Below are 186,915 nucleotides of genomic sequence, written 5' to 3' on the forward strand. Positions count from 1 at the left end.
GGACTTTGCCTATGAGGTCAGCCGGTCCATGCGCGCGGTCGAAGGCTCTCTGCTGGTTGTGGACTCGACCCAAGGGGTCGAGGCACAGACGCTGGCGAATGTGTATCAGGCCATCGACGCTGATCATGAGATCGTGCCGGTGCTGAACAAGATCGATCTGCCCGCCTCCGATTGTGACCGCGTAGCCGAGCAGATCGAGGATGTGATCGGCATTGACGCGACCGACGCCATCCAGGTTTCGGCCAAGACGGGGCAGGGCATCCACGAAACGCTTGAGGCCATCGTGCAGCAACTACCCGCACCGCAGGGCAATCTGGACGCGCCGCTTAAGGCGATGCTGGTGGATTCGTGGTACGACGCCTATCTGGGCGTCATCGTTCTGGTCCGCATCATGGACGGCACGCTGAAAAAGGGAATGCGGGTCAAGTTCATGTCGAACGGCACACTGCACCATGTGGACCGCGTTGGCGTCTTCCGGCCTGAGATGGAGATGGTCGACAGCCTCGGCCCCGGTGAGATCGGCTTTCTCACCGCGTCCATCAAACAGGTCCGCGACACCCGCGTCGGTGACACAATCACCAATGACCGCAACGGGACCGAGGACGCTCTGGACGGCTTCAAACCCGCGCAACCGGTGGTGTTCTGTGGCCTCTTCCCCGTGGACTCGGCCGAATTTGAAGACCTGCGCGATGCGATCGACAAGCTGGCGCTGAACGACGCGTCGTTCTCGTTCGAAATGGAAACCTCGGCTGCGCTGGGCTTTGGCTTCCGCTGCGGCTTCCTCGGCCTTCTGCATCTTGAGGTCATCCGCGACCGGATCGAACGCGAATATGATATCGAGCTCATCACCACCGCACCGTCGGTGATCTATCACGTCTACATGAAAGACGGCGAAATGATCGAACTGCACAACCCCGCCGACATGCCCGATCCGTCCAAGGTCGACCATATCGAGGAACCGCGCATCAAGGCGACCATTCTGGTTCCCGACGAATACCTGGGCGACGTGCTGAAACTGTGTCAGGACCGTCGCGGCATTCAGTTGGACCTGACCTATGCCGGGTCACGCGCGATGGTTGTGTATGACCTGCCCCTCAATGAAGTTGTGTTCGACTTCTATGATCGCCTGAAATCGGTAACAAAAGGATACGCTTCGTTCGACTACCAGATGACCGGCTATACCGAGGATAATCTGGTCAAAATGTCGGTGCTGGTGAATGACGAACCTGTCGACGCGTTGTCGACCATGGTTCACCGCGACCGGGCCGAGATGCGGGGCCGGGCGATGTGCGAAAAGCTCAAGGATCTGATCCCGCGCCACATGTTCAAAATCCCGATCCAGGCCGCCATCGGAGGCAAGGTCATCGCCCGCGAGACCCTCTCGGCGCTGCGCAAGGACGTGACCGCGAAGTGTTATGGCGGCGACGCCACGCGGAAACGCAAACTGCTGGACAAGCAGAAGGCGGGTAAGAAAAAGATGCGCCAGTTCGGGAAGGTGGATATCCCGCAGGAGGCGTTTATTTCGGCACTCAAAATGGACAGCTAAGGCTGTCCATTTTTTCGACTTCGGATTGACCGCTTCTATGAGGTTTCTGGATCGGCGTCCGATTTCCCTAGGTCAGCGAGTTCGGTCCAGGCTGTCTCTGGAATGTCCCAATCCGCCCATTCAAATGTCTGGTTCACGTGCTGCGGCCAAGTCACCCCGCACACTGTAGAGGCAATGTTTTCGTCTTGCAGTGAAAACTGTAGCGCCAGCGCGCCCATGGGAACGTCATGGCGTGCGCAGATATCCTCGACAGCGCGCACTGGGGCGAGCGTTTCTTCTGTTGCTGTTTGATAAACGTAGAAGCTGTGGACTGCGCTGCCTCTTGCCAGAATTCCTCCCGCGTAGGGCGCGGCATTTAACACAGTGATGCCCTTAGAGGCGGCTAGTTCGATTAAGGGCGATGCATTCACGTTTACAAGCGTGTGCCGATTGTGCGTCATTACCACGTCGAAGTCCCAGTCGCGTAGCATAGGCACCAAGACGTCCAGCCGCCCGCCGGCCAAACCGACGGCCGTTGCGAGGCCCTCCTCTTTGATTTTGAACAATTCGTCCAGCGCCCCTCCGCTGCGGGTGATCTCCGACACGTCCTCAGCGTATTCTGGATCATGCAAGTGAAGGATATCGACGCTGTCTACGCCAAGCGCCTTCAGGCTTTGTTCGAGGGACCGCCTTGCTTGGGCAGCGTCAAACACGTTTGTCTCCATGTTACGGTCGATTTTTGTAGATAGTACGCGACCCTCTGGCAGGCCGCCGAGTTCGCGTATTACGCTCCCAATGCGTTCCTCACTGCGGCCCATGGCATAGCCGCGAGCGGTGTCGATAAACCCGTCGGGGCGTGCAAATATTGTGCGCAAGGTTTCTCGCGCCCTGTTCTCATCAACTTCATAACCGTAAATCTGAGGAATGCTGCCGATTCCGGTTGATCCAAAACCAATTCGTGGAATTCGTACTCCGGTTCTACCGATTTCGAAAAAAGATGTCATTGTTTCCATTCTCCACGTCACATTTGAATGTGTAAATTTTTTACGGATCAGCCATTCAATGCAAGATTGGGATCTCAATAAACACACGAGGAGAACCGAGTGTGCGAGTCGAAACTGTGACCAATCTCACAGCCGCAAAACCTCCAATCTGCAATAATTGACCTAATGGCAACCTCAGGAGGAGGCCTCTATGTCAACATCGCTCGTCCCTCTCATCGCATTCGGATCAGCAGGACTCTATTCCGCAGCCATGATCGCGATGAAGTTCTGGTGGAAAATCCCCGGGATCGGCCTCAGCCTGTTAATCGTGGCAACCCTGCTGGCAGCCGCAACGCTAGAGCTTGCCGCCCTGCGCGAGGAGCGGTTGGGTATTATCTATACCGGCATTCTCGGGGGCGAGGTTATTCTGATCGCCATCGCATCCTACTTTCTGTTCGGCGAGAATTTTTCGCACCGCGAGGTTGCGGGGATCGGCCTTGTCTTGGTTGGAACGGTACTAGCATGGGCCTGATCGGGTTGCGCATCCTGACCCAGATCAAGGACCACCCTCAACTTCAGTTCTAGTCTCCGGCAAAACACTCAGAACACACGAGGCCTCTATGTCACCGCTGACGCTGATCCTTCACATTTTTCTTGGCTCCACCCTTGCCGGGTTCGCTGTGATTGCGGTTTTGGTCTTGGGCTATGTCTCGTGGACGGCCATGTTGATCGCTGCGGTTGCGGGCTTTGTTGCGGCCTTCCCTGCCTCGTTCATGGTGGCGCGCAGGCTGGAAGGCTAAGGCCCGGTTTAGACGCAAAGATCGGAATGTGTTATCCTCCGTCCCAGGGGGACCGCGTTCAGGCGGCCTTTTTGATTATATGCTTGCAACGCAAGACCCTCAGAAATGAGAGGTTATTATGCACAAGTTCTTAACAGCGACCGCAGTCACAGCCCTAGCCATCGGCCTGTCCAGCACATTTGCTATGGCCGAAAGCTATGACGCCGCCGGCAAGGGGTCGGGCGTCAGTTCGAACCAGGTCTTCGGCATCTCGGACGGGCATGCGGTGATCAAATCTCAGACCGACTATGACAGTTTCGAGGTTTCCGCCGGTCACCCGTTGGAAGGGGCGACGGGGTCGTGTTTTGGTTCGATGCTGATTAATGGGGCCGAGGTGTCGGGCGCGGGCAATTGCGTCTTTGACACAACCTCCGGCGACAAGGCAGTGATGAGCTGGACCGCCACGGGGATCGGTTCGGACGGCGCATTGACCGGCGACTGGTCGGTATCCGGCGGCACGGGCGGTTGGGCCAACGCCACGGGGGGCGGCACGTTCTCGTCCTTTACCGATCCGGACACGCAGAAATTCGTCAATACGATTTCGGGTAGCTTTGAGCTGAACTGAATCACTATTTTTAACAGGTGCTTAGGAAAGAGCGCTTTGGTAAGAGCGCCCTTTGCGCTGCGTGGCAGGTAAGCGTCACCTAAACCCTTCATGAAGTTTCCCTTAGGTTAGTTGCAACCGGCCCTCTCTCATCCAATCTGTTCAGCAGGCCGGAAACGGCCCAGACCTTTGGGAGGAGAGCCCATGACCAGATATATGACTGCCGGAGCAGCCGCTTTGGCCACGACACTCACCCTTGGAACGGCTGCGATGGCCGATACCACGCCCGATCTGCGCGGCACGTGGGTGGGGACCTATACGACCGTACAACCCACGCATATGCAGCGCGGGACTGAGCCGCGGTTCAACAAGGCCGAATGGATGCTGGATGTTCAGGTGCAGGAAGACAACGTCTTTTGGGGGCCGAGCCTGTGGCGCCGGGACGGTGACACGGACTGGAACCAGAACGAGGCCACCGGGACAATAAGCCTGGATGGATCCGGCAAGATCGGGATTGTCGAAACCTCACCCATGGTGATTGGTGCAAATGCGCTGATCGACGCCCGGTATGAAGACGGAAAGATCTTTGCGGATTTCCGTAGCCTGAGAAACGGAACGACCTACAGCACCGTTCTGGAACGTCAGGTGAACTGAAGCGTTTCCGGCCCGGTTGGGCTGTAGGGGGTACTGGCTGCGATTGTTTGCAGTACGTAATAAGTAACTCCGACCGGGCCGGACGCTTCTCAAAAATGGAACCAATGTCTCCACAGGGAGGAGACGGGTCGGGCGGCAATTCCTCCGTCAGCGGCAGGGTTCGGTTCAATCCATGCTGGAATGCGGCGTTTCTTGGTTTGGGTTAATCGGATCTGGTGAGCTTCAGCGCAGCATCGCAGACGGTTGCAGAAGTGTCGCCCGGCCCCGGTGCCTTTTGTGTGGCTCCCCATTTGAGGCGAATCCGCAGGTGTCGATTCGACGGATCGCGCGTCCGAAAGTTGAACTTCCCGCTCCACTTTCACGTTTCCAGATGTTTGCACATGCAGAAACAGCCGCAAATTCGGGCGCTTCCTAAAGTCTGGACTTTTCCTTGATCAAACCTACGTCTGGGCGCGTTTTCTGGAGTTGTCCACAAAACGCTCCCTGCGGATATCAACACGTTATCCACGGCTAATTTTCATGCTGCAGTGCTATTTTCTTGTCGGGTTACGGTCTGAATGTAACAGTCGCCTTACCGCAGCGGTTCTTAGGGGCCACGGCGGGACGCAAAGGCCAAGGGGTCTGAGTGAAAGGTGGTAAATCTTAGGATATACCAGCGTTCTCAGAGGCTTACCGGTAGGTGATTGATCGAGTTGAGCCGAGGCTCGGATCGTTTGATCAACTTCTCAGAAGGTCAATGCGTGCTGTAAGGCGTCCGCAGGCGCCAAGCAGCAGTCGCGGCTCTTGACTGGGTTGTGACAACTGGATCGGGGCGTCCCTCGGGCGTGTCGACCCGGCAAGGCGTCAGGGGTGTCCGTTCGGGCACATGCAAAGACCGCGTCTGCGCACCTGACGCCTTTTCCTTTTGCCGGTTCCCGGGATTTTACAGGCTGCCACTCTATCCCCCTTTATGATGGGATTGGGGTTCTTGCTATTGTGCAAGAACCCCGAAGTCGTGTCAGAAATGCAATGCCGCGTCTATGCACCTGTAAGGCAACGATAACGCGGAAGGCTCAGATAATCAACCATATGTAGGGGGTGCGTGTCGCCTTTGCGCAACATAAGGGTTGCGGTCAAAGGGCTTGCTGTACGTCGCTGGCCGTATCCGAAATCGCATCGCCCGCTTTTTCAATATCGCGTCCAACGCCTTTTGCCGTTTCGCAGGCAGTCAGTGCAAACAAGGTCAATCCAAGCAGAATTGTGCGGATCATTGCTTTCTCCATAGGTGTTTATGTCGACGTGCGTAGCAGTTTTCCAATGTTGAAACCAGCGTTTTGCTGACGGTTGATGAGCCGCTCAAGCCGACGCGAAACCGGCGGGTAGTCGAGAATTCGGCATGTCGAAACAGGCGGTCCCCGAAGCGGGTCAGAGGTGCTGGTCAAAAGGAAACCCAGCAACCCATGAACCGCGTTCGAACTGCCGATTAACAGAGGTCGAGATTCTTGCGCCGGTTGAATGGATGTATCAAAACGCCCGGGGCGTGCGACTGCGTCAGGCAGTCTCTTCGCGGCAGAAAATCTCGTAGACAACTTCCAACATGCGGCGGGGACGGTCATCTGCCAAACGGTAGAAAATAGCTTTCCCTTCGCGGCGGGGCGTTACCAACCCTTCAAGGCGCAGGCGCGACAATTGCTGCGAGACCGCCGCTTGGCGGGCGGATAGCAGTTCCTCTAGTTGCGTAACCGATTTTTCACCCGACACCAGATGACACAGGATCAAAAGCCGCCCTTCATGGCTGATCGCCTTCAGAAAGTTGGATGCGCGTGCGGCGTTTCCTGCAACGCGCTCGAGGTTTTCAGAAAATGAATCCTGTGAAAGCTCTGATAGTGCCATATGCGTTTTCCTTTTGGGCCGGGCATGCGCGTGGTTGGCGGGTTCCATATCGCCGCCAAGAGCGGACGCTTTATCTATTTTGGCGACGAATTTCTATATGTAAGAATCAAAATGACGTGATGAGAAAAACTCAGCCTGCCCGCATGACGGGTCGCGGCTTTCAAGGTTCAGGTCATGCCTGGGAACCGGACAGTTGCGAAGTGCGCTTGGTGGGGGAAACGCCGCGTTCACGGCATAAGTATTCAGCCCCCCTTGCAGCCCCCCGGTGCCGACACTAAGACTCGGGTAATGTTTCTTCGGGTAGTATCCCGATCCATAGCAAGACAGGCAGGTTCCTAATGTTCGATCCCGTTGATACCTATATGAATACGCTCGTCCCGATGGTTGTTGAGCAGACCAGCCGTGGCGAACGCGCATATGACATTTTCTCGCGCCTTCTGAAAGAGCGGATCATTTTCATCAATGGCCCGATCCACGACGGGATGAGCCATCTGGTCGTGGCGCAATTGTTGCATCTTGAGGCTGAAAACCCGAACAAGGAAATCTCGATCTACATCAACTCACCTGGCGGTGTTGTGACCAGCGGATTGTCGATTTACGACACAATGCAGTATATCAAGCCGAAATGTTCGACTTTGGTGATCGGTCAGGCGGCCTCGATGGGGTCTGTTTTGCTGGCTGGTGGCGAGAAGGGGATGCGCTTTTCACTACCAAACAGCCGGATCATGGTTCACCAACCCAGTGGCGGTTATCAGGGTCAGGCGAGTGATATCATGATTCACGCGGCCGAGACGCAAAAACTCAAGGATCGCCTGTATGATATATACGTGCGCCACACCGGGCAGACGAAAAAGGCGGTTGAAAAAGCCTTGGATCGCGACAACTTCATGAGCCCGGAAGAGGCGAAAGACTGGGGTCATATCGACGAAATCGTCGAAAATCGCGCCAAAATGGATGGCGATGAGGCCTAAAAAATAGTCCCCGCGTTAAGGGCGCGGGGTACATTTTTGACATTGTAGCGGCCCCGGCGGTGGCCTAAGCTGCAGGCAAGAGCGGCCCAAAGCGGGTCGCAGGGACGAAGCCCGAAAGGTAGAACATGGCGACGAATTCAGGCGGTGACGGCAAGAACACGCTCTACTGTAGCTTCTGTGGCAAGAGCCAGCATGAGGTGCGCAAGCTGATTGCCGGCCCCACAGTTTTCATCTGTGATGAATGCGTCGAGCTGTGCATGGACATCATCCGCGAGGAAACCAAGGCCAGCGGTCTGAAATCCACGGATGGGGTACCGACGCCCAAGGATATTTGCGAGGTTCTGGACGATTACGTGATCGGCCAGGCGACGGCCAAGCGGGTTCTGTCGGTGGCGGTGCACAACCACTACAAACGCCTGAACCACGCCCAGAAAGCTGGCGGCGACATCGAATTGGCCAAGTCCAACATTCTGTTGATAGGTCCCACCGGTTGCGGCAAGACGCTGCTGGCGCAGACCTTAGCGCGGATTCTGGACGTGCCGTTCACCATGGCGGATGCAACCACGCTGACCGAAGCCGGTTATGTGGGTGAGGATGTCGAGAATATCATCCTCAAACTGCTGCAGGCGTCGGAGTATAATGTCGAGCGTGCGCAGCGCGGCATTGTCTATATTGACGAGGTCGACAAGATCACGCGCAAATCCGAGAACCCCTCGATCACCCGTGACGTATCGGGCGAGGGCGTGCAGCAGGCGCTGCTGAAACTGATGGAAGGCACCGTGGCCAGCGTGCCGCCACAGGGCGGCCGCAAGCATCCGCAGCAGGAATTCCTGCAGGTGGACACCACGAATATCCTGTTCATCTGCGGCGGTGCGTTTGCCGGTTTGGACAAGATCATCGCACAGCGCGGCAAGGGCTCGGCGATGGGCTTTGGCGCTGACGTTCGCGACAATGATGAGCGTGGCGTCGGTGAAATCTTCAAGGATCTGGAGCCCGAAGATCTGCTGAAATTTGGCTTGATCCCAGAATTTGTTGGCCGTCTGCCGGTTCTGGCAACGCTGGAAGACCTGGACGAAGATGCGCTGGTGACGATCCTGACCAAGCCCAAGAACGCTCTGGTCAAGCAATACCAGCGGCTGTTCGAACTTGAAGACGCAGAGCTGGCCTTCACCGATGACGCGCTGAAAGCGATCGCCAAGAAAGCGATTGAGCGTAAGACCGGTGCGCGTGGTCTGCGATCAATTCTGGAAGACATTCTGCTTGACACGATGTTCGAACTTCCGGGTCTGAAAAACGTGACCGAGGTTGTTGTGAACGAAGAAGCGGTGTCTTCGGACTCGCAACCGCTGATCATCTATGCTGATGCGGCTGAGTCTGCTTCGGCCGGGTAAGTTCAAAGCCTCCTGACATATTCGGCGCGGTTCCTCCGCGCCGTTTTCTTTTGAGGGCACTATGGCAATTAGACGTATTTCTTCAGGCGGGGAATTCGAGGCCAAAGTCGGATATTGCCGCGCCGTGGTGGCGAATGGATTTGTCTTTGTTGCCGGAACCTGCGCTCAGGGCGACGACATTCCCAAAGATATTGTTGGTCAGTGCAGGTCCTCTCTTGATGCAATTGGAAAAGCACTGGCTGAGGCTGGGACGGATTTCGCGCATGTGGTCCGTGTAAACTATTACTTGCCGGACATGAGTGAGTTTGAACTGTGTTGGCCTTTGTTGGTTGAGGCATTCGGAGCCAACCCGCCAGCGGCAACAGTTACCGAATGCAATCTCATCACGCCTGAAGATCGCATTGAAATCGAAGTGACCGCAGTTTTGCCGGAATAGGGGCTACGGTATTAGTGACACTGGACCTTGGCGAGCCTTTGGTCCATATCTGCAGGAGCAGAAATACCGGAGGCAGACGATGGGAATCCTGAATAATCTTTTGCGAGCCGTAACCTGGTGGAATGGGGCCACTCTGAATACGCAGCTCTACACGGCGCGTAAGGGAACCAAGGTTGGCGAAGATAACGAAGGTAATGTTTTCTATCGTAATGCCGACGACAGCAAGCGCTGGGTTATTTTTAATGGTGAGGCCGAGGCCAGCCGGATCGACCCTGACTGGCATGGATGGTTGCATCGGACTTGGGACGAGCCGCCGACAGACAAGCCGTTGCAGCATAAAACCTGGGAAAAACCACATCAGGAAAATTTGACAGGTACGGCTTTGGCCTATGCTCCTGCAGGTTCGTTGCGCCGACCCAATCCGGTCGAACGTTCGGACTACGAGGCTTGGACCCCAGAATAAGCGAGGCGAGCAATGTCGAGCTATAATGTAACCGAAGTCCTGGTGGGCGGGGCCGTGTTGGCCTGTGCTGTGGCATTTGGCGTTTATGCCAGCCAATCGACTGGCCTGTCGCAAAGCGGACCGGGATATGAATTGGGCGCATCATTCAGATCGCTGGAAGGTGTTGGCGTTGGCACTGACGTTCGTCTTGCTGGTGTCAAGATCGGGACCGTGACAGGCGTTGCGCTGAACCCCGACACGTATCGCGCGGATACAACGTTTTCGATTTCTGATGGAATATTGGTGCCCGACGACAGCGCGATCGTCATCTCATCCGAAGGATTGCTGGGCGGAAACTTTGTCGAAGTGATGCCCGGTGGATCGCCCTTCTTTTTCGAACCTGGTGATCAGGTTGAGGATACGCAGGGTGCGGTCAGTCTGATTTCGCTGCTGGTCAAATTTGTGGCTGGGGATGGTGGCGAATGAAGCGCCTGTTTCTGATAGCAGCGCTGCTTGCATCCACCGGCGCAGCAGCCCAGCAAAAGGTTCAATCCGGCCCGGGCGCGATGCTGCGTGGTTTGGACAAGGTGAACGGCCACACCGTTGACGTCGAATTGCAAAGCGGTCAGACCGAGGCGATTTTTGGACTGGATGTGGCTTTGGGCGATTGCCGTTATCCGGCTGATAATCCGACCGGGGACGCCTTTGCCTATCTCACGATTTGGGAAAAAGGCAAGACAGATCAATTGTTTGATGGATGGATGATCGCCACATCCCCGGCGCTGAACGCGCTGGATCATTCACGTTACGATGTCTGGGTAATCCGCTGTATGACACCGTCCGGCAACTGATCCAATTCTGCGGTGAAGTCTGCGCTGGCCTCAATCGCCTCTTCCAAAGCCTGTCTGTACTGAGCGCGCGGAACTTCGATCGCGCCTAATGACGCCAGATGAGCGGTCAGAAATTGCGTGTCAAATAACTGAAATCCGGTGCGCCTTAGCCGATCAACCAGATAGGCCAACGCAATTTTTGAGGCATCCGTTCGCCGTGAAAACATGCTTTCTCCGAAGAACGCAGCACCCAAGGTTACTCCGTAGACGCCGCCGACCAGTGCCTGTCCATCCCAGATTTCTAATGAATGGGCATGGCCGGATTGGTGCAGGCGTTGATACAGATTTCTCAGCTCTGCGTTGATCCAGGTGTCTGCGCGATCGGCGCAGCCGTCGACGACGCCAGAGAAGTTCTGATTGATCGTAACTGAGAAACCGCAGTTTCGGATTCGCCGCGCAAGGCTGCGGGATATGTGGAACCCGTTCAGAGGGATAATGCCCCGAAACTTTGGGTCGACCCAGAACAAATCCGGGTCGTCGCGGTGTTCGGCCATCGGGAAAATACCGATGGAATACCCATGCAGTAGGAGTTCGGGAGAAAGGCTCATACAGACAGTCCGACGTTCGAAGGGCCGAAGCCCTTCGAAGTGGTGGTGTTACTCGGCCATGTTCTCCGCAAGCCAATGCTCCAGCCAGTGAATGTTGTAGTCGCCGCTGTGAATGTCGGCTTCTTGGAGCAGAGCATGGAACAGCGGCACCGTGGTGTCGATTCCATCCACGATCAATTCACCCAGGGCTCGGTCCAGACGCGCCAACGCCTCGGCCCGGTCGCGGCCTTGCACGATCAGCTTGGCAATCAGCGAGTCGTAATAGGGCGGGATCGAGTATCCGTCATAGAGCGCCGAATCCATCCGCACACCCAGACCGCCGGGCGCGTGATAGGCGCTGATCTTTCCGGGGCAGGGCGAGAAGTTGGGCAGCTTTTCCGCGTTGATCCGAACCTCGATGGCGTGGCCGTTGATTTCCAGATCGTCCTGACCGAACGACATGTCCTCGCCTGCTGCCACACGGATTTGTTCGCGCACCAAATCGACGCCGAAAATGCCCTCGGTCACCGGGTGTTCCACCTGCAAGCGGGTGTTCATTTCGATGAAATAGAACTCGCCATTCTCATACAGAAATTCGATTGTGCCCGCGCCGATATAATTGATCTTCGCCACAGCGTCGGCGCAGATTTTACCAATCTTGGCACGTTCTTCGGGGGTGATGCTGGGGCCGGGGGCCTCTTCAAAGACCTTCTGATGGCGGCGTTGAAGCGAGCAGTCACGTTCGCCCAGATGGACAGCCTTGCCTTTGCCGTCGCCAAAGACCTGAATCTCGATATGGCGCGGTGTGGTCAGGTATTTCTCGATATAGACCTCGTCATTGCCAAAGGCGGCTTTGCCTTCGGCGCGTGCGGTCATGAACGCGCTTTCCATCTCATCCGCGGTCTGCGCAACCTTCATGCCGCGTCCGCCGCCACCGGCAGTTGCTTTGATGATGACGGGATAGCCGAATTCCTCACCAATGCGCTTGGCGTCTTCCAAAGTCGGAACGCCGCCGTCTGAACCGGGTACGCATGGCACGCCAAGGGCTTTCATCGTGTCCTTGGCGGTAATCTTGTCACCCATCACGCGGATATGTTCGGCGGTGGGGCCGATAAAGGTGATGTCGTGATCTTCGACGATCTGCACAAACTCAGCGTTTTCGGACAGAAAGCCATAGCCGGGGTGGATCGCCTGCGCCCCTGTGATTTCACAGGCCGAGATGATGGCTGGCACGGACAGATAGCTTTGCGGGCTGGGCGGGGGGCCGATGCAGACAGATTCGTCTGCCATGCGGACGTGCATTGCGTCGCTGTCGGCGGTGGAATGGACGGCAACCGTCTTTATCCCCATCTCGCGCGCGGCGCGGATGACGCGCAGGGCGATCTCGCCTCGGTTGGCAATTAGGATCTTGTCGAACATGGGCCTGCCTTACTCAACAATGACCAGGGGTGTGCCGAATTCCACAGCGTCGCCGTCACCCACCAGAATGCGCTTGATGGTGCCCGATTTGGGCGCGTGGATGTGGTTCATGGTTTTCATCGCTTCGACGATCAGCAGCGTGTCGCCTTCGGACACGGATGCGCCGACCGAGATGAACGCAGGCGCGCCGGGTTCGGGCTGCATGTAGACGGTTCCCACCATGGGAGAGGTCACTGCACCGGGATGGCTGGCCGGGTCTTCGACGGCAGCCGGTGCTTCGGCCGCAGCAGCCGGTGCCGGAGCCGCAGCGGGTGCTGCAGGGGCCGCAGCCGGAACTGCCACCTGAACCGGAGCTACGGCGGCGGTTTGGGACAAGCGGCTGACGCGTACATTCAGGATGTCTTCCTCGCCATATTCGCGTTTGACCTGCAATTCGGTCAGGTCGTTCTCGCGCAGCAGTTCAGCCAATGCCTTGATGAATGCCACATCCGCTTCGTGTTTGGTGTCTGTCATGAGTGTCCTCGACGGTTCCCCTTTGGCCCGTCTGTGTCTTGCGGGCTTTGGTCTGATTACGCAGCGTTATAAGCCATGAGCCTTGCCATGAAAAGCGCGTCTCGGCCTGTCAGATGGGGGTTTTAACCAAGTTTTCGAGGGGGGGAAGAGGTTACAGCGGCATTCCGGAAAGTTTTGCCACCAATTCCGGTAGTTTTCGCGCGCCGAATTTCTCAAGCAGCCGGGCGCGATAAGCTTCGATGGTGCGGTAGCTCAGGCCCAGTTCGACGCCGATTTCCTTGGCGGACAGGCCCCTGCACGACAAAATCGCCACTTCGCGTTCCCGCGCGGTTAGCTCGACCAACGGGCGTTCCTCCGAGATATCGGAAAAGCTCCAGATGCCGTGGCGGAAAGGGTCATCGGGGGTCAAGGACCGACCGCGTGCGCGGCACCAGAACAAATCCCCATTTCGCCGCCGCATGACGCGCTCGTCCGTGTAATATCCGGTGTCGCGCATGACCTGTAGACTACGGGCACCGATACGCTCCCAATCTGCGACCGAGGGGTAAAGATGTAGCAAAGGCATGTTGCGATAGTCGGCCTCGTCCCCTCCGAAGGTCCGGGCGAACTGCAGATTGCAGCGTCGGATGATACGGTTTTCCAACTCGACCAATCCGATAGGAGCATATTCGAAGGCGGCGTCACTCATTTCGGTATCGTGCAGGGAATTGTCTGGAAATAGAAGGGGTGCGGCCGAGAATGTGGTGTTGAAAGGCGTCAACACTGGTCTGATGATCGTGCAATCCGTTTGTTAAGGGTGTAAACTCGGTTTGAAAATGAACTCCTAAAAGATAGAAAAACCTTGAGAGTTTAGAAAAACTGAACGTTTACAAAGGTTGGCTCCGCTTGGGGAGGGGCGAGAACATGCGCGACACGTTGACAGGCAGCCGTATTCGAGAGAGGCGGCAAATTGCAGGACTGCGGCAGGCAGAACTGGCGCGTCGGGTCGGGATCTCAGCCTCCTATCTGAACCTGATTGAACACAATCGCCGCAGGATTGGTGGCAAGCTGCTTGTGGATATTGCCGCGGCTTTGGCCGTCGAACCTTCGCTGCTGACACAGGGGCTAGAGGCAACGCTGATATCCGCCCTGCGCGAGGCAGCGGCGGACGCGGTGGGGCAACAGGCCGAAGTCGACAGTCTGGAAGAGTTTGCGGGACGTTTCCCGGGGTGGGCTGCTGTGCTGGCGCAGATGCACAGGCGCGTTGTCTCGCTTGAGCGAACGGTTGAAACCCTATCCGACCGCTTGACCCATGATCCACATCTGGCTGCTTCGATGCATGAGGTTCTGTCCACCGCCGCCGCGATTCGTTCGACCGCAGCGATTCTGGCGGAAACACAGGAGATCGAACCCGAGTGGCAGGATCGCTTTCATCGAAACCTGCATCAGGATGCTGAACGCCTTGCCGACAGTTCGAAATCCTTGGTTGCTTATCTGGATGATTCTGACGCGGCGGACGACCGTCGCGGCGTTCCGCTTGAAGATGCCGAGGCGTTCTTTGAACAGCGCGGACATCATTTTCCTGAGATGGAGGGCAGCGAAGACAGCTCTGCGATAGACCTGAGCGAGATTGACTCGGCGGCAGCAAAGACCGTCGCTCGCGGTCTTTTGGGTGTCTATGCAAGCGACGCCAAGGCCATGCCACTGGAGGCGGTGAAAACTGCGCTGGCTGGCACAGAACCGGACCCGATCAAGCTGGCTGCACAATTTTCGGTGGACATCGCGACGGTCTTGCGCCGTTTGGCGGCACTGCCAGACGGGGTGCTTTCGCGACCTACGGGACTGGTTGTGTGCGATGCATCGGGAAGTATCTTGTTTGCCAAGTCGGTGCCGGGCTTTGCGATGCCGCGCTTTGGCGAGGCGTGCCCGCTGTGGCCATTGTTTCAGGCTTTGAACCGGCCTTTGGTGCCAATTCGCAAACGTATCGTACAGCTTGGCCGGTCGGCGGCTGAGTTTGATTGCTATGCCTATGCATGGCCGCAAGCGATGTCCGGATATGACGACGCACCTGTTTATCGCTCGGTCATGTTGGTTCGGTCCGTCGAAGAAGGCGGGCAGGGTGGCCAGCCGGTTGCCAGGGTCGGGCCAAGTTGCAGGGTTTGCCCAAATGCCGACTGCGAGTCGCGCCGAGAGCCGTCGATTCTGAGCGAAGGTTTTTGACACTTTCCTGACAGACAGCGTAAGCTGATACAGACAGGACTGCGGATGGGTATCCTGTCACGGGGAGGAATGAAACATATGAGCCGTAAGGTTCTGCTAATTGAGGATGAGCCGAACATCGCCGAGGCCATTCGGTTCCTGCTGACGCGTGAGGGTTGGCAGGTTGAAACGCACGCTGAAGGAACGGACGCTGTCGAGGTCATTCAGGGCGCAAATCCTGATCTGGTCATTCTGGATGTTATGCTGCCGGGCAAAAGCGGCATGGATATCCTGCGCGATCTGCGCGAGTTGGATGACCTTCGGGGTCTGCCGGTCTTGATGTTGACGGCACGCGGCCAGCTTCGTGATCGCGAAATGGCCGAAAGCGCGGGTGTCAGCCGCTTTATGACCAAGCCGTTTTCCAATGCCGAGGTCCTGACCGCGGTGCGCGATCTGCACGCGCAGGCCACGCAATCATGAGCAATAGCGAAGATCGGCAGCCTCAGGGTGTTCGGCCTTCGCTGTTTCTGGAACGCCAAAGTTATCGTCGGCGTCGGTTGACGGACGCTGCACGGCTGTTGCCAATTCTCGGGGCTGCACTGATCGCGATTCCGTTGCTATGGCCTGAACCGGGGGAAACCGGGGCGGTCACTTTATCGTCGGCCATTCTCTATATCTTTACCTGCTGGGGGCTATTGATACTGATTAGCCTGATCTTTGGCTTCGCCGCCCGTCGCACGGCGGCGCGGGATGACACCGACCCGGACACGGATCGATGGCAACGCTGAACCTTCTGATCCTCGTCTGTCTGGGCTATGTGGTTCTTTTGTTCGGCGTGGCCTTTGCCGCTGACCGAATGGCTGCTGCCGGACGTGGGGCGTGGCTGCGATCCCCGTTGTTTTATACTCTGTCGCTGTCGATCTATTGCACCGCCTGGACATTCTACGGCGCAGTTGGAAATGCCGCCCGTTCGGGGCTGGAGTTCGTGACGATCTATCTGGGCCCCACGCTGGTCATGATCAGTTGGTGGTGGGGTCTCAGGAAACTGGTCAGGGTTGGGCGCAGCCAAAGGGTAACCTCGATCGCGGACCTGATTTCGTCGCGCTACGGAAAATCGAATACGCTGGCAATCTGTGTGACCATTCTGGCGGTTCTGGGCGGAACGCCGTATATCGCGCTGCAACTGCAGTCTATCACCTTATCGTTCTCGATCTTTGCAGAGGCTGACCCGTCCGGCCTTTACCGCGAGGGGTCAAGCGTGTTTTGGGTGGCTGCAGGGCTGGCGGTGTTCGCCATCCTGTTCGGGACACGAAACCTGGACGCGAACGAGCGCCACCATGGTGTTGTGACCGCTATCGCATTGGAATCCGTGGTTAAACTGTTCGCTTTGCTGGCGGTTGGCATCTTCGTCGTTTGGGGAATTGCAGGCGGCGTTGGGCCGATGATGGACCGCATAGACGCATCAGAGATCGGTCAGTGGAATGTGGACGCGGGCCGCTGGACGACGTTCATCTTCTTGTCTGCTGCGGCGTTTGTCTGCTTGCCGCGCATGTTTCAGGTGATGGTGGTTGAAAACGCGGATGAAGGACACCTGAGAACAGCGGCCTGGGCGTTTCCGTTATACCTGCTTTTGATGAGCCTGTTTGTGGTGCCAATCGCCGTAGTGGGTCTGGACCTGTTGCCAGAGGGGTCGAACCCAGACCTGTTTGTTCTGACTGTGCCCCTGTCACAGGGCAATGAGTGGCTGGCAATGTTGTCCTTCATTGGGGGCTTCTCATCTGCAACGTCGATGGTGATCGTTACGGCTATGGCCTTGTCCACCATGGTTTCGAACCATCTTGTGATGCCAATCTGGCTAAGCACTCAGGAAGGGTCCGGGTCCTTGTCGGGCGATGTTCGACACGTTGTGTTGGTTGCGCGCCGTGTCTCAATCGCAGCGATCATGGCGTTGGGCTTTTTTTATTATCGGTTATCTGGTGGCGGCGCTGCGCTTGCCTCAATCGGGCTTGTGGCCTTCGCCGGTATTTCTCAGATTCTGCCTGCTCTGGTCGGCGGATTGTTCTGGCGCGGGGCGACGCGGACAGGGGCACTTGTCGGGTTGTCAGTGGGGTTCCTCTTGTGGATCTACACGCTGCTTCTGCCCGGAATGGGTGGGGCGCTGATGTCCAGCTCGGTCCTGCAGGACGGCCCGTTTGGGATCGGCTGGCTGCGGCCGCAGGCATTGTTCGGGATCGAAGGGATGGACCCCATGGTCCATACGGTCATGTGGTCGCTGTCTTTGAATACCGTCGCTTTCTGCGTGGCGTCGCTGCTGAGTTTTCCTAGCCCGCTGGAGCGCTTGCAGGGGGCGCAGTTCGTCAATGTCTTTGACCATTCTGTCGCCCCGCGCGGATGGACCGGGTCTGTTGCGCAAAGCGAGGACCTAATGATCATGACCCAGCGCATACTGGGGGCCGGTCCCGCGCAGGAGTTCTTTCAGGCCGAAGCTGAACAACAAGGCGGACGATCCAGTCTGCCCGAACCAACCCCCGCCTTTCTGGAACGGCTTGAACGGGAATTGAGCGGCTCGGTCGGGGCCGCGACGGCGCACGCCATGATCGGCCAGATTGTCGGCGGGTCTTCGGTGTCGGTCGAGGACCTTTTGGCCGTGGCCGACGAATCCGCGCAATTGCTGGAATACTCCAGCCAGCTAGAAGTGAAATCTGCCGAACTTAGCCGCACAGCCCGGCAACTGCGCGAAGCGAATACCAAGTTGACCCAGATATCGCAGCAGAAAGACAACTTCCTTAGTCAGGTCAGTCATGAACTACGTACACCGATGACCTCGATCCGGGCGTTTTCCGAGATCATGCGGGACACCGACGGTTTAACTGATGAAGAACAGACGCGCTATGCCGCAATCATCCACGACGAGGCGCTGCGGCTGACGCGATTGCTGGATGACCTGCTGGACTTGAGCGTTTTGGAAAGCGGACAGGTCAGCCTGAATATGGGAGGCGATACCCTGCGCTCGGTTCTGGATCGGGCGGTATCGAGCGCGTTGGCGGGCACCAGCAAAACCCTCACTGTTCGGCGCTCGAAGGCGTCCGAACGCATTCCGCTTCACACCGATCTGGATCGTTTGGGGCAAGTCTTCATCAACTTGATTTCCAACGCGCAGAAATACTGCGATGCGGTTGACCCGGTCCTGACCATTTCAGCGCATGATGTAGGCGGCCAAGTCGTGATAGATTTTGCGGATAACGGCAGCGGTATTCCAGCCGAGGCGCGGTCCATGGTGTTCGAAAAATTCGCGCGTGTAGGCGGTGACAAGGCAGGCGGGGCCGGTTTGGGTTTGGCGATCTGCCGCGAGATCATGCAGCGTCTTGGGGGCGATATCAGCTATTTGCCGGGGCAGGGCGGAGCAGCCTTCCGCGTGCAGGTGCCACTGGCTTATAGACAAGCAGCCCAATAAGACGGGCGTAAAGGCATTCGTAACCTTTGCCGGAGTAGACCGGAACATAGGCATATTTACGATTGACGGCTCCAGGCATGACACAACCGGTCACCACAGCTTTGGCAAAAAAAGTATCTGCAAGCCAGGATGAGCGCGGCGGTCAGACGAATTCCATCCTTCGCGCTTTGCGGTTGGCACTTGCCCGTACCGCTGCGGATCGTCTGCAATTGCCGTTGTCGGTCATCGCGGCAAGGCGGGCATCTCGATCAGCCGACGGGCTTGCGGGGTTTGCCGGTGACAATTGGTTGTTGCTGCATCTTCTGAACAACGAAGGGCTTTCGGCAGCGGTCTGTATGGATTTGGAAACCGTTTCGGCCATCGTTCAAGTGCAGACTATTGGTGAGGTGACGTCAACGACACCAACGCCACGGGCCTTTACCGATACGGATGCCGCGATGGTTGCGCCCATGATCGAAGACGCATGCACCCGCGCGGCACGGTTGGTGGAAACCGTCAGTGAACAGGCAAGCCTGACAGGCTATCAGTACAAGTTGCGGCTGCCTGATCTTCGGGCGCTGTCATTGGCTATGACGCAGGATGCGTATGTTTCATATGATCTAACGGTCGAGCTGGGCGGCGGTTTGCGACAGGGCCGGATTTCTGTTCTTCTTCCCGAAGAGGAGGGTCCAGCAGATGCCGAACCTAGTGGGGATTCGAGGCCGCATATCGAACAGGCATCGGGCGTGCTGCGCGCAGAGTTGAATACTGTGATTTGCCAAATGGCTTTACCCCTGGCTTCTTTTTCGGCGCTTGCAGCGGGGGATGTATTGCCTTTGACCGGAGCACGTCTTGACCGTGCACAATTGCTAACGATCGACCGGACTCGGACAGCAGTTGGGCGTTTGGGGCAATCCGGTGGGATGCGGGCAATTCGCCTGAACGAATATGAGCCGCAGGATGTGCCGTCACAGGCCGAGACTCAGGATTTCCTTGAGGCACGAACGTCGGTAATCCAAACATCGGCAGAGCTGTCCGTAGAACCCATTCACACAGACACACATGCGATCGACACCATCGACAGCAAGTTGCAGTTCGGCGACTCAGATCAGATCGCCGCTGAAATTTCGAAGCTGGCTGGCCTGAACGATGACGCAGGTCAGGTGACCTGATCCATAGGGCTTACCCAGCCACGTTGCGAATCTGATCAAGCGTGGGGCGAAGGTTTTCCAGCGCGTAGCCTGCCTTGGTTGTTGCGTCCAGAATATCGTCCGTACTCATCCGGTCGCATTGGCCAAGGGCCCAGATAATTGAACACCGCGTGCCTGATGCGCAATACGCCAGCACCGGTCCGCTGCAACTTTCGGCCAACTCGCGCTGACGGGCGACGTTTTCGGGTGTCATGGTCTGATGCGTCAGTTCCAGAACCTCATAATCCAAACCCGCGGCACGGACGGCCTCGCCAATGGCGTCTGACTGCATGTCTGACGGAACTTCTGTGTTTGGCCGGTTGCAAATAACCTTGACGAATCCGGCTTCGGCTATGGCTGAAACATCCTCGACCGTGATTTGCGGCGAGACGGCGTAGCGGGGTGTAATGCGGCGAATCTCCATCCCAATTGATTAGGCTGCGTTTGCAGTTCTGTCCAGTTGCGCCCCCACAGTCGGCGCTGCGTACATTCCGGCGATCATTGCGGCCAGAAACACTAGCCCGCCAACGCCGCCATAGGTCACCGAGGCAATGGCAGGCCCCGGACACAGCCCGGACAAGCCCCACCCCATGCCAAATAAAACGGAGCCTACGACAAGTCGCCGGTCCAACTCGGGCGGAGACATGGTCGGAAAGGTTCCCCCGACCAAGGGGCGACGATGTTCTGTCATCCGCCAGGCAAACAGCATTGGGATAATTGCCCCACCCATCACGAAGGCCAGTGTCGGGTCCCAGTTCCCGAACACGTCCAGCCACCCTTGAACCTTGGTGGTGTCTGTCATGCCCGAGATCAGCAGACCTGCGCCAAACAGGCATCCGGCGATCAAAGAGATCAGCAACCGCATCAGATCACCCCCCACATGTGGCGCAGAACCGCGAGTGTGATCGCGCCTGCAGCGATGTAGATAACCGTCGCCACAATTCCGCGCAGCGAGAAACGCGATATCCCGCAGACCCCATGTCCCGACGTGCATCCATTGGCGATCCGGGTGCCGATCCCAACCAGCAGTCCCGCGAAAATGATGACGGCAATATTGCCGGTCAGATGGGTCTGCGGTGTGGGTGACATCAACGGGCGAAGAAGCAAGGGCATTCCTACAAGCCCTGCAACAAAGACCAGGCGTTCCAAGGTGCGATCACTATTGTCGACCAAGCCGCCCAAGATGCCGCTGGCCCCCATGATCCGGCCATTCCCAAGCAGATAAACGGCGGCACCCAGACCGATCAACAGGCCCCCGGCCAACCCCCAAATCCATTCCAGTTGCATGGTTCTTTTTTCTCCACGTATTGGTTGGCTTCACAGTTTATTCACTGGAATCTTCAGGAAAACATCGCCTTCTTCGTCGGCAGGAGGCATCTGCCCCGCGCGCATGTTGACCTGAAGAGAAGGCAGGATCAGACGAGGCATGCCAAGCGTCGCATCCCGTGCATCGCGCATTTTGACGAACTCCTCAACCGAGCGTCCCTGGCCGATATGAACATTGAGCGCCTTCTGCTCTCCGACTGTAGTTTCCCACGCATACTCGTCGCGGCCCGGTGCCTTGTAATCGTGCCCGACGAAGATGCGTGTCTGATCAGGCAGCGAAAGGATTTTCTGGATCGACGCAAACAGCATTTCCGATGACCCGCCCGGAAAATCGCATCGTGCCGTCCCGAAATCGGGCATGAACAACGTGTCCCCCACAAAGGCCGCATCTCCGATGACATAGGTCAAACAGGCCGGGGTGTGGCCGGGCGTATGCAGAACATCACCCCGCATTTGACCCACGTGAAAGCTGTCGCCCTCGCGGAACAAGGCGTCAAACTGACTGCCATCGCGTTGGAACTCGGTCCCTTCATTGAAGATTTTTCCAAATGTCTCCTGAATGGTGACGATCTGATCTCCGATCCCGATTTTACCGCCCAGTTTCTGTTGCAGGTAGGGGGCTGCTGACAGGTGATCGGCATGGACATGACTTTCCAGAATCCATTCGACTTTCAAACTGTTAGCCTGAACATGCTCGATTATCTTGTCTGCTGAACTGGTGTCTGTCCGGCCGGATGCATGGTCAAAGTCCAGGACACTGTCGATAATTGCGCAGGCCGTCCCCTCGGGTTCCTGCACAAGGTAGGACACAGTAAATGTATCGGTGTCAAAAAACGCTTTCACCTTTGGTGTCATTTTGCCCTCCGTCAGACTGCTTTATTCGTATATCAATTTCGGAATGTATAGGATAAAGAATCCGTGAATTGATGCTTGTCAAGGCAGGGTAATTCAGATCGGCCTAGAATTTAACCATTCCGCAGGTGACTGCCGAAACCGTATTTCAGACAGGCGGGTTTTCGCGTGTCCTCGGGTTAAGGTCAGCAGGTCTTAAAACGGTTACCTATATGTGGGTAGATAACGCACCATTTGGGAGGATGGAGATGTCTACAATTAATTTGTATTCCGAAGCCGAGCAGCTTGAAGAAAAGTTGCAGGGTGCGTGTCTTGAAACCCGCCTGGCGCTTCAGCCAAGCGTGACAAGGGTAATTGAACGGATGCGTCAGCAGGGTGTGCATATCCCCTCGCGCCTGCGTCGTCTGGATGCAGCCTTGTGCGAGGACGCGATGGAGGCTCAGTTCGATAATCTGCCGGTTTAGGCTGTGGGATTAACTGAATGAGATACCCAGAATAACTAGCATCAGCCCGATCACGGACAGAAAGAGTGAGGCCAGGTTCCAAGGCAATACTCCCTGAACTGTTGCTCGCAGTTCGTCGTCAGACAGGCCGGATTTGCGCGCTTTCATCACGTGCAGGATGCACCAGACGAGTCCCAACAGTCCGGCAAGCGACAGGGCGGCTCCGCCCCAGGTGATGATTTCGAACATGGTTTTCCGCATCAGGCCAAAGAGTTTCTTTGCGCTTATCGGATACCTGTGCATCGCACAAGTCCGATACCTGATTGTGCGCTTGCGGCGGGTGCTGCGGCCATGTATCCGGCTTAGTGCCGACTTGCGGCAGCAGACTTCAGCCTCTGGGAGAGAATAAATGGAAGACATGACCGAAGATCAGGCCGCCGCCAACTATCGCGTTACCGCCGGAGAGCTGCGTCAGTTTATCGAACGGTTTGAACGTCTGGACGCCGAGAAGAAAGATATCGCAGAGCAGCAGAAAGAAGTCATGGCCGAAGCCAAGGCACGCGGCTACGACACCAAGGTCATGCGCAAGGTGGTTGCTCTTCGCAAACGCGACAAAGACGATATCGCAGAAGAAGAGGCGGTATTGGAGATGTACAAAGAAGCGTTGGGTATGAGCTGACGGTTTCGAATTTGCGGTGTCGTTCAGGCTTTGCCTTCTAGGACACCGCGATCCGGGTGGGCCTCCGAACCGGGACCGGTGGATTTTCTATCTCGGGTCAAGAAAGGCTGATTGATCGCAGGTCGCAGCGCTTGGGCGGGTCAATTTTTCTGGGCTCAGGGCCTTAACAACTGGACCTCTGGCATTGATTCCAGCCTTTCAAGATCCTGTTCATAGAGCTCGGAAAACGCATCCACGATGTCTGTGCTCCAGCCCGGAAGTTCGAGTTCTTCCTCTACAAGCTCCGGTTGGGCGTGATCTTCCAAGATGTCCGCCAGAGCATAGCGTAAGCCCTTTTGTTCCCCGTCAGGTCTGGCATTCAAAAGCGCATTTGCCTTTTCTTTTCCCGCTTCGTCCAGAAGGGAAAGCAGAAAGTTGTACTCTTTTTCTAGGGTCACATCCTCTGGCAGGCCGCACATTTTTCGCAAAATGTCACCCCAAATCAGAGGCGATTCCTCATTGCTCCACAAGGTGACGTTTACGCCCGGAGCCATGTCGCGGATGTCGTCGACCATTCCGATCCAATTCAGGCAGCTCAGGTCTGTATTGCGGATGATATTTTCCCTGTCTTCGTCCGGCAGAGACATTAGTAGTTTAGGAATAAACGTGCCTGGGTTTCTTAAGGCAAAGAAGAAGTCGATCCGAATGTCTTCGAGCGCTTGATCCAAAACGGACATTAGCTTTCCGGCGCGTGGGTAGAATTGCCCGTCCTGAATAGCCGCTTTTGAGTCTGCAATCAGTGCATTGCTTTGGAACACAGCCCGGCGAATGCTCGGGTCTGATGTCAGGCCGGCGCGAACCTGACTGGTTTCTTCTGGAGTCAGGAACTGCGGCTCGGATGTTGCGAAGGTCGGCTTGAAGGCTTGTTTGTATTGGCGCGGGCCAAAAGCGGCGACACCATGCTCGGTCAGCACAGATTTGTGGGCTCTTAGAGCTTTTAACAATCTGCCTTCGCCGGTGAATGCGGCTCCTGCGTGGATAGCAACCTGCATATTCGCTTTTTGCCCCTGCTTCTTCTGCCTCGTCCGCCGGGTTACAGGCTGTGTAGCTGACAGTCAAACCAGTGCACTGATGTGGCGCGGCAGGGGCGCCTGACGTTGGGATTTAAAAATCATCGACAAAAGAAAAAAATGAGTCTTGCAGTCCAGAACCAGAGGCAGTAATCGACGTCCAGTGCCCCTATAGCTCAGCTGGTAGAGCAACTGATTTGTAATCAGTAGGTCCGCGGTTCGAGTCCGTGTGGGGGCACCACTATCCCCTGTATAAAAAAGACTTGCCCGGTTCATACGGCTGGAATTTCGTGCCAGAAGCGCTGGGACTAGCGGTTGTGGGCAGAATGTCGCAAGCGGGGCCCTTGAATTCCGTCGATGTGTATACCATTGTATGCCAAATCGAGTCTTCCCTTAATTTAGCTGCCCTCCAGCCCCTTGCCCGATGTGGAAATGATCATGAGCCTATACGACGAATACCTCGCTGAAATCGAAAACCGGAAAGAACAGGGCCTTAACCCTAAACCGATTGACGATGGTGCGCTTCTTAATGAGGTGATCGCCCATATCCAGGGTTCGGCCAGCGGGCATCGCGCGGATTGCCTGCAGTTCTTTATCTACAACACACTTCCCGGAACCACCAGCGCGGCAGGTGAGAAAGCCCGTTTTCTGAAGGCGATCGTCTTGGGTGAAGCGACCGTGGACGAAATCACGCCCGCCTTTGCCTTTGAGCTTCTGAGCCATATGAAAGGCGGGCCGTCGGTTGAGGTGCTGCTTGATCTGGCGCTGGGCGCTGACAAGGGCATTGCAAGCCAAGCGGCTGACGTTCTGAAAACCCAAGTCTTCCTCTACGAGGCCGATACGGACCGTATCAAAGCAGCTTACGAGGCAGGCAACGCAGTCGCTGCGGACTTGTTGGATAGCTATGTCAAGGCTGAGTTTTTCACGACTCTGCCTGACATCGACGAAGAGATCGAGGTTGTTACTTATGTTGCAGCCGAAGGCGATATCTCGACTGACCTTCTCAGCCCCGGCAATCAGGCGCATTCTCGGGCTGACCGCGAATTGCACGGCAAATGCCTGATCTCGGAAGAGGCGCAGAAAGAGATCGAAGCACTCAAACTGAAGCATCCGAATGCACGTGTGATGCTTGTTGCCGAGAAGGGCACAATGGGTGTTGGCTCGTCGCGTATGTCTGGCGTCAACAACGTGGCGCTTTGGACTGGCAAGCAGGCTTCGCCTTATGTTCCGTTCATAAACGTGGCGCCCGTTGTGGCGGGCACCAATGGGATTTCCCCGATCTTCTTGACAACCGTTGGCGTGACCGGCGGTATTGGTGTCGACCTCAAGAACTGGGGCAAGAAAATCGGTGAAGACGGTCAACCGATCCTGAACAACGACGGCAATCCTGTTCTTGAGCAGAAATATTCGGTCGAGACTGGCACCGTACTCAAGATCGACACGAAAAAGAAAAAACTCTTCAGTGTTGAAGGCGAAGAGCTGGTCGATATGGAGGGGTCGTTCACACCGCAGAAGATGGAGTTCATGAAGGCAGGCGGCTCTTACGCCATCGTCTTCGGTAAGAAGCTGCAGACATTTGCCGCAGAAACCCTGGGGATCGAAGCCCCGCGGGTCTTTGCTCCGTCGAAGGAAATCAGCAACGACGATCAAGGGCTGACAGCGGTTGAGAAGATCTTTAACGCCAACGCGCTGGGTGTCGCACCGGACAAGGTGCTGCATGCAGGGTCCGACGTGCGCGTGCGGGTCAACATCGTTGGATCGCAGGACACCACCGGCCCGATGACGGCACAGGAGCTAGAGGCAATGGCGGCAACCGTGCTGTCGCCGGCCGTTGACGGTGCGTATCAGTCCGGGTGTCACACAGCGTCTGTCTGGGATGCCAAGGCGCAGGCCAACACACCAAAATTGATGGCGTTCATGAACAAGTTTGGTCTTGTGACCGGTCGCGACCCCAAGGGTGTTTATCACGCAATGACCGATGTGATTCACAAGGTCCTGAATGACATTACCGTCGACGATTGGGCGATCATCATTGGCGGGGACAGCCACACGCGTATGTCCAAGGGCGTGGCGTTTGGTGCAGACTCAGGCACTGTGGCGCTGGCGCTTGCGACCGGTGAAGCCTCGATGCCGATCCCGGAATCGGTGAAGGTGACCTTCAAGGGCAAGATGGCTGATCACATGGATTTCCGCGACGTGGTCCATGCAACGCAGGCACAGATGCTGGCGCAGCATGGTGACAACGTGTTCCAGGGGCGCATCATCGAGGTCCATATCGGAACGCTTTTGGCAGACCAAGCGTTCACATTCACGGACTGGACGGCCGAGATGAAGGCAAAGGCGTCGATCTGCATTTCGAACGATGACACGCTGATCCAATCGCTTGAACTGGCAAAGCACCGTATTCAGATCATGATCGACAAGGGGATGGAGCATGAGAACGGAATGCTTCAGAAACTGACCGACATTGCCGAGGCGCGGATCGCCCAGATCAAGTCGGGCGAGAAGCCTGCGTTGACGCCGGACGATAACGCCAAGTACTTCGCCGAAGTTGTCGTTGATCTGGACGAAATCGTCGAGCCGATGATCGCTGACCCAGATGTCAATAACATCGACGTATCAAAGCGTTATACCCATGATACGATCCGGCCGATCTCTTACTACGGGGCGGAAAAGAAGGTCGATCTGGGTTTTGTCGGATCGTGCATGGTCCACAAGGGCGACATTAAGATCGTCGCGCAGATGCTCCGCAACCTTGAGGCGGCCCATGGTGAGGTTGCGTTCAAGGCACCGCTGGTTGTTGCTGCCCCGACCTACAACATCATTGATGAGTTGAAAGAGGAAGGTGATTGGGAAATCCTGCAGAAATACTGCGGATTTGAGTTTGACGACGCTGCCCCCAAGGTCACGGCAAGAACGGAATACGAGAATATTCTCTATCTCGAACGTCCGGGTTGTAACCTGTGCATGGGGAACCAGGAAAAGGCCGCAAAAGGGGATACGGTTCTGGCGACCTCGACACGCTTGTTCCAAGGCCGGGTTGTTGCCGACTCTGAGACCAAGAAGGGTGAATCGCTTTTGGGTTCAACACCGGTTGTTGTTCTGTCCGCAATTCTGGGACGCACGCCGACGCTTGAAGAATACAAGCTGGCGGTTGAAGGGATTGACCTGACAAAATTTGCGCCGCCGGTTCAGAAACCACTCGGCGGCTTGTCGGTACATTTCTAACGATAACGGCAGCGGCGCGAAGGGCATGGGCAAGCTATCAGCTTGTCTCAGGCCGTCGCGCCGCTGCCGACACTTTGCGGCACCTGGTATCGCCACAGGTCATGCAAGGGCGAAATGTGGACCTAGCGAATAAGGTAGGTCGACAGAATCGGTGCATAACTCAGCAGGACAAGGACAACCGTTATCGCCATTAGAAATGGCCAGAGCGATCTTAGGATCGAACCGGGTGTGGCGCCGCTCATTGAAGAAGCGATATATAGGCCAATTCCGACCGGCGGTGTCAGCAGGCCAAGAACAAGGTTCAGGCAAACGACTACGCCGAACTGGTAGGGGCTGATGTCGTATGAGCCCGTGGCAATTGGCAGCAAGATCGGAGTGATTAGGATAATCGCGGCGATGCCGTCGATGATCATGCCCACCAACAGAAGCGCCGCGTTGACTATCAGCAGGAATAGAAACGGATCAGAGGTTATGGTCGTGATCAAACCAGCCAGCTTTTGTGGAAGCTCTTCGTAAATGATCACCCAGCCGAAAACACTGGCTGCCGCGATCATGAACAGGATCATCGAGGCGTTCTTGGCCGTTCTCAGGAACATTTCGCCAAGATGTCTTGGGTCAAGCTCACCATAGATCAGCCAGCCGACGACAAACGCTACAAATGATGCGACAGCGGCGGACTCTGTCGGCGTGGCAATGCCGAACAGGATGCCGCCAATGATGGCGACAGGGATCAACAGGGCCGGTGCTGCGGCAGCTAGGGCGCGTGCGGATTCCTTGGCGCTCATCCAACTGCCTTTGGGAAATTGCCTCCGCCATCCGATCAACGCGATCACCAACGCAAAGCTGGCCGCCAAGATCAGGCCGGGCAGGATTCCGGCGATGAACATCTCACCAATCGGAATTTGCGCCAGAACCCCAAAAATCACGAACATCATCGACGGCGGGATCACCGGGGCCAACAACCCGCCCGCTGCGGTGGTGGCCGTCGCAAAGCCCTTGTCATATCCCTCCTCCTCCATGGCGGGGACCATGGCGCGCGACATGACGGCGATCTGGGCTGTGGCCGATCCGATAATCGCAGCCATGAACATGTTCGCCAAAAGGTTGATATAGGCCAGACCACCCCGGAAACCGCCCACGAAAATGCGGGCCAGAGCAATCAGGCGGCGAGTCATGCCTCCTTCGTTCATAAGCTCGCCGGTCAGCATGAACAGCGGGATGGCCAACAGGCCATAGTTTTCCAGGCCGCCGAACATCTTCTGGGCAAAGCTGTCATAGAGGATCGTATTCCCACTTTCCCAGATGTACCAGATAGCGGTCACACTCAGAACGATTGCCACGGGCACCGAGATAAACAGGGCCGCAAGAAAGACAATAGGGCTCATGAAACAGGCCTCGTTCCAAAGAGGTGCATTGCGGAATGCAATGTGGCCCCAAGCGCAAAGAGCCACATGACCAGCCAAAACAGGAATTTCGGCAGGCCCAGCGTCAGTGTGGGTTCGGCGTAAATGAAATTGAAGGTCTGGCCCTGAAACGCGGTTGTATCGAATCCGGCTTGGACAATGTCCAAGGGCAGAAACCATCGCCAGCAGAACCACAACATCGCCAGCGCGAAAGCAAAGACAATCACGTCAACGCATTTGTCGATAAGATGTTTAACGCGGATCGACACGGCATCCGTGACGATGGTGATGGATACGGCATCCCGGTGGTGCAAAGCGGCGGATGCCCCCAAAAAAGTCATCCAAACCATCGAATAAATCGCAAGTTCGTCGACCCAGAACAGCGCGTTTCCCATGCTGCGCGTGACCACGTTCAGCAGGATCAGCACCGTTACGACAAGCGCCAAAAGCGCCGCCGACCAGAGCTCCACTCGGGCCCAGAATGCCGATAAGCGGTACAACATGACCTATCCCCAAGACAAATGGCGCGAGCACAGGCTCGCGCCATGTCTGTCTGCGACCAAACTTTACTTGGTTTCTGCCGCAGTAGCGCGCAGGGCGTCAAGCGACGAGGTCTTTTCTGACCAGATCGTATTCCATTCGTCGATGGCATCGCCAAAGAACGAGGCATCCACCTTTACATAGGACTTTCCAGTGCCTTCGATCTGCTCCAGCCAACCGGCCTCGTTCGAGACATAGCTGTCGATGGTGCTGTCCACATGCTTGGCCATCAACTCACCAATCAGTGCCCGGTCTTCCTCGGACAACCCCGCCCAGACTTTGGCCGAGACAAGCCCCACCATTGGGAACATCATGTGGTCGGACTGAACAATCGTATCTGCATGGTCATAGTATTTCAGAACCCAGATAAGTTCGGCATCCATGTCGATGGCGTCGACCTGACCATTTGCCAACGCGTCGTAAACCGCGGGCAAGGGCATCGGGGTCGGGGCCGCGCCAACGGCGTTGTAGAAATCAAGGATCGGAGTGAACGGAGTGATCCGCAGTTTTAGACCGGCAAGGTCATCCGCTGACGAAACATCGCCCCGGCTTACGATCTGGCGCAGTCCGGCCATACCGTAGCCGACCCCAACGACGCCGACCTGACCGGGCAGCGGCTCCAGCATTGTCTTTGCGGTGTCTGACCTCAGGATACGACCGGCATGGCCGATGTCGTCAGCAAGGTATGGGGCGTAGAAAGCACCCAGTTCCGGCGCGCGGTTTGACACTTCGGCCACTGTCATAAAGGCCATGTCCAGCGCGCCTGTCTGCAACTGCTGCAACATCTCGGCCTCGTTGCCCAGTTGTCGCGCCGGGAAAACGGATACGCTGTGCGCGCCGTCGCTGGCTTCGGACAACTCGGCCCCAAACGCTTCGGCGGCCTTGGTCCAAATGTGGGGTGGCGGTGTGATCAGGCCCAGACGGAATTCCTCGGCCTGTGCCGCAACAGCAGAGACCGTCGCCAAAGCAGTGGCTGCAATGATTTTTCCAAAGTGTTTCATGTTCTTCCCCGTTACTTTTTTGTTTCTACAACTGCACCCAGCCCTCGGGCGGTTCTTTTCCCGGATGTATGACATTACAATTCGGGCAAGTGCGGTCTTTTTCCGATGCATAGAATTTTTCGTACACCGGAGGCAGGTCGTCAACGATGGACTTCAGCTGCATTTCAGCCCGGTACACGCGTGTCCCACATTCAAAACAATACCATTCGATTGCGTCCAGTTCGCCTTCCTGCCGCTTGGGTTCGATGACCAAGCCGACCGAGCCTTCTTGCGGACGCTGAGGAGAGTGGCGGACATGCGCCGGAAGAAGAAACACCTCGCCTTCACGGATGGGGACGTCATAGAATTCCTCGCCATCAAACAGCTTGAGAAGCATGTCCCCTTCAAGCTGGTAAAAGAACTCTTCGACCGGGTCGTCGTGGTAATCGGTGCGCTTGTTTGGGCCGCCGACAACGGTGACCATCAGGTCGGCATCTTCGAATACCATTTTGTTGCCGACCGGTGGCTTCAGAAGATGACGATGTTCGTCAACCCAAGCCTTGAAGTTGAACGCTCTTAGCTTTGACATTGTTTTCTCCCGTCTGGCAAAAAACTTCGGCGACATTCCTCATAACCACAAAGAATTTGTCCGCATGTAGGTATCGGATTAAGTTATACCGCTAGTTTCACAGTTTCAGCCCGCATTCGTCAAACCCCTTGCGAATAATATCTTTTTCCGCCTGGCTGAGCTCTAGCATCGGCGGGCGTACACGGCCCCCCGTTTGGCCCAGCAGGTGCTGCCAGTACTTGCCGAAAGCGGTTGGTTTATCTGCGGGTTTAGTCCGCTTGATCGCGTCCCGTACCGGGTTCAGGCTGTCGAACACGCGCCGTGCCTGATCCGCTTTCCCTGCGAAGGCCAGTTGCGTGTATTCATTCATCCGTTGGTCATTGGCGGTCTGCAACTGGTAGGGCGGTGATGAGCACAGGTACAGTTTCCAGTCCAGTTCAAGAATGTTGTCCAACCATTCATGTTCGGCAGAAGTCGAGACATGAATTTTGTCTCCGACCATATGGGTCAGCCTGACGTACATGTCGCGCGGAACCGAGTATTTGATCGCAACGATATTGGGCAGATCGGCAATACGCGCGCATTCTTCGGGTTGCATCAGATAGCCGCTGTCGGGGTGGCTCCACATGGCAATGCCGATATCAAGCTCATCGCAGAAGCGTTTGTAGTATTGATACAGCAACTCGCCCCGGTCCTGACAGAAACTGAGCATTGGCGCATGTACGACGACATAATCGGCGCCGCAGTCCTGCGCGTGACGGCCAAGTTCAAGCGCGGTTTCCATGTTCTGATCCGAGATCGACATGATTGTTCCGGCCTTCCCTGCGCATTCTTCGACCGCGATCGACATGTTCCGTTTGCGCTCTTCCAACGTCATGGCCCAGAATTCGCCCTGCTTTCCGGTGATGAACAGCCCCTGAATCCCAAGGTCGTCGATCCAATGACGGATATTCGACCGCAGCCCGGCCTCGTCAGGCGACAGATCCTCGTGGAACGGGTTGAGAGCGGCCGCCCAGATGCCCGTCATGTTTTCGCGCGCATAAGCTTTGGCGTCTTGTTTTGTGTATTTCATGGGGCAGGGCCTTTCACTCTGGTTCGGGTTAGAAAACCGTATTGAGTATCGGCATTCCAAGTCGAACTCGAGCAACTGGATATCAGAAAAACGAATATCTGTGGGTTTCTAATTCAGTTTTGCTCTGATCTGTCCTAGCGTTCGAGACATGAAAATCGGAATGATCGGGAATGGCGCCATTGCGCAATACGTATCGTCGGGCCTTGCTGCGCGCGAGCATCACCTTGGCGCGGTTCTGATGCGGCCAGATCGGGTTAGGCAAGGCGCCGGGTTGGAAATCGGCTCGGTCAACGACCTGCCATCCGGCATTGATCTGGTGATTGATTGCGCAGGTCACGAGGCGTTGGCATGTTTAGGGCCTCAAATACTGGCCCGTGGGGTCAACATGATCACGGTCTCTTTGGGTGCGCTTGCCGACCCGAAAGTATCTGAGGCTTTGAGCCTTTCCGCGAAAGAGGGGAACGCGAAGCTGCATCTGGCAAGTGGCGCAATCGGAGCGTTGGATTGTCTTGCCGCCGCAAGGGCGGGAAAATTGTCGACGGTCACTTATGTCGGACGCAAGCTGCCGGGGGGATGGAAGGGGTCTGCCGCTGAAGAGAAGTTGGATCTGGCCGGCATCGTCGATGGGGCCGTTATCCATTTCGAAGGGACCGCGCGCGCGGCGGCCTTATCTTATCCGAAAAATGCTAATGTCGCTGCGGCGGTGGCTCTGGCTGGTCTTGGGTTTGATGACACCCGCGTTCAATTGATTGCTGACCCATCAATCACGCAAAACGTCCACGAGATCAGGGCCGAAGGTGACTTCGGCAATTTCCATTTTCAGATCAACGGCAATGCTTTGCCTGACAATCCGCGTTCGTCGGCGCTGGCGGCGATGAGCATTCTTGCCAAGCTGGATCAGATAACACAGCGGATCACGCTATGACGGTGCGGCATTCACGCATTGTCGACCGTGCGCTGACGCGATTGAAACTGCGTCAACTCCGCCTGCTGGTGGCGGTGGGCGCGCATGGGAACATTCAAAATGCAGCCCGCGAGCTTGGAATTTCGCAACCTGCTGCCACGAAAATGATTCAGGATCTCGAGCTGGATTTTGAGGTCAAGCTGTTCAACCGGACCAATCGCGGGGTAGTGCCGACCGTGTTCGGCGAAACCTTGATACGCCATGGCAAGCTGATCTTCACGCAGGTTTCCAATGCCGCTCAGGAATTGGATGACCTGAACGAAGGCAATTCTGGACGCGTTGTCGTGGGTACGCTGTTGGCGGCGTCAACAAGCCTGTTGCCCGCCGCTATTGAAATCCTGCTGACCGACAGGCCAAACGTGGCCGTCAAGATCAGTGAAGGCACCAATGAGGTGCTGATGCCCGGGTTGTTGTCCGGTGAGATTGATATGGTGGTGGGGCGTCTGCCGTCGCATCGGCACCGTGACAAGATTCGTCAGGAAAAGCTGTTGCAGGATCATATTCTGGCAGTGGTCGGCCCTCAGCACCCATTGGCGGGCAAGTCAGATGTTTCCTTCGCGCAAACCAAACCGTTTGGCTGGATTTTGCCGCCGTTGGAGACCACTTTGCGCCGACAGGCTGATCATTTCTTTATCGGTCAACAGCAATATGTCCCGCCTGTTACAGTCGAAAGCGTGTCTTACCTGGCCAATCGCGCACTGTTGCAATCGCGTAATCTGATCGGGCTTATGCCTGCTGCGGTGGTAACGCAGGATTTCTCGAACGGGCATTTGTCACAGTTGGACTGGACCGTACCCTTTGGCCATGGGCCAATTGGAATATCCCTGCGGGCAGATGACGATCTGTCACCTGCCGGTCGTGCGTTTAAGGCAGCTTTGCATCAGGCAGCGCAGGACAATCGGTTCAGGTATTCGTCAAAATGATATCAGTATTCCCCCAATTCACTTGAAGCGATCACCTGGGATGCCTGATCTGAACGGGCAGAACAATCGGAGGCCTCTGCGTCATGTATCCAGATTTGAAGCTCTTTATCGGGGGGAAGTGGCGTAGCACCGAAACCGATATGCCGGTCGTGAACCCCGCGACAGAAGAAGAGATCGCCCGCCTGCCACGCGCCTCTGTCAGCGATCTGGATGATGCACTGGATGCGGCGGTCAAAGGCTTTCGGGTTTGGAGCCAAACGTCACCACGAGAGCGCGCAGACACGATCCTGCGGGCAGCGGCGCTCATCCGGGATCGGCAGGAAGACATTGCGCAGTCGATAACACTGGAACATGGCAAACCGTTGGCTCAGGCTCGGCTGGAAGTCATACGCGGGGCGGAATTCTTCGAATGGGATGCGGGGGAGGCCATGCGGTCCTATGGGCGCATCATTCCAGCGGCCCCCGGCCACAAGTTCGCAGTTCATCATCAGCCGGTTGGAGTTGTCGCCGCGTTTTCGCCGTGGAACTTCCCAATGAGCCAGCCCGCCCGAAAGATCGCAGGCGCGTTGGCTTCTGGGTGCTCGGTCATTCTAAAGGCTGCCGAAGAAACTCCGGCGGGGGCTTTGCATATCGTTCGTGCGTTCGAGGATGCGGGCCTTCCCGCCGGTGTGCTGAATCTTGTTTTTGGAACGCCTGCCGAGATTTCAGGGCACCTTATTCCGCAGGACCCGGTGCGTCTGGTGGCTTTTACAGGATCAACAACGGTCGGACGACATCTGACGACTTTGGCGGCACAGAACGACACGCGGGTTCTGATGGAATTGGGCGGGCACGCCCCGGTTATTGTTTGCGAAGATACAGATGTTCACACCGCCGCCGTTTCCAGTGCCGTTCGGAAAATGCGTAACGCGGGGCAGGTCTGTACGTCGCCGACGCGCTTCTTCGCGCATGAAAGTATTTTTGAAGACTACGCCGCTGCATTTGCAACGCGAGCCAAGGCCACAGTTGTGGGTGATGGCCGCCAGGATAGGGTTGAAATGGGACCGACCGCCAATGCCCGGCGTATCCCCGCACTTGCGGAATTGGTCGATGATGCGGTGGCCAAAGGCGGGACTTTGGTAACGGGGGGTGCCCGACTTGGTAACACCGGGTATTTCTTTGAACCCACTGTTCTTATGAACGTACCCGACACCGCCCGGATCATGCAGGAGGAGCCGTTTGGTCCGGTCGCGGTGATAAACCCGGTCGCTTCGTTGGGCGAAGCTATCGAGCAAGCGAACGCTGTGCCTTATGGGTTGGCCGGCTATGCATTTACCAATCGCGCTGACTATATTGATCGGCTGGTGGATGAGGTAGAGGTCGGCAACTTGTCCATTAATACGCTGGAAGCATCCATGCCCGAAACACCCTTTGGCGGCGTCAAGTCCAGCGGCTATGGCCGAGAAGGGGGGACAGAAGGATTGGAGAATTACATGACGGTCAAAAACGTCTGGCACTCGGCCCGAATTGTTTGAATGACCGATTAATCACCACTTAGCATCCGATCGCTATGGCGGTTGCGTTGCCATCCGGCCCGGCAACGGAGGTGGAACACTCTCGCCGGGTTTCAGAACGGTTGCTGCGTGCGCTTCAAGAAAAAACGAGCGTCTTGACGGGCAACAGTATCGCCTGTGCACGCAGGACAATGGCATTCGCTATGCCCATCCCGTCCACAATTCTGGCAAAAAAGGCGGACAGCCCCGTGATCTCCCCCGCATCTATTTCCTTCGCGCGACTTGTATAAGCGACGCCAATGCAGGCGCTTCCGGGGGGGATGCCTTCCAAATGCTTGGGAAAAACCGGAGCCAGAAAAGCGGTGACCGTTCCCGGACGAGCGCGATCCTGGGAATCAAGCAGCGCGTCCCCCGGCCGAAACTGACCCGCGGCTATGGTATCTTGCACCCCGTCCACAATCATGGGGACAATGGTCAGTGGTTTGGATGCGCAGGTGATTTCAACAAGCATACCGGGTTTCAGAACGCTCGCGGATATCTGTCCAAAAGCCGCGACAAAGCGGCCTTGCCCCGATATCTCGGGAACCAAAATGCCAGCGGGACGCAGGATCGGATTCACGATGTCGCCCGGTTTCAGCAAAAACTGGGTCACTGTGCCATCCACTTCGGCGAATACCGTGGACTTTGCGATTTCATTCTCGGCTTCTTGTAGGACTGCGCGCGCACTTTCCTTTTGCGCTGGTAAAACTGCTGTCTGACGCAACTTGGCACCGTCGCGCGCAGAAATAGCGGCTGCGCGTTGGCTAGTTGCGCCGGACACGGCGGTTTGCAGGCGTTCCAGCTCTTGTTCGCTGACAACGGTGTCGTTTCGTTCCGCCAGTGACAGACGCCGCTGTAGGTCGTTTTCAGCCTGACTAAGCTCAACCTCTGCGGCTTTGACGCGGGCTTCGGCTGTGGCGACTTCTGTCGCGATCAATCCCAATGTGGCGTCAATCTCTTCAATCCGACGCTGCGCGGTCTCTGCCGCCGCTTCCTGCCGGGTGGTATCCAGCGTGAAAATCGCGTCGCCTGCCTTCACCCTTGCATTGTTGGTGACATAGACCTCGGCAACGCGGCCCCCGCGGTCAGAAAGGATGGTCACAGTACGAAAAACCGCGGTCACTTTGCGCGTTGAAGGGTGGAAATAGAAAATGATGGTGATCAGCGTCACGGCCAATATTGCACATGCGGTCAATCCCCAACGCAGTTCATACCAGACGTTGAACAGGGTGATTTCGTGGCCCCACCGTTTGCCCTGCTTGTACCGGCGGTATAGATAGTCGGGAACAATCGTGATCAGCGCCGAGAAAATAAGCTCAAGCATCAGTGTGCTCCGGCAAATCCGTCTTGGTTTCCAGTGGAAGGATTTCGTGCAGGGGCACTGCTGCAATCAGGATGGCTGCAATCCAAAACGCATTGTTCAAGGTGAACAGCGAAATCAGGCCAAGCACGCCGACAAGTTGCATTTGCACCTTATGAGCACCGGCCGCCATTCGATCTGGAATAGCCTGCACCGTGAAATAGAGCGCACCAAAGCCCAGCAAGACGACAATAAGCGAAATGCCCACAACGATCAGAAAGCCATCCGTTTCGCCCGGGGCGGTTACCCAAAACGGTAGCCGGGCCAAAGCCTCATCAGAAATAGAGCTGTTCACGGGAACCTCCGGTTTCATAATGATACTGTGCAAGGATAAACGATTGAATTCAAAAAGATCAAACTGGGGTGGTTTTCGGCTCCGATCTATGGCGCGTTTCAGCGCGGGGTTGCCGCAAGTGGCGTCCTGTCCGGTTTTGGCCGCACCATTTTTGCGATCGTCAACTTAGCGACTTTTCAATCAGTTTGGTTCGCATTAAGAGTTCCGATAGTCGCCGCGCCTGATGGATCGGTGACCTGCGGATGTGGCGAAACTGGTAAACGCAAGGGACTTAAAATCCCTCGCCCTAGGGCTTGCGGGTTCGATCCCCGCCATCCGCACCACTCAAACCTTCAAACTGGAAAGCCCAACTGGCTGATCAGCCGCCAGATATCGCGGTTCAACTCGGAAAGTTGATCAACAATGTCTTCAATCTCTTTCATGGCCGAGGCGTCGACTGTGTCTTCACGCCCCAGTTTGATGTCTGTTTTTCTGTCGGAAATCCTCATCAGGATTGTCTTTGGATTGCCGCTGTCCGGGTCAAAGGAATAAATGCAGTGATTGTATTTGTTTCGAATTCCCGACAGTTTGGCTAATCGCTGTGTGTGAACAAGGATTGGGTCGCGAATTTCCGGTGGGCGGCCCTCCATCTTGGCAAGCCGTTCCACAAGATCAAGGCGCGCCCGTGTGGTGTTCAGCGTCAGAAAGATAATCACCGCGACATCTTTCTTGGTTTCGCTGAGGCCTGCGATCAAGTGGATCAACAGGCTTTCGGTGTTGGTCCACATGTAATTCAGCCGACCCACCAACAGGATCAGGCGATCAAATCGGGTTTCAAAGTCGTCAGTCAACGGCCATTTCATGCGCCTCGTTGGGCGCGACCTCAAAGAAGAATTGTGCAGCGGCAGTCCTGTTGCTGACACCAATTTTGCCTACGACATTGTGTATATGCAGCTTAACAGTGTGCTCGGTAATTCCCAGATTGGAAGCAATGATCTTGTTGCTCTGGCCTTTTGATACCAATTGCAGCACCTGTTTCTCTCTCGGTGTCAGCTTGGAATAGATCGGATGAGGATCTGCTGCCGCCGAAATTGCGGGATGGTCATGCTTGGGTTGGCCGTCATTGGCTGCAACGCTGTCAGCAAGAAAACAGGGCATATAAAATTCTTCATGCAACAACAGACGTAGGATAGACCTCCAAACATCTGGCGAGACGTTCATCGGCAGGTATCCAATTTCGCCATATGTATTGCGATCCCAATGTTCGAACAAAAACCGGGCCGCCTCATCTTTGCGATATGCAAATGCAACGCTGCCGGAGCCGACACAATCCTTATAGGCTTTGGGCCGCGCGATAAGATCATCAAGTGACATTTGGTCGACGATGATGACCCGGCCGGAACCGGATGAAGGACAGACCGGAAGTGATTGGATGCTGTCAATCCGGTGTGTGGCGACACCGAATTCGTTTTGAACCTCGCGCAAGGTTTGACGCGAATAAAACAGTTCCTTGCCAACAAAGTTGATCGAGAATTCTTCGGCGGTAAAATTACCTTGGATAGAACTATCCTGAAACGGGATACTCATTATTCCCCCCTACATAACCCAAACCGCGGAAATGCGGCAAAACAGTAAACAGAACTTGAAGCGTATAATTAACACAATATTAACGCGCATGATCTCAAGACTACAGTGAATAGTGCAAGTTTCTTCAATAAAACGTGATTCCAAGGGCTTAGGTTCTAGTACTTTCGATTAGGTGGAAGCTGGCCTTTCTCGTTTAAGTAGAGGGAATCGCACGGTTTCCCACCTAAAGGGATTCCGCCCCGCCTTTTGCGGTGCCAATTCGGACAAACAGGCCGAATCGGTTTTTTAATTCAATGAAATCATAATCCTAAGCGATCTAGTGCTTACGGTTAGCTATTCAGGCTGTGCTGCTCCTGCAACGATGTGAGTGCCTCAATTGAAGAGGTGCTTGTTCCTAATGTGCCCACGATTCGCGCATTTTCGCGATTTTTTGCGCAAGGGCTATTTCGGCTAAGCCGAGAAAGGAGGGTGGGAGACCAAGTCACTGACGATACCGCACGAAAGCGCGTTTCGCGTTTCTCTTTGTGCGCAACTCTTGTTTCAACCGCGCCCGTAACCGTTTTGTAGATGAATGACGGTCAGTGCGCTTAATAAGTGGAAATTGATATGTCTAGAAACCGTAATGGTAATCACGGCGCCGACGTCGAAGAAATTAATGTTGGTCCAGTCATTGCTCCGGTAGATGAAATTAACATCGACGATGTCGAAATCAGCGCGGACCAGACTGAGCAGAAAACCAAGGTTGATAATGATCAGGATCAAGATCAACTGCAGGCGCAAGCCCAGAAAACCGATGTGGAAACTGATGTAGATAACGAAAACGATCAGGATCAGGACCAACATCAGGGTCAGGGCCAAGCGCAGGCTCAGAAGCAGAAGAACGGCGACAACGACAACGACAACTCGAACTCTGTCCATATCGACTTTGGCGAAGCCGAGCCGCTGGGCAGTGACGATGATCTGGTAGATGTTGATGTCTCTGGCGGTTCAAGCATCGACAAAGTCATTACCGTTGGAAACGACCTGGATTATGATCCCGGCGATGACCTGAACCTGAACATCAGTCTGGATGGCGCAGGCAACGACATGTCCGCCATCAATAAGCAGTACCTAAACCTGAGCGACGACGACACCCTGGGTGCGGCGGAAGTTAAGAATAACGGTAGCTTTGACCAGGACGGCAACGCGCGTGGCGGTACGGCCAATGCTGACGAAGGCATCGGCTCGCAGTCGGACGGAGGAAACTCCGGAAGCGGCGGCACTGCGCACGGCGGTTATGCAGATGGGGACACCGATGGTGGTACTGCATTGGCGTTCGGCGGTCACACCGGTGACGCAGATGGTGCCGGCACTGGCGGAGCAGGCGGTTCCTCGGGAAGCGCAACCAATTTCGGTCTGGGTGTTGGACATTCCAATGCTGACTCGAACGGAAGCAGCACCGCGGGTTCCGGCGGAAATGCCAACAGTGACGCCGATGCCGACAATACCGGCAGCGCCGACTCTGATGGTGACAGCACAGCCGGAGAAGGCGGAAACGCAGGCTCGATCGGTCTGGGCTTGGGCCTGGGCCTGTCCGAAGCCGACAACGATGGCGCGTCGCTTGGCGGCAACAATGCTACTGGTGCCTCGGCACTGGGTGCCGGTCTGGCCGGGAATGACTCGGACGCCAATGGCGCCAATGGTGGTGACGGCGATGCTGACACCGATGGCGTTGCGGTAAACGCTGGCAGCAGCGACACCGAAGCCAACGACGCAGCGGCTGGTAACCTGGGGCTTGGCCTGGCTGGAAGCCTTGCCGATAGCGACGCTGACGCTGATGGCGGCAATGGCACCGGTTCTGGCGGAACGGGTGGAACTGGCACTGGAGCGACGGGCACTGGCGGCAACGGCAATGGTGCGACCGGCACTGGCGGTGCGGGCACCGGCGGCGCTGGCACTGGCGGAACATCCGGCCAGGTCGACGCGGCGCTTGCTGCGCTGAACCAGCAGAACGGGCTGATTGGCCTGAACGCGGGTGAAGCCGAAGCTGACACCGGCAGCGGTGACGTCAATGGCGGCAACCCCGGCACTGGCGGTGAAGGAGACGGCGGATTTGGTTCCGGCGGCAACGGTAGTGGAGCTCAAGGTGTTGGCGGTGCTGGCACTGGCGGTACTGGTGGTGGCGGAGACGGCACCGGTGGTGCAGGTCTTGGCGGTACTGCGGGTGCTATGTCCGGTGCTCAGGGTGTCGGTGATCAGGCCACGACTGGCCCGAATATCACGCAGACCCCGGGTGACGTGAATGGCACAGCCAGCATGCCACAGAACACCAGCGGCGACGGTGGTGCAGGTGGCGGTAACAGCACAAGCGGCTCGGCCACGGGCACTGGTACCGGTACTGCAACTGCCGACGGCTTTGGCGGTGGCGGCGGCGCGATCCAGCAGGACGCAATGTCCAACGGATCCGGCACTGGTTCAGCAGACGCTGTGAACACCGCTGGTGCGGGTGGCGACTCTGGTCTGTGGTCGGTCGCAGACACCGATGGCAGCGCTGACAGCCTGGCGAGTGCGATTGCAGGATATGGCGGCGACGCGATGTCCGACAATGACGCCACTTCGACAGGCGCAGGCAGCGCGACCGGCTCGGCGAATTCGGGCTTTGGCGGCGGCGGCGGTGCCGGTGCCGGCTACGGCGGAACCAGCGGCGACGCGATGGGTTCGGCAACCAATGGTGCGATCACCGGCGCAACGGTTAACGGTGGCGACGCTTCGGGTGCCAACTCGGGCGCGGGTGGTAATGGCGGCAACGCCGGGTCCTGGGGTTCCAACAATTCTGGTGACGGAATTGTCCACGGTGAATCCTACGCATCGGCGGCTGCTGTTGTAGATACATCGGCCTTCAACCAGACGATCGTTATGGGGGCCAACGTTCTCGGCAACTCGGTCGACACGACAATGGTTGGTGGCTCGATGAACTCGACCTACACCAGCGACGATACCGACGTATAACCCGCCTCTGGGTTTGGGGCAGAGGGCGACGGTTCGTTCTCCGACCCGGTCAAGCTAACTGCCGAGGCCGCTTCTGCGGCGGCCTCGGCCCAACTTAACCTAGACCGGAAATTTTGCGCCGGGACGGGGAAAGGACAGTGTTATGTCGCTCGACAGTATCAGTGAAACGATTGCCCACTTTATTGGAACCTTTGAGCTTACGACTGAGCAGGCCAGACTGCGCGAACAGTATGAGGAATTTACCGCCCTCAGACGCAAGATTGAATTAGAGGATCTGGCAGAGGCCACATCCATTAATGTGCGGGCCGACCTGAAACTTGATCCGGGTAAATACGGTCCTCTTCCCTATAAATTCATGGCCCCGGACAATGATGGTCCGTTCCCCCCGGCCTCTGGTGGTCCAATCCCTGAACCGGCTCTTTTCCTTGATCCGGTATCCGGTCCGGACGAGATTATCCCCGAAGGGCAACTATTTACGGCGGAATTTCAGCAGACTATCGTGGTTCCAGAACTGGTGCCAGAACTTATCGGGTCAGCCGTCACATACACATTCCAGACCCTTAACCTGAGCGACAACGACACAATCGGTCAGGGTGATTTCCGCGATGCCGAAGTTTTGATGCAAGAGGGTTACGAGGCGCTGGACGTTGCGCTGTCGCTGCATGTGATTTCATCCCCGTCTTTTGACATTGCCGACTACCAATCGGTCGAAAAACTGGAACAGTTGGCCGAACAGATGAAGGCGACCGTGACCGTTCAGGTCGATGGTGCCACAGTCCATCAATTCCACGGCGAAGAAGCGGTGGGTATCATCGTCAACGGAGAACGGGTAGAGGAACTGCCCGATTGGATGGAGCTTTTGCCACAGCATCATCAGTCCGAGGACGACGAAGAGAGCGGGCAGCCGAACCCCTATCCGAAAGAATGGGATCAGTCCGAAGATGACGTATTTGGTGAAGGCCACACGGTGATAGCGGGCGGCAATCTGGCCATCAACGAAGTGTCCATCACGGTTGGTTGGGTCGACGCACCGATAATTGCTGTGGGCGGAGCGTCCTACGATCTGACCGTGGTCAGCCAGGTCGCTATTGTCTCAGACATCGACGAAGGAGAGCCGGGCGCGCAGAGCGAAACCAAGGTTATCCAGTCGTCCCAGATTGCAGTCGAAGCCAGCGAGGCGTCTTGGATTGAAGATAACGTAGCACCACCCGGACAGGATCCGCTTGTCGTTATCAGTTGGATAAGCGGAGACCTGTACGTCACCAATTTTGTCAAACAAGTGATTGACGCCACCGACATTGATCACATCCAGACCGAAGTTTCGGCTTCGAACAGTATGTATGTTCTGGGTGACAACGACATGTTCAACGCCAACAACATTGTTCAGTTGGGCAGCTTCTATGACGTAGTCATGGTTGGCGGGAATATGGTTTCCGTCGACATCGTTCAGCAAACGATCGTCTTGATTGACGACGATGTCGTAACGGGTCCCGTTCAGGATGAGGTCGAAGAGAACCTTGTCATGAACCAGGTGTCTCTGACCAGTACGGGTGAAGATACGCATGAAGACATCACTCCGAACTTGGCCAGCGTTTTGCCGATAGAGGAAGTGAACACAGACGCCCTTGAAGACGCGCTGTTGAACGATCCAGCCTTTGCCGGGATGGAGCAGCTTCGCGTTCTGAAGATTGAAGGGGACCTGATCCAGGCGAACGTAATCGAACAGGTCACCTTGCTGCAGGATCAGGACGACGTCCATCTGACAGCGGGCCAAGGTGCTGAAGCATCGGCGTTGGGTGCCGGGAACGCGCTGTTGAACGCAGCCAGCGTTTCTAAGATTGGCGTCGACTCTGTCGTTATGGCGGCGGAGGGCGAGTACTCGGATGTGTTGCTGCATCAGGCCAGCCTGATCGACTCACCTGATGAAGAGTTGGGCGAAGAGATCGCCAATGAAGCCATCGCGTTTTTGATGGAGGAAACAAACGGACCCGGAAAGTCAGATCTTGCACCGGGCCACAACAAACTAACACCCTCCGAGGCGGCCAGTTTGGATGACGGTATGCAGTCCATGCTAGCCTAATCTCTTTATTAGTTACGAGTGACCCGAAAGTTTTAGTATGTCGATTTTGTTTTCGTCGCGCCGCACACCGTTTGCCAGTCCGCTGGACAGTCGAAACGGTCCGGACCGAGTTAGACCCCTTGTTGACGAACCCGCGCACAGGCCAGCGAAGATGGCCGGTTTGCGCCTAACCGAGGAGATGCGGTTAAAATCTCCTAAGACCAATCCGGCCAAGGCCGTTGAATCGCAGGCGACCCGAACCGCACGGGCATCTGCAGAACCGAATAAGAACACGGAACCTCCAGAGCGCGCTGTACCTTCCCCCCGGCGCGCTCAGCCACAGCCCGATGAAGAGAATTACCAAGAGGGCCGTGGTGCTGGGGTGGCCGATGCCAAAGGCCCCGATCCTGAGACCGCTAAGGATTCGACCGCACGAAACCCCCCCTCGTCGCGCTCGCACAGCGGTGAAGCCATAGGTACCACTATCGAGGCCAAGGCAAACGAGCCGCTGCCGCTGCGCAAAGAGGGCGGCGGCGACGGTAAAGGGCCACCCCAGACTTTTCACAAGCGCACCCCACCTGAAGATTTCCGGAACACCCTGCGCACGTCCCTGCGTGCGATATGGCGGAATTTGGCTTTTGTTCTGGTGCTGACCTGCGCAACGAATATCCTGATCCTGGCGATACCGATCTATCTGTTCCAGATCAGTGACCGGGTGTTGACCAGCCGTTCTTTAGATACGTTGATCATGCTGACGGCGATTGTCGCCGGGGCGGTGATCTTTCAATCCGCCTTTGATGCTGTGCGTCGGTTCATGCTGATGCGCACGGCGGTCGAGGTTAACGCGCGCCTTGGGGCACCGATCCTGAGCGCGGCCGCCCATGCGTCACTGCATGGAACCGGGCGCGAGTATCAGACGTTGGGCGACTTGCAGCAGGTCAGAGGGTTTCTTGTGTCGGGAACGCTGATTTCGTTTTTGGATGTGCCGTTCGCCCCGCTTTTCATCCTGATGATTTTCCTTGTGCATCCCCAATTGGGCACAATCGTCATTGCGACGGCTTTGCTGTTGATGGTGATTGCCCTGATAAACCAGCGCATGACCGCCAAACCGTTTGCCGAGGCGAACAAGGCACAGTCGATGGCAAATCAACATCTGGATTCGATGGCGCGCAACAGTCAGATCATCAATGCGCTGGCCATGATCCCCGAGGCCGTTCGGATTTGGGGCCGCGACACGGCGCAGTCGCTGACGTGGCAGGTGCGCGCACAGGACCGCAATGTTATTTTCGCTGCTATCTCGCGCGCGGTGCGCTTGTTGACGCAGATCGCAATCCTTGGGTGGGGGGCGTTTCTTGCCCTTCAAGGTGAGATCACTGGCGGCATGGTTATCGCAGCGTCGATCATTGCCGGGCGTGCGTTCGCCCCGATTGAAGGCTCGATCGAGGGTTGGAATGCGTTTCTGTTGACCCGGGGCGCGTATGGCCGCATCAGCAATCTGCTGTCCAACTCGGCGCTGCAGTTTGAAAAACTGCGCCTACCGCGCCCCGAAGGCCGGTTGGATGTTGAGCGTTTGCTTTACGTGCCCGGCGGGACCAAGAGGGTTGTTCTGAACGGGATCAGCTTCTCACTCGATCCGGGTGAGACCTTGGCGATCATCGGCAATTCCGGCGCTGGCAAGACGACCTTGGGTAAAACGCTGGTCGGATCCATCCTGCCAACGTCGGGGAGCGTACGGTTGGACCTGATGGACATTCGCAATTGGGACCCGCGGCAATTTGGGGAAAGCATCGGCTACCTGCCGCAGGACGTGCAGTTGTTCCCCGGAACGATCAAGGACAACATCGGACGGATGCGCGAAGACGCGACGGATGAACAAATCCACGACGCAGCGGTTCTTGCGGATGTGCACAACATGATCGCTACCCTTCCGCAAGGGTATGAGACCGTTGTCTCCGCAGATGGCTCGCCATTGTCAGGGGGCCAGAAACAACGCATCGCTTTGGCGCGGGCCTTTTTCGGCAACCCAAGGATGGTTGTTCTGGATGAGCCAAATTCAAATCTGGATGTCGCCGGAGATCAGGCGCTGGCCCGGGCGATTGCCCAAGCCAAAGAAAGCAAAATTACCGTTGTGGTCATCACGCAAAAGCCAACGCTGCTGAACGCGGTCGACAAGATCATGCTGCTGACCGACGGTCGTGTGGCTCTGTTTGGGCAGCGTGAACAGGTTCTACAGCAACTGAACGGACCACGCAATCAGCAAGGTATCGCTGGCCAGAAGGGGGATGGACAATGAACGATCTGGTCGCAATCAACAACGACCCCAAGGACCCGACCGTCTGGTATGCCGAGGTTCCGCGATCCATCAACCGATTGATTGTGGTTGGGTTCGTCATGCTGATCCTGTGCTTTGGTGGGTTTGGCGTCTGGTCTTTCCGCGCTCCTCTGGCCGCCGCGGTAATCGCGCAAGGCAGCTTTGTCGCGACGGGTCGCAACAAGATCGTGCAGCACCTTGAAGGCGGCATCATCGAGGACATCAAAGTGATCGAGGGCCAATCCGTGAAGGCGGGCCAAGTTCTGATGACGCTTGATCAGACCTCAGCCGAAGCCAATGAGCGCGAGTTGTTCATCCGGAAAATCCGCCTTCAGGCCATGACCGAGCGTTTGCAGGCCGAATACAATGAAAGCGACCGTCTGGAATTCTCGCAGGGGTTGCTGGCCGCTACGGATGACGTCGAGGTGATGACGATCCTCGATGGTCAACGCATCAGTTTTGACGTGTCCCGCAAGACTTTGCTGAACGATATCGCCCTTCTGGAGCGTAATATGGAAGCCCTGAAGATTCGATCCAGCGGCTTTGAAGCACAGCTTGCAAGCATGAAGCGACGCTCGGAAATCCTTCAGGAAGAATATGAAACCAAGCAGTCGCTGTTTGAAAAGGGGTTGGTGCGAAAAGGTGATCTGAACACGATCCGCAGGGTCCAAGCCGAGGCCGACGGCCAGCAGGCGCGTTTGGCCGCAGAAACGGCTGAAATCAATCAGATGCTGCTCAAGTATGAAGAACAGATTACACGCACGCGGTCTGCCTATCGCGAAGCCGCGCTGGACGAACTTGGCGTGATCGAAGGTGATCTGGAAAGCGTCCGCGAAAAGGCGCGTCAGGCGCGCAGCGTTCTGGACCGTGCCGTTGTCCGCGCCCCGGTGACGGGAACGGTTGTTCGGTTGCATTATCACACGCCCGGCGGTGTTATCGAAACGGGTGAGCCCATCGCTGAAATCCTGCCCGCAGACGCCCCCCTGATCATCGAGGCGCAAATCCCCCGGACAGAGATTGACAGCGTCATCACCGGTCAGGATGCAACGGTGCGCCTTGTTGCGCTGAACCAGCGCACGACCCCGGTGCTAAGTGGTGAGGTCTTTTATGTTTCAGCAGATGCGCTTGTCGAAGATTCCTCGGGCGCCCCGCAAGAGGTTTATCTTGCGCGGATATCGCTTGAGCCGGATGAGATCGAAAGGGTTCGCGGCTTTATTCCGACGCCGGGAATGCCGGCCGAGATCATGATCCAGACCGAAGAACGCACCTTTGCGGCCTATATAGCAAAGCCTGTGACAGACAGCATGTCGCGCGCTTTCCGGGAACATTGATCGCCTGCCTAGGGCGATCAACCTACACCTTCCAGTTTTTGCATGTTAGCATCCCATGACAACCAACAGGAGGGTGCGACATGCCCGTGACCGTCAAGGAAATGATGGAGGCTGCAAACGCTGCCGTCGAGCGTATCGATATGGAAAAGGCGAAAGATGTGTTGGGCAAGGGTGGCCTTTTGCTGGACATCCGTGATGCGGCCGAGGTTCACAAAACGGGTCGGGCCAAGGGCGCGCACCACATCCCTCGAGGGATGCTCGAATTTCGCGCCGATGACGCGCTTCAGTCGCACGACCCCGAGCTGAAAAAGGATCGCCCGATCGTGCTGTATTGCGCATCAGGCGGACGCGCCGCCCTTGCCGGCAAGCTGCTAAAGGATATGGGCTATGATCAGGTTTATAATCTTGGCGGGTTGAATGATTGGGTGAACGCCGGCGGCGAAACCTCTGAAAGTTAAGCGCAAAGCTGTAATTCGCGCAGCGACTTAAGCGTTGAGAAAAGCCCTGACTGCGGCTTCGAATTCGCGGGGTTTTTCAGCGTGTAGCCAATGCCCCGCACCGGGAATTTTGGCGAAGCGCGCAGCGGGAAACAACGCGCGAATTCTGTCGCGATGCTCCGGAAGCACATAATCCGAACTGCCGCCGGACAGAAACAAGGCTGGTCCCGCCCAATGTGCGTTCAGATCAGGAAAGCTCATGATCTTTGGCATCTCAGACGCCAATACATCCAGATTAAGAAGCCAGCGTTGTCCCTTGATATCCAAGGATTGTGTGAAAAATCTCTGCAGGGCTTTTTCGACGCCATGTAGCGCCAACTGTTGTTCCGCGTCCGAGCGTCGTTCAACCTTGGACAAGTCGACTGCGCGCATTGCTTCGATGAATTGGATTTGGCTGTGCGTGTAGGTGACAGGCGCAATGTCTGCGACCACCAGTTTGCGCACACTTTCACCGTATAAAAGGGCCAAGGCCATGGCCGCCTTGCCCCCCATGGAATGCCCGACAACATCGGCGGTGCCGTCAAAATGCGCGATCACCTCAGCAAGGTCGCGGGCCAAATCTGGATAGTCATGATGGTCTGTCCACATGCTGTTCGCGTGGTTGCGCATGTCTACGGCAACAACCTGCCGTTCATCGGACAAGCGCCGGGCGATGACGCCCCAATTCCGGGCCGAGCCATATAGCCCATGCGCGATAATCAGCGGTGGGTTTTCGGTGGGTTCGCCATGTACAATCGTGTTCAGCATGACCGTGTGATACCCGGCGCGAATTGAAACGACCAGCCCCATTGTCGCAGGGAAGCAGCCCAGATAAAGTGCCGCATCAGGAGAAACGCGTATGCAAAAGACCGTCGATATCCAAACCCAGATCGCGCAGACCGTGCAACTGTTGCGCGACAAGTTGGGTGTCCATGGCAAGACGCTGACAGAGTCTGTCAAAAAAGCAAAGCGGCAGCTTCCCCGCCGGATTTTCAAGCAGGCCATGTTGCTGGCGCAAGCTGAACAAATGGCGGCTCATCCCAAGCTGAGGCTGGTGTTGGACACACCAAAACTGGCCAGGGCATCGGAAGAGGTGCAGAAACATTTGGGGGGCATAAATCTTGCCGACCGGCGCATGGGGTGGTTTCTAGGGATGCTGAGCAGCTTGGCCTTTAACCTGCTTGTCCTGTCTGCCCTGCTCTTGGCGTTCCTGCGGTGGCAAGGGTTTATCTAAAAACGGCGCCCTATGGACGCCGTTTAACTGTTTGAAATCGAACAGACTTACAGGTTCGGGTAGATCGGGAAGCGAGCGCAAAGCTCGGCCACTTCAGCCTTGACCTTGGCTTCGACCTCACCGTTGCCGTCTTCGCCGTTGGCGGCCAGACCGTCGACCACTTCGATGATCCAATCCGCGATCTGACGGAACTCGCCCTCGCCAAAGCCACGGGTAGTTCCGGCGGGCGAGCCAAGGCGAATGCCCGACGTAATGGTTGGCTTTTCGGGGTCGAACGGCACGCCGTTCTTGTTGCAGGTAATATGCGCCCGGCCCAGGGCTTTCTCTGTCGCGTTGCCCTTCACACCTTTGGGGCGTAGATCTACCAGAACCACATGGGTGTCGGTGCCATGTGTAACCGTGTCCAGACCGCCTTTGATCAGTTGATCCGACAACGCCTGCGCGTTGTTGACCACGTTCTGGATGTAGGTCTTAAACTCGGGGCGCAGGGCCTCTCCGAACGCGACGGCTTTGCCTGCGATGACATGCATCAGCGGTCCGCCCTGAATGCCGGGGAAGATGGCCGAGTTCACTTTCTTGGCGATCGCCTCGTCATTGGTCAGGATCATGCCGCCGCGCGGGCCGCGCAAAGTTTTGTGGGTGGTGGTGGTCGCCACATGCGCGTGCGGGAAGGGGCTGGGATGCTCACCCGCCGCAACCAGACCGGCAAAGTGGGCCATGTCCACATGCAGGTAAGCGCCGACCATATCCGCAATCTCGCGCATGGGGGCAAAGTCGATCTGACGTGGTATGGCAGAACCGCCCGCGATGATCAGCTTGGGCTGATGCTCTTTCGCTAGTGCCTCGACTTGATCGTAGTCCAGCATGTTGTCTTGCTGGCGCACACCGTACTGAACGGCGTTGAACCACTTGCCCGACTGGTTCGGGCGTGCGCCGTGGGTCAGGTGACCGCCTGCGTCCAAGCTCATGCCCAGAATGGTGTCGCCGGGTTGGATCAGCGCCTGGAATACACCTTGGTTGGCTTGACTGCCCGAGTTGGGCTGGACGTTGGCGAACTCACAGCCAAAAAGCTGTTTGGCGCGGTCAATAGCCAGATTTTCGGCGATGTCGACGAATTGGCAGCCGCCATAGTAACGACGCCCGGGATAGCCCTCGGCGTATTTGTTGGTCATGACCGAGCCCTGCGCTTCCATTACGGCGGAAGAGACAATGTTCTCGGATGCGATCAGTTCGATCTCGTCGCGCTGACGGCCCAGTTCGGACGTGATCGAGCCGAACAACTCGGGATCACGGTCCGCAAGTGACTGGGTGAAAAATCCGGTATCACGAAGATTGGCGTTCATGGGGGCTCCACATTCTGGGGGTAATTCTTGCGGATTTCCTATCGGAAACCGATCTGGCGCAAAAGGCTTAAAGCGACGAATTGGCCTGCTGCGGCGTCAAGTCTGGCCTATCGGGGAAAGGTATGCTTGTTTCGGAACCAAATGTGCAAGACCGGAAACCACAACAGATGATTCAGAGAATCGCCTTTCTCGCCAGCGATGTTAAGGTGGCGCAATCCGCCCGCGATAAACTGGTCAAGCGGTATGGAAACGCCGCGCCGCGCGATGCCGACGTCGTTGTTGCGCTGGGCGGGGATGGCTTCATGCTGCACACGCTGCACAATATGCAGCATCTTGACACCCCGGTTTACGGCATGAACCGCGGAACAATCGGTTTTTTGATGAACGAGTTTCACGAAACCGATCTGCTGGATCGCCTTGCCGCCGCCGAAGAAGAGGTCATCAACCCGTTGGCCATGCGCGCAATGGACCAATCCGGTAAACTGCACGAGGCATTGGCGATTAACGAGGTCTCGTTGTTGCGGGCCGGTCCTCAGGCCGCGCGGCTGAAGATCAGTGTGGATGGCCGCGTTCGTATGGATGAATTGGTCTGCGACGGGGCGTTGCTGTCAACGCCTGCCGGGTCAACGGCGTATAATTATTCTGCTCACGGTCCGATCTTGCCCATCGGCTCGGATGTTTTGGCTTTGACGGCGATCGCGGCCTTCAGGCCCCGTCGCTGGCGTGGGGCGTTGCTGCCCAAGATAGCCAAGGTGCGATTCGATGTGCTGGATGCCGACAAGCGACCCGTTATGGCGGACGCGGATTCTGTATCTTTCCCCGATATAGACTGGGTCGAAATACGGTCCGAGCCGTCCATACAGCACCGTATTCTGTTCGACCCCGGTCACGGCCTTGAAGAGCGCCTGATCTCAGAGCAATTCACATAATCTTCCTGTTAGTCGTTTTTTTTGACTTGTGTGAACCAGTTCACAGGAGTTGGATTAATGTTGGATTAACCTGAACTTGCCCGAAGAACACACCAAGGTGGGAGTGAGTGGCCGCCAACGGTGTTTTCGAATTGAATGCGCATTTTTCGCGCTGGCGGGGGTAGGTGGTGCTACGCTCGTTATCGGATCTCCGGGCATATTTTAGCAAGCGGACCCCGGGCACAAAAACCCGGGGTCTATTTTGTTCTGAACGCTTGTTTACGCGGATGCGCTCATCTTGTCCCAAAGTGGCAGGCACATTTGACCGACACGCGATTCGATCGCGGCGGCAGCATCCACCGCCATGTCTTCGCGCCAGCGAGGGGCCGCGATCTGTACGTTAATAGGCTGCGGCCCTTGGGGAAGATTTGCCAAAAGCGCGGGAACGCTGGCGGCAGGCAGGCCGAGGAAATTCATTGCATAGGAATAGACGGCGCAGCCCAAAACCTCATGCACGCCTTCCGCGCCTTCCGTGTCGCGATCGGGTTTGAAAAACGGCTGGGGCAAAAACGGAGAAAGCACCAGCGGGTAGTTCTGCATGAAAAGCGACCATTCACGGGCGTAGTGGCTGCGTTTGGCCAGCATCTCAATCAGGTCTGTTCCGGTGATCGGTGGGAACTCCTGAAAATAGACCTCGAAGATATCGCGAATGGTCTGCGACCCGGCCGCCTCAATATCGCTTTTCAACAGGGTCAGAACTTCGCCCATCAGGGCGCGATACCCGCCGCGGCCGCATTCGAATACATCCGGGGGTGCGATTTCTTCGACGTGATAACCTGCGTCAACCAGCGCGTCTCGGGCAATGTCCAGGGCCCGGTCGACTTCGGGGTGCAGTGCGTATCCGAATGTGTCCTTCGTAAACGCGACTTTGATCGGTCCTTCGTCGGCTGGGCCGCGCCATGGCATCGGTACATGGAAGGGGTCATGCGGGTCAGGTGCGATCAGGCTGGGCATCGAAAGATGCAGATCCGCCGCCGAGCGCGTGATCAGCCCCTGCACCGACATCGACTGTGCCAGCAATCCCCGTTCGGTCTTTTGGCTGGGATTCCATGCAGGAACACGCTCGAGCCCCGGTTTAACCGTCACCGCGCCGTTTGCAGCAGCTGGAAACCGCAGGCTGCCGCCGATGTCATTGCCATGAGCCAGCGCGCCGATCCCTGCCATCACTGCAGCCCCGGCGCCACCGGACGACCCTCCGGGCGAGATGTGGCGGCCCCATGGGTTATTCGTTCGCCCGTGGAGTTCGTTATCCGTATCCGCCCGGAATGAGAATTCAGGCGTGTTCGTGCGCCCTATGACGATGGCCCCTGCATTCTGAAGGTTGCGAACAACCGGTGCATCAGCGGAGGCGATCACATTCTTCAGCGCGACAACCCCGTTCGAGGTTGCGTGGCCCTTTTGATCGACGTTGATCTTGATCGTCACCGGGACACCATGCAGCGGCCCGGGTTCAGCGCCATTGGCCACGGCCTTGTCCAGATTACGGGCACGGGTCAGCGCCTCGTCGCTCAGGTCCTCGACCACGGCGTTCAGGTCGGGGTTCACCTGTTGCATCCGGTCCAGGGATGATTTCACGGCGTCTTCCGCGCTGATGTCCTTGTTGCGGGTCAGGGCGGTCAGATCGGTGGCGTTCAGACGCCAGATGTCGCTTGATGTCATAGGGCCTCACTGTCTTGATCAGACAGTAGAGGCCCGGTCATGGGTTGCAAGAAAAAGCCGGGGCTGAGGGCGACGCGCTGACGCCCTCAGTCCGGTTACTGGGCGTAGCCGATTGATTTCAGCGCGTCCGTGATCTCATCCAGAATGGCGGGATCGTCGATCGTTGCGGGCATCTTGTAATCTTTGCTGTCCGCGATCGACACCATCGTCCCGCGCAGGATCTTGCCCGAGCGGGTCTTGGGCAGACGATCTACCACCACGGCTTGTTTGAACGCCGCGACAGGGCCGATCTTTTCGCGGACCAGTTTGACCACGTCTTGCACGACTTCACCGTGATCGCGGTCGCAACCGGCATTCAGGCACAGGAACCCCACGGGCATTTGCCCTTTCAACTGATCAGTCACGCCAATGACTGCACATTCGGCCACATCGGGGTGGGCGGCCAGAACCTCTTCCATCCCGCCGGTGGACAGGCGGTGCCCCGCGACGTTGATCACGTCATCGGTACGGGCCATGATGTAGAGGTATCCTTCCTCATCAATCATTCCCGCATCGCCGGTCTCATAATAACCGGGGAACTGGTTGAGGTATGAGCTTTTGAACCGTTCCTCTGCGTTCCAAAGCGTCGGCAATGTGCCGGGGGGGAGGGGAAGCTTGACCGTGATCGCACCCAGTTCACCAGGTTTCATCGGGTGGCCGCCTTCATCCAGAATCTGAACGTCGTAGCCCGGCATGGGTTTTGCCGGAGATCCCAGCTTGATCGCCAGTTCCTCAATCCCCAGAGGGTTGCCAGCGATGGTCCACCCCGTTTCGGTTTGCCACCAGTGGTCGATGACCGGGACTTTCAAAGCCTCCTGCGCCCATTCGATTGTGTCAGGGTCCGCACGTTCACCTGCAAGGAACAAAGCGCGTAGGCTGGACAGGTCGTATTTCGAAATCAGCTCTCCCTTTGGGTCCTCGCGCTTGACTGCTCGGATGGCGGTCGGGGCGGTGAAGAAGCTTTTGACCTTGTGTTCAGCTATCACGCGCCAGAATGTGCCAGCATCCGGGGTGCCAACCGGCTTGCCTTCGAATACAATGGTGGTGTTCCCGTGGATCAGCGGCGCATAGCAGATATAGGAATGCCCCACGACCCAACCGACGTCAGAGGCTGCCCAGAACACATCGCCGGGATCGACGTCATAAATGTTCTTCATCGTCCAGTTCAGCGCGACCAGATGACCGGCGGTCGGACGCACGACGCCCTTGGGGGATCCGGTGGTGCCTGATGTGTACAGAATATATGCGGGATCATTGCCGTCTACGGGAACGCATTCCGCCGGTTCGACGCCGTATTGAAATCCGTTCCAGTTGAAATCGCGCCCTTCAATCAGTTGCGCGACTTCCTGTTCGCGTTGAAAAATAACGCAAAAGTCAGGTTTGTGGCTGGCCAGATCAATGGCACCGTCCAGAAGGGGTTTGTAATGCACGACGCGCCCCGGCTCCATCCCGCATGAGGCCGCAATGATGGCCTTGGGCTTGGCGTCGTCGATCCGTACTGCCAGTTCGTTACTTGCAAACCCGCCAAACACCACGGAATGCACGGCACCCAGGCGAGCGCAGGCCAGCATTGCCTCAAGCGCCTCGGGGATCATCGGCATATAGATGATAACCCGGTCGCCCTTTTCGATTCCCTTGGCGCGCAAAGCCCCCGCAAGGTTTGCCACGCGATTGCGGAGTTCGACATAGGAAATCTCACGCTTGGTGTGGGTGATCGGGCTGTCGTAGATGATCGCGGTCTGTTCGCCTCGGCCATTTTCGACATGCCGGTCCACCGCATTCCAGCAGGTATTTACCTTGGCATCCGAAAACCACTCATAAAGAGGCGCCTTGTCGTCAAACAGAGCTTTGGTCGGTGGCTGGACCCAGTCTATCCCTTTGGCGGCTTCCATCCAGAAGGCCTCTGGATCGGATTTCCAGCTATCGTAAACGTCCTGATATGCCACAGTGGTTTCCTCCGAAAATTCCCTGTGCCGTTGTTAGGGGCGCAGGGGGCGACACACAAGCAACCGCTGTGACGGGGCGTCACTTTACCGCAAAACATTTGCAGATGAGCGCTTTTTTGGCTGCAAATTTTTGCAAATTCGCCGTGTTTAGCGGGTTTATGGGCGGATATAGGCCGCATTTGCAAATCTGCAAACCATTGCGTGCAAATAGCGGCAGAATCAGGCCGGGCATCTGAAAGGATGCCCGGCGCCGTCCTATCCGTAATGCGCGACCGGAGTGCCCGCGATGGCCGCCATGTTCAGCAACCCGCGCGCCGTGATCGAGGGTGTCACGATATGTGCCTTGTTGCCCATCCCCATCAGGATCGGGCCAACCTCAAGCCCATCGGCCTTCATCTTAAGGATATTGCGGACCCCGCTGGCCGCGTCTGCATGGGCGAATATCAGAACGTTGGCTGCCCCTTGAAGGCGCGAATTCGGAAAAATCCGCGAACGCAATTCTGGGTCCAGTGCCAAGTCCAGGTTCATCTCGCCTTCGTAGGTGAAATCACGCGGTTTCGAGTCAAGCATCTCCAGCGCGGCGCGCAGGCGTTTTCCGGATCCTTCCGCCTGATTGCCGAACTGTGACTGCGAACAGAACGCGATCTTGGGCTCCAGACCGAACCGTCGCACATGGCGGGCTGCGCCAATGGTCGTTTCGGCCAGCTCTTCGGGTGTTGGCAACTGTCTTACATGCGTATCGGCGATGAACAGGGGGCCGTCCTCGAGAACCATCAGCGAAAGCGCCCCATGAGGCCGCAGGTCGCCGTCATCCAGAACCTGCTGCACATAATTCAGATGCCAGCGATATTCGCCGAACGTGCCGCAGATCATGCTGTCAGCCTCGCCGCGTTGTACCATGATGGCGGCAATCGCGGTGTTGTTCGTCCGCATGATCGCTTTGGCAAGGTCTGGCGTTACGCCCCGACGCTGCATGATATTATGGTACGAGTTCCAGTAGTCATAGTATCGAGGATCGTTTTCCGGGTTCACAATCTGGAAGTCCTCGCCGGGACGCACGGTCAGGCCCAGACGTTCACATCGTGCGTCGATCACATCGGGACGTCCGATCAGGATCGGGGTCTCTGTGGTTTCCTCAAGGATAGCTTGGGCTGCGCGCAGGACACGTTCGTCCTCGCCCTCGGCAAACACGATGCGGCGGGACGCAGCGGCAGCGGCCTCGAAGACGGGGCGCATGATGAGGGCGGATTTAAAGACGGTCTGATTCAGCCGCTCTTTATACGCCTCGATGTCTGTGATGGGGCGTTTGGCGACCCCGCTTTCCATTGCTGCCTTGGCCACTGACGAGGACACAACACCCACCAACCGGGGGTCAAACGGCTTGGGAATCAGATAGTCGGGGCCAAAGGTTAGCTGTTCCCCCTTATATGCAGCGGCTGCTTCGGCGCTGGTTGTGGCGCGGGCCATCTCTGCAATCCCGTCTACACAAGCGATCTGCATTTCATCGTTGATCTCGGTCGCCCCTACGTCCAGAGCGCCGCGGAAGATGAACGGAAAGCACAGGACGTTATTGACCTGATTTGGGAAATCGCTGCGACCGGTGGCAATGATTGCGTCGGGAACAACTTCGCGCGCTGCATCGGGCAGAATCTCGGGCGTTGGGTTGGCCAGTGCGAAAATGATCGGACGGCTGGCCATTTTTGCCACCATTTCAGGTTTCAGCACGTTTGGTCCGCTGAGACCCAGAAACAGGTCCGCCTCGCCGATTACGTCATCCAACGTTCGCAGGTCGGATTTCTGCGCGAACTGGTCCTTATGCGGGTTCATATCTTCGGCGCGGCCTTCGTAGACCAGCCCGTGAATGTCGCACAGCCAGATATTCTCGCGCTTGACGCCCAGCTTGACCAACATACTGAGACAGGCAATCCCGGCGGCACCGCCACCGGTTGAAACCACCTTGATATCTTCGAATTTCTTACCAGCCACGTGCAGAGCGTTTTTGGCGGCGGCCCCAACAACGATCGCGGTGCCGTGCTGGTCGTCGTGGAACACGGGGATATTCATCCGTTCCCGGCACAGCTTTTCGACGATGAAACAGTCCGGTGCCTTGATGTCTTCCAGATTGATCGCACCAAATGTCGGCTCTAGCGCGCAAACGATTTCGGCCAGCTTTTCTGGGTCGGGCTGGTCCACCTCGATGTCGAAACAGTCAATCCCGGCAAATTTCTTGAACAGGACGGCCTTACCTTCCATCACGGGCTTCGAGGCAAGCGCACCGATATTCCCCAGCCCCAATACTGCGGTGCCGTTGGATACGACGGCCACCAGGTTACCGCGCGCTGTGTAAAGTTCTGCATTGGCGGCATCCGCTTTGATTTCAAGGCTGGCTTCGGCCACACCGGGTGAGTAGGCGCGGGCTAGGTCGCGGCCGTTCGCCATCGGCTTGGTGGCCTTGATCTCAAGCTTTCCGGGCTTTGGATGGGCGTGATAGTCAAGCGCGGCCTGCCGCAGGCTAGGTGAGTCAGACATCGGCGATTCATCTCCCTTCCGAAATTTAGTTGAGGGTTAAACTATTTTTTTCGGAATGGCTACGCTACGTCAATCTGCAACAATGATGTAACCATGTTGAGAGCGCTTGGTTGAAATCTGTCATAAAGTGTTTAATTTCCCGCCACTGCGAAAACATCGCGAACGTATGGGGCACTGAAGGTCATTCATGAGCTATAAAGACGAATTTCAAGCGGAAAGTGTATTTCCGTCAGAAAAGATGCTCTTCGGTGCCAAGCGAATTGCGTTTTGGGGTGCGATCGCATTGGGCGCAGTGATTTTGCTCGTGGGTATTATATGGCCCGTGCAGACATCGACCCTGAATCAGGAAGGCGGTTTGATCGAGACCGTTTCCGCAATGGGGCTTTTTGCTGCTGGATTGGCTGCGTTCTACCGTTTCCCGGGCCTAAGTCGCATGTATATCGGTCTTGTCTGCCTGCTTTTGGCGGAACGAGAGCTTGAGTCCGACATCTACCCCGTCGGCAGTTTGCCGTTCGAGATTTTGAACGGGCTGGATGCCGTTCTTGATATCACGGCCGTTCGCGTGGTTTTGGGGCTGATTGTTCTATTCGGTTTGATCCGGCACGGCATTCCGAACGGGTGGCGCGCGCTGCGCGGTCGGGCATCGTTTATGGTGATGTTTGTGGTGGCGGGGCTCTTTGCGGTTTTGGCGCAAGGGCTGGAAGAAGTGTCGTACATGTTCCGGCATGATTTTTCTGGTGTCATGATGGTGCGGTTCTTTGTGTTGGAAGAAACGCTTGAGATGTTCTTTTCGATTGGCATTCTGGCCGCTGTTCTGATCGGATGGCCCAAAGCCGAAATCGAAGAGACCTTAAATGACCGAGAACCCCAACCAGATCCACGCTGAGATTCGCCTGCCGACGCAGGAGTTGCGCGACGACATCCCCTTTTTTACCAAGGTTCTAGGGATGCGGATGGACATGATCTATCCTGCTGACGATCCGCGTGTCGCAGTTTTCTCGGGTCATGGGTTGCGACTTCGGATTGAAAAAGATGCACCGGAAAGTCCCGGCACTCTGCGTATTCTGACGGATGATCCTGACGGATTTGCTGATGGTCAGCGCGCTTTGATCGCCCCGAACGGTACGCGGGTTGAGATTGATGAACTCAACCCTCCGATGGTGATGCCGGATACCGTTCATTCATTTGTGGTGCGGCGGCTCAAAGATCAGGCGCCGTGGATTATCGGACGTGCCGGGATGCATTACCGCGATCTGGTGCCTGACCGTTTGGGCGGGTCGATCATCGCCAGCCATATCCGGATACCGGATGGTGGGCCGGTGCCAGACATGGTGCATTTCCACAAGGTCGGGTTCCAATTAATCTTCTGCATCCACGGCTGGGTGGACGTGGTTTATGAGGATCAGGGTGACAAGATGCGCCTGACGGCGGGCGATTGCTTTATCCAGCCGCCTGAAATCCGTCATCGCGTGCTCGAAGCGTCGGACAATGTGCAGGTAATCGAGATCGGTGTGCCAGCCGAGCATGTAACCGAGATTGATCACGACATGACCCTTCCCACTCCGGACCTTCGTCCCGATCGGGAATGGCAGGGCCAAAAGTTCGTCTTTAACCAGGCCGCGGGTGCGGAGTGGGGGGCATTCCGGCTGCCGGGCTATGTTTGCCGGGATACAACGATCGCCGAAAACACCAAGGGTGTGGCCGGGGTGCAGGTGGTACGCAAGGGTCAGGGCGAACCAGCTTGGGCAACGCACGATACTGATATTCACTTTACATTTGTCATGAACGGCCAAGTCACCCTTGAGGGCGAAGGACGCGATCCGTACCGGCTGGAGCAGGGGGATGCTTTTGTCATCCCACCCGGAATGCTTACCCGACTGGCCGACCCGTCAGAGGACGTCGAACTGTTGGAGGTCACGCTGCCGGGTGTCTTCAACACGATACTGGACTAAGCGATTTGGTTCAGGAAATCTGTGCTTGGGGCTTCAATTCCCCGAGTGCTTTCCGGTAGTGTGTAAGTTTCTGACCAGATGATCAAAAATTGGGGAATCGCCATGACGTTGAAAGACACAGCACTTTCGGTTCGGGAAAACGCATACGCGCCCTACTCCAAATTCAAGGTCGGTGCGGCGATCCGGTCGGCCTCGGGTCAGGTATATGCCGGGTGCAATGTCGAAAACGTGGCCTACCCCGAAGGAACCTGTGCCGAAGCCGGAGCGATCGCTGCCATGGTCGCCGCGGGCGAACAGGACTTGACCGAAGTGTATGTTGTGGCCTCGTCCCCTCAGCCTGTGCCGCCTTGCGGGGGATGCAGGCAAAAGCTGGCGGAATTCGGCAAGCGCGACGTCAAGGTGACATTGGCCAGCGTGGACGGCGCGGAGTTGGTGACAACGATCGGTGACCTGTTACCCGGCGCGTTCGACGCATCGCACATGGAGGATGTCTGACCGCATGGATGCCCGCTCGATTATTGCAAAATTGCGCCGGTCCGAGGTTCCAACGGCCGCCGAGCTGAACTGGTTTGCACAGGGTCTAGCGGATGGCGGGGTTAGTGACGCACAGGCCGGGGCCTTTGCCATGGCCGTCTGCATGGGCGGTCTGGGTGCGCAGGGGCGGGCTGATCTGACGGTCGCAATGCGCGACAGCGGCGAGGTCCTGATATGGGATGTCGACGGACCGGTGATCGACAAACACTCGACCGGGGGTGTGGGCGACAGCGTCAGTCTGGTGCTGGCCCCGGCGCTGGTCGAGTTGGGCGCTTTTGTTCCGATGATCTCGGGACGTGGGCTGGGCCATACCGGGGGAACCCTGGATAAGTTGGAAGCAATTCCCGGCGTTTCAACGCAAATCGGGCAGGATCGGCTGGCCCAGATTTTGCGCGATGAAGGTGCGGCCATTGTTGGCGCGACGGGGCAGATCGCCCCGGCGGACAAACGGCTTTATGCAATCCGTGATGTTACTGCGACAGTGGAAAGCCTTGATCTGATTACAGCGTCGATCCTGTCCAAGAAACTGGCGGCCAGTCCGGATGCTCTGGTACTGGACGTCAAGGTTGGCAGCGGCGCGTTCATGAAAACGCATGAAGACGCGCGCAATCTGGCCACGGCATTGACCGAGACAGCCAATGCCGCTGGGTGCCGGACGTCGGCCGTGATTACGGATATGAACCAGCCCTTGGCCCCGGCATTGGGAAATGCCTTGGAAATCTGTGAGGTCATGAAGGTTCTGACCAGTGGGCAGAATGTGCCTCTGGCCGAGATTTCGGCCGAGTTGGGCGGTGTCCTGCTGGTTGATGCCGGGATGGTTTCAACACTGGATGAAGGGCGCGACAAGGTCTCTGAGGTTATCCGCAATGGCCGCGCGGCAGAGCGGTTCGGGCGCATGATGGCTGCAGTTGGTGGGCCACTGCACTTTGTCGAAAACTGGTCGCGTTACTTGCCCGAAGCCAGCGTTATTCTCGAGGTTCCAGCACCTTCCAGCGGATATGTAACGGCAATGGATGGCGAGGCGCTGGGCCTTGCCGTTGTTGCGCTGGGCGGTGGCCGACAGGTCGAGGATGACGTGATCGACCCGGCTGTTGGCATTTCCGATATCGTGCGACTGGGCGACAAGATTGACAAGGGCGCGCCCCTGGCTGTGATCCACGCCGCCCGTGAGGATGCAGCGCGTCAAGCCGCGCAATCGGTCTTGCACGCGATCAGTCTTGGCCCTGAAAGCCCGTCGCTTCCGGGCATCGTGCATGAAAGGATCACAGCATGAGCCGTGCATTTCTGGTCGTCATGGATTCGGTTGGCATTGGCGGGGCACCGGACGCGGATCGGTTCTTTAACGGTGATATGCCGGATACCGGGGCAAACACGCTGGCCCATATCGCGCAGGCCTGCGCCGAGGGGCGGGCCGAGGAGGGGCGGTCTGGTCCGCTGCGCGTGCCAAATTTAGACGCTTTGGGGTTGGGGGCGGCCACCCGGCTGGCCTCAGGCGATGAAACGCCGGGATTGCAGGCCGAACCAATCGGTCTTTGGGGGTGCGCGCGTGAACATTCGCGGGGCAAGGATACACCGTCAGGGCATTGGGAATTGGCAGGTCTGCCCGTGCCGTGGGACTGGCACTATTTTCCTGACACGACTCCCAGCTTTCCCAATGATCTGAGCCGTGCCGCTGCACAAGCGGCTGGAACAGAAGGGATTTTGGGCGATTGCCATGCCTCTGGCACAGCGATCATCGCGGAATTGGGGGCCGAACATATGCGAACCGGTTGGCCGATTTGCTATACGTCGGCAGATAGCGTCTTTCAGATCGCCGCCCATGAAGAAAGTTTTGGTCTTGAGCGTCTGTTGGACATGTGCCGGGCACTTGCCCCTCGGTTGCACGAAATGAAAGTTGGGCGTGTGATCGCTCGTCCTTTCGTCGGCTCACCGGATACAGGCTTTACGCGGACAACCAATCGCAAGGACTTTGCCATCCTACCGCCCGCGCCGGTTCTGACGAATTGGGTGCAGGACGCGGGGCGGCGGGTTCATGCGGTTGGCAAGATCGGCGACATCTTCTCGATGCGGGGGATTGATACGCTGCGCAAGGGCTCGGATGCGGAACTGATGGGGCACCTGTCCGATCTGGTGGACGAGGCCGAAGAGGGAAGTCTGACCTTCGCCAATTTCGTCGAGTTCGACAGCCTTTTTGGCCACCGCCGGGACGTCAGCGGCTATGCCCGTGCGTTGGAATGGTTTGATCGTGAGATCGGCGCCCTTCTTTTGCGCCTGCGCCCCGGAGATATGACGCTGTTGACCGCAGATCACGGAAATGATCCAAGCTGGATCGGAACGGACCACACTCGTGAACAAGTGCCGGTGCTGATCGCCGGACTAGGCGCGGGTGAAATCGGAGCCGTCAATTTCGCTGATATCGCCGCAAGCATTGCGACCCATTTGAACATTCCGGCCCAAGGGCCGGGACGGAGTTTTCTATGACCGTAGCAGACCTGCCAAAGATCGAACTGCATCTGCATCACGAAGGCGCGGCCCCGCCTGCCTTTATTCGCCAGCTGGCGCACGAAAAGCGCATCGACCTGAGTGGAATTTTCAAGCCGGACGGCAGCTATGATTTCCGGGACTTCGCGCATTTCCTCAGCGTGTATGAGGCCGCCTGCGAAGTGCTGAAATCGCCCGAGGATTTTCGGCGGCTGACGCTTGCGATCTTGGAGGAAAGCGTGGCGAACGGGGTCGTCTATTCGGAAACATTTCTAAGCCCGGATTTCTGTGGCGGCGGTGACCTGCACGCCTGGCGCGACTATCTGAATGCCATTCAGGACGCGGCCGATGAAGCCGAACGGAAATACGATATCACCCTGCGCGGTGTTGTCACCTGTGTGCGCCATTTCGGGGCGGAGCAGGCCAAGGTCAGCGCCCGGTGTGCTGCGGAAACTGCGGGGCACTGGATCACCGGCTTTGGAATGGGCGGCAACGAATCCGTCGGCACGCAGGGGGATTACAAGTGGGCCTTTGATTGCGCACGCGAGGCCGGGCTGCGCCTGACCACACATGCGGGGGAATTTGGCGGCCCCGAAAGCGTCAGGGACGCCATCCGGGAGCTGGGCGTGGAGCGTGTCGGCCATGGGGTTCGCGCGTCCGAAGACCCGGATCTTGTACACGAACTGGTGGATCGCGAGGTAACGCTTGAGGTCTGCCCCGGCTCGAACGTGGTTCTGGGGCTTTTCCCCGAGTTTGCAGCCCACCCGATAGCAAATCTGCGCGACGCAGGTGTCAAAGTCACGGTTTCAACCGACGATCCCCCGTTTTTCCATACCACAATGCGACGCGAATATGAGATGCTGGCCAAAGCTTTCGGCTGGACAGCCGACGATTTTGCAGCCCTGAATGAAACGGCCCTGACTGCGGCCTTTTGCGATGAAGAGACCCGTGAGCGGGTCAAGAAAAGACTGGAGAGATCATGAGCGAACACCTGACCGTCGTCGACCACCCGCTGGTTCAGCACAAACTGACGCTCATGCGGGACAAGGGCACATCGACCGCCGTTTTTCGGCAGTTGCTACGCGAGATTACACTGCTGCTGGCCTATGAGATCACGCGCGAAATGCCTCTGACCACCCGGCACATCGAAACCCCGATGGAGGAGATGGACGCCCCGATTCTCGCAGGTAAGAAAATGGCGCTTGTGTCCATTCTGCGGGCTGGCAACGGGATGCTGGATGGTGTGTTGGAACTGGTCCCCTCGGCCCGTGTGGGGTTTGTGGGGCTGTACCGGGATGAAGAAACGCTGAAACCTGTTCAGTACTATTTCAAAGCGCCCGAAGGTTTGAAAGACCGCCTTGTCATCGCTGTCGACCCGATGCTGGCCACGGGCAACAGCTCGGCTGCTGCGATCGACCTGCTGAAAGAGGCTGGTGCCACCGATATCCGGTTCTTGTGCCTGTTGGCTGCCCCTGAGGGCGTCGCGCGTATGAAAGAGGCGCACCCCGATGTGCACATCGTGACTGCCTCGCTGGACCGAGAACTGAACTCCAAAGGCTACATCATGCCGGGCCTTGGCGACGCCGGGGATCGGATGTTCGGAACCAAATAAGCGGTCTACTCTCCGCAGATGTTCTGAAGCCGGACCCAATCGCGGTCCGGCAGCACCTGTTGCAAAGGTCGTCCTGCCATCGGGTCAGCTTCGATCAGGCCCAGAACGGTTTCGCCCGTCACATCCATCGCATAGGCATATGGTGTCGAGGGAAGAGCGACTTGCGCGAAAAGCTCAAGCAGGTCGTCGTCCGGCAAGGTAGGGCGCGGCTCGGACAAGACCTGCTCGGTATACGTATCGACGATATCGGGGGTCAGTTCTCCAGTCGTGAGAAGGCGAAAGGCCGAGCGCACTCCGGTTCGGTCCAGAAGGTCATCCAAAGGATCCTGAGCCGCCGCCCTCGCGCGTTCGGCGATGATGTACCCTGCCGCGACCGAGGGGTCTTCGTGGTCTTCAACCAATGAGCGGTTCAGAAGGATGATCCCTCCGGGTAGGCTAAGGCTACTTTGCACGCCCGCAGGAAGGATCACGACGCTGCGCACCCCCGTCCGCGTCGCTAGATGATCCAGTGCCTCCTGCGCGTCCGCAGAGGCGCACGCGCGGCCTGACACCCTTTCAATCCGGCTCAGGATGGCGTCGCCTATGTCCTGCCTTTTGATCTCCGGCACGACAGACACAACGTGGTTTTGCAGGGCGGCCGGCACCCATAGCAGCAAAAGCGCAAGAACGGCCCCGACAACGCCCGCAACGCTCAGCCATCGCAGCCGCCCCGGATGTGGTCGCGCACGGTCGATTGCGCGTTGCAGGCGGTCGATGGCCTCAATCATGGTGGTTTCGGATTCCGCCAGTTCCAGCGTTTCTTCCGGGTCGCCATCGGGGTTGAAAATGGCCGGATAGCTGCCGGGGTTTTGACGTTCCAGCGCTGCCAGTGACCAATGTGTCAGGGCGCGGTCATTGAAATCCGAAATTGTCAGAGTCGCTTCGCCAATTGAAACTACGACCTCGCGCCGTTGCACATCGGGCGAGGGGCGCCACAGACCGGTGGCTTCGATCCGCTGGTACTGTTTCAGGGCCGTCATCAAGGTGAGGTCTGCTCGTTATTATTTGAACTTAGTTTAGCACGCTAAAATCCAATGGCGCAAACCTGTTGCACGTTAATCGGGAAATGTGCTGGATATCACGACGCGCGGGAAAAATTTCGCGTCCGGGATCAGTGTCAGGGCGGCAGATGCAGTCAGAAACACAGACATCACCAATACTCGCGTCGGTGCTGATGATCAGCGCCATGGCAATTATCGGAGTGATCGACAATGTGGTGGTGCTGTTGGCTGAAACGATTGGATTGTGGCAGTTCCACCTGAGCCGTTCTTTGCTGATGCTACCATTGATTGTCGGGCTGTCGCTGCTGGGCCTGGGCAGCCTGCGCCCGAAACGGCTGGGGCCGGTTGTTTTGCGTAGTGTTCTGATCACCCTAGCCATGTTGTTTTACTTTTCTTCCCTTGCGCTGATGCCGATTGCGCAGGCGCTGGCCGGATTGTTCACTTCGCCGATCTTCGTGCTTTTGATTTCCGCCTTGTGGCTGAAGCAGACCATCGGACCGTGGCGCATATTTGCTGTCATCCTTGGGTTTTGCGGTATCTTGTGTGTCTTGCAGCCGAATCCGTATGAGTTTGACACGCTAAGCTTGCTGCCTGTCGCAGGAGGGTTGTTCTACGCCCTGAGCGCAATAATCACCCGCAGCCATTGTTCCGAGGAAAGCACCGTCTCGCTTTTGGCGGCCATGGTCATCACTTTGGGTGTGGCCGGGGCAATCGGGCTTGTGGCCCTGTCGGTGTTTCCGCTTGAGTCTGTCGCCGGGCCGCAGGGCTTCGCGACCCGAGGCTGGGAGCCTAATATGACGCCCGCCGTGCCTTGGATTCTGTTGCAGGCCGGAGGGTCCACGATTGCCGTCTTTATGTTGATCAAGTCATACCAGATCGGGGAACCCTCGTATGTCGCGGTCTTTGAATACTCGGTTATGGTCTTTGGACCGCTTTTTGCATGGGTCGCCTTCGGTCAAACAATCGGAATGTTGCAGACGGTGGGAATTGGTCTGATCGCCACGGCTGGGGCATTGTTGGGGTGGCGCGCCTCGCGGGAAGTGGCGCGAAAGGTGGCGGCGTGATTATCTCGCGAGGGCGGCGCTGTGTCTTTGTCCACATTCCCAAAACGGGGGGGACATCGCTTGCGCTGGCGCTGGAACAGCGTGCGATGAAAGACGACATTCTGTTGGGGGACACTCCCAAAGCCAAAAGGCGTCGCAAACGGGCCAAGTCGCTTAACGCACGCGGGCGGCTGTGGAAACACTCGACACTTGCGGATATTGACGGAGTTCTGACCGCCGACGACCTGAAGGACATGTTTACCTTCACGCTGGTGCGTAACCCATGGGACCGAATGGTCAGCTATTTTCACTGGTTACAGGATCAGGATTTTGATCATCCCGCAGTCTCGCTGGCCAAGGCGCTGTCTTTTGAAGACTTCGTTATGCACCCGGCAACACTACGATCCTTTCAAAACTACCCGGCACGCCAATATATGACCACGGCAGAAGGGCAGGAGTGTTGCAGGGCCTACATTCGGTTGGAACATTTCGAACAGGATGCAGCGCCATTGTTTGCGCATCTTGGGTTTCAGTTCGATTTGCGGCGTGTGAATCCGTCAGTTCGTTCCAAGGGCTACAGGCAATACTACTCAGCCCGAACAGCCTCCGCTATTGCCAGTGCCTGCGCAGAAGATATCGACAGGTTCGGATATCAATTCGACCCGCCGAACTGATCACGAATTCAAATAAAATTGGGGGCGAAACTTGAAGCCATGCAGGGTGGTCTGCGCGGGCTTCCGAGAAAATGGAAAAGCTGGCGCATAAGGACATGCGCCAGCTTTGTTAATTTAGGCGGCTTTTGCTTCGGGGTCGAAGCGGCCATAGAAGGTCTGACCCTTCTCAGCCATTTCACGCAGCAGCGGCGGGCAGGCGAAGCGATCGCCATATTTAGCCGATAGTTGGTCGCAACGCTCGGCGGCATAGGGGGCACCAATGATATCTACCCAGCTAAGTGGGCCACCGGACCAAGGTGCAAAGCCCCATGCCAGGATCGCACCCACATCGGCCTCGCGGATATCTTCTACCACGCCTTCCTCCAGCGCGCGGACGGCTTCCAGAACCTGGGCGAACATCAGACGTTCTTGAACCTCGATCAGGTCGGGCTGATCCTCGGCCAGCGGGTATTTGTCTTGCATCCCTTTCCAATAACCCAGGCGCTTGCCCTTTTCGTCATAGTCGAAGAAGCCGGATTTAGACTTCCGCCCCAGACGGCCCTGTTCTTCCATCCAGAACATCAGATCGTCCGCCGGGCTTTCGGGGTAGGCATTGCCCATCGCTGCCTTGGTCGCGCGAGCAATCTTGGCCCCCAGATCAATCGAGGTTTCATCAGTGAGCGTGATCGGCCCCACAGGAAAGCCCAATTGGCGTGCGGCGTTGTCGATCAGCACGGGGCTGACGCCCTCTGTCACCATGCGGGCACCTTCGTTCAGGTAGGGGATGATACAGCGGTTGCAGTAGAAGAACCGCGCGTCATTAACCACGATCGGCGTCTTGCGGATTTGGCGCACATAGTCCAACGCCTTGGCGACTGCGCGATCCCCGGTTTCCTTGCCTTTGATGATCTCGACCAGGAACATCTTCTCGACCGGCGAGAAGAAGTGGATGCCGATGAACTGCTCGGGCCGCACGCTTGCCTTGGCCAGATCGGTGATCGGCAGGGTCGAGGTGTTCGACGCAAAGATGCAATCTTCGGGGATAATAGCCTCGACCTTTTTGGTCATGTCGGCCTTGACCGCGGGGTCTTCAAACACGGCCTCGATGATCAGGTCACAGCCTTTCAGCTGATCCAGATCCGGGGTCGCGGTGATCTGGCCCAGCATGGCGACTTTCTTGTCCTCGGTGACTTTGCCGCGCTTCATGCCCTTGTCCAGATAGGCTTCGGTATAGGCCTTGCCCTTGTCGGCGGCGGCCTGATCACGGTCGATCAGAACAACCTCCATCCCGGCTTGCGCAGAAACCAAGGCGATACCGGCCCCCATCATGCCTGCACCTAGAACGCCGATCTTCTTGACCGACTGATCGGGGATACCGGCGGGGCGCACGGCACCCTTGTCCAGCGCCTCTTTGTTCAGGAACAAAGAGCGGATCATCGCGCCGGAAGAGGGGTTCATCAGTACGGTAGTGAACCAGCGGGCCTCGATCTTCAGCGCGGTGTCGAAATCAACTAACGCACCTTCGTAAACCGCGCTCAACAAGGCTTTGGCAGCAGGGAATGCGCCTTGCGTCTTGCCATGCACCATCGCGGCAGCACCGACGAAGTTCGGGAAACCAGCCGGGCTGAACGGAGCGCCACCGGGCATCTTATAACCTTTGGCATCCCACGGCTTGACCAGATCGGCGTCTTTGGCGTTCAGAACCCATTCTTTCGCTGCAGCCATCGGGTCTGCTGCGATCTCGTCGATATAGCCTGCGCTTTTGGCCTTCTTGGCGTCCAACATCTTGCCTTCCAGCAGCAGCGGAGCCGCAGCCATTGCGCCGACCTTGCGGACCATCCGTGTGGTTCCGCCTGCGCCGGGGAAGATGCCGATCATAATTTCCGGCAGGCCGTATTTGGCCTTGGGGCTTTCACCGGCAAAGATGCGATGGGTCGACAGGGGAAGTTCCATGCCAATACCGGCGGCGGTTCCGGGCAGAACGGCCGCAATCGGCTTGCCGCCCTTTTTGGTCTTGGGGTCCATGCCAGCCAACTCGATTTTGCGCAGCAGCTTGTGCATGTTCATCGTGCCTTCGAACAGGCCCTTGGCCGGGTCATCACCCGCCTGTTCCTTCATCACGGCCAGCAGGTTCAGGTCCATGCCACCGGCAAAGGATCCCTCTTTGCCCGAAGTGATGATTATGCCTTTGACCTCATCGTCAGCCAGCGCCTGATCAATGCAGGCATCCAGTTGTGTCAGCCCGTCAAAGGACATCACGTTCATTGATTTGCCGGGAACATCCCAGGTGATTGTACCGACGCCATCGGCGTCTTTGGTCAGGGTAAACTCGGTCATCCGTCGTCTCCTATCTGGTCAGCCGTCAGGGGGCTGCCGTCTTTCCGGGTGAAGGATTCGCCATATGCGTCGTCCTTCACCATCATGTCCAGGTCGCTGTAGTAAGCGGTCTCGGTCGGGGTCCGCGTGCCCACCACCAGAAAGGTCGCAGGCGCGTCGGTTTTGTTCACAAAGTGGTGGCCGTTGGGCTCACCTGCGGGCCAGGCCGCACAGTCACCGGGCTGCATCTCATGTTCACCGTCATCGTCGATCAGGGTGCAGGTGCCGGAAAGCACAATGGCAAACTCGTCCTGCTCCATGTGGTAGTGCCGCAACGAGGACATCCCCGCCGGTTCCAACCGCACGATGTTGACCCCGCATTGGGTCAGACCGCCCGCATCCCCCAGTCGCTGAACGAAACGACCTGCGGTCGCCTCGGCCAGTTTGCCGGGATAGGACGACCCCTCCACAAACGGGATCCGCGAGAGATCCAGCTTGGGCATTACACCCTCTCGATGATGGTGGCTGCACCCATGCCCGAGGCCACGCACAGCGTTGCCAGACCAGTCTCTTTGTCCTGGCGCTCCAACTCGTCCAGCAGGGTGCCGATGATGATCGCACCGGTGGCGCCAAGCGGGTGACCCATAGCGATCGAGCCGCCGTTGACGTTGACCAGTTCGGGGTCGACATCGAACGCCTGCTGGAAGCGCAGCACGACCGAGGCAAAGGCTTCGTTCACCTCGAACAGGTCGAGGTCCGAGATCGCCATGCCGCTGTCAGCCAGAATTTTCTGTGTCACCGGCACGGGGCCGGTCAGCATGATGGTCGGGTCCAGACCAATCTTGGCGGTGGCCTTGATGCGCGCGCGGGGTTTCAGGCCGCGCTTTTCACCGAATTCCTTGTTGCCGATCAGAACCGCCGCAGCCCCGTCCACAATGCCCGAGCTGTTGCCCGCATGGTGGATGTGGTTGATCTTTTCCAGATGCGGGTATTTCAGCAGCGCCACCTTGTCGAAACCGGGCATCTGCTCACCCATCATCTGAAAGGCGGGGTTCAGGCTGCCCAAGCTCTGCATGTCGGTGCCGGGGCGCATGTATTCGTCGCGGTCCAGAATGGTCAGGCCGTTGCGGTCCTTGACCGAGATCACCGATTTCTCGAACCGGTTTTCTTCCCAGGCTTGTGCCGCACGGCGCTGCGATTCCATCGCCAACTGGTCGGCCTGTTCACGGCTGAACCCGTATTCAGTTGCGATGATGTCCGAGGAAATCCCCTGCGGCACGAAATAGGTGTCCATCGCCACGGTCGGGTCAATGGCAATCGCTGCCCCGTCGGAACCCATGGGCACGCGGCCCATCATTTCCACGCCACCGGCGATGTAGCCGTCGCCAGCACCGCCTTTGACCTGGTTTGCCGCCAGGTTCACGGCCTCCATGCCCGATGCGCAGAAACGGTTGATCGACAGGCCGGGGATGCTTTCATCCAGATCCGACGCCAGAACAGCAGTCCGGGCCAGACAGCCGCCTTGTTCCATTGCCTGAGTGGCGTTGCCCCAGATCACGTCCTCAACGGCGTGGCCTTCAAGGTTGTTACGCTCCTTCAGCGCGTTCAGGGTCACGGCGGACAGTCGCACCGAGGTCACCTCGTGCAGACTGCCATCCTTACGGCCCTTGCCACGCGGGGTGCGCAGGGCGTCATAGATATATGCTTCGGTCATCAGTAGCTCTCCTTAAGCTCGATCCGGTGCTTGGCCGGGCATCAGGTCATAGGGTGGTTGCCAACCGGGCTGTTCAGACAGCCGCGTCAGCCATTTGTCGATATTGGGCCATTCGGCGCGGTCAAAGCCGAAAGGTTCGGGGTAATACAGATATCCGCAGCAACTGAGATCGGCGTTTGTCACACCGTTGCCAACGATCCAGTCGCGGCCATCCAGATGAGCGTCAAGAACTTGATAAGCCGCTTTCAGACGCCCTTGATTGAATGCAATAACGTCCGCGTTGCGGTGTTCAGCGGGCAGGAAGTTCATCAGGAAGCGTGTCAAACCCGCCATCGAACTGAACTTATGGTTGTCCCAGAGAACCCAACGCAGAACCTCGTATTTCTCTTCATGCGTTGTGCCGCCGAATTTGCCGGTTTTTTCAGTGATATATGCCTGAATCGCGCCGGACTGGCTGGTGCGAAAATCACCATCAACCAACACCGGGGCTTCACCCATCGCATTGACGTAGTCGCGGTATTCAGGGGTCCGTGTCTCGCCCTTGAAGAATTCGACCTCGATCGGCTCCCAATCCAGACCGGACAATTCAAGCGCCAGAGCCGCCTTGTAGGAATTTCCGCTCGCGCCGAAGCAATATAGTTTCATGGTCATGGTCGCGCCCCTCCCGTGGCGTTGATCGACTGTTTTTCACGCGTATCTTTAGCAGCAAGAACCTGTCATTCATGAATGACGTTGCGGTCTATTGCGCAAGTTTCTTCTTGTTGAAAATACGCGGTTTTCCGGGTTCTGTTTGCTTTTGGTTCAACGCTTGCGCGCCTCTAGCTCGGAATTGAAAACCCGGAGTCGGTGGGTCAGGTTGTCCTGATCGATGACGCTGTTGAAGTTTTCAAAAAGGAAAGACAGCGCTTCGCCTTCGTCCAAGCCTGCTTCGCGGGCGAACCCCCTAAGCTTGCGGTATCCGTCTTCGGTCATTGCGACCGGAAACCGGCGGGTTAAACGAAATCGTTTCGGCATGTCTTTCCCTCCCGAGGAACTGGCTCCGGGGTCGCCCCCGGAACCAGGTAAGGATCAGAAGTTTGCCGCCTCCAGTGCCATGACTGTGTCGGCGCCGGTCTGGATACGTGCCAGATGCAGGCCGGTGGCCGGCAGGCGACGCGCCATGTAGAACTGGCCGGTGGCAATCTTGGTCTCGTAGAACTCGGTATCCGAGGCTGCGCCGTCAAGGGCTGCATAAGACGCTTTTGCCATTTGCGCCCACATCAGGCCTAGGCAGACATGGCCGAACATGTGCATGAAGTCGTTCGACCCGGCCAGCGCGTGGTTGGGGTTCTTGGCACCGTTCTGCATGAAATACATGCCAGCGGCCTGCAAGTCCTTCGAAGCCGCCTTGAGCGGTTCAATGAACGCTTTGTCGAAGGCTTCGTTCTGGCCGCCGTTTACCTTGCAGAAATTCTTGACGATCTCGAAGAATGCCATGACGTGCTTGCCGCCATCGGTGGCCAGTTTGCGGCCCACAAGGTCAAGTGCCTGAACGCCGTTTGCACCTTCGTAGATCATGGCGATCCGCGCGTCGCGGGTATATTGCGACATGCCCCATTCTTCGATGTAGCCGTGGCCGCCGTAAATCTGCTGGGCCTGAACGGTCATGTCATAGCCCTGATCGGTCAGGAAGCCCTTGATGACCGGCGTCAGCAGCGAGATCAGGCCGTCCGCGTCCTTGTCTTCCGAGCGGTGCGCCTGGTCGATCAGCGTGGCACCCCACAGGATGAATGCCCGTGCGCCTTCGGTGAAGCTTTTCTGATCCATCAAGTTGCGGCGGACGTCGGGGTGGACGATCAGCGGGTCTGCGGGACCATCTGGGTTTTTCACGCCGGTTACGTCACGGCCCTGCAGGCGGTCCTTGGCGTATTCCAAAGCGTTCTGATACGCGGCCTCGGCCTGCGACAGGCCCTGCATACCCACACCCAGACGCGCTTCGTTCATCATGGTGAACATAGCGCGCATACCTTTGTTCAGGTCGCCCAGCAAAAAGCCCTTGGCTTCGTCATAGTTCATCACACAGGTCGAGTTGCCGTGGATGCCCATTTTCTCTTCGATCTTGCCGACCGAAACGCCGTTGCGTTCGCCTAGCGAGCCATCTTCGTTCACCATGAACTTGGGAACGATGAACAGCGAAACACCCTTGATGCCCTCGGGGCCGCCGGGGACCTTGGCCAGCACCAGATGGATGATGTTGTCGGCCATGTCGTGATCGCCGGACGAGATAAAGATCTTTTGACCCGAAATCTTGTATGAGCCGTCATCTTGGGGCTCGGCCTTGGTGCGCATCAGGCCCAGGTCGGTGCCGCAATGCGGTTCCGTCAGGTTCATGGTGCCGGTCCATTCACAGCTTACCATGTTGGGCAGATAGGTGGCTTTCTGTTCGTCGGTGCCGTGCGCCAGAATGGCCGAAGCCGCACCGTGGGTTAGACCTTGATACATGGTGAACGCCTGGTTCGAGGCCGAGAACATCTCGCCCACGGCAGTACCCATCACATAGGGCATGTTCTGACCGCCGAATTCCTCGGGCATATCTAGGCCGGTCCAACCACCTTCCTTCATCTGCTCGAACGCGTCCTTGAAGCCGGTCGGTGTGTAAACGATGCCGTTTTCAAGGCGGCAGCCTTCGGTGTCGCCAACGGTGTTCAGCGGATGCAGGACGTTCGATGCAATCTTTCCCGCTTCTTCCAACACGGCACCGGTGAATTCGGCGTCCAGTTCGTTGTATCCGGGGATGTCCGACCCCGAAATGTTAAGCACTTCGTGCAGGATGAACTGCATGTCTTTGGTGGGCGCGTTATAGACGGGCATTTGAAGCTCCCTTTAATATTCAGATGTCCGGGTGATTAGGGACCGCCAGGGTTACTCGGCGGCGTTTTTCTCGTTCTTCATCGAGGCGATGACTTTTTCGCCCCAGCGCAACTGCTCTTTCATTTCGCTGATCGCCTGGTCCAGTTCGTCCCGGCGGGATTCCAAGTCCACCAGACGTTCCCGCGCGATCTCAAGCGTGCGGGTCATCTGGGTCATCTGCTGATCGCCGACGTGGTAGAGATCCAGCAGTTGCCGAATTTCCTCCAGGCTGAACCCAAAGCGTTTCCCGCGAAGGATAAGCTTCAGGCGTGCCCGGTCGCGTTTGGTGAACAGGCGTTTTTGCCCTTCACGGATCGGAAACAAAAGTTCTTTTGCCTCGTAAAAACGCAATGTGCGTGGAGTGACGTCATACGTCTCGCACATTTCACGAATGGTCATCAGATCTTCGGTCATGGGTTCAGCACTCTTGATCACTGGCGTTTTCAATAGTTAGTTGCGCAGTCGATGCGCGTCTTACAACACGGAGGTGTAGTTTACGTAATGCAAACGCTACGTCACTTATAAGTTGACGTAACATCCGTTTACGTCAAGCGCCTTGGGCGCCAAGATCAAACGAACGTGACGTCACAATTCCTGACAGATGAGGTTGTGCTGATTTGCGGCGGCAGGACACGGCGATCCGGCGAATTTGAAAATGGCCGGTCCCTTAGGGTGACACCGTGAAGAGGGGAGTCGGCGCAGCGCCTGCCGCCCCTTGATTATTCTAGCGAACTGGCGGTTTGATCACGCATGCTCTGCAACGCGTCGACCGCCTCATCCAGTTGCTGTCGTTGCTTTTCCAGCTCGACTAGCTGCTGGTCGGCCAATTCAACGAAGGCCTTCATTTGGGCCTGATTCCCCTGATCTTCGTAGATCAACAGCCACTGGCGAATGTCTTCCAAAGGAAAGCCGTATTTCCGCCCCCGCATGATCAGCGTCATCCGGGCACATTCCCGAGGGCCATAGAACCGCGACCTGCCTTCCCGTTCGGGTTGCAGCAACTCGATATACTCATAGTAGCGCAGGGTACGCGGGGTCACATCGAACTCGGCGCACATCTCTTTGAATGACAAACGATCGTCGGACATTCCTGATCTCCTCTGGGACAACCTATGGCCTGCCGCATGCAAGCGCAACAGGCAGGCTTGCTCTTTTGCCTGCCCCTCGCTCATAAAGGGAGAAACCAAGAGGACACAAGTACATGGTCGACAATGCGACGATTGCGCGCCAGTTCATCGAGGCGATTCCGCATGCCAAGGCGCTGGGAATGCACCTGACCAAAATCGACAGCGGCGAGGCTGAAATCACCATGCCGTACAGCGAACAACTGGTTGGCGATCCGCGAACAGGTGTGATCCACGGGGGGGCGGTCTTTGCCGTTTTGGACACCTGTTGCGGGGCCGCTGTCATGAGCCACCCCGCCGCCCCCGGGGGAACGGCCACGATCGACCTGCGGATTGACTACATGCGCGCCGCGACACCGGGGCAGAGCATCACGACCCGCGCGACCTGCTATCATATCACCCGCAACGTCGCCTTTGTCCGAGCAACTGCAATGGACGATGATCAGGATCTGCCTGTGGCGACGGCATCCGGGTCTTTCACCGTGGAGGGGCTGTAATGGCACGTACCCGTCCTGAGCCCATGCAAGTCGTAAAGCAACGACGCGATGCGGCTTTGAACGCTATCGTTGATGGTGTGCCCTATATCCGGTTTCTCAATATCAGATTTGACCGGCGCGGGGATGAACTGACCAGCGTGTTGAACTTCGACGAAAAGCTGATCGGAAACCCTTTTCTGCCAGCTTTGCATGGTGGAGTCACAGCGGCCTTTCTTGAAGTGACGGCAGTAATCACCCTGAGTTGGGAGTTTTTCTTTCCCCGGATCGAAAGCGGTGAACTGGATGCAGAAGATATCTTCAAGGATGACACGGTGCGGTTCCCCAAAACGGTGGATTTCACTGTTGACTATCTGCGGTCCGGCTTGCCACGCGATGCATATGCCCGGGCCTTCGTCAGCCGTTCAGGGCGGCGATATGCTTCGGTGCGGGTTGAGGCGTGGCAGGACAATCACGCGCGCCCCTATGCGCAGGCCACAGGGCATTTTCTGATGCCACAACCACCGACCGCCAAAGAGTGACGGCTGTGCAGGATGCTTCGGCACCCATAACGCATAAGCGGGTGCTGAAGATTGCGGTGCCGATTGTGCTGTCGAATGCCACAGTTCCCATTTTGGGGGCCGTGGATACTGGTGTTGTCGGACAAATGGGCCAGGCCGCGCCAATCGGGGCCGTCGGTATGGGCGCCGTCATCCTGTCCGCGATTTATTGGATTTTCGGGTTCCTGCGTATGGGAACCACAGGTTTGGCAGCACAGGCACGCGGGGCAGGGGACACGGCCGAAACTGGCGCTCTTTTGATGCGGGGGCTGCTTTTGGGCGGTGCGGCGGGGCTGTTTTTTGTCCTGACGCAAATCTGGGTGTTCTGGGGCGCGTTTGCCCTGTCGCCAGCCAGCCCCGAAGTTGAGGCATTAACGCGCGACTATCTGGAAATTCGAATCTGGGGGGCTCCGGCGACAATTGCGCTTTATGCGGTGACCGGCTGGCTGATCGCGATCGAACGGACAAAAGGGGTGTTCATCCTGCAAATCTGGATGAACGGCTTGAATATCGTGCTGGACCTTTGGTTTGTGCTGGGACTTGGCTGGGGCGTCGAAGGTGTTGCGATTGCGACATTGATCGCTGAATGGACGGGTCTGGCTTTGGGCCTCTGGCTGTGCCGCAGCGCGTTTGGTGGCAATCAATGGCGCGACTGGCCGCGAATATTCGATCCCGCCCGCCTGCGCCGCATGATGCAGGTGAACAGGGATATCATGATCCGTTCGGTCCTTTTGACCGGCTCGTTTACGACCTTTCTGTTTGTCGGATCAGATCTGGGCGACGTCAACCTGGCGGCCAATCAGGTCTTGTTGCAATTTCTTGAAATCACAGCGTTTGCCCTGGACGGGTTCGCGTTTTCTGCCGAGGCCCTTGTCGGGGGGGCGGTTGGCGCTAGGGATCGGTATCAGGTGCGGCAGGCCTCGGTTATGGCGTCGCTCTGGGGCGTGGGCGGAGCCTTTGTGCTGGGGGCAGTGTTCTTTTTGGCCGGACCTGCGTTGATCGATGTTATGTCCACCTCGGCTGAAGTGCGGGTTGCCGCACGAGAGTATCTGGCCTGGGCAGCATTGGCCCCAGTGATCGGCGTGGCAAGCTGGATGTTCGACGGTATCTACATCGGCGCCACGTGGACTCGTGCAATGCGGCAAGCGATGATCCAATCCGTCGCGATCTATGTCGTGGCGCTGTTTGTTCTTGTCCCGTGGCTGGGCAATCACGGGTTATGGGCGGCCCTGATGGTGCTGAACATTGCCCGGGGCGTCACCTTGGGATGGCGATACCCCAGACTGGAAGCCCAGATCGCCTAGAGCAGGGTCAGCAGATTTTCAGAAGGCCGACCAATAACCGCCTTGCCGCCTGATATCGCCACAGGGCGTTCGATCAAGATCGGATTGGCAGCCATCGCTGCAATCAAGTCATCCTCGGGCGTTGTCTTGGACAGTCCCAGTTCCTTGAAACGCTTTTCGCCGGTCCGCATCATTTCGATGGCAGGAATACCTAAGCTTTGCAGGGTGGCGCGGATGTCTTCTGCCGAAGGCGCATCATCCAGATACTTGCGGATTTCAACCTTTGCGCCGTTTTCCTCTAGCAGAGCAAGCCCGGCTCGGGACTTGGAGCAGCGCGGGTTGTGCCAATATTCGATCACAGCCAATCCTCTCGTTTGCTGCCAACGGCCTGCGCAACAGCTTCAAACCCATCGCGGGCCAATAGATTGTCCAACCCCTGCGCAATGTCAGAGGCAAGGGAAATGCCCCCGAATACCATGGCTGTATAGAACTGAACGGCCGACGCCCCGGCGCAAATCTTTGCATAGGCCTGCTCGGCCGAGCTGATGCCGCCGACGCCGATCAACGGAACCTGCCCGTCTGTCAGCTTGCTCAACTGTGCCAGAACGCGGGTGGATTTTTCAAACAGCGGCGCGCCGGAAAGACCACCAGCCTCGGACTTATGAGGGCTGCTCAGGCCGTCGCGCGACAGTGTCGTATTGGTGGCGATTACGGCGTCTACACCTGTTTCGCGGGCCACGTCGGCAATATCCTGCAGCTCGTCTTCGGTCAGGTCCGGGGCAATCTTCAGGAAAATCGGCAAAGGACATGCCAGTGCGTCACGGGTTTCAATCACGCCGCTTAACAATGCAGTCAGCGCAGCTTTACCCTGCAAATCCCTAAGCTTTTCAGTGTTGGGAGAGGACACGTTCACCGTGGCAAAATCCAGATGCGGGGCGCAATGGGCCAGTACCTTGGCAAAATCGCCCGGACGGTCGTCGCTGTCTTTGTTCGCACCAAGGTTCAGGCCGATTACAGCTTCCTTGGGGCGCTGCGCCAGACGGCCTGCCATAACCTCCATGCCTTCGTTGTTAAAGCCGAACCGGTTGATGGCTGCACTGTCTTCGGTCAGGCGAAACAGGCGCGGCTTTGGGTTGCCGGGCTGGGGGCGCGGCGTGACTGCGCCGACTTCGATAAACCCGAAACCAGCACGGGACAGCGGGGCAAGAACCTCTCCGTTCTTGTCGAAACCGGCGGCCAATCCAACGGGGTTCGGCAGGTCAAGCCCTGCAACTGTTGTACGCAGCCTTGGCGACGTAATCGGTCCCGGTGCCGGGGCCAGCCCAGCCTTCAGGGCTTTGATCGACAGTCCATGAGCGGCTTCCGGGTCCATCCGGTGAAGGGCGGCAAGGCCAATTTTCTCGGTCAGTTTCATCCAAACGACTCTCCGCCCTGTACCGGGGCGCAGCGGATCAGGCGCGAGGTTTCAACCGCTGCCTGGCGGTGCACAACCGCCTTTTGATAGGTCGGGTTCGTAACCATCTCAAGGAAGGCATGTGCAGAAGGGTACCGGGCAATGAAAACGGCATCCCAGCTTTCGTCGCCGGGGCCGATCAGGGTTGTCTGGAACGCACCGCGCCACAGTATTGATGCACCCAAACGGGCGATGATCGGCGCGGTTTCGGTTCCGTAGTTCCGATAGGCCTGCGCGCCGGTCAAGTCAGCCTTCGCCAGATCATGCCCGTCAGGGTATTGCGCCTTGGCCCGGAACTTCACAAGATTCAGCATCTCGATCGGATGGTCGCGGTCGAGGGTCTTGAACGCCTCGAATTGCGCGCGCTCGGGGTCGATATAGGTTGTCATTCCATCTCCTCGGGGAATTGGTGCGCATGTCCATCAAACGGCAGGGGGCGCGACCAGACAACGTCCGTCATGCGGATTTTGCGGTATAGATGGGGGAACAAAGCGCCGCCCCGCGACACCTCCCATTTCAAGTCGCCTCCCATCGCGCCCGCATCGCAGGCCAACAAGGTCAGCCCTGTGACACCCGCAAAGTGCTTGGTCGCGGTTTCAGCAGCCTGCGTCGCGGTCGAGAAATGAACATACCCATCCGAAACGTCGATCGGAGCGCCATCGGATTCGCCGTTGGACTGCAACGCGGCCCATTCATCGGCCCGAAAAATCTTGTAAATCAGCATGGGCTCGTGATGCCCCGCGCGACGGCTAGAATCAAGATGGATTTCCCCCTTTGACTCTTTGAACAGCAGAGCGCACCATCACGCCCAATAACAATAGGGAGTTTCAATATGTTGACCCGTTTCCTGGCTTCGGCTGCTGTTTTGGGCCTGACCGCAGGCATGGCGTTGGCCGAATACAAGCTGACGATCCTGCACACCAACGACATCCACAGCCGCATCGAGTCCATCAACAAATATGATTCAACTTGCGATGCCGAGGATGAAGCAGAAGGCAAATGCTTTGGCGGCGTTGCGCGGTTGAAAACGATCGTGGACGCCCGTCGCGATGCGCTGAGCGGCGAAAACTATCTTTTGCTTGATGCCGGTGACCCCTTCCAAGGTTCGCTGTTCTATACGACCTATAAGGGCGCTGCGGAAGCTGAGTTCATGGAAGCAATCGGCTATGATGTCATGGCGGTTGGAAACCACGAATTTGACGACGGCCCCGAAGGTCTGGCTGCATTTATTGACGTTGTCAGTTTTCCCGTGATCTCGGGGAACCTGGACCTGTCGTCTTCGTCGGAACTGAAAGATCGCATTGATGGGCATGTTGTCCTCGAGCTGGGCGGCCAGAAAATCGGGATCGTCTCAGCACTGGCGACGGACACGGTGGAAACCTCAAGCCCCGGCAAGGACGTAGTGTTTCAGGACGAAATCGAAAGCCTGACCGCTGATGTCGAAGCGCTGAAGGCCGAGGGTGTGAATATCGTCATCGCCCTGACCCATGTGGGTTTGGCCAAGGATATCGAGATTGCCGAAAAAGTTCCGGGGCTGGATCTAGTCGTGGGCGGGCACTCCCATACGCTTTTGTCCAACACGCAAGAGGGCGCGGCTGGGTCTTATCCCGTGATGGTCGGCGACGTTCCGGTCGTTCAGGCCTATGCCTATTCCAAGTATCTCGGCGAGGTTACGCTGACCTTTGATGATGACGGAAACCTTGTATCTGCAGAAGGTGAGCCAATCCTGCTGGATGCCTCGGTAACTCCGGACCCCGATATCGCCGCGCGTGTTGCCGAGATGGGCGCCCCGATCGAGGAAATGAAACAGCGTGTGGTCGCCAGTTCCGCTGAAGCGATTGAAGGAAACCGCGATGTTTGCCGCGTTCAGGAATGCCAAATGGGCAACCTTGTCGCCGACGCGATGTTGGCGCGGGTCGCGGATCAGGGCGCTCAGATCGCGATTGCCAATTCGGGTGGTCTACGGGCCTCAATCGACTCGGGCGATGTGACCATGGGCGAAGTGCTGACGGTTCTGCCGTTCCAGAACACGCTTTCGACCTTTGAGATCAGCGGCCAGGGCGTGATTGATGCTTTGGAAAACGGCGTCAGCCAAGTCGAAGAGGTCAAGGGCCGCTTCCCGCAGGTGGCGGGCATGACCTTCACATGGGACCCGTCAGTGGCACCGAACGAAGGCCGCATCACCGAAGTAATGGTGGCCGATGGCGACGGCTTTAAGCCGATTGACCCCGCCGCGACCTATTTGGTTGTCACGAACAACTATGTCCGCAATGGCGGCGACGGATACAGCATGTTCGAAGGTGACGACAAGAATGCCTACGACTTTGGCCCGGACTTGGCTGATGTGACGGCGGAATACCTTGCAGAAAACGCGCCTTACACGCCTTATCTGGATGGTCGCATCAAGCAGAAGTAACGCGAATTAGATAACAAAAATCGGGCCGCATCAGTCGATGCGGCCTTTTTTGTTTCGGACCCGTTAGCTGAAATCGTATTCCGGCCAAAGTTCTGCGTCGAACCCTTGCAGCATCGGTTGAAGATGCTCTGAAACGTCGCGCCAACCGCCAATGGACTTGGTCGAGATTTTCTTGCGCACTTGGTCGATACTGGCCGTTCTGACCTGTTTGGTGTTCTTTTCCGGGTGCATCATGGTTTCGGACCATTTGATGTCACAGAATTCGGCAACCTGTTGGCTGTACGTCTTGGGATCGGCGACCAGCTTTTCGTAAGGAACTGTCAGAATTCTGTCGCCAAACACAGCGGTCCAATGCGTCATATAGCGACGGTACAGGTTCGCTGTGTGGGCAATTGCTTCAAGGTTTGAGGCATAGCGCATCCCGCCAGCAGGGAACCTTCTGATCCATTTGGACAGACCAACGTCGCGCGGATCGCGCAGCATGTTGATGACTTTGGCATTGGGGAAGGCCGACAGAAGGAAACCCGCGCGCTGAAAGTTGTGCGGCATCTTATCGACAAACGCGGCGGAGTCGTGGGGGATTGGAGGCATCAACTTGCGGAATTCCCGTGCAAATTCCGCCGCCTCTTTTTCGCCGAACCGTTTACCGATTTTCAAATGGGCCTGAGACAGGTCGCCGGTAATCGTAAGCTCTCCGCACCCCGCGATTTCGGGGTCAGAACTCAGCATCATTTCCATCAACGTGGTGCCGGAACGGGGCTGGCCCAGAACGAAAATGGGTTTGGGGGATTCCGAAAGGTCAGCCATGACCGGATCGACCCCAATGGGGAACAGGTCCGTGATCTGCGTCAGCTTTTCTTCTTCTGCCTGGAAATCATACGGGTTTGCTTCGTGCTGGACTGCATTGGCCCGCGCAAATTGAGGAAGCGCGGCGCCCAACCCTTCTGTCTTTGAGATCAGCTCGGCCTTGGCGAATTCCAACTCTGAAAGTTCATGCTCATTTGATTTGCGGGCGGCTTCAACCGCTGGCATCAGGTCTGGCGCGGTTTCCGCGTTCGCCATGGTTGAAAGTTGGAACAGCGTCGCCACATGCCCGGGCTCTTCGGTCAGAATCCGCTGCATAATTTCCTTCGACCCCGCCTTGTCGCCGCTTTGATGCAGGTTAACGGCCATCTGAAACGCAACATTGTGATTTTCAGGGTCCAGCGCATAAGCCCGGGTAATGTCGCGCGCGCTGTCTTCGACAAACGATATGCGCCCATAGGCCCGTGCACGCGTCGACAAAAGACCGGGGTTATCCGGGTCCGAGGCCAGCTTTCTGGAAGTATAGTCGATGATCAGACGCCAGTTGCTTCCCTTTTGCTGGATTTCGTCGATGACGCGGGTCAGTTCCTTGTTGTTGGGGAACTTCTCAAGCTTTTGTTCAGCAAATTCCAGCGCCTTGGGAATTTGACCGGTTTGCATCAGCGCGTTGGCAAGGTTTTCGACAAATTGCGGATCGTCCGGTTTCATCCGCGAGGCTTCGACGAAATGTGGTATCGACTTTCGATACTGCTTCATCTCGGTCAGGACAAAGCCGGAAATGGCGTGAAAATCCGTGTCTTTTGGAAACTTCTTGAGGCCCAACTGTGCTTTTTTCAATGCTTGCTGCAGCTTGCCTGCGTCCAGGGCCGACAGCGCCTTACTTTTCAGGGAACTTGCTGTTTGATTTTGCATATGACCCCGTGAGAACCTGTGCCTGTAGGAAATACTGTTGATGGTTCATTACCCATGTGCGGACGGTTTGCAATAACTCTTCCCAACGACGCTATGGCGCAGCTTTTTGCAGCTCGGCCTGCTAATACGTTGCCTGCCGTGCCCAACTTTAATGTTTGCCCGACAAATCAGGTGCATGTGGTACGGGCCGGAGAAAACGGCCGCACGCTGGACCCTCTGCGATGGGGGTTTCTGCCGCATTGGTACAAGACGGAAACCGCGGGTCCCTCGCTGATCAACGCGCGGGCAGAAACATTGGCCGAGAAGCCCGCCTTTCGTGCAGCTTGCCGCGAGCGGCGGTGCCTGATCGTGGCCACCGGGTTTTACGAATGGACCAAGACGGACCAGGGTGATCGGCTGCCTTGGTACATTCAACGTAATGATGGCGCGCCCATTGCCTTTGCTGGAGTCTGGCAAGATTGGGGGGGCGAGGGCGCGCGGCAAGGGACCTGCGCAATCGTCACAACCCCTGCCAACAAACACCTGAGCGCGATCCATCACCGAATGCCCCTGATACTTGAGCAAAACAACTGGCCCTTGTGGTTGGGTGAAACTGGAAAAGGGGCCGCGCGATTGATGCAACCGGGGGCCGAAGGTGTTCTTAGTTTTCACCGGGTGGATCCGGTGGTGAATTCCAACCGGGCATCTGGTCCTGACCTGATTGAGCCTGTCGATGCGTGATCGCTGTTCTTTCCAAACCGGGGAGGGCGGGTTAGACCGCTGACATGGTTCTGAAATTTTCCAACCTGCCCGAACTCTATGCGCATGGATTTGACACGGTGATCGACGTGCGCAGCCCTGCGGAATTTGCCGAAGATCATTTGCCCGGTGCAATAAACCTGCCGGTGTTGGACAATGAAGAACGCGCAAGGGTCGGCACGATATACGTTCAGCAAAGCCCCTTTCTGGCGCGAAAGCTGGGCGCGGCATTGGTGTTTCGGAACGCGGCTAATCATATCGAACGCAGCCTGTCCCACCACGTAGGAGGGTGGAAGCCCTTGGTTTATTGCTGGCGCGGCGGGCAGAGGTCAGGGTCGTTTACTTGGATGCTGCAGCAAATCGGCTGGCGAGCCGAAGTTGTCGAGGGCGGTTATCGCACCTATCGCAGGTTGGTGAACCATTACCTGTATGATGACCCGTTGCCCCACCGATTGATTGCGCTGGACGGGTATACTGGTACCGCAAAGACCGAATTGCTGGCCAAGCTCGGCGCGTGTGGCGTTCAGGTGCTTGATCTTGAAGGGCTGGCAAATCACCGGGGGTCATTGCTGGGTGAAATGCCCGGAGGACAGCCCAGCCAGAAGGCCTTCGAATCCGCGTTGGCAGCCAGTTTGTGCCTGCTGGATCCCGCCCGTCCGGTGGTGGTGGAAGCGGAGTCTTCGAAAATCGGATCGTTGATCTTGCCTCCAACCATCTGGTCCGCGCTTCGAAACGCGCCCCGTATTCAGATCGCTGCCCCGATTGAGGCACGCTCGGCCTATCTGGTGTCGGCCTATGACGACGTGTTGTCAGATAGTGACCGGTTGCGGGATCGGCTGTCTCCGCTCCGGTTTCACCGGGGCCACGATATTGTGGATGGGTGGTTGTCGTTGATCGACGCAGGCGACAAGAAGGCTCTGACCCGAGCCTTGATGGAGCAGCACTATGACCCGGCTTATGCCAAGTCCAGCCGGGCGCGCAAAGCGCCGGTCATCGCCCATGTCGATGTTCCTAGGTTGGACGACGCGGGACTGGACAGTGCGGCGGCACAGGTCCAACAGGTTTTGGATCAGCTTTGAAGGCGCAGACCGGATGTTTCGGTCATTTGGCCAATGACAACTGCGGGGTATCCCGCCTCACGTAGCGTCGTACAGGTTTGATGAGCGTGATCCGGGGAAACGGCAGCCAATAAGCCCCCGGCGGTTTGCGGGTCGAACAGCAGGTCGATCTTGCCGCCGGAGGGCAATTCGGGCGCCAGCGCGCGATTGTCATTGAACAGCGTGGATCTGACGCCGCCTTCGCTCAGTTCAAGTGCGCCGGTCATGATCGGGATTGCATCGGGGTCAAGGGTTGCCCCGCAGCCTGATGCTTCGCAGATACCCAAAAGGTGCCCTGCGAGGCCAAACCCGGTTACGTCCGTCATGGCATGGGCGTCGGCTAGAATGCGCGAAGCTGCATCCTGCGGCTGGGCCATCTGTTGAAATGCCTTTGTGACCCACGCTCCGTCCGCCGCGCCAGCCATTTCAGCGGCCATCAGAATACCGCTGCCCAATGGTTTGGTCAGGATCAGGGCATCACCGGGGCGTGCACCGGCAAGCGTGATCGGGTCGCGCTCACACAGGCCGGTCAAGGTGAAGCCGATGGTCAATTCGTCCCCCATGGAACTGTGGCCACCTACAATTTCAGCTCCGGCTGAACGGATAACGTCGTTAGCCGTCGTCATGACCTCGACCATCGTGCGGTGCTGCAAGTCCGGGGACATCCAGGGCAAAATGATTGTGGCCGTTGCAGCTTGCGGTGCAGCTCCCATCGCCCAGATATCACCAAGGGCGTGCACGGCGGCGATCCGAGTCATCAGGACCGGGTCGAGTGTGAAACCGCGAAGGTGATCCGATGTCATGACCTGCCGTGCGTTTCCGGTTAGCAGAAGGGCGGCGTCGTCATTGGGCAACGGCGTCACATCTGCGCGGTCGGGTTTGGGCAGGTTGCGCAGGGCGTCCCGCAACGCGCCCCTCCCGATCTTTGCGCCGCACCCCCCGCACATAGGTTTGTCACCGACCGCGCTTTCCATCCCAGCGGCGTGGTCGCGGGGCAGCGCAGGTTGTGTCATCTGAGGCAGGTTGCGGAATTTGTTCATGAATGTCTGGTCGATGTGGTCCTTCCATTTCCACATCAACGCACCACTGAACGAGGTGCCCAGACGTTCGGCCAGCGCGGACTTTCCGCCCAAAGACACCAGTTTCAGGTAGTCCTTTTGCGGGACATACCGGCGCAGTTTTCCCGCGCCAAGGGCTGCGCGCAAGTTATTGAACAGAATGGGGGCTTCTCTTACTGCATAGACGCCTGCCTTGGGTCTTGGGCTTTCGGTCAGATGCGCGCAATCCCCGGCGGCAAAGACAGCCGGGTCACTGGATTGAAGGTGCCCGTCGACCTGAATAAAGCCGTCTTTCAAATCCAGCCCTGTCTGCGCGATCCACTCATGGGCGCGGGCACCGGCGGCACCGGTTACAAAGTTCGCCGGAATCTGACGCCCGTCCTCAAGCAGCACATGATCGTTTGCAATCCGCGTGATAGTCGCGCCTTCGATGACTTCAATGCCAAGGCCGGACATCGAGCGCCTTATCGTCGATGCGGCTTTGACCTGCGTTGCGGTCAGGGCTTGGGCATTGTCGATCAACGTGACCTGCGCGGGTCGGTTTCTGGACTTTAGGGCATGGGCCATTGCCATGACCAATTCGACGCCCGCAATACCGCCGCCAATAACGACCACCGCAGCAGGGCCGCTTTGGTCGACAAAATCGCCCCATTTGGCTGCAAATGGCCCCAGCGGTTTGGCTGGGGTCGCGTGTTCGGCGAAGCCCTCAAGTCGTGGCATGTCCGAGGTGATGCCCACGTTGACCGAAGCCACGTCAAACGTGATCGGAGGGCGTCCGGGCACATGCACATGTCGGTCATTCAGGTCGATTCCATCCACGGCCCCTAGAACGATGCGCGCACCTGCGAACCGGGCCAGCTTGACCAGATCGATATTCAGCTCGTGCCTGTCATAATGCCCGGCGACAAACCCCGGCAGCATGCCCGAATACGGTGCGGTCGGGCCGGGGTTGATCACCGTGACCCGAGCGCCCGGCAGCGGGTCCATCCCCCATTTCCGCAGCAGCAGTGCGTGGGTGTGACCGCCGCCAATAAGAACCAGATCGCGGGTCAGGGGCAGCGGAGGTGTATTCATATCGCTAGTTCGCCGTATGGTCCGGTACGTCTTCGACCTGTTCGACGGCGTGGGTGGCCCAAAGCCCGTCCTCGCCCGCGTCTGGCAGGTTCTCGGGTTTTTCATGGCGGTGAATGTGCCACTTTGCAATGAACAGGGCCGTGATCGGGGCTGTCAGGAACAAGAACAACGTGATCAGCAGCTCATGCAGGGACAGATGATTTTCAATCAGAACTGAATGGATGATCGAAGCCACAAGAACGCCGCCCACCCCCAGAGTCGTAGCTTTGGTCGGCGCATGAAGGCGCGACATCGGGTCTTTCAGTTTGATCATCCCGTAAGAGCCCACGAACCCGAAAATCCCCGAGACGACTAGAAAGAAGGCGATCAAAAACTCGAAAATGAATGCCATGCCGCCCTCACTCGATAATATTGCCGCGCAACATGAAACGCGCGTAAGCCACGGTTGAGACGAAGCCCAGCATGGCAATGATCATGGCGGATTCGAAAAAGATCTCGGTCCCCAGGGATAAGCCATACAGGATCAGAAGGGCGATGGTGTTGATCACCATCGTATCCAACGCCAGCACACGGGTGCCGACGCCGTCTGCTGTGATGATCCGCCAAAGGCACATCATGATGGCGGTTCCGAAGCACGCAAAGGCAAACCAGATGGCGTAGTCGATCATTCGAAAATCTCCTTGAGCCGGCGTTCATAGCGCTGCTTGATTTGATCCCGCACCGCATCGGGGTCGGGGGCGTCCAGGCAATGAACCAAAAGGCAATGACCTTGCGCTGACAGATCGCTGCTGACCGTGCCCGGTGTCATTGTAATGGTGCCGGCCAGAACGGTTATGGCCTCGGGCGTGCGTAGTTCCAGCGGTACGCTGATCCAATTGGGTTGGCGGTCTGCATCGCGTTTGAACAGGATAATCCGGGCGACGGTGACATTGGCCACGACGATATCCCAAAGTACGACCAGAATATACTCTACGACCATGGGCCAATTCCGCAGTTTCGGGCGATCCGGCCAGTAGGGTTGCGTGACGAATGGGATGATGATCCCTAAAATCAGGCCGAAGACCAACGAGTTCAGCGAAGGTTCGTTCGCCAGCAGAACCCACACAACCGTCAAAAGAAACGTCAGATGAGGGTGCGGAAATATCCGGTGCAGGAGTCTTATCATTCTTCGCCTCCCAAAACGGCTGAGATATAGTCTTCCGGGGTAAACAACTGCTGGGCCGTGCTGCTGGCGTATTGCAATGCAGGACCAGCGAATAACGTCAGCATGACAAGGCCAAGAACAAGCGTAAAGACGGCAGTGAAGGCAAGACCGGGTTGCGGTTCTGGCGCCGGAACTGCGTCAACCCCGTCTTCGTTTTCTTGGTCCGCTTCTGGGTTGTGCTGGGCGCCATGACTTTTCCAAAAGATCAGCGACCCGGCCCGCGCCAGCCCGACAATCGTGACGAATGAGCCGATCAGGATTACGGCCCAGATTGCGTTTGCGTCCCGTGCATCCCGCGCGGCGACCAGAACCAACAATTTGCCGACAAAGCCGGATAGCGGCGGCATCCCTGCCAACGCGATGGCCCCGACAAAGAACAGGCCTGAAATCAACCCGCTCTGAGGCATTGGGCGCGTGGGGGCAATCGCTCCGCCGCGACGTTCCATCACCAGATCCGCTACCAGGAACAGCAGGGCGGTCGCTAGGGTCGAATGGTAGATATAGTACAGCGCCGCAGTTGTAGCGGTTTCTGTGAACAGCGAAATGGCAACCAGCAGCGTTCCCATCGATGCGATGGCGCAAAAGGCCACCATCCGCGCGATATGCTGCGCGCCAAGGATGCCGATCGTGCCCACCGCAAGCGTCACCAGAGCAGCCGGTTGTAGCCATGCGCCTACCAGTCCTTGCGTCGCTTCTACCTCGGGGCCGAAGCCCAGCGTGTACATCCGCAGGATCGAATAGGCCCCGACCTTGGTCATGATGGCAAACAGTGCTGCGACAGGCAGAGGGGCGTTCGCGTAGCTGGCGGGTAGCCAGAAATGCAGAGGCAATACCGCGGCCTTGATACAGAACACCAACAGCAACAGCACCGCGCCGACCCGCAGCAGGGCCGTGTCGTCGGCCGGTAGCTCGGCCACGCGTACAGCCATGTCCGCCATGTTTAGCGTACCGGTCACAGCATAAAGCGTTCCCAGTGCGAACAGGAACAGGGTTGATCCCAGCAGGTTATAAGCGACGTATTGCACGCCTGCCTTCAGACGCACCGCCCCGCCGCCATGGGTCATCAGGCCGTAAGAGGCGATCAGCAGAACCTCGAAGAAAACAAACAGGTTGAAGGCGTCGCCAGTCAGGAATGCGCCGCACACACCCATCAATTGAAAGTGGAACAAGGCATGGAAATGTTTGCCCCGGTCGTCCCAGCCCGAGGCGATGGCATACAGCACAATCGGCAGCGCCAGCAGGGCGGTCAGCAGTACCATCATGGCCGACAGTCGGTCCAGAACCAGAACAATACCGAACGGCGCGGGCCAGTCGCCCAGTTCATAAACCTGAATGTCTCCTCCCGCCGCCTGTGCAGTAATGGTCAGGGCAATCCCCAGCAGACCAACAACCCCGGCGACCGAGAAGATGCGTTGCAGGTCCAGATGATACCGCAGGACCATGATAATAAACGGGGCCAGGATCGCAGGAAGGACGACCGGCGCTACGATCCAGTGGTTCATGCGTCTTCTCCCGGCGCATCCACGCTGTCTTGCGCGGTCATGTCGATGTGGTCATCTCTGGACGACAGGTACGCCGACAATGAGATCATGACGATCACCGCCGTCATCCCGAACGAGATCACGATGGCCGTCAGAACCAGCGCCTGTGGCAGCGGATCGGTATAGGGAACGTCTTCGTATTTGTTCAGGACAGCAGGAGCGTTCAGCGCCAGCCGTCCGGTGGCGAACAGGAATACATTTACGGCGTAGGTCAGCAAGGACAGGCCCAGAATAACCGGAAAGGTTCTACGGCGCAGGATCAGGAAAATCCCGGCGGCGGTCATGATGCCAACGGCTGAGGCGACAAGCGCTTCCATCAGGCTTGCTCCTTTTCTTGTTCTTCTTCCGGGGGATTATCCCGCAGCGGGTTGATATCCATCGGGAATTCCTGCGCCATTCCGGGCTGCCAGGCAAACCGTGACAGACTGTCCAAAGCCAGCATGACAGCGCCCAGAACCGCCAGGAAAACGCCTGTGTCGAAAAGCATCGCCGTGGCCCATTCGAACTCTTCCAGCGGTGGCCAGTGCAGATAGCCGAAGTCGCTGGTCAGGAAGGGGCGTTCGTTGAACCACGCACCCAGACCCGTTGCGGCTGCGATCAGGACACCCCAGCCGATTGTGCCGTGATAATAGAACCGCTGCCGTTCAATGGCCCAAGTGTATCCGCTGGCCATGTATTGCATCAGGTAGGCGATGGCGACGATCAGTCCGGCGATAAAGCCGCCTCCGGGCTGGTTGTGGCCGCGGAAAAAGATATAGGCCCCCACCATCAACGCAATTGGCATCATCATGCGCGTCACGACCACCATCATGAGAGGGTGTGAATCACCCGATTGTGGCCAGTGCGGTTTGCGGTTCAGCAGATAGCTGCGGACATTCGTCCCCAATACGGATTCTGTCAGCGCAAAGATGATCAGGGCAGCAATCCCCAGCACAATGATTTCACCAAAGGTATCAAAACCCCGGAAGTCGACCAGAATCACGTTGACGACGTTGGTGCCTCCGCCTCCTTTGTACGAGTTGGCAAGGTGGAACTCGGAAATGGTTGGAAACGCAAAGTCACGCAGCATGAGCGCATAGATCAACGCGCCAGTACCCAGCCCTGCGACGACTGAAATAGCCGCGTCCCGCCAACGCCGCGTTGCGCTGCTGTCCCATGGTGTATCCGTAGGCAGAAAGTTCAGCGACAGCAGCAGAAGGATCATGGTCACCACTTCGACCGAGATCTGCGTCAGGGCCAAATCCGGAGCCGAGAGGTAGTTGAACGCCATTGAAACGATCAGTCCAACGACTCCAATCAGGACCAGCGACAGCAACCGGTTACGGTGGAACCACATAATCGCCAGCGTCGCACCCACCAGACAGATCCAACCGATGAACGGAATGAGTGGCGCAGGCAGGGCTTCGCGTGTCGCGACCCCCAGCGACCCGGTCGAATACGCATAGTATCCCAGTCCGAGCGTGAAGGCGATCAGGATTATGGCGTACCGGCTGATCACACCATTATGCAGCGCGTCTGTGACCCACCTGCTGAACACCGTGAATGCGCCAATGACATAGTCAAAGATCGCTTTGGCCTCGGGGCGGGGAAGGGCGTTCCAAAGCTGCTCGCCCCGGCGGTGAAGGGCCAGCAGGAACAGACCGCCCAGCGTTGCAACAACGGACATGTAAAGCGCAGGCGTAAAGCCGTGCCACAGCTTTAGCGAGTAGTAGGGCAGTTTCTCGCCACCAATCACCGCGCTGGATACAACGGCGACCAGTGGCCCTACAATGGCCGCAGAATACAGGCCAATCAGCACAACAAGCACCACAAGGAAAGCCGGGGCCAGCCATAGCCCGACCGGAGGATCATGTGGATGGGCCGGGTAATCGCTCCGCTGTGGGCCAAGAAACACATGGCTGACGAAGCGGAATGAATATGCGGCAGAAAACAGCGCCGCCAGCAAAGCAAGACCCGGCACCAGGTAGTGTGAGTTCAACCAAGTGGTGTGAACGGTTTCTTCCAGCATCATCTCCTTGGACAAGAAGCCGTTCAGGGGCGGTAGCCCTGCCATTGACAGTGCTGCAATCGCTCCGATGGTGAAGGTTATCGGCATAAGCTTTCGCAGACCGCCAAGCCGCTTGATGTCGCGGGTTCCCGTCTCGTGATCGACAATGCCTGCGGTCATGAATAGCGCGGCCTTGAAGGTCGCGTGGTTGATGATGTGGAACACGGCTGCGACGGCTGCGAACTTGGTGCCAAAGCCCAGCAACATCGTCACCAGCCCCAGATGTGACACCGTTGAAAACGCCAGCAGCGCCTTCAGGTCATCTTTGAACAGAGCGATGCAGGCACCGATCAGCATCGTGACCAACCCTGTTGTCGCGACAATATAGAACCACGCATCTGTTCCGGCCAGAACCGGCCACATTCGCGCCATCAGGAAAAGCCCGGCCTTCACCATTGTGGCAGAGTGCAGGTAAGCCGAAACCGGTGTCGGTGCAGCCATCGCATGGGGCAACCAGAAGTGAAACGGGAATTGGGCCGACTTGGTGAAACACCCCAACAGGATCAGGATCAGCGCAGGCAGATAGTGCGGCGACGACTGGATCAGTTCTTTGTTCTGAAGAATGACGCTCAGGTCGTAGGAGCCGACGATATTGCCAAGGATCAGCATCCCCGCGATCATGGCGAGCCCGCCTGACCCCGTTACCGCCAGTGCCATTCTGGCCCCTTGGCGCCCTTCGGGAAGGTGTTTCCAATAGCCGATCAGTAAGAATGAGCTCAGCGACGTAAGTTCCCAGAAAATAAGTAGAAGAAGGATGTTGTCCGACAAAACGATACCGACCATCGCGCCCTGAAACAGCAGCAGGTACGTGTAGAACTGCCCCATCGGATCTTCGCGTGACAGGTAGAACCGGGCGTAGAGAATGATCAGCAGACCGATGCCCAGGATCAGCAGGGCAAACAGAAAACCAAGACCGTCCAGCATGAAATTGGCGTTCAGCCCAAGGCTGGGAATCCAATCAAACCGAGCGGTCACGACATCCCCCCGCATGACCGACGGGATGTGGATGAGCAAACCCATCAAGGCCAGAAACGTGGTCAGCCCCGCGGCGGATGCAGCTGCGTTTCGTCCCGCCCTGATAAGAAGGGCTGGAAACACAGCGCCGAGAAAGGGAAGGGCCGCGATGAGGAATAGGGACAAGTGCGATACTCCGGTCTGGGCGGTCAAAATTAGTACTGATTTTGTAAGGAAATATTTCCGACTGTCCAGCTATTGCAAGTTTTGCACTTTGTCCTACCCCTGCATTCAGGGCGAAGTTTTGTGCGGGAAAATGACGCGATCTTGATTGGCGCGTCTATTTTCGGCGCGGAATTGAAACTGGGACTGTGATAAACCCGTCTTGCCGGTTTAGGAGTATGCGACGTGGCAGGTGAAACAGCTAGAACACGCAGATGGGTCGTGCTTGGCACGGTCGGCGTCGTGGCAATAGGGTTGGCGGTCCGCGAATACCGGCTGATCCCTCCTGTTTACGCGGGTGGGCAGCTTGGGGTTCGGGACGCGCACCAACAGGCTGTATCAGGTGAGATATTGTTGCTTGATATCCGCACGCCACGGGAATGGGCGGCGACAGGCGTCGGAGAAGGGGCGGCAACGCTGGACATGCGCCGGGAGGATTTTGTCGAGGTGTTGGATCAATTGACCGACGGCGACAAGACCAAGGCAATCGCTTTGATCTGCGCGCGTGGTGTCCGGTCAGCCCGGCTGAGTAACCGCCTAAGTGAGGCCGGGTTTGAGAACATTATCGACGTTCCCGAAGGTATGCTTGGGTCCGCTGCGGGTCCGGGCTGGCTGCGTACGGGCCTGCCTTTGGTTGACTACGAAAAGGAATAGCTATGATCCGAACGGTGACATTGGCACTTGGCCTTTCGCTTGCGGGTCAGACCGGCCTTGCCGCCTGTGCTGATCAGGACGGGATGTGCGAAACGGCCTCGGGTGGGTACCACATCGAACTGCCACAGGCCGAAAACCCGCCGCTGGTGGTTTTTCTGCACGGCTATGGCGGCACCGCAACGGGGACTTTGAAAAACCGTAGGATGGTCGACCCTCTACTGGCCCGAGGCTATGCGGTCATGGCCCCCGAAGGGTCAGAGCGAAACGGACGCCAAAGCTGGAATTTTTTCCCCGGATGGGAAGGCAGGGACGAGACCGCATTCCTGACCGAAGTGGTGCAGGACGCCTCGGACCGGTTTGGTGTTGATGCCGACCGCGTGGTTCTGGGTGGGTTTTCGGCCGGGGCCTTCATGGTCTACTATCTGGCATGCGCTGCGCCCGAGACATTCTCGGCCTATGTGCCGGTATCCGGCGGGTTTTGGCGGCCCCATCCCCAAAGCTGCGAGGGAGCGGTGCGCCTGTTTCACACGCATGGCTGGACCGACAATGTCGTCCCGCTGGAAGGCCGCATCCTTGGTGGAGGCCGCTTTCATCAGGGCGATATTTTTGCCGGGTTGGAAATATGGCGCGTAGCCAACGAATGCGCAGACACCAAGCCAACCGGTTTTTCCACAACCGGCCAATTCATGCGCCGTCACTGGAGTGGTTGCGCCGATGGCAGCGCGTTGGAATTCGCGCTTTTCCCCGGGGGGCACAATGTGCCAAAGGGGTGGTCCGATATGATGGTTGATTGGTATGAAGGCCTGCCGGGAGGCTGATCAAAGCCCATTACTCGGCAGGTGTCATGACGCCCTTGCCCTCGATCAGACGCTTCAATTCATCCCGGTGTCGACGGGCCGACCGGGTGATTGCGGGTTCCTGAATGTCCTCTTTCATACCGACCATACGGCGCGCGGGTGCAGATGAAACACCGCTGAGCGCCGATAACGGAATGGCAAACGCCAGGCTGATGGCAATTGGAGCCAGCCAGATCGACACGAGGCCCGACAGAATGCCAACACTCAGGGCGACGCCGCTGATGGTTTCCAGCGCATGGCACAGGATCAATGTACGCAACCCATAGCTGCCGCCATCGCGCGCCTGTGGGGACCAGCCTTTTTGCACACCAAACGCTGTACGGAAAACGGCGATCATCTGCTGCACCATAAGGATCGGAGCATAGAGGATGGACAGGACCACCTCGGCCAGAAAAGAGGTCAGGAACTTGGAACCGCCACCAAACTCGGAATAGCGCATACCGCTTAGGGGCAGTGCCAGAACGCCAAGCACTTTGGGGGCCAGTAGCATGGCGTACATGACCAAGATAATCAGGACGTGACGGGTTTCCGACATTTCAGGCCACTGCGGGAACAGAGGGTTATCGGGGCTGAAATAATGCAGAACCGACGCGTCTTCGCCCTGACCGATAAGCGCCCACATGACCAGTAACGCGAACCAAAGCGGTGACATCAGGTATCCAACAGCACCGTGGAACATGTGGAACCGCGATACGGCCCGGAACCCGGCAGAATCCAACAATTTCAGGTGCTGCAGGTTGCCCTGGCACCAGCGCCTGTCCCGCAATGCGTGATCAATCAGCGTCGGCGGGGTTTCTTCGTAAGATCCACGGATGCGCGGCAGGAACCGCACGCCCCATCCGGCGCGGCGCATTAGCCCAGCCTCGACGAAGTCGTGGCTCATGATCAGCTTTTCCTGACCGCTGAGCGTCCGTAGTTTTGGCAGACCCGCACAATTGGCAAAAGCCTTGGTGCGGATAATGGCGTTGTGACCCCAATAGTTGCCCTCTTGCCCGCACCAGCGGGCCAGCCCTTCGGCAAAGGCGATACCGTAAACCCCATTGGCGAATTGCTGCATGCGGGCAAAAACCGACTGCGCGCCGATCAATTGAGGATAGCTCTGGATCAGGCCCGCGCCGGGGTCGCGCGCCAACGAGTCGGTCAGGCGCAGGATTGCCTGGCCCGTCATCAGGCTGTCTGCGTCCAGCACCAGCATCGCGTCCCAATCAGCACCCCAGCGACTGACCCAATCGGCAATGTTTCCGACCTTGCGGTCCGTGTTCTGTTCACGCCGACGGTAATAGAGTTCCAACCCCGGCGCGAGCGTGGTGCGCAACGCTTCGATACTGGCTTGTTCCTGCGCGGCAATTTCGGGATCGCGGGTGTCGGACAAGATGAACATGCCATAGTGATGCTGACCACCTTGCGCGCGCAGGTCTTCCAGCATCGTCCGGGCATTCCCCAGAACATTCCACGGAACCTCGTTATAGACAGGCATCAGCAGAGCAACGCGCAGCGGCTGCGCGTGATCTTGCCGTTGCGGCGGTTCTTGCCGGGACAGCGACACCATGCCCAGCAATACAGTGCAGACCGTGAAAGCGATCCAGAAGAAATTAAAGGAAATTAGGGTTAGAAGGATACCTTCCACCAGATTGATCCCTTCGGCCGCAAACCAGTCCGCCATCACCCATAGCAAGCCCAGCGTCGCAACCATTGCGGGCGAGAACACAAGCGCACGCCAGAAGCCAGCCGAAGGACGCTGGCCGCCCGGGACTTGTGCATCGCGGAACCCTGCGCGGAAATTCTGCGCTGGCATCGCCAAAGGGGTCTCAGGCGGCATGATATGCAAATCGCTGCTCATATGGTCCAACGGTACAGCCAGACCTCTGAGGCCGGTTGTTTGTCTTTCATCAATTGCGCACGCAGTTCGACGTGGTTGCGTTCACCGGGTTGGAACGAGAATGCCAGCCGCAACCCACCCGTATCGGGGTTACGCTGCAATACACCATCCGAGGTTTCGGCATGGGGCGAGTCCACGAAGATGGTCATCGCCTCGGGATCATCGAACAACTCGCTTGGCTCAAAGTCGATGACAGCCAGACGTCCGTCGCCAAAGGTGTTGTCCCCCATCGCCGTGTTGATCACGCGCGGCATTGGGGTCCGCTGTGGTTCTTCGCCCCAGATCAGGCGATAGGACAGGTCGACCTGACTGCCTGCCGTGTACGGCTCCATTGGCCGCCAATAGGCTACGATGTTGTCATAAATCTCTTGATCGGCCGGAATTTCAACCAGCGTCACCGTGCCCTTGCCCCAGTCGCCGTTTGGTTCAACCCACAGGCTGGGACGTTTGTGGTAATTGGCCTCAAGATCGGCATAGTCCGAGAATTCCCGCTTGCGCTGCATCAGGCCGAAACCACGCGGGTTCATGTCGACGAAAGAGGAAATCTGCAAACGGGTAGGGTTGGCCAATGGCCGCCACAGTACCTCGCCGGCGCCGTTGCTGATCAATAGCCCGTCGCTGTCGTGGACGGCGGGGCGGAAGTCGTCAAAGCGGCTGTGGTTGGTTTGATCGAACAGGAACATCGACGTGCCCGGTGCGATCCCTACATGAGTCAGGTCCTCGCGCGGGAACAGCGTAGCTTCGACATCCATCACGCAATCCGCACCGGCGGTGACGTTGAACCGATAGGCACCGGTCACGCTGGGGCTGTCCATCAGGGCGTGCACAACCATGTTGCGCTGGCCGGGTTCAGGGCGTTCCAGCCAAAAGCGGATGAATTCCGGGAACTCCTCGCCGTCCGGGTCGCCGGTTTTCAGGGCAAGGCCACGCGCGGACAGGCCGTAAACCTCGTGCAGGCCAATGGCGCGAAAATAGCTGGCCCCTTGCCAGACGCAGAACTCGTCTGTCTCGCCGGGGCGGTGCATTTCGGTCCGCAGGCGCAGGCCAGAAAAGCCCAGCGTATCGTCGATGGGCAGTTGTGGCACGTCTTCGGACTTGTCGAACATCGACAGGTCAAAAGCGACCGGCGTGGCCATGCCATCCTCGACCGTGGCCACTTTGACAGTGCGGGGGAAGTAAAGGCCGGGTGTGAAGAAATCGACGTTAAACGGCGTTTCGGTTTCGTACCACAGCGCGCGATCTAGACGGAACCGGATCGAGCGGTATTGCTGATAGGTCAGGTCCTGCCATTCCTGCGGGACCATTTCCCGTTCCGCAAATGGCCGACTGGCCAGATCGCGGGCAAGCGCGATCACGTCTTCGCGCTGAAATGGAACTTCACCACCTACCGCAAAGGTCGCCGGGGCGATTGCAAGCGCCGAGGTTGAGGCCAGAAATGCGCGACGTGTGAAATTCATTTTTTCGACTTCCAAGGTTGTGACTTAAACCAGGCGGCCGTGTAAGCGACGCCGATGATCATGGCAAAGCCAATCATGTTTGCGGCAAACACGCTGGCAACATCCCGCCCACTCAGGTCCAGTCCGACGCCGATAAGTCGTGCTGCTGCCATTGAAAATACAAAGACAGCCAGTGACTGCTGCCCAACTTTGGTGATGACGGTCAACAGGAACTGCCAGACCCGCGCGGCAGCTCCGTGCCCGGTCGCGATCAGGCGGTGACCATGCTCACCGGCGACGACCCAGCCCAGATAGGCTAGCGACAGGAAGTGAATGTAACGGAAGAGGCCGAATTCCGTTTTGTCGCGGAATTCCTTGGTGACGGGCCAGACTTTGCGGATTTCGTCGGCAAGGTCAGGGGCTGCCGCATTGATCCACATAAACACTTTCCAGGACCCGAAAGGCATTGACAGGATCAGGAATAGCGCCGCTGCCCAGATCAACGTTTTCGACACAGGCGGGGCAGGAATCCAGCCTCGCATGAAGGCAAAGCCAGTGAAGAACAGCAACTGCCATCCAAAGGGGTTGAAAAACCACTCCCGTTCCGACCACGGTTCGGCCGGCAGGGCCAGCGCACCCGTCTGTGCAATGAGCCAGATCGCTATGGACGTGGCGGCAACGGCCCAAAATCCAACCCGATACAAGCCCATGAACACGGGCATAAGGGCCAGAACCACTAGATACATCGGCAGAATGTCAAAGTAGTTCGGCACGTAAGTCAGCGTGAACAACCCTACCATTTGCGGGGCCGGGTCATTGAAGAAATGCTGCAGGTTCAGGGACGAGATGTAGGTTTTCTCGAAAAGCCCGGTCTGATCCAGTGCAGCCATCGACATGGCCACGAAGAAGAACAGGCAGATATGCGCCCAGTATACCTGCCAGATGCGGAAGGCGACACGCGCCGTGCCCATCCACCAGCCTTTGCGCAAAAAAGCACCGCCAAATGCGATGGCCGAGGCCATGCCCGAGCAGAACACAAAAATCTCGGTTGCGTCCGAGAACCCGAACCGCGCGGGAATCCACTTGGCCCAGGGGTCGTTTGGGATATGGGCGATCAGGATGATAAACATCGCGATGCCGCGATAGAAATCCAGGCGCGGGTCGCGCACGCGGGCAGGGGCGGCTGCTTTGGCCGCCACAGGCGCAAAATCAGAAGCGGGCGATGCTGTCGCCATACGTGTTCTGTCCTTCTTTGGTCTTTTGTTTTTGTTATTCAGCCGGAACGCTTTGTGCATCCCGATCATCGCGGGCCGCGTCGATCAGTGCGCGGCGCGCAAGGGCGTAATTGTCCTCGCCACCGGCCCGTTTTGCGCGGCGGTCATCCAGAATGCGCTCGACTGCATCTAGATGCCCGGCGCGCAGGCCGGAATCAATTGTGATGCGCTCGAATACATCACGTTGCGCGTGACTGCCACCTGCCAGTTGCATTCCGTCACGTGCATTGGACAGGAAATCAAAGGCTTGACCATAAAGCCCCTCACCGAAGGCTTCCAGCCCCTTGGCCGCCGCGATCCCCGGATCTGACATGCGGATCGGGGTGTCACCCTGATTGCGCTGGGCGTCTTTCTGGATGCGTTGCAGCATCTTGCCGGTGGCCTCGGGGCGCTTGTCGCCAGTGAGGGCCAGCAAATAGTGCAGATCGGCGAAGATCAGGCAACCATCCTCGGTGCGCGCGGCGCTGAGATCGGCCAGTTCTTCCCAGCGGTTGCCAACATTGACGCCCTCAAGCTCAAGCCGGGATAGCAGAGAGGTGGCGTTCGAGATGTCGCGGTAGTCGTCGGTTTTGTCCTGACGGATATAGTTGTCATACAACTCCATCACCTGATCGACCTGACCCAAATCCAGATGCATCAGCGCCTTGTGCCACCAGACGTGGTAGCGGAAGTTGTTGCAATGGGTCCAGGCGTCCTCGCGCCCGGCCAACCAGTCCAGACCCAGTTGTGCATTGCCTGTCATCTCATGCACATGTGCGACGGCGTGCAGGCCCCATGCATCGTCGGAGGCCATCCACAAGGCCTGACGACCTGCGATCTCGGCTTTTTCATAGGCGCCCGTTTCTTCCAGCGCGAAAGAGTGGCAGCCCAGCAGATAGCCGCGCCCCGCGTGATCAGGTTCATACGCGGGCATCACTCTTTCGATGGATCGGCGCATCCCGGCGGAGTCACCTAAAACAAACCGGGTGGCATGGCTGAGCTTCATTGCAAGCGTATCTTGCGGATGCGCGCGCAGGATGTCCTCGAACTTCTGCACAGCGTGCGAAGGCAGATCGGACAGGTAAAGCTCCAATGCATCAACATACAGACGTTCGCGGTCTGTGACTGGCTGACGCTCCATCGCGGCTTTTGCAGATAACAGCGCGTCGGTTGCAACAGGCATCATCTCGCGCCGCCCCAAGAGGACCATGAACAAGCCTTTGACCGCGTGACCCAGCGCAAAGTCGGGCTCAAGTTCCAGGACAGCGACCAGGTGCTGCGGGGTGACCGCCGCGTGCGCCATGAATCCTAGCAGCACCCCGTTCCATGCTTCGACGCTTGTCGGGTGGCTCAGAGTGTTCATCTGTCCGAAAACGTCTTGTTTCATGCTCGTGGTCCGATCCAGTTTTGAATATGTTGCTCTATTCGACTTACCAGAGACTCTAGCGGCGTCGTATCAGTATCGACCAACCTCTCGAATTGGTGAAAGGCTGTGTGCCCAAAACGTGAAAAAAACCGCCGATTCAACGGCATGTTTCAGCAACATGCCGCCTAATTCGGCGTTCTGTTTCAATCTTTGAACGGATTTTCAGCGTTCAGAACATCCTGTGTGTCCGCCCCAAAGACCGGGGGAGCGGCACGATATGTAACCGGCGTGCGCGAGAAATTGAGCGGATTTCCGATCAGTTTCACTTCGGCTGGATCGGCCTGCATTGCAATCTGCATTTGCCGCGCCGCGACCTGTTCGGTGTCAAAAACCTGATCCATTGTCTGCACGGGGCCGACGGGCACTTTGCGGTTTTCAAGCTCGGATATCACCGTTTCAGTATCAAGGGATCGAACGGCGGGGCGAAGTATTGCGTTCAGCGCATCCCGGTTTTCAAGACGCGAAGGGTTCGTGGCAAACCTCGCGTCATCGGCCAGTTCGGGGCGCTCGACAAAGTCGCAGAAACGCCTGAACTGGCTGTCATTCCCGACTGCCAGAATGACGTGGCCGTCTGACGTTTCATAGACATCATAAGGCACGATATTTGGGTGGCCGTTTCCGCGCCGCTGCGGAACGTCGCCAGAGGTCAGGTAGTTGACCCCTTCATTGATCAGCCACGCAATCTGAGCATCCACAAGCGCAAGGTCGATCTGCTGGCCTTCTCCGGTTAAGTCTCGGTGACGCAGCGCGGCCAGAATGCCAACAGTTGCGTACATCCCGCACATGACATCCGCGATGCCCACACCCACTTTCATCGGAGCGCCCTCGGGATCACCTGTCAGGGACATGATGCCGCCGTAGCCTTGCGCCATTAGGTCATAGCCGGGTTTTGACGAATTGGGGCCCGTCTGCCCATAACCCGAAATGGAACAATAGACGAGGCCGGGAAGATCTTTGGACAACGCCTTGTAATCCAAGCCGTATTTTGCCAGCCCCCCGGGTTTGAAGTTCTCGATCAGGATATCCGCATATGAGGCCAGTCTTTTGATCTCGGCCTGACCCTCGGCTGTTGCGATGTCTATGGCAACGGATTTCTTGTTGCGGTTGGCCGACATGAAATACGCGCTCAGGTCCGAGGGGTTTCCATCGGCGTCCGCCACATAGGGCGGCCCCCATTGGCGCGTGTCGTCGCCCTTGGTTGCTGGGTTTTCGATCTTGATCACGTTGGCGCCCAGATCCCCCAGAAGCTGAGTGCAAGTCGGCCCTGCAAGGATGCGGGACAGGTCCAATACCTTTACGCCTTTCAGCGGGCCTTCAGATACGGCCATCATAGCCTCCACGGTCAATTTCTGCGGCAATCACAGTGAATGTGTCAGATTTCATCGCCGCGTCCAGTGCTGCGCGCAATTCGGAACGTGTGCGAACCGTGTGGCCGCTGCCGCCAAATGCGCGGCCCATTGCCGCAAAATCGTGTCGGTCGAAGTCCACACCTTTGTTTCCCATCTGACGTTGCCGCTGTTTCAACTCTATCAGGGCAAGGCTTGCGTCCACGAAGATCAGAAAAATGGGGTTACCGCCCATTTCGGCGGCGGTCGAAAGCTCTCCGGCGACCATCAGGAATCCGGCGTCCCCCGAAAAGCTGATCACGGGGCGGTCGGGCTCTGCCAGTTTTAGACCGATCGCCATCGGCACGGCGCACCCCATCGTGCAAAGGGCCGAAGATTGGATCAACCCGCGTTCCTCGGAACATTCCCACATCTGGCTGAGAAGGATTCGATGGGCCCCGCTATCTGCCGTGGCTAGTGTTTCCGGTGGCAGTGCAGCGCGTGTTTCAGCGATAACGGCTGCCGGTCCCCACTCATCATCAGCCGGAAAGGCCTGTAACAATGTAGCCTTGACCTTGTCCGGTTCACCGCCGGGCCAGGTTTTGCGGGCGGGGTTGCCCTTGGCAATCGCTTCAAGTGTCGCGCCTGTATCGGCCACCAAATTCAACCCGGCCTGATGCATGTAGTGGTCATTAACCACGGCCGAGATATCAATGACCCGCTTTTCATCTGGGTCCCAAATCTCGCGCCAGCCGGGGCGCATTTCGATTGGGTCATAGCCCAGACACAAAACCAGATCAGCCTGTTCAACCAACGGCACCAGATGCTTGTCGGCCAACGGTGACAGACCCGCGCCACCCAAGCACAGGGGGTGATCTTCGGGGACGACGCCCTTGGCCTTGTAGGTGGTGACGAATGGAATGTCGAAATGTTCCAGAAACGCCTGCACGACGTTGCGCGAGTCATCGTAAAGAACATCAAGCCCGACAATGGCAATGGGGCGTTCGGCCTCGGTGACCCAGCGGCGGGCTTTCTCAATGCAATTCCCTTCGGGCGCGACCGCACCGGGTTTGGTAAGTCGGCGGCGTTTTACGCCCGATACGCGTGTATCCGCGACCGAGATGGGCACATCAATATGCACCGGACCGGGGCGGGGCTGGTTGGCCAGCGAGACGGCCTTGTCCGCAATGATATCCGCGCCCTTTGCGGTGAGCGTAAAGGTCCCCTTGGTGATCGAGTGATAGACCTGCGCGTGATCCATGACCTGATGGGTATAGGTCAGCGCCTCATCCGCGTCGACGCACCCGGTCAGAACGATCATGGGCACCCTGTCCTGCAAGGCGTTGGCAACCACATTGATCCCGTTCATCGCTCCGGGGCCGAGTGTTGCGACAAGAATTGCAGGCGCGCCGTCGCGGTGATGCACAGCCTCAGCCATGAATCCTGCTGCGTTTTCGTGTTTGGTCAGGTGAAAGGTGATCCCGGCCTGTTCCAGCGCGTCCACCAGTGTCAGGACTTCGCCGCCCGGCATGCCAAAGGCGTGGCGGCACCCGGCCTCATAAAGACGTTCGGCCAGAAGGTCCGCAGCGCGGGGCGAAAGGTCCTGCATCAGTCGTGCTCCGAAAATATGTTTCAAAGCAGATTGCGGAGGACGGCCCCGGACGCAAGGCGGATCACGCCAGTGTGACTATTTGACTGCGGTTTCGGCTATGGACTGAAACTTTGTATCCAGATCAGCCGCGATGTTTCGCAACGGTTCGCCGCCTTCCAGCAGATAGGGTGAAAAAACAAAGCTGGGTGTCTTGTAGGACAAAGTGGCGGTGCCATCGGGGTTTTCTGTCACATAGAACCGGATCGGGGCCTCGATCATCGCGTTCACTGACGTTTCAAGAACGCGTACCGCGTAATCATTGTTAAAGACACCAATGACCCGGTTGCCGGGAATGGTGATCCCACGTGCTGCGGCAGCCTGTGTCGGCCCGGCCTGAGTGACCAGGATCAACCCGTTTTCCTTCACGGCGGCTTTTATGTCTGTCAGCAGGTCCTCGTAGGATTTCTGCGTTGGATAAACGGCCCATCCTGACGGCGCGTCGTCTGCCCAGGCAGGCAAGGCCAAGAACCCCAACGCAAACAAAGCAGCTTTCATAATAAGTCTCCTACGAAATACCCGAACGCGTCTTGCAAGAAATAGAACAGGCTTCGGTCGCAATACTGCGCGCATTCCAAACGGATTAACAGTTCAGAACCTAAGGGATCACAGCATTGTAGGTAAGAACCAAGACTGGGGACTAGCCTTGGTCTTCGCGCTTTTTCAACAAATAGACGTCCATGATCCAGCCGTGATCCGCCCGGGCGGTGGCGCGTGTGTTCACAATCTGCTGGGCGACCTTTGCCAAAGCCCCTTTGATCAGGATTTCCTCGGTCATGCCGACGTAAGCGCCCCACCAGATGTCATAATCGGCCATCGACAGGTGCTGGAATGAGCATTCCCCATCCAGCATAACCGCGACTGTCGACGCATCCTGTGGCCATCCTTCATCCCGAATGCGCCGCCCGGTTGTGACAACATATGGCGCACCAAGGTTGTTGATCGGGATGGCATGAGCCGCAGTCAGGGCCTGCAAAGCAGTAATGCCCGGTATGACACGGGTCTCGGGGTAAGGGTTCAGCCGTGACGCGATCCTGAGAGAGCTGTCATATAATGACGGGTCACCCCAGATCAGCAACGCAACGTGGCGCGCGCCAGGATGGGCGGAAATCGCATCGCGCCAGCGCTGGGCGATAGCGTCATGCCACTCGTCGACGCCCTGTAGATACCCGTCTTCCGAGCGGCGTTTGGGGATGTCAAAATACGCGATTTGCGGCGGTGTGTCCGTTACTGCATTGATGATTTCTTCGCGCAGCCCGGCAAGATCGGCTTTGTTCTCGCCTTTTTTCGGAATCAGGATCAAGTCAGCCGCCCGAATGGCCTGCGCGCCTTGAAAGGTCACGTGGTCCGGGTTACCCGAGCCGATGCCGATCAGGGTCAGGTCAAACATCGTCAAACTCTGCCAACGGACCATAAAGGATCAGGGCTGGGGCTGTGCCGATTTCTGCCGCTAACTTCTCGGACAGTGCGCCGACCGATGATCGGTGCAATTTTTGGTCGGGTGTAGATACGGATTCAGCCATCAAAGCAGGGGTTTCCAATGGTAAGCCATGATCGTGCAACGCTTTGACCAGAAGGGGAAAAGTTCGCTTGCCCATGAAAACAACAGTGGTTGCGTCTGGGTCGGCCAATGCGGGCAGGTTCAGATTGTTAGGAAGTTTTCCGCTGACATCGTGGCCCGTCACAAATTGCACACGCCGGGCGGTAAGTCGCCGGGTCAGAGGGATACCGGCCGCCGCCGCAGCGGCAACAGCCGATGGAATTCCGGGTATGATTTCGTACTCGATGCCGGCTTCTCGCAGGGCGACAAGCTCTTCCTCGAGCCGTCCGAATAAGCCTCCATCGCCCGATTTCAAACGCACCACACGCGCACCGGTATTTGCGTAGTCGACCAGCAATCGGCTGACGTGATCCTGTTTGGGCGACGGACGTCCGGCCCGTTTGCCGACACCCACCAGATCGGCGTCGTCCCGCGCATGAGACAGGATCGGACCGCTGCTGAGATCGTCAAACAGCACGGCGTCAGCCTTTTGCATTCTGTCCACAGCCTTCAGCGTCAACAGTTCCGGATCACCGGGCCCCGAGCCTATGAATGAGACAAACCCGCTCATGCCGAGGCTTCCGCGATCAGGTGAAAGAACGTGCCGGTTACGTTGCCGCGTACCGACCCGGTTTGCGGTCCTTCAGCCCCTTCAGCGTCGAATACGCGTGCCAATGGCGCATCTGGCTGCTCGAGAATGGATGAATAATGGAACTCATGCCCCCTCAGCGGTGTCTTGGCGTCATAGCCGGGCATTGGGGCCAACAGTTCTGCCCGGCGGTACCCAAGGTTGAACTTGCGTTTCTCATAGGACGTGACCAGTCCCAGCAACCCTGCCATCTGATGCCGGGTGCCATCCTTGTCGACAAGGGCTTCTCCCAAGGCCATGTAACCTCCGCATTCACCGTGAACGGGCTTGGTTTCCGCGTGTTTACGCAGGCCGGACAGAAATGTTGCAGCAGCGGCCAGTGTGCCCGCGTGAAGCTCGGGATAACCGCCCGGCAACCAGACCAGATCCGCGTCGGGTGCGGGCGGTTCGTCCGCAAGTGGTGAAAAGGGCAGAATTTCCGCCCCGGCGGCGCGCCACCCTTCCAGCAAGTGCGGATAGGTAAAAGAAAACGCCGCGTCCCGTGCCAGCGCGATCCGCTGCGCAGGAGGCCGCGGCAGCGCGGATGACGATGGCCTCTTGGGGCCTGAGGAAGCCGCATTCTTGATGGCCTCAAGATCCACGTGTTCCCGAAGGAACGCGGCATATCCGACGATTGCGCTTTCAAGGTCAGGATGTTCAACAGCCTGAATTAGGCCCAGATGCCGTTCAGGAAGCGTCAGGTCGCCCCGGCGCGGCAATACGCCCAGAACAGGCAATCCGGCGCGCTCCATGCCCAGCCGCGTTAAACGTTCGTGACGTGGGCTGGCGCATCGGTTCAGGATTACGCCTGCAAAGGGAAGATCGGGATTATACATCCGAAATCCCAGCGCGGTTGCAGCGGCTGATTGAGCCTGCCCTCCGACATCCAGCACCAACACGACGGGCCAACCCATCCGCTGCGCGGTTTCCGCGCTTGAACCGTGCCCAAGCTCGCCTGGTTTGGCAACACCGTCGAACAGGCCCATCGACCCCTCGGCGACGACGATATCCGCGCCCTCAGCTTGCGCGGAAATAGCTGTTAAAAGCGGCTCTCCCATCGCCCAGCTATCAAGATTGAACGAGGCGCGCCCGGCAGCCGCCCTGTGGAAGGCCGGGTCGATATAATCCGGCCCGCTTTTGAACGGCTGCACCGTCAGCCCATCTTCGGCCAGCGCCCTTAGAAGCCCCAGCATGACTGTCGTTTTCCCAGTCCCCGAAGACGGTGCGGAGATCAACAGGCCCGGAGGGTTAGTCATCGCCATGGCTCCAGCTTGACCACGGGCTATCCGCGCTTTGCGGGCGATAGCGGCGGTCGTAATCCTTTGAATACAGGCAGCTTTCGTCAAACCCTTCACCTGCCAATGAGGGGCCAACCAAGATCAGCGCCGTGCGCGAGATACTTTCGTCCAGCGCATCTTTCAGCGTTTCCAGCGTCGCGCGGATGATGCGTTCATCCGGCCAGCTTGCGCGATAAACAACGGCGACGGGGCAATCTGCACCGTAGGCCGGGGTCAGGTCGGCGATCACCTTGTCCAGATTGCCGATCGACAGATGAATGGCCAGCGTTGCGCCTGTGCGGGCAAAGTTTTCCAGAGTCTCGCCTTCGGGCATCGAGGACGCACGGCCCGGTGTCCGGGTCAGAACCACTGATTGCGCAAGCCCGGGCAGCGTCAGTTCGGTCCCCAGCGCTGCCGCTGCCGCCGCGAACGAGGGCACGCCCGGCGTGACGCTGACGGGGATCCCCATCTCTTTCAGCCTGCGAATTTGCTCGCCCATGGCCGACCAGACCGACAGGTCGCCGGAATGCAGGCGCGCAACGTCGTGGCCTGCTTTGTGCGCAGCCTCGATCTCGGCCATGATCTGATCCAGATCCATGGGGGCAGTATTGATGATTTGCGCCCCTTCGGGGCAGTGGCCAAGGATTTCCTCGGGCACCAGCGAGCCCGCGTACAGGCACACTGGGCAGGACGCGATGATATCGCGTCCGCGCAGGGTCAGCAGGTCGGCGGCACCGGGTCCGGCACCGATGAAATGAACGGTCATGATTGTCCTCCGATGGCTATGGCGCAGGTGGCCAGCCGGTCGTCCGATATGTGTCTGGGGGAAAGCAACCGGGCCTGAGGCCCGGCGGCCGCAAGGGCGGATGCTTCGGATACGCTGCCAGTGCCATATGTGGCACGGCTGCGGTTCGAGCATGTCAGGGTGCGTTGTCCGGCCAGTTCACCGGCCGCCACATAGCGCAAGGGCAGGGCCAGTGCGTCCGCAAAGGCCGCTAAGGCCGGATGCCCCTTTTTGTCGCTGGCCGTCGCCAAGGCTGAAACGTCGTGACCTATCGTTGCCGCTTCATAGGCAGCCCGCAGGCTTTCAACCGTCGCAGATGACGAAAAACCAAGGCCCGCGACAATCATAGCGTCACGCTCCACTGGACGACCGGGTAGGATGACTTCCACCCGCGGCGAGGGCCCAAAGCCGAAGCCTGCGCCAATTCAATCCGCAACAACTCACCGCCCAGCTTCTCGTGCCATTGGGTCAGCATTGCCTCGCTTTCCAATGTCACGGTGTTTGCCACCAACCGCGTCCCTGCCGGCAGTGTTTCACTGATCCATTCCAGAAGGGCGGTGCTCAGGCCGCCACCGATGAAAACAGCGTCGGGCTTTGGGAGCGCGGCCAAGGCTTCAGGTGCAGTGCCATGCACTACCTCCAGCCGGTCTTGCCCCAACGCGTCCGCGTTGCGCCGAATGCGGTCGGCGCGGTCCTTGCGCGGTTCGATGGTGGTGGCGCTTAGCGTCGGATCACACATCAGCCATTCGATACCGATCGAGCCAGTGCCGCCTCCGATATCCCAAAGGTGCTCCCCTCTCTGAGGGGCGAGGGCAGACAGGGTCAATGCGCGAATGGGCCGTTTTGTAATTTGGCCGTCGGTTTCAAAAATCTCATCGGGTTTGCCAGAGGCCTTGGGAATGGCGTTGCCGTGTCCCGCCACGTCCAGTGCAACGCAAACGGGGTGGTCGAAACCGCCTTGCAAGGCTTCGGTCAGAGTCAAGCTGTGGGATCGCTCTCGGGGGCCACCCAAAGCCTCCATCACGTGAAACTGGGTGTCGGCAAATCCGGTTTCGGTCAGATACTGCGCCAGCTCTGCGACCGCAGCCCCGTTGCGCAGCAGAAGTATCGCACGAAGCCCCGCTGCCAAATGGGGGCGCAATCGCGTCAGGGGCGCGGCGTGCAAGCCGAAGGTCTGAGTCCCTTCCAGCGGCCAACCCAAGCGCGCGGCGGCCAGTGAAAACGTCGATCGGCCGGGCAGAGCCGTCCACTCACCGGCCTCAAAATTGCGGGCAATCACCGAGCCTGCGCCGAACCAGAAGGGATCGCCCGAGGCCAAAACCACGGTCTTGCGCCCCCTCAAACCGCTCAGGATAGGCAGGCCGTCGGAAAATGGGACAGGCCATTCGATCCGTTCGGCCTTGCCTTGGGGTATCAATGCAAGATGGCGTGGTGGGCCCATGATAACTTCGGCCTGTTCCAGCACTTGACGGATTGCAGGCGAAAGGCCATCCAGTCCATCTTCACCCAAGCCCAAAACGGTCAACCACGGAGTATCAGACATGCCTAACCTCCTGATTCTTGGTGGTACAACCGAAGCGAATGCATTGGCTCAAGCCACAGCGGATCTGGGGATTCCCGCGATCTATTCCTATGCTGGCCGCGTGGACAAGCCGCATCCGCAACCCTTGCCGGTGCGGGTTGGCGGTTTTGGCGGCGTTGATGGGCTGGTTGCTTACATTCATGACAACGAAATAACCCACATTGTCGATGCAACCCACCCGTTTGCCACCCAGATGAGCCGAAACGCGATTGAGGCCAGCGCGGTTGCACAAACTAAGCTCGCTGCGCTGACCCGTCCCCCCTGGGCAGCCCAAGCCGGTGACGATTGGCGCCACGTTCCGGACATTGCGGCGGCGGTTGCAGCGTTGTCTGACGACCCTCGCCGCATTTTCCTGGCGGTTGGACGTATGCACCTTAAGGACTTTGCCGCACAACCCCAGCATCATTATCTGTTGCGGCTGGTGGACGCGCCCGGCGCGCTGCCCCTGCCGAACTGCGAGATTGTCGTGGATCGCGGGCCTTTCGACGAAGCGGACGACCGCGCGCTGATGCAGAGGCACGGGATTGAGATGGTTGTCTCTAAGAATGCTGGCGGAACCGGGGCACGCGCCAAACTGGACGCGGCCCGATCTTTGGGTTTGCCGGTCTTGATGATCGGCCGGCCGGTCCTGCCGCAAAGAACAGAACTGACGAGCGTTGCTCAGGTTCTGGACTGGTTGGATCATTCCTGAACCTCGGCCTGATCCTCGTCCGGGGTAAAGCGCGGCGTGTAGATGATGGGTGTTCCGTCCCGCTCGATCAGGCGTGTTCGCGAGGAACCGACCAGAACGACGGTTTGCATATCGGCCATGTCCGGCGTTGCTTCGGCCAAAGTCGAAACTCGGATCGCCTCATCTGCGCGGGATACGGCGCGGGCAAACAGAATTAACCGTTCGGGTTCGCATTCGTCACGCAGAATTTCCAGCGTTTTTACAAAGCCTTCGGGACGAGACTTTGAGCGTGGATTGTAAAACGCCATCGAGAAATCCGCCTGTGCAGCCAGACGCAGACGTTTTTCAATCAGCCACCACGGTTTTAGGTTGTCGCTCAGGTTGATCGTGCAAAAGTCATGACCCAGCGGTGCGCCCGCACGCGCCGCGGCCGCAAGCATCGCCGTAATACCGGGAAGAACGTCGATTTGGAGATTGCGCCATTCCTCCGGCCCATTCTCCAACGCTTCAAACACTGCGGCTGCCATCGCGAAAACGCCGGGATCGCCCGAGGATACCACGACCACGCGCTTACCTTCCGCTGCCAATTGCAACGCATGATGCGAGCGGTCGATCTCGACCCGGTTGTCACTGGCGTGCAGGGTCAGGCCGGCGCGTTCGGTGACGCGCGCGACATAGGGGATGTAGCCGACAACATCCGTCGCCTCATCCAGTGCAGCAGTAACTTCAGGTGTTACAAGTCCTTCGTTGCCGGGGCCGAGTCCAGCAATTTTGACCCAGCCGCTCATGGTCGCCGCCCCTGTCCGTGTACAATGATGATCGAGAAGTAAGGCGTGACCTTGTCCTCAGCTTCGGACAATTTCATCACTTTCTGGTTGGGCATCTGCGCAAATTCGACGATCCAAGCCCTGTAATACATTCCTGCCGTCCTGAGCGCCCGCTTCACCTTGTCAATGTTGCGACCGATCTTCATGACCACCAAAGCATCGGTATGCGCCATGCGCTGCGCCAGATCGTCTTCGGGCAGCGTGCCAACCAACACGGTCAATACGTCGTCGCCCCATGTGATCGGGTCACCCGTGGCCGTCCACGCGCCGGACATTCCGGTAATTGCGGGCACGACTTCCACGTCAGCTTTGGTTCGCAAGCGGTTGTAAAGATGCATGAAAGATCCATAGAAAAAAGGATCTCCTTCACACAGAACCACGACATCCTCGCCTTGTTCCGTCAAGGATTTCAAATGCGCGGCGCAGCCTTCATAGAAGGCCGACAGCATTTCGTTATAGAGCGGGTCACTTAAGGGGATTTCGGTCGTTACCGGGTATTCCATCGGAAATTCCACGGCGTTTTCTGGGATCATCCCGTTGACGATCTTGCGTGCCTGCCCGCTGCGACCGGGCTTGCGGAAAAACGCCACATGTCGCGCGTTGCGCAGCAGGCGGTCGGCCCGGACGCTCATCAAGTCCGGGTCGCCGGGGCCAAGGCCAACGCCGTATATTTTGCCCGCTGTCATTCGGCGCGGCTCGCGATGGCGTTAACGGCGGCGACGGTGATGGCGCTGCCGCCCAGACGCCCCTTAACGATGCACGAGGGGACGGGTTGCGCCTCCCACAGGGCGTCCTTGGATTCAACCGCACCGACAAAGCCCACGGGACAGCCAATGATAGCGGCTGGGCGAGGACAATCGGGGTCTTCTAGCATGTTCAGCAGGTGGAACAGCGCGGTGGGTGCATTGCCGATAGCGACCACAGCTCCGTCCAGATGCGGGCGCCACAGCTCCAGCGCGGCGGCCGAGCGCGTGTTGCTCATCTCGGCGGCAAGCGGGCGCACGCGGTCGTCATGCAGGGTGCAGATCACCTCGTTGTCGGCGGGCAAACGGAACCGGGTCACGCCTTCGCTGACCATGCGCGCATCACACAGGATAGGTGCGCCAGCCTCCAGTGCTGCGCGTGCGGTGGCGACAAAACCGGGCGAGAAATGCACGAACTCTTCCAGCCCCACCATGCCTGCTGCGTGAACCATGCGAACGGCGACCTGCTCTTCATCGCTGTCAAAACGTGCAAGATCGGCCTCGGACCGGATGGTGGCAAAGCTTTCCTTGTAGATCGCCGCGCCATCGGTTTCGTAAGTGTAAGGCATCAGGTGAAGTCCATATTCATCAGTGTTTCTACGGTCAGGCCGGTCTGGCAGGGCTCATCCCCCGCTCGGCCTCGATTTACAAGATCAAAACGCCCGGCATTCCCGATCAGAGTCACATCGGCAGGGCCCATCCGCGCGCATCCCTTGGAACAGCCCGAGACATGCAGGTTGCCCGGTACGCGCGCTGCCAAAGCGCGGGCGATATCACGGGTTTCCACTTGCGCTTGCGAGCAGAATGGCGCGCCTGGGCAGGCGTCGGTGGTCATCAACGGATCGGTGCCGTCCGTGACAAAGGCTGGAGCGGATATCGCCGCTCCGCCTTCCAGCAGGACCAGACGCCATGGGGTCACACGCAGGGCTTGGGCCCCGCTGTGCGCGATCAGCTCTTTCAGGGCGCGCGCGGGCAGTTGCCCAAAGGCTGCACCATAGAGCGTCCCCTGATCGCAGGGCCCGGGTTGCAGCGGGGAGCCCACTGGGCCCGGTGTTGACCCTTGCCACTCTGGCGGCAAGTTCGAGACCACGCGGGCCATGCGCCTGCGTTCGGGCGAGTAGGTTTGGGAGAACCATGCGGCTAGGGCGATCAGATGGTCGATGGCTTCGGAGTCTTGGATCAGACGCCCGGTCTCGGCCCCATCGGCGCGCAGGATCATGCCTTCCGGACCGATTTCCAACCGGATATCAGCGGAATCACCTGCCAGCAGGCGCTCAGGTCCGGTGTCGATGGCAAAGCCGAATTTGGCGGGCAGGGCGGGCAATTCCGCCAACCGGTCAATCAGTTCCTGTGTCAGCCGGGCGGTCATGTCGCCAGCTTGATACAGGGGCGAGACCAGAATGTTGCGGCGCACCTCGATCCCCGGCTCGGCGTCCAGCAGGTTCAGCGCGGTCAGTTCGGTTAGCAGGGATTGATGATCCGCCTCGGCCACGCCCCGCAGCTGCAGGTTAGCGCGGTTGGTCAGGTCGATGGTGCCATTGCCGAAACGCTCGGCCAGATCACACAGGCCCATGGCCTGCGTGGCATCCAGACGGGCCAGCCGAGGCCGCACCCGTACCACCAGCCCATCGCCCGACATCATCGGTCGATGCGCGCCGGGGCACCAGCCCTGGACGATGGGCGCGCTCATCGAAGCCCCTCCAGATCGGCGCGGATCGAGTTTCGCCGCGTGTTCCAAAGCCCGGCCTCCATTAAGGCGCGGAACCGGTCCTGCATGGCCTGATGCGCCTTGGGGTTGGCCTCGGCCAGAAAGGCGTCGACGTCTTCATTGCCCAGCGTGGCATCGTGGTAGAGGTCGAACAGACGCGGTGCGACGGTGCCCGATAGATGCGCGAATGAGGCCATGTGATCCAGTGTCGCGGCGATCTCGGCCGCGCCCCGGAATCCGTGGCGTTGCATCCCGGCGATCCAGCCCGGATTGGCGGCGCGGGCATGGACGACGCGGCTGATTTCCTCGGGCAGGGTCCGCGCTCGGGGGGTGTCGGGGTTGGTATTGTCCAGATGATAGAGCTGCGCCGTGCCGCCGGTAATCTTCTTGGCGGCGGCGAACCCGGCCTCGTGCGTGGCGTAGTCATTGGCCAGCAGTAGGTCGGTTTCCGTCAGGTCCTGTAGGTGAACAAAGCTGTCAGCTTTGGCGACGCGCTGGGTGATGCCGTCCTTGTCTTGCGCAATATGCTCGCCTTCCAGCGCGTAGGAACTGGCGTCTAGCCATGCCTCGCCCGCCTGCGCGCGCGCTTCGTCGGTGTAGATTTCCGACAATTGCGTCATGTTCACGCCATAGCTGCCAGGCGCGGGGCCATAGACGCGGGCGGCGGGTTCGTGACCGGCATAAGGGTTCCAGTCAGCGGCCTCGTCCCGCGCCGACAACGCCCGGATCGCCTGGCCGTAGAGCGCCGAAAGCGTCGGGAATACGTCGCGGAACAGGCCCGAGACCCGCAGCGTCACATCCAGACGCGGACGGCTGAGGTCGGTGATCGGCAGAACCTCAATCCCCGAAACCCGCTCAGACCCCTTGTCCCAGACCGGTTTGACGCCCAGCAGATGCAGCGCCATGGCGAATTCCTCACCCGCCGTGCGCATGGTGGCTGACCCCCAAAGGTCAACGATTAGGCCTTTTGGGTAATCGCCTTCCTCTTGCAAATGTCGCCGCACAAGCTCCTCGGCCAGTTTGACGCCCTGCGCACAAGCCGCGCGGGTCGGGACCGAACGCGGGTCGGTGGTATAGAGGTTACGGCCCGTAGGCAGCACGTCCGAGCGCCCGCGATAAGGCGAACCGGACGGCCCAGCTTCGATCCGCTTTCCGGCCAGCGCGTCGATCAGAGCGCTTCGTTCAGATTGGGCCGAGGGCGCGGGATCGAAACTGCCAGTGATTTCTGGCACGCGGCCAAAGATGTGCAGACCGTCGCCAAACTGGCTTTCCTTGATGTCGCACACAAAGCGGTCGATGCGGGTGATCGCCTCGGCGGTGCAGGTGGCCTGATCCAACCCTAGATCGCTTTCCAACCCGATGGCCTGCGCCTCATCCCGGATATCCTCTTGCAGCCGGTCACGGCGCTTGGGGTCCAGACCGTCGGCGTTCGAGAATTCGTCCAACAGGGATTCCAGCCGCACCATCCGATCCGGCGTGCCGCTTTCCTTCAGCGCGGGTGGGATGTGGCCCAGCGTAACCGCGCCGATCCGGCGTTTGGCCTGCGCGGCCTCGCCGGGGTCGTTGACGATAAAGGGGTAGATCACGGGCAGATCGCGGATCAGTGCTTCGGGCCAGCAAGCAGCGGACAGGGCGACGGATTTACCCGGCAACCATTCCAATGTGCCATGCGCACCGATATGGATCAGCGCATCGGCGCCAAGGCTTTTGCGCAGCCACAGGTAAAACGCAACATAGCTGTGGCGTGGGGTGCGCGAGAGATCATGATAATCGTCATCGCGCAATTCAGGCGTGCCGCGTTCGGGTTGCAGCGCGACCAGAGCTTTGCCCCGGCGCAGGGCGGTGAAGTGGAATGCGCCGTCAGTGCAGGCGGGATCATCCTCGGGTGCGCCCCAGACCGTTTGCAGGTCGGTGCGCAGTTGTTCGGGCAGGTCCGCCAGTGCGGTTTGATACTCAGTCAGTGGCCATGAAATGCGCGCGTCCAGAAGCGTATCGGCAATTGGTTCGGCGGGCGCGGTATCGTAGCCCTCGGCCCGAAGGTCACGCAGCATCGCCTCGGCCGAGGCCAGCGCGTCCAGACCAACCGCATGGGCCATCTGCCAGTCCTTGCCGGGATAGGTGGACAACACCAGCGCAGGCAACCGATCGGATTTGGGTTTGTCCTGCAGATTCAGCCAGCCGGTGACGCGGTCAAGGATAGCTTCGATCCGTTCCTCCTCGGCCCGGTGGGCAAAGCGGGAATATTCCAGATGCGGATCACGCTTGCCCGGTTCCTTGAACGAGGCGATGCCTGCGTTGATCCGCCCGTCCACCTCGGGCAGAACGACATGCATGGCAAGGTCGGCGGGGGACAGACCTCGTTCCGCCTCGGCCCAGGCTTTGCGGCGCGAGGTGGCCAGCGCGACCTGAAACACGGGGACATTCGCTGCGTCCAAGGGCGAGGTACCAGAGGCGCCCTTTCCCGAGAAAGACGTGGCGTTGAGGATCGCCGACGGAGAAAGCGATACGATGGTGTCGCGCAGCCAGTCGGCGGCGGCGGGGGCTTTCAACGAGGGGGCGAACAGGCCCACAGCCTGAAACCCGCGCGCACGCAGGCTGCGGATCAGGGCCGCCACGGGGGCGGTGTCGGCGGATGTGAGATAGGCGCGGTAGAAACTGACCACAACGCGTTTCGCATGGCCGGAAAACGCCTGTTCTGCTGGGATCACACCGCGATCCGGGCACCAAACACCGCATTCGGGGATGGTCTTGGCCCCCATCACCGGACCCGCATACAACCCCGCTGCCAGCGCCATCTGCGCCAAAGCGGCTTGTGCTGCGACCTCGCCCCCCGTGTCGCACAGATGTGCCAAGCGCCGCAGGGTTGACACGGGCAGGGTGGAATAGTCATCCAGCGGCGTATCCTCGCGCCCATCGGCGGGCAGCACGGCCACAGCAATTCCTTTGGCCTGCGCCAGCGCCAGAACCTGTTGCAAGCCATAGGCCCAATAGGGCACCCCGCCAATCAGGCGGATCAGGATACCCTTGGCACCCTCCAACGTCTGCTCCACATAGGTGTCAACGGACAGAGGATGTTTCAGCGCCGTCAGATTGGCCAGCCGCAGGGTCGGCATCCGCCCCTCGGGCCCGCCACCGCGATGCCAGCCCGCCGCGAATGCGCCTAGGTCACTGTCGGAAAAAGACAGCACCACCAAATCCGCCGGGCTCTGGCCCAGATCGGTCGGGGTCTCGGATTCCTCGAGCCCGTGGCTTTCGCGGAAGACGACGTGCATGATTTACTCGGCGGCCTCTTTCACACCCACAAGGATATCACGGATTTCAGCTTCCTTTATATCGTCATGCTCGGCGATGACGACCAACCGCGAGCGGCGCGCCTCGTCCGGTTCCCAAAGGCGATCATACTGATGACGCACGCGCGCGCCCACGGCCTGCACCAGCAGGCGCATCGGTTTGCCTTGAACGTCGGCATAGCCTTTGACGCGCAGGATGTTCAGTTCAGACGCCAGACGTTCGATTTTGGCCACCAGATCGGCCGGGTCGGCCTGTTCGGGCAGTTCGACGATGATGCTTTCGAAATCGTCATGTTCGTGGTCGTCGTGACCGTCATGATGGCTGGGGCGCGCATCCATGTCATCCTCGGCAGCCGCTTCAAGTCCTAACACAACACGGACGTCCACGGCACCTTCGGCAACCTCAACCACAGGCAGCGGGCGAGGGGACTCGGCGGCGATGATCTCGCGCGCTTTGGCGACGCCTTCGGGACCGGCCAGATCCGGCTTGGTCAGCAGGATGATATCGGCGCAGGAAATCTGATCCTCAAACACCTCGGATAGGGGCGTTTCATGGTCAATCGAGTCATCGGCCAGACGCTGAGCGTCCACGGCCTCGACATTCGGCGCAAAGCGACCGGCAGCCACAGCCTCGGCATCGGCCAGCGCGATCACGCCATCGACGGTGATTTTCGAACGGATATCGGGCCAGTCGAACGCCTTCAGCAGTGGCTTGGGCAGGGCGAGGCCAGAGGTTTCGATCAGGATGTGATCGGGACGCGGCTCCAGCGCCATCAGAGCTTCGATGGTCGGGATGAAGTCGTCGGCCACGGTGCAGCAGATGCAGCCGTTCGCCAGTTCCATGATGTTCTCTGCCGGGCAATCCGGGATCGAGCAGGATTTCAGGATGTCGCCATCGACGCCAACATCGCCGAACTCATTGACCACCACGGCCAGACGTTTGCCCTGCGGGTTCTGCATCAGGTGCTTAACCAAAGTTGTTTTGCCCGAGCCCAAAAAGCCGGTGATCACGGTGACGGGGAGTTTTTCCAAGTTGCTCATTTCTGGGCTCCAATCGGGGGAATGCGGGCCGCGCAGTTTTTGCGGAAATGTTCGGGGCGTTCGCGCCATTTGACTAAGCCGTCTTCGGTCGCAAGGTACTTGGTCGCACCTTCGACGATGGTTTCGACATGGTCGCTTTCATTCAGGTGCTCATACACGAACGTCCAGCGTTCGGGCCCACCGCGTAGAACGATGGAACAGCCCTGATCACAATTCGACAGGCATTCTACGGCTTTCAGGACAACGCCCTCTGGCAGCGTGGCCTGTTCAAGGGCTTTGTGCAGCAATGCGCCGGGCCGCTGCGCGTCGTCCTCGACGGGCAGTCCTCGGCGACAAGTGGTGCAGACCAGCAGCTCGACTGGTGCAGTATCGGTCACGTCTCTCATCCCCCCAAATCCTCTTTGTGGGGGACGGGGTCTCATGCGGGCCACGCGTTGCGACATGGACCCGACACCGGAACACCCCGTCCGGTTACATCTTCGGGCGTTGGCAGGTCTCCCGGCTTGCGGATATCGGGGCATAGCCCTGTCAGATGTCCCGCCTTCCCGACCTTTTTGGCCAGTGGCTTTGGGCACCCTCTCCGGTCACGGTCGCGGGGGCGGCTGTGTTTCACGGAAGATCCGCTGACACATTCCCTTTTCATCCATCCTCAGATGGACACCAACGGATCGGACATGCGGCACCCGGCAGGGGATTGTCAAGCGACTCGCAGATATCTGCGCTACCAGAGTGAAAAAGCGACCTGACAGCGTCGCTGGGCGGCATGACTTGGGGGCAAGCGTCATGCTGCCATGCCCTAAACAAGAGAGGTATGTCGCATGAAGGTAGGCTTTATCGGGCTGGGCAATGTGGGTGGCAAACTGTCGGGATCCTTGCTTCGCAACGGGATCGACCTGACCGTACATGATCTGAATCCCAATCTGGTCGCTGAATTTGTAGCGCGGGGTGCAAAGGCCGCCGAAAACCCTGCGCAGTTGATGCGCGACTGCGATGCGGTCATTACCTGCCTGCCATCACCCGCCGCGTCGGATGCGGTGATGCAAGAGATGCTGCCCAATGTCCGTACCGGCAAGATCTGGATGGAGATGTCTACCACCGACGAGGCCGAGGTCAAACGGCTAGGTGCCCTTGTTATCGAGCGCGGGGGCGCAGCGGTGGATTGCCCTGTGTCGGGCGGGTGCCACCGCGCTGCGACGGGCAACATCTCGATCTTTGCGGGCTGTGACCGGAATACCTTTGAGCGTATCCTGCCATTTCTGACGACAATGGGCCGGCGTATCCTGCACACCGGTGATCTCGGCTCGGCCTCGGTGCTGAAGGTCCTGACAAACTACCTGGCCACGGCGAATCTGATCACTTGCGCCGAAGCATTGGTTACCGCCAAGGCGGCCGGTATGGACCTGAATACCACGTATGAGGCCATCAAGATCTCTTCGGGTACATCCTTTGTCCATGAGACAGAAAGCCAGGTCATTTTGAACGGATCGCGGGATATCTCATTCACAATGGACCTTGTGAAAAAGGACATCGGTCTGTTTCAGGAGGTGGCAGACCGCGCCGGTGTTCCGCTTGAAATGAACCCGCTGATGATCCGCATTTTTGACGACGCCATCGCACGTTACGGAGAGCGGGAGCTTTCGCCGAACATCATCCGGCGCCTGGAGGATGCGACTGGGCTGGATGTCAGCGCCCCAGGGTTTCCACCCGAGATGGAAGACGATGAACCCGAAGAGCCAGGTTACGAGGTCGTCCCTCAGGGTCGCAACGCCGTTTAGTTATTCATGAAGTCCGTCACCTTGCCGCCGCGCGCTTGTCCACCGGGCGCGCAGCGGTCCTCCTGTGGGCAGGATCGCTCTTCTAGCAACAGAAGCAGGGTAAGGCCTACGGGAACAAAAATCCCATTTCTTGATGGGTTTAGGCGCGGGGAGGGCGCTATTGCCTAAGTGCTAAACTCGAGCACCACAGAGCTAAGTCGATGATTTAGAATAAAATGGAGGCGAGTACCGGAATCGAACCGGTGTACACGGATTTGCAAGCGGTGAGCCTTTATTCACATATTGTTACAAATGCCTTTGTTTCCGGGGTTTTGCAACGTACCGGCGCGCGAAGAACAAAATACTTTCCGCAGAATGGGACTTTAGCGTTTCTTATGGACCAATTTCCGCAGAGAGCGGCGATTGCGCGCCTAAGACGAATCAAAATATGGATTTTGCAAGTAGTGCCCTCGTTCCAAATTCCGTTGCTAAGGGTTGTGGATCAACGTCTGGTTCTTAAAGGGGGGACGGTTAGATCCTAGACTGACGCTGGCTTGTTCTGGTCTATTGCTGAGTGATTTCTGAACGCCGCTTAGCTGACATCTAGCCGAAAACCTCAGGCGACTGCCTTGAGCCCATGCCGCGAGCGATCTGCGCAAAAAGTTCGTGGATGCAGCGACGCAGTCGACCAAGTTTTCCAGCTTCGCCGCAGAAGAAACAGCGGTCGTTCATGCAAAGCGCAGCAAATTTTGTGGAAGCAATGTTTGAGTTGCGGACAAATCCGCCACTCCGTTCGCCGAGGACATGGCGGCAATCAGCAAACCGGACATTCAATCCAAGACTTTGCTATTCCGGCCTTGCGGACAAACGTAACCTTGGCAAATGTCTGCTCTTAAATGAGTTGTTGCTTTCTTAACCTTTGCCCTGTAGGTGAGTCGCAACGCCGCGTGTGGATGACCAAATCAGCGGCAAAGTATTCTCGCCCGTGATTCCCAGATCGTTGTCTTGAATAGCTCCTTGAGAGCAACGAAACGACGGCGGCTATTTCATACGAGCTTCCCAGTAGATTAGAGAGACCAAGTGCCGATAGCGGTGAACCGCGTTTATGGCACGAGACCAAACGCTTTTGACGACATTTGACACCCTCGGCCTTGCCGAGCCCATCCTGAAGGCCATCAAGGCTCAAGGATATTCGACCCCTACGCCCATTCAGGCCAAGGTCATTCCGCTGCTGCAATCTGAGCGCGACGTGATCGGCATTGCCCAGACCGGCACAGGAAAAACCGCCTCATTTGTATTGCCACTGTTGCATCGGATTGAGCGTGAGAGATCAAAACCCGCTCCGAAACAGTGCACGACATTGATCCTGACGCCGACGCGCGAGCTTGCGGCGCAGATCGTGGACAACATCCGCGCTTACAGCAAGTTCAGCCAGATCACGGCGACACTTGTTGTCGGTGGCGTACGCCCCGGCGGGCAGATCAAGGCTCTCAGCGGCGGTGTGGACATTGTGGTGGCAACACCCGGACGCCTGCTCGACCACCTTGGCACAGGCGTTATCAACCTGTCCGCAACCAAAGCCATTGTGGTGGATGAGGCTGATCAGATGCTGGATCTGGGCTTTCTGCCCAGCATTCGCAAGATCATGGCAAAACTGCCCGAGGCTCGCCTGACGGCACTGCTTTCGGCAACAATGCCGGGGCAGATCAGAAAACTCGCTGATGACTTCCTGAACGATCCGGCAGAGGTTCAGGTGGCGACTGTTTCAAAGCCGATTGAACGGATCGCGCAGAGCGTCCGGCATGTGGCCAAGCAGGACAAACGCCGTGTATTGGCAGACATTCTGTCGGACAAGGACGTGCATCGCGCCGTTGTTTTCACGCGCACCAAACGCGGGGCTGACAACGTCTGCAAGTATTTGTTTGCCGCCGGGATCAACTCAGCATCCATTCACGGGAACAAAAGCCAGCCTCAGCGCGAACGCGCCATGGCGGGGTTCCGGACAGGGGCGACCACCGTCCTTGTGGCAACCGATATTGCGGCACGGGGCATCGACTTCGACGATGTGTCTCATGTGGTGAATTATGAGCTTCCGAATGTGCCGGAATCCTACGTGCATCGCATCGGCAGGACCGCTCGCGCAGGCAGAACCGGCACCGCAATTTCACTGTGTGATCGCGAAGAGATGCCCCTCCTGCGGGATATCGAAAAGCTGATCGGCAACAGGCTGCCAAATGGCGATGAAACGCAAGCCGAGCCTGCGAAACGCAGTCGGGTTGCACAACCGCAAAAGCCCTGTGCTGCCAAAATTGCGCCGTCGCCAAAACCGCGAACGGTTGGTCACGCAACGCGTCAGCGGAACGGGCACCAAAAACACAAGATCGACCCCGCCCAAGCGCAGGACGGTCTTATGCGAATGCTCTCCAATATTGGTGAGTTCACCCAACCTGCTGCCTAACGCAGCAAACAGCCCCGGCCAATCCCGGCGGGCGCACATGTCATTGAAAGGATAATCTCATGACGACCGGAACAGTAAAATGGTTCAACGAAACTAAAGGCTACGGCTTCATCGAATTGGATAACGGTAGCGGCGACGCATTCGTGCACATCAGCGCGGTTCAGCGCTCCGGCCTCGACAGCCTGAAAGAAGGCGCAAAGGTCGGCTTCGATCTGAAAGAAGACCGGATGCGCGGCAAGACGTCCGCCGAAAATCTGCAATTGCAGTAAATTGCTTTTAAGCAACTCCACTCAGCGGCCATATTGGCCGCTGAGTGGTAGATCCTGAAATCGCAAACACTGTCTTTCGCTGCTTTTCGAAGCAATGGCGCGATTGGATCTGTGTTTCCTACCCCCCTTTAGTGAACTTCATTGCAGTGGATATCTCCACCCACCCCGCAGCGAAGACAATGATGAAAGGGGTAGGTCGATGCCCAGCGAACGCGCCACTTGTGCCCAAATATCCTGCAAAAAATCCGCTTCATACCGTCACCCTTTTTGATCATCTTCAAATTCCTGCAATACTTTTTTACCCAACGCGGTGATGCGGTATGTTGTACCTTGTCCGGATTTTGGTGAATCTCGCGTAGCCAGTCCTTCCGAAACTAAGCGTTCGAGCTGAAATGTAACTCGGTCTTCGACATCGCCACTGACCAGCGACAACGTGTGTCCGCCTGATATAACCAGGGTTTTCAGAGCGGTAATGTCACTACGCGATCTCATGGCAACGCCTCTCCTTGACTGCGCTTTCGGGGTGGCTATCCGCCGATACGAACCCCTGCGACTTCACAACAACTACACTATACGGAGATGCGTAGAACGGTGCAGAGAATTTGTTAGGCCGGCTTGCATCTGCGGAATTCACACGAACTCCAACATCCATTCCGAGCAAACAAAGTTCAATGGCCGAAATGCACCGATTGCTCCGGTTAGAACACCGCGCGGCATTGGTCAAAAAGGGCTCCCTGCCGACATCAGAGGCAACGCAGTATCAGCTGTCGCATGGCGAGAGGATACATCACGGACGGCCCAAAGGAGACATCCAGTGCACCCCTCGGATGCTGCTGCTGCCTGCGTTCCTGCCGTTCGCTGCGCAAGCGAAATCTGGGCTTTGGTGAACTCACGGTAAGCTGGCTTTGCCGTCTTTCGATCTGGAGCCTTCGCTAAAGCAGCACTTGCTCGCGGTCGCGGCATACTTATTGTTGCGTCGCGGCAAGTGTCACCAATCAGGTCATTCGCAGCCGTTGTATTTGCGTTAACGGGAACCGTACCTTCGCCGCGGCTCGGTCGGACGAGCAAGACGCGGGATATGGCAAGTATTGAAACATTGGTTTTTGCTTCGTGTTTGAACTGATTAGAAACGAGACGCCAATTTTGTGTCTTCTTGCTGTTAAGCTTTTTTGACGAGCATAATCTTGTTTTTCCGATACGGGACTTTATGCTACTGCCGAACCCGATAGCCGGAAGCAATGATCCGGTTAATGAGAAAGGCGACGGCCTGGTGCATATCCTTTTCATCGTTATTGCCGACCGCTGTTTCGTGGGCAGCAGCTGCGTCACGCAGAACTCCCACAATTTCATGTTCGGGCAGGAGCTCACGATCTTTGATTGCAAGCAAAAGCGCTTCACAAATTGAGAGTGCGGCCATTCCAGAGTGGTCTTGCCGGTCAGCCATGGTAGACGTCCTTTTTTAACAGGCGTCCAAGCAAGGAAGCGCCACAATGAATTGCATCATACTGGCATAGATTGCTGTATACTTAACTGATCGAAAGCAGTCTTGGCGTCGGATAGTTTCGCGGGCTGCTCATCGATGAAGGAAGAACACTTGCGCACTATCAAAAACAGTCCACTCACCCGAAAGCTTTCAAACTTCGTCGCTCTTACTGAGGTTGAACTTGCGGCATTGGCACGCCTGCACAAGCGTCGCAGAACCTTTGAAGCCGGACGTGACCTTGTGCATCAAGGGCAATCAGAGCAGGCTGCCTACATTCTGGCCTCGGGCTGGGTTTGTTCCTACAAAACCCAGACTGACGGGTCGCGTCAGATCGTCGATTTCCAAATACCGGGTGACTTTCTGGGCTTGCGAAGCGTTCTGCTGCACACCTCGGATCACAGCATAGAACCAATCATGGAAATCCAAGCCATTGAAGTAGTAGTGGATGATCTCCTGGACGCATTTGCGCAAACGCCCCGGCTGGCGACAGCAATTCTTTGGGCGGTCTCTCGAGATGAAGCGATGGTGGTTGAGCACCTGGTCAACATAGGACGGCGAGATGCGGGTGAGCGCATGGCGCATTTTCTATTGGAACTTGGTGTGAGGCTGTCTCAGGTCGGGATGGCAAGCAAGACGGGATACGCCTGCCCACTGACACAATACCACCTTGCCGATGCACTGGGACTGAGTGCCGTACATGTTAATCGTGTCCTACGGCAACTGCGGGAGAAGGGGCTGGTTACTTTTCAATCCGGGCAAGTGGTATTTGATGATTATGAAGGACTGGTGACGTTGGCCGGTTTTGACCCCACTTATCTGGATCAGGCCGGGCCACTGTTGAAGCAATAAGTTCACCCCTACAGCGATGCCGGGATTTTGATGATCGTTGCCTGTTAGAGACGGAATTCGCTTCGGCAGATTTGGGATTTCACTGAAAAAGAAGCGCAAGATAAATACAGTCCGATTGCGGTACTGGATTTCCTGCGCTTCTCAATTACTCGTTAAGAACACGCCAGCAAATATCCCGCCAACACACATCACGTTGCCGGAATCCAAACATCGTTGCACTGACGCAGGTTAGTCAATTTTTGGCAGTGTGCCTGATCCTCGGGCACCAAATGCATTTGAGATTCCAATAAAATCTCAGGTCATTGGCCGCCGACTAACATCGATCAGCGCGCGCCTGACATTTGCACATTATTCTAAATTACAACGCCAGTACTACCGCGGCGCTTACGAGCGTGTACCGCGGCAGACTGCGCGGGGAAGATCCAACAAACTAAATGGAGGACAAAGGTGAGCACAAGATCGTCCAGTTCTTTGGTGACGTTTTCAAATCCGTTCTCTTTGTCCGGCTACCCGGATGTACTTCCTGCAGGCGAGTATGAAGTAGTTGTCGAAGAAGAGCTACTGCAGGGCCTGAGTTTCGAAGCCTATCGCAGAACCGGAACCTACCTGACAGTTCGGGGCAAAGGCAGCAAGCCAGGCCGCACGGAAATGCGCCCAATTGACCCAGAAGATTTTGAACTGGCGCTTAAGCACGACCAGACCTTGGCCACATCTAACAATGACAGCGATGCGGCGCTTTCCCCGCAGGAGGAATAGATTATGAACACGCCCGAATGGCTTAAACCCGGAATCTACGGTGCTCTGATCGGCGGGGTTTTCGTAGGCGTCGTTGGATTTTCATGGGGTGGATGGATGACCGGCGGTAGCGCGGACAAGATGGCCAACGCCATGTCCCGCGACAATGTAATCGCTGCGTTGGTTCCGGTCTGCGTCGACATGGCGAGAACTGACGCCCAACGCGCCGAAAAAATAACGACGATCAAAGAGGCTTCTTCTTTCAAGCAGAAGGATGCCGTCATGGCGGCTGGCTGGGCAACGGTGCCGGGATCCCAAACTCCTAACAAAGACCTGGCGCAGGCCTGTATCGAGGGGCTGAACCTGGATGGATCGTAACTCAATCACTCAACATTCGGACAACGCCGTTTGCATCAGGGCAAATCGAAAAAATCAGTACCGGTTTTGCGCTCACTTAATGGCTGCGTTGTTTGTTGTCGTCTTCAGCAGTTTGGCGGGCTCCTTTATCTCATCAAGTCCCGCATCGGCCGAAACAAATTCGATCCCGGATAACGCGCATCCCAAAAAGTATGGCGACGGTTGGAAATGCGATTTGTCCTATCGGTTGAAAGGCGAAGAATGCGTGGCCATTGTCGTGCCGGGAAATGCCTACCCCACAAACAGAACCTATGGCTCAGGGTGGGCATGTATGCATGGCTTTGTTGAAGTTGGCGGCACCTCATGCACTGAAGTGATTGTGCCTGAGGGTGGATATCTCGATCCATCAGGTGAGAGGTGGCGGTGCCTGCGTGGATACACAAGAGTAGACGATAGCTGCCAGAAAATCGTGGTGCCGGATAATGCTTACCTGACGAATAGCACTTATGGATCTGCATGGCGTTGCAACCGTGGCTACGAAAAAGACGGAGAAGCATGCGTGGCAGTAGCGGTGCCGGAAAACGCTTTTCTGAACGCATCAACCAGCGGGCGTCCCTGGACGTGCGAGCGTGGGTATTTTGAGCGCGACGGACGGTGCGATGCCGTCTTTGTGCCTGAAAATGCTTTCTACGATGACGCGATCCATGGAGTTGGATGGAAATGCGAACGTGGCTACGAGGCGTCCGGTGATCGCTGCAATGCAATCGAGCTACCGGCAAATGCCCATATCGACCGATCCGGCAATGGGTGGCAATGCCACAAAAACTATCATCGATCAGAAGGGCTGTGTGTTCTGAACCAGTGAGAATTCAGACAGAAAGCCCACTTTCCCAAACTTCACAATTTTTGCCCGTCCTTACCAAGGACGCGCGTTTCACACTCTAAAAAGGAACAAATATGAAACCCGTACCCATTGCGTCGGATGCCAAGCAGTTCATTGCCAGCGACGCGCAAAAGCTGGCGCCTGAACAAGCAGTTTTTCCAGAGCTTCACCGCAAGACACTCGTGACAGATACACCGACTGCAATTGTGTATTGCGAAGGAAACTTCGCAAAGATCGATGGCAAGACGGCTAATGGTCTCGTTCGACATTCACAGGCCTATCGCGTTCTTTCGGTGATCGACAGCACGTATGGCGGTTGTGACAGTGGCAAAGTGCTTGATAATATCGCAAATCAGGTTCCCATCTTCGATGATCTTGATGCCGCCGTCGCTAATGAAGCTACGATCCCCGACACTTTTATTTACGGAATGGCGCCGGCCAGCGGCAGAATGTCCCTTGAGGATCGCGAAGTTGTTTTGGATGCGATAACGCTCGGAATGAACATCGTCAGTGGGCTGCATGAATTTCTTAGCGATGACAAGGAGCTCGCCGGATTTGCCAAAATTCACGATGTCACGATACGCGACATTCGCAAGCCGCGGCCAAATCCCGACCTGCGCCTGTTAGATGGCAGTATTGGAGACGTCCAGGCGATCCGCATCGCGGTGTTCGGCACCGATTGTGCAATTGGAAAGCGTACAACCGCGACAATCCTGACCGGCGCACTTAACGCGCATGGGATCAAAACAGTTTTGGTCAGCACCGGCCAAACTGGCTTGATGCAGGGCGCCAAGTATGGTGTCGCGATGGATTCGGTGCCGCCGCAATTTTGTTGTGGCGAACTTGAGCGCGCTGTCGTTGCGGCATCCGAGGGTGAGCACCCGGATGTAATAGTGATCGAGGGCCAGGGCGCGCTAAGCCATCCGGCTTTTTGCACATCAGCCTTCATTCTGCGAGGCAGTCAGCCACATGCAGTTATTCTTCAACACGCGCCTAAACGAAAACGTCGATGTGATTTCCCCAACATGACTATGCCCGCCCCTTGCGATGAAATCACCCTGATCGAGGCATTTGCGAACACAGAGGTAATTGGCATGACGATCAACCATGAAGGAATGAATGATGTTGAGATTTCAAAGGCCATCACAGACTACAACTGCAAATTGTATCTCCCGGTCACTGACGCATTGAACCGTCCTCCAAAAAACTTGGTGAATATGGTTCTATCTGCCTTTCCGCGCCTGCAACCCGTACGTGTTACGACGATTGAATGAGCAAGCTGCGTATCGACGTTGATCTGGACAAAATTCGGTACAACACACGGTTCCTGGTCGACCACCTTAGACCCCGCGGAATATCGGTGACAGGTGTGACAAAAGCCGTTTGCGGTCATCCTGAGATTGCGAATGCTATGCTTGAAGGTGGCGTGACAGGGCTGGCGGACGCGCGGATCAGCAATATCATGCGTATGCGCGATGCTGGAATCTCGTGCTCCATATCCTTGATCCGAACGCCCATGCTGAGCCAGGTCGCGCAAGTCCTTGATAACTGCGATGTCAGCTTCAACACTGAGATGGACATTATCGCCAGCCTGGCCATCGAGGCGCTGGGGAAGAACATTACTCACAATATTATCCTGATGGTGGAAATGGGGGATATGCGGGATGGCATCTTGCCTGAACACCTTGAAAGCACTGTGTCTCAAATTCTTAGAATGGAAGGGATTTCTCTGAAGGGGATTGGCGCAAATTTTGCCTGTCTGGGTCATGTGGCACCCTCTGCAGGGGCAATGGAATTGCTTTCGTCGCTTGCCGCCGACACCGAACTTGCAAGTGGACCCGCTCTGGAAACAGTGTCAGGCGGCGGCTCTGCCAGTTTGCCATGGGCGCTTGGCAAGGGGGCGACCGGAAAGATCAACAACCTGCGTCTGGGTGAGGCCATCCTGCTGGGTACCGATCCCGTTTCGGGATACGCGATCGACGGGCTTTACACAGATGTTTTTACGCTTTGGGCGGAAGTGATCGAAACGAAGACCAAATCAAATCCAAATCCCTTGCAAATGAATTATCCTATACCTTCAATGCAGTGTGTGACTTTAGACAGTCCTTCGAATACTCGGTCGATCCTTGCGATCGGACTCCAGGACACTGATGCGGCGGGTCTAATATTCCCTGCTGGCGTCACGTTCGTCGGAGCCACCAGTGATCATATCGTTGTAGAAAACACCAATTGGCTGCTTCGCCCTGGTGGCGAGGTGAAGCTGAGAATGAAGTATAGCGCGCTCTCGCGCGGCATGGCTGCACCCGATGTAGCAAAAGTCTTCCATGGTGATAGCGCTTTGGTTGACTGCAACGCAGCGAACACTGATCGCCCATACTCGAATCGAAAATAGCGCGCCAAGGTGCCGCCGCCTCGGTTCTGCTTCAGCCATCCGTCTTATTCTACGGCTTTACGTAGTAAATGAGGCACCCAATCCCTATATTGGACGTAGCCGCATTCACTTTTCACACCCTATCTGGGCTCGTGGGTGTTGCGGACAATCAAAGGATCAAAATGATGTCTTTCAAAGACCTGACGACCAGAGCGGCTGCCGCACTGAAGGAAAACGATGCGGACGCGCCGAAAAAAGAAGTTACGTCTGAAGCGCCTGACGTCGTCCCCGAAAAACCAAAGCCTAAACCTCAAAACTGATAATACCCTGCCGGGAGTGGGTGGCTTGTTCTTGTCTGCATCTCCGAGCGAGCGGTATCAGCAAAGGAGAATTACCCAAATGAACCAGATAATCAGCAAGACAATCGCAGTCTTTTCCAGGCCGTTTACTTTCCCTGGCTTCGACGAATTACTCCCGGCAGGCGAGTACGACATAGAAACTGAGCTTTCCGCACCACCAGATTATTCGGACCCAGAAGCCTGGAAGGCCTCGGTGTTAATCTGTCTGCATCCACGGAAATCTTACCCCGGTCTGGCGCGTACCTTGACCGTTTCTCTTACTGATTTGGAGAGAGCCCGCGCAAAGGATAAATTGTCTTCAAAGCAGTTGTCGCAGTTCTTGCTCGACCAACTTTTGGCCGATCCCATGGTGCAATTGATTATGGAAGCGGATGGCGTTTCAGAGACTCAACTTCGGCACCTCTACTCGGAGTCGCTCATCTCTGAGGCAGACGACATATCATCAGATCAACGAGCCCTACCGCGAGGATGCGGAAACGGTTCTCGGTATACTTTCGCTGTCCAAGCTGCTGAGAACGAAGGAATGCCGGTTCGTCCTATTAAAACCCCTCGGATTACAGGCCGTCCCATTGGACAGACTGAAATGGGCAGCTCCTTCAATCTCAAGGCTTAGGGCTCGGAACTTTCTTTTCCAGTCGCTGTATAAACCAAAACAGAAATCGAGGCTAAGAACTGATGGAAGACTCCGACGACGAAGCAGATACGATCATGGCTCGCGCCCACAATGACGTGCCGCAAGAACGCCCGTGTCTTCGTTGCAGAACTCCATTCTGGAGCGAAGGGTTCGGAGAGCGGATTTGTCGACGCTGCAAGGGGTTGAACGCGTGGCGAAATGGCGTATCGGAAAGCCCTGGGTTTGCTCGGCGTCGCTGATGTACTGACATGTAGTGGTTCCGATGTGATCTGACAGTTGGCCGTTTTTCCTGTGGTGTATGCCAGATTAAGTTTGGTTCCGGATCTTTTCCTTCCTGATCTCTTTGCTCTCGATCATGGTCTGGAAGGGTATTCTTCTGCAACACATTTTGCCCTGATGAGTGTGCTCTTGGTTGTAGTGGTGCAGCCATTCTTCCAGATCGGCTTGCAGCGAAATCTGCGCCGCGAGCGCACGCAAAACAATTATGCTATGTCCGAGTTGGACTCGAAGCGGACTTGCGGCGACGCAGCAGATCGCATCTTGACCCAGATCCAAAAGCAGACGTTGCAAAAATCGAGTTGATCTGGTGTTTTTACGGACTTGGCCCAATAAGCCGCCAGTCAATTTTAAGAAGCTGTCGCTCGCATAATTCAGGCTGATCGACCGCTTTGAGCCCAAAGCGGCCGGTTTTGGAGACGCCCCAATTTCTTGGAGCGTCCATGTTCGCCATAAGACATTTGCTCGTCTAGCCTAAACTTCCAAGACTACTCCACGAGTTCCAAATCACCGGGCCGCCAGCTTTTGTCGAACCATGGTTCAAGCGGCCCGTAAAGGCGCATCATAACATTGAAGCTTCGACCGGGAACTGTTTGCGCCCAGTTGTTTTCCCAACCTTCCGGCGCTTCCGGTCCAAAATAGATGCTGAAGCTACCATCGTCGTTCGGCTTTATTCCGGGCCGGTTGGAGTCGATCCCTCCGGATTGTTGGTCTGTTTCCAAGATCGAACGAGTCTGCCCACTATAGAGCATGAATGACGCAAAGTCCTTGGCAGGGACCGGCGCGGGAAGCGTTACCTTATAGGTCTTTGAACCATCCAGATACTCCCCATCTTTGTCGCGGGCCGTCATTGCATACACCGACCCGGTGCCAACCGGCGGCGCAGTCATTGCAGGTGTGATACCTGTCGCCATGTAAAAGAAGTATGTCCGATCATCCAGAATACGCGCGCCATCCTCAAGGAACAGATAGCTCTGGCGTTGGAACGGCGAGTTCCATTGACGATCTTCATAGAAGTACACCCCCGGATCCCGTGAGGCATATGTGATCGCACGCGCTGTCGCGTTTGCGATGGCTGCTGCTTCTTTGAAGATTCCCTTCATTCTGGCGTCCGGTTCGAACGGTTCGCCTTTTTTGATGCCAATGGAAGCAAATGTCCCAACAATTTCTGGATCAAAAGCGCCGACCGGATTGTTATCCAAGGCTACATGAATCTCCTCGAAGAAGTCTTCGTTGTTGGCATGGACTGTGTTGTGCTGAACGCCGGAGATATTGATGAAGTTCTCCGATGGCGGATTGTCGGCTGCGCTGAGCGGATAGATGTTCAGCCCTGCCTTGATCTCTGCAACTGGTCCTGTTGTGTCACCATCTGCCCCGGGGGAGCGACGCAGCAGCAACCAGTGTTCATTTGTTCTTGTACGAAGTTCAAAATATCCTTCTGGCACTGCAGTTTCATCGTCGTGATGCATCAACAGGTATTTCCCGCCTTCGCCTTTGTCTGCACCAAGCGCGCCAATGTCTGCGACGTAGTCGAACCCTGCGTCGTCCAACAGGCCCAACATGCCAGCGGGCACCTCTATGACCATAGGACCTTCGGAGATATCAACGTTGGAACCAACGTAAATAGTCGTTGTATTAGGCGTCAGCCAGATTGATCTGGCATCCAGAAGATTTTCTGCAATGACGACATCATTGGGTTGTGCGCCTACATCTTCATAGCCTTGAAACATTCCACGCAGAGACGCGATTTTCATGCCATCAAGAAAAGCAGTCGTTGCGCGCATCAAGTCCAGATTGTCGAAGACTTTCTCAACCGTATCTGGTGAAGGCATGCCATCGAAAAACTCAAGTGTGCCAAGTGTCTCTGTTTTCACTCTGTCCGGTGTCAAAACGTTTTGCGGTACGATTGCGGCGAACTCTCTGTCTGATTGTGGAGGCAATGCAACTTGTTCGTTTGCGCCCTCGTTTTGTTGAATCATATCTTCGTTCAGCAAAACGAACTCCACGCGCCGGTTCAGCGCGCGTCCTTCCTCGGACAAGTTCGAGGCAACAGGCGCGATTGGACCTGCTCCCATGGCGACCAGACGTTCCGCCGCGACGTTGTAGGGTTCGCCCATCAGTGCATTGCGTACGGCCGCAGCACGGCGCTCAGCGAGGTCAATGTTGTATGCAAAGTCACCCACCGAGTCCGTATGGCCCACGATCGCCAGTCGCATTTCAGGCAGCGTCGCCATCGCGCTGGCAACTTTGAACAACACCTCGGGTGACGTGCCGGTTAGCGCGTCACTGTCGGTCTCAAAAAAACCGCCGCTCATTGAGACGCGACCATCTTCGCGCAGAGCGGACACAACCGCTTCATCTGTCAGTTCACCGACCGCTCGTGCTCTTTCTTGGCCAAATTGTTGCGCCTTAAGCGGTCCCGTGTTGACTGCGAGTGCAATCGCAATCGCTGTCATACAAGTCTTAATGTTTCTCATTTTGAAACTCCCATTTTCATTGCCTTTATGCGCTTGTCGCGACTTGGCACTTTGGTGTTTGTTGTGGAGAGACGGTGTCCCGAGGCATACACCGCCTCTCCAATTACTGACCAATTGGTTTGTGCCAATACCGGTCAGTGTCCGAATTCAATTGCGAAAAGTTTCAGCTACTCGACCTTCTTGAGATCTCCGAGCATCCAGCCGCTTTCCAGCCAGCCCTCTTCAGGGCCGTAGAGGCGGAACAGGAGGAAGTAGGGCTCGGTGGTTGGGATCCAGTTGCTTTCCATGCCCTCTGGCGCTTCAGGCCCGAAGTAGATGTCGTAAGAACCATCTTCGTTTGCTTGCATCGTGTCGGTGTCGCGCTCGGAAAGTCCCACAGGATCGACGTCGCGGATGAAACTCTTGGTCTCCATCGAATAGACAATGACTGACCAGAAATCCTCGGCGGGTGTGTCCGCTGGCACGTTCAGCTTGTAAGTCTGATTGTGGTCATACATCTCGCCTTCGCTGTCGCGCAGACCAGTTAGGTAGAACGTCCCGCCGCCAAGTTGTTTCGGCAAATAGGTAATCCAGAAGTAGCTGCCGCCGGCACGGGCATCGACAAGCACTTCGGTTTCAGTTTCGTAAGGAAACCCAAGCTCGGCCTGACCCTCTGCAAAGTCCCAGATAAGCCATTGGCTTTTCATGTCGCCGTTTTCGTCCACCCATAGCGGCAACATCGCTTTGCCTGGCGTCACAAAATAATGTTGCATGGATGCATAAGCCAGCAACAGACCTTCCTCCATTGCCTTCACCTGAAGTTCGGTTGGCTCGAACGGCTTACCCTTCTCAATCCCGAGATCCTTCAGAAAGTTCACCATGACTTTGTCTTGAGGACGGATTGGGTTGTTCTGGACGTAGTCGTTTAGGTCCTGAAAGAAGGTTTCGTTGTAGTACGGCAGGGAGTCGTAGGGAACCTCAGAGGCTTCATGATAGGTGTTCGGTGGTGGGTTGTCGGCTTCTGACAGGTAGTAGACTTTTATCGTCTGTGCGTATTCAGCCGCGTCCGCATCAGTCGCGCCGTTGGTCAGCTTTGGGCGGAATGAAAACCCGTATTCGTAAGTGTCTGTCTCGAACGGCAAGTATCCCGCGTCAGTCAGTTCCTCGATTGACATGTCGCCATCATAGTCGGGTGGCAGCATGAGATATTTACCACCTTCTCCTTCGTCGAACCCGTCCGGACCAACATCGGCAATCGGGACATCCCAGGCGTTTACAATCGTACCGAAGTAATTGACCTTGTCTGTTGCTGCCGGAACTTCGATCACCAAAGGCCCGGGCTCAGATGTCATGGACGCCCATGCGTAAGCTGTTACATCATTGGCCGTCAGAAACCCGTGTTTGGAGTCGAACGGTTTGTTGAGATACACAATGTCGTTGTAATCCCCGCCCAGATCTCGGCGAATACCTTTCAGGAAGTCGATCATGCCTGCAGCAGGCATGCCCCAAATCGCGGTTTGCGTCGCGCGCTGCACCATTATTTTGTATTCGATGTCTTCAACCTGCGCCGAGCGCGCGAGAATGTCGCCCGTGTCGTTAAATTCCTGCGCCTCGACCTGAGCAGCGGCGCCGCCGACGCAAATGGCCGCAACTAAACACTTGGTCGATAAGTCTGTGAACAATGTGCCCATCTGTTTCATTCGTGACTACTCCCTTGAGGTTTTCGCGAGACTTGCACATCCGAAACGCAGATGCGTATCATTTCACGACAGGCGCATTTCCGGAGAACTCAATGGCACTGCCACCGATGATTTCAGCGAAGGCGCTTGGTGCGATGCCGCAGTTTGTCCATGAGGTCGCTGGAGAAAAAAGATTAGCGAAGGCCATGGATGTCGCTGACCTTCCATATCACTTTATCGAAGAACGGTCGGGATACATTTCCGAGCATTCGCTGGCGACATTCGTCGAGGAGGCGGTTCGATTGGCGGGCCATCAAAACATTGGCTTGCTTTGGTCTCCTTACCTAACGGTCGCAGACTACGGGCTTTGGGGAGAGTATGTCCTGTCCGCGCCTACGTTGGGTAACGCGCTACGTCGCGCAACATCGGTTATGCCTTTGCACTCATCAGTTGATCGTGCATGGCTGGAAGCCTCTGGCCGACGTTCGCGCTATTGCTACAAATTCGGAATGCCGGAGCACCCCGCTTACGCCGATATAGCTTTTTCCGCGATCGGCGTTTTCCTAAGTATTTTTCGCGAGTACCTAGGTAAGGAATGGACGCCTACGGCAGTTCTCTTGGATTTTGCAAAAGTACCGAACTCGGTCGAAGTCGAAGACACATATGGGTGTCCCATAGTTTGGAACGCACCAAGGTTGGGTGTGGAATTCGAAAGCTCATTGCTTTTGGTCGAGAACAGAAGGCAATATCGCGTTCGCGGTTTTGTGACGGTTGACGATGTTGCGAGGGAACGCGTCGGCGGACCACCTGAAACAATAGCTGGTCGGGTTGCCGCAATAGCCCGACAGCAACTCCACCACAAAGAAATCTCGGTTGATGCAACCGCTCGCGCACTCGGGCTTGGTGTTCGCGCTCTTCAAAGGAAGCTCGAGGAAGAAGGCGCGCAATTCCGTCGCATAGTAACCGATGTTCGCGTAAGCCGGGCGAAAGAGTTACTTTCATTGCAGTCTGGCACCATCGCCGATATTGCTACTGCGCTTGGATACGAGACAGCCAACAACTTCAGCCGTGCATTTAAGACCGCCACTGGTGTCTCGCCATCTGAGCACCGAATTCTTGGGCGCGATAGGTTCTAAACCTTCTGAAACCGCTCCAGTACCACCGACTGCTTCGTCCGCATGTAAGACGCTCGAAACTGGCGCAGCGAAAGTCCGGATTGAATTTCGGCCATTTTGACTATTCTGAACGACCGCTTTCGGGAAATCGTGCCGCAGCGCCGCATAATGTTGAGCGACTAGGCCAACCTGGAGTCATGATGTTCGCCGTACCCGCATTGGTCGCCTTCGTCACGCAACTCGGACAGATTTGCCATCTTACCAAGACTCTGATTGCGTTAAGAAACAGACTTTCCAGCTCAAAGCCGCAGCTGGGCGACTTGAAGTTACCAGGTCACAATCTGTTACGTGAAAATTCGGAGTCATATTTTGTGCGGCTTTGGTGCTCGCATCCGATTGTGGTGATCAGGGGGTGGCCAGGGGACGGGTGCCGATATGCAGCTCTGCGCATGGTTCGATATGTGCACGGAGATGAAGTCCGTGAGCAATCTGGGTGTTTAGGCGAATAAGCCACTGAATCTTATTATCAATTACACTGGTGTGATTTGAGTTCTAGAGCAGATTCCGCAGAAAAGGTCGTTTCACAGTGCTTACCGGGCGCTTCAGCCTAGAAAAGTCTTGGTGAAATGCCCTCCAATGTCGCTCTAGGGTCCATGACCTGAATAATGTGTATTTGAAGCTAGGATCGGTTCAACAGCAACTCTAGATGGGCGCGGTAGGACCTGTGGTCGATGCGGTTTCGAAAAACATCACGCACAATCATTTCCAGTCTGGGCCTGTCGTAAGGGTCATTCAGCTTCGGGACCATGTTTGCCGCAAAGCGCAGTTCTTGAGGAGTCGGTGGCTCATGGTCAAGGTCTCTGCGGGCCATCTTGCGGGATCGATTCAGTTCGCGCTTCTTCTTTCCGTTTTCGGAGGTGCGCGGTTCCCGTTTTTCTTTGACGTTGCCTGAGTGATACCAGCAGAAACCGCCCGGAGATTTGCCCCATGCGGCTCTGCCACAGGTGTCGCGGGCACAGGTCGCTGGCGAGTCAGGCCCGCCGAATTGGGTCCTGCGCCGGTTTTCTTCCAAGGCCCGCAGGGTGTTGGGATGCGGGGTCCGCTTGGGGGCGGCTGTGGGGTTCTTAGACACCGTTATTGCCTCACTCATCCCTTTCTCTGTTTATGGCGTCGCTATGTGTGATTGCCTGTTGTTTGGAGTATGCCACATTGCGGGGTCGAAGCGCCATTGCATGTGCCGGAGGAGGGATTGGAAATTTCAAGTATTCTGATCGGTTTACGGGACTTCAGGATACTATAGATCGTCCAGTCTGTTCGGAGCTGTCAGTTTTCAGTTGGCAGCCGTCTATGACCAAGGAACTTTGTGTATCTGATCTGCGACTGAACTGTAGCCAACCTAAGGTTAGTGTCTCCGACTGTCCAAACGGCTTTCTTCTTGCTGACTTTGAGAAGCGCTGTTCGTGTTCTGTCCAAAAGACTGTCCAAATGCCGGGTTCTACCCATTTGAGCCATAAAAATATGGTGTTCACGCATGGACAGTGTCCCTAGGGGGAAACCTAAAGTTTCCTCCCCTAGGTGGACTGTCCAAAAATTCGAAGGATGTAGTATTGGAATTTGAACAGTCCGTGTTTTGCAGGTAAGGCCAGGCATCAAAACTCGTCTACTTCGTCCAACCGCGCCTGACCGGCCTGCGTCAAGAACCGGCGGACGGTGCGGTTCTTGCCGGTCACATCAATCAGTCCGTCCTCTCGCAGATCGTTCAACTTGTTCTGCATTGTCCCGCGCGCAACGTTCTGTCCATCCGCCGCAAGGGCATCCGTGAGCCCTCTGACAGACACCGCCGCGTCTTTCTGAATTTCTTTCAAAATGCGCGTTCCTAGATCATCAGCGGCGAACTGTGCATGACCTCGCGTCATAGGTTCCGCCCGGACGCTTTCTTCAACATCCCCGTCCCCATCAATCACGGATGGGTCGGACAAAGGCTTCAGGCGAAAATATACGTCCGGCACGGGTTTGGACCGGCGCTTGCTGAGATGCGCCTGAACGATACCGCCCGGCAGCACTGCAACATTCAGGTTGCTGTCAATCGCGCCCCAAGAGGAAGACGCACCACGCGGACGCATTTCCCGAAGCCGCCGCTGCGGTTCCAACTTGGCACATTCAGCAGAGGGATGGGCCAGCACCACCACCGCAGGATTGCCCGGGCCGTTGGCGACCCTGCCGAAGCTGTCGAAGTACCGCTGCATCTGTGTGTTGTCGTTTTCGCTTTCACCGCTGAAATGCGCTGCCAGCGTGTCCACCACAATTAGCCCGTAGTTTTTCTGGCTGGTGTAGAACAGAACCTTTTCGGCGTGGTCTGCGAAACTGAAACCGCCTTTACGAATATCAATTGGGACGTTCCTCGGGTCGATCCCGCGTTCGAGGCACATCAGCACAATCCGCGCACGCACGTCCGAGTAATTCTCCCCCGCGAAATACAAGACGGGCATCGGTTCCAACTGCCGCCCGTGAAACACTTCGCCCAGTGCCACTGCAAACGCCACTTCCAACGCAATGGCCGTCTTGCCGCCATTTGGGTTGGCAGTCACCGCGTTCACGGTCTGGCAATACCAGCCTAACGGCTTCACCACCGATTTGCGGGGCTTAACGCTGTCTATGAAATCCGCCATGCTCTGGACGCCCAGCGGGCCATACGCGCCTTTGTCTGTGCTGGACAATCCATCCGCAGTACCGGTCCCTAAAGCAACCAATGCCCGGTTTGCCTCGGCCAGCCGCGCTTTCTGCGCCCCCAGCCACTCGCCCACAGAAAGCGGCGCACCTTCGGGCTCTTGCTTCGCCGCAATCTTGCGCAACCCGTCCAGATGCGCGGGGTCAGGCGCATCGAATCCCGGCAAAGGCTGTTCGCCGAACTCCACAACGGCTTGCGCCGCGCGTGCAATGGTTTCCACCTGTGAGCGCCGCAGAGCCTGCTCCTTGGCCCGGGCATTCACGGACACACCGCGTCCGACCAGTAGCGCCAGAGCCTCTGTCACGACCCCCTGCGGCACTCCCAGCACACGAACCACACGGTCGAGGTCCAGTCCGCCCTGAACGGCCCGCGCAATGTCCTCCGCTGCGTAGTCGTTCATGTCGTAAAGAATGCCGCCGTGGGCTTTGGAATTGATCTTGGGACGACCGACAGCGGCATTTGCATATATCTTGGCAGTCTGGCGTCCGTAGCCCGGTCCCTCAATCGGATCGGCAATCGGGACTCCATCCCACGAAGTTAGGTTTTCCAGCACGTCCAGAACTGTCGGCTTACCCAGTTTGCTGTCGTTCAGCGGTATCAGTTGTTCCGCCAAGTCCAGCTTGCGGTACTCCATGATGAAAGCCAGCGATGCCTGTGCTTGTGCAATGGTCACGCCGTGGCTCTGGGCGCGTTCCGCGACCCATTTATCTTTGCGGCGCGTAATCTCGGCCTGAATCTCTGATGAAGCCACCGCCGCGTCCCAAAGTTGCGCGACCTTGCCCGCCGCAGCTTCTTTTAGTTGGGTCTTCACGTCGAAGACTTTCACCGCGCCACGCTGAAGCTGTCCCATGCGTCCGGTCTGTTTCAGATGCTCCGCAGGATCCAATGTCGGCGGGGCCTCATAAATCGGTTGCTGCGGCATCCATATTGTATGGTCAATAATGGACCACTTCAAAGCGCGACCACCGCCAACAACCCGGGCATACCCAAGTCCCGCCTCCCAAAGTCGGTCCCGAACAGTCTTCATAAAATGCTCTGCGTCTTGACCGTCGGACAGGACCACGTATGCATGCTCACCGCCGCCGGGGTAAGTCTCACCATCCCGGTTGTCGATGATACCGGAAGACGTGCTGGGGCGGCGCAAAACCTCCACGTCCTTTAGTTCTGGCACGGCATGGCAGACGGCCTCCCACGGCCCACCCAGCGCCTTCACCCGGTCCCTTATGTGCCTCGGGTATGACTTTTCGTCGAAGTCGAAAGGTTGAAGCGCCGGTACACCCGTTGCGTAGGCGAAATCCTCCGCCGTGCGGTGGACGTAGTCCCGACCGTGTTCCCCAGTCCCTTGCGTCCCCTGAAGAACGACAGGCACGTCTGTGTCATCAGGCACACCCTTTGGAAGCCGCCCCATCGACAGAGCCTGAAACTTGTTCAGGCCCTTGATGATGCGCGCGGCGTCGGCAAGCGTATCCGTCTCAGACAGCTTCACGCGCTTGGCGTTGATATAAGATAGTGCTTTCGGGGCTTGCTCGGACTGCCAGTCTCCCCCGGAATTTTCCCGCCGGATTGTTTTGGTGAAAGGTAGACCATCCGTCTTTTCCAGCACGACCAATTCGATGCCGCGGTGGTCAAGAATTTTGCGAGCGCCCGGATTCGACGGCATTTTCTCGTTCTGGTCGGTCATGTGACTACACCTACTGAGAATTCGGGTTTCGGCAAATCAGCCGATTGAAATGAGGTTTGCGTAGGGGTTGTGGTGTTCGACCGCGATCTAAGGCTTGGGCTGTCCGACCGTGAGCCCATTTCGCTCCATCCATGCGAAGCAGCGCCTTCAATCGCAGCGATTGTTGCACACTCCAAAATTCGTCCAAAGGCTCTGGCGTTTGAAAGCTGCGATTTAATGCGCAGGCTATGTGTAAGGTATCTCATTCTTTCGGCTCCCTCTGCTTGCGTCCCGTACCGATTATCTTCGTTCCGGTGGGAGGGGCGAATGGGGATGCGTCCCAAAGCTGTACGCAGTAATTGTAACGACCCTGATGCTTAGTCTGGTCTACCGGCACCCATCGCGGGCGCCATAGCAACTTAATCTCTCCCGCATGATCTTCTCGGGTCAAAAACTCTTCGCGCTTAGCGGCAAATGCCCAGTCAGATCGGCAGAGAAGGCAAACGACACCGCCCAAGGGCATCATTAGCGACAGCGCATGCGTCAGGTGGGCGTCAATCGCATTGAACGGAGGATTCATTACAATCGCACCGATGCCTTCCGGCGGCTCTGCCGCCTTCAGGAAGTCTTGTTGCTTGGTTCCTATGCGACGGGGATAAAGGTCGGACTCAAACACCTCGTGGCCGTAGGACCGCAAAGCGTCGGTCAGATGGCCTTCGCCTGAGTGTGGCTCCCAGAGCCGTGGCGGAAGCCACTGATAATCTTTGAGAGCATGGACCACATGGCAAGCGTCATAGGTCGGATACAAATCGGCAGGTCTGCGTGTGAACTGTTGGTCAAAGCGGGTTCCGCCAGGTCGTTTTTGGCTGGTGACAGGACTGTCTGTGCAGTTGCGCTGCGGGTTGAAGTCGATGATGTCCATATCTATTCATTCCGACCCAAAAGGAACATTGCGCAACGCATTCAGCGACGCTCTGCGGATGCGGGTCGCGCTGCCGATCTTATACGCACTGAGTTCTTTGCGATTGATCATCGCGTACAATACCGTAGCGCCACAGCCCATAATTTTGCGGGCTTCGGCTACCGTTGCGTCGCGCAGGAACTCATCGCGCGCAGCGTCAAAGAAAGGTGTGGTGTCGTGTTTGTGTATCGCATCCATAGCGAAATCCCCTCACAGAGTAGGTTTAAGGATTTGCGATACGCTTCGGCAGGGACTGACGCGCTTGCCTGTCAGTATGCAGTTCGGACTTCCTGTCCTATCTCGTCACCCCCGGCGGGCTTGTTCGGGATCACCATAATGGCTCTTTTTTCATTGGTCGGTGCGCTAGTACCGCCGCCCAAATCACAAAATTCGTGACCGGAGTATTGCAACGTTCGCCGGCGCGCACAAGGGAAAAGTATATAATTGGCAGATGGTTACAATCTGTTACCTCTGTGACAGGAGCGAAGTCATATCAGAGATCGGTATCAAAACGCTGTCAGTTGCTCGAGAGCCGAGTCGGGTTCAATTTGACAACGTTCTGACCTTGCAGGGCGTCGATATGGTGTGCCCAGCGTTGTAACCAATCTCGAGAGAGATCACTAAAGTCTGCGGTTTTGGTGTAGCCACCATCGACCACTTCGTTCTGTGCTTTGGTTCGGTGGTTGGTGATCGCGTTCCGCACGTCGAGTGGGCAGAGGTTCTCTTTCAGCCATGTGAGCCCAGCATGTCTCAACGCGTGAGTGGAGAAGCCATCGGGAAGGTGGGCGTTCTTGCGGATGCGTGATGCCCCGCGAATGGCATTGGCTTTGGCGACGGGACGGGTGTGATCATGTGGGGCTGGGAATACGAACTCGGTTCCTTCCGGCTGGGCATCCTTGATGCGCTTCAGGAGGGCCACAGCTTGATTGGAAAGTTGGATCGTATATCCGTGTTTGTTTTTGGCCCGCGCACTCGGCAGATGCCAGAGGGCATTGTTTAGATCGATTTCCGCCCATGCCGCTTGCGCAGCTTCGCCCACGCGAGTCATCGTCAGGAGTTGCAGGCGCAGGGCGTCGCCGTAAACTTCTTTTTCCAATCCTTCCAAGAAGGTCTTCATTTGGTCTGCTTCGGGGCAGAAGGTCTTGGCCGTGTGTGCGGGCGCCATCGCGCCATCGGTTGGGTTGTGGTGGTCTTGCGGAAGCCATGCTCCGTTGGGGTAGGCGATCTTTGCCGTTCGACCGCAGGCGACGTTAAACATTGTCGACAGAACCGCCCGGACCTTCTGGGCCTCGGCGGTGCGCTATTTGAATGCGCCGCCAGAATGCTACGAATGGTGTCGCCATCAAACTCGGTAGCAGGGGTCTGGCCGTGATGTGGGATAATGTGACGTCGCAGGAGTCGGGCGTCTTCCTTGCCCGACCGCTTGATTGGCTCCCCGGTATGGGCATTAACACCCAGTGCATATTCTGCGATGTACTGATCGCAGAGATCCATCATCGTATAAGTGATTTCAGGTTCCGTCAGGGTCAGGGACTGCCCGGATTTGTGAAGTTCCCGTAGGCGTTGTGCTTCTACTCGGGCTTCAGCTACAGAGAGGTCGCGGGGGAATGCGCCCAGCTTCAATTCTTTCTCCAACCCAACATCGTTGCGGTAGCGGAAGAACCAGACTCGCCCGTCCCGGCGACCATGACGCATCAGAAGCCCCGGGTTGGCCTTGCAAGTCAACTTCCCGCCTGGGGCAAGTTTCTCATACTCTAGATGGCTTCTACCGGCTGCGCTCTGAGGTTGGGCCAAGGCGGCCGCTGCCTGAAGCGCGGAGCGAAGGGCATCGTCCCGGAACTTCACGTCGAGGGCTGCTTCGATGAGTGCAAGGGCCTCGGCCTTCAGTGTACTCGTGGGTCTGTTCACGGCTAGTGTCCTGTCAAATGGTCAACTGCTATTGGGGCAAAGACGTTTTTGCATCCGGGTCCATCCAACGTATTGATTGGGAACAATTGTGCCAGTTCATTCCGCAAACTTTCCGCGACAGGGGCGGTTACAGACGGTTTTCGGCGGTCACAGACGAAAACTCTGTTCTCCGTTTGTCCTAACCTTTTCCGCCCAACTGTTGCAGAAAAACGCTTGTTTTTAAGGGGAAAAAGATTTGGAGGCGAGTACCGGAATCGAACCGGTGTACACGGATTTGCAATCCGCTGCGTCACCACTCCGCCAACTCGCCTTTTCAAGTAAAATCAAATACTTGCTGTGGTGTGGGGGGCGTTTTAACAGCTTTCGTCTGGGGCGTCCAGAGGGGTGCCTCAAAAATTCATGCAGAACGCTCTGGTTGGTTGTAGGTGCGCGGGAAATATTGGTTCTGCGGCAAAAGTTCTCTGCGCTGGCCGTTGCTGGTTCCTCCTTGATATGGCACAAGCGCATCATCCAAGGGAAAGATACGAGCGATCCAATGACAGACTTCGCAGCCCGCCGCCGCACGATGGTTGATACACAGATTCGACCCTCTGATGTGACCAAGTTTCCCATTATCGACGCGATGTTGAACGTGAGACGAGAGAACTTCGTGCCGGATTCCCAGCGCGAGGCGGCTTATGTCGAAGGATTGATAGATATGGGTGCGGGGCGCTGTATGCTAGAGCCTAGGACCCTGGCTAAGATATTGGATGCGCTGAACATTTCTAATGATGAAATTGTTTTGGATGTCGGCTCGGCAATGGGGTATTCAACAGCAGTTGCAGCGCGCATGGCGCAATTGGTTGTCGGTGTCGAGGAAGACGAGGACCTTGCGGCCGAGTCTCAGACTGTCCTAATGGAGGCGGACGCAGACAACGCCATCGTGCATGTCGGACCGCTGGCGCAAGGTGCGACCGAGCATGGGCCTTACGACGTGGTCATGATCCAGGGCGGGGTCGAGCAGGTGCCAGACGCCATTATTGATCAGCTCAAAGAACACGGCCGGATTGCTTGCCTTTTCATGGAAGGTGAGCTGGGAACGGTCCGCATCGGCCATAAATCCGGAGGTCGGGTGACCTGGCGCCATGCTTTTAATGCCAATGCGCCGGTATTGCAGGCATTTTCCGCGGATCGTGCATTTTCGCTATAATTCTACGGCAGATTATTCTGCTGCCTTGATTAGTTGAAAACAAAGGCGCAAACTGCGCCTAGGGCTGCGTAATTTTGATTTGAGAGGATTTCGTTATGAGTTCTAAGTCGGGAGGTAAGCTGGTCAAGGCCTTGGCGCTTACGGCTGGTATCGCGCTCAGCGTTGTTCCGGGACGGGCGGTTTGGGCAGATAATCTGACCGACGCCTTCATTGGTGCATATAACACAAGCGGATTGCTGGAACAGAACCGCGCGCTGCTGCGTGCAGCGGACGAAGATGTGGCAATTGCCCTGTCTGCGCTGCGGCCGATCATCAACTGGACGGTGCAGGTCAGTCAGGATTACACGCGTTCCACCACGGATGACGTCGTAGTCAGGAACGAACCATCGTCCTTTTTCACCGGACTGACGCTGAGCCAATTGATTTATGATGGCGGCTTCTCGGTTCTGGGCAAACAGTCTGCACAGGAAATCGTTCTGTCCACCCGTCAGAACCTGATTGATATTGAACAGCTTGTCCTGTTCCGCGCCGTGAATGCGTATCTGGAAGTCGTTCTTCAAGAAGAAACCGTTCAGATTCAGCTTAACGATGTCGATGTGTCCGCCGAGGAACTTCGGGCTTCTCAGGATCGTTTCGACGTAGGCGAAGTCACACGAACCGACGTTGCGCTGTCCGAAGCGCAGCTTGCCAGTGCTCAGGCGGAACTTGCCATTGCTCGCGGTAACCTGAGCCGCGCGCAGGCGGAATATGTGAACGCCGTGGGCAAGGCGCCGGGAGCGACAGCGGGCCAACCCAGCCTGCCGAACCTTTCTGGTTCGGAATCTGAAGCGATCGCCTTCGCTCAGCGGAACCACCCCGCAATTCTGGCCGCGCAGCACGAGGTGCGGGCATTTGATCTGGCCGTGCAGCAGCAGCGTGCCAACCTTGGCCCGAACGTGAGCCTGAACGCGGATGCGGGTATTCGCGAAAGCTATGACAATGATGACAACCTCGAAGACGCGTCGATTTCGCTGAACTTCAACCAGCCGATCTATGCTGGTGGCCGTCTGGCGGCAAACGTGCGTCGGTCTATGGCGACCCGCGACGCCTCGCGCGCAAACCTGTTGAACGTGCAAAAAGACATCACGCAGGGCGTGGCAGATGCCTATGCGCGTTTTCAGGCCGCAACCGCAAGTCTGAGGGCGTCGACGGAACAGGTTCGCGCCTCGCAGGTCGCGTTTGACGGTATCCGGGAAGAGGCGACATTGGGCGCTCGGACCACGCTGGACGTTCTGAACGCTCAGCAGGACTTGCTGAACGCGCAGTTGACCGAGGTTGGATCACGCACAGAGCGATCACGTGCGGCCTATGATTTGCTGCAGGCCCAAGGTCTGCTAACGGCCGAGCGGCTTGGTCTTGCTGTACAGATCTATGACCCGACGCTCTACTACAACCTGGTCAAGCGCGCGCCGGCGCAGGTCAGCAAGCAGAGCAAGGATCTGGATCGCGTGCTGAAAGCGTTGCGTCGCGACTGAGGGTCCAAGCTGACGGTTGTGAGGTCCGAAGTGTTTGGCTACACTCGATTCTGAGGACAGAGTGGTAGTGAAAAGATGACGGACAAGGTGGTAAATGGGAGCGTAGAGGACGTTTTGTCCTCTATCAAACGGCTGGTCGGTGAAGAAGGCCGCAAGATCCCGGACCTTGTTCCAACAGCCATGTCCAGAAAGCCGGGTCGCTTGGTCCTAACGGATGCTTTGCGCGTAAGCGAAGCAGCGGAGGACGAAGACGAGGCGGAATACACCGCGGATGCGTCCATCAAGCCAATGGTCCTGCGTGCCAGCGACATTGTTAAGCGTGACGAACCTGTCGCCGAAGAACAGCAAAGCACTGACCCAGCGGATAGTTTGAGCGCGAAGATTGAGGCGCTGGAAGCTGCAATTGCCCGCACCGAAGATCAGTGGGAACCGGACGGCGACAGCGAGGACGAGTATTCCGGCACGCGCACGACGTCGCTGGAATGGAGCGCGGATGAGGAAGCAAGCAGCGCCAAGGAAGATGTCCGCGCCGACAATGATGACTCTGCGCCCGAGGCCGAATCCCAGGTTTCCGAAACGAAGGCAATGTTCATTCGCGATCCCGAAGTGACCGCTGCCGCTGTATCATCCACTGAACAGCCCAGGGACGTAACCGCCCTTGATGAGGCCGCGTTACGTGACCTGATAGCGCAGGTTGTGCGTGAGGAACTGCAAGGCGTTCTGGGTGAGCGGATTACGCGCAACGTCCGCAAAATGGTCCGGCGCGAGATTTATCGGGCGCTTGCCGAACACAAGCCGGATTGACCTTTATCCGTGCGTAGGACTCTCTGCAAGGTCCAGCAGTTGATCCAGGTTCATATGCGTTTCAAGATGGTCCGCCAACGCGTCGAGTGTGTCCTCAACCCCATCTTCATAGCCTAAATCCGATGCTGCGCCGAGCTGTGACAAGTAGCTGGCGCGAAATGCGTCAGAAGAGAAGATGCCGTGCAAATAGCTGCCACGAATGCGGCCGGTCTTGTCGGTGGCGCCTTCTGGCCGCCCGCCAATTTCCAACCAGGCGCGTCGGCAATCGGCCCCCTCGGTTTTACCCATGTGAATTTCATAACCCTGTACCGGCTCTCCGCCCGGGACAGTTCGGGCGCTGCGCAGGGTGAGCGTCTTTTGCCCCGACATCACCGTGTCGACATCCAAAAGGCCTAAGCCTTCGACAGTCCCCGGGCGACCATCCACCCCGTCCGGGTCTGCGATTGTCTTGCCCAGCATTTGATACCCGCCACACAAGCCTAAGACATGGCCGCCCCGACGAACATATGCATACAGATCCACATCCCAGCCCTGCGCGCGGAAATAGGCCAGATCGCCTATGGTCGATTTGCTGCCCGGCAACAACACCAGATCAGCATCACCAGGCAGAGCGCGACCAGCAGGCACGATCTCTACAGTGATGCCCGGTTCGGCGGACAGGGGGTCAAGATCGTCGAAATTCGCCATCCTCTCCAGTTGCGGGACCACGACTTTACAGGCCCCACCGCTATGCGAGCGGATGTCCATCATGTCTTCGGCTGGAAGACGCCACGCATCGTGGAACCAAGGAACGACGCCCAGACAAGGCCATCCGGTTCGCGCTGCTATGTCATCTCGTCCTTCGTCAAACAGCGAAACATCGCCCTTGAAACGGTTGACCGCGAAGCCCCGGATCATGGCCAGATCGCCCGCGTCAAGCACGGCCTGTGTTCCGACGATCTGGGCTATCACGCCGCCGCGATGGATGTCGCCGACCAGAACCACCGGAACCCCGGTGGCGCAGGCGAAGCCCATGTTGGCAATATCGCCTTTGCGCAGGTTGGTTTCAGCCGGGCTTCCGGCGCCTTCTATCAGGACCAGATCGGCGTCGTCGCACAACCTGTCAAAGCTTTCCAAGGCAGCACTCAGCAGCTTGGATTTGTCCTTGCGGTAATCTCCGGCTTTCATCGTCCCGGCGCGTTGGCCCTGTATGATGACCTGAGCGCCGGTATCCGTTTCAGGTTTCAGCAGAATCGGGTTCATGTCGGTATGCGTTGGTCGTTTGGCGGCGCGGGCCTGCAATGCCTGCGCCCGCCCAATCTCGCCCCCGTTTTCGGTGACGGCGGCATTGTTTGACATGTTTTGCGGCTTGAACGGTGCGACACGCAGGCCGCGCCGCGTAAAGGCTCGGGCCAATCCTGCCACCAGAACCGACTTGCCGACATTGCTGCCGGTGCCCTGAATCATGATGGCGCGAACCATGCCGAGTCTCCTATAACCTGAAGGGCACATGACCCGATTTGATGGCTGAGGAAAAGCCCCGGATGAACACACCTGCACATCTTTTGATCGGGGCTGCTGCCTTTGCCAATCCTCCTCGTGGGCGGATTTTGTGGGCTACTTTGCTAGGCTCTGCGCTGCCGGACGTGTCGCTTTACCTGATGGCCGGGGTGTCTTTGTTCGTTTTGGGGATTCCTGAGCAGGTGGTTTTCGGTCAGCTTTATTATTCCACGGAATGGCAGACCGTATTCGCCATCGACAACTCATTTTTTGTTTGGGGATTGGTGCTATTGGCTGGGGGCTGGCTCCGCATCAGGCCGCTGATCGTCGGCGCGTCGGCTGGCTTGCTGCATCTGTTACTGGACTTTCTGTTGCATGCCGGGGACGGGCGGCCCCAGTTCTGGCCGTTCAGCTCGTGGGTCTTTGACAGCCCAGTCAGTTATTGGGACAGCGCACACCACGCCTATTGGGTGGCACCTGTGTCACTGACAGTGTGCGCGGTGTCTTATCTGTTACTGTGGCGGCGGGGCATGGCATGGTCGGCGAAGGTGTTCTTTGCCATGATGCTGTGCGCCGAGGTTTGGGTCGCGCGACAGTGGTTGCTGTTTTTCTGACGCAACGCTTGGGGCAAACGAAAAGCGCGCTCCAGTGGCAGGAGCGCGCTTTTTCATTCGACCAGAAGTTTTGATCAGGCTGCTTCTGCCTGTTGTGCAGCGTTGCGACGCTCGCTCTCTTCGCGCGACAGGGCGACCGAGGTGCGTACACCACGACCAACGAACTCCATCAGTCCGCTGACAACGCGTTCGTTCGGGTCAATCCCTGCACAAGACAGGACCTCGCGACCATCGCGCGAGCGGGCCCACCGAGCGATCTGTTCGGGGCCATTGCCGTACTTTTTATCGTCGGCGATTGCGTCATCCAGTGCAGCCAACACAACGGCTGCGAAAAGTTTACGAGCACGGTTGCCTTGCTCATTGTTAAAGGCGGTGCCGTCAACGAAATCTCTCATCTCGTCTTCCTTGTTGTTCTTGCTCTTGCATTTTCGGCGTGACGGTCCTTATGACCGATTAAGTGCGATTCGGATACACCTAATATGCATAGTTGCGTTGCGTCATTTGCATGGCTTGCTGCAGCTGCAGCACAAGGTCTCGTTGTCTTGCCAGGTGCAGCCACGCCAGATATAGGGAGCGCAACTTACGCATCAACCGTTTGTGAAGGATTTATGTCATGCCCAAGATAAATGGGAACGAAATTCGCCCCGGCAATGTGCTTGAGCATAATGACGGTCTGTGGGCAGCCGTAAAAGTCGATCATGTAAAGCCCGGAAAAGGCGGTGCTTTTGCGCAAGTCGAATTGCGCAACCTGCGGAATGGGTCAAAATTGAACGAACGGTTCCGTTCGGCGGATAAAGTTGAACGTGTGCGGCTAGAGCAGAAGGACCAGCAGTTCCTGTACGAATCTGACGGTATGCTGGTGTTCATGGACTCTGAGACTTACGAACAGATCGAACTGCCTGCCGAGCTGCTGGGCGAGCGCCGCCCGTTTCTGCAGGACGGCATGACCATCGTGGTCGAGTTCTACGAATCCGAGGCGCTAAACGCCACGTTGCCCCAGAAAGTGACCTGCAAGATCGTCGAGACCGAGCCGGTCGTCAAAGGTCAGACCGCTGCGAATTCGTTCAAACCGGCAATTCTGGACAATGGTGTTAAGGTCATGGTGCCGCCGTTCATCGGACAGGATGAGATGATCGTCGTGAACACCGAAACCATGGAATATTCCGAGCGCGCCTAAACGGTTGCCTTGATGGAAATGAAAAAGACCGCGACGGCAGGGGCCGCGCGGTCTTTTTTTATCTTAACCTTCTTGGGTTCCGATATTGTTCAGGATTGGGGCCGAACAATTCCAGCATCAACTCGTACTTGATGCGATTGGAGCTGACTTGCCGGTAGAACGCGATCAGAAAGGCGGTTGGTCCTTGGATACGGCTTAGGCCGCTGGCAGCGGCGACCACAGTGCCCACATCCGTTTTGCCCTGTAAAACGAGATAACCGCCCAGCATCAGAACGCCGACGGTGCCCGCGCCGTTGATAACGCTAAGCAGGAACTTGGCGGACAGTTTCCACAAAAACATACGTCGCCGTGTCTCAAAGATTTCGTCGAACTGCGCTTCGATGTCTCGTGCGACGGCGTCGATATCTTCGACCGTCAGCTTGTCGGTCGCGCTGCGCAGGATATGAACGCGCTCGGCCACAAAGGTGTTTACTTTGCGCTGCGAGATCAGAACGATGACGATCTGCGGCACAATCATCGAAAATGCAATCAGGCCAAGTCCCGGCTGCGTCGATGAAATATACCCGATCACACTGATCAGAGTTCCCACTTGCACCACAGGGTCCGAAAACGCCCCGCCTGCAAATTTGCCCAGCTCTTCGGCTTCGGCCGAGATTGCGGTGGTCATTGTTCCCTTGCGAACGGTCCCGCCCGTTTCACCCAGATCCGATGAGCGCAATAGCAGCCGCTGCCGGATCATGCGGATCATGTCTTCGCCCAATGTGCCAGCCCGAAAGCCCAGCAACCATTTCAGAGCAAGACTCAGCAGGATAACGGACATCATGCCGCCTCCGAGATAGATCAGGTGATCCGTGTCGACGTTATCCTCGGTCAGGTGGTTGATGATGTCGCGCTGAAACTCCAGCGGCACAGCAGCCAGACCCGCGATGGCTATGGATAAAATAATAAGGATGATCTGACGCCCGGCACTGGCACGCCAGATCGCTCTGTATAGTTTGAACATTTGTTTTTCCGGTTCTTGAACCTGCGCACAGTGTGGCAGCGCCTTTGGGCGTGTTCAAACTATACCTCAAAAACCGTGGGTTACGCCGTGCTGGATTGGCAACAATCAAATCTCAACGGTGATAGGGACCCCGTCAGCGGTTAAATCGCCTTTGGCGCGGTCCAGTCTAAGATATGCGATGCCCCGACCATCAGACTGGGTAAACAGCGTGCCTGCGGGTTTCCCATCGGACAGAATTTCCGCCCCGACCGGGGCCGCGCCGCCGACCCGGACGCTGCGCAGACCCTTGCGCAACTCGGTCTTGTGTTTCATACGCGCGGTGACTTCCTGCCCGACATAGCAGCCCTTTTTGAAGTCGACACCGTTCAAGACCTCGAAACCGGATTCAAGGATATAGCTGTCAGGTGTCAGTTCGATTGCAGTCTCGGGAATGCAGTGACGCACGCGGATCGCGTCCCAATCGGTGCCGTCGTTGCCCTCGGCGCTTTCCGAGTAGATGCGCCAGCCCATTTCGGGATGACGGGGATCCGACAGCGCGCCTTGGGGGGCAGGGCCCGTGCCGCGTTGAAGGTTCAGGCCGCTATCTTCGATCGTGACATCGGCCCGCAGCTTGTACATGTTCAATCGCTTGACGAGACCGTCAGCCAGTTCCTCTGCCACGTCCAGAAGAACGGTCTCTCCGTCCCGCAGCAGAAAGAAATCTGCCAGATACTTGCCCTGAGGTGTCAGCAGCGCGGCGTAGACGATCCCGTGTTCCATCCCGGCGATGTCATTTGTCACCAGTCCTTGCAGGAAACTGTCAGTGTCCGCGCCGCCAAAGCGCAGGATGCGGCGATTGGGCATGTTACGTCCTCGTCTTTTCCCTGAGCCACGTGATATAGGAGTTCACGCCGACAAGACCAGAGGGTTTCAATCATGCCAGCGCCGATCAGCATCGTCATCCCTACGCTGAATGCGGCGGACAGCCTTCCTGAAACGCTGCAGGCTTTGATGGAGGGGCTGCATACCGGACTAATCCGGGAACTGATTGTCTCTGATGGTGGCTCTACCGATTCTACGTTGGAAATTGCCGATGACGCCGGGGCCGAGATTGTGACCGGTGCTGCGTCACGCGGGGGACAACTGCAGCGCGGATGCGCATTGGCCAAGGCTGAATGGTTATTGGTTTTGCACGCGGATACCGTCTTGCAAGAAGGGTGGAGCAAGGCCGTGGGTGATCACTTGCGGACCGGCGGCCCGGCTGCCTTTCGTCTTGCTTTCCGCGCTGCGGGGTTTGCGCCTGCGTGGGTTGCGGGTTGGGCCAATTTGCGCAGCCGCCTGTTTCGGTTGCCGTATGGCGATCAGGGGCTTTTGATCAGGCGCAAGGCTTACATGGATGCAGGGGGATACCCGGACCAGCCATTAATGGAGGATGTTGCGCTGGCGCGTCGGCTGCGGGGTATAACCCTGTTACCCGTTAGTGCCTTCACAAGTGCGGATCGGTATCAGAGGGTGGGGTGGGCCCGTCGGGGTGCGCGGAACTTGTGGACACTGACGCGGTATTTTCTGGGTGGTGATCCCGAACGGCTGGCTCAGTCATACCGGCGCTGAGGCTTGTGCGCAGTTCAACGATCGACTTACCCAGCCGAAACGGGGCCGCGAAACTAACCAGACAGAGGGCGACGATCTGGAGCACCAGAATATGTGCATTGGCCTGCAGGTATTCCCATTCGTCCTTTAGCTTCCCAACCTGCGCGATCAGATCGTCATAACTCTGGGCAAGAATGACATAGTCCCCGGCGATTGCCGGAACTTTTCGGCGCATGTTGTCGATTGCAGCCTGCGTTTCTTCGTCGAGTGACGTGAAAACCAGAAACTGATCTAAGTCGAAGGATTCAACCTTTGAGGCCATTGCCCGCATATCGTCCTGCTCGGCCTTTGCGCTTTGTCCGAACAGGAAATGCAGACCCTGAAGCGGCGCGACCTCGTTGGTGACGGCGATAAACAACGGAAGCTCGGAATTACTGGCGGTGGACGCCGACAGGAACTCCACCTTGTCGCACAAAACCCCGATATCTTTGTCATAGGCGGGGTCGCAAAAGCGCAGCCGGAACCGTGCGGCATCCCGGTCGAACGCAAGCGTTGCGGCATAAGCCACGTCAATCTGCCGGTCCAGCCGCGAACTGTCCGAGGTGTACAACCCCGCAAGAACAGCAACCAAGGCACCGATTCCGCCCAGAACAACCCAAACGAGATCAGCCAGTTTCCACGCACGGTGGCCAGCAGGTTTACGGAACAGAAACCCGGTTCCAACCGATCCAATCAGAAAGAACAGGATTAACAGGGGCAGTTGATTGTCGGCAATAAACGTCATGCATACAAAGTGACGACGCGTTCACGACGTGGCAACACTCTTCACGGGCTGTTGTTCTTTTTGTCGGATCAGAAATCAAGAGCCAGAGCTTTGGCCAAACTTCCGAAATAGTTTTGTGCGGTCAAAGGCTTGCTCCAATTCGTCAGTGCGTTCCTTGACCGAATCCCAAAGCCGCTCCTGCACTTCAGCGATGGCGCATTCCATCAACGCAAGGATCGAAGCCATCGAGTCCCAGGCCGAAGGCACGGCAATCCGGGCCGCAAACGTGTGCCTGGCGAGCCGGTGAATAGGCGAGCGCCACTGGTCGGTGAACAGCACAATCTCGGCCTCGCGTTCCTGGCAAAGCTGTCCGATCAACATGGTCGCGTTCTCGTACCTGCGCACGTCCAGCGCAACCAGAACGTCATTTTTTCGAACATCCAGCAGATCATGCGTCCACGAGGCCGCAACGGGCAGCAACCGGACGTCGGGCCGGATCATTTGCAAGTGCAGATAGAGGTACTGCGCCAAGGTGCCCGTTATTCGCCCCCCGGTGATGAAAATCCGCCGATCCGGGTCCGATAACAGGTTGCAAAAGCTATCGAATTCGCCGGGATCAACTTCGTCTATCGTGCGCTTCTGGTTGGCAAGGGATTGCTGGGAATAGCGATTCAGGATGTGTTCTTCGGGCAGGTCATTCTGCCAGACGTCGCGCTTGGCGACGGGCCCCGAGATCATCTCTTTCACCTCGCCGCGCAGGGCGGCCTGAAACTGAGGGTAGCCGTCAAACCCGGTTTTTTGCAGCATCCGCGCGACCGTGGTGGTCGAGACCGAGGCGGTGCTGGCCAATTCGGTGATGCTGCCCAGCCCGGCCATCGGGTAATCATCCAGCAGAACACTGACGAGTTGCCGTTCAGAAGGGGTCATCTTGTCCCGATGGGCCAGCAGCCTGTCCGTCACCCGCACTGAACGATCCTCCTGTATGCGACAGGCGCATAATGTGAACAATTTTTCATCAAGATCAAGCGTGGAAAAATTTATACAGGAAAATTATTGACAGGAGATTGCCGAGTGTGGAAATTTTTCCACAACGATCACGCATGGAATCGCAGGGCTTAGAATTGGACTTCGGAAAAGTCGTTCACACGGATTTGGCAGACGATGCGCCTTCGGTGGCGCTGGTTTGTGAGCACGCGTCCAATCGAATCCCTGTATGTCTTGGGGACATGGGATTGGAGACAGATGCGTTGCAAAGCCATATCGCCTGGGATCCCGGCGCATTGGCTGTGGCAAAGCTGATGGCAGTGCGCATGTCGGCCCCCTTGGTTTATGGCGGTGTGTCGCGTCTGGTTTACGACTGCAATCGCCCGCCCGAAGCCGCCGGGGCCATGCCGGTAAAAAGTGAGAACTGGGACATTCCGGCCAATGCGAACCTGTCTTCGCAAGAGCGTAAAGCGCGTATCGAGGGGGTTTATGAGCCGTTTCGTGCATCCCTGTCGGAAGTGTTGGACCAGTATCGGCGCTCGCTAGAGTTGATGGTCACTGTTCACAGCTTCACGCCTATTTATCTTGGCAAAAAGCGTAAGGTGGAACTGGGTATCCTGCACGGAGAGGATGACCGGTTCGCGACCTCAATGATGGCCCAACAGCCAGCCCAGAACCCATACGTCACCCGTTTGAACGAGCCCTATTCGGCCGTCGATGGTGTTGCGCATACACTGGACGCGCAGGCCGCGCCGCGCGGGTTGCTGAACGTAATGATCGAAATCCGCAACGACCTGATCGAAACGCCTGAACAGCAATCGGCTGTGGCTGACGCGCTGGTTCCGTGGATTGCAAGTGTCTTGTCGGGCATCAAAAAGAAGGTGGCGATGTGATCCGGGTCATGAGCTCATATGTCCGCGTCGTCGATGCGATCAATTATAGGATCGGGCGGGTGATGATGTGGGGCCTGTTCGTGATGATGGGAATCCTGCTGTGGTCTTCGATCTCGAAGACGTTTTTCCTGCCGTCGCTGTGGACGCTGGAAATGGCGCAGTTCGCGATGGTGACCTATTACATCATGGGCGGGCCATATTCGATTCAACTGGGGTCGAACGTGCGGATGGACCTGTTCTATCACAATTGGAGCCACACGAAAAAAGCGTGGTTCGACGCCTTCACCGTTTTGCTGCTGATCTTGTATCTGGGCGTGCTGTTTTACGGCGGGCTGGGATCAACCGCCTATAGCCTTGGCTATTGGGGGGATTCGCCGATCTCGTACTTCACCGGCCTGCTGACCGGCAGCGAAGAGATCGGGCGCCTCGAACGATCCTCGACCGCGTGGCGGCCTTATATCTGGCCCGTCAAGGCGATCATGGTGTTCGGCTTCTTCCTGATGCTGCTACAGGCGATATCGGAATTCTTCAAAGACATAGCCCGGATCAACGGGCAGGAAATCGGGGTTCGTCGGGCATGAGCCAGGAATACATTGCCATTTTCATGTTCGCGTCGATGATGCTGATGCTGTTCACAGGTCAGCGCGTCTTTGGCGCGATCGGCGCGGTCGCTACTGTCGCTGCGCTCGCCCTGTGGGGAACGGGCGGGCAGGACATAACATTCTCGGCCGCTATGAAGCTGATGAAATGGTATCCGCTGCTGACCCTGCCGATGTTCATTTTCATGGGCTATGTGTTGTCGGAAAGCCGTCTGGCCGATGACCTGTATCGGATGTTCCATGTGTGGATGGGGCCGGTGAATGGTGGGTTGGCGATCGGCACGATTGGCCTGATGGTTCTGGTTTCGGCCATGAACGGTCTCAGCGTCGCGGGGATGGCCATTGGCGCAACCATTGCGCTGCCGGAACTGCTGCGGCGGGGCTATGACAAGACGATGGTGACGGGTGTTATTCAAGCCGGGTCCAGTCTGGGCATTCTGGTGCCGCCCTCGGTTGTGCTGGTGCTTTATGCGATGATCGCGCGGCAACCGGTGGGGCAGTTATGGCTGGCCGGGATCGTGCCGGGACTGCTGATGGCAAGCTTGTTCATCCTCTATATCTGGATCCGATGCCGTATTCAGCCCGAACTTGGCCCCGCAATGAAAGACGCGCATGAGGTGCCGAGGGCCGAGAAAATCCGCCTATTGGGCGCCGGTGCGCTACCGCTGATCATCTTTGCCGCGATGATGGTGCCGTTTGTGAACGGCTGGACTTCGCTTGTTGAAAGCTCGGCGATCGGGGCGCTGACTGCTCTAGTCGTTTCGGTTGTCAAACGGCGCATGACGTGGAAGATTTTCGAGGATTGCACCAAGCAAACGCTGGCAATCTCATGCATGTTCATGTGGATCATCCTCGCCGCCCTTGGCTTTGGCGCGGTGTTCGATGGGCTGGGCGCGGTGAAAGCCATCGACAATCTGTTCACCGATCAACTGGGCCTGTCGCCGTGGATGATCCTGATCCTGATGCAGCTCAGCTTTATCGTCATGGGCACGTTTCTGGACGACACGGCGATGCTGGTGATCGTGGCGCCGCTCTATGTGCCGCTGGTGGGAGCGTTGGGTTTTGATCTGATCTGGTATGGGGTGCTTTATACGATCACCACCCAGATCGCCTATATGACGCCGCCATTCGGTTATAACCTGTTCTTGATGCGGGCCATGGCCCCGCCTGAGATCACGCTGCGCGACATCTACCGCTCGATCTTTCCGTTTGTCGCGGTGATGGTGCTGGCGCTGACGATCATCATGATCTTCCCGGAAATCGCCCTGTGGTTGCCCGGCTATGTCTATGGAAATTAACAAGAATGCCCGTCCAAGCGGCACGAAAACCTACAACAGAGAGGAAATGACATGACAACAAGACGTAAGTTTCTGAAAACAGCCGGGGTAGGTGTTGCCGCCGCACCTCTGGCTGCGCCTGCACTGGCGCAGAGCACGATCACATGGCGGATGCAGACTTATGCCGGTCCTGCGCTTGCCGCCCATGTGATCGACCCCGCGATCGAGATGTTCAACAAGATCGCTGGCGACCGGATGCAGATCGAGCTGTTCTATGCCGATCAGCTTGTCCCGACCGGAGAGTTGTTCCGCGCCATGCAGAAGGGCACGATTGATGCGGTTCAGTCCGACGATGACTCGATGGCGTCGCCCACCGAAGTCACCGTGTTCGGCGGCTATTTCCCGTTTGCGTCGCGCTATTCGCTGGACGTGCCGGTGCTGTTCAACCAGTACGGCCTGAACGAGATCTGGGACGAGGAATATTCCAAGGTCGGCGTCAAGCATATCAGCGCCGGTGCATGGGACCCCTGCCACTTTGCCACCAAAGACCCGATTAACAGCCTGGCCGACCTACAAGGCAAGCGCGTCTTTACCTTCCCGACAGCGGGCCGCTTCCTAAGCCAGTTTGGTGTCGTGCCGGTGACCCTGCCTTGGGAAGATATCGAAGTCGCCGTGCAGACCGGCGAGTTGGACGGCATCGCATGGTCCGGCATCACCGAGGACTACACTGTCGGTTGGGCGGATGTGACCAACTACTTCCTGACCAACAACATCTCGGGCGCATGGGCGGGATCGTTCTTTGCAAATATGGATCGCTGGAACGAGCTGCCCGAAGACCTGCAGACCCTTTTCCGCGTCTGCTGTGACCAGTCGCACTACTATCGTCAGTGGTGGTATTGGGGTGGCGAGGCCAGCCTGCGCGTCAACGGTGATAAGATGCAGCTGACCTCGATCCCGGATGAAGAATGGGCGACGGTTGAAGAAGCGGCCGTTGCCTTCTGGGATGAAATCGCAGCCGAGTCCGAGACCAAGGCGAAGGTCGTCGAGATCTTCAAGCAGTATAACGCCGACATGCTCAAGGCCGGGCGGCCTTATCGTTACGGCTAAAATCCAAGCGACTACGGCGCGCGGCCTCGGTCGCGTGCCGGTATTGAACCACTGGAACCCCTGTCCCCAATGCTAGGCTTGCCTCCGAAACAGACAAGAACGCTCCGGTCACGCTTTGGCGTGAACCGAGTCCGTGGGGTATAGGCAAATGGCAATCGCCGGGTTCCTGATCGAGATTTTTGCGGCAACCATGTTGTTGCTTTTTGCGGTGCGGCTGGTCCGCACGGGCATCGAACGGCGCTTTGGTGCGTTGTTTCAGTCGCTGTTGACGCGCCATTCAAACGTATTTGTTGCAGGTGGGGCCGGTATGGTTCTGGCCACGATCCTGCAAAGCTCGGCCGCGGTGACGGTATTGCTGACCGGTTTTGCGGCGGCTGGCATGGTCAGCTTTGGCATCGCATTGGCCGGGGTGCTGGGTGCGGATCTGGGGGCTGCGCTGGTCATTCAGGTTTTGTCTTACGATCTTGGCTGGCTGCAACCCGTTTTGCTGGCGCTTGGTGGCTGGCTTTACCTCAAATCCGATCGCGCCAATGTGCGGCTGATCGGGCGCATTGTTCTTGGCATTGCGTTCATTCTGGTCTCATTGCAGTTCCTGCGGGATGCGGTTGATCCGATCCGCGAAAGCGCCTTTTTGCCCGCGATCGCGGGCTATCTGGAAAGCGACTATTTCAGCGCCTTCATCGTGGGCGCTGTTTTGGCCTTTGTTATGCACAGTTCCGTGGCGACGATCCTGATGTGCGTAACACTGGTTCAGGTCGGAGCAATCCCCTTTGCGGCTGGTCTTTCGCTGGTGCTTGGGGCCAATCTGGGTTCGGCCTTCATTCCGATCTGGCTGACGCGTGACCTGACGGTTTCCGCGCGTCGCATTCCGCTGGCCAACCTTCTGCTGCGCGGCAGTGCGGCGCTGGTGATGCTGATCGCGGTCAACGTGACCGGCGCGCATCAGGCGCTTATGGCGGCCGGGGCAGGGCAGTCGTTGATCCTGGCCCATATCGGGTTCAACCTTGCCGTATTCGTGCTGGCCACAGGGTTCGTAAATTGGTTGGAACGCCCGATGACGCTGTTGCTGCCCGAGCCAAAGGACGAGGCAGGCGTGATGGATCAGTTCTCGTACGCGCTGAGCCCACTGAACGATCCCAGCGCGTCAGGGGCGAATGTCGCGATGTCCTCGGTCCGGCATGAGCTGTTGCAGATGGTCACGCAGGTCGAGCGCATGTTCCGCCCGGTTCTAGATATCTACGAACAGGATGATAGCGACGCGATCTCGGCCCTGTGGCAGCAAGATGAACGGGTGAATGCGCAGTTGACCGAAATCCGACGTTTTTTCGCCCGGATGCCGCGCCAGAACATGAGCAAGGCGCAGATCAAGGCGGCACGCGGCTTGGTCGAATACGCGATCCGGCTTGAGGCTGCGGGCGACGTGGTATCCAACCGCATGACCCGAACCGCGCAGATCAAACACACTGAACGTACCGAATTTTCGACGCAGGGCTGGAAGGAGCTCAAGGATCTGCACGCGACTGTGCTGGCTAGTTTCTCGCTTGCTCGGCATGTGCTGCTGGTTGATGACATGGATTGCGCGCGCCGATTGGTGCTGGACAAGGTCGAGGTCAAGCGGATGTCACGGAAGAGCCGCAAGGCGCATCTGAAACGGCTTGAGAGAGGCCAGGCCGAGAGCTTCGCCTCTAGCGATCTGCATCTTGAAACATTGCGCGCCATGCGTGACCTGCACGGGCATATCGCCGCCGTCGCCTATCCGATCCTCTATCAAAGCGGGCAGGTGCTGGAAACACGTTTGGTGATGGAAATGGAAAACGAAGCGGTCGAAGACTAGGGCCGCGGGACAGAGTTTGGGGCGATAGCCCCAGAAAATAACAAAGGATGAACGGGATGGGCAATGACGCACGTTTGGACGATCTGAAAGCCAAGGTCGAAGCCGGTGAGGTCGATACCGTGCTAGTCTGCATGGTCGACATGCAGGGGCGCTTAATGGGCAAGCGTTTCCATGCAGGGCATTTCGTGGCTGGCGCATGGGAGGAGACCCATTGTTGCAACTACCTGCTGGCGACAGACCTCGAGATGGCGACCCCCGATGGCTATGCCGCCACAAGTTGGGAACGCGGCTATGGCGATTACGTGATGAAGCCCGACCTGAGCACTCTGCGCCCGGTGCCGTGGCTTGAGGGCACCGCTATGGTGATGTGCGATGTGCTGGATCACCACACGCATGAGGAAGTACCCCATGCGCCTCGGTCCATTCTGAAAAAGCAGGTGAACCGGCTGAAGGCTATGGGCTATGACGCAATGTGCGCCACCGAGTTGGAGTTCTTTCTGTTCGAGAAAAGCTTTGACCAGATCCGCAAGGAGGGCTTCCGCGATCTGGAGCCTATCTCGGGCTATAACGAAGACTATCACATCCTGCAGACCACCAAGGAAGAGCATGTGATGCGTCCGATCCGCAACCATCTGTGGAATGCGGGCATACCGGTCGAGAATTCGAAAGGGGAGGCCGAGACCGGGCAGGAAGAGTTGAACATCAAATATGCGGCGGCGATGGACACTGCCGAGTATCACTCGATTGCCAAGAACGCGGTGAAAGAGATCGCGTGGCAGCATGGTCATGCGGCGACGTTCCTGCCCAAATGGCATCATGAGAAAGTGGGCAGTTCGTCCCATGTGCATCAGTCGCTTTGGGCGGATGGGCAACCGGCGTTTTTCGATAAGTCGGATGCGCTGGGCATGTCGGCTCTGATGAAAAGCTACATGGCTGGATTGTTGAAATACGCGGCCGATTACACCTATTTCATGGCACCGTACGTTAACAGCTATAAGCGGTTCATGAAGGGCACCTTTGCGCCTACACGGATCATCTGGTCGGTGGACAATCGCACCGCGGGGTTCCGTTTGTGTGGGGATGGTACCAAGGCGGTACGGGTAGAGTGCCGTATTCCGGGTTCGGACATGAACCCTTATCTGGCTATGGCAGGGATGCTGGCCGCTGGGATTGCCGGGATTGAAGAGGGGCTGGAGTTGCAGCCTCCGACGCAGGGAGACGTCTATCAGGGCGAAACGGGTATGATCCCCGGCAATCTGCGTGCGGCGCGGGATGCGTTGTATGGGTCAGCCATGTTGCGGGCTGCCATGGGCGACGAGGTGGTCGATCATTATTCCCGTGCGGCAGAGGTCGAGGTTGAAGAATTCGAGCGTGTGGTGACCGATTGGGAAATCGCGCGCGGGTTTGAGCGGGCTTGAGACGGGTTGGCTGGGGGCTCTGCCCCCAGACCCCCGGGATATTTTTGGCCAGATGAAGCAGGGGATCCTGCTTCTTTCGGAAATGGAGTGAAGATGGGGCAGATGTTGAAATGTGTCTCGCCGATTGATGGATCGGTTTATGCAGAGCGTGAAGTGCTGTCGGCTGAGGCGGCGTTTGAGGCTGCTGCGCTGGCGCGGGCGGCACAGGCGGATTGGGCGGCACGTCCGTTGCAGGAGCGGACCCGCCTTGTGATGGCAGGCGTGGCTGCTGTGGGTGCGATGAATGATGAGATCGTGCCCGAGCTTGCGCATATGATGGGTCGCCCCGTGCGCTATGGCGGTGAGTTCGGTGGGTTCAATGAGCGTGCCAGCCATATGGCCGAGATTGTCGAGGTTTCGCTGGCTGATATCGCGGTGGGTGAGGATGAGACCTTTAAGCGCTATATAAAGCGTATCCCGCATGGGGTCGTTTTTGTAGTGGCGCCCTGGAACTATCCTTACATGACGGCGATCAACACGGTCGCCCCTGCGTTGATTGCGGGCAATGCGGTGGTGTTGAAACATGCCACGCAGACTTTGTTGGTGGGTGAGCGGATGACGCAGGCATTTCATGCAGCGGGCGTGCCGCAGGATGTGTTTCAGAACGTGTTCCTCAGCCATGACGTGACCAATGATCTGATCGCGGGCAGGGCGTTTGATTTTGTGAACTTCACCGGCTCGGTCGGTGGCGGGCAGGCGATGGAACGCGCGGCGGCGGGCACCTTTACCGGCGTTGGCACCGAGCTGGGCGGCAAGGATCCTGGCTATGTCATGGAGGATGCCGATCTGGATGCGGCCGTGGATACGTTGATCGACGGGGCGATGTTTAACTCGGGCCAGTGTTGTTGCGGGATCGAGCGGATTTATGTGCATGAGAGCCTTTACGATGCGTTTGTTGCCAAGGCGGTTGGGGTCGTGAACGGCTATAAGCTAGGCAACCCGCTGGATGCCGAGACGACGATTGGTCCGATGGCCAATGTCCGCTTTGCCGATGAGGTGCGCGCGCAGATTGCCGAAGCGGTCGCGGCGGGTGCGGTGGCCCATATCGAGACCTTCGCCGAGGATGATGGCGGGGCCTACCTGACCCCGCAGATCCTGACCAATGTCACCCATGATATGCGCGTGATGCGGGACGAAAGCTTTGGCCCGGTGGTGGGCATCATGAAAGTCTCGTCCGACGAAGAAGCCATCGCGCTGATGAATGACAGCGAGTTTGGCCTGACCGCCAGCCTCTGGACCCGCGATGTGGATCGTGCTGCGCGGGTGGGGGACCAGATCGAAACCGGCACCGTGTTCATGAACCGGGCGGACTATCTGGACCCGGGCCTGTGTTGGACCGGTTGCAAGAATACAGGGCGCGGAGGGGGATTGTCGGTCATCGGCTATCACAACCTCACACGTCCCAAATCCTACCATCTGAAAAAGGTGACATCATGAGCCTTGTTGGAAACTGGTCATATCCGACCGCGATCAAGTTTGGCGCTGGCCGGATCAAGGAATTGCCCGAAGCTTGCGCAGCTGCCGGGATGAAACGCCCTTTGCTGGTGACTGACAAGGGGCTAGCCGATCTGCCGATCACGACGGCGACGTTGGATATCCTTGAGGCTGCGGGACTGGGCCGCGGTCTGTTCAGCGACGTTGACCCGAACCCCAATGAAAAGAACCTCGAAGCCGGGGTTGCCGCCTATAATGCGGGCGGCCATGACGGCGTGATTGCCTTTGGCGGTGGCTCGGGGCTGGATCTGGGCAAAATGGTTGCGTTCATGTGCGGCCAGACTCGTCCGGTGTGGGATTATGAGGATATAGGCGACTGGTGGACCCGTGCTGATGCCGATGCCATCGCGCCGATCATCGCCGTGCCGACCACGGCTGGGACGGGGTCCGAGGTGGGGCGCGCAAGCGTCATCACCAATTCGGAAACACATGTCAAAAAGATCATCTTCCACCCGAAAGTGCTGCCGACGGTCGTGATCTGCGACCCCGAGCTGACCGTGGGTATGCCCAAGTTCATCACCGCAGGCACCGGTCTGGATGCATTCGCCCATTGTGTCGAGGCGTTCTCGAGCCCGCATTACCACCCCATGTCCCAAGGCATCGCGCTGGAGGGGATGCGGCTGGTTAAGGACTACCTGCCGCGTGCCTATAAAGACGGCTCCGATATCGAAGCGCGCGCCCAGATGATGAGCGCGGCGGCGATGGGGGCGACGGCGTTTCAAAAGGGCCTTGGCGCGATACACGCGATGAGCCACCCGATTGGCGCGGTGTTCAACACCCATCACGGCACCACGAACGCCGTTTGTATGCCGGCCGTTCTGGACTTTAACGCCCCCGCCATCGCCGACCGTTTCCAGCAGGCCGCGGCCTATCTGGGCATTGAGGGCGGCTTTGACGGCTTCCGCGCCTTTGTGCAGGAGTTCAACGACAGCTTCGCCATCCCGCGCAAACTGTCCGATCTGGGCGTGACCGAAGCACGGGTCCCCGAACTGGTCAAAGGCGCGATCATCGACCCGTCCTGCGGCGGCAACCCGATTGAATTGACCGAAGACAACCTGACCGCGTTGTTCAAAGCCGCGCTGTAACAGGCTTGCAGACACGCTCCTTCACCTCGCATACTGTGTGCAGGTGAGGGAGATTTTCATGACCAAAGAGATAGTTCTGATCCACGGGGCCTTTGCCGGGCCGTGGTGTATGCAGGATTACGCGGGCTTCTTCCGCGCGCGCGGCTGGACGGTACACACCCCCGCGCTGCGCTATCATGTTGGAGACCCCAAGGCCGAGCCTGACCCCGGTCTGACCGATACCAGCGTTATGGATTACGCCGATGACATTGCCGCATTCGTGCAGGGGCTGGACAGCAAGCCTGTGCTGCTGGGCCATGCCATCGCGGGGGTTGTGGCGCAGCAGGTGGCGTCTCGTGGGCTGGCCAGCGCCATTGTCCTGATCAACCCGAACGCGGCCTGGGGGACGTTGCCCGAAACCGATGACGAACGCGCTGTACCGCGTGCGCTGATGGAGGGCGGGGCGTTCTGGAAACAGCCCATGCGCGTCGATTTCGATCTGATGGCCCCTTTTGCGCTGAACAAACTGCCCGAGGCGCAGCAGCACGCGGTGTTCGACCAGCTCGGCCCCGAAAGCGGGCGGGTGATGTTCGAGATGTTCTTTTGGATGTTCGACGACCACCACGCGATGAAGGTGGACAGGGATAAGGTCGACTGCCCCGTTCTGATCGTTTCCGGCACCGAGGACCGGGCCGTGAACCCCAACACCTGTCGCTCGCTAGCCAATCTGTACGGAGAACGCGCAACCTTTCTGCCCGTAGAAAACCACGCGCATTTTCTGTTCATGGAGCCCGGCTGGGAAGGCCCGGCCGGACAGATTGCGGACTGGCTGGATCAGACGTCGGGTGTCACCGGCTGATCTGGAAGCTGCTTTGGGGTTTCCAGCTGAGTGAGCCGTCGTCGTTCTTAACACAGCGCAGCAGGTGCTCTTCACGGGTACTGATCGTGTCAGTCACAGTATTATCGCCGAAGATCACCACAAAAGCGTCCTGTGAATAGGCCATGCCTGCGTAATAGCAAAACCGGGTCTCAGCCCCATCCGGAATTGGCGATGCAGTGCTGAGCGTTTGTTGCGCGGTCACTTGGCTGGCCAGCAGGGCCAGGGCCAACCCAAGGGTTACTGTCTTCATGTCGTCCTCCCGTTGAAAAATCAGTGGGTCAAATGGGTCTTGGACGCTCGGGAACCTCAAATGTCGTTCTTGAATGACGGGTTGAGAGTAAGTGTGAACGAGATCAACGGGTTAGGCAAGGGGCGGCGGCGGATGTAAAAAATGACGTCTCAATCTTTCTGTCACTGCAGGATATAAAACACTGCGGGTATACCGAAGGCTTAACAAGCATTTTTTGAGTTTTTGTTGCAATGCAGCCCGGTTGTTTTTTGTCGTCTTTTGAGCAGTTGGTGATTTTTGTGACGTTGGGGGGGCGCTTCTGTGAATGAAGATCTAGTTGTTGATAATTAATAGAATTTAGTTCATGTGTTTCAAGAAAACTGGAGGCTGTTTTTTTAAATATGGCGTTTTTAGAAGCTGTCTATTTATGGACGGGGTACAGTCTTCTCGGGACGATTTTTGGTGCTCTTTCACTCATTTTTGCCTTTCTAGCTGCGCGGAGAGCAAAAAAGGCCAGTATTGTGGCAGAAAATGCTGTTTCACTCTTTTCAGCATTTGATGCTGTAGGAAGCATCGGCTCGATTGTAGAAAATCTAAAAAGTGCGCGGCATGAAATTAGGGGAAAAGACTGGAAGCGGGTTTCCGAAAACTTGGAAACCGCTCAATTGGAAGTGGTCAGGTTGTTGTCTGCGGACAGAGTTTCCTTAGGAGAAAAACGTACAAAGCTAGAAACAGTTTTGGATCTAATTAAGCGTTTGGCGCGATCCGCGGACGCAGCAGAAGAACGGGGCATGGCTATGGATACGCTCAAGTCCAAACAAACAATTGAGTTGATACTGCATGAATTGATCTCCATTCAAGAGTATCTAAAGGGGCACGCGAGAAATGAGTAAAAAATGGATCGAGCTGTTCGGGGCGGTTCAGCAAAAAACCGATACCGGTGAACTTGATTGGGAATGGGATCAATTCTCGCGCACGTTGGAGGCACCGGTCGGAAGACGTACAGTTCGATTAGCTCTTTCGAGTGCAGGAGATTACACGCTCTCGATTCGAAACGACGAAGGAGACACTGTCGACAGGTTTACAGACGAAGACTTAAAAGATGTCTCAAATTATCACTATACAACCCAAGACTTTCGTCAGCTCTACGAGACGGCCAGAAGGATCGCTTTCGATGCTGATAAGGAAGTTGATGAGCTACTGAAGGATCTACGCGCAGACGACTCGTAGCTAGACATCCAACTCCTCAACAAACCGCGCGTTCTCCTGAATGTATTGGAATCGCAGTTCAGGCTTCTTACCCATCAGGCGCTCGACCAGATCGCCGGTTTCGCCGGGTTCGTCCTCGTCAATCGTGACGCGGATCAGTTTGCGCGAAGCCGGGTCCATCGTGGTTTCTTTCAGGTCCTTGGCGTCCATCTCGCCCAGACCCTTGAAGCGCGAAACGTCGATCTTGCCTTTGCCGCCCAGACCTTTTTCCAGCCATTCGTCCCGCTCGGCTTCGTCCAGACAATAGACACGCTTGGCGCCTTGGGTCAGGCGATAGAGGGGCGGGCAGGCCAGATAAAGGTGGCCCGCGTCAATCATGGGCCGCATCTGGGTGAAGAAGAACGTCATCAGCAAGGACGCGATATGCGCGCCGTCCACATCCGCGTCGGTCATGATGATGATCTTGTCATAGCGCAGGTCGTCGACGTTGAACTTGGTGCCAAGGCCCACACCCAGCGCTTGGGTCAGGTCGTTGATCTCGGCATTGGTGCCCAGCTTGGAACTGGCCGCACCCAGCACGTTCAGGATCTTACCGCGCAGGGGCAAAAGGGCCTGTGTTTTGCGGTCGCGGCCCATTTTTGCGGAGCCGCCCGCAGAATCTCCCTCGACGATGAATAATTCGGTGCCGTCGCGTGTTGAACTAGAGCAGTCCACCAACTTGCCGGGAAGACGAAGTTTTTTAGTGGCGGACTTGCGTTGTGTCTCTTTCTCGGCCCGTCGGCGCAGACGTTCCTCGGCTCGGAGTATCACAAAGTCGAGTATCGCGCCGGCGGATTTCGTATCCGCCGCCAGCCAGTTATCGAAATGGTCGCGGACTGAATTTTCGACCAGTCGCTGCGCCTCGACTGTGGCAAGGCGGTCTTTGGTCTGGCCCACAAATTCCGGCTCGCGGATAAAGCACGACACCAGCGCGCAGCCGCCGGTGATCAGGTCATCACGGGTGATCCGCGCGGCTTTCTTGTTGTTGATCAACTCGCCATAGGCCTTGATCCCCTTGAGGATCGCGGCCCAGAATCCCGCCACATGGGTGCCGCCTTCGGGGGTGGGGACGGTGTTACAGTAGGATTGGATGAACCCATCGCGCGAGGGCGTCCAGTTGATCGCCCATTCGACCTTGCCCGGTGTGCCGAATTTCTCGGTGAAGTCCACGGTGCCTGCGAAGGGTTGTTCGGCATAGGTGGACGAGCCGTTCATCGTCTCCTTGAGGTAATCGGACAGGCCGCCCGGGAAGTGGAACGTCGCCTCGGTCGGGGTCTCGCCGTCGTCGATATGCGATTTCCAGCGGATTTCGACGCCCGAGAATAAGTAGGCCTTAGAGCGGATGGACTTGAACAGTCGTGCCGGTTTGAATTTGTGGTGGCCAAAGATTTCGGCATCCGCATGGAAGGTGACCGTGGTGCCGCGCCGGTTGGGGGCTGCGCCGACCTTTTCCACTGGACCCAGTGGGATACCGCGCGAGAACCGCTGTTCGAACAGCGTCTTGTCACGGGCCACCTGCACAACCATAGAATCCGACAACGCATTCACCACCGAGGCACCAACCCCATGTAGACCGCCCGAGGTCTGGTAGGCCTTGCCCGAGAACTTACCGCCCGCATGTAGGGTGCACAGGATGACCTCAAGCGCGGACTTGTCGGGGAATTTGGGGTGCGGATCAATCGGGATGCCGCGTCCGTTGTCGCGCACGGTTAGCGCATAATCTTCGTGCAGCTCAACCTCGATACGGTTGGCGTGACCGGCGACCGCCTCATCCATCGAGTTGTCGAGGATTTCCGCGACCATGTGGTGCAAAGCGCGCTCATCCGTGCCGCCGATATACATGCCGGGGCGTTTGCGAACGGGTTCCAGACCTTCAAGAACCTCGATCGAAGAGGCGTCATATGTAGCGGTCGCGCTGGGCGTCAACAGATCGTCGGGCATCGGTGCTGCTCTTGTTTTTGGGTTTTGCCCATTATGGCAGGTGATGTGGTCCGGGGGAAGAGGGACGCGAAGTGTTGTGGGATTTTGCCAAACCTAGGCCGCCATTCGCGCGTTAGCCCGTTTTCGCATAAGATTGGGACACTTGGCATTATCAATTAATTGGGGGAATTTGAAATGACCACGAACTCGGCCAGTTTCGTAGGAGATATACCGACACATTACGACAAGGGTCTGGGGCCAAATATCTTCGTCGACTACGCGGCACTCATTGCTGAAAAGTGCTGCGATGAGCCCGCCAGTTCGGTGATTGAACTGGCGGCGGGTACCGGAATAGTCAGCAGATTCTTGCGGGACAAGTTACCGGCAGAGGCAAGTCTGTTGGTGACCGACCTGAACGCGCCGATGCTGGAAGTGGCGAAGGCCAAGTTTTCCGGTGACGAGAACATTCAGTTTGCGGTTGCCAATGCGATGGAGCTTCCGTTTGACGGGCCGGAATTTGACTTAATGGTCTGTCAGTTCGGCGTAATGTTCTTTCCCGACAAAATCGCATCATATCGAGAAGCAGCGCGCGTTTTGCGGCCGGGCGGCAGATATGTCTTCAATGTCTGGAGCCCAATGTCAGAGAACCCATTTTCGCAGATGGCACACGAGCTTATGCAGAAGGTTTTTCCTGACGACCCGCCTGGGTTCTACAAAGTTCCTTTTCACTATGGCGATCCTGCCACCGTTCTTGGCGATCTGTCTTCCGCCGGGTGGAGCAACGTAACGCATGAAACCATTAAAATTCAAAAGAAGATTCAGGATCTGGAGGTGTTCTCCAGATCGTTGGTTTTTGGGAACCCGCTGATTGACGAAATCAATGAACGCGGCGGTGTCGACCCCGAGGACGTCGTTAAGGAATTTAGGGCCGAATTGGAAAATCGCTTTGGCCCAGATGGCATGACGATGCCTTTGTCCGCCACAATGTTTGTTTGTCGCTTGGACTGAGAAATCTCGGCACCGCATCCGGGGTGATAAACAGAAAACTGGTCCGCGATAGGCCCTCGTAGATCTTGTCGCGGGCGTCTAAGGTGCGCTCGTTGTGTGTGAAAAAAGCAAGGAAACCGAATGAGTTGGATCAAGACAGTTCCGTTCGATCAGGCATCGGGCAGGTTGAAAAAACTGTACGACCGTGTGACCGGCCCCGGAAATAATGTGGATAATATTATGATGGTGCATTCCTTGCGGCCGCATTCGATGGAAGGCCACATGGCGCTTTATAAGAATGTCCTGCACCATTCTGCCAATACGATCCCGAAATGGTTTCTTGAGGTGCTGGGTGTTTGGGTCAGTTCCTTGAATCGCTGCGCCTATTGCGTTGAACATCATTTCAGCGGATTGCAACGCCTGCTGAACGACCCCGATCGCGGCAATGCCATTCGCGCGGCAATCGAGGCAGGTTCCCCCCAATCCGCCCCACTGGACGCGGCACAAATCGCCGCTATGATGTATGCGCGCAAATTGACAGAAGCCCCGTCAGACATGGTTGCGGCCGATGTCGAGGCGTTGCGGAAGGCCGGGTGGGATGACGGCGAGATCCTCGAGATCAATCAGGTCTGTGCGTATTTCTCCTATGCCAACCGGACGGTTCTGGGGCTTGGCTGTTCGACGGATGGTGATGTTCTTGGGCTATCGCCGAACAACTCGGACGACCCGGCCGATTGGGGGCATCGCTAGGCGGTCAAGACGCCATCCAGTTCTTGATTTCCTGCGCCAAAACCTCGGGGCGCTGATGGTGCAGCCAATGATCAGCGCCGGGAATGTCGATCCTGGTCAGGTCCGGGGCAAAGTCCTCCAGCCCGGCAGTCGACTCGGGCAGCAGCGCGGTGTCTTCGGGTCCCCAAAGCAACAGGTGCGGACATTTGATCATCAGCCGATCCAAGGGCAAGTCCGGCAGGTCAGTCAGGGGCTTATCCGGGTCGGCAACGATCAGAGGTGACGCCCGGTACCAATTGAGCATCGCATCAAGCCGCCCGGGGCGCGCCCATTCGGTGCGGTAGTCCTGCATTTGTTCGTCAGATAGCCAGTCAACCCCCATGCCGCGCCGGAAAAAGCGTTCCAATAGGGAAAAATCATCGGCCGAGAACCGCTGGGCCGCGTTTGGGTCGCGCAGGTCGTTGATGTATTGGGATGCTTTTGACTGTGCGCCTCCTTCCGCAAGGGCACGTTGAAACGGAACCGGATGAACCCCGTTTGCGATAATCAGCTTGCTGACCAGTTCCGGCCGGAACATGGCTAGCCCGTAGGCCACTGCCGCGCCCCAGTCGTGACCCAGAACGCAAACGGGTGCACCGGCATCCTCGATGAGGGCTGCCATGTCGGAAACCAGTTTGGACAGGGCATAGTGATCAGTTCCCGCTGGGGCCCAACTTTGACCAAAGCCGCGCTGATCGGGGGCGATGCAATGGAAGTGTTCTGACAGGTGCGGGGCCAGATCGCCCCACGCACCGCCATATTCAGGGAAGCCGTGCAGCATCAGCATCACCGGCAGCGAAGGGTCGCCCCAACTGCGCAGATAAAAACTCTGACCATTAAGCTTGATAAACCTGTTTTCCATAGCGGAACCCCTTGGAGTGTTTACGTAAACGCGACAAGAAAGATGTAGCAGTTTGACACCAATCAAAGCGCGTTTTTTCACATTCTGCTAGATGCCTTGTCGGACAGTGTAGCAAGGAGAGACTGAATGGAAACAGCGGCGCAGATCGAACAGAAAAACGGTCAGGTTCAAATCGTACCACCTTTGGCCGACACAGAACGCCAGCCCAGCCCGGACAAAATTCGCCATGCTTTCGAAAGCGGCAAATATCCTTATGACCGCAAGTTGGCCCGTAAAACGTACGAAGAACAAAAGGCCCAGTTGCAGGCCGAATTGCTGAAAGTCCAGCTATGGGCGCAGGAGACCGGTCAGCGGTTCGTGTTGCTGTTTGAGGGGCGCGATGCCGCAGGCAAGGGTGGTACGATCAAAAGGTTCATGGAGCATCTGAACCCCCGGCAAGCCCGCGTTGTGGCCCTGAACAAGCCGACATGGGAAGAAAAAGGCCAATGGTATTACCAGCGTTACGTGCAGGAATTGCCAACGGTTGGGGAAATGGTTTTCTACGACCGCTCCTGGTACAACCGTGCGGGTGTCGAGCGGGTCATGGGGTTCTGCTCTCCGAATGAATACCTTGAGTTCATGCGGCAAACCCCAGAGCTAGAGCGTATGTTGGTTCGTTCCGGCATTCAGCTTTACAAATACTGGTTCTCGGTCACGCAAACCGAACAGCAGCGCCGTTTCAAAAGCCGCGAGACTGATCCGTTGAAGCAGTGGAAGCTGTCTCCCATCGACAAGGCCAGCCTGGACAAGTGGGAGGACTACACCGAGGCGAAAGAGGCGATGTTCTTCTATACAGACACAGCCGACGCCCCGTGGACCATCATCAAGTCGAACGACAAGAAGCGCGCGCGCCTCAATACGATGCGTCACTTCCTGTCGACGCTGGATTATCCGGATAAGGACCATGACATCGTGGGTGAACCCGATCCGCTGATTGTCGGACAGGCACATCACGTGATCCATCGGTCCGAGCATATTCTGGGTAACTCGCTGCACCCTGACGCGCGATAGGGGGTGTCCGGGGCGTGGATTTTGCCTTGGGTTTCATAGTCTCACTGTGAAATTTCACTGTTCTGGTCTTGTCCCGGCCTCTGGCCGGGCATAAGGCTGGGGCAATGAACAAGGTGATGACATATCGCGGCCATTTCCGGGCCATTGCCGTACTGGGCCTGCCGTTGATCGGCGGGCATCTGGCGCAGTTTGCCATCGGTCTGACCGATACCATCATGCTGGGATGGTATGGGGTCGAGGCGCTGGCCGCAGTCACGCTGGCCAGCAGCTATTACTTTGTGTTGTTTCTGTTTGGTGCTGGGTTTGGGTGGGCCGTCATGCCCATCGTAGCCACCGCCGCCGCCGAAGAGGACGAGACGAGCATTCGTCGCTCGACCCGCATGGGGCTGTGGCTGTCGCTGATCTATGCGGCGTTGATGATGCCGCTTTTGTGGTGGTCGTACCCGATCCTGATTGCATTGGATCAGGAGCCGGAAGTGGCCAAAACCGCATCCGAATACCTGCGGGTTGCAGGCTGGGGGTTATTTCCGGCGCTTATAGTAATGGTATTGAAATCCTATCTGGCGGCGCTCGAACGCACTCAGATCGTGTTGTGGATCACCGTCACAGCCGCCGTGGTCAACGGGTTCACCAACTATGCGCTGATCTTTGGAAACTGGGGCGCGCCAGAGCTTGGCGTTATTGGTGCGGCTATTGCCTCGGTCGTGACACAGATCGTTTCATTGGTATTCGTCGTAATCTATGCAGTGCGCGTTTTGCCTGAACACAGCCTGTTTCAACGCTTTTGGCGGCCGGATTGGGAATTCTTCTTCAGCGTGCTGCGTTTGGGCGTGCCCATCGGCTTGACCACATTGGCCGAGGTCAGCCTGTTTGCAATGTCAGCGATCATGATGGGTTGGCTGGGTCAGGTGCCTCTGGCGGCCCACGGGATCGCGCTGAACCTCGCCTCCGCCACGTTCATGGTGCATCTCGGGCTGTCCAATGCGGCCACGATCCGTGCGGGCAATGCGTTGGGGCGCAAAGATCGGGCGCATCTTGAAAAAGGGGCGATCGCGGTGACGGGGATGTCATTGGTGATGTCGATCCTGACGGTGATCCTGTTCCTGACCTGCGCCGAGCCGTTGATTTCGCTATTCATGGAACCCGATGATCCGCAGCGCTCGCAAATCTTGCTGATCGGCACCGGGCTTCTGGCGATGGCGGCACTGTTTCAACTGGTGGACGGAGCGCAAGTTATCGCCCTGGGCCTGTTGCGAGGGTTGCAGGACGCCAAGATACCGATGGTGATGGCGGGGCTCAGCTATTGGGTAATTGGAATCCCGGCCTCGTATTACTTTGGCTTTGTCCGCGGGATGGACGGCATCGGCGTCTGGCTCGGCCTCGTTCTGGGACTGGCCTGCGCAGCCGTTCTTCTGATGGCCCGGTTTTGGCTACGGTCCGTTCGCGGGGTTCCGATGGCCGCCAGCAATTCGGCCTGATCAGCTTTTGTCCAAGCGATCAGCTTTCTTGCGCACCAGCACCGACCGCAGATCGTGCATCGCCAGCAGCAACCGGTCCGTAACGTATTCAAGCTGTTCGTCGGTTGCCTTGGATTGCGCCCATTGCGCGGTCAGATTCAGGTAGTCGACCGCCCGGTGAATGTCGTCGATATCCCGGCGGGCCAACAGCTCTTTGCGCTCGTCCATCCACCGCTCGATTTCAGTCCGATCCGCCTCGGACAGCGAGCGTTGGCCATGTGGTTTGACCTCACCGTTGCGGATGTTGATGACAGCAATCTGATCCATCTCGATCCGGCGCTGGCGGTTTTCAGTGTCGATCTTGAAAACCACTGCACCGTTTTCTCGAACACGGAAATAGTATTCAGGCAACATTGCTGTCATGAAACCTCCGATCAGGTCAGGGACGCGCAAAAGCGTTGTATGCGTGTGCAAGCTTCGGTCAGCGCCTCGTCCGACGTTGCATAGCTGACGCGGAAATTCGGCGACAGGCCAAAGGCTGCGCCGAACACGACGGCCACATCCGCCTCTTGCAGCAGGGCGGTTGCGAACGCCTCGTCGTTTTCGATCACAGTGCCCGCAGGTGATGTCTTGCCGATTAGCCCCGCAATGGATGGATAGACATAGAATGCGCCCTCGGGCGTGGGGCAGGTTATGCCGTCAATATCGTTCAGCATCTGCACCACCAGATCGCGGCGACGTTTGAACGTCACGTTGTTCGGGGCCAGAAACGCCTGTGTTCCATTCAAAGCCTCGACCGCTGCCCATTGGCTGACGGAACAGGGGTTTGACGTCGACTGAGATTGGATTTTGCGCATCGCCGCAATCAATTCCACCGGCCCCGCCGCGTATCCGATCCGCCAACCGGTCATGGCATAGGCCTTGGACACGCCGTTGCAGGTCAGTGTGCGTTCGTACAGCCCAGGTTCAACCTCTGCCGGGGTGCAGAACTCGAACCCGTCATAGGCCAGGTGTTCGTACATATCATCCGACATGATCCACACATGCGGGTGACGCATCAGAACATCCGTCAACGCCTTCAGTTCCGCGCGGCTATACCCTGCGCCGGTGGGATTGGACGGAGAGTTAAAGATGAACCACTTGGTCTTAGGCGTGATCGCGGCCTCAAGCTGGTCTGGGGTCAGCTTGAAGCTGTTTTCAAGCGTTGTTTCCACGATCACCGGAGTACCGCCCGCCAGCAACACCATATCAGGGTAGCTAACCCAATAGGGGGCGGGGATAATCACCTCATCGCCTTCGTTTATCGTGGCCATCAGCGCGTTATAAAGCGTCTGCTTGCCCCCGGTGCCAACTGAAATCTGCGCAGGGGTATATTCCAGCCCGTGATCGCGCTTCATCTTGACGCAAGCGGCCTCTTTGAGTTCGGGGATGCCGTCGGGTGCTGTGTATTTCGTCTTGCCCGCGGCGATGGCGGCGACCGCTGCGTCCTTGATATTCTGAGGGGTGTCAAAGTCCGGTTCCCCGGCGCTTAGACCGATAACGTCACGTCCTTCGGCCTTCAATTCGGCGGCTTTGGCCGTCATTGCGATTGTAGGCGACGGTTTTACGCGTGACAGTGTCGCAGACAGGAAACTCATTGGGGCCCTCTGTTTGAATGATCAACTTGTCTGTCATAGGGTGCGCCCGAATGACGATCAAGCAATATGACCTATAGAATTGGAGACCCGAATGAACGATGAAAACGACTGGTATGGGCCGGACGCTGCAACATTCGGGGATCGGTTGGCTGGCGCGCGGGAAGCCGGTGGAATGACACAGTCTCAATTGGCGCGCCGATTGGGGGTAAAGAAGGCCACGATCGCGGCGTGGGAAAATGACCTGTCCGAGCCTCGGGCCAACCGTCTGTCGATGCTGGCTGGTATGGTCAATGTCTCGATTATGTGGTTGCTGACGGGCGAAGGCGAGGGGATGGATGCGCCTGTCGAAGCCGACGAAAGCGCGCCCGAACTGGCCGAGGTCGTTGCTGAACTACGCTCGATCCGGGGTGAAATGCGCGCCAGTTCCGAGCGCGCAGCGCGTCTGGAAAAGCGCGTCCGACTGATGCTGGAGCAAAGCAAATGACCGAAACCCGGGACGTCAGGATCAAACGCCTGAAAATGCGCTCTATGCGTCGGGGGATCAAGGAAATGGACTTGATTTTGTCGGCATATGCGGATCGGAACCTAGCTGGAATGGATGGGGGCGGGTTGGATAACTATGACGCGCTTCTGCACGAAAATGATCAGGACCTCTATCAGTGGGTGACAGGTCAGGTCGCGCCGCCTGCGCGATATTCCGATTTAATTTCGGATATCGCTCAAACGTTTCAAAAATAACGAGAAACCGGACTTAACTGATTTTTCGGTTTTTCGATTCATGCTGCGTGAAACAGCGCGATTGAATCGGAGGATCGGATGAGTATGGAAATGCAGGTCTCCGCGCCGGCGGCCAAGGGTTTCATGACCAGTTACCTTGAGGCGCTCGCCTTGGTCGAGCGGCTGCACCGTCTGCTTCTGGATGTCATCAAGGATGAGTTTGAACGCGTCGGCGTGTTGGAAATCAACGCTGTGCAGGCGTTGCTTCTGTTCAATATAGGCGATCACGAGGTTACGGCTGGTGAATTGAAAAGTCGCGGCTACTATCAGGGCAGCAACGTCAGCTATAACCTGAAAAAACTGGTGGAAATGGGGTATATGCACCATCAACGGTGCGAGATTGATCGCCGTTCCGTTCGGGTCCGACTAACCCCACAAGGGCGACAGATCCGTGACATCGTATCCGAATTGTTTTCTCGTCATGCCGAAGGTCTGCAATCCCGCGGGGTGCTGGAATTCGAAGGGATCGAGGATATCACGGGGTCACTGCGCCGGGTGGAGCGGTATTGGACGGATCAGATCCGCTATATTTACTAGCTAGGGGCGGGCGGTCCGGCCGACCGCGGACAGGGACAGGCCCTCCAGTTCTCGGATCAGTTTGCGAGTCATCGCAGCTTTGTATTCGTCAAACCCCAGCGCGACTTCCACAAAAGCATCGGGGCCCATTATGACCGAGGTAGTGAAATAGGCCGTCAGTTCACTAACCTGAACCGTGCGCTGATCGGACTGATCGGCGTCGTCGACACCGATGACCAGCCCATTGATGGTGATCCCACTTCGGGATAGCTCGTTCTTGACCTCTTGTGGATGGGGGCCAAGGTTGCGTTTGCCATCCCCCGACAGATCAAGTGTTTGTTTCCAGCATTCGGACTGTTGCGCCAATAGATCGGCCCCGAACCGCATCGCCGACCCTAGCGCCGTGCCTTGCGGCGCGTTGCTGCGGGTCACCGAACTTAATTTGGCTTCGATCCGCGCAAGGTCTTGGCGAACGCGGATATCGGTCCAGTTCACAAGGATACGCTGGTGATGAGTTTCACTCCATTCGAAGATCGCCATTCGCACCGGAGCTAACCCTTCGGACAGAATCAACTGTTGGACTTCCGGGCTTTGCAATGCAGCAGCGACACCGTCCAGTTGCAACCGGTATTCCGCCTGATCGACAGACCCCGATACGTCCAGACCCAGGGCCAGCGCCTGTCTGCAGTCACACGCCGCCGGGCTGCCCAGAAAAGAAGCCGCAATCGCGATCGGGCGTATCATTCGGGGTCGGCATCTTGAAGGGCGCCGATTTGCAGCCCTTTCAGTTCGCGTTCCAGTTTGCGGCGCATTGCGCGCTCAAAGTCCTCGAACCCCTGCGCGACTTCCAGAAACGCGCCGGGGCCATGCAAGACGTTGTTTTCGAAAAACGGGATGAGAAACAACTCTCCCTCAAAATCCGCGGCATTGATGACCAGACCGTTGACCACCGTGTTTTCAAACGGGAAGTGCCTGTACGCGGAATCTGGCCCGTACCCATCGTTGTTAGACCCATCACCAGACAGGTCGATGGTTTGGAACAGGCACGCTGGGGCCTGTTGCATCAACGTCGCCCCGAATGCCAGCGCGTATCCCATGGCGGTGGCTGAACCACTGTCGGTTCTGACCGAACCTTGAACTGTCGCGGCTGCGGTCAGCAGATCAGCCTGCGTTCGGATCATCGTCCAGTCCAGAATGACGTGTTGTGTGTCGCGGCCGCTCCATTCGTAAACGGCCAGGGCAACGGGCATGGGCGACGAGAAAAACGCCTGCGTGACCTCGGGCGCGATAAGGGCAGCGGCTAAACCCTGCCGCTGCAAGACATCCTCGGCCGCATCGACCGAGGTCGAGATATCCATAGCCAGCGCAAGGGCGAGGCGGCAGGTCTCGGCCTTCAGGGAGCCGGCCATAAAGGCCAAACCTAATGTTGCAAGCCAGCGGATCACCAGTGGCCAGTGCTGTCCATGCTGACCCAGGGCTCTGCTGGAGCCAAGGCTTCACCGTTCTGGAGCAGTTCGACAGAAATATTGTCAGGTGACCGCACGAAAGCCATTCTGCCGTCACGTGGCGGGCGGTTTATAACCACGCCATTGTCCTGCAACTGCTGGCAAATGTCATAGATGTTGTCCACGCCATAGGCGAGGTGCCCGAAATGCCGGCTGTCACTGGGCAGCGCATCATCGCCATCCCAATTGTAAGTCAGCTCGATCGGCCGATCCTCCTGTCCCGGAGGCGCCATGAAGATCAAGGAAAAACGCCCCTCTTCACTTTCGTAACGGCGTGTCTCTTTCAGGCCAAGCAGCTCATAAAACGCCATGGATTTCTCCAGATCTTTAACACGCACCATGGTGTGGAGGTATGTGAGCCCCATTGCGGCTTCCTTTCTATTTCGGTGATAGCCTGCAGATTAGCGCGCAGACCAAGCGTGTCGAGAGGCCGCCGGGGCACATTTTAAAATTTGCTGTGCAGGGCGCACATATCGCGGTTCCGGTCGTGGAGTTGTCGAGATATAGTGGTGGGCGACTCATTGCTGGAAAGGAATATTCATGCCGCTGTCCACCGACCAACTGGCCGAGATCGAAGCGCAACGGGCGCAATCGCATCCAACACGCCGCGTTGTGGCAGCGGGAATGGAGGATCACCTTTACACCGCGCATCAGGTCCTGGACCACGGTTTTGTGCGCGTGATCGACTATATGGGCGATGACGCCGCCATTTGTCAGGCCGCCCGCGTTTCCTATGGCAAGGGCACCAAATCCGTTCAGAACGACGAAGGCCTGATACGCTATTTGATGCGGCATTGGCACTCGACCCCGTTCGAGATGTGCGAGATCAAGCTGCACGTCAAACTGCCCGTCTTTGTCGCGCGTCAGTGGATTCGGCACCGGACGGCAAATGTGAACGAATACTCGGCCCGTTACTCGATCCTTGATCGTGAGTTCTACATCCCCGCGCCCGACCACGTCGCGGCGCAGTCCGAGATCAACAACCAGGGCCGAGGTGACGCCCTGCAGGGGGAAGAGGCCGCGCGCGTTCTGGAAATGCTCAAGGCAGACAGTGCCCGCTGTTACGACAACTATGAGGCGATGATCAGTCAGGATGGCCAGCAAGGATTGGCGCGCGAATTGGCGCGGATGAACTTGCCTGCAAATATTTATACGCAATGGTATTGGAAGGTGGACCTGCACAATCTGTTCCACTTCCTGCGTTTGCGCGCTGACCCGCATGCTCAGTATGAAATCCGTGTTTATGCCGACACCATGTGCAAGATCGTCGCCGACTGGGTGCCGTTTGCCTATCGTGCGTTCGAAGACTATCGGCTGGGCGCGGTGAACCTGTCTGCGCAGATGGTCGATTGCCTGCGCAGAATGCTGTCGGGCGAGGCTGTGACACAGGAGAATTCAGGGATGACCGCGCGGGAATGGCGCGAGTTTCAGGGTGTCATCCAGAAAGGATGATGCCCGGATAAGGCATATCGGTTGTCTATACATTTTGTCATGAAACTGTTACGATCGGTGCATGACATTTGTGACACCTCTTAGATACGTATGCGTTGGTTTGTTGTTGGCGACTCCGGTTTCTGCCAAGTCGCCAATAGCCGAAGTGATCTGCGAACCGACCCCGAAAATGCATGACAAGCTTCTTCGTCAGTTCGGGGCCAAGCGGCACGCAACCGGCCTGCGTGGACCCGAACAGTTGATGGAGGTCTGGACCAGTAAATCAGGTGACTGGACCATGTTCGTCACGTATTCGACGGGCACGTCATGCATTGTGGCAATGGGACAAGACTGGCATACCCGTGCCGAAGATAAACCGGCCCGAGGGTAAGGTCGCACACCTTTAGCGGCGGACAACGGCTGAAAATTAGCCGTTGGCCTGTTTTTAGTTCCCGCAGTAACGGGGAAATTAAAGCGGCTTCAAATCAGCGGCCATTTGGCGGCCATCACGTCCGTCTTGCAGCTCGTACGAGATTTTCTGATTGTCAGCGAGCCCGGTCAGACCGGACCGTTCTACGGCCGAGATATGAACAAATACGTCCTTGCCGCCCTCATCAGGGGCAATAAACCCATAGCCTTTAGTGGTATTAAACCATTTCACGGTGCCAGTTGGCATTTCCCGTGTCTCCTTCTACTTACACGTTGTCCCACAAATTGGTGGGGGTAGTGATTGACGCCACCGCAACACATCACCGCCTCGCCCACACGCCACGGCCCGGATTGCGCATTTCGTCTTTTTCAACATTGCACGGTGAAGTAAAAAATCAAGAATTACCGAAAGAAGCAGGCGAAAATGCTAAAAATTGGCTCAAAATCAGGAGTTGCCTAAAAATGCGCCTTTTTGGCCTAAAGACATGTGATACTTGCCGTAAGGCTTTGAAATCACTTCCTTCTGCCGAATTTGTTGATGTTCGCAGCCAAGGCGTGCCTGAATCTGTACTGTCTGAGGCGTTCGATATTTTCGGCGGTGGTTTGCTTAATACACGGTCAACCACATGGCGTGGTCTGGATGAAGAGCAGCGCGCGCGACCTCCGTTGGAGCTGATACAGGATCATCCGACCCTGATGAAACGACCGCTGATTGAACGGGATGGCGCGCTTTTTTTGGGTTGGACCCCCGAAACCAAGACAGCACTTGGCGTTTCCTGAAAGCGTACCTATCTGCTTTGACGCAAGAATGAGGACAAGAAATGCGTAACGCAGCGATGATTTTGGGTGTGATTGCCGGACTGATCGGTATGATTGTCGGCTTTTTTGGCTACGGCTATGTAGAGCTGATTGACCGGTTCGGCGAAGTCGAAGGGTTGGCCGAGCAAGTGGACAACGCCCAGCTTATTCAAACCATGTCCATCATTGCGCCCCTGCTGGCAATCGCGGGTGGGGCCATGGCTCATGCGCGGGCATTGTTCGGTGGGGTCTTACTGCTGATTTCCGCGGCTGGGATGTATTACGCGTTTGGGTTCAATGCGTTTACAATGTTCCCTGTGGCATTTGCTGCGGTGGCGGGCCTCCTTGGGCTGGCCGCGGGTAAACCGGACGAGCCCAAGGCGCATTTCTAGGTCACTTCAGGCGCAGCAGACGATCAAGCGAGATCGGACCTGCGCCGTTGATGACGATCACCAGGAACAGGAACGTCCACATGACGCGCTGATCCATCAGTGTGATAGCATTGTCGAAAAGGCCGCCCAGTTTCACACCGTGGCCGGTTACATCGACAATCGTTTGCACCCACACAAACCCGATCATGGCCAGCGCCGCGACCCGAGTCAGCAGTCCAACCAGCAACAAGACCGGCAGAACAAACTCGGCAACCGTACCCAGAAAGATCACTATGCGTTGAAAGAAGGTCATCTGGGTGACGTCGTACAGAACAGCCTCAGCCGCCTTGGGGAATATCTGACCGAACGCACCGGCAGAGGCCGAGAAAATAGATCCATCTATTTTCAGCGTCGCAGAGTTCCAATAGTAAACAAACAAAACAGCAACAAAAACCAACCGTGCAAGCGTCGGGGTCAGCCAGTTGGCTGAGCTGTCCAGCCGTCCCAGAACGTTGTTGTGAAGAGAGATCAGGGCAGTCATTGTGCCAGCCTTTCGATAGTCACAGAAGTAATGGCGCCACCTTGCAGCAGTAGCGCCAGTGTGTTCCCGAGATCAAACTCGGGGGTCATCGCAGATGTGTTTTCAAACGCCTGACCAATGGTCAAACCGGTCATCATATCTGCGATCCAATCCGCGCCGCCTGCGGGCAGCAAGTGCGGAGCGGGATCGTATTCGGGTCGGGTGACCAATACATCTTCGCCGATGGCCTGAGGCTTTGGTGCATCGTCTTGCGTATTAAAGCGCCAGATCGAGAATATCGGCCATTCGGACCGGATAATTTGCATCGACGGAGCGAATTCCAGTTTCGCCTGCATGACTTCTTCGGGAGAAACGGTCAGAGCCTCGGCGTCGACTGCCGTTCTGTCAGCGGCGTGGTAAGAGCGGCGCAGCGCCAATTCCAAACGGGCAACATCCGCGAGGTATCCAAGATGCGCCAACTGCTCCATCCCGGTCAGAAACTGGGGAAACTCCTCGCCATAGAACATCATCAGCGGGGTCGTCGGAGGGTGCTTGCGCAGAAATATCCCGGACAGCCCATCCATGTTCTGTGTACCGAGCAGCTTGGTGATCACCGGGAAGGCCTGATGCATCGCTTCGGTCAACGAAACGGCCACGTTATTGCGATAAACGCTGAAACGACGACCAGCAGGTTGATCGGATGAATCCACCAACCCGTCGGGAACCGCTTGGGAGGGATCCAGCAATGCAGTATGGAATGCGGTCTGAGATACACTCATGCCGGAATGCGGTCCAACGCCGTCTGCGCCCGTTCAGCCTCGGCCCTCAAGACAGGCCAGTCCGGTACGTCTGTGTCCCATTCAATCAAAACCGGCTTTGGGCCTGATTTCTCAAGCACAAAGTCCAACAGCGCCCAAACAGGGTCAACGACTTCGCGCCCGTGGCTGTCGATCAGCAAAGGGTGGCCGTGGTCATCTTCGTCTTCGTCATGGCCGCCCAAATGAATCTCTCCGACCTTGTCCAGCGGATAGGCATCTATGTAGCCCTGTGGAGAGAAATCCAGATTGGTGGCCGAGACAAATACGTTGTTCACGTCCAGCAACAAACCGCATCCGGTGCGCCGGGTGATCTCGGCCAAAAACTCGGGCTCGGACCAGGTGCTTTCCTCGAAGGCGAGGTAGCTGGAAGGGTTTTCAAGCAGCATCTGACGGCCAACAACGTCTTGCACCTGATCAATATGCTCGCAAATCCGGGCAAGGGTTGCGTCGGTATAGGGCAAGGGCAGCAAGTCGTTCAGGAAATGGCTGTCATGGGTCGACCAAGCCAGATGTTCCGAGAAACTTGCGGGGTTGAGCCAGCCGACAAGGTGCTTCAGGCGGGACAGATGATCGGAATCCAGCGGAGCCTCTCCTCCGATGGATAGGCCAACGCCGTGAACTGAAATGGGGAATTGTTCTGAAAGGTGACGAAGCTGCGCAAGCGGCCTGCCGCCGTCCCCCATATAGTTCTCGGCATGAATCTCAAGCCAGGCAACCGGGTTCGCGTGCTCGAGGATCTCGGCAAAGTGCTGGGGCTTGTAGCCGACGCCCGGTGCCGAAGGCAGTCTGTTCGATCGGATTGCATTGTCCAGCATGAGAATATTCCCCGGTCACGAAAAAGAGGCGGGCGTTATGGCCCGCCCCCAAATTCCTCAAGGCTTAGGCTTATGCCGGCAGGTCGCGTTCCAGCGGCTCCAGCGAGCCTTTGCGGTCCGAACCGTCTGCCGATTTCGGCAGTTCGATATCGGCGCAGGTGCCCGCATCGACAAGGGTCCAGGCGTTGCCCTGATAATCTACGGTCGATGTACCGGCGCAGGTGGTGCCGGGGCCCGCGGCGCAATCGTTTTCACCTGCGAGCGATACGCCATAGCACTTTTCCTTGGCTTGCGCGGTCGCGGTGGTGGCCATGCCAGATACTGCTGCTGCAACGGCACTTGCGATAACGAGGGATTTAGCGGTGTTCGACATCTCGGAAATCCTTTTGATGACTGCGTATGTCTGTGTTTGACAATGACAAAGGTAGTGGCTTTGAGGACTCAGTTAAATTCACGAGCCCGTGTCTCACAACCCCGTCAGGCAAGGTCATGCCCTCTTGAAGGGTAACACATTGTTTTTGAATTCGAAAATGGAAAATATTTCAATCCGGCCCCGTCTTGGGGCCGGATCGCAGTCAAATTGATGCTGAATGTTACAGCCGATCGGGCGGAGTTGCCGCCTTTGACAGCTCAATTGTTACAGTCTCGAGGGATTGAACCTGAGTTTGTTTTTCACCCAGACGGCGCACGCTGACGGTACGGTCTTCGACTTCGCGTTGACCGACGGCCAAAATCACCGGCACTTTACCGACAGAATGCTCGCGGACTTTGTAGTTGATCTTTTCATTGCGAATGTCCGCTTCGGCCCGCACGCCTGCCGCTTTGAGCGTTTCCACCACTTCGGAGACATAGTCATCGGCCTCGGAGGTGATCGAGGCGACGACAACCTGACGCGGGGCCAGCCAGAAAGGCAGTTTGCCAGCGTGTTCCTCGATCAGGATGCCGATGAAACGCTCGAACGAACCCAGCGTCGCCCGGTGTAGCATGAAGGGGCGGTGTTTCGCGCCATCTGCGCCAATAAAGCTGGCGTCCAGACGCTCGGGCAGATTGGGGTCAACCTGCAGAGTTCCGCACTGCCATGTCCGGCCAATTGCATCGGTCAGAGTGAATTCCAGCTTAGGTCCGTAGAACGCCCCTTCGCCTTCGAGAACCTCATAGTCGTACCCGGCGGCCTTACAGGCATCCCCAAGGGCCTTTTCAACCAGATCCCAGCTTTCATCGGACCCGATCCGCTTTTCGGGGCGGGTGGACAGTTTGATCGTCCAGTCGTGGAAGCCTAGATCGGCATAGACCTTGGACAGGAACGCGATGAACTTGGCGGTTTCGGATTCAATCTGATCCTCGGCGCAGAAGATATGGCCATCGTCCTGCGTGAACCCCCGCACCCGCATGATACCGTGCAGCGCCCCCGAGGGTTCGTAACGCGCGCAAGATCCGAACTCGGCCATACGCAGAGGCAGGTCGCGATAGGACTTCAGGCCCTGATTGAACACCTGCACGTGGCAGGGGCAGTTCATCGGCTTCAGCGCGTTGATTGCCTTTTCGCGGGCATGCTCTTCGTCCACTTCGACGATGAACATGTTTTCCTGATATTTGTCCCAGTGACCCGAGGCCTCCCACAATTTGCGGTCGACAACTTGCGGGGTGTTGACCTCGACATAGCCGTCACGCTCCTGCATTCGGCGCATGTAGTCCTGAAGGGTGGTGTAGATTTTCCAACCGTTCGGATGCCAGAAGATCTGACCGGGGGCCTCCTCCTGCATGTGGAACAGGTTCATCTCGCGGCCCAGCTTGCGGTGGTCGCGCTTGGCAGCCTCTTCCAGCATATGCAGGTGGGCTTTCAGCTTTTCCTTGCCGGTGAAAGCCACGCCATAGATCCGCTGCAACATCGCGCGGTCGCTGTCACCACGCCAATAGGCGCCCGCGATGGACATCAGCTTGAACGCATCGCCGGGCAGTTGGCCGGTGTGCTGCAGGTGCGGACCGCGGCACAGGTCTTGCCAGTGGCCGTGCCAGTACATCCGCAGCGGTTCATCGCCCGGAATGGCTTCGATCAGCTCGACCTTATAGGGCTCGTTATTGGCTTTGTAGAATTCGATCGCGCGGTCGCGGTCCCAGACCTCGGTGGTGACGGGGTCGCGCTTGTTGATGATCTCTTTCATCTTTTTCTCGATGAGGCCGAGATCTTCGGGCGTGAAGGGTTCCTCGCGGTCAAAGTCATAGTACCAGCCATTGTCGATCACGGGGCCGATGGTGACTTTGGTGGCGGGCCAGATTTCCTGCACGGCGCGGGCCATGACATGCGCCAGATCGTGGCGGATCAGTTCATTGGCCTGATCTTCATCCTTCATGGTATGGATGGCGATTTGGGCATCTGCTTCGATGGCCCATTGCAGATCCCAATGCTTGCCGTCGACCGTGGCCGAGATCGCTTTTTTGGCCAGCGAGGTCGAGATATCGGCAGCCACCTGCGCGGGCGTTACGCCTGCGTCATAGGAACGTGCATTGCCATCGGGAAAAGTGAGAGAGACGGATTTTGAATCCAGGGCCATGGTTGGCTCTCCTCGTCGGTTTGGCGCCCACTGAACGCCCGGTTGCGGGTATCGCCATTTAAGGTTCTGAAAACAGTAATTTTTCTGGACGTTTCGGCGTCACTCGTCACTGTTTTGTGGCTTTTGGCGACAATAAAGCCACGAGGCGTCTCATATAGCGATTGTGAGGGCGGTGCAATCACTGTCCTGCACCGTATGGCCCGCCCTCCTGTAAGTCGCCGAACACTGCCCATGCCTCGTGGCAGGCGTTTGCTAGTAGTATGTCATCCTCGGGAATGCTGTTCTTGAAATTGGGGTAGGACATGTGATTGCCTAAGTTCATCAGCACGGTCACGAGGTGGTTGCGTGGGATGAACGCCCGGAAACGATAGTCGCCGTCCGGTGTTTCGATCACCTCGCCGTCCATACCATAATCGCGCAGAAGTTCGGCGTCTTGAGCGCGGCGGAACCGCAGACAGACGCGAGACCCCATGTGCGGCCCGCTGGTCTTGCCGTCCTCATCCTTTGCTACAGCTGAGAAAAAGCCTGAACCCTCGGGCGTCGAGAATGCTACCCACATCTGCAGGTCCTCCTAATTTTTTGGAAAGGGGGGCAGTAGCTATCAGATGTTATGCAAGGTCGTCAAATCGGGGGAGCTTACGTGCGCGGGCGCATGGCCTGTAGGCACAAACCCAAACCTCTAAACCTGGCAATAGCTACGTGATGGTTGGAGACTACTCGGCGTCATTCAGTTTTGCCTCAATCACCTTCTGTTGAGCCAATCTCTCTGGAAGGCGGTCGCTGATCTCTTTGAGCCGCTGTGTTGGATTGACACTCATGCCTACAGTTCCGCTGTGGGTATGGGTGATGCTAACGCCATCAGCGCGTCCAAATGCTCGGTCCTGAGCTAAGGCCAGCAAGGCAATTTGTTCTTTTCCCGAAAGTTTTCCTGCTACAAATTCACCGTTCTCATCTCGGCGATTGAAGAGTTCGTCCATCGACAAAAGATCGTTCATGCGTTTCACAGCGATCTCGCCGTTCGACTGGATCAACTTTCTTGTCTCGGGGTCCAGCTTGGGTCGCCCACCCGGATTACCGGGATGACCAGGCTTAAAGAGAGGTGTTGGCACAGTGGACTCCTCTGTTCTCAGAAAGTGAAGGCGCCAAGTGATAAGTATCTATTTTATATAGCATAATGGATGCCAAATTGCGATCATTTGCGCATTCGATAGATGCACCAGGCAAGGTCGTACAGGTGCCAGCATTTTTGTCTCTCTCTCAAATTTCCTGGGGATGCTGTACAAATGCATTCAAGATTAGCGTAGCCGTGGCTTCCGGCATCGTGGGCTGAACTGTTGTTCGCCACCTATTTTTCCGAGAGGCTGGGGTAAGTGAGGCAGACTGATGTGTAACCTCTATTCGAATACGACCCCGGCAGATGCTATGCGGCAGCTATTCGACGTCGCTGTAGAAAAAGACAGGCTCGGAAATGCGGAACCGCTTCCAGCAATCTACCCAAAGCACATGGCGCCCATCGTCATGAAAGACGAAGACGGGGCGCGTGAACTCGTGTCTCTGTCCTGGGGGTTTCGAACGACCAAGAAATCAAAAAAGACTGGCGCCATCCTGCAACCTCATGCCTGGAACAATGCGCGGGACGACAAGGTCCTGAAGAGCGGGCTGTGGAAGAACAGCTTCGAAGAGCACCGTTGTCTCGTACCTGCAAGTTCGTTCTGCGAGGCGCAAGGGCGCAATCCAGCCACATACCACTGGTTCGCGCTCAAGGGCTCCGGGGCTCGCCCACCATTTGCGTTTGCCGGGATGTGGCAAGTATCGCGATACGAAGGCAAAGAGGGCCCAGAAGAGGTTCCTGCGTACACAGTGATAACCACCTCGGCGAATGACATTGTGCGTCCGATACATCCGCAGAGAATGCCAGTCATACTCCGTCCTAGTGACTATGAGGTCTGGTTGGATGGCAGCGCAGCGCAGGCCTTTGAACTGCTAAAGCCTTATGACTCAGATGAGATGGAAATCGTCAGATCGGGCGTAGGAGAAAAGTCTGACACTAGTCTTTGAACGGCACGGTGTTGGAGAGAGTTCACGTCAATGAATGTCCGCTTACCATCTCGCCTTGGACATTCGACAGTTTTTGTCAGATGTCTGCACCGAGCCCAAAGGCGACTTAGGTGATGGGCTTAGCATTTGTCGTTTTGGGCGGAAACTGAACCTTCGCGGCGCATTGCGCCAATGTCCGCTCCATTGAGGCCTTGCTACCTACGTACCGCTCAATTTGCGAAACTTAGATGGTGAAATCCCAAACTGTCCGTTATCAGGGATTTTGGGACAGATGGCCGCCTGAGCTAAGAGAGGATCTG

188 protein-coding genes, 3 tRNA genes, 2 pseudogenes and 1 riboswitch (1 of these 194 cut by a window edge) are annotated in these 186,915 nt (G+C 57.2%); of the genes and pseudogenes, 91 read left to right on the forward strand and 102 right to left on the reverse strand.

The features are described from left to right. A protein-coding gene (gene lepA / locus GOV88_RS07295; protein ID WP_170707663.1) for a translation elongation factor 4 crosses the window boundary here: on the forward strand, window positions 1–1,546 show its 3' portion. It extends 254 nt beyond the left edge of the window; only the last 1,546 of its 1,800 coding nucleotides appear in the window; the start codon falls outside the window, past its left edge; it ends in the stop codon at window positions 1,544–1,546. Window positions 1,547–1,581: 35 nt separating this feature from the next. On the opposite strand, the gene GOV88_RS07300 is transcribed toward lepA, so the two are convergent. Beyond that, on the reverse strand, window positions 1,582–2,529 hold the full coding sequence (locus tag GOV88_RS07300; protein ID WP_171240004.1) for an aldo/keto reductase: 948 nt from the start codon (window positions 2,527–2,529) through the stop codon (window positions 1,582–1,584). A gap of 190 nt (window positions 2,530–2,719) precedes the next feature. Between GOV88_RS07300 and GOV88_RS07305 the strand changes: the two genes are divergently transcribed. The 4 genes from GOV88_RS07305 to GOV88_RS07320 all read left to right on the forward strand — a co-directional run bounded on the left by GOV88_RS07305 (window position 2,720) and on the right by GOV88_RS07320 (window position 4,545). Next, window positions 2,720–3,040, forward strand: a complete 321-nt coding sequence (locus GOV88_RS07305; RefSeq protein WP_171121924.1) for a hypothetical protein — start codon at window positions 2,720–2,722, stop codon at window positions 3,038–3,040. 88 nt (window positions 3,041–3,128) lie between these two features. Further along, window positions 3,129–3,308 carry a CTP synthetase gene (locus tag GOV88_RS07310; protein ID WP_171121925.1) on the forward strand — a complete coding sequence of 60 codons (180 nt, stop codon included), beginning with the start codon at window positions 3,129–3,131 and terminating at the stop codon, window positions 3,306–3,308. Window positions 3,309–3,426: 118 nt separating this feature from the next. Next, the gene (locus GOV88_RS07315) at window positions 3,427–3,912 is read left to right on the forward strand and encodes a hypothetical protein (protein ID WP_171240005.1); all 486 of its coding nucleotides are present in this window, start codon (window positions 3,427–3,429) and stop codon (window positions 3,910–3,912) included. Window positions 3,913–4,095: 183 nt separating this feature from the next. After that, window positions 4,096–4,545: a hypothetical protein gene (locus tag GOV88_RS07320; protein WP_171210894.1), complete on the forward strand. Its 450-nt coding sequence runs from the start codon at window positions 4,096–4,098 to the stop codon at window positions 4,543–4,545. Between the two features lie 1,112 nt (window positions 4,546–5,657). Here GOV88_RS07320 and GOV88_RS07325 read toward each other — a convergent pair. Together GOV88_RS07325 and GOV88_RS07330 are read right to left on the reverse strand one after the other, a co-directional pair. Beyond that, on the reverse strand, window positions 5,658–5,795 hold the full coding sequence (locus tag GOV88_RS07325; protein WP_171125517.1) for an entericidin A/B family lipoprotein: 138 nt from the start codon (window positions 5,793–5,795) through the stop codon (window positions 5,658–5,660). Between the two features lie 280 nt (window positions 5,796–6,075). Then, window positions 6,076–6,417 (reverse strand): metalloregulator ArsR/SmtB family transcription factor, encoded by a 342-nt coding sequence (locus GOV88_RS07330; protein WP_171121929.1) that lies wholly within the window; start codon window positions 6,415–6,417, stop codon window positions 6,076–6,078. A 338-nt stretch (window positions 6,418–6,755) separates the two neighbouring features. Between GOV88_RS07330 and GOV88_RS07335 the strand changes: the two genes are divergently transcribed. From GOV88_RS07335 to GOV88_RS07360, 6 genes are all read left to right on the forward strand, one after another. Further along, window positions 6,756–7,388: an ATP-dependent Clp protease proteolytic subunit gene (locus GOV88_RS07335; RefSeq protein ID WP_039970058.1), complete on the forward strand. Its 633-nt coding sequence runs from the start codon at window positions 6,756–6,758 to the stop codon at window positions 7,386–7,388. A gap of 125 nt (window positions 7,389–7,513) precedes the next feature. Continuing rightward, window positions 7,514–8,779, forward strand: a complete 1,266-nt coding sequence (clpX, locus tag GOV88_RS07340; RefSeq protein ID WP_171121930.1) for an ATP-dependent Clp protease ATP-binding subunit ClpX — start codon at window positions 7,514–7,516, stop codon at window positions 8,777–8,779. A gap of 61 nt (window positions 8,780–8,840) precedes the next feature. After that, window positions 8,841–9,215, forward strand: coding sequence for a Rid family hydrolase (locus GOV88_RS07345; protein ID WP_171125515.1), 375 nt, complete (start codon window positions 8,841–8,843; stop codon window positions 9,213–9,215). Window positions 9,216–9,294: 79 nt separating this feature from the next. After that, window positions 9,295–9,678, forward strand: a complete 384-nt coding sequence (locus GOV88_RS07350; RefSeq protein WP_171121932.1) for an NADH:ubiquinone oxidoreductase subunit NDUFA12 — start codon at window positions 9,295–9,297, stop codon at window positions 9,676–9,678. Window positions 9,679–9,690: 12 nt separating this feature from the next. Further along, the gene (mlaD, locus tag GOV88_RS07355) at window positions 9,691–10,143 is read left to right on the forward strand and encodes an outer membrane lipid asymmetry maintenance protein MlaD (RefSeq protein WP_171121933.1); all 453 of its coding nucleotides are present in this window, start codon (window positions 9,691–9,693) and stop codon (window positions 10,141–10,143) included. Then, complete coding sequence (locus GOV88_RS07360) at window positions 10,140–10,508, forward strand: DUF2155 domain-containing protein (protein ID WP_171121934.1); 369 nt, start codon at window positions 10,140–10,142, stop codon at window positions 10,506–10,508. The genes mlaD and GOV88_RS07360 overlap by 4 nt, the downstream gene beginning before the upstream one ends. Here GOV88_RS07360 and aat read toward each other — a convergent pair. From aat to GOV88_RS07380, 4 genes are all read right to left on the reverse strand, one after another. Continuing rightward, window positions 10,463–11,095, reverse strand: a complete 633-nt coding sequence (gene aat, locus GOV88_RS07365) for a leucyl/phenylalanyl-tRNA--protein transferase (RefSeq protein WP_171240006.1) — start codon at window positions 11,093–11,095, stop codon at window positions 10,463–10,465. The genes GOV88_RS07360 and aat overlap by 46 nt on opposite strands. Before the next feature lie 48 nt (window positions 11,096–11,143). Then, window positions 11,144–12,493 (reverse strand): acetyl-CoA carboxylase biotin carboxylase subunit, encoded by a 1,350-nt coding sequence (accC, locus tag GOV88_RS07370; RefSeq protein WP_171121936.1) that lies wholly within the window; start codon window positions 12,491–12,493, stop codon window positions 11,144–11,146. A 9-nt stretch (window positions 12,494–12,502) separates the two neighbouring features. Further along, window positions 12,503–13,006, reverse strand: coding sequence for an acetyl-CoA carboxylase biotin carboxyl carrier protein (gene accB / locus GOV88_RS07375; RefSeq protein ID WP_171240007.1), 504 nt, complete (start codon window positions 13,004–13,006; stop codon window positions 12,503–12,505). Between the two features lie 151 nt (window positions 13,007–13,157). Beyond that, entirely contained in the window at window positions 13,158–13,694 is a 537-nt protein-coding gene (locus GOV88_RS07380) for a helix-turn-helix transcriptional regulator (RefSeq protein WP_171121938.1), read from the reverse strand. A 215-nt stretch (window positions 13,695–13,909) separates the two neighbouring features. On the opposite strand from GOV88_RS07380, the gene GOV88_RS07385 reads away from it, so the two are divergent. The 5 genes from GOV88_RS07385 to GOV88_RS07405 all read left to right on the forward strand — a co-directional run bounded on the left by GOV88_RS07385 (window position 13,910) and on the right by GOV88_RS07405 (window position 19,789). Continuing rightward, on the forward strand, window positions 13,910–15,205 hold the full coding sequence (locus GOV88_RS07385; RefSeq protein WP_171121939.1) for a helix-turn-helix domain-containing protein: 1,296 nt from the start codon (window positions 13,910–13,912) through the stop codon (window positions 15,203–15,205). A 78-nt stretch (window positions 15,206–15,283) separates the two neighbouring features. Continuing rightward, window positions 15,284–15,664 (forward strand): response regulator transcription factor, encoded by a 381-nt coding sequence (locus GOV88_RS07390; protein WP_171121940.1) that lies wholly within the window; start codon window positions 15,284–15,286, stop codon window positions 15,662–15,664. Continuing rightward, on the forward strand, window positions 15,661–15,972 hold the full coding sequence (locus tag GOV88_RS07395) for a hypothetical protein (protein WP_171121941.1): 312 nt from the start codon (window positions 15,661–15,663) through the stop codon (window positions 15,970–15,972). The genes GOV88_RS07390 and GOV88_RS07395 overlap by 4 nt, the downstream gene beginning before the upstream one ends. After that, window positions 15,960–18,638, forward strand: a complete 2,679-nt coding sequence (locus tag GOV88_RS07400; RefSeq protein ID WP_171121942.1) for an ATP-binding protein — start codon at window positions 15,960–15,962, stop codon at window positions 18,636–18,638. Before GOV88_RS07395 ends, GOV88_RS07400 begins: the two co-directional genes overlap by 13 nt. A 77-nt stretch (window positions 18,639–18,715) precedes the next feature. Beyond that, window positions 18,716–19,789: a FliM/FliN family flagellar motor C-terminal domain-containing protein gene (locus GOV88_RS07405; protein ID WP_171240008.1), complete on the forward strand. Its 1,074-nt coding sequence runs from the start codon at window positions 18,716–18,718 to the stop codon at window positions 19,787–19,789. A 10-nt stretch (window positions 19,790–19,799) separates the two neighbouring features. Here GOV88_RS07405 and GOV88_RS07410 read toward each other — a convergent pair whose 3' ends face one another. Genes GOV88_RS07410 through GOV88_RS07425 form a run of 4 tightly spaced genes read right to left on the reverse strand, consistent with a single transcriptional unit; the run spans window position 19,800 to window position 21,988 of the window. After that, on the reverse strand, window positions 19,800–20,231 hold the full coding sequence (locus GOV88_RS07410; RefSeq protein ID WP_171240009.1) for a TIGR01244 family sulfur transferase: 432 nt from the start codon (window positions 20,229–20,231) through the stop codon (window positions 19,800–19,802). 9 nt (window positions 20,232–20,240) lie between these two features. Next, on the reverse strand, window positions 20,241–20,672 hold the full coding sequence (locus tag GOV88_RS07415) for a DUF6691 family protein (RefSeq protein ID WP_171121945.1): 432 nt from the start codon (window positions 20,670–20,672) through the stop codon (window positions 20,241–20,243). Next, on the reverse strand, window positions 20,672–21,094 hold the full coding sequence (locus GOV88_RS07420) for a YeeE/YedE family protein (RefSeq protein ID WP_171121946.1): 423 nt from the start codon (window positions 21,092–21,094) through the stop codon (window positions 20,672–20,674). Before GOV88_RS07420 ends, GOV88_RS07415 begins: the two co-directional genes overlap by 1 nt. A gap of 30 nt (window positions 21,095–21,124) precedes the next feature. Then, the gene (locus tag GOV88_RS07425; RefSeq protein ID WP_171125503.1) at window positions 21,125–21,988 is read right to left on the reverse strand and encodes an MBL fold metallo-hydrolase; all 864 of its coding nucleotides are present in this window, start codon (window positions 21,986–21,988) and stop codon (window positions 21,125–21,127) included. Between the two features lie 245 nt (window positions 21,989–22,233). Between GOV88_RS07425 and GOV88_RS07430 the strand changes: the two genes are divergently transcribed. Further along, the gene (locus GOV88_RS07430) at window positions 22,234–22,449 is read left to right on the forward strand and encodes a hypothetical protein (protein ID WP_171121948.1); all 216 of its coding nucleotides are present in this window, start codon (window positions 22,234–22,236) and stop codon (window positions 22,447–22,449) included. A 9-nt stretch (window positions 22,450–22,458) separates the two neighbouring features. On the opposite strand, the gene GOV88_RS07435 is transcribed toward GOV88_RS07430, so the two are convergent. Further along, window positions 22,459–22,677, reverse strand: coding sequence for a hypothetical protein (locus GOV88_RS07435; protein WP_171122335.1), 219 nt, complete (start codon window positions 22,675–22,677; stop codon window positions 22,459–22,461). Window positions 22,678–22,837: 160 nt separating this feature from the next. Between GOV88_RS07435 and GOV88_RS07440 the strand changes: the two genes are divergently transcribed. Then, the gene (locus GOV88_RS07440; protein ID WP_171121949.1) at window positions 22,838–23,107 is read left to right on the forward strand and encodes a DUF2312 domain-containing protein; all 270 of its coding nucleotides are present in this window, start codon (window positions 22,838–22,840) and stop codon (window positions 23,105–23,107) included. A gap of 155 nt (window positions 23,108–23,262) precedes the next feature. On the opposite strand, the gene GOV88_RS07445 is transcribed toward GOV88_RS07440, so the two are convergent. Further along, entirely contained in the window at window positions 23,263–24,138 is an 876-nt protein-coding gene (locus tag GOV88_RS07445; protein ID WP_171240010.1) for a hypothetical protein, read from the reverse strand. Window positions 24,139–24,321: 183 nt separating this feature from the next. On the opposite strand from GOV88_RS07445, the gene GOV88_RS07450 reads away from it, so the two are divergent. Both GOV88_RS07450 and GOV88_RS07455 read left to right on the forward strand, forming a co-directional pair. Next, window positions 24,322–24,397 (forward strand) — tRNA-Thr (locus GOV88_RS07450). 197 nt (window positions 24,398–24,594) lie between these two features. Next, window positions 24,595–27,384 (forward strand): bifunctional aconitate hydratase 2/2-methylisocitrate dehydratase, encoded by a 2,790-nt coding sequence (locus tag GOV88_RS07455; protein ID WP_171240011.1) that lies wholly within the window; start codon window positions 24,595–24,597, stop codon window positions 27,382–27,384. Window positions 27,385–27,506: 122 nt separating this feature from the next. On the opposite strand, the gene GOV88_RS07460 is transcribed toward GOV88_RS07455, so the two are convergent. From GOV88_RS07460 to GOV88_RS07480, 5 genes are all read right to left on the reverse strand, one after another. Then, window positions 27,507–28,769, reverse strand: coding sequence for a TRAP transporter large permease (locus GOV88_RS07460; protein ID WP_171240012.1), 1,263 nt, complete (start codon window positions 28,767–28,769; stop codon window positions 27,507–27,509). Further along, complete coding sequence (locus GOV88_RS07465; RefSeq protein WP_171121963.1) at window positions 28,766–29,290, reverse strand: TRAP transporter small permease; 525 nt, start codon at window positions 29,288–29,290, stop codon at window positions 28,766–28,768. The genes GOV88_RS07460 and GOV88_RS07465 overlap by 4 nt, the downstream gene beginning before the upstream one ends. 63 nt (window positions 29,291–29,353) lie before the next feature. After that, the gene (locus GOV88_RS07470) at window positions 29,354–30,328 is read right to left on the reverse strand and encodes a TRAP transporter substrate-binding protein (protein WP_171240013.1); all 975 of its coding nucleotides are present in this window, start codon (window positions 30,326–30,328) and stop codon (window positions 29,354–29,356) included. Window positions 30,329–30,353: 25 nt separating this feature from the next. Continuing rightward, complete coding sequence (locus GOV88_RS07475) at window positions 30,354–30,896, reverse strand: 3-hydroxyanthranilate 3,4-dioxygenase (RefSeq protein WP_171240014.1); 543 nt, start codon at window positions 30,894–30,896, stop codon at window positions 30,354–30,356. A 97-nt stretch (window positions 30,897–30,993) separates the two neighbouring features. Further along, complete coding sequence (locus GOV88_RS07480; RefSeq protein ID WP_171240015.1) at window positions 30,994–31,947, reverse strand: dihydrodipicolinate synthase family protein; 954 nt, start codon at window positions 31,945–31,947, stop codon at window positions 30,994–30,996. Between the two features lie 148 nt (window positions 31,948–32,095). On the opposite strand from GOV88_RS07480, the gene GOV88_RS07485 reads away from it, so the two are divergent. The 3 genes from GOV88_RS07485 (at window position 32,096) to GOV88_RS07495 (ending at window position 35,348) form a co-directional block, all read left to right on the forward strand. Beyond that, window positions 32,096–32,872, forward strand: coding sequence for an aspartate dehydrogenase (locus GOV88_RS07485; protein ID WP_171240016.1), 777 nt, complete (start codon window positions 32,096–32,098; stop codon window positions 32,870–32,872). Further along, window positions 32,869–33,834: a LysR substrate-binding domain-containing protein gene (locus GOV88_RS07490; RefSeq protein ID WP_171240017.1), complete on the forward strand. Its 966-nt coding sequence runs from the start codon at window positions 32,869–32,871 to the stop codon at window positions 33,832–33,834. The genes GOV88_RS07485 and GOV88_RS07490 overlap by 4 nt, the downstream gene beginning before the upstream one ends. A gap of 83 nt (window positions 33,835–33,917) precedes the next feature. Further along, entirely contained in the window at window positions 33,918–35,348 is a 1,431-nt protein-coding gene (locus GOV88_RS07495) for an NAD-dependent succinate-semialdehyde dehydrogenase (protein WP_171240018.1), read from the forward strand. A gap of 115 nt (window positions 35,349–35,463) precedes the next feature. On the opposite strand, the gene GOV88_RS07500 is transcribed toward GOV88_RS07495, so the two are convergent. Both GOV88_RS07500 and GOV88_RS07505 read right to left on the reverse strand, forming a co-directional pair. Further along, window positions 35,464–36,690: an HlyD family secretion protein gene (locus GOV88_RS07500; protein WP_171125483.1), complete on the reverse strand. Its 1,227-nt coding sequence runs from the start codon at window positions 36,688–36,690 to the stop codon at window positions 35,464–35,466. Further along, window positions 36,683–37,021: a hypothetical protein gene (locus GOV88_RS07505; RefSeq protein WP_171121971.1), complete on the reverse strand. Its 339-nt coding sequence runs from the start codon at window positions 37,019–37,021 to the stop codon at window positions 36,683–36,685. The genes GOV88_RS07500 and GOV88_RS07505 overlap by 8 nt, the downstream gene beginning before the upstream one ends. A gap of 238 nt (window positions 37,022–37,259) precedes the next feature. On the opposite strand from GOV88_RS07505, the gene GOV88_RS07510 reads away from it, so the two are divergent. Then, a tRNA-Leu gene (locus tag GOV88_RS07510) sits at window positions 37,260–37,344 on the forward strand. 9 nt (window positions 37,345–37,353) lie between these two features. On the opposite strand, the gene GOV88_RS07515 is transcribed toward GOV88_RS07510, so the two are convergent. Together GOV88_RS07515 and GOV88_RS20465 are read right to left on the reverse strand one after the other, a co-directional pair. Then, complete coding sequence (locus GOV88_RS07515; RefSeq protein ID WP_254445529.1) at window positions 37,354–37,851, reverse strand: hypothetical protein; 498 nt, start codon at window positions 37,849–37,851, stop codon at window positions 37,354–37,356. After that, complete coding sequence (locus GOV88_RS20465; protein ID WP_254449190.1) at window positions 37,844–38,587, reverse strand: response regulator transcription factor; 744 nt, start codon at window positions 38,585–38,587, stop codon at window positions 37,844–37,846. The genes GOV88_RS07515 and GOV88_RS20465 overlap by 8 nt, the downstream gene beginning before the upstream one ends. A gap of 606 nt (window positions 38,588–39,193) precedes the next feature. Here GOV88_RS20465 and GOV88_RS07525 point away from each other — a divergent pair. From GOV88_RS07525 to GOV88_RS07545, 5 genes are all read left to right on the forward strand, one after another. Then, window positions 39,194–41,575, forward strand: coding sequence for a hypothetical protein (locus GOV88_RS07525; protein WP_171240019.1), 2,382 nt, complete (start codon window positions 39,194–39,196; stop codon window positions 41,573–41,575). Window positions 41,576–41,717: 142 nt separating this feature from the next. Further along, window positions 41,718–43,655 (forward strand): type I secretion protein, encoded by a 1,938-nt coding sequence (locus GOV88_RS07530; protein ID WP_171240020.1) that lies wholly within the window; start codon window positions 41,718–41,720, stop codon window positions 43,653–43,655. Between the two features lie 151 nt (window positions 43,656–43,806). Further along, a complete protein-coding gene (locus GOV88_RS07535; protein WP_371808223.1) occupies window positions 43,807–45,927 on the forward strand; it encodes a type I secretion system permease/ATPase in 2,121 nt (706 codons plus the stop codon). Beyond that, complete coding sequence (locus GOV88_RS07540) at window positions 45,924–47,276, forward strand: HlyD family type I secretion periplasmic adaptor subunit (RefSeq protein ID WP_171121976.1); 1,353 nt, start codon at window positions 45,924–45,926, stop codon at window positions 47,274–47,276. Before GOV88_RS07535 ends, GOV88_RS07540 begins: the two co-directional genes overlap by 4 nt. A gap of 80 nt (window positions 47,277–47,356) precedes the next feature. Continuing rightward, the gene (locus tag GOV88_RS07545; RefSeq protein WP_171121977.1) at window positions 47,357–47,734 is read left to right on the forward strand and encodes a rhodanese-like domain-containing protein; all 378 of its coding nucleotides are present in this window, start codon (window positions 47,357–47,359) and stop codon (window positions 47,732–47,734) included. A 27-nt stretch (window positions 47,735–47,761) separates the two neighbouring features. On the opposite strand, the gene GOV88_RS07550 is transcribed toward GOV88_RS07545, so the two are convergent. Beyond that, window positions 47,762–48,520, reverse strand: a complete 759-nt coding sequence (locus tag GOV88_RS07550; protein ID WP_171240022.1) for an alpha/beta fold hydrolase — start codon at window positions 48,518–48,520, stop codon at window positions 47,762–47,764. Between the two features lie 91 nt (window positions 48,521–48,611). On the opposite strand from GOV88_RS07550, the gene GOV88_RS07555 reads away from it, so the two are divergent. Beyond that, window positions 48,612–48,986 carry a hypothetical protein gene (locus GOV88_RS07555; RefSeq protein ID WP_171240023.1) on the forward strand — a complete coding sequence of 125 codons (375 nt, stop codon included), beginning with the start codon at window positions 48,612–48,614 and terminating at the stop codon, window positions 48,984–48,986. 47 nt (window positions 48,987–49,033) lie between these two features. On the opposite strand, the gene glyA is transcribed toward GOV88_RS07555, so the two are convergent. Beyond that, window positions 49,034–50,329: a serine hydroxymethyltransferase gene (gene glyA / locus GOV88_RS07560; protein WP_171240024.1), complete on the reverse strand. Its 1,296-nt coding sequence runs from the start codon at window positions 50,327–50,329 to the stop codon at window positions 49,034–49,036. Between the two features lie 167 nt (window positions 50,330–50,496). On the opposite strand from glyA, the gene GOV88_RS07565 reads away from it, so the two are divergent. Continuing rightward, entirely contained in the window at window positions 50,497–51,258 is a 762-nt protein-coding gene (locus GOV88_RS07565; RefSeq protein ID WP_171121981.1) for an NAD kinase, read from the forward strand. Window positions 51,259–51,516: 258 nt separating this feature from the next. Here GOV88_RS07565 and GOV88_RS07570 read toward each other — a convergent pair whose 3' ends face one another. From GOV88_RS07570 to GOV88_RS07580, 3 genes are all read right to left on the reverse strand, one after another. Then, window positions 51,517–52,956: an amidase family protein gene (locus GOV88_RS07570; protein ID WP_171240025.1), complete on the reverse strand. Its 1,440-nt coding sequence runs from the start codon at window positions 52,954–52,956 to the stop codon at window positions 51,517–51,519. A gap of 95 nt (window positions 52,957–53,051) precedes the next feature. Continuing rightward, window positions 53,052–54,941 (reverse strand): propionate-CoA ligase PrpE, encoded by a 1,890-nt coding sequence (gene prpE / locus GOV88_RS07575; RefSeq protein WP_171240026.1) that lies wholly within the window; start codon window positions 54,939–54,941, stop codon window positions 53,052–53,054. Between the two features lie 255 nt (window positions 54,942–55,196). Next, the gene (locus tag GOV88_RS07580; protein ID WP_171121984.1) at window positions 55,197–57,470 is read right to left on the reverse strand and encodes an NADP-dependent malic enzyme; all 2,274 of its coding nucleotides are present in this window, start codon (window positions 57,468–57,470) and stop codon (window positions 55,197–55,199) included. Between the two features lie 187 nt (window positions 57,471–57,657). On the opposite strand from GOV88_RS07580, the gene GOV88_RS07585 reads away from it, so the two are divergent. The 7 genes from GOV88_RS07585 to upp all read left to right on the forward strand — a co-directional run bounded on the left by GOV88_RS07585 (window position 57,658) and on the right by upp (window position 64,049). Next, on the forward strand, window positions 57,658–58,356 hold the full coding sequence (locus GOV88_RS07585; protein ID WP_171121985.1) for a hypothetical protein: 699 nt from the start codon (window positions 57,658–57,660) through the stop codon (window positions 58,354–58,356). Next, window positions 58,325–59,422, forward strand: a complete 1,098-nt coding sequence (locus tag GOV88_RS07590; RefSeq protein ID WP_171240027.1) for a cupin domain-containing protein — start codon at window positions 58,325–58,327, stop codon at window positions 59,420–59,422. Before GOV88_RS07585 ends, GOV88_RS07590 begins: the two co-directional genes overlap by 32 nt. A 102-nt stretch (window positions 59,423–59,524) precedes the next feature. After that, window positions 59,525–59,917 carry a cytidine deaminase gene (locus GOV88_RS07595; RefSeq protein ID WP_171240028.1) on the forward strand — a complete coding sequence of 131 codons (393 nt, stop codon included), beginning with the start codon at window positions 59,525–59,527 and terminating at the stop codon, window positions 59,915–59,917. A 4-nt stretch (window positions 59,918–59,921) separates the two neighbouring features. Then, window positions 59,922–61,229, forward strand: coding sequence for a thymidine phosphorylase (locus GOV88_RS07600; RefSeq protein WP_171240103.1), 1,308 nt, complete (start codon window positions 59,922–59,924; stop codon window positions 61,227–61,229). Further along, entirely contained in the window at window positions 61,226–62,437 is a 1,212-nt protein-coding gene (locus GOV88_RS07605) for a phosphopentomutase (protein ID WP_171240029.1), read from the forward strand. Before GOV88_RS07600 ends, GOV88_RS07605 begins: the two co-directional genes overlap by 4 nt. Further along, a complete protein-coding gene (locus GOV88_RS07610; protein WP_171240030.1) occupies window positions 62,434–63,420 on the forward strand; it encodes an adenosine deaminase in 987 nt (328 codons plus the stop codon). Before GOV88_RS07605 ends, GOV88_RS07610 begins: the two co-directional genes overlap by 4 nt. After that, window positions 63,417–64,049: a uracil phosphoribosyltransferase gene (gene upp, locus GOV88_RS07615; RefSeq protein ID WP_171125460.1), complete on the forward strand. Its 633-nt coding sequence runs from the start codon at window positions 63,417–63,419 to the stop codon at window positions 64,047–64,049. The genes GOV88_RS07610 and upp overlap by 4 nt, the downstream gene beginning before the upstream one ends. Before the next feature lie 5 nt (window positions 64,050–64,054). On the opposite strand, the gene GOV88_RS07620 is transcribed toward upp, so the two are convergent. Further along, a complete protein-coding gene (locus GOV88_RS07620) occupies window positions 64,055–65,068 on the reverse strand; it encodes a hypothetical protein (protein ID WP_171121991.1) in 1,014 nt (337 codons plus the stop codon). 149 nt (window positions 65,069–65,217) lie between these two features. On the opposite strand from GOV88_RS07620, the gene GOV88_RS07625 reads away from it, so the two are divergent. Together GOV88_RS07625 and GOV88_RS07630 are read left to right on the forward strand one after the other, a co-directional pair. Then, window positions 65,218–66,153: a DMT family transporter gene (locus GOV88_RS07625; protein ID WP_171121992.1), complete on the forward strand. Its 936-nt coding sequence runs from the start codon at window positions 65,218–65,220 to the stop codon at window positions 66,151–66,153. Then, on the forward strand, window positions 66,150–66,806 hold the full coding sequence (locus GOV88_RS07630; RefSeq protein ID WP_171240031.1) for a sulfotransferase family 2 domain-containing protein: 657 nt from the start codon (window positions 66,150–66,152) through the stop codon (window positions 66,804–66,806). Before GOV88_RS07625 ends, GOV88_RS07630 begins: the two co-directional genes overlap by 4 nt. A 114-nt stretch (window positions 66,807–66,920) precedes the next feature. On the opposite strand, the gene GOV88_RS07635 is transcribed toward GOV88_RS07630, so the two are convergent. The 8 genes from GOV88_RS07635 to GOV88_RS07670 form a co-directional block, all read right to left on the reverse strand. After that, window positions 66,921–69,122: a 3-hydroxyacyl-CoA dehydrogenase NAD-binding domain-containing protein gene (locus GOV88_RS07635; protein ID WP_171121994.1), complete on the reverse strand. Its 2,202-nt coding sequence runs from the start codon at window positions 69,120–69,122 to the stop codon at window positions 66,921–66,923. Then, window positions 69,119–69,604, reverse strand: a complete 486-nt coding sequence (locus tag GOV88_RS07640; protein WP_171240032.1) for a cupin domain-containing protein — start codon at window positions 69,602–69,604, stop codon at window positions 69,119–69,121. Before GOV88_RS07640 ends, GOV88_RS07635 begins: the two co-directional genes overlap by 4 nt. Next, window positions 69,604–70,815, reverse strand: coding sequence for an acetyl-CoA C-acetyltransferase (locus GOV88_RS07645; protein WP_171240033.1), 1,212 nt, complete (start codon window positions 70,813–70,815; stop codon window positions 69,604–69,606). The genes GOV88_RS07640 and GOV88_RS07645 overlap by 1 nt, the downstream gene beginning before the upstream one ends. Window positions 70,816–70,827: 12 nt before the next feature. After that, the gene (locus tag GOV88_RS07650; protein WP_171240034.1) at window positions 70,828–71,466 is read right to left on the reverse strand and encodes a glutathione S-transferase family protein; all 639 of its coding nucleotides are present in this window, start codon (window positions 71,464–71,466) and stop codon (window positions 70,828–70,830) included. Window positions 71,467–71,616: 150 nt separating this feature from the next. Next, complete coding sequence (locus tag GOV88_RS07655; protein WP_171121998.1) at window positions 71,617–71,829, reverse strand: hypothetical protein; 213 nt, start codon at window positions 71,827–71,829, stop codon at window positions 71,617–71,619. Between the two features lie 54 nt (window positions 71,830–71,883). Continuing rightward, on the reverse strand, window positions 71,884–73,665 hold the full coding sequence (locus GOV88_RS07660; RefSeq protein ID WP_171240035.1) for an acyl-CoA dehydrogenase C-terminal domain-containing protein: 1,782 nt from the start codon (window positions 73,663–73,665) through the stop codon (window positions 71,884–71,886). A 51-nt stretch (window positions 73,666–73,716) separates the two neighbouring features. Further along, a complete protein-coding gene (locus GOV88_RS07665; protein WP_171125445.1) occupies window positions 73,717–74,118 on the reverse strand; it encodes a MerR family DNA-binding transcriptional regulator in 402 nt (133 codons plus the stop codon). A gap of 305 nt (window positions 74,119–74,423) precedes the next feature. Next, entirely contained in the window at window positions 74,424–74,792 is a 369-nt protein-coding gene (locus GOV88_RS07670) for a MerR family DNA-binding transcriptional regulator (RefSeq protein ID WP_171122001.1), read from the reverse strand. Between the two features lie 113 nt (window positions 74,793–74,905). On the opposite strand from GOV88_RS07670, the gene GOV88_RS07675 reads away from it, so the two are divergent. From GOV88_RS07675 to GOV88_RS07685, 3 genes are read left to right on the forward strand one after another with little or no spacing between them, the layout of a single operon-like run. After that, window positions 74,906–75,325 carry a PaaI family thioesterase gene (locus GOV88_RS07675; protein ID WP_171122002.1) on the forward strand — a complete coding sequence of 140 codons (420 nt, stop codon included), beginning with the start codon at window positions 74,906–74,908 and terminating at the stop codon, window positions 75,323–75,325. Then, the gene (locus tag GOV88_RS07680; RefSeq protein ID WP_171240036.1) at window positions 75,325–75,843 is read left to right on the forward strand and encodes a PaaI family thioesterase; all 519 of its coding nucleotides are present in this window, start codon (window positions 75,325–75,327) and stop codon (window positions 75,841–75,843) included. The genes GOV88_RS07675 and GOV88_RS07680 overlap by 1 nt, the downstream gene beginning before the upstream one ends. Before the next feature lie 5 nt (window positions 75,844–75,848). Next, window positions 75,849–77,165, forward strand: coding sequence for an MATE family efflux transporter (locus tag GOV88_RS07685; RefSeq protein WP_171210861.1), 1,317 nt, complete (start codon window positions 75,849–75,851; stop codon window positions 77,163–77,165). On the opposite strand, the gene arsC is transcribed toward GOV88_RS07685, so the two are convergent. The 4 genes from arsC to GOV88_RS07705 are packed head-to-tail and all read right to left on the reverse strand — an operon-like array spanning window position 77,162 to window position 79,321. Further along, a complete protein-coding gene (gene arsC / locus GOV88_RS07690; protein ID WP_171210860.1) occupies window positions 77,162–77,503 on the reverse strand; it encodes an arsenate reductase (glutaredoxin) in 342 nt (113 codons plus the stop codon). The genes GOV88_RS07685 and arsC overlap by 4 nt on opposite strands. Beyond that, window positions 77,500–78,558, reverse strand: coding sequence for a quinone-dependent dihydroorotate dehydrogenase (locus GOV88_RS07695; RefSeq protein ID WP_171240037.1), 1,059 nt, complete (start codon window positions 78,556–78,558; stop codon window positions 77,500–77,502). Before GOV88_RS07695 ends, arsC begins: the two co-directional genes overlap by 4 nt. After that, a complete protein-coding gene (locus GOV88_RS07700) occupies window positions 78,555–78,986 on the reverse strand; it encodes a DUF1330 domain-containing protein (protein ID WP_171240038.1) in 432 nt (143 codons plus the stop codon). The genes GOV88_RS07695 and GOV88_RS07700 overlap by 4 nt, the downstream gene beginning before the upstream one ends. Next, window positions 78,983–79,321 carry a DUF952 domain-containing protein gene (locus GOV88_RS07705; protein ID WP_171240039.1) on the reverse strand — a complete coding sequence of 113 codons (339 nt, stop codon included), beginning with the start codon at window positions 79,319–79,321 and terminating at the stop codon, window positions 78,983–78,985. The genes GOV88_RS07700 and GOV88_RS07705 overlap by 4 nt, the downstream gene beginning before the upstream one ends. A 108-nt stretch (window positions 79,322–79,429) precedes the next feature. On the opposite strand from GOV88_RS07705, the gene GOV88_RS07710 reads away from it, so the two are divergent. Then, window positions 79,430–81,013, forward strand: a complete 1,584-nt coding sequence (locus GOV88_RS07710) for a bifunctional UDP-sugar hydrolase/5'-nucleotidase (RefSeq protein WP_171240040.1) — start codon at window positions 79,430–79,432, stop codon at window positions 81,011–81,013. Window positions 81,014–81,076: 63 nt separating this feature from the next. On the opposite strand, the gene GOV88_RS07715 is transcribed toward GOV88_RS07710, so the two are convergent. Further along, window positions 81,077–82,729, reverse strand: coding sequence for a sulfotransferase (locus GOV88_RS07715; protein ID WP_171240041.1), 1,653 nt, complete (start codon window positions 82,727–82,729; stop codon window positions 81,077–81,079). A gap of 54 nt (window positions 82,730–82,783) precedes the next feature. On the opposite strand from GOV88_RS07715, the gene GOV88_RS07720 reads away from it, so the two are divergent. Both GOV88_RS07720 and mnmH read left to right on the forward strand, forming a co-directional pair. Next, entirely contained in the window at window positions 82,784–83,449 is a 666-nt protein-coding gene (locus tag GOV88_RS07720; protein WP_171240104.1) for an SOS response-associated peptidase, read from the forward strand. Window positions 83,450–83,493: 44 nt separating this feature from the next. Then, window positions 83,494–84,546: a tRNA 2-selenouridine(34) synthase MnmH gene (mnmH, locus tag GOV88_RS07725; RefSeq protein ID WP_171240042.1), complete on the forward strand. Its 1,053-nt coding sequence runs from the start codon at window positions 83,494–83,496 to the stop codon at window positions 84,544–84,546. Here the strand turns inward: mnmH and selD are convergent. The 7 genes from selD to GOV88_RS07760 are packed head-to-tail and all read right to left on the reverse strand — an operon-like array spanning window position 84,537 to window position 92,628. Then, complete coding sequence (selD, locus tag GOV88_RS07730) at window positions 84,537–86,696, reverse strand: selenide, water dikinase SelD (protein WP_171240043.1); 2,160 nt, start codon at window positions 86,694–86,696, stop codon at window positions 84,537–84,539. The two genes, mnmH and selD, sit on opposite strands and share 10 nt — an antisense overlap. Window positions 86,697–86,700: 4 nt before the next feature. Further along, window positions 86,701–87,087 carry a Na+/H+ antiporter subunit G gene (locus GOV88_RS07735; protein WP_171122014.1) on the reverse strand — a complete coding sequence of 129 codons (387 nt, stop codon included), beginning with the start codon at window positions 87,085–87,087 and terminating at the stop codon, window positions 86,701–86,703. 7 nt (window positions 87,088–87,094) lie between these two features. Continuing rightward, window positions 87,095–87,364 (reverse strand): K+/H+ antiporter subunit F, encoded by a 270-nt coding sequence (locus GOV88_RS07740; protein WP_171122015.1) that lies wholly within the window; start codon window positions 87,362–87,364, stop codon window positions 87,095–87,097. Then, window positions 87,361–87,861: a Na+/H+ antiporter subunit E gene (locus GOV88_RS07745; RefSeq protein WP_174834509.1), complete on the reverse strand. Its 501-nt coding sequence runs from the start codon at window positions 87,859–87,861 to the stop codon at window positions 87,361–87,363. Before GOV88_RS07745 ends, GOV88_RS07740 begins: the two co-directional genes overlap by 4 nt. Continuing rightward, the gene (locus tag GOV88_RS07750) at window positions 87,858–89,402 is read right to left on the reverse strand and encodes a monovalent cation/H+ antiporter subunit D (RefSeq protein WP_171240044.1); all 1,545 of its coding nucleotides are present in this window, start codon (window positions 89,400–89,402) and stop codon (window positions 87,858–87,860) included. The genes GOV88_RS07745 and GOV88_RS07750 overlap by 4 nt, the downstream gene beginning before the upstream one ends. Further along, the gene (locus tag GOV88_RS07755) at window positions 89,399–89,758 is read right to left on the reverse strand and encodes a Na+/H+ antiporter subunit C (protein WP_171122017.1); all 360 of its coding nucleotides are present in this window, start codon (window positions 89,756–89,758) and stop codon (window positions 89,399–89,401) included. Before GOV88_RS07755 ends, GOV88_RS07750 begins: the two co-directional genes overlap by 4 nt. After that, entirely contained in the window at window positions 89,758–92,628 is a 2,871-nt protein-coding gene (locus GOV88_RS07760) for a monovalent cation/H+ antiporter subunit A (RefSeq protein WP_171240045.1), read from the reverse strand. The genes GOV88_RS07755 and GOV88_RS07760 overlap by 1 nt, the downstream gene beginning before the upstream one ends. A gap of 222 nt (window positions 92,629–92,850) precedes the next feature. Here GOV88_RS07760 and GOV88_RS07765 point away from each other — a divergent pair, with 222 nt between their 5' ends. Both GOV88_RS07765 and GOV88_RS07770 read left to right on the forward strand, forming a co-directional pair. Continuing rightward, complete coding sequence (locus tag GOV88_RS07765; RefSeq protein WP_171240046.1) at window positions 92,851–93,318, forward strand: rhodanese-like domain-containing protein; 468 nt, start codon at window positions 92,851–92,853, stop codon at window positions 93,316–93,318. A 2-nt stretch (window positions 93,319–93,320) separates the two neighbouring features. Further along, complete coding sequence (locus tag GOV88_RS07770; protein WP_171125417.1) at window positions 93,321–94,136, forward strand: PHB depolymerase family esterase; 816 nt, start codon at window positions 93,321–93,323, stop codon at window positions 94,134–94,136. 10 nt (window positions 94,137–94,146) lie between these two features. Here the strand turns inward: GOV88_RS07770 and mdoH are convergent, their stop codons facing one another. The 13 genes from mdoH to cbiE all read right to left on the reverse strand — a co-directional run bounded on the left by mdoH (window position 94,147) and on the right by cbiE (window position 108,914). Continuing rightward, window positions 94,147–96,015 (reverse strand): glucans biosynthesis glucosyltransferase MdoH, encoded by a 1,869-nt coding sequence (gene mdoH, locus GOV88_RS07775; RefSeq protein WP_171240047.1) that lies wholly within the window; start codon window positions 96,013–96,015, stop codon window positions 94,147–94,149. Beyond that, window positions 96,012–97,511, reverse strand: coding sequence for a glucan biosynthesis protein (locus GOV88_RS07780; protein WP_171240048.1), 1,500 nt, complete (start codon window positions 97,509–97,511; stop codon window positions 96,012–96,014). Before GOV88_RS07780 ends, mdoH begins: the two co-directional genes overlap by 4 nt. Continuing rightward, window positions 97,508–98,725 carry an OpgC family protein gene (locus GOV88_RS07785; RefSeq protein ID WP_171122023.1) on the reverse strand — a complete coding sequence of 406 codons (1,218 nt, stop codon included), beginning with the start codon at window positions 98,723–98,725 and terminating at the stop codon, window positions 97,508–97,510. The genes GOV88_RS07780 and GOV88_RS07785 overlap by 4 nt, the downstream gene beginning before the upstream one ends. Before the next feature lie 34 nt (window positions 98,726–98,759). Then, complete coding sequence (locus GOV88_RS07790; protein ID WP_171240049.1) at window positions 98,760–100,130, reverse strand: tetratricopeptide repeat protein; 1,371 nt, start codon at window positions 100,128–100,130, stop codon at window positions 98,760–98,762. A gap of 182 nt (window positions 100,131–100,312) precedes the next feature. Next, a complete protein-coding gene (locus GOV88_RS07795) occupies window positions 100,313–101,497 on the reverse strand; it encodes a CaiB/BaiF CoA-transferase family protein (protein ID WP_171240050.1) in 1,185 nt (394 codons plus the stop codon). Further along, window positions 101,484–103,103, reverse strand: coding sequence for a thiamine pyrophosphate-binding protein (locus GOV88_RS07800; RefSeq protein WP_171240051.1), 1,620 nt, complete (start codon window positions 103,101–103,103; stop codon window positions 101,484–101,486). Before GOV88_RS07800 ends, GOV88_RS07795 begins: the two co-directional genes overlap by 14 nt. A 78-nt stretch (window positions 103,104–103,181) precedes the next feature. Next, the gene (locus tag GOV88_RS07805) at window positions 103,182–103,640 is read right to left on the reverse strand and encodes a DUF302 domain-containing protein (RefSeq protein ID WP_171240052.1); all 459 of its coding nucleotides are present in this window, start codon (window positions 103,638–103,640) and stop codon (window positions 103,182–103,184) included. Window positions 103,641–103,782: 142 nt separating this feature from the next. Next, window positions 103,783–104,532 carry a precorrin-6A synthase (deacetylating) gene (gene cobF / locus GOV88_RS07810; protein ID WP_171240053.1) on the reverse strand — a complete coding sequence of 250 codons (750 nt, stop codon included), beginning with the start codon at window positions 104,530–104,532 and terminating at the stop codon, window positions 103,783–103,785. After that, window positions 104,525–105,253 carry a uroporphyrinogen-III C-methyltransferase gene (gene cobA, locus GOV88_RS07815; RefSeq protein WP_171240054.1) on the reverse strand — a complete coding sequence of 243 codons (729 nt, stop codon included), beginning with the start codon at window positions 105,251–105,253 and terminating at the stop codon, window positions 104,525–104,527. The genes cobF and cobA overlap by 8 nt, the downstream gene beginning before the upstream one ends. Then, on the reverse strand, window positions 105,250–106,572 hold the full coding sequence (locus tag GOV88_RS07820; RefSeq protein ID WP_171125397.1) for a cobyrinate a,c-diamide synthase: 1,323 nt from the start codon (window positions 106,570–106,572) through the stop codon (window positions 105,250–105,252). The genes cobA and GOV88_RS07820 overlap by 4 nt, the downstream gene beginning before the upstream one ends. Next, on the reverse strand, window positions 106,559–107,353 hold the full coding sequence (gene cobM / locus GOV88_RS07825) for a precorrin-4 C(11)-methyltransferase (protein ID WP_171240055.1): 795 nt from the start codon (window positions 107,351–107,353) through the stop codon (window positions 106,559–106,561). The genes GOV88_RS07820 and cobM overlap by 14 nt, the downstream gene beginning before the upstream one ends. Then, window positions 107,350–107,718 (reverse strand): cobalamin biosynthesis protein, encoded by a 369-nt coding sequence (locus tag GOV88_RS07830; protein ID WP_171122032.1) that lies wholly within the window; start codon window positions 107,716–107,718, stop codon window positions 107,350–107,352. The genes cobM and GOV88_RS07830 overlap by 4 nt, the downstream gene beginning before the upstream one ends. Beyond that, on the reverse strand, window positions 107,715–108,914 hold the full coding sequence (gene cbiE, locus GOV88_RS07835) for a precorrin-6y C5,15-methyltransferase (decarboxylating) subunit CbiE (RefSeq protein WP_171240056.1): 1,200 nt from the start codon (window positions 108,912–108,914) through the stop codon (window positions 107,715–107,717). Before cbiE ends, GOV88_RS07830 begins: the two co-directional genes overlap by 4 nt. On the opposite strand from cbiE, the gene GOV88_RS07840 reads away from it, so the two are divergent. Further along, window positions 108,913–109,644: a cobalt-precorrin-6A reductase gene (locus GOV88_RS07840; RefSeq protein ID WP_171240057.1), complete on the forward strand. Its 732-nt coding sequence runs from the start codon at window positions 108,913–108,915 to the stop codon at window positions 109,642–109,644. The two genes, cbiE and GOV88_RS07840, sit on opposite strands and share 2 nt — an antisense overlap. On the opposite strand, the gene cobJ is transcribed toward GOV88_RS07840, so the two are convergent. The 7 genes from cobJ to GOV88_RS07875 are packed head-to-tail and all read right to left on the reverse strand — an operon-like array spanning window position 109,635 to window position 117,618. After that, window positions 109,635–110,411, reverse strand: a complete 777-nt coding sequence (cobJ, locus tag GOV88_RS07845; protein ID WP_171240058.1) for a precorrin-3B C(17)-methyltransferase — start codon at window positions 110,409–110,411, stop codon at window positions 109,635–109,637. The two genes, GOV88_RS07840 and cobJ, sit on opposite strands and share 10 nt — an antisense overlap. After that, window positions 110,408–111,136 (reverse strand): precorrin-2 C(20)-methyltransferase, encoded by a 729-nt coding sequence (locus tag GOV88_RS07850; RefSeq protein WP_171240059.1) that lies wholly within the window; start codon window positions 111,134–111,136, stop codon window positions 110,408–110,410. Before GOV88_RS07850 ends, cobJ begins: the two co-directional genes overlap by 4 nt. After that, complete coding sequence (locus tag GOV88_RS07855; RefSeq protein WP_171240060.1) at window positions 111,133–111,762, reverse strand: precorrin-8X methylmutase; 630 nt, start codon at window positions 111,760–111,762, stop codon at window positions 111,133–111,135. The genes GOV88_RS07850 and GOV88_RS07855 overlap by 4 nt, the downstream gene beginning before the upstream one ends. Further along, on the reverse strand, window positions 111,762–112,883 hold the full coding sequence (gene cobG / locus GOV88_RS07860; protein ID WP_171240061.1) for a precorrin-3B synthase: 1,122 nt from the start codon (window positions 112,881–112,883) through the stop codon (window positions 111,762–111,764). The genes GOV88_RS07855 and cobG overlap by 1 nt, the downstream gene beginning before the upstream one ends. Then, a complete protein-coding gene (gene cobN / locus GOV88_RS07865) occupies window positions 112,880–116,173 on the reverse strand; it encodes a cobaltochelatase subunit CobN (RefSeq protein ID WP_171240062.1) in 3,294 nt (1,097 codons plus the stop codon). Before cobN ends, cobG begins: the two co-directional genes overlap by 4 nt. A 3-nt stretch (window positions 116,174–116,176) precedes the next feature. Next, on the reverse strand, window positions 116,177–117,232 hold the full coding sequence (gene cobW / locus GOV88_RS07870; protein WP_171240063.1) for a cobalamin biosynthesis protein CobW: 1,056 nt from the start codon (window positions 117,230–117,232) through the stop codon (window positions 116,177–116,179). Further along, complete coding sequence (locus GOV88_RS07875; RefSeq protein ID WP_171122041.1) at window positions 117,229–117,618, reverse strand: DUF1636 domain-containing protein; 390 nt, start codon at window positions 117,616–117,618, stop codon at window positions 117,229–117,231. Before GOV88_RS07875 ends, cobW begins: the two co-directional genes overlap by 4 nt. 84 nt (window positions 117,619–117,702) lie before the next feature. Next, window positions 117,703–117,912, reverse strand: a riboswitch (cobalamin riboswitch). A gap of 138 nt (window positions 117,913–118,050) precedes the next feature. Here GOV88_RS07875 and GOV88_RS07880 point away from each other — a divergent pair. The 3 genes from GOV88_RS07880 (at window position 118,051) to GOV88_RS07890 (ending at window position 121,713) form a co-directional block, all read left to right on the forward strand. Continuing rightward, the gene (locus tag GOV88_RS07880) at window positions 118,051–119,007 is read left to right on the forward strand and encodes an NAD(P)-dependent oxidoreductase (protein ID WP_171240064.1); all 957 of its coding nucleotides are present in this window, start codon (window positions 118,051–118,053) and stop codon (window positions 119,005–119,007) included. A 1,084-nt stretch (window positions 119,008–120,091) separates the two neighbouring features. Next, entirely contained in the window at window positions 120,092–121,444 is a 1,353-nt protein-coding gene (locus GOV88_RS07885; RefSeq protein WP_217358915.1) for a DEAD/DEAH box helicase, read from the forward strand. 59 nt (window positions 121,445–121,503) lie between these two features. Then, window positions 121,504–121,713, forward strand: a complete 210-nt coding sequence (locus tag GOV88_RS07890) for a cold-shock protein (protein WP_170329064.1) — start codon at window positions 121,504–121,506, stop codon at window positions 121,711–121,713. Window positions 121,714–121,841: 128 nt separating this feature from the next. Here GOV88_RS07890 and GOV88_RS20735 read toward each other — a convergent pair whose 3' ends face one another. The 3 genes from GOV88_RS20735 to GOV88_RS07905 all read right to left on the reverse strand — a co-directional run bounded on the left by GOV88_RS20735 (window position 121,842) and on the right by GOV88_RS07905 (window position 123,157). After that, the gene (locus GOV88_RS20735; RefSeq protein ID WP_170329066.1) at window positions 121,842–121,988 is read right to left on the reverse strand and encodes a DUF1660 family phage protein; all 147 of its coding nucleotides are present in this window, start codon (window positions 121,986–121,988) and stop codon (window positions 121,842–121,844) included. Continuing rightward, window positions 121,972–122,205, reverse strand: coding sequence for a hypothetical protein (locus GOV88_RS07900; RefSeq protein ID WP_170329068.1), 234 nt, complete (start codon window positions 122,203–122,205; stop codon window positions 121,972–121,974). The genes GOV88_RS20735 and GOV88_RS07900 overlap by 17 nt, the downstream gene beginning before the upstream one ends. A 718-nt stretch (window positions 122,206–122,923) precedes the next feature. Further along, window positions 122,924–123,157 carry a hypothetical protein gene (locus GOV88_RS07905; protein ID WP_170336649.1) on the reverse strand — a complete coding sequence of 78 codons (234 nt, stop codon included), beginning with the start codon at window positions 123,155–123,157 and terminating at the stop codon, window positions 122,924–122,926. 135 nt (window positions 123,158–123,292) lie between these two features. On the opposite strand from GOV88_RS07905, the gene GOV88_RS07910 reads away from it, so the two are divergent. The 9 genes from GOV88_RS07910 (at window position 123,293) to GOV88_RS20740 (ending at window position 129,966) form a co-directional block, all read left to right on the forward strand. Further along, window positions 123,293–124,045 (forward strand): Crp/Fnr family transcriptional regulator, encoded by a 753-nt coding sequence (locus tag GOV88_RS07910; RefSeq protein ID WP_171240065.1) that lies wholly within the window; start codon window positions 123,293–123,295, stop codon window positions 124,043–124,045. A 447-nt stretch (window positions 124,046–124,492) separates the two neighbouring features. Continuing rightward, window positions 124,493–124,801 (forward strand): hypothetical protein, encoded by a 309-nt coding sequence (locus GOV88_RS07915; protein WP_170329073.1) that lies wholly within the window; start codon window positions 124,493–124,495, stop codon window positions 124,799–124,801. A gap of 3 nt (window positions 124,802–124,804) precedes the next feature. Then, window positions 124,805–125,158 (forward strand): hypothetical protein, encoded by a 354-nt coding sequence (locus tag GOV88_RS07920; protein ID WP_170329075.1) that lies wholly within the window; start codon window positions 124,805–124,807, stop codon window positions 125,156–125,158. A 214-nt stretch (window positions 125,159–125,372) separates the two neighbouring features. Further along, a complete protein-coding gene (locus GOV88_RS07925) occupies window positions 125,373–126,002 on the forward strand; it encodes a hypothetical protein (protein ID WP_254449191.1) in 630 nt (209 codons plus the stop codon). Between the two features lie 92 nt (window positions 126,003–126,094). Then, on the forward strand, window positions 126,095–127,294 hold the full coding sequence (locus tag GOV88_RS07930) for a DUF1611 domain-containing protein (RefSeq protein ID WP_170356898.1): 1,200 nt from the start codon (window positions 126,095–126,097) through the stop codon (window positions 127,292–127,294). After that, window positions 127,291–128,412, forward strand: a complete 1,122-nt coding sequence (locus GOV88_RS07935; RefSeq protein ID WP_170486376.1) for an alanine/ornithine racemase family PLP-dependent enzyme — start codon at window positions 127,291–127,293, stop codon at window positions 128,410–128,412. Before GOV88_RS07930 ends, GOV88_RS07935 begins: the two co-directional genes overlap by 4 nt. Window positions 128,413–128,576: 164 nt before the next feature. After that, on the forward strand, window positions 128,577–128,711 hold the full coding sequence (locus GOV88_RS20610) for a hypothetical protein (protein WP_256367863.1): 135 nt from the start codon (window positions 128,577–128,579) through the stop codon (window positions 128,709–128,711). Window positions 128,712–128,790: 79 nt separating this feature from the next. Then, window positions 128,791–129,363: a hypothetical protein gene (locus tag GOV88_RS07940; RefSeq protein WP_170336663.1), complete on the forward strand. Its 573-nt coding sequence runs from the start codon at window positions 128,791–128,793 to the stop codon at window positions 129,361–129,363. 297 nt (window positions 129,364–129,660) lie between these two features. Continuing rightward, window positions 129,661–129,966 (forward strand): hypothetical protein, encoded by a 306-nt coding sequence (locus GOV88_RS20740; protein ID WP_170486377.1) that lies wholly within the window; start codon window positions 129,661–129,663, stop codon window positions 129,964–129,966. A gap of 182 nt (window positions 129,967–130,148) precedes the next feature. Here GOV88_RS20740 and GOV88_RS07950 read toward each other — a convergent pair whose 3' ends face one another. Further along, entirely contained in the window at window positions 130,149–132,251 is a 2,103-nt protein-coding gene (locus tag GOV88_RS07950) for a DUF1214 domain-containing protein (protein WP_171240066.1), read from the reverse strand. Between the two features lie 53 nt (window positions 132,252–132,304). Next, complete coding sequence (locus GOV88_RS07955) at window positions 132,305–133,816, reverse strand: DUF1214 domain-containing protein (RefSeq protein ID WP_217354419.1); 1,512 nt, start codon at window positions 133,814–133,816, stop codon at window positions 132,305–132,307. Window positions 133,817–133,908: 92 nt separating this feature from the next. Between GOV88_RS07955 and GOV88_RS07960 the strand changes: the two genes are divergently transcribed. Continuing rightward, on the forward strand, window positions 133,909–134,931 hold the full coding sequence (locus tag GOV88_RS07960) for an AraC family transcriptional regulator (RefSeq protein WP_170527101.1): 1,023 nt from the start codon (window positions 133,909–133,911) through the stop codon (window positions 134,929–134,931). Between the two features lie 658 nt (window positions 134,932–135,589). Here GOV88_RS07960 and GOV88_RS07965 read toward each other — a convergent pair. The 7 genes and pseudogenes from GOV88_RS07965 to GOV88_RS07995 all read right to left on the reverse strand — a co-directional run bounded on the left by GOV88_RS07965 (window position 135,590) and on the right by GOV88_RS07995 (window position 142,477). Then, on the reverse strand, window positions 135,590–136,060 hold the full coding sequence (locus GOV88_RS07965) for a hypothetical protein (RefSeq protein WP_170465213.1): 471 nt from the start codon (window positions 136,058–136,060) through the stop codon (window positions 135,590–135,592). A 499-nt stretch (window positions 136,061–136,559) separates the two neighbouring features. Then, the gene (locus GOV88_RS07970; protein ID WP_170465211.1) at window positions 136,560–139,319 is read right to left on the reverse strand and encodes an AAA family ATPase; all 2,760 of its coding nucleotides are present in this window, start codon (window positions 139,317–139,319) and stop codon (window positions 136,560–136,562) included. Between the two features lie 241 nt (window positions 139,320–139,560). Further along, entirely contained in the window at window positions 139,561–140,220 is a 660-nt protein-coding gene (locus GOV88_RS07975) for a hypothetical protein (RefSeq protein ID WP_171240067.1), read from the reverse strand. A 6-nt stretch (window positions 140,221–140,226) separates the two neighbouring features. Further along, the gene (locus tag GOV88_RS07980; RefSeq protein ID WP_170465208.1) at window positions 140,227–140,457 is read right to left on the reverse strand and encodes a helix-turn-helix domain-containing protein; all 231 of its coding nucleotides are present in this window, start codon (window positions 140,455–140,457) and stop codon (window positions 140,227–140,229) included. Between the two features lie 319 nt (window positions 140,458–140,776). After that, complete coding sequence (locus GOV88_RS07985) at window positions 140,777–141,517, reverse strand: tyrosine-type recombinase/integrase (RefSeq protein WP_254449192.1); 741 nt, start codon at window positions 141,515–141,517, stop codon at window positions 140,777–140,779. A gap of 284 nt (window positions 141,518–141,801) precedes the next feature. Then, window positions 141,802–142,167 (reverse strand): annotated as a pseudogene (locus tag GOV88_RS20745) (Arm DNA-binding domain-containing protein); the annotation flags it as partial. Window positions 142,168–142,403: 236 nt separating this feature from the next. Next, window positions 142,404–142,477, reverse strand: a tRNA-Cys gene (locus GOV88_RS07995). Between the two features lie 225 nt (window positions 142,478–142,702). Here GOV88_RS07995 and GOV88_RS08000 point away from each other — a divergent pair. The 3 genes from GOV88_RS08000 (at window position 142,703) to GOV88_RS08010 (ending at window position 145,674) form a co-directional block, all read left to right on the forward strand. Continuing rightward, on the forward strand, window positions 142,703–143,356 hold the full coding sequence (locus GOV88_RS08000) for a protein-L-isoaspartate O-methyltransferase (RefSeq protein WP_171240070.1): 654 nt from the start codon (window positions 142,703–142,705) through the stop codon (window positions 143,354–143,356). 95 nt (window positions 143,357–143,451) lie between these two features. Continuing rightward, on the forward strand, window positions 143,452–144,870 hold the full coding sequence (locus GOV88_RS08005) for a TolC family outer membrane protein (protein ID WP_171122054.1): 1,419 nt from the start codon (window positions 143,452–143,454) through the stop codon (window positions 144,868–144,870). A gap of 75 nt (window positions 144,871–144,945) precedes the next feature. Beyond that, window positions 144,946–145,674, forward strand: coding sequence for a hypothetical protein (locus GOV88_RS08010; RefSeq protein WP_171240071.1), 729 nt, complete (start codon window positions 144,946–144,948; stop codon window positions 145,672–145,674). 3 nt (window positions 145,675–145,677) lie between these two features. On the opposite strand, the gene GOV88_RS08015 is transcribed toward GOV88_RS08010, so the two are convergent. Then, window positions 145,678–147,135: a cobyric acid synthase gene (locus GOV88_RS08015; RefSeq protein WP_171240072.1), complete on the reverse strand. Its 1,458-nt coding sequence runs from the start codon at window positions 147,133–147,135 to the stop codon at window positions 145,678–145,680. Window positions 147,136–147,197: 62 nt separating this feature from the next. On the opposite strand from GOV88_RS08015, the gene GOV88_RS08020 reads away from it, so the two are divergent. Continuing rightward, window positions 147,198–147,767, forward strand: coding sequence for a cobalamin biosynthesis protein CobQ (locus tag GOV88_RS08020; RefSeq protein ID WP_171240073.1), 570 nt, complete (start codon window positions 147,198–147,200; stop codon window positions 147,765–147,767). A 74-nt stretch (window positions 147,768–147,841) separates the two neighbouring features. On the opposite strand, the gene GOV88_RS08025 is transcribed toward GOV88_RS08020, so the two are convergent. Next, window positions 147,842–148,162, reverse strand: coding sequence for a DUF6280 family protein (locus GOV88_RS08025; RefSeq protein WP_037310273.1), 321 nt, complete (start codon window positions 148,160–148,162; stop codon window positions 147,842–147,844). A gap of 218 nt (window positions 148,163–148,380) precedes the next feature. Between GOV88_RS08025 and efp the strand changes: the two genes are divergently transcribed. Beyond that, window positions 148,381–148,944, forward strand: coding sequence for an elongation factor P (gene efp / locus GOV88_RS08030; protein WP_170325421.1), 564 nt, complete (start codon window positions 148,381–148,383; stop codon window positions 148,942–148,944). Between the two features lie 58 nt (window positions 148,945–149,002). Here efp and GOV88_RS08035 read toward each other — a convergent pair whose 3' ends face one another. Beyond that, window positions 149,003–149,947 (reverse strand): ABC transporter transmembrane domain-containing protein, encoded by a 945-nt coding sequence (locus GOV88_RS08035; RefSeq protein WP_171240074.1) that lies wholly within the window; start codon window positions 149,945–149,947, stop codon window positions 149,003–149,005. Window positions 149,948–150,052: 105 nt separating this feature from the next. Beyond that, window positions 150,053–150,790, reverse strand: a complete 738-nt coding sequence (locus tag GOV88_RS08040) for a folate-binding protein YgfZ (RefSeq protein WP_171240075.1) — start codon at window positions 150,788–150,790, stop codon at window positions 150,053–150,055. A gap of 72 nt (window positions 150,791–150,862) precedes the next feature. Here GOV88_RS08040 and GOV88_RS08045 point away from each other — a divergent pair, with 72 nt between their 5' ends. After that, on the forward strand, window positions 150,863–151,537 hold the full coding sequence (locus GOV88_RS08045) for a TIGR04283 family arsenosugar biosynthesis glycosyltransferase (RefSeq protein ID WP_171240076.1): 675 nt from the start codon (window positions 150,863–150,865) through the stop codon (window positions 151,535–151,537). Window positions 151,538–151,544: 7 nt separating this feature from the next. Here GOV88_RS08045 and GOV88_RS20750 read toward each other — a convergent pair. Further along, window positions 151,545–152,300 (reverse strand): annotated as a pseudogene (locus GOV88_RS20750) (hypothetical protein); the annotation flags it as partial. A 75-nt stretch (window positions 152,301–152,375) separates the two neighbouring features. Beyond that, entirely contained in the window at window positions 152,376–153,245 is an 870-nt protein-coding gene (locus tag GOV88_RS08055) for a MurR/RpiR family transcriptional regulator (protein ID WP_171122060.1), read from the reverse strand. Window positions 153,246–153,400: 155 nt separating this feature from the next. Between GOV88_RS08055 and GOV88_RS08060 the strand changes: the two genes are divergently transcribed. The 9 genes from GOV88_RS08060 to GOV88_RS08100 all read left to right on the forward strand — a co-directional run bounded on the left by GOV88_RS08060 (window position 153,401) and on the right by GOV88_RS08100 (window position 163,847). Then, the gene (locus tag GOV88_RS08060) at window positions 153,401–154,156 is read left to right on the forward strand and encodes an N-formylglutamate amidohydrolase (protein ID WP_254449193.1); all 756 of its coding nucleotides are present in this window, start codon (window positions 153,401–153,403) and stop codon (window positions 154,154–154,156) included. Window positions 154,157–154,164: 8 nt separating this feature from the next. Then, entirely contained in the window at window positions 154,165–154,737 is a 573-nt protein-coding gene (locus GOV88_RS08065) for a TRAP transporter small permease subunit (protein ID WP_171122061.1), read from the forward strand. Next, window positions 154,734–156,053: a TRAP transporter large permease subunit gene (locus tag GOV88_RS08070; RefSeq protein ID WP_171125354.1), complete on the forward strand. Its 1,320-nt coding sequence runs from the start codon at window positions 154,734–154,736 to the stop codon at window positions 156,051–156,053. The genes GOV88_RS08065 and GOV88_RS08070 overlap by 4 nt, the downstream gene beginning before the upstream one ends. Window positions 156,054–156,104: 51 nt before the next feature. After that, window positions 156,105–157,139 (forward strand): TRAP transporter substrate-binding protein, encoded by a 1,035-nt coding sequence (locus GOV88_RS08075; protein WP_171122063.1) that lies wholly within the window; start codon window positions 156,105–156,107, stop codon window positions 157,137–157,139. A 148-nt stretch (window positions 157,140–157,287) separates the two neighbouring features. Continuing rightward, window positions 157,288–158,973 carry a Na/Pi cotransporter family protein gene (locus tag GOV88_RS08080; protein WP_171240078.1) on the forward strand — a complete coding sequence of 562 codons (1,686 nt, stop codon included), beginning with the start codon at window positions 157,288–157,290 and terminating at the stop codon, window positions 158,971–158,973. Window positions 158,974–159,029: 56 nt separating this feature from the next. Beyond that, the gene (locus tag GOV88_RS08085) at window positions 159,030–160,391 is read left to right on the forward strand and encodes a glutamine synthetase family protein (RefSeq protein ID WP_171240079.1); all 1,362 of its coding nucleotides are present in this window, start codon (window positions 159,030–159,032) and stop codon (window positions 160,389–160,391) included. Between the two features lie 93 nt (window positions 160,392–160,484). Continuing rightward, window positions 160,485–161,867 (forward strand): aldehyde dehydrogenase family protein, encoded by a 1,383-nt coding sequence (locus GOV88_RS08090; RefSeq protein ID WP_171240080.1) that lies wholly within the window; start codon window positions 160,485–160,487, stop codon window positions 161,865–161,867. Then, the gene (locus tag GOV88_RS08095) at window positions 161,864–163,009 is read left to right on the forward strand and encodes an iron-containing alcohol dehydrogenase (RefSeq protein ID WP_171240081.1); all 1,146 of its coding nucleotides are present in this window, start codon (window positions 161,864–161,866) and stop codon (window positions 163,007–163,009) included. Before GOV88_RS08090 ends, GOV88_RS08095 begins: the two co-directional genes overlap by 4 nt. Before the next feature lie 58 nt (window positions 163,010–163,067). Next, a complete protein-coding gene (locus GOV88_RS08100; protein ID WP_171240082.1) occupies window positions 163,068–163,847 on the forward strand; it encodes an alpha/beta hydrolase in 780 nt (259 codons plus the stop codon). Here the strand turns inward: GOV88_RS08100 and GOV88_RS08105 are convergent. After that, entirely contained in the window at window positions 163,837–164,118 is a 282-nt protein-coding gene (locus GOV88_RS08105) for a hypothetical protein (RefSeq protein ID WP_171240083.1), read from the reverse strand. The genes GOV88_RS08100 and GOV88_RS08105 overlap by 11 nt on opposite strands. Before the next feature lie 380 nt (window positions 164,119–164,498). Between GOV88_RS08105 and GOV88_RS08110 the strand changes: the two genes are divergently transcribed. Continuing rightward, entirely contained in the window at window positions 164,499–164,990 is a 492-nt protein-coding gene (locus GOV88_RS08110; RefSeq protein ID WP_171240084.1) for a hypothetical protein, read from the forward strand. Beyond that, entirely contained in the window at window positions 164,983–165,327 is a 345-nt protein-coding gene (locus GOV88_RS08115; RefSeq protein WP_171240085.1) for a hypothetical protein, read from the forward strand. Before GOV88_RS08110 ends, GOV88_RS08115 begins: the two co-directional genes overlap by 8 nt. On the opposite strand, the gene parE is transcribed toward GOV88_RS08115, so the two are convergent. Next, on the reverse strand, window positions 165,328–167,286 hold the full coding sequence (gene parE / locus GOV88_RS08120; protein ID WP_171240086.1) for a DNA topoisomerase IV subunit B: 1,959 nt from the start codon (window positions 167,284–167,286) through the stop codon (window positions 165,328–165,330). It abuts the gene before it with no gap. Window positions 167,287–167,460: 174 nt separating this feature from the next. On the opposite strand from parE, the gene GOV88_RS08125 reads away from it, so the two are divergent. Together GOV88_RS08125 and GOV88_RS08130 are read left to right on the forward strand one after the other, a co-directional pair. Next, the gene (locus GOV88_RS08125; RefSeq protein WP_171122072.1) at window positions 167,461–168,273 is read left to right on the forward strand and encodes a class I SAM-dependent methyltransferase; all 813 of its coding nucleotides are present in this window, start codon (window positions 167,461–167,463) and stop codon (window positions 168,271–168,273) included. A gap of 120 nt (window positions 168,274–168,393) precedes the next feature. Then, window positions 168,394–169,002 carry a carboxymuconolactone decarboxylase family protein gene (locus tag GOV88_RS08130; RefSeq protein WP_171126458.1) on the forward strand — a complete coding sequence of 203 codons (609 nt, stop codon included), beginning with the start codon at window positions 168,394–168,396 and terminating at the stop codon, window positions 169,000–169,002. 4 nt (window positions 169,003–169,006) lie between these two features. Here the strand turns inward: GOV88_RS08130 and GOV88_RS08135 are convergent, their stop codons facing one another. Continuing rightward, on the reverse strand, window positions 169,007–169,882 hold the full coding sequence (locus tag GOV88_RS08135) for an alpha/beta fold hydrolase (RefSeq protein WP_171240087.1): 876 nt from the start codon (window positions 169,880–169,882) through the stop codon (window positions 169,007–169,009). Window positions 169,883–170,008: 126 nt separating this feature from the next. Between GOV88_RS08135 and ppk2 the strand changes: the two genes are divergently transcribed. Both ppk2 and GOV88_RS08145 read left to right on the forward strand, forming a co-directional pair. Then, complete coding sequence (gene ppk2, locus GOV88_RS08140) at window positions 170,009–170,932, forward strand: polyphosphate kinase 2 (RefSeq protein WP_171122075.1); 924 nt, start codon at window positions 170,009–170,011, stop codon at window positions 170,930–170,932. Between the two features lie 104 nt (window positions 170,933–171,036). Further along, the gene (locus GOV88_RS08145) at window positions 171,037–172,410 is read left to right on the forward strand and encodes an MATE family efflux transporter (protein WP_171122076.1); all 1,374 of its coding nucleotides are present in this window, start codon (window positions 171,037–171,039) and stop codon (window positions 172,408–172,410) included. Here the strand turns inward: GOV88_RS08145 and GOV88_RS08150 are convergent, their stop codons facing one another. Both GOV88_RS08150 and GOV88_RS08155 read right to left on the reverse strand, forming a co-directional pair. After that, window positions 172,411–172,812 carry a hypothetical protein gene (locus tag GOV88_RS08150; protein ID WP_171240088.1) on the reverse strand — a complete coding sequence of 134 codons (402 nt, stop codon included), beginning with the start codon at window positions 172,810–172,812 and terminating at the stop codon, window positions 172,411–172,413. A gap of 11 nt (window positions 172,813–172,823) precedes the next feature. Continuing rightward, window positions 172,824–174,026, reverse strand: a complete 1,203-nt coding sequence (locus GOV88_RS08155) for a pyridoxal phosphate-dependent aminotransferase (RefSeq protein ID WP_171240089.1) — start codon at window positions 174,024–174,026, stop codon at window positions 172,824–172,826. Window positions 174,027–174,117: 91 nt separating this feature from the next. Here GOV88_RS08155 and GOV88_RS08160 point away from each other — a divergent pair, with 91 nt between their 5' ends. The 3 genes from GOV88_RS08160 to GOV88_RS08170 all read left to right on the forward strand — a co-directional run bounded on the left by GOV88_RS08160 (window position 174,118) and on the right by GOV88_RS08170 (window position 175,340). Further along, window positions 174,118–174,510 carry a helix-turn-helix domain-containing protein gene (locus tag GOV88_RS08160; RefSeq protein WP_171122079.1) on the forward strand — a complete coding sequence of 131 codons (393 nt, stop codon included), beginning with the start codon at window positions 174,118–174,120 and terminating at the stop codon, window positions 174,508–174,510. Beyond that, window positions 174,507–174,764, forward strand: a complete 258-nt coding sequence (locus GOV88_RS08165; RefSeq protein ID WP_171240090.1) for a succinate dehydrogenase assembly factor 2 — start codon at window positions 174,507–174,509, stop codon at window positions 174,762–174,764. The genes GOV88_RS08160 and GOV88_RS08165 overlap by 4 nt, the downstream gene beginning before the upstream one ends. 78 nt (window positions 174,765–174,842) lie before the next feature. Then, complete coding sequence (locus GOV88_RS08170) at window positions 174,843–175,340, forward strand: MarR family winged helix-turn-helix transcriptional regulator (RefSeq protein WP_171122081.1); 498 nt, start codon at window positions 174,843–174,845, stop codon at window positions 175,338–175,340. Here the strand turns inward: GOV88_RS08170 and GOV88_RS08175 are convergent, their stop codons facing one another. Genes GOV88_RS08175 through GOV88_RS08185 form a run of 3 tightly spaced genes read right to left on the reverse strand, consistent with a single transcriptional unit; the run spans window position 175,341 to window position 177,189 of the window. Beyond that, on the reverse strand, window positions 175,341–176,063 hold the full coding sequence (locus GOV88_RS08175; RefSeq protein WP_171126465.1) for a DUF1194 domain-containing protein: 723 nt from the start codon (window positions 176,061–176,063) through the stop codon (window positions 175,341–175,343). Next, entirely contained in the window at window positions 176,060–176,728 is a 669-nt protein-coding gene (locus GOV88_RS08180) for a DUF1194 domain-containing protein (RefSeq protein WP_174834510.1), read from the reverse strand. The genes GOV88_RS08175 and GOV88_RS08180 overlap by 4 nt, the downstream gene beginning before the upstream one ends. 32 nt (window positions 176,729–176,760) lie before the next feature. After that, a complete protein-coding gene (locus tag GOV88_RS08185) occupies window positions 176,761–177,189 on the reverse strand; it encodes a VOC family protein (protein ID WP_171122084.1) in 429 nt (142 codons plus the stop codon). A gap of 175 nt (window positions 177,190–177,364) precedes the next feature. Here GOV88_RS08185 and thyX point away from each other — a divergent pair, with 175 nt between their 5' ends. After that, window positions 177,365–178,276 carry an FAD-dependent thymidylate synthase gene (gene thyX, locus GOV88_RS08190; RefSeq protein WP_171126468.1) on the forward strand — a complete coding sequence of 304 codons (912 nt, stop codon included), beginning with the start codon at window positions 177,365–177,367 and terminating at the stop codon, window positions 178,274–178,276. A gap of 61 nt (window positions 178,277–178,337) precedes the next feature. After that, the gene (locus GOV88_RS08195) at window positions 178,338–178,646 is read left to right on the forward strand and encodes a hypothetical protein (protein WP_171240092.1); all 309 of its coding nucleotides are present in this window, start codon (window positions 178,338–178,340) and stop codon (window positions 178,644–178,646) included. 78 nt (window positions 178,647–178,724) lie between these two features. On the opposite strand, the gene GOV88_RS08200 is transcribed toward GOV88_RS08195, so the two are convergent. Then, complete coding sequence (locus GOV88_RS08200; RefSeq protein ID WP_170382500.1) at window positions 178,725–178,931, reverse strand: cold-shock protein; 207 nt, start codon at window positions 178,929–178,931, stop codon at window positions 178,725–178,727. A 215-nt stretch (window positions 178,932–179,146) separates the two neighbouring features. Here GOV88_RS08200 and GOV88_RS08205 point away from each other — a divergent pair, with 215 nt between their 5' ends. Together GOV88_RS08205 and GOV88_RS08210 are read left to right on the forward strand one after the other, a co-directional pair. Next, a complete protein-coding gene (locus GOV88_RS08205) occupies window positions 179,147–179,464 on the forward strand; it encodes an ArsC/Spx/MgsR family protein (RefSeq protein WP_171240105.1) in 318 nt (105 codons plus the stop codon). 41 nt (window positions 179,465–179,505) lie between these two features. Continuing rightward, window positions 179,506–179,874, forward strand: a complete 369-nt coding sequence (locus GOV88_RS08210) for a hypothetical protein (protein WP_171122087.1) — start codon at window positions 179,506–179,508, stop codon at window positions 179,872–179,874. Window position 179,875: 1 nt separating this feature from the next. Here GOV88_RS08210 and GOV88_RS08215 read toward each other — a convergent pair whose 3' ends face one another. The 7 genes from GOV88_RS08215 to GOV88_RS08245 all read right to left on the reverse strand — a co-directional run bounded on the left by GOV88_RS08215 (window position 179,876) and on the right by GOV88_RS08245 (window position 185,667). Beyond that, entirely contained in the window at window positions 179,876–180,394 is a 519-nt protein-coding gene (locus tag GOV88_RS08215; protein ID WP_171122088.1) for a DoxX family membrane protein, read from the reverse strand. Further along, complete coding sequence (locus tag GOV88_RS08220) at window positions 180,391–181,152, reverse strand: DNA-binding domain-containing protein (protein ID WP_171240093.1); 762 nt, start codon at window positions 181,150–181,152, stop codon at window positions 180,391–180,393. Before GOV88_RS08220 ends, GOV88_RS08215 begins: the two co-directional genes overlap by 4 nt. Further along, a complete protein-coding gene (locus GOV88_RS08225; protein ID WP_171240094.1) occupies window positions 181,149–182,006 on the reverse strand; it encodes a DUF692 family multinuclear iron-containing protein in 858 nt (285 codons plus the stop codon). Before GOV88_RS08225 ends, GOV88_RS08220 begins: the two co-directional genes overlap by 4 nt. Before the next feature lie 70 nt (window positions 182,007–182,076). Continuing rightward, the gene (locus GOV88_RS08230) at window positions 182,077–182,379 is read right to left on the reverse strand and encodes a DUF2282 domain-containing protein (protein ID WP_171122091.1); all 303 of its coding nucleotides are present in this window, start codon (window positions 182,377–182,379) and stop codon (window positions 182,077–182,079) included. A gap of 220 nt (window positions 182,380–182,599) precedes the next feature. Further along, window positions 182,600–184,558, reverse strand: a complete 1,959-nt coding sequence (thrS, locus tag GOV88_RS08235) for a threonine--tRNA ligase (protein ID WP_171240095.1) — start codon at window positions 184,556–184,558, stop codon at window positions 182,600–182,602. A gap of 178 nt (window positions 184,559–184,736) precedes the next feature. Further along, complete coding sequence (locus tag GOV88_RS08240; RefSeq protein WP_171240096.1) at window positions 184,737–185,117, reverse strand: hypothetical protein; 381 nt, start codon at window positions 185,115–185,117, stop codon at window positions 184,737–184,739. A 154-nt stretch (window positions 185,118–185,271) separates the two neighbouring features. Next, entirely contained in the window at window positions 185,272–185,667 is a 396-nt protein-coding gene (locus GOV88_RS08245; RefSeq protein WP_171240097.1) for a hypothetical protein, read from the reverse strand. A gap of 274 nt (window positions 185,668–185,941) precedes the next feature. Here GOV88_RS08245 and GOV88_RS08250 point away from each other — a divergent pair, with 274 nt between their 5' ends. After that, window positions 185,942–186,616 carry an SOS response-associated peptidase gene (locus GOV88_RS08250; protein ID WP_171240098.1) on the forward strand — a complete coding sequence of 225 codons (675 nt, stop codon included), beginning with the start codon at window positions 185,942–185,944 and terminating at the stop codon, window positions 186,614–186,616. Window positions 186,617–186,915: the final 299 nt, after the last annotated feature.

This window comes from Ruegeria sp. HKCCA5491, assembly GCF_013034565.1.
Taxonomy (GTDB): Bacteria; Pseudomonadota; Alphaproteobacteria; order Rhodobacterales; family Rhodobacteraceae; genus Ruegeria.

Bases quoted from the DNA above. Each gene is read 5' to 3' on its own strand.
- GOV88_RS07300 (WP_171240004.1), bottom strand. From the start codon at position 2,529: ATGACATCTTTTTTCGAAATCGGTAGAACCGGAGTACGAATTCCACGA.
- GOV88_RS07305 (WP_171121924.1), top strand. From the start codon at position 2,720: ATGTCAACATCGCTCGTCCCTCTCATCGCATTCGGATCAGCAGGACTC.
- GOV88_RS07310 (WP_171121925.1), top strand. From the start codon at position 3,129: ATGTCACCGCTGACGCTGATCCTTCACATTTTTCTTGGCTCCACCCTT.
- GOV88_RS07315 (WP_171240005.1), top strand. From the start codon at position 3,427: ATGCACAAGTTCTTAACAGCGACCGCAGTCACAGCCCTAGCCATCGGC.
- GOV88_RS07320 (WP_171210894.1), top strand. From the start codon at position 4,096: ATGACCAGATATATGACTGCCGGAGCAGCCGCTTTGGCCACGACACTC.
- GOV88_RS07325 (WP_171125517.1), bottom strand. From the start codon at position 5,795: ATGATCCGCACAATTCTGCTTGGATTGACCTTGTTTGCACTGACTGCC.
- GOV88_RS07330 (WP_171121929.1), bottom strand. From the start codon at position 6,417: ATGGCACTATCAGAGCTTTCACAGGATTCATTTTCTGAAAACCTCGAG.
- GOV88_RS07335 (WP_039970058.1), top strand. From the start codon at position 6,756: ATGTTCGATCCCGTTGATACCTATATGAATACGCTCGTCCCGATGGTT.
- clpX (WP_171121930.1), top strand. From the start codon at position 7,514: ATGGCGACGAATTCAGGCGGTGACGGCAAGAACACGCTCTACTGTAGC.
- GOV88_RS07345 (WP_171125515.1), top strand. From the start codon at position 8,841: ATGGCAATTAGACGTATTTCTTCAGGCGGGGAATTCGAGGCCAAAGTC.
- GOV88_RS07350 (WP_171121932.1), top strand. From the start codon at position 9,295: ATGGGAATCCTGAATAATCTTTTGCGAGCCGTAACCTGGTGGAATGGG.
- mlaD (WP_171121933.1), top strand. From the start codon at position 9,691: ATGTCGAGCTATAATGTAACCGAAGTCCTGGTGGGCGGGGCCGTGTTG.
- GOV88_RS07360 (WP_171121934.1), top strand. From the start codon at position 10,140: ATGAAGCGCCTGTTTCTGATAGCAGCGCTGCTTGCATCCACCGGCGCA.
- aat (WP_171240006.1), bottom strand. From the start codon at position 11,095: ATGAGCCTTTCTCCCGAACTCCTACTGCATGGGTATTCCATCGGTATT.
- accC (WP_171121936.1), bottom strand. From the start codon at position 12,493: ATGTTCGACAAGATCCTAATTGCCAACCGAGGCGAGATCGCCCTGCGC.
- accB (WP_171240007.1), bottom strand. From the start codon at position 13,006: ATGACAGACACCAAACACGAAGCGGATGTGGCATTCATCAAGGCATTG.
- GOV88_RS07380 (WP_171121938.1), bottom strand. From the start codon at position 13,694: ATGAGTGACGCCGCCTTCGAATATGCTCCTATCGGATTGGTCGAGTTG.
- GOV88_RS07385 (WP_171121939.1), top strand. From the start codon at position 13,910: ATGCGCGACACGTTGACAGGCAGCCGTATTCGAGAGAGGCGGCAAATT.
- GOV88_RS07390 (WP_171121940.1), top strand. From the start codon at position 15,284: ATGAGCCGTAAGGTTCTGCTAATTGAGGATGAGCCGAACATCGCCGAG.
- GOV88_RS07395 (WP_171121941.1), top strand. From the start codon at position 15,661: ATGAGCAATAGCGAAGATCGGCAGCCTCAGGGTGTTCGGCCTTCGCTG.
- GOV88_RS07400 (WP_171121942.1), top strand. From the start codon at position 15,960: ATGGCAACGCTGAACCTTCTGATCCTCGTCTGTCTGGGCTATGTGGTT.
- GOV88_RS07405 (WP_171240008.1), top strand. From the start codon at position 18,716: ATGACACAACCGGTCACCACAGCTTTGGCAAAAAAAGTATCTGCAAGC.
- GOV88_RS07410 (WP_171240009.1), bottom strand. From the start codon at position 20,231: ATGGAGATTCGCCGCATTACACCCCGCTACGCCGTCTCGCCGCAAATC.
- GOV88_RS07415 (WP_171121945.1), bottom strand. From the start codon at position 20,672: ATGCGGTTGCTGATCTCTTTGATCGCCGGATGCCTGTTTGGCGCAGGT.
- GOV88_RS07420 (WP_171121946.1), bottom strand. From the start codon at position 21,094: ATGCAACTGGAATGGATTTGGGGGTTGGCCGGGGGCCTGTTGATCGGT.
- GOV88_RS07425 (WP_171125503.1), bottom strand. From the start codon at position 21,988: ATGACACCAAAGGTGAAAGCGTTTTTTGACACCGATACATTTACTGTG.
- GOV88_RS07430 (WP_171121948.1), top strand. From the start codon at position 22,234: ATGTCTACAATTAATTTGTATTCCGAAGCCGAGCAGCTTGAAGAAAAG.
- GOV88_RS07435 (WP_171122335.1), bottom strand. From the start codon at position 22,677: ATGTTCGAAATCATCACCTGGGGCGGAGCCGCCCTGTCGCTTGCCGGA.
- GOV88_RS07440 (WP_171121949.1), top strand. From the start codon at position 22,838: ATGGAAGACATGACCGAAGATCAGGCCGCCGCCAACTATCGCGTTACC.
- GOV88_RS07445 (WP_171240010.1), bottom strand. From the start codon at position 24,138: ATGCAGGTTGCTATCCACGCAGGAGCCGCATTCACCGGCGAAGGCAGA.
- GOV88_RS07455 (WP_171240011.1), top strand. From the start codon at position 24,595: ATGAGCCTATACGACGAATACCTCGCTGAAATCGAAAACCGGAAAGAA.
- GOV88_RS07460 (WP_171240012.1), bottom strand. From the start codon at position 28,769: ATGAGCCCTATTGTCTTTCTTGCGGCCCTGTTTATCTCGGTGCCCGTG.
- GOV88_RS07465 (WP_171121963.1), bottom strand. From the start codon at position 29,290: ATGTTGTACCGCTTATCGGCATTCTGGGCCCGAGTGGAGCTCTGGTCG.
- GOV88_RS07470 (WP_171240013.1), bottom strand. From the start codon at position 30,328: ATGAAACACTTTGGAAAAATCATTGCAGCCACTGCTTTGGCGACGGTC.
- GOV88_RS07475 (WP_171240014.1), bottom strand. From the start codon at position 30,896: ATGTCAAAGCTAAGAGCGTTCAACTTCAAGGCTTGGGTTGACGAACAT.
- GOV88_RS07480 (WP_171240015.1), bottom strand. From the start codon at position 31,947: ATGAAATACACAAAACAAGACGCCAAAGCTTATGCGCGCGAAAACATG.
- GOV88_RS07485 (WP_171240016.1), top strand. From the start codon at position 32,096: ATGAAAATCGGAATGATCGGGAATGGCGCCATTGCGCAATACGTATCG.
- GOV88_RS07490 (WP_171240017.1), top strand. From the start codon at position 32,869: ATGACGGTGCGGCATTCACGCATTGTCGACCGTGCGCTGACGCGATTG.
- GOV88_RS07495 (WP_171240018.1), top strand. From the start codon at position 33,918: ATGTATCCAGATTTGAAGCTCTTTATCGGGGGGAAGTGGCGTAGCACC.
- GOV88_RS07500 (WP_171125483.1), bottom strand. From the start codon at position 36,690: ATGCTTGAGCTTATTTTCTCGGCGCTGATCACGATTGTTCCCGACTAT.
- GOV88_RS20465 (WP_254449190.1), bottom strand. From the start codon at position 38,587: ATGAGTATCCCGTTTCAGGATAGTTCTATCCAAGGTAATTTTACCGCC.
- GOV88_RS07525 (WP_171240019.1), top strand. From the start codon at position 39,194: ATGTCTAGAAACCGTAATGGTAATCACGGCGCCGACGTCGAAGAAATT.
- GOV88_RS07530 (WP_171240020.1), top strand. From the start codon at position 41,718: ATGTCGCTCGACAGTATCAGTGAAACGATTGCCCACTTTATTGGAACC.
- GOV88_RS07535 (WP_371808223.1), top strand. From the start codon at position 43,807: ATGGCCGGTTTGCGCCTAACCGAGGAGATGCGGTTAAAATCTCCTAAG.
- GOV88_RS07540 (WP_171121976.1), top strand. From the start codon at position 45,924: ATGAACGATCTGGTCGCAATCAACAACGACCCCAAGGACCCGACCGTC.
- GOV88_RS07545 (WP_171121977.1), top strand. From the start codon at position 47,357: ATGCCCGTGACCGTCAAGGAAATGATGGAGGCTGCAAACGCTGCCGTC.
- GOV88_RS07550 (WP_171240022.1), bottom strand. From the start codon at position 48,520: ATGCTGAACACGATTGTACATGGCGAACCCACCGAAAACCCACCGCTG.
- GOV88_RS07555 (WP_171240023.1), top strand. From the start codon at position 48,612: ATGCAAAAGACCGTCGATATCCAAACCCAGATCGCGCAGACCGTGCAA.
- glyA (WP_171240024.1), bottom strand. From the start codon at position 50,329: ATGAACGCCAATCTTCGTGATACCGGATTTTTCACCCAGTCACTTGCG.
- GOV88_RS07565 (WP_171121981.1), top strand. From the start codon at position 50,497: ATGATTCAGAGAATCGCCTTTCTCGCCAGCGATGTTAAGGTGGCGCAA.
- GOV88_RS07570 (WP_171240025.1), bottom strand. From the start codon at position 52,956: ATGACATCAAGCGACATCTGGCGTCTGAACGCCACCGATCTGACCGCC.
- GOV88_RS07580 (WP_171121984.1), bottom strand. From the start codon at position 57,470: ATGTCTGACTCACCTAGCCTGCGGCAGGCCGCGCTTGACTATCACGCC.
- GOV88_RS07585 (WP_171121985.1), top strand. From the start codon at position 57,658: ATGAGCTATAAAGACGAATTTCAAGCGGAAAGTGTATTTCCGTCAGAA.
- GOV88_RS07590 (WP_171240027.1), top strand. From the start codon at position 58,325: ATGACCGAGAACCCCAACCAGATCCACGCTGAGATTCGCCTGCCGACG.
- GOV88_RS07595 (WP_171240028.1), top strand. From the start codon at position 59,525: ATGACGTTGAAAGACACAGCACTTTCGGTTCGGGAAAACGCATACGCG.
- GOV88_RS07600 (WP_171240103.1), top strand. From the start codon at position 59,922: ATGGATGCCCGCTCGATTATTGCAAAATTGCGCCGGTCCGAGGTTCCA.
- GOV88_RS07605 (WP_171240029.1), top strand. From the start codon at position 61,226: ATGAGCCGTGCATTTCTGGTCGTCATGGATTCGGTTGGCATTGGCGGG.
- GOV88_RS07610 (WP_171240030.1), top strand. From the start codon at position 62,434: ATGACCGTAGCAGACCTGCCAAAGATCGAACTGCATCTGCATCACGAA.
- upp (WP_171125460.1), top strand. From the start codon at position 63,417: ATGAGCGAACACCTGACCGTCGTCGACCACCCGCTGGTTCAGCACAAA.
- GOV88_RS07620 (WP_171121991.1), bottom strand. From the start codon at position 65,068: ATGACGGCCCTGAAACAGTACCAGCGGATCGAAGCCACCGGTCTGTGG.
- GOV88_RS07625 (WP_171121992.1), top strand. From the start codon at position 65,218: ATGCAGTCAGAAACACAGACATCACCAATACTCGCGTCGGTGCTGATG.
- GOV88_RS07635 (WP_171121994.1), bottom strand. From the start codon at position 69,122: ATGACCGAGTTTACCCTGACCAAAGACGCCGATGGCGTCGGTACAATC.
- GOV88_RS07640 (WP_171240032.1), bottom strand. From the start codon at position 69,604: ATGCCCAAGCTGGATCTCTCGCGGATCCCGTTTGTGGAGGGGTCGTCC.
- GOV88_RS07645 (WP_171240033.1), bottom strand. From the start codon at position 70,815: ATGACCGAAGCATATATCTATGACGCCCTGCGCACCCCGCGTGGCAAG.
- GOV88_RS07650 (WP_171240034.1), bottom strand. From the start codon at position 71,466: ATGACCATGAAACTATATTGCTTCGGCGCGAGCGGAAATTCCTACAAG.
- GOV88_RS07655 (WP_171121998.1), bottom strand. From the start codon at position 71,829: ATGCCGAAACGATTTCGTTTAACCCGCCGGTTTCCGGTCGCAATGACC.
- GOV88_RS07660 (WP_171240035.1), bottom strand. From the start codon at position 73,665: ATGCCCGTCTATAACGCGCCCACCAAAGACATGCAGTTCATCCTGCAC.
- GOV88_RS07665 (WP_171125445.1), bottom strand. From the start codon at position 74,118: ATGACCGAAGATCTGATGACCATTCGTGAAATGTGCGAGACGTATGAC.
- GOV88_RS07670 (WP_171122001.1), bottom strand. From the start codon at position 74,792: ATGTCCGACGATCGTTTGTCATTCAAAGAGATGTGCGCCGAGTTCGAT.
- GOV88_RS07675 (WP_171122002.1), top strand. From the start codon at position 74,906: ATGGTCGACAATGCGACGATTGCGCGCCAGTTCATCGAGGCGATTCCG.
- GOV88_RS07680 (WP_171240036.1), top strand. From the start codon at position 75,325: ATGGCACGTACCCGTCCTGAGCCCATGCAAGTCGTAAAGCAACGACGC.
- GOV88_RS07695 (WP_171240037.1), bottom strand. From the start codon at position 78,558: ATGAAACTGACCGAGAAAATTGGCCTTGCCGCCCTTCACCGGATGGAC.
- GOV88_RS07700 (WP_171240038.1), bottom strand. From the start codon at position 78,986: ATGACAACCTATATCGACCCCGAGCGCGCGCAATTCGAGGCGTTCAAG.
- GOV88_RS07705 (WP_171240039.1), bottom strand. From the start codon at position 79,321: ATGCTGATTTACAAGATTTTTCGGGCCGATGAATGGGCCGCGTTGCAG.
- GOV88_RS07710 (WP_171240040.1), top strand. From the start codon at position 79,430: ATGTTGACCCGTTTCCTGGCTTCGGCTGCTGTTTTGGGCCTGACCGCA.
- GOV88_RS07715 (WP_171240041.1), bottom strand. From the start codon at position 82,729: ATGCAAAATCAAACAGCAAGTTCCCTGAAAAGTAAGGCGCTGTCGGCC.
- GOV88_RS07720 (WP_171240104.1), top strand. From the start codon at position 82,784: ATGTGCGGACGGTTTGCAATAACTCTTCCCAACGACGCTATGGCGCAG.
- mnmH (WP_171240042.1), top strand. From the start codon at position 83,494: ATGGTTCTGAAATTTTCCAACCTGCCCGAACTCTATGCGCATGGATTT.
- selD (WP_171240043.1), bottom strand. From the start codon at position 86,696: ATGAATACACCTCCGCTGCCCCTGACCCGCGATCTGGTTCTTATTGGC.
- GOV88_RS07735 (WP_171122014.1), bottom strand. From the start codon at position 87,087: ATGGCATTCATTTTCGAGTTTTTGATCGCCTTCTTTCTAGTCGTCTCG.
- GOV88_RS07740 (WP_171122015.1), bottom strand. From the start codon at position 87,364: ATGATCGACTACGCCATCTGGTTTGCCTTTGCGTGCTTCGGAACCGCC.
- GOV88_RS07745 (WP_174834509.1), bottom strand. From the start codon at position 87,861: ATGATAAGACTCCTGCACCGGATATTTCCGCACCCTCATCTGACGTTT.
- GOV88_RS07750 (WP_171240044.1), bottom strand. From the start codon at position 89,402: ATGAACCACTGGATCGTAGCGCCGGTCGTCCTTCCTGCGATCCTGGCC.
- GOV88_RS07755 (WP_171122017.1), bottom strand. From the start codon at position 89,758: ATGGAAGCGCTTGTCGCCTCAGCCGTTGGCATCATGACCGCCGCCGGG.
- GOV88_RS07770 (WP_171125417.1), top strand. From the start codon at position 93,321: ATGATCCGAACGGTGACATTGGCACTTGGCCTTTCGCTTGCGGGTCAG.
- mdoH (WP_171240047.1), bottom strand. From the start codon at position 96,015: ATGAGCAGCGATTTGCATATCATGCCGCCTGAGACCCCTTTGGCGATG.
- GOV88_RS07780 (WP_171240048.1), bottom strand. From the start codon at position 97,511: ATGAATTTCACACGTCGCGCATTTCTGGCCTCAACCTCGGCGCTTGCA.
- GOV88_RS07785 (WP_171122023.1), bottom strand. From the start codon at position 98,725: ATGGCGACAGCATCGCCCGCTTCTGATTTTGCGCCTGTGGCGGCCAAA.
- GOV88_RS07790 (WP_171240049.1), bottom strand. From the start codon at position 100,130: ATGAAACAAGACGTTTTCGGACAGATGAACACTCTGAGCCACCCGACA.
- GOV88_RS07795 (WP_171240050.1), bottom strand. From the start codon at position 101,497: ATGGCCGTATCTGAAGGCCCGCTGAAAGGCGTAAAGGTATTGGACCTG.
- GOV88_RS07800 (WP_171240051.1), bottom strand. From the start codon at position 103,103: ATGCAGGACCTTTCGCCCCGCGCTGCGGACCTTCTGGCCGAACGTCTT.
- GOV88_RS07805 (WP_171240052.1), bottom strand. From the start codon at position 103,640: ATGAAAGCTGCTTTGTTTGCGTTGGGGTTCTTGGCCTTGCCTGCCTGG.
- cobF (WP_171240053.1), bottom strand. From the start codon at position 104,532: ATGTTTGACCTGACCCTGATCGGCATCGGCTCGGGTAACCCGGACCAC.
- cobA (WP_171240054.1), bottom strand. From the start codon at position 105,253: ATGAGCGGGTTTGTCTCATTCATAGGCTCGGGGCCCGGTGATCCGGAA.
- GOV88_RS07820 (WP_171125397.1), bottom strand. From the start codon at position 106,572: ATGGCGATGACTAACCCTCCGGGCCTGTTGATCTCCGCACCGTCTTCG.
- cobM (WP_171240055.1), bottom strand. From the start codon at position 107,353: ATGACCGTTCATTTCATCGGTGCCGGACCCGGTGCCGCCGACCTGCTG.
- GOV88_RS07830 (WP_171122032.1), bottom strand. From the start codon at position 107,718: ATGATTGTCGCGGGCCTTGGTTTTTCGTCATCTGCGACGGTTGAAAGC.
- GOV88_RS07840 (WP_171240057.1), top strand. From the start codon at position 108,913: ATGCCTAACCTCCTGATTCTTGGTGGTACAACCGAAGCGAATGCATTG.
- cbiE (WP_171240056.1), bottom strand. From the start codon at position 108,914: ATGTCTGATACTCCGTGGTTGACCGTTTTGGGCTTGGGTGAAGATGGA.
- cobJ (WP_171240058.1), bottom strand. From the start codon at position 110,411: ATGAGCGGCTGGGTCAAAATTGCTGGACTCGGCCCCGGCAACGAAGGA.
- GOV88_RS07850 (WP_171240059.1), bottom strand. From the start codon at position 111,136: ATGACAGCGGGCAAAATATACGGCGTTGGCCTTGGCCCCGGCGACCCG.
- GOV88_RS07855 (WP_171240060.1), bottom strand. From the start codon at position 111,762: ATGCCTTACACTTACGAAACCGATGGCGCGGCGATCTACAAGGAAAGC.
- cobG (WP_171240061.1), bottom strand. From the start codon at position 112,883: ATGAGCGCGCCCATCGTCCAGGGCTGGTGCCCCGGCGCGCATCGACCG.
- cobN (WP_171240062.1), bottom strand. From the start codon at position 116,173: ATGCACGTCGTCTTCCGCGAAAGCCACGGGCTCGAGGAATCCGAGACC.
- cobW (WP_171240063.1), bottom strand. From the start codon at position 117,232: ATGAGCAACTTGGAAAAACTCCCCGTCACCGTGATCACCGGCTTTTTG.
- GOV88_RS07875 (WP_171122041.1), bottom strand. From the start codon at position 117,618: ATGAGAGACGTGACCGATACTGCACCAGTCGAGCTGCTGGTCTGCACC.
- GOV88_RS07880 (WP_171240064.1), top strand. From the start codon at position 118,051: ATGAAGGTAGGCTTTATCGGGCTGGGCAATGTGGGTGGCAAACTGTCG.
- GOV88_RS07885 (WP_217358915.1), top strand. From the start codon at position 120,092: ATGGCACGAGACCAAACGCTTTTGACGACATTTGACACCCTCGGCCTT.
- GOV88_RS07890 (WP_170329064.1), top strand. From the start codon at position 121,504: ATGACGACCGGAACAGTAAAATGGTTCAACGAAACTAAAGGCTACGGC.
- GOV88_RS20735 (WP_170329066.1), bottom strand. From the start codon at position 121,988: ATGATCAAAAAGGGTGACGGTATGAAGCGGATTTTTTGCAGGATATTT.
- GOV88_RS07900 (WP_170329068.1), bottom strand. From the start codon at position 122,205: ATGAGATCGCGTAGTGACATTACCGCTCTGAAAACCCTGGTTATATCA.
- GOV88_RS07905 (WP_170336649.1), bottom strand. From the start codon at position 123,157: ATGGCTGACCGGCAAGACCACTCTGGAATGGCCGCACTCTCAATTTGT.
- GOV88_RS07910 (WP_171240065.1), top strand. From the start codon at position 123,293: ATGAAGGAAGAACACTTGCGCACTATCAAAAACAGTCCACTCACCCGA.
- GOV88_RS07920 (WP_170329075.1), top strand. From the start codon at position 124,805: ATGAACACGCCCGAATGGCTTAAACCCGGAATCTACGGTGCTCTGATC.
- GOV88_RS07930 (WP_170356898.1), top strand. From the start codon at position 126,095: ATGAAACCCGTACCCATTGCGTCGGATGCCAAGCAGTTCATTGCCAGC.
- GOV88_RS07935 (WP_170486376.1), top strand. From the start codon at position 127,291: ATGAGCAAGCTGCGTATCGACGTTGATCTGGACAAAATTCGGTACAAC.
- GOV88_RS20610 (WP_256367863.1), top strand. From the start codon at position 128,577: ATGTCTTTCAAAGACCTGACGACCAGAGCGGCTGCCGCACTGAAGGAA.
- GOV88_RS07940 (WP_170336663.1), top strand. From the start codon at position 128,791: ATGAACCAGATAATCAGCAAGACAATCGCAGTCTTTTCCAGGCCGTTT.
- GOV88_RS07955 (WP_217354419.1), bottom strand. From the start codon at position 133,816: ATGAAACAGATGGGCACATTGTTCACAGACTTATCGACCAAGTGTTTA.
- GOV88_RS07960 (WP_170527101.1), top strand. From the start codon at position 133,909: ATGGCACTGCCACCGATGATTTCAGCGAAGGCGCTTGGTGCGATGCCG.
- GOV88_RS07965 (WP_170465213.1), bottom strand. From the start codon at position 136,060: ATGAGTGAGGCAATAACGGTGTCTAAGAACCCCACAGCCGCCCCCAAG.
- GOV88_RS07970 (WP_170465211.1), bottom strand. From the start codon at position 139,319: ATGACCGACCAGAACGAGAAAATGCCGTCGAATCCGGGCGCTCGCAAA.
- GOV88_RS07975 (WP_171240067.1), bottom strand. From the start codon at position 140,220: ATGGACATCATCGACTTCAACCCGCAGCGCAACTGCACAGACAGTCCT.
- GOV88_RS07980 (WP_170465208.1), bottom strand. From the start codon at position 140,457: ATGGATGCGATACACAAACACGACACCACACCTTTCTTTGACGCTGCG.
- GOV88_RS07985 (WP_254449192.1), bottom strand. From the start codon at position 141,517: ATGTTTAACGTCGCCTGCGGTCGAACGGCAAAGATCGCCTACCCCAAC.
- GOV88_RS08000 (WP_171240070.1), top strand. From the start codon at position 142,703: ATGACAGACTTCGCAGCCCGCCGCCGCACGATGGTTGATACACAGATT.
- GOV88_RS08005 (WP_171122054.1), top strand. From the start codon at position 143,452: ATGAGTTCTAAGTCGGGAGGTAAGCTGGTCAAGGCCTTGGCGCTTACG.
- GOV88_RS08010 (WP_171240071.1), top strand. From the start codon at position 144,946: ATGACGGACAAGGTGGTAAATGGGAGCGTAGAGGACGTTTTGTCCTCT.
- GOV88_RS08015 (WP_171240072.1), bottom strand. From the start codon at position 147,135: ATGGTTCGCGCCATCATGATTCAGGGCACCGGCAGCAATGTCGGCAAG.
- GOV88_RS08020 (WP_171240073.1), top strand. From the start codon at position 147,198: ATGAACACACCTGCACATCTTTTGATCGGGGCTGCTGCCTTTGCCAAT.
- GOV88_RS08025 (WP_037310273.1), bottom strand. From the start codon at position 148,162: ATGAGAGATTTCGTTGACGGCACCGCCTTTAACAATGAGCAAGGCAAC.
- efp (WP_170325421.1), top strand. From the start codon at position 148,381: ATGCCCAAGATAAATGGGAACGAAATTCGCCCCGGCAATGTGCTTGAG.
- GOV88_RS08035 (WP_171240074.1), bottom strand. From the start codon at position 149,947: ATGTTCAAACTATACAGAGCGATCTGGCGTGCCAGTGCCGGGCGTCAG.
- GOV88_RS08040 (WP_171240075.1), bottom strand. From the start codon at position 150,790: ATGCCCAATCGCCGCATCCTGCGCTTTGGCGGCGCGGACACTGACAGT.
- GOV88_RS08045 (WP_171240076.1), top strand. From the start codon at position 150,863: ATGCCAGCGCCGATCAGCATCGTCATCCCTACGCTGAATGCGGCGGAC.
- GOV88_RS08065 (WP_171122061.1), top strand. From the start codon at position 154,165: ATGAGCTCATATGTCCGCGTCGTCGATGCGATCAATTATAGGATCGGG.
- GOV88_RS08070 (WP_171125354.1), top strand. From the start codon at position 154,734: ATGAGCCAGGAATACATTGCCATTTTCATGTTCGCGTCGATGATGCTG.
- GOV88_RS08075 (WP_171122063.1), top strand. From the start codon at position 156,105: ATGACAACAAGACGTAAGTTTCTGAAAACAGCCGGGGTAGGTGTTGCC.
- GOV88_RS08080 (WP_171240078.1), top strand. From the start codon at position 157,288: ATGGCAATCGCCGGGTTCCTGATCGAGATTTTTGCGGCAACCATGTTG.
- GOV88_RS08085 (WP_171240079.1), top strand. From the start codon at position 159,030: ATGGGCAATGACGCACGTTTGGACGATCTGAAAGCCAAGGTCGAAGCC.
- GOV88_RS08090 (WP_171240080.1), top strand. From the start codon at position 160,485: ATGGGGCAGATGTTGAAATGTGTCTCGCCGATTGATGGATCGGTTTAT.
- GOV88_RS08095 (WP_171240081.1), top strand. From the start codon at position 161,864: ATGAGCCTTGTTGGAAACTGGTCATATCCGACCGCGATCAAGTTTGGC.
- GOV88_RS08100 (WP_171240082.1), top strand. From the start codon at position 163,068: ATGACCAAAGAGATAGTTCTGATCCACGGGGCCTTTGCCGGGCCGTGG.
- GOV88_RS08105 (WP_171240083.1), bottom strand. From the start codon at position 164,118: ATGAAGACAGTAACCCTTGGGTTGGCCCTGGCCCTGCTGGCCAGCCAA.
- GOV88_RS08110 (WP_171240084.1), top strand. From the start codon at position 164,499: ATGGCGTTTTTAGAAGCTGTCTATTTATGGACGGGGTACAGTCTTCTC.
- GOV88_RS08115 (WP_171240085.1), top strand. From the start codon at position 164,983: ATGAGTAAAAAATGGATCGAGCTGTTCGGGGCGGTTCAGCAAAAAACC.
- parE (WP_171240086.1), bottom strand. From the start codon at position 167,286: ATGCCCGACGATCTGTTGACGCCCAGCGCGACCGCTACATATGACGCC.
- GOV88_RS08125 (WP_171122072.1), top strand. From the start codon at position 167,461: ATGACCACGAACTCGGCCAGTTTCGTAGGAGATATACCGACACATTAC.
- GOV88_RS08130 (WP_171126458.1), top strand. From the start codon at position 168,394: ATGAGTTGGATCAAGACAGTTCCGTTCGATCAGGCATCGGGCAGGTTG.
- GOV88_RS08135 (WP_171240087.1), bottom strand. From the start codon at position 169,882: ATGGAAAACAGGTTTATCAAGCTTAATGGTCAGAGTTTTTATCTGCGC.
- ppk2 (WP_171122075.1), top strand. From the start codon at position 170,009: ATGGAAACAGCGGCGCAGATCGAACAGAAAAACGGTCAGGTTCAAATC.
- GOV88_RS08145 (WP_171122076.1), top strand. From the start codon at position 171,037: ATGAACAAGGTGATGACATATCGCGGCCATTTCCGGGCCATTGCCGTA.
- GOV88_RS08150 (WP_171240088.1), bottom strand. From the start codon at position 172,812: ATGACAGCAATGTTGCCTGAATACTATTTCCGTGTTCGAGAAAACGGT.
- GOV88_RS08155 (WP_171240089.1), bottom strand. From the start codon at position 174,026: ATGAGTTTCCTGTCTGCGACACTGTCACGCGTAAAACCGTCGCCTACA.
- GOV88_RS08160 (WP_171122079.1), top strand. From the start codon at position 174,118: ATGAACGATGAAAACGACTGGTATGGGCCGGACGCTGCAACATTCGGG.
- GOV88_RS08165 (WP_171240090.1), top strand. From the start codon at position 174,507: ATGACCGAAACCCGGGACGTCAGGATCAAACGCCTGAAAATGCGCTCT.
- GOV88_RS08170 (WP_171122081.1), top strand. From the start codon at position 174,843: ATGAGTATGGAAATGCAGGTCTCCGCGCCGGCGGCCAAGGGTTTCATG.
- GOV88_RS08175 (WP_171126465.1), bottom strand. From the start codon at position 176,063: ATGATACGCCCGATCGCGATTGCGGCTTCTTTTCTGGGCAGCCCGGCG.
- GOV88_RS08180 (WP_174834510.1), bottom strand. From the start codon at position 176,728: ATGGCCGGCTCCCTGAAGGCCGAGACCTGCCGCCTCGCCCTTGCGCTG.
- GOV88_RS08185 (WP_171122084.1), bottom strand. From the start codon at position 177,189: ATGGGGCTCACATACCTCCACACCATGGTGCGTGTTAAAGATCTGGAG.
- thyX (WP_171126468.1), top strand. From the start codon at position 177,365: ATGCCGCTGTCCACCGACCAACTGGCCGAGATCGAAGCGCAACGGGCG.
- GOV88_RS08195 (WP_171240092.1), top strand. From the start codon at position 178,338: ATGACATTTGTGACACCTCTTAGATACGTATGCGTTGGTTTGTTGTTG.
- GOV88_RS08200 (WP_170382500.1), bottom strand. From the start codon at position 178,931: ATGCCAACTGGCACCGTGAAATGGTTTAATACCACTAAAGGCTATGGG.
- GOV88_RS08205 (WP_171240105.1), top strand. From the start codon at position 179,147: ATGCGCCTTTTTGGCCTAAAGACATGTGATACTTGCCGTAAGGCTTTG.
- GOV88_RS08210 (WP_171122087.1), top strand. From the start codon at position 179,506: ATGCGTAACGCAGCGATGATTTTGGGTGTGATTGCCGGACTGATCGGT.
- GOV88_RS08215 (WP_171122088.1), bottom strand. From the start codon at position 180,394: ATGACTGCCCTGATCTCTCTTCACAACAACGTTCTGGGACGGCTGGAC.
- GOV88_RS08220 (WP_171240093.1), bottom strand. From the start codon at position 181,152: ATGAGTGTATCTCAGACCGCATTCCATACTGCATTGCTGGATCCCTCC.
- GOV88_RS08225 (WP_171240094.1), bottom strand. From the start codon at position 182,006: ATGCTGGACAATGCAATCCGATCGAACAGACTGCCTTCGGCACCGGGC.
- GOV88_RS08230 (WP_171122091.1), bottom strand. From the start codon at position 182,379: ATGTCGAACACCGCTAAATCCCTCGTTATCGCAAGTGCCGTTGCAGCA.
- thrS (WP_171240095.1), bottom strand. From the start codon at position 184,558: ATGGCCCTGGATTCAAAATCCGTCTCTCTCACTTTTCCCGATGGCAAT.
- GOV88_RS08240 (WP_171240096.1), bottom strand. From the start codon at position 185,117: ATGTGGGTAGCATTCTCGACGCCCGAGGGTTCAGGCTTTTTCTCAGCT.
- GOV88_RS08250 (WP_171240098.1), top strand. From the start codon at position 185,942: ATGTGTAACCTCTATTCGAATACGACCCCGGCAGATGCTATGCGGCAG.